This is a genomic window from Ruegeria sp. CDSA241 (assembly GCF_059611265.1).
Map to the genome: position 1 here is coordinate 1 of NZ_JBXWPF010000008.1, position 185,155 is coordinate 185,155.

Sequence of the window (185,155 nt, forward strand, 5' to 3'; positions counted from 1 at the left end):
TGGTAGCCCGTAGGGGAATCGAACCCCTCTTTCCAGGTTGAAAACCTGGCGTCCTAACCGATAGACGAACGGGCCACGCTAGCTTGTGGGGGGCCTTTTACGGTTTCACTCTGACCCCCGCAAGCCGAAAAACGCAGGGTTGTGAAAGTTTTTTGGCGGTGGCGAATGCGGCCTTAGATCGCCTCGGCGGCATCTTCCAATCTGAGTTGTACAGTTTGCCGTCCACCCCATGTGTTCACCTCAAGTCGTCCGGCGAAATGAAAGCGTGCGCCGCCGTGATTGGTCAGCCGTTCCCCCATTGGTCCGTCAAAGGCGCCAAACGCAATGGCATCCAACCCGGCACCCACCCCGTCCGACAGCGACAGCTTCAGATGGGAGTCGCCGACCCGCTTGGCAAAGCGCACTTGTAAGTCCGGAAAGGCATACCGCGGAGCCGGAGCACTGGCGCCGAAAGGCCCTGCTTTTTCAATCTGTTCAATCAGATCGACAGTGGCCGCGCCGGGCATAAGTGTGCCTTCCAGTTTCAGGTCAGCAGGGCCGGTTTGACCTGCCCCTTGTTTTGCCAGCAATTCGCTGAGCCGTTCCATCGCCGGTTCCAGCTGATCACGCATGACGGTCAGGCCAGCAGCCATCTTGTGGCCGCCGCCCTTGACCAACAGACCTTCCGCAGCCAGCCGCTGAATCGAAGCGCCCAGATCGACGCCGCTCACGGATCGGCCCGATCCTTTGCCCTCATCCCCGTCCAGACCGATGACGATGGCCGGGCGGTTGGCGGTTTCTTTGAGGCGCGACGCGACGATGCCGACAACGCCCGGATGCCAGCCTTCCCCGGCCGCCCAGACCAAGGGCGCATCAAGGCCCCGTTCTTCGGCCTGTTCCATGGCGGCTGCCCGAACCGCATTTTCAATATCGCGCCGCTCGGTGTTCAACTCGTCCAGCCGCTGCGACAGAGCCTCTGCTTCATGGGTTGAATCGGTGCTGAGCAGCCGGGCACCCAGATCGGCCTGGCCGATCCGGCCCCCTGCGTTGACGCGCGGGCCCAGCATGAACCCCAGATGATAGCTGTTGGGCGCGGAATCCATCCGCGCCACATCCGACAGCGCCACCAACCCCGGTCTTTGTCGTTGCGCCATGACCTTCAGCCCCTGACGCACAAGCGCGCGGTTTGCACCGATCAAAGGAGCCACATCCGCCACCGTGGCCAGCGCCACAAGGTCTAGCATTGCAATCAGGTCAGGCCCTTTTGCACCCGCTTCGCGCAGTTGCCGTCCGGCCTCGACCAGCATCAGGAACACGACGGCGGCGGCACAAAAATAGCCAAGATCGCCGCTTTCGTCCTGTCTGTTCGGGTTCACCACGGCCACGCAATCGGGCAAAGTTTCGCCACCAAGGTGGTGGTCCAGGACGATGACATCGGCCCCCTTTGCGGCGGCGATGGGTTCATGGCTGAGGGTTCCGCAATCGACGCATATAATCAGATCATGCGCGGCGGCCAGTTCCTGCATCGCCGGGACGTTGGGGCCATAGCCCTCATCAATCCGGTCAGGCACATAGAGCGTCGCCTGCAGGCCCATCTGACGCAACCACGTGAGTAGCAGAGCAGCCGAACTGCCTCCGTCGACGTCATAATCGGCAAAGATCGCAATGCGCTGCTTTAGCCGGACCGCAGTCAGAAAACGGGTTGCAGCGGTTTCCATGTCTTTCATCGCGCGCGGATCGGGCAACAGCTCTTTCAGTTTGGGTTCTAGAAATCCCGGAGCTTCCATTGCCGGAACACCGCGCCGGGCCAGAACCTGACAGACGGCCCGAGGCAATCCGGCTTGTTGTACTAGCACCTCGGTCGCGCGCTCTACATCCGCCGAGGGGCCGACCCAGCGACGTGCTGACAGTGAATGTTCAACCCCAAGAAAGCTCATGTCCTGCCCCTGATGTGCCAAGGCCGGACCCTCGCGGACCCGGCCTTATCATTTCTATGGATAGCCCTGCACGATGGTCAGGCGCAAGATCTTAGCCGTCGTTATGCGACCACGTCGGCGTGCGGTAGGACATGCGCCGAACCGACCCGGTTTTCGACCGCATCAGCAGAGTGGTGGTTTCAACCCAACCCGGCTCGCGCTTGATGCGCGGCAGCAAAGAGCCGCCGGTGACGCCGGTTGCGGCAAAGATCACATCGGCGGTTACCATCTCATCGCGCGAATAGATGCGGTCCAGATCGGTGATGCCCGCTTTGGCTGCGCGGCCGCGTTCGTCATCATTGCGGAACAGCAGGCGGCCAAAGATCTGCCCGCCCATGCATTTCAGCGCTGCAGCGGCCAGAACACCTTCGGGGGCGCCGCCTTGGCCCATATACATGTCGATCCCGGTGACTTCGCTTTCGGCGCAGTGCATGACGCCAGCAACATCACCGTCGGTGATCAGGCGGATAGATGCACCGGTTTCGCGAACTTCGGCAATCATTGCCTCATGCCGAGGGCGTTCCAGGATGCAGACGGTAATGTCGGCAGGCTCGCAATCCTTGGCCTTGGCCAGTGCTTCCACACGTTCGCGCGGGCTCATGTCCAGGCTGACAACGCCTTCAGGGAAACCCGGGCCAACGGCCAGTTTGTCCATATAAACGTCCGGTGCATGCAGCATTGATCCGCGCGGGCCCATTGCTATCACAGTTAACGCGTTGGGCATGTCCTTGGCGGTCAGCGTGGTGCCTTCCAGAGGGTCCAACGCGATGTCGACGCCGGGACCATTGCCGGACCCGACCTCTTCGCCAATGTACAGCATCGGCGCTTCGTCGCGCTCGCCTTCACCGATCACGACAACACCGGCGATATCCAGCAGGTTCAGCTGTTCGCGCATGGCATTCACAGCGGCCTGGTCAGCGGCCTTTTCATCACCCCGTCCAACCAGCGAAGCCGAAGCAAGCGCAGCCTGTTCCGCAACCCGCGCCAGGCCCAGAGACAACAGGCGGTCATTGAAATCAATCTTGGCAGCACTCATTTTCACTATCCTCAGGTCAGTATCGGCGTCTTGTCCGGCATAGCCTGCGTATCGTGCAGGCCGCAAGGGTCAAACCTCTTCAATCCGCAAAGCAACCGGTGTGCCCGAAACAACATCGGTCTCGTGCAGGCCCAGCAAGGCGACATCCAGCGTGGCACGGGTGGTTTTGTGGGTAACTATCAGAACCGGCGCGGTGCTTTCCGCATGGGCGTATTGGCGCATGCGATCAATCGAGACCCCGGCATCGCCCAGGATGGCCGCAACTTTGGCCAAGGCGCCGGGTTTGTCCAGCAGACCTAGACGCAAATAATAGGGGGCAGGGCGACCAGTCAGCGCTGGCACTGCGTCCTGCAACGAACTGGCAGGGCGGCCGAAAGTCGGAATCTGAAGCCCACGTGCCAGATCGCAGACATCGCCCATCACCGCGCTGGCCGTTGGACCCTCGCCAGCTCCGGGGCCACGCAGAACAACCTGCTCGACCGCGTCGCCTTCGATCACCACCATATTGGTGCCGCCTTCAAGCTGGCCCAGGGGCGAGTCACTGGGCACCAGACACGGCTGCATCCGCTGTTCAAGCCCCCGTGCCGTGCGCTGAGCCACGCCCAACAGTTTGATCCGGTATCCCATGTCATGGGCCTGGTCGATGTCATCCAGACTGATCTGCTGAATGCCTTCGATCTCGATCCCGTCGAAATTCGGTTTGGTGCCGAATGCGATTGAGGCAAGCAGCGCCAGTTTATGCGCGGCGTCTATCCCGCCCACATCCAGATTTGGATCGGCTTCAAGGTAACCCAGCTGCGCGCATTCGTCGAACAGGGCGTTATATCCCTGCCGCTGCGATTGCATCCGGGTCAGGATATAGTTGCAGGTGCCATTCATCACCCCCATGACGCGGGTGATTTCGTTGCCCGCAAGTCCTTCGGTCAGGGATTTGATCACTGGAATGCCGCCAGCCACGGCCGCTTCGAAGCGGATCACACGGCCCGCGGCTTCGGCCATTTCGGCCAGTTCCTGACCGTGAATGGCCAACAGGGCCTTGTTGGCGGTGACGACATCCTTACCACTGGCTAGCGCCGCTTCGACCGAGGCTTTGGCAGGTCCGTTTTCCCCGCCCATCAGTTCAACAAAAACATCAATATCGTCGCGCTGTGCCAATGCGACAGGGTCAGTTTCCCAGGCATAATCCGACAGGTTCACACCGCGATCCTTGCCAGCGTCACGCGCGGAAACCGCTGTGATCTGGATGGGACGACCCGTTCGTGCCTGCAGCAGGTCGGCATGGCGGCGCACGATCCTGACGACACCCACACCAACAGTTCCCAAGCCCGCAATTCCAAGCCGCAGCGCCTGTGTCATCCTGTGGGTTCCTTTCCGCTCGAATATCCTAAACTGGGGTGTTTCCCCGTTCCCGCTGCCTTAGCGGGTTCAGCGCCGAGGCGCAATCCGCGACACCCATGCCGGGCGGCAGAAAACCTGAGGATTAATTGGTCTGAGCGTTTTGCAATGCCGTTGCCTTTTTCTTCAACGCCTTGCTGCGGTCGGTCAATTCACTTTCGACCTCTGCCGCTTCGTACAGCGGGTCAACAGGCACAGCGAAAACATCTGCCAGTGGGGTTAATTTGGGGTAGGGGGCCGATTGCACATTTGGCCCTTCGCGGTCTTTCAGCTCGGGAAAATTGGTGCATCCCAGGCAGAGCAAAACTAGGGGCAGAAGAAGAAGGGGCTTCATGATGAAACCTTATTGTGGCAACTGGCATCGGTGATGCACTTTTTGTCCGGTCGTTTCAAGCGGGCTTCTATCTGAACATCCGTTCAGATATGGTGGATACATGGCACGTACACAAGGCTCACACTCGGACATTACCGGCCCGCGTATCCGGCAGGCAGCGCTTCGGCTTTTCGCGCGCCATGGGTATGCTGCTGTTTCCATGCGGAAAATTGCGGGCGAGGTTGGGGTGCAGGCCGGGGCATTGTACAATTACACCCCGGATAAGCAGAGCCTTCTGTTCCGTTTGATGCGCGACCATATGCAGGATTTGTTGTCCGCCTATGGCGAGCAAAAGCAAACTGGCGATCCGCAGGTTGCTTTGCGTCGGTTTGTCGGATTTCACATACGGTTCCACCTGCAGCGCCCTGACGAGGTATTCATCGCCTATATGGAACTTCGGAACCTCACGCCCGAAAACTTCGCCGAAATAGAGGATCTGCGCCGCAAGTATGAAGACGGGCTTGAAGCCATTTTGCGCGAAGGTCAGCGGGCGGGTATCTTTGCGGTCGCGGATACGAAGATTGCGACATTGGCGGTCATCGCCATGCTGAACGGCGTCATGACGTGGTATCGCGCCGGTGGGCGGCTTTCGCTGGACGAGGTTGAAGCCGTCTATTGGGACATGGTCCGAAAGGCGATGACTGCTTAAAGGGCAGTCAATGTGCCGGCCGAATAAACGTCCCGTTGCGCAATTCGCGAAAAGCCTGTTCAAGCTCGGTCCGGGTGTTCATGACGATGGGGCCGTGCCACGCGACCGGCTCATTGATCGGTGCGCCGGAAATCAGCAGGAACCGGACACCCTCCGGACCTGCCTGAACGGTCACTTCGTCACCACTCCCAAACCGAACCAGTGTTCGGTCTCCCGACATGTCACGAATGTTCACCTCTTGGCCGCCAACTTCTTTTTCCAAAAGGACCCCCGCAGGCCGCGAGGCATCAGCAAAGGCGCCCGCGCCTTCGAATACATATGCAAATGCGCGACGGTAGGTGTCTATGGGGAAGGTCTTCTTCACACCTGCCGGAATTTGGATGTCCAGATACTGAGGGTCGGCGGCGATGCCGTCGACTGGGCCTGTCTTGCCCCAAAACGTCCCCACGATCACACGGACAACGGTTCCGTCATCGTCCATGATTTCAGGGATCTCTTTGCGCGGAACGTCCTGATATCGCGGTGTTGTCATCTTTTGGGCCGCGGGTAGATTGCCCCACAGCTGAAACCCGTGCATTTGGCCGGTTTGGCTTCCCTTGGGCATTTCCTGATGCAGGATTCCGGACCCTGCCGTCATCCACTGCACATCACCCGCGCCAAGTGTTCCGTTATTGCCAAGTGAATCCGAATGCTCAACCGAGCCGGACAGGACATAGGTGATTGTCTCGATCCCGCGATGCGGATGCCATGGAAATCCAGCCTGATAATCCTGCGGGCGTTCATTGCGAAAGTCGTCGAACAGCAAAAAAGGATCCAGTTCTGACGGATCCTGAAAGCCGAAAGCGCGGTGCAGTTTAACGCCTGCCCCCTCCATCGTCGGTATGGCCTTTCGGGTTTCCAAAGTCGGTCTGAGGGACATTGCAGCGCTCCTGTTGCTATGGGGAAGATGTACCGCACCGCCATGGCGGGTCAATTTGCGCTGAAACACGCAACCTGTGCGAAATTCAGCAGGTGCGTTCGCCTCTGTTGTTTGGCTGGGAAAGTGGCTAAACCCAACTGCAAAGTGGGAGAGCAGCAAATGCAACAAGAAGTTCTGGCCGTGGTCAAAGCCTCATCACCCAGGCGGTGGATGGGTGTCGGAATGTTGTCGACCGTGGGCTTTCTGGTTGTTTTCGTCGCGCTTGCCGCGCCGCCGGAGCCATCCTGGCAGGCATTCCTGTTTGTGGTAGGCGCGGCGTCCTTTTGGCTGGCCTATCGCATGTGGCAGGCAACCTCGGATTGGATCGAGCTGACTGAGACCGAACTCAGAACCGGGGCAGGGCAGCCGATCGCCGCAATAGAAGACATTGAAACCGTCGAAAGAGGTGCGTTTGCCTTCAAGCCGTCGAATGGCTTTCTGGTAACAACCCGGCAATCAGGTGCAAATAGATGGGCGCCGGGGCTGTGGTGGCGCTTGGGACGCCGCGTTGGCATAGGCGGCATGACATCCGCCGCCGAAACCAAATTCATGTCCGAGATTTTGTCTGTGATGGTGGCAGAACGCGGCTAGGTCAGACCTTCAGCGCCACCTCGTTATTCGAAGGCGGGGTGGAAGGCACTAAGATGCCAACCCACCCTGTCCTAGTTCGTTGCGCTTTCCGCACTCGCACCGGAATCCCCTGTGCCAGGGTCCTCGATTTCACCGATCTCGCCAGACCCGTCGGGATTTTCCTCAATTTCAACAACGCCCGACACATTTGCCGCAACCTCATTGGTAAAGCGTGGGCGTGTAAAGACGAAATTTTCAAAGACGTGGTCGCCTTTGAGGAAATCTACCCCATAGATCGAGTCAAAGACCGGAATGTAAGCATTCGCCGTTTCAACAATGATCAGTGTGTCCTGGTTGGGCATAGGCGGCAGGTTATCACGCATGCGGTCAATATTGTCGTCGGTCCAGATGCTGTCGTACCCGCGCGCGGTTGACCATCTGACGTAATGACGATCATCTTCTTCGTCGAACACAACCAGCGACACGCGCAGATTCATCTGTGATCGGTTGTTGACCATCGCCACCAGCAGCGAATGCAATGAGGTGATATATGTGTCCGTGATCGTGCCGGTCTCGCGAGAGATCAAATCGCCAACCGTATATGCCGCTTTAAGGTTAGATGCGCTTTGGCGGAAGCCGTCGAAATACGTGAAGGCGCCTGTGATCGTCCACACCAGCATCGGAAAGACAAGCAAAGCCTCAACCGTGAGTACCCCACTCTCGTCTTTCGTCTTGGATTTCAGAAGATTCCGGAGCTTTGAAATGAAAAACATAGGCTTACAGAGGCTCCTGTACGAAGGCAGTCGTCGCGGTAAGTTCGATCTGGCCTGATTCATCCGACAAAATACGCCCCATCGCCGATGTAGGGAAAATCGGATCGACCTTTGCGCAGGCCCGAAGGATCATCAACTCGTTCGATAGGCCATTTTCGAAAGCGCGAACTGGGTTCACTTCTTCAGAATTGTCAGTGCAATCCGGGACAGGCGGTAGGTTCAACCCGACAAACGCGCTTTGTTGCAGCATCTCCAGCTGCAAGTTGGTGGTACAGCGTTTGATCACTACAACGCGATCACAGATCGTGCTTTTTATCTGATCATGCGTTGGGTTGGTGCCCGTGCCGAGGCGAATGTCGCGAACTGTCTGGTCCACAGCCCGCTCTAACATCGCCTGCTGCAAGGTGACCACCGAATATTCCATCGCACTCAGGATGAAGAACATGAATGCCGGGAAGATGATCACAAACTCGACGGTGACCGCCCCATCTTCCCTGCGTCTCAGGCTTCGCAGCTTTGAAACAAGGGCTCCGATCATTGGGTCAACCGCAGTTTTCTGATCGACGACGCGATAGAAGCAAATGCGTCTTCCAGGTCCAGACCGTTCACATTGTATACATGGCTGTCCGAGCTGGCACAGTCCTTGATGGTTTTGTACCCGGCTCTGGGTGCTTCGAAGGCGATGCCATAGACAATGACGCCCTCATCTTTGGCTGCGTCACAGATATGCTTGGTGCGCTGGTTCTTGGCCGAAGTTTCAACTTTGGCATACGCTTTCGAGTACCATTCGGCCCATGCACTTGACTGCCAGTAATAGTTATATCTTGCATTCCAGGCCAAAGACACACGGTTGAAAAGTTCTGGATAGGTCAGGCGAACAGCCGTACCCAATTCTTCGTTGGCTGGTGTCTCTGGATCAGGATTGCCGAACGGATGGTCCGCCCATGTGTTCTGCTGTGGCCAGAAAAAGTTAGGCCGACCCTGCGAATGGTAGACTGTGTATTCGGAGGCCTCAGCATTGTACCAGACATCCGACAAGCCCTCCCGAAGGGACGGGTTCAGCATATACTGGTCCGTGTTCTGACCGTCGGTCATTACGATTACAATTTTCAAGATGTCCGAGTTATAGTCTGACGGGCGGGTCCGGAAGTGATTTGGAACGATGTTGTCGTCAGCCAGGTCGCTCACAATGCCACGAACGCTTGGGTCCAGGAAGGCCACGCCCCATTTCATGCCGACATCTATCGAGGTGTTCCCGGTTGCAGTCAACGCCTTGATCTGTTTGGTCAATGCCTCCAGATTATCGGTAACAGGCGTAATCGCACTGCCATCGCGGACCGGGCAAACCGGTGTTCTGATCGAGCCTTCGGAATAGGTGAAGGGGTCAAAATGCGCGGTGCGTTCCAGCCTGTCATCACGCTCTAGGTCCGCGTCGCTATACTGTTCAGGGATAAAGTTCACACAATGGGAGTAGTTGTGCTCTGCTGTAACGTTGGTGAATTTGCTCAGGATGGGTTCACCCGCGTTGACCTGAGTTGCGTAAGGCACGATCGAGATCGAAATGCCCGTGCGGTTAGGATCATCTGAATCCAGCATCAGCGTGACAAATTCTGTGGCCGCATCCTGCAGAAGCGCAATTTTGCTCTTCCCGCCAGAACTCGAATAGTTGTTCATTGAGCCTGAGATGTCGAGAACCAGCGAAATTTCAACTGCTCCAATGCTTTCGACGGCTGTGCTGGCCGCGTTAGCGGTCAAGCTGTTGACGCCAGAGAAATGCATAAAGTGGGTTTTGATGGTCGCCTCGGCGGTGGCTGATACTTTACGTGATCCAAAGCCTTCTTCCACCACGACAGAAGTGATTTTGCCGCCCAGCCCGGCCTTCTCGAAATAGGCATCGACAATTTCGCGTGCGGGCTTTTTCTGATCAAGGTCAGCGGCCGCAAGAACGGCTCGGTCCAATGTTGATTGCAGATTGGCGCGGTCGCGTTCGAAATTCATTAGGTCAACGCCAGCCCCAGTCGAGGCGATGATCACCAGGAAACCCAACAATACAAAGATTGTGAATGTACCGTCTTCGCTTTTTGCGAACCGGCGCGCGCTTAGCGCGGATTTAGCGCCGCTTTTGCTTTCGCGTAGAAACTTGGGCATTTTCATCTTGCAGACCTCGCTGAGCAGACATCCAAAGCTGCTAAGGAAAAGTTAACGTATGGAAATTAACTGCGAAACGTGGCGGGAATTGGGCGAAAAGGGCCCAGTTTTGGCTGGTTTGAGGGAAATTGAGGGATAATTCCGGACCGTTGCGCGGGGCTGTATTCGATGCGTGAACAATTCGGCGGATAATGTCTGGGTTTGGCGACTCAGCCAGAGTTCGAATATTTCCCCGTAACTTGAGATTTTATTTCTGCTTAAACATTGATCGTTTAGCAAAGGGGTGCGACAAAACGTCAGAACGCAAGTCGTTCGCCGGCACGGAGGTTTAAATGACGGCCACAAAAGAACCCAGCTTTCGAGAGAGTGTAGATCTTATGTTTAACAGGGCAGCGTCCCTGATGGATCTGCCTCCGGGCCTTGAAGAAAAGATAAGGGTCTGCAACGCCACCTACACTGTACGCTTCGGCGTCCGGCTGCGCGGTGACATACACACGTTCACCGGGTATAGGTCGGTACATTCCGAACATATGGAGCCGGTGAAAGGCGGCATTCGCTATGCTTTGGCGGTGAACCAGGACGAAGTCGAAGCGCTGGCGGCGCTGATGACCTATAAGTGCGCCCTGGTCGAAACGCCATTTGGCGGATCAAAGGGCGGCTTGTGTATAGACCCGCGCCAATACGAAGAGCATGAGCTTGAACAGATCACCCGCCGGTTCGCCTATGAGTTGGCCAAGCGCGACCTGATCAACCCGTCACAGAACGTGCCAGCCCCGGATATGGGGACGGGTGAGCGTGAAATGGCGTGGATGGCGGACCAATACGCCCGGATGAATACAACTGATATCAACGCGCGCGCCTGCGTGACAGGCAAGCCGCTGAATGCTGGCGGTATTGCCGGACGGGTCGAGGCCACGGGCCGCGGCATTCAATATGCGCTGCGCGAGTTTTTCCGCCATCCTGAGGACATTCAAAAGGCAGGGCTGTCGGGCAAGTTGGACGGCAAGCGCATTATTGTTCAGGGTCTGGGAAATGTGGGCTACCACGCTGCCAAGTTCCTGAGCGAGGAAGACGGCTCTCGTATCGTGGGCATCATTGAGTGGGACGGAGCGCTGTATAATCCCGACGGGATCGACGTCGAGTCGGTTCGCCAATGGATTGTCAAGCATGGCGGCGTCAGCGATTATCCCGACGCCACCCATTCCGCCGAGGGAGGGGCCGTGCTGGAAGAAGAGTGCGACATCCTGATCCCGGCGGCGCTGGAAGGTGTGATCAACCTTGATAATGCCGATCGCATCAAGGCCCCGTTGATCATCGAAGCTGCAAACGGCCCAGTGACAGCTGGTGCAGACGAAGTTCTGCGCGATAGGGGCGTCGTGATCATTCCTGATATGTACGCAAATGCTGGCGGTGTGACCGTTTCGTATTTCGAATGGGTTAAGAACCTAAGCCATATCCGGTTTGGCCGCATGCAGCGTCGCCAGGAAGAGTCGCGGCACGAGCTGATCGTCAGCGAGCTGGAACGGCTGGACCGCTATCTGGGCGATGCCTGGTCCATGTCTCCGAACTTCAAGGCGAAATACCTGAAAGGTGCGGATGAGCTTGAGCTGGTTCGTTCGGGGCTTGATGACACCATGCGGATTGCTTACCAGTCGATGCGTGAAGTCTGGCACAGTCGCGACGATGTCGAGGATCTGAGGACCGCGGCCTACATCGTGGCCATTGACCGTGTCTCGAAAAGCTACCGCGCTAAGGGACTTTGACAATACTCTCTGCGGGCGGTTGGCATCTGATCCATCGCCCGCAGGACCAAGGCGCAACAGGGCTGCGCAAGATGCAATTCGACGATGGCGCGCATCTTCGCCCGGCAGTAGACTTCAGCGACGAGAACGAATCCCGGAGACCCCCATGTTGCGTATTGCCGTTGCGGCTATTTTACTGGCCACACCTCTGGCTGCTCAGGAAACAAAAGAACAAAGCTGCCAGCATCAGGCGGATGTCGTGGCGGCGATCCAGCAGGCGCGACTTGACCGCGTGAAGGAGCGCGACGTGCCGCAAGCCGTGGCCGATACAGGTCCGACCTGGCCCGCGAACTATAATGCCGCCATCCCGCTGATCACCCCTTGGGTCTATGAGCAGAAGATGCGCGATGTGCGCAAAAAGGATCTCGGCGCCACGTGGATGGAGCTGTGCCTGCAGCAGTAATCCAAAACCTTGTGATTTCTTTGCGGACAAACGCGCGCCTTCCCCTTGGCGCGCGTTGCCGTTTCTGTCAGGTTTAACCCATGTCATTACCACCCGGTTTTCTGGATGAGTTGCGCACCCGGCTGAGCTTGTCTCAGGTCGTCGGGCGCAAAGTCATGTGGGACGCGCGCAAGTCCAATCAGGGCAAGGGCGACATGTGGGCTCCGTGCCCGTTCCATCACGAGAAGACAGCATCGTTTCACGTCGATGACCAAAAGGGATTCTATTACTGCTTTGGCTGCCATGCCAAAGGGGATGCGATCAGCTTCGTGAAAGAGACCGAGAATGTCTCGTTCATCGAAGCGGTCGAAATTCTCGCGCGTGAAGCCGGAATGCCGATGCCAGAACGTGACCCCAAGGCGCAAGAGAAACAGGATCGTCGCACGCAACTGGCCGAGGTGATGGAACAGGCGGTGCAGTTCTTTCGGTTGCAGCTGAAAACAGGGGCAGGTGGGGAGGCGCGCGATTATCTGGCGCGGCGCGGCTTGAAAGTGCAGGCGCTGGATCGGTGGGAAATCGGCTTTGCTCCCGACGGTTGGCAGGCGCTTTGGGATCACCTACGCGGCAAGAACGTGGCCGAAGATCTGATCCTTGGTGCGGGTCTGGCGAAACCCTCGAACAAAGGTAAAAAGCCCTATGACACGTTTCGGAACCGGATCATGTATCCGATCCGGGATCCGCGCGGGCGTTGCATTGCGTTCGGTGGCCGGGCGATGGACCCCAATGACAATGCGAAATATCTGAACTCGCCCGAAACTGAACTGTTCGACAAGGGGCGCAGCCTCTATAATCAAGGCCCCGCGCGGCAGGCTGCCGGCAAAGGGCAGCCATTGATCGTGGCCGAAGGATATATGGATGTGATCGCGCTTGCCGAGGCCGGTTTTGGCGCATCGGTGGCCCCATTGGGCACCGCAATCACCGAGCATCAGTTGCAACTGCTGTGGCGTATCTCGGACGAGCCGATCATTGCGCTGGATGGCGACACGGCGGGTTTGCGTGCTGCGATGCGGGCGGTCGATCTGGCCCTGCCGCTGCTTGAGGCAGGAAAGTCCCTGCGCTTTGCATTGATGCCCGAGGGCAAAGATCCCGATGACCTGCTGCGGGCCGAAGGGCCAACAGCCGTGCAGACGGTTTTGGAAGGCGCCATGCCGATGGTCCGGCTGCTGTGGCAGCGCGAAACCGAAGGCAAGGTGTTCGACAGCCCCGAACGCAAAGCAGCTTTGGACAAGGTCTTGCGCGACAAGATCAAGCTGATCCGTGACCCGTCGATCCGGTCGCATTACGGGCAAGAGATCAAAGACCTGCGCTGGCAGCTGTTTCGCCCTCAAAGGCAGCCACAAAACCGCACCTGGCAAACACGCGGGAAATGGAAGCCCCAGCCGCAACCGGCCACACCGGGCGCGCGGGCGTCATTCCTGGCATCATCCGACAATGCCGATATCCAGATGCGCGAAGCCGCCATTCTGGCCATCGCCGCATTGAACCCCCAAGTCGTGGTGCAGTTTGAACACCAACTGGAAGAAATGGAGTGCCGTGACCAAGATCACGCGGGCCTGCGCGATGCCATTCTACGGCACGCGATAGATGATCCTGAGAACCTCAAACAACATATTGCGGAAACTTTGGGACATCACGCCCTTGAAAACCTGCTGGCCCTTCGCCATGTCGCAGTGATCCCCTGCGTGAATAAACCGGGCGACGTTGAAAAGGCCGAAATGACATTGGCTGAGGAACTCGCCAAAATCAAAGCTCTCAGGGGTCTGGACGCAGAGATTGCCGAAGCCGCAGAGGAGCTGTCTGATCTGGACGATGAAGCGTTGACCTATCGCTTGGCGCAAGCCGCCGAAGAGCGCAACAGAACAAGCCGAAGCCAGAATGAAGACAGGGCCGTTTTCGACATCGCTGACAATGGTGCGCGAATCAACCGCGACGAGAAGGATGCGTTTAAGGCAATCATGTCAGGTATCAATTTCGAGCGAAAACGCCGGTAATGTGGTGTTTTCGTAAGGCACTGGAAAAGAAAAACAGGTAAACGGGTGGCCGAATCACTTCAACGCGCTAATGATTCGGTTCAATCGAATCACCCATCCCTGCAGGAGCATTGAATGGCCGCCAAGGATACAAACGAAGACAGCAAATCCGACGAGCAGGAACAGGAAATCTCGCTGGACATGAGCCAGACTCAGGTCAAGAAGATGATCGCCGAGGCTCGTGAGAAAGGCTACATCACCTACGACCAGCTCAATCAGGTCCTGCCGCCTGATCAGGTCAGCTCGGAACAGATCGAAGACGTTATGTCGATGCTGTCCGAGATGGGGATCAACATCATCGAAGATGAAGAGGCGGAAGAGGAAGAGAATAAAGGCTCGACCGACCTGATCACAACGGAAAGCAACCGTGAGGTCACGCTGGCCGGTGCCGCCGCCGAAAAGCTTGATCGTACCGATGACCCGGTGCGCATGTATCTGCGCGAAATGGGTTCGGTCGAACTGCTCAGCCGTGAGGGCGAGATTGCTATCGCCAAGCGGATCGAGGCTGGTCGCAATACGATGATCCTGGGGCTTTGTGAAAGCCCGCTGACCTTCCAGGCGATTACGATCTGGCATGATGAATTGCTGTCCGAAGACATTCTGCTGCGCGACGTCATTGATCTGGAGGCCACTTTCGGCAATCAGATGGACGACGACGGCGATGTTGAAGAGCCGGTCGTCGACACTTCGACCGTGCAGGCCGCAAGGCCCGCCAAGGAAGAAGGCCCCGAGCTGGATGCCGATGGCAACCCGATTGCGACCGATGATGACGATGACGAAGACGAGCAGGCGAACATGTCGCTCGCTGCTATGGAAGCTGCTCTGAAAGATCAGGTTCTGACGACGCTCGAGCGTATTTCGACTGATTTTGCGATGCTGAGCGAAATGCAGGACAGCCGGATTTCGGCAACCCTGAACGAAGACGGCACATTCAGCGACACGGACGAAGCGACCTATCAGAAGCTGCGCGCCGAGATTGTCGAACTGGTGAACGGCCTTCATCTGCACAACAACCGGATCGATGCTTTGATCGACCAGCTCTATGGCATCAATCGTCGGATCATGTCGCTGGACAGCTCGATGGTGAAGCTGGCGGATCAGGCCCGCATCAACCGTCGCGAATTTGTTGACGCCTATCGTGGGCGTGAACTGGACCCGAACTGGCTGGCTGAGATGGCTGAAAAGCCGGGCCGGGGCTGGCAGATGTTCATCGAACGCTCGACCTCCAAGGTCGAGGAACTGCGCAACGATATGGCTCAGGTCGGGCAATATGTTGGCCTGGACATCAGCGAATTCCGCCGCATCGTACAGCAGGTCCAGAAAGGCGAGAAAGAGGCGCGCCAGGCCAAGAAAGAAATGGTCGAAGCCAACCTGCGTCTGGTGATCTCGATCGCCAAAAAATACACGAACCGTGGTCTGCAATTCCTTGATCTTATTCAGGAAGGTAACATTGGCCTGATGAAGGCCGTAGACAAGTTCGAATACCGCCGCGGGTATAAGTTCTCGACCTACGCCACCTGGTGGATCCGTCAGGCGATCACCCGGTCCATCGCGGATCAGGCACGCACGATCCGTATCCCGGTCCATATGATCGAGACGATCAACAAGTTGGTTCGGACCGGTCGTCAGATGCTGCATGAAATCGGCCGCGAGCCGACGCCGGAAGAACTGGCCGAAAAGCTGCAGATGCCGCTGGAGAAGGTCCGCAAGGTGATGAAGATCGCCAAGGAACCGATCAGCCTGGAAACGCCGATTGGCGACGAAGAAGACAGCCAGCTTGGCGATTTCATTGAGGACAAGAATGCTGTGCTGCCGCTGGACAGTGCTATTCAGGAAAACCTCAAGGAAACGACCACGCGTGTTCTGGCCTCACTTACCCCGCGGGAAGAACGGGTTCTGCGGATGCGGTTTGGCATCGGTATGAACACCGACCACACTCTGGAAGAGGTCGGCCAACAGTTCAGCGTGACGCGCGAACGTATCCGTCAGATCGAGGCGAAGGCGCTGCGAAAACTGAAACACCCCAGCAGGTCGCGAAAGTTGCGGTCGTTCCTGGATCAGTAACCCAGAAAGGCGCCTCGACCGAGGCGCCTTTTTCGTTTGAAACCACTGTTCACGGTGGCTTGTAGAAACATCAATTTGGCGAGAACTCACAAGAAGCCCGCTGCGCGTCTTCCTATATCCGCAATGTCCACTCATGGGACGGGCCGGGGCGAGGCTGCAAGGCTGACGACCCCCGGCTACCTCAAAGTTACGATCACGGGTCCAGGCGGCTGCGGAAAGCGCTGGGCGCGCGACCCGTCCACCGTTTGAAAGCGGTGGAAAAGGCGGGTTGGTCTGCGTAGCCAAGTGAGAATGCAATTTCAGATAGCTGCATACCGTTGGTGATGAAAGTTTGGGCCAGATCACAGCGCAGATCGTCTGCGATCTCTCGATAGCTTGACCCTTCATCCTTTAGCCGACGTGCAAATGTTCGCGGGCTCATGCCGAGATTGGCGGCTATGTCATCGGCTTGCGGAAAATTCCCCGGCATCGAACGTGTAATCAGACCCTCGACCTGCGCCCGCAATTTTTGCTTAGGCGAAGCCCGCTCTGCCAAGACGCGTTCCCCGTACTCAATCAGATGCTCTCGAAGCATCGGGTCATATGTGGGCACGGGAAGATCCAGAGATGAAGGCGACAGAACAATCTCTAGGTTTTCTGCTCCAAACTCTACCGAAAATCCTGCAAGCTTTTGAAATAGATTTCTTTTCTCTCCAACCTCGTGTTGAAAGCGAATTGCGATGGGGTGGAAGTCTGACTGCGTCAGGTTCCGCATTCGCGCCAGTGTCCCAAACATCAAAAACTCTGTGCGTCTGTGATACCGGGCAAAACTTGCGTCTTCCCAGTCCGCCTCGAAGGACACAAAATTCCCGGCATGGCGCAGACTGAAGGTGATTGTGGGATCTATGATGCGAGAGAAGCGGGTTGTGTTTTCAAACACCTGTCGGAGGTCACGAGAGTACTTGCTGATATAGGCCGTAATGCTAGAGGCCGAACTGACTTTTGAACCCGCATAGGCGGCAAAAGTTATGTCGCGCATAGCGTCGCAGGCATATCTGATGAACATCGCCTCAGTTTGCGCACTGTAGACTGTAGTGGGGGGAGCGATTGCCGCTCGGCTTAGACCGCTGCGTTCCAAAAGCTGGTCTGCCAACTCTGGGCCGCCCGAACGCTCATCTACCGTTCGGGTCAAGTGTTGAATTCTGGCAATATCAAGTTCCATATCCAATTCTTAATGCTTTCGCGAAAAATTTGAACCCAGTTTGCAGGAGTGCAGGCAAACCCATCTGGCAGGTTTTCACAAGTTTCTGGCACTTTTCAGCAAGGATATAGCAGCGCAAAGGCATAGTTACCCCGTGTTGTCGGGTCAGCACCTTATGGGGATGAGGGTAGAGCTCCGGTCGTCTCAGACTAGCGATCGGTGGCTCCCCGGCACGTTTCATCTGAAAACCTACGTGTCGCATTGCGGATTTTACCCTTCAATGGCACGGTCCGGTTGTGGCGAAATTGATCTGGTATCCAATGCAAGACCGGGCGATCTCAGATGTGGGAACCGAGCAGAACCTCATCGTTTTTGATGGAGAATGCGTGCTGTGTTCTCGATTTTTCAGGTTCATGCTGTGGGCCGACACAAAGAAGCGGTTCAAGTTTGTAATTGCCCAGTCCCCCATAGGACAAAGCCTTTACCGGCAACTCGGCCTGCCCACCGACGAGTTTGAAACCAATCTTGTGATCGTTGACGGTGTTGTGCATCAGCGCTTGGATGCTTTTGCTGCTGCAATGCGCAGCTTACCCGCTTTGTGGCCTGTTCTGTCGGCCTGTCGATTTCTTCCGCGGTTTTTGAAGGATCCGCTTTATCATTTCATCGCGCGCCACCGATTTGCATTCTTTGGGCGGTTCGAAACGTGCTTGGTTCCGGATTCATCCCTGAAAGCGCGGTTCTTCCCCGGAGGGTATGCGTGAGGCCGGACCCATTTCTGCAGGCCCTTCCAGCCAATTCTGAGGTGCCGGATGCGGTTCGAAAATTCCACAGTGAAACGGCAGAGTTTACAGGACTATGCAGCATCCAAAGAGGAACCGGGTGGTTGACCTCTTTGTCATTGTGGTTGGGTGGGTTTCCCCCCGCTGCAGATACTCAGACGGTCCGCATTCGAACCAAACTCACTGGCCAGGAATGGGAGTGGTTCAGGGATTTTGGCGGGCATGAGACGCTGTCTCATCTGGTCTACGACGCAGACAGGCGGTGCGTGAAAGAGAGGATCGGAGGGCTGACCATCTGGATGCGCCCACAGGTTCGAGGTCAAAAGCTGCATTTGAACATCCTGCGCCTCACTCTATTGGGGGTGCCATGCCCAAACTTTCTTTTACCGCGTTCGGCGACGGTGGAATGGCAGGATGATCAAGGCCGGTTTCGGTTCGATGTTTCGGCAGAAATGCCGATGTTGGGTCAACTGATCCGATATCGGGGCTGGCTGATGCCGGTTCACGTAAATAGGAACAATGCCTGAATTGAACGTGAGGTGGCTTTGCCATGGCCTCCTGCAATCTACTTTAATATTTATCAAGAAACATGAGAGAGTAGCATTATGAAAAAAGTGATCACATCTGCGGTTCTGGCCGCCGCCACGTTGTTTGAACCGGGGGCGGTGACAGCAGCACCAAACGGTTTTCAGACTGTTGCAGTAAACGACAAAGTGTTTGAGGTGATCCCGCGCGCGCGCAGGGATGTGGATGGCTATTGGTGCGCTGCTGCAGATTTTGCTCGTCGCAGCCTGGGGGCAGGGTGGCAGCAGAATATCTATGTTGTGCGTGGATATGGCCCAAGCGAAGCTACCGGTCGCCGCACGGCGGTCCAATTTTCGTTGACCCCTCCGGCAAATGTCGAGCAGAGCACAAGCTTTGTTTCCATTGGTTTCCAGCCGGGGCAGAGCAGGTCCGTCCAGAACGCGAATGGCCTGTGTTTCCGGCAGCCAATTTTTGACTGAAGAAGGTAAGACCCGCGTTTTGCAGACCGAGTTTATCATTTCAACGCAGGGGCCGGGGCTGTATGAGTTCACCTCGGATATACGAGACTGGCTTGCCCCAAGCGGTTACGACGGATTGTTGACCCTGTTTGTACGCCATACCTCGTGTTCTCTGGCCATTCAGGAAAATGCGGACCCCGAGGTGCGGACAGATTTGCAGGCCTTTTTCGAACGTCTGGTCCCACCGGCGGATGATCCGTCGATGGCGTATTTAAGGCACACCTATGAGGGGCCAGACGATATGCCAGCACATATCAAAGCTGCGTTGCTGCCTGTGTCCTTGGGCATTCCTGTCGCCGCAGGGGTGCCCATGCTGGGGACATGGCAGGGCGTTTATCTGTTTGAACACCGGACCCAATCACACAACCGACGCGTCGCTGCGCATTTCGCGTGACCCCTTTATTTAGCGGTAAAAATTTCCGACTACCCAAATCCTAGAGGCTGCCCTATAGTTGTGGATAAGTGGGCCACAGCGCTTACTAAAAGAGGCGGAACAAGAGACGAGGAGACGGCGGATGCGCTGCCCGTTTTGCGGAAATATCGACACTCAGGTCAAAGATTCACGCCCGGCAGAGGATCATGTCGCGATCCGCAGGCGCCGTTTCTGCCCGGCTTGCGGCGGACGGTTCACCACCTATGAACGCGTTCAGTTACGCGATCTGGTTGTGATCAAAACCAATGGAAAACGCGAGGATTTCGATCGCGACAAGCTGGAACGTTCGATCCGTATCTCGATGCAGAAACGCCCGATTGATCCGGAACGTATCGATCAGATGATCTCGGGTATTGTGCGACGGCTGGAAAGCATGGGCGATACCGACATTCCGTCCAGCAAGATCGGTGAAATTGTTATGGAAGCTCTGGCGCGGATCGACACCGTTGCCTATGTTCGGTTTGCAAGCGTGTATAAGAATTTCCAGGCGGCCGATGATTTCGAGGAGTTTGTCCACGAACTGCGCCCGCCGCAGCCTTCGACGGACGAGTGAGCGAAACAGATAAGCGATATATGGCGCTGGCCCTTGACATGGGGCGGCGCGGACAGGGGACGTGCTGGCCCAACCCATCCGTTGGCTGCGTACTCGTACAGGACGGGCGGATTGTTGGGCGTGGTTGGACGCAACCTGGCGGTCGGCCACATGCAGAAACCGAAGCGTTAAGACAGGCGGGATCGCAGGCGCGTGGCGCGACTGCTTATGTCTCGCTTGAACCCTGCGCCCATCACGGACAGACCCCGCCTTGCGCTCAGGCCTTGATTGAGGCCGGTGTGGCGCGTGTTGTTTCAGCCATCGAAGACAGTGATCCGCGTGTTGCCGGGCAGGGCTTTGCCATGCTGCGCGACGCTGGGATTGACGTGACAACCGGTGTTCTTGCGGATCAGGCGGCCCGCGACCACGCCGGTTTCTTTCTAAAGACCGAACAGGGCCGGCCATTTGTCACGCTTAAACTGGCCAGCAGTTTTGACGGGCGCATTGCGACCGAAAGCGGCCATAGTCAGTGGATTACGGGTCAGACCTCGCGGCGGGCTGTTCATGCCATGCGGGCAACGCATGATGCCGTTATGGTTGGGGCGGGTACGGCGCGTGTAGACGACCCCTCTCTGACAGTTCGGGATCTTGGGATTGAACGTCAGCCTGTGCGCGTTGTCGTTTCGCGCCATCTGGATATCCCGTTGATGGGTCAACTGGCACGCACCGCCTCGAAAATTCCGGTGTGGTTGTGCCATGGTCCGTCACCGGATGCCGAACGTGCAAAAGCGTGGGAAGGACTGGGCGCAAGGCTTATCCCCTGCGCGTTACGCGATCATCACATTGATGCCGCTGACCTGTTGCTGCAGTTGGGGCAGGAGGGTTTGACCCGCGTCTTTTGCGAGGGCGGATCGTCCCTTGCCGCGTCGCTTTTGGCGGATGAACTGGTTGATGAGTTGATCGGCTTCAGTGCCGGGCTTGCGATTGGTGCCGAAGGTTTGCCTGCCATCGGGGGGCTTGGTATGGATCGTCTGGATGAGGCCCCACGGTTTGAACTGCTGGAGACCCGCATCATCGGTCAAGACGTGATGCATCGCTGGGCGCGGGCATTGCGCTAACGGCGCCAGAGATGCGCCTGTGTTGCGAAAACGCCCTGTAGTTTCGAGAGCAGTCTAAGGCCGGGGCCAGATCGGCTCTGGTAGCCATCTGTCAGCCTTTCCAATACCACTTCCGGAGGGCAGGGCATGCCGGTGACAGGGTCCAGATACCTCGGGTAATCGATCAGTGCGGCATGGATCAATCCCAGCAGGGAGGGCCGTGCACCACGACGGGCGGGGACGGATCCCAAATCCTGCGTCAAACCCCAACCAGCATAAAAGGGTGCGCCGAGCGTTGTGACCGGCAATCCGCGCATCAGCGCCTCGAACCCTAGCAGAGAGGTCATGGTCCAGACCTCCTGAACCTCACCCAACAATGCGGCGGGATCGGTGTTCTTGACGATCAGGTCTGCTAGCCCCTCAGCTTCGGCCTCACCTTCACGCAGGCCAGCTTCGACATCGGGATGCGGTTTATAGATCAGAACGGCGGTCGGGTTCATCTCGCGGGTGGTGCGTAGAAGTTCGGTATTGGTGCGAACGGTGCTGGTTCCAAACAGGATCGAGGCATCGTCCTCGACCTGTCCGGGCACCAGAATGAGGTGACCTTTTGGCAAGTCCAGAACCGGGCCGCCGGTGTTATATTTGCTGACCGCTCCGGCGATAATCTGTGTCACCAACCGCTCGGCCCGCAATTCCTGATCCGGCCGCAGGGTCTCCCGCTTGGCGATCATCTCTTCCAACCTGCTGGGTTTGGTCGGGTCGTAATAGATCCCAAGGTCATCTAGCGACAGCGACAGAGGCGGCACAAGGCTGGCCCCCAACCCACGGGACCGAACGAAGCCATCCTCGACCCGTGTGACGTTTTCCATATCACGGCCGTGCCGCGCCCAAACCATGTGGGGACGATCTGGGTTTTCGGGAACGTCAGGCGTGAATTTTACCTTTTTCTCGCGCCCAAACATGTGCTGCAGGTGCCTGCGTTTCCAAAGCCGCATCCCGGATGCCGTCCAGCCCTTGTAATCTTGTCGCCAGGCGCGGGTCAGACCTTCAAGCGTGTCCAGCACGGATTCGAATTCGCACAGCTGATCCCGATAGGGATCGTACCACTTGGGATAAAGAACCATGGTGGCGGCGAAGAGTTGCGCGCGCGTCAGGTTTCGTTGGCGTCTTGGGAAATGGGCTTCGTCTTGGGTAAGACCCCATCCGGCGTAAAACGGTTGGCCGAAGACGCGGGGTTTGTGACCGGCCAATATGGCCTCGAACCCAAGTTGCGAGGACAGGGTGTAGACGCCCACAGCACCCTCTAACAAGGTCCAGGGGCTGATGGCGCTGTGCTGAAAGGATACGCGGTCGGTCAGATCATCGGCAGAGTAATATCCGGGCCGGTGCCCTGCGATCGTGTCGGGGTGGGTTTTGATCAGAACGGTCGCGCCGGGGTTCTCCTCTTGCGCCATAACCAGCATCTCGCGGAACCGGGCCTCATCGCCGCCGCTTGCCCTTACAGAAGCATCGTCGCGTGCTTGATCGACAACCAGGACATACCCTGGGTCCGGCGCAGGGGTCGCGGGATCATAGGCGGAATACTTACTCAGATGCAGTTCGCGCAGCCGCGCCATCCCGCCACGTGCCCGGTTCAGCAGGGCCGTATTATCCAACGGGTCGGTCGCAAGAAGTGTTTCCAGATCCGAAGGCTGTGTTGGATCAAAATGCACACCGCTGCGATCAAGCAGCAGACCCAGCGGAGCATCGCCATTGCGTCCTGAGTGCAGAGATCGCAGGAATGCATCCTCTACGCGCAAGATCGGAGTATTGTATTTGGTCGCTATACGCAGTCCACGATGTGCCGTCGGGCTATTGCCCCAGATACCCACCAGATCCGACCCCTTGGGCGTGCCGATGCCGATATCATATCCGGCCAGTGACAGAATTCTCCGCACGCGCGCGGCTGTCAGAAATCCGCCATTATAGACCAAAAGACGACTGCGTTCGGCCTTGGCATGCGTTCCTTGAGGAACGGAGGGCATCATCCGCCTGTCAGTGTCGTGACATTGGCAAGCGGGGTCAGGCCACCGGCGATCAACGAGATGGATTTGCTCCATTGCGCGTAAGGTGCTTCGGTGACGTAAATTGTGTCATCATCGCGGATGACAAAGTCACGGGCGATGAAAAGGCCATTGGGTGCTGTCAGGTTCAGCACGTAGATCATGCGCTGCTCTCCCTGCAGGTCCGGTTTTCCCATGACTGACCGGACAATGTCCTGTCGTTCCTTTCGTAGAACGAAAATGCCGGTCGGGTCCGAAGACAGGGGCTGTAAGCCACCAACCTGTGCCAGCGCTTCCAGCGCGGACAGATCCTGACTGTCGAATGCCACGCGCGACTGACCGCCCGTCGCCCCCAAGGCGACATAGGACCGGTTGTCGGCTTCGACTAGAATGCGGTCGCCACCCCGCAGGGCAACGTCAAATTCCGGGTTGCGGAACAAGTCATTGTACCAGACCGTCCCTTTTTGACTGCCTCGGATTAGTGTCACCAGGGCGATATCGGACCCTTCGATCACGCCGCCAGCCCGTGTCAGCATTCCGGCCAGTGTGCGGGTTGGTCGTTCGATCGGATAGATCCCGGGTGCGGACAGGGTGCCCGACAGCGAAACGGTTGATCCGTCCCCGGCGATACGGCGCACTTCGACCTGAGGATCAGGGGTCTGATCTTGGAGCTTTTCCGTGATCAACGTGCGAAGCTGTTCCGGCGTGTTTCCGGCTGCGCGCAGGCGCCCGGCATAGGGAACAAAGATGAAGCCCTCGCTATCGACCTGTACCTCTTCCAGGGATGTTGAGGCGCCGGTCTCTCCGGATAACAGCCCGTCATCTACGTTTTCCCAGATTGTCAGGCCCAGTACATCACCCGGACGAACCGTGTCGGCGGTCAGGTTCTGAGCGCTACGGAAGGTTTGCGAGAACCCGTATTGAGGCACTGCCGACGTGACCTGCGCCACCCGGTCGTCGACCTCAACAACATAGGCGTTTCCACCTTTCGTAGTCGAACCGGCAAGGATTTCGGATTTGTTTGGGCCGGTTTTAGGTAGTTGGCACGCGGCCAGCAGGCCAAGAGCGGCCACAAGGGTTACACCCCGTCCCCATCGGATTGGAAAGCGCTGCACTGCCGAATATCCTCGAACGTCTTGGTTTTGGTCTTTTGTTTCCAGCAGCGTACTTGTTTCCAACTGCAATCGCCAGCATCAAGAGGGGTGATTTACTCAACGATCCTCAACTGTGGCGTCCGCGCCTCTTTGTCGGTCAGCACGGATTGGTAGGGATCTTTCGCCCTTAGCATCATATCCACGGCGCGCCTAAGCAACTGTCGCCGCCCACGGCGTGAATAAAACCCGCCGGGGACCTGACTGGTATCTAGCAGAAAACGCCTATAGCTTTGATAGGCTTCGGTATCGGGGATATCTGGATTGGAAAAGAAATCAGTGATCGGTTGGTTGGAAACAAATTCGGGCTTGTCATAGACCGATTTGCCAAAGGCGCGCAGAGGAATGCCGCGCCACAATACCTGCTGACCCGCAGTTGAATTGATCGTCACGGCCGAGCTCGCTTCGTTGAGCAATGTGGCCAGTTTGCCCCCGGGTACATAATGGACCCGATCAGCGATACCCAGTGTTTTGGCCAGTTTGCGTGCCACCTGGCGCAATGGTTCCCGATGATTTTCCAGCGGGTGTTCTTTGATGACCAGATGATGGTGCGTTGGTGCGCCATTTGCAAAACCGTGCAGTACCTGCTCAAGAAACTCGGACATGCAGTCAAAGTCCGAGTGTGACTGAACCGAACTGTCATGTCCCAGTTGCAGCAATGCCAAGTGATAGGGAAACCCGCCCCGCCGGACTCGCTCCGTCGCCACTCGCCGCCGGATTCTGTGGAAGGGCATCATTGCCAGCCGTTTGAAATACAGCCTGAACTCTTTCGAAACCGGTAGGTCACGGTGGGTTCGAAAATTGCGATACTTGCCGTTCAGGAACAGAACAAACCAATGATACAGCGCGCCATAGAAAATATGCTGTCGCATATCACCCCAATGCGTCGGAGGGGGCGGCATCGGCGCATCAGTTCGCTCCAGCGCTCGCTGCATCTGGGTAACTTCCAGATTCATCAGATGCGAATTGCCATTCGTACCTGTGCGTTCGTAGGTGACCCACCAGGGCCTCAGATACCCTTCTTCGAAAACATGAACAGTGATCCCGTGGGCGCGGGCGATGCGGATGGCTTGGGCGTGGATTGGACGCGTATCGCCATACAGGACAATGTCTGTCACCTCGCGGCCGACAACCAGGTCAACAAATTTTGCCGGCCAGTTCTCGGGTTTGCCAGCATAGGGAATAAAGCTGGCCTTATCAGACCAGAAAGCCTGATCCCCGGCGTTGAAACCCACGCGCCACACTTCGGAACCCGCTGCGCGCAGGATCTTACCAAGCGCGCCAAAAAACGGCCCGTGCGGTCCTTGCAGGAAAAGAAATACGCGTTTTTGCGCAGCGCCGTTGAGTGGTAACATTTCTGCTGCTCTTGTCGTTAGATGAGGAATTATGCCTGTTTGTCGTATTTGCGGCAACCTGGGGCTTGCCCGTAGGCGCGCTTACGCTTACCTCGACGGTGAGCGCTGGCATCAGGTTAGAAACAGAGGATTAACGCAATGTTTACGGGGATCGTCACAGATATCGGCACCATCACCGAACTGGAGCAGCAAGGCGATCTGCGGGCGCGGATCAAAACCGCCTACAATACCCCGGGGATTGATATTGGTGCATCCATTGCCAGCGACGGCGTTTGCCTGACAGTCATCGCACTGGGCGAAGACTGGTATGATGTTCAAATCAGCGCGGAAACCGTTTCGAAAACCAATTTGGATCGCTGGACCGTCGGCAAACGCGTCAATCTGGAACGCGCGCTGAAGGTCGGAGATGAGTTGGGCGGTCATATCGTGTCTGGTCATGTTGATGGCGTCGCAGAAGTGGTCGCCGTTCTGGACGAGGGCGACAGCACGCGAGTAACCTTGCGCGCACCCAAAGATCTGGCCCGCTTCATTGCGCCCAAGGGATCAGTTGCGCTGAACGGTACTTCTTTGACCGTAAACGATGTGGACGGGTGCGATTTTGGTATCAACTTCATTCCGCACACAAAAGAGGTGACGACCTGGGGGGATGTCGGCATCGGCGACCGGGTCAATCTTGAGATCGACACGCTGGCTCGCTATGTCGCGCGCCTCGCTGAAATGTCCTAGTCCACAATTCAACGTCGCGTCTGACCGGAACGGTGCTGCATGCGGTCTGGTCTTTGACCGCGCGGTGGTCTATCCACCCGGTCAAACTTGGCATGTGAAAGGCTGCCCCATGAGCTTTGAAACTCCCGGACCGGTCGAGGCCCAGCTGCGCGCGGCAATCAGCCCGATCAAAGAGATCATCGACGAGGCGCGCAAAGGCCGGATGTATATCCTGGTTGATCACGAAGATCGCGAGAATGAGGGCGATCTGGTGATTGCCGCCGAGTTCGCTGATGCTGAGGCAATTAATTTCATGGCCACCCATGGTCGTGGCCTGATCTGCCTGCCGATGACGGCGGAACGGATTGACACGTTGGGTCTGCCGATGATGGCGGTGAACAACTCGTCACGTCATGAGACCGCGTTCACCGTGTCGATTGAAGCGCGCGAGGGAGTGTCGACTGGCATTTCCGCTGGTGACCGGGCGCTGACCGTGGCGACTGCGATCAACGAGCAAAACACGATGGTCCATATCGCCACGCCGGGTCACGTCTTCCCCTTGCGGGCCAAGCGGGGCGGGGTGCTGGTGCGCGCGGGCCATACCGAGGCCGCCGTTGATATCTCACGCCTGGCCGGGTTGAACCCTTCGGGCGTGATCTGCGAGATCATGAACCCTGACGGAACCATGGCGCGGCTGCCTGACCTGGTCGAATTCGCCAAGGAACACGGGTTGAAGATCGGCACGATCAGCGACTTGATCGCCTACCGGTCGCGCAATGACAATCTGGTGGTTGAGACATCTCGGGAAACCGTCACATCCGAATATGGCGGCGACTGGGAAATGCGGATTTTCACCGATCAGACCCATGGCATCGAACATGTCGTGATGGTCAAGGGTGACATCACCACGCCCGAGCCGGTTTTGACCCGGACCCATGCGCTGCACGAGGCGCCCGACATTCTGGGTCTTGGCCCGAAATCCTCACGTGAGCTGCCGCGCGCGATGGAAAAGATTGCGGATGAAGGGCGCGGTGTGGTCTGTCTGTTCCGCCAACCGCGCAACTCGCTCTATGCGGCTGAAGATGAGGGCCCACGCACCATCAAACAAACCGGTCTGGGGGCGCAGATACTGTCCAAGATGGGAATCCAGGAACTTGTGCTGCTGACCGACTCGCCGGAAACCGTTTATCTCGGGCTCGACGCATTTGGCCTGTCCATTGTCGGGACCCGTTCAATCCTCAGGGAGGACTGATTGTGGCTGAACAAGACAAACACGGCGTGTTGCCGACACCGAGTTTCGACAAACCCGTTAAGCTGTTGATCGTTGTGGCCCCGTTCTATCGCGCCATCGCTGACAATCTGGTGGCTGGCGCAAAGGCCGAGATCGAAGGGGCAGGCGGCACCTGTGATGTGGTCGAAGTGCCCGGCGCCTTGGAAATCCCGACGGCTATCGCCATGGCGGACCGTCAGTGCAATTTTGACGGCTATGTCGCGCTGGGCTGTGTCATTCGCGGAGAGACCACGCATTACGAAACCGTCTGCAACGACTCCAGCCGTGCCATCCAACTGATGGGTCTGCAGGGGCTGTGCATCGGCAACGGTATCCTGACAGTCGAGAATGACGATCAGGCCGAAGTGCGCGCCAATCCGGAAAAAATGAATAAAGGGGGCGGGGCTGCCGCTGCGGCCTTGCATCTGATCGCGCTCAGCCGTAAGTGGGGCTCTTCCAAAAAGGGCGTCGGGTTCAAGCCGCCGTCCGAGTCCATCCTTGTGGCGGGCGACAGCAACGGACCCACAACAGCATGACCAAGACAGACGCGCCAAAACCGGCCAACCAGAAACGCCTGATGAAATCCGCCGCTCGGCTCTATGCCGTGCAGGCGCTGTTCCAGATGGAGCAATCGGGTCAGACAACCGATCAGGTTGTGACCGAGTTTCTGGATCACCGCTTTGGCGCCGTCTATGAGGGCGAGGAAATGCTGGACGGCGATATTCGCCTGTTCCGCAAGCTGGTAGAAGATGCGGTCAATTATCAGGCGCCGATCGATCAGATGACCGATCGCGCTTTGGTTGCCAAATGGCCGATTGCCCGGATCGACCCGACCCTGCGCGCGGCCTTCCGGGCCGCCGGAGCAGAGCTGACACAGAACGACACACCGCCCAAGGTGGTCATCACTGAATTCGTCGATGTGGCGCGGGCCTTCTTCCCCGAAGGTAAAGAGACCAAATTTGTCAACGCAGTGCTGGATCACATGGCGCACGAGGCCAAGCCCGAGGCGTTCTGACGCGTTTACACGGATCAAATATGCGTTAAACTGAATGTTATAGCGCAATGAGGTCCGCCATGCCCAAACTGATCCGTTTGTATATCACGCAAGTGGCCTGGGGCTTTGCCATCTCGGCAATTTTTGTCGGGGTGCTTCTGGCCCTGAACGTCGCCAACCTGCGTCATCTGATTACTGGTTCTGATATCGGCCTGGTTGCTCTGGCGATGATCTGGTTCATGAACGGGATCGTCTTTGCCGGTGTACAGTTTGCCTATGCCATTATGAGCATGGCAGAAAAACCCGGCGGTCCGCGCGGTGGAACGCCGGTTTCTGTCAGGCTAAAGCCTGCCCTGATCAAACAAGAGGCACGTACAGGGCGTTAAGACACGTGACACGCCGGTTGAGGTGGACGCAGAGCTTGCCCGCCGTAATTGGTAGGTCAGGGCGTCAGTTTTAGTCTGACTGCGTTGTGTCTTTTCTCTGACAGGGTTCGGGTCATTCGGCAGACAAGGCGACACCCTCCACGGTAACCCTGTGCATCAATCGTCGAAATCCATGATAGTCATTGACCGCTTTGTGCCATGTGGCCCGATTGTCCCAGATGGTCATGTCGCCTGTTTGCCAACGAATGCGGCATTGGAACTCGGGTTGCTGGCAATGGTCATATAGCATTGCAAGGATGGCTGCTGATTCATCGGCGCTCAGGCCTTCGATATGGGTTGTGAACACTGGATTCACATAAATACCGCGCCGCCCGCTGAGGGGGTGTTTTATGATCACAGGATGTCGCGCGTCTTGGGTGGCTGCCTGTGCATTGCTTAGCCGACCACTTTGCGCCGCTTCACTGTCCTGTGAGCTTGTTCCAAAAACGTGCCGAGACGAATGAACCGCCCAGAGCCCATCCAGAAAGCTCCGCATGGTAGGTGACAGCGCCTCATAAGCTGCACCCATCGAGACGAACAGTGTGTCGCCTCCAAAGGGCGGGGTTTCCAAAGCATGCAGGATAGACCCCATCGCCGGGATTTGGTCGTAGGAATGATCGGTATGCCAGCCCTCTCCGATGGCCTCTTTCTGATCCTTTTCCTTCAGCACCATAGCGATTTCTGGATGCCCATCGACCGGCCTGAAGAAGCGGTTGATGTTGATCGCGCCAAAGCGTTGGGCAAACGCCAGATGCTCATCCGGGCCGACATCCTGCGCTCTGAGTACGATGACAGAGTGCTGAGCAAAGGCCGTATGAATGGCGTCGAACTGGCTGCCGTCTCGGATATCGGCGCCGATGATCTCTGCGCCCACACCGCCGGTAAGTGGTCTGATGTCCATCTGCTTTCTCCCTGAGTTTCAAACGCAGGGTAGCGCATTGCTAAAAGTCGAAAAAACTGATTTAAAATTTGTAAAGAGAAGATTTTATTGATGATACGTTTCACTTTGCGCCAGTTGTCGTTCTTCGCCGAGACGGCGCGATGTGGCGGTATCGCGCAGGCAGCCAGGAACCTGAATGTTTCGGCCGCCGCTATTTCATCGGCAATCGACAAACTCGAAGATGTCACTGGTTTGACGTTGTTTGATCGCTTTCCTGCACGCGGGATGAGGTTGACCCGCGTTGGCGCAGCCTTTTTGACGGATTCCGACGCGTTGCTGATGCAAGCAGGCGCGCTCGGCAATCGGGCCGCTGTGATGGCTGAGGGTAAAACAGGTTCTATTGTTATCGGGACGCATTATGCGATTGCGCAGAAGATCATTCTACCAGCTGTTCTGGCTTTTCGCCAAAGCCATCCCGGTATCCGCATCGAGGTTGTTGAGGATGATTTCCCGAACCTCGTTGCTGCGCTGGATGCCGGCGAGTTGGACGCGCTTGTGGTGTTTGATCAAGGGTTTGAACCCCGACGTCATCACGTTGAAGTACTTAAAGAACTGGCGCCTCTGGTTTTACTTCCGGCCTCGCACCCATTGGTGCATGCCGACAGCGTACAGCTTGAGCAGCTGACAGGCATGCCCTACATTGCAGTGTCGCGTTCCGGTCCGGGTCCAAGCTATCTTGACCTGTTGCAGGCCGCTGGGCTTGATCCAGAAGTGCCGCTGACCTCGCAATCACGAGAGTTGGTGCATGCCTATGTTGGCAAAGGGCTCGGGTTCACGCTGGTTGGTTTTCCGCCAGAGGCGAGCCGCACGATAGAAGGCGATGCGGTCGTCGCGCGTCCGCTGGCACAGGATATCGGGTATTTTAATGTTGTGATTGTGCAGCCCCGCGCCATTCGGCAACCCGAACCCGTAAAAGCATTTCTTGATGCCTGTCTGCTCCAGGTATGATTAGCGCGATCTGGCCCGCAGGTCAGAACCCAGAGCTCGTAAATCCGGCTATTTCCTGCCGGAGTTTGGATCGAGTGTGGCGGGACCACCAGTCAACCGTGCGGTTTGATTCCCGAGGACCTGTATGTACAGGTGGGCGCCAGGTAATCAGGCCAGGACCTGAACAGAGCCAGCCCCCTCGGAATTGCTTAAGGCCACCAGAATGCTACCAGTCACAAGAAGGGCAGAACCCGCCACGGGCCTAAGTAGGGCGTCCGGCGGGTTCGCACAAGGGGTCAGGCGTCAACAGTTTCGTGCAAGGCCACGCGCATCTTGCCGAAATGCTCGTCCCAGCCATTGTCCAGCGCCAGGATCAGGCCAAAGGCATCGGCGCCTTGCGGCAGACCTTCGTGCAACAGGTCAAGGCGTGTACCGCCCGCAACTGGTGCCAGCGTCCATTTCACGATGCTGACTGCGTCGCCCATTGGCTTAACCGTAAACGAATACTCCAGATATGACGGCGGGCGCGCTTCGCGGACTTCTCCCCAGATCAGAAGGTCGCCACTGGTCGTTCCGAACATCTCCAGTTTTTGTCCTTGTGCCAGGGGGCGTTCGGGTTTGTGAAACCATTCCGCCAACCGGTCGGGTTCGGTCAGATAGGCCCAGACGGTCTCGGGCTCGGCCCTCAGGAAGATGGATTTCCTTAGAACGGCATCAGTCATTTTGATTTCCTTTCAACAGCTTCTTTAAGAGAGTTAAGGCGTTCGTCCCAAAATTGATCAAAGTAGCTGAGCCAATCCAGAACAGGGGCCATACCTTTTGGTTCGAGTCGGTTTATGCGTTCCCGGCCACGGGCTTCGACGGCAATCAGGCCGCCATCCGACAGCACGGTCAGGTGTTTCTTGACCGCCGCGCGGGTCATGTCGAAGCGATCAGTCAACTGAGCGATCGTCATGTCTTGCAGTGCTAACATCTGCACAATGTCCCTGCGGGTAGGGTCAGCCAGAGCGCGGAACGCGTTTTGAGTTTGGTTTTCCATATGCAACCTAAAGAGATACCATTTGGTTTCACATTAATGCAATACCAAATGGTACTATGTCAAGCCGTATGGGCTCACTTTACATTTGTTCACTAATTGTTCACATTTGGGATATGACATTGGACCTGCAACCCGGACAAAGACTTGCACGTGGCGTCGCCCGTCACCTGACGGCGCATGGCTTTGTATCCGTTGAGGAATTCGTGCCTATACGCGGACTGCGGGTTGATGTGATGGGGCTGGGTCCTAAGGGTGAGCTTTGGGTGATCGAATGTAAATCAAGCCGCGCTGATTTCCAGTCGGATTCCAAATGGCAGGGCTATTTGGAGTGGTGTGATCGATTCTTCTGGGCAGTGGATACGGAGTTTCCGACCGAGCTGTTGCCTGCCGAGACCGGGTTGATCATTGCCGATGCTTATGACGCCGAGATCGTGCGTATGGCACCAGAGGACAAGATAGCTCCGGCCCGGCGGAAGAAGATGATCCAGAAATTTGCCACAGACGCGGCCCGTCGCTTGCAGTCTCTGAGAGATCCCAGAATCTGATAGGTCAGCTTTTTACTGCCCGTGCGGCATGCGCGGCGGCGCGGAGCTCGTCGGCAATCTCTTCGGCTTCTTCTGGATCGAAATCCATTGGAATCTCAAGGTTTTCTGCTTCGATGAATAGGCGCACCATCCCCTGATCTGTTGGTCCGATCTGCAAATTCGCCTGAATGTCACTTTCGGTATTGATGCTCATGTGTGCCTCCGGGGATGAGAGTTCGTGCTAGCGCGCAAAGGCTTGAGAATCAAGTTACCTTTGCGTTCAAATAGGGGATGCACTCTATTCAGATCAGACCCTTTGAAGCTTTGGACGCGCCGTGGTTGGTGGCTGTGCATGATTTTTTGTATTCACGAGACGAGGGTTTTGACGACTCTTTTGTCGTGTTGGTGAAAGAAATCCTCGATGATTTTATCACTAACCATGATGCCAAGCGCGAGCGTGGCTGGATTGCGGAATGTGACGGCAAACCTTTGGGCAGTATTTTCTGCGTTGCCCTGAGTGAAACGACCGCAAAACTGCGGTTGTTCTTACTGTTGCCCGAAGCGCGCGGGATGGGTCTGGGAAAGCGGATGCTGGAGAGCTGCATGGGCTTTGCTCGCGGCGCCGGTTACACTGAAATGAGGCTGTGGACGCATGAAAGCCACAAGGCTGCCTGTGCGCTTTATGGGTCCACTGGGTGGCAGTTGATGGATAGCAAACCGGTCCATTCCTTCGGGGTTGATCTGGTCGAACAAAGCTGGAAAATTCAGCTTTAATCCTCTTGCATTCCGTGAACGCGTTCGGTACATCGCCCTTCACAAGTGCCGCCTTAGCTCAGTTGGTTAGAGCGCTGGATTGTGGATCCAGAGGTCCCCTGTTCAAGCCAGGGAGGCGGTACCAAAAATTCCTCTTTAAAAACATACAGATAAGCCGATAACACTGTTGTCAGATCTGCTTGCGTCAACGTGTTGAGGCTGGAGTTTATGCAGAGTTTATGCAGTCGATCACACTGTTTATGCGTCCACGCTTGCACGCGTTTATGCATTTCGATTGGGAAAATGCTGCTTGAAGCTAGTGTTGTTCTGAATGACATTATGACCCACTTGATTGTCGCTTTTCCTTTCATTAGTCGTCAGGTTTTGTCGGATATCATGGAGTTTAAGTCGTTGATTCCGTCGTTAAAAGGTAAGTCTATGTGACACGACTATTAGCTTAGAAAGAGAAGTTAACTTCGTAACCTAGATACCTCTTGAATCTTAGTTTCTTTTGATTCCAGAAGTCCGGGTTTGTCGTTTTGAGGCTTGGAATTGTTGATGCGCAATTTGGCAGTAAGATAGTTTTTCTGACAATTTGATGCGAATTGATTCCGGAAGACTTGGGGTAAATTGACCCCCAAAAAGGGCCCACGAACCGCCAGTCGATCCGCTGACAGTTCGTTAGATGAAGTCTTTATCGGTAGTTTTTAGCCGCTGGGATTGCGGAAAAAACCTGCGCCCTTAAGCGTCTCTGTAACCAGCAGGTGACCTGACGCTCATCCGAGTGATTTCGTCCATTTCGTCTTTGCACTTTTTAAGAGCCACTGCATCAGATTTTATTTCCAAGTCGTCCATCTTTAGAGTGAGCATTCGGTGCGTTATTTGAAGGTCAAAAAAGTCCTTCTTTTTTATCTTTGATAGGTGCTTCTCCGCGTCGGCCCACTTACCTTGTACTACAGCATGCCTAGCTTGAAGCTGGTACGCGTCATAGCTCCTGTTAATAGAGTTAGCTGTTTCCACCATATATGGGAGAAGGGAGGCGTCTCCGTTCTCAATGAGGACGGCACACTTCAAAAGCTGTTGGGTAAACTTGTTAACTCGCGGGCATCTCTCAGCTTGATCAAGGAAAATGATAGCATCATCGAGACGACCGTCTTGTAAAGCCTTACCAGCATTGTAGATAGGAACATCACCATATTCGTTATCGCGCCCCTGCAGTTCTTTCTCTAATGCGTCTGCCTCAGGATGGTTTCGCATGCCGCGAAGCGCTCTGATCTTTTGAATGAGTAGACCAGTGTCACGATCCAGTTTTCCTTTAGGAAGTTTGTCAATTGTTTCGAGTGCGCCCGAGAAATCTTGATCTCTAATTTGCGCACGAGCCAACAATCGAGTGTTTCGGAGCCTAAAGTGTTTCATACCTAAGGAGAGTTTTAGGTTCTTAGCTGCAGATTTGTCATCTTTCGTAACGTGGAAGTCGTAGCTGCCCTGAAGATAGTAAACGGAGGGAAGAGCCGCATCTTGCATTTTTTTGATTATGTCGTGGGGGTAGACTCCAGCTCGAACCGCGCTGTCGCCTCCGGTGAACAGGATTTGTTCGACTGCATCATCTGATGTCTCCAAATTCATTGCTAGTCGAGACAGATTGTATGCACTCAAGTACATTTCTTTAGACCCTCGGGTCATTTCTCTCGCTCTAAAGAAGCGATCAGTGACCATGGAGAGAAGCGAGGAACTGGTAACCAAGCCCTCTAACTCTTTCGGTATTTCTCCAGAAGAACTGACAGTTGCGATAAGAAGCGCATCTATTAATTGTGAATCCAGCTTCTTTGCCTTCAAGTCTTCCTGAATTAGGAACCCGACTTCTTTGAGAAGATCGTCAGATACTTCTTTTAGCTCTTTTCTAGCCCTGTTACTCACAACACTGGGACAACTGTAGTATTCTGAACCTGCCGCAGAAATTAGCGATGCTTCTTGAAGTTCCCATAGATCGAGCGCAAGCCTTTTTCGCGGCAGCTCAATTACTCTTGCCAATATGCTGAAAGAAAGACGAGGAAACACGCTCAGGAGAGCGAGGATTTTTCGTTGATCTGAACTAACTAGTTCACCAGAAAAAATACCTCCCAAAATCCGTTCTTGGAAAGCGTAAATCGGATCAGGGTTCTCGTTTAACGTATCGAGATTTTTTCCAGAGTTAATGAACTTGGCGACATAGTGCGCAGTCGCTGGGTGACCATGAATATGACGAGAAAGCTTTTCGGCCTTGGTCGCATCAAAATATCTTGGATCAATCAGCTCACCCAAAAGGTATTGAGTATCCAAGATACTGAGCTGTTCTATGTGAAACTGAGCCAAGTTCGGAATATCAATTGATGCCTCATCCGGAAGTTGACGTTCGGATATGTAGATAACCCTTAGTGAGGGAACTTCCTTTGAAAGTTCAATAAAGCTCTCTAGCCAAGGTTTGAGGTTCCTAAATCTATCCCGCAAGCCTAACTTTGTGCTTATAATTATTGGTTGGTTGATCGATGCCCAGTGCCCGCACAGATTAAGTATGAGTGCAGCTTGATCATGCGGCTCCATTGCACCGAAAGCTGAAATTTGATCTTCGAGCGCTTCCTGCGAAAAATTGCCGTGAATATCTTGATGCATAGCAAGATAGATATCTAACGCTTCAGCCATGTCTTGTAAGCTGAATACAGGTCCTGCTGAGCGCATGCCACTAAGTGTCTTTTTTATAAACTCCCCGGCGAATGACTTTCGACCCATTCCCGAGAGACCATGTAAAACAATGTGTTGTGTCGGGCTTCCGGTTTCTTGAATACTCTTAAGGGATTGTATGTGTGCTTTGCGAAGTAGCTCTTCTCTGCCAACCAACGCCTGAGTGGTGCCTTCAATCTCGTTAACGAGTTGTGCTTGAAGAAACAGAATTTGCCGCGCGACGTCAGAAACACTGTACGCATCGGAGCAAGTCATAAAACCTTTCATCCACTCAGGAAGAGACTGGTATGTCTCACCGAGCAGCGGGACAACCAAAACTCTGCCCTTTAGAGATGCATGATTAGCTTCTGCGAGGGTCAGTTCGTATTCTACCCATGTGCCCTTTGTGTTTGGCGAATGAAAGAGAACGAACAAGTTTTTTCCCGAAGTGCCTTCCTTCATCGCTTCGATGAATGATTGCCCCGGTTCCACAGTGTTGATGTCGTAAAAAGTGCTTGCTGCGTCAAGACGTTGATACACTTTCTCTACGAAACTCTTGTCAGCCGCTGCATGTGAAAGAAAAATTGATCCGCTTTCAAAATTCATTCGTATTTTCCAAATCGTACTGGGTTGTTGTTGATGAAAACTGGCATGTGCTCTCCTTGAGGTAGAAAGCATGCGTGGAAGTTGACTGCAAGCCACTGCACCACTTTGTTCGTAGAAGCGCGGTAACCTCTAGCCACTCCAACTGGAAAGCCAAGGATTAGTCCGTGCGGTCACTTTTCGATTTAGATGCTTGGGATCGGTTGGACAATGTTGCCCAATTGTGCACGTTAGCCACGCTTCTTTTGGTTTCGCTGTGTGACTAAACGATAGCCGCTGGCTTCGACTAAGATGGTGCGATACCACTAGGCCAGAGTATTGATTCTTCTACAAATTGGTCAGGTAATGGAACTTTCTGAGTTTTATGCAAACACAGGATCGACTGGTTTTACGATCAATTTTTTCGTAAATGCTGGACAAAATCCACGATCCGGTCTCTTGGCTGCTCCGTTTTTTACCACGACCGAACCCATTGAGACACTAACGGACAGGGGTTGCGATGTCCGGCTAATTGTCCGGTTTTCACCGATCACAAGACCAGATGCGCTTCGAAAAGCCCTTGAGAATCCCCGTGTCAAAGTGCGCTATTTCACTGATTCAAAATTCCACACAAAGTTGTACATAGTCGATGACGTCGCGCTGGTAGGTTCCGCAAACCTTACCGACAGCGGTCTGAAGGCAAACCGGGAACTTTCCATCTTGCTGAAGCAGGATCGTGATGAGGCATTCTACGCGCTGCCGGGCCTTTTCGACGAGCTTTGGAACGACGCGGATGTATTGAACGAAGAAGTTCTCCGCCTATATGAGAAGGCGTTTAAGTCTAAGGAAAAACCACAGGATGAGATTGCTTTTGAGAAGTTCATCCAAAGATTTGTCAGACCAGCCAACACCAAGAGCATTGTCGTCGGTAGCGAGAAGAAGTCAAAAGAACGAACCTTTATTCAAGGGTTCCGTCGGAAGTATGACGAAATACTAGTTCCTGCACACCATGAAATCCTAAAGGTAGCTCAACAGAATGGGTTTGGACGCCCTGAGTATGCAGGGCAGGATCCACAGATAGAGATGGGAAGGTTTCTTGGGTGGCTGCGTTTGACGCAAGGCAGCGGAAGCGGCTGGCGGGAGAAGCCATTGCTGGTCGACCCAAAGGACAGAGCCAAGCGCATAGCCGAATATGTTCAACTCTGGCAATCTACAGACGATACTGTGAAGGGCGACATGTATCACGCTACGGCAGAGATCGAGAATATTGCAAACATTCGGACCTATCTCTGCAACCCAAACGAACTGGCCCAGCTAAACTATGATGACCTGTTCCGGTATCTTACGGGTTGCCATGCGTTTCTCGAACGTTTGCGATTTGCATCGAAGGATATAGGAGAAGATCTCCCCGGCCTTGAACGCCTGCGCATCGACTTCCAGAAGAATAATGGGGTAGAGGAAGTAGTGCGAACCGTAGGCTATCTTCTTTCAGGCCCCGGCGATGCAATCGAGAGAGCCTATGATTGTATTTTTGGGGGATACAAGCTTAGTGGATTTGGTGAAGCCTGTGTCATGGAACTGCTTGGTTGGGGGGATCCCAAACGCCCGCCTTTCAACAACCGATCAATCCGAGGCATCCGATTGCTAGGATTTGACGTAGAACATCTGGTAGCAGGTGCCTAACCGTCCAACGTCTTCGGCGTTCTCTGACTGACTCCAGAATGCAGACTATTACTCGGTTAAGATTCTGCTTGTTTGTAAGATTTCCGCGATAACAGCTCACAACAATAGCTTACAAAACTACCTCTGGTGTCAGTTAACCTGACAATTTAGAGGTCTAGGGGGCTTCGAAGCCCATTTTCGACTGATAAAATCAATATATTGTAAGTATGGCTTTCTTTGTCACAATATCTGTCGCCCGGATTGCATAAATACTGCATAAACATAAATCAGTATAATTCTAAATACTTGAAAAATAACAATAAATTGCATTAAATCGCTTGATTGTGGATCCAGAGGTCCCCTGTTCAAGCCAGGGAGGCGGTACCATCTCCCCGATTGCCGGAAAATTCCCAAGCTAGTTCCGCCCCTAGGCTGTCGCGCAAATCGAAGGGCTGCCTTTACTCAAAACGGTACCGACTTTTATTTGAGAAATTGTCTTTTCCGGGGATTGCAGCGGCTGCAACCCCGGTTGGGTCTTAGCGTGCCAGATTCAGGCGAAAGCGCATTTTTGTTTTTCGTTCCGCAGGTAAATGACGGTTCAGATGCTTGTTCACCAGGCCGAACCCCCCAACGATCACAAGCGTCAGTAAGATGAAATAGAAGGCAAGGATTGGATAGGCGACAAAGGGGTTGAACGTCTTGTCCGCGAAATAGCTTGCGTAATACAGCGCATCGCCTCGTTGCTGCCAGGCGGGGAAGGCCGAGAAGAACACCAGCGTGGTGGCATGGAACAGAAAGATCGCCTCATTCGTGTAGGCGGGCCAGGCAAGCCGCAGCATGGTGGGCCAGACGATCCGCCGGAAGCGAGACCAGCCGGACATGCCATAAGCATCTGCAGCCTCGGTATCGCCCTTGGGAATGGATCGGAGCGCGCCAAAGAAAATTTCGGCTGAATAGGCGGCAGTGTTCAGAAACAGAACGATCAGCGCCCCAATCCAGGCCGACGTCAGAGAATCGAACATCGGATAGGATTTCTTCAGCGACAGGAAGAAGAAATAGGCAAAGAAAAACTGAATGAACAGCGGCGAACCACGAAAGATGAAAATGAACCATTCCGAAGGTTTGCGCAGCCAGAAACTGGGTGAAGCTTTGCCAAGCGCCAGTGCTGTGGCAAGGAAAAACCCGGTCGCAAGCGCCATGACTCCGAAATAGATATTCCAGATCATACCAGACCCAATCAGGGTAAAGTGCTCACATAAGGTAAAGTCGGATTTTGGCAGCAGACGCTCGCCATATCCAAGAGATCGCAGGCCGTAGTCCTGAATGGTCTGCAAGCAGCTCATGCGGTGGTCTCCTTGCGCAGCAATTCTCCGGCGGCGGTGGCCTGTCCGTGCGAGAGCCGGCGCATCAGGCGTTCAAGCCCGATCTCGGACATACGGGTGAAGCCAAGGTAGAAAACCAGCAGGAACAGGAAATACCACATGCGCCAGTCACCGTGTGGGTATTGCGTAAACTTCGGAGTCTTGGTGCTGCCCAGTTCGCGGGCCCAGTACACGATATCTTCGATGCCCAGAAGGAACAGCAACGGCGTGGCCTTGATCAGAACCATCCAGAGATTGCTGAGACCGGGCAGGGCATAAACCCACATCTGAGGCACAAGGATTTTCCAGAATGTCTGGCGACGGGACATCCCATAGGCTTCGGCGGTTTCCAGCTGTGTATAGGGTACGGCCCGCATGCCGCCGAACAGAACATTGGCGGCGAAAGCACCGAAAACAATAGAGAAAGTGATGACAGCCAGAAAGAACCCATAGGTTTCGTGCACCCATTCCGGCGAGGTGCCCAGTGGCAGTTTGGCAGATTGGCAGACGATAAAGTCGTTGCCCTGTCGGATCGAATCCGTCCAGTCCGGGCAGAGAATTTGATGCCGCGTCCATTCGAATGCCTGATCCAAAGCAATCACGAAGAACATGAAAAAGGCGATATCCGGCACGCCGCGCACGATGGCGATATAACCCTTACCCAGCCAACTGACCGGCAGAACGTGCGAACGGGCAGCCATGGCGCCGACGAACCCGAAACCCAGCGCTACGGGCGCCGTCACGGCAAGTAGGGCCAGTACCTTGAGGAAGGACAGGTAAAAGGACCAATGCACACCATTGGTCAGATAGCACGAGAACCAACGGAAGGTTCCCAGCGTGTCGGGATCAGTGCAGAACGAAAAAATGGCGGGCCTCTTCAGGTGGTAAAGGCGCTGGGGCGGCGCGCCCGTAGACTGGGGCACGCCGCCGGATCAGAATTAGAAGGTCGAAGACACTTCCCATTTGGTGATCAGCTCGTTCAGGCTGCCGTCATCCTTCATGGATTGGATGGCTGCGTTGAGCTTTTCTTTCAGCTCACCGTCGGATTCACGGACGCCAATGCCGACGCCACCACCCAGCGGAACCTCATCGGCCACAAAGCGCAGATCTGCGTCTTCGTCGACGATCGGGGCAAGGAAGGATTTGTCGGCCAGAACCGCATCGGCCTCACCGTTGCGTACGGCAGCGATGGTTTCCTCGGGGCTGGCGAACTCGACCAGGGTCGCGCCGGATTCGGCGATATAGCCAGCCTGAATGGTGCCGGTCTGTGCGGCGACCACACCACCTGCAACATCGGCGTCATCCGACATTGCTACATAGGCGGAGGGATCCGGTGGTGTGTAGTTCTGGGTAAAGTCGATGACCTCGTCACGCTCGTCGGTGATCGACATTCCAGCGATGATCACGTCGTAGTTGCCCGAGACCAGGTTCGGAATGATCGAATCCCAGTCGTTCTTGACCCACTCGCAGGTCAGGTCTGCGCGTTTGCACAGCTCGTCGCCCAGCTCGCGCTCAAAGCCGTCGATCTCACCTGCGTCATTGACGAAGTTCCAAGGTGCATAGGCGCCCTCGGTCCCCATCCGGATGGTGTCTGCCATGGCCATGCCCGCGCTCAGCGCAAGGGCCGCAGTGGTCAGGATCAGTTTTTTCATTGGATACTCCCCAGTTTTGGTTCTGATCTGAAGTTATGCCGCCTGAGTGGCGGAAAGAAAGCCCTGAAGCCGTGGAGATTCAGGGGTAGTAAAGAGATCTTCAGGCAGGCCTTCTTCTTCGATGAGGCCCTGGTGAAGGAAAACGACATGGCTAGAGATATCAGCGGCCATTTTCATGTCGTGGGTCACAATGATCATGGTGCGGCCTTCTGCCGCCAGGTCTTTGATCACCTTGATCACTTCTTGTTCCAATTCGGGGTCCAGCGCCGACGTGGGCTCGTCAAACAAAAGCGCCTCGGGCTCCATGCACAGCCCCCGCGCGATCGCGGCACGCTGTTGCTGGCCACCAGACAACTGTGCGGGGTAGGCGTCGCACTTGTCGCCAATACCAACTTTTTCAAGGTATCTGCGTGCGCTGTCTTCAACTTCTTTTTTGTCACGGCCCAATACCGTTACAGGTGCTTCCATCACGTTCTGCAGGATGGTCAAATGAGCCCACAGGTTGAACTGTTGGAAAACCATCGACAGGTTTGTGCGAATGCGCAGAACCTGTTTCGCATCTGCAGGCCGGCGCGTGTGGCTGTTACCGGACCAACGAACAGGTTCACCCTTGAAAAGGATTTCGCCCTGCTGGCTGTCTTCCAACAGGTTGCAGCACCGCAATAAAGTGGATTTCCCAGACCCCGAGGACCCAATCAAAGATACGACATCGCCCCGTCTGGCAGTGATATCCACGCCCTTCAGCACTTCCAGATTGCCGAAACTCTTGTGTAGGTTCTTGATCTCAATGACGGGAGTTGAATCTGTCACGGTTGGTCCAAGTGTTATTGGTGTTGGTGCGGTACTAGGGCTTAAAAATCAGATCAATGCAATGCGCAAATGACAGAGTAAGCGGGTGATTCCGTCAATTTGACGAAGCGTTCTGGTCAATTTGATCATGAATTATCCATCGCAGTTTACAATTTCGACGGATTTGGGACGCGCAGATAATCTTTGGCAGGAATAGAGATCAGGTCATGCAGGTGCAGAAGGTTCCGATCTTGCGGTGATATGGTTTGAATCGCGTTGCGAACAGCGCGTGCGATCTGAGCGGCATCCTGATCCTTCGCTGTGATATAAGGTAGCGCGGGGGTTGGGGTTGTTTCGGCGACCTCACGCAGAGCTTCTGGAAGGTCGGAATGGACCTTCAGAATCTCCCATGTCAGCGCATCCAGCGCGGCATAATCGGCACGGCCCTCGGAAATGGCTTGAGCAGACAGCGCATGACCACCGGCTTGCAGAACCGATGATGGTGTTCGGTGGTATCGTTCAAGGTGAACCATTGGGGCGGCCCATCCGGATTGCGACAGCGGTTCATTATAGGCAAAAACACCATCGGCCAATTCATCAAGGTCGCGGGGGTCGTGGCGGCGGGCTACAAAAACCGACCGGTAATGGCCAGGTGGGCAGCCAGGCAACGCGTAATCCGGCGTTCCAACCAACTGCACCTTGCCATGCAACCGGGTGCGATAGGGCATGCCGCAGGTCTGGGCAAAAACCAGATCCGGGTCCAACCAGACATCCCAGACATCCCGGTCTCGGTTTAGGTTTGCGGGGCCATAGCCAAGGTAATCCCGAATCGATGCCCAAAACCGATCATTCGCAGGGCGCAGCGCAGGCATGTCGTACATGCCCAGCGTGGCTATCAAGATTTGGCAGCCTTTTGACGGGCCATTGCAGAGTCGACATCACTGATGCCCAGCAGGCTGACGACCAGTCGCAGTAAGGAATCCTCTTCACCCGTGCGGTGCCCATCCGCCAGAGCGACCGACCACAAGGCCTGAACGACTGCCAGGCGGTCGTCATAGGCAACGGCCTCTTTGATTGCGCGAGTGAACCGTACGGTGTCCGGTGCTTCGGCCTCGAGATCTTCGGCGCGGGCGCGCAGGCCGGCGGCTTCGAATGGGGATAGGTCATAGCGTTCAACCGAAATCCGGTCGATCCGCGCCATTTCACTGTCGGCATAGTCGTTGTCAGATCGGGCAACGCGCACCAGCAGGGCCGTCAAGGCCAGTCGAGCATCGTCATCGGTGAAAGGGGCGGGCTGAGGCTGGGTCAGTCGAGACAGAAAATCACTAAACATGAGACAGGTATAGAGAGGCCTTACGCCTCTTCCAAGCGTCTTTGCACACGCTTTCTGGCGGTCTTGCTGTCGTTAAAGCTCAGACCCATGGCGATGCGGGCTTCTTCGACGATTTTCATCTCGCCCTCATCTGTATTCCCGTCGGCCAGAACCACCTCCCAGAGGGCATCCAAAGCGGCCAAGCGCTCGTGCAGGTCCGTGGTTTCCCGGATCAGCTTACCGAACGTGTCCGTTTCCGGTGCAGCTGCGTGCAGTTTCTCGCACGTGGCGCGGACCTTTGCGGCTTCGATCGCATTATGTTGATAAAGTCGGGCGAGGATACGGTCGATCAGGCTGATCTCTTCCAGCTTATAATCCCTGTCCGCTTGTGCAACGCGCACCATAAGCGCCCCGAGTGCAAGTTCAGCGTCTGGGTCGGGCAGATTGTCGTGTTGTGGCGGGCGGAAAGCCTGAAAGAGTTTTTTCAACATGGTCAGAGATTATTCCATATTTGATAACCCGCCAAGCACGGACTATCGCGCAAGGCTCAGAATGATCAAAAGACCGCCTGCTACAGCCGGATAGCGCGCTGGGTCAGAGTACCTTTCGCGCTTCGTCTTGCAGCCAGGCCAGCATTTTCCGATAGGGTACAGGGCCATAGCTTATACGCGCGACTCCCAGCCCAGCCAAAGTAGCGGTGTCCGGTGTGCCGGGTAATGCTATGATATTTAGCGGCAGGTCGATTGACTCTACCAACCGGGCAATCATGGCCTGATCCCGTAGGCCGGGGGCGAAGAATCCGCTGGCCCCTGCATCTGAATAGGCTTGTGCTCGGACCATTGCCTCTTCCAGCATCGCATCATCATGGGTTTCGGGCTGCGCCTTCAGGAAAATGTCGGTCCGCGCGTTGATAAACGCAGGAACGCCCGCCGCATCGCAACCTTCACGCATCGCGCTGACACGGGCGGCCTGAGTTTCAATATCGTACAACTCATTTGATCCGATGATCTGGTCTTCGAAGTTGAAGCCGACAACGCCGGATTCAAGGGCCAGCCTGACATTGGCAGAGATACCCTGAGCATCAGCCGCATACGCACCTTCGAAATCCAGAGTAACCGGAAGATCAACGGATTCGACAATCCGGCGAGCATTGTCCAGCGCGGCCTGCATCGGGATGTTTTGGCCGTCGCTGAACCCTTGTGCCATCGCAACAGGAGCGCTTCCAGTGGCAATGGCTTGGGCACCAGCGTCGCGCACGGCACCGGCACTGCCAGCATCCCAGATATTGTACAGGATAACCGGTTCGCCCTTTTTGTGCAGGGCCGCGAATGTCAGTGCATTGGTGATCTGATCGGTCATGGACGGTCTCCTATCTCTGAGTTGCGGACAGTTAACCGTGCAAAGGGTCAGCGCGTACAGTCTTTTCGCGCTGACCGATACAATCTGCTTTCGTGCCTGGTGTCAGACCAGACGCGAGGTGTCCTTGGCAGCGCGCACAAAGTCGCGGAACAAAGGATGCGGGTCGAACGGCTTTGATTTCAGCTCGGGGTGGTACTGGACCCCAATGAACCACGGATGATCCGACCACTCGACGATTTCTGGCAACCGCCCGTCGGGGGACATGCCTGAGAAATTGAGACCAGCTTTTTCCAGCTTGTCGCGGTATTTGATGTCCACTTCATAGCGGTGGCGGTGGCGCTCTTCGATGGCGGTACCGCCATAGACTTCGGCCACTTTTGACCCTTCGGCCAGAACCGCGTCATAGGCGCCCAGGCGCATGGTGCCGCCCTTGTCATCACCGACTTTGCGTTCGACCTTGTGATTGCCCTGCACCCATTCTTTCAGGTGATAGACCACCGGTTCGAAGCGCTTTTTACCGGATTCATGGTCGAATTCCTCGGACCCGGCCTCTTTGATGCCAGCGGCATTTCGCGCGGCCTCAATTACGGCCATCTGCATGCCCAGGCAGATGCCCAGGTAGGGCACTTTATGTTCGCGGGCGTATTGCGCAGCCTTGATTTTGCCTTCGGTACCGCGCTCACCGAATCCGCCGGGCACGAGGATCGCGTGGAAGCCTTCCAGATGCGGGGCGGCCTCTTCGGTATCGAATACCTCGGCATCGACCCATTCGACCTTGACGCGGACACGGTTGGCCATCCCGCCATGGGTCAGCGCCTCGGCTATCGACTTATAGGCGTCTTCCAACTGGGTGTACTTACCGACGATGGCGACCTTCACTTCGCCCTCGGCATTGTGGATGCGATCACTGACGTCTTCCCATTTGGTCAGATCGGGCTTGGGGGCAGGGCTGATCTGGAAGGCATCCAGAACCGCCTGATCCAGTCCCTCGCGGTGATAGGCGAGCGGAGCATCGTAGATGGTGCTGAGGTCCTGCGCAGCAATCACGCTATCGGGGCGGACGTTACAGAACAAAGCCAGCTTTTCACGTTCCTTGGTCGGGATCGGGCCTTCGGACCGGCAGACCAGAATGTCAGGGGCCAGACCGATCGAACGCAGTTCTTTTACCGAGTGCTGGGTCGGCTTGGTTTTCAATTCGCCCGAGGCTTTGATGTAGGGCAGCAGGGTCAAGTGCATGAACAGGCATTGGCCGCGTGGTTTGTCCTGGCTGAACTGGCGGATGGCCTCAAAGAAGGGCAGGCCTTCGATATCGCCCACGGTGCCGCCGATCTCGCACAGCATGAAATCGACTTCATCCTCACCAATGGAGATGAAATCCTTGATCTCATTGGTGACGTGCGGGATCACCTGAATGGTTTTGCCCAGGTAATCGCCGCGGCGTTCTTTTTCCAGCACGTTGGAATAAATCCGCCCGGAACTGACCGAGTCGGTTTTGCGCGCGGCGACGCCGGTGAAGCGTTCGTAATGGCCAAGGTCCAGATCGGTTTCTGCCCCGTCATCTGTAACGAACACTTCGCCATGCTCAAAAGGCGACATGGTGCCCGGATCGACATTCAGATAGGGGTCCAGCTTGCGCAGACGCACCGAATACCCTCGGGCTTGCAACAGCGCGCCCAAAGCCGCCGAAGCCAATCCTTTGCCCAAGGATGAAACCACACCACCAGTGATGAAAATAAAACGCGCCATGTTTTTCGGCTGCTCCCCGTGAGACGTCAATATCAGCTGCCCGGCGGTTCAAGAAAAACCGCTGCATCACGGGACTTCACGTATAAAGGATTCGCGCCAATAGCGCAAGAGAACCGCAAGATGCTGTTGCAGTTCTCTTTTCTGTTTCTAGGTTTTGTGTGTCAGTTGGCCTGCGGGATCAAAGGCGCGTTGTCACCCTGTGCCGGAGGCAACAGGTCATCCGCCGACGGAATTGCCGGTGTGCTTTCTTCGGTCGCGGCCGGTGCCTGTGTCCCAATCCGGTCGAGCACAGAGCTGCCCGAGGATTTTTGTGCCGCCAGAATGGTCAGCGTGATCGAAGTGACGATAAAGCACGCGGCTAAAATCCAGGTCACCTTGCCCAATGCTGTTGCAGCCGACCGGCCAGCCATGGCACCGCCTCCGCCGCCACCCATGCCAAGGCCGCCGCCTTCGGACCGCTGCATCAGGACGACAGCGATCAGGCCCAAAGCCAGAAGAAGATGGATAATGAGAACGACGTTTTCCATGGTGGTCCTGTACAGCGTGGCGTGTATCGCGAGGTACTTATGCAAGTTTGGTTCCGGGGGCAAGTCACGAGTTGCCATCACGCCAAGTGATCTTCGGGATCACAGCAAAGAGACTGGACAGGCAAGGGGATGGTAAAGCAGGCTGCGGCCCATGCCACATGACGATCTCGACCACCCGCACGCCTTATTGCCACCCGAACCCGCCCTGCGCGTCAAGGCGCTGGAAACGATTCTGACCCGCAAGGGTTTGATCGACCCGGCGGCTTTGGATGAGATCATCGACACCTACCAGAACAAGATTGGCCCGCAGAACGGTGCCCGGGTTGTTGCCAAAGCCTGGTCTGATCCGGCCTTTAAGGCCGCACTGCTTAAGGATGCGACGTCCGAGGTGGCAAAGCTTGGCTTTTACGGTCGGCAAGGCGAGCACATAGTTGTTGTCGAAAATACTCCTGATCTCCACAACATGGTCGTTTGCACGCTTTGCAGTTGCTACCCATGGCCTTTGTTGGGGATTCCACCGGGGTGGTATAAATCGGATGCCTATCGTGCGCGGGCCGTGCGTGAGCCGCGTAAAATTTTGTCAGAGTTCGGAGTTTCTCTGGCGGATGAAACAGCCGTGCGGGTTTGGGATTCAACGGCCGAGATACGCTATCTTGTTCTACCCATGCGCCCCGATGGCACCGATGGGATGACCGAAGACGACCTGACCGCGCTTGTGACCCGTGACAGTATGATCGGAACCGGCCTGCCAAAGGTGCCGTCATGACCCGCGTTCACGATATGGGAGGACGGTTCGGCGACGGTCCGGTGATCCCCGAATCCCAAGATGCAGCGATTTTCCCAGAAGAATGGCACGGGCGCGCATTGGCACTGACATTGGCTGCCGGGTTTCTGGGACAATGGAATATCGACATCTCGCGCCATGCACGCGAACGACTGTCGCCCAAAGACTATGCACGATTCTCTTACTACGAAAAATGGGTGTCAGCACTTGCAGATCTGTTGGTAGAGCAGGGGGTCCTGACTTTGGAAGACCTTCTGGGCCAAGGAACGGATGCTTCACATCCTTTGGCTTCCCGCGCGCTGACAGCCGGGGCGGTTGAGGGCGCACTGTCCAAAGGCGGCCCGGCTGATCGACCCTCGAATATCGCGGTGCAGTTTGAAACCGGCCAAAGGGTGCGTACAGTACGACCGGCTGCCAACCGCCTGAAAAACGGTGGTCATACCAGGTTGCCATCTTACGCTTCTGGCGCTTGCGGTTGGATATTACGCCTGCATGGGACGCATGTTTTACCGGATTCCAACGCACATGGTCTGGGAGAGGCACCTGAACCATTATATGCGGTTGCATTCCCAGCCTCTGAGCTTTGGGCCGATCCCGAGAACCGAAATGACGAGGTCATATTAGATCTGTGGCAAAGCTATCTGGTGCCCGATGAGTAAGTGTAACGCACAGCCATTACCCGAGCCGGCATTCGCAGAGCCCTGGCATGCACAGGTTTTTGCGGTCGCGGTCGCGTTGAATGAAGCGGGACGATTCGAATGGTCGGAATGGGCCGATCGGTTTTCGAAGATGCTAAAACGCCATGGTCTGAGCAAAGAGCTGAATGGTGGCAACGACTATTTCCATGCCTGGCTGGAAACACTCGAGGCCTATTTAGCCGAAATGGGTGACGCGAACCCAAGTGATGTCTCTGCAGTCTCGTTGGATTGGGAGAAGGCCTATCTGACGACTCCACATGGTGAACCCGTTCATTTGTCGAATGGCTAGAAAGGGGGCGCTGCCCCCGCCGCGGCAAGCCGCGACTCCCCCGAGGTATTTTGAGCCAGATGAAGCAAGGGATCCTCTCTTCATCTGGCCAAAAATACCTCCGCCGGAGGCACCACGCACAGCGTGGTTATGATCTGCGGCGAATTATCGGTTTCCCTGTCGCTGACACATCGCTATACGAGCCGGGTTTGATATCTCAGCGCAAAAGGACCAGATATGGCCAATGTGGTTGTTGTCGGCGCCCAGTGGGGTGACGAAGGAAAAGGCAAGATCGTCGATTGGCTCAGTGAACGGGCCGATGTGATCGCGCGTTTTCAAGGCGGGCATAATGCCGGTCATACGTTGGTAATCGACGGTGCCGTCTATAAGTTGCACGCTCTGCCATCCGGTGTGGTACGTGGCGGCAAGCTGAGTGTCATCGGCAATGGCGTTGTTCTTGACCCCTGGCACCTGCTGAAAGAGATCGCAACGATCCAGGCGCAGGGAGTCGAGATATCGCCCGAAACGCTGATGATCGCAGAGAACACCCCGCTGATCCTGCCCATCCACGGTGAACTGGACCGCGCACGCGAAGAGGCGGCAAGCAAAGGAACCAAGATCGGGACCACCGGTCGTGGAATCGGCCCCGCATATGAAGATAAGGTTGGGCGGCGTTCTGTGCGGGTTGCTGACCTGGCAGACGAGGCGACCCTTGAGGCACGCGTAGATCGCGCGCTGCAGCACCATGACCCGCTGCGCAAGGGATTGGGGATCGAACCCGTGGACCGCGATGCACTGATTGCTCAGCTGAGGGAAATTGCGTCCGAGATTCTGCCTTTCGCAGCACCCGTTTGGAAAGTACTGAACGAAAAGCGCAAGGCTGGTAGGCGTATTCTGTTTGAAGGCGCGCAGGGTGCCCTTCTGGACATCGACTTTGGAACCTATCCGTTTGTGACCTCGTCCAACGTGATCGCCGGTCAGGCGGCGACCGGTGTCGGCATCGGGCCCGGCTCGATTGATTTTGTCCTTGGCATCGTAAAGGCTTACACGACCCGTGTGGGTGAGGGGCCGTTTCCAACCGAATTGGATGATGCGGATGGCCAGCGTCTGGGTGAGCGTGGGCACGAGTTTGGTACGACCACCGGGCGCAAGCGGCGTTGCGGCTGGTTTGATGCCTGTCTGGTGCGCCAAACCTGTGCCACTAGCGGCGTAAACGGTATTTCGCTGACCAAGCTGGACGTGCTGGACGGATTCGAGACGCTGAAAATCTGTGTTGCCTATGACCTTGACGGTAAGCGTCTGGATTATCTTCCCACTGCAGCCGATCAGCAGGCACGATGTACTCCGATCTACGAAGAAGTGCCTGGTTGGAGCGAATCCACGGAAGGCGCGCGCAGTTGGGCGGACTTGCCTGCAAATGCCATCAAATATGTGCGTCGGGTCGAAGAGTTGATCGAATGTCCGGTTGCATTGCTGTCCACTAGCCCAGAGCGGGATGACACCATTTTGGTGACAGACCCGTTTGCTGACTGATGGCGGGCGAACAGAAAAATGGCCTGAGCTATAAAGCGCGTCGTCGTTGGTCGATGGTGCTGCTGCTGATTGGCCTGCCGGCTTATATCGTTGCGGTGGTGACGGTGATAAACTGGTTGGACCGGCCACCAATATGGTTGGAACTTCTGGTATACGGAGCGCTCGGCATTTTGTGGGCTCTGCCTTTCAAATTCATCTTCAAAGGTGTCGGAAAAGAAGATCCAAACGGATCCTCTGACTGAGCGGCCTATTCCGGGCTCATCCTGCGGCGGGTTCATACGCCTGCCCACAAAAGATCGCCCAATGAAAAAGGGCCGGAGTTGGTCTCCGGCCCTTTTTTCTTTTCGGTTTGAATTCAGCCTGCGGCGCGTTCATCTCCGTCAGGGCGGAACCCGATCTCGTCCGAAGCCGCAAACCGGCCTCCGCCGGCTTTCTCAATCTTGCCGTCGCGCAGCAGTTGCCCGAATGAGCGCAGGCTTTCCTCGCGATTAAAATCGTCCTGCTTGAGAGAACGGATCTTGTTCATCAGTTGCGGGCGCGAGAATTGTTCCTGGCCTTCGATGAACGACAGATAAGATGCCGCAGCTTCCAGCAGGTCCGGCAGAGATTGTGCGCCCTGTTCCTGCGCATAGTGCGCAAAGCCGCTTTCCTCGATCGGAAGACCCAGCGGTTTGGATTTTACACGGCGCGGAGAAATCGGCCCCATTTCATCCTCGTCTTTATTGTCGATGCGCTGTTCAGCAACCAGCTTGAGGGGAGCGGCAGGCTCTGCCTTGGGACGGGCAGTTGTAACATTGCTTTCGGGGCGGCGCGGGCTGATCTGCTGAGCCTGATTACGGTTCAGCGCATCTGCGCGATCAGCATTGGTTGCGGCCACTGCATTGCGCAGACGGGAATATGTCTCGCGCTGATTGGCGGTCGCGGGATCATCCATCTGTTTGACCGCCTTTTCCATCAGGCGAGAAACGTCCTCGTCCAGGTTCGGTTCCTCAGGCAGAGGCTCGGATGCACGGGCGGACAACACGGCTTCGACGCTGGCGATTTCGTCAAGCAGAGTTTCCTCGTCTTCTTCGGTCAAATAGCCGGCAACCTCTTCAGGTTCGTCTGCGTCCGCCGAAATGTCTTCTGTCAGGATATTGTCGATTTCGTCGCTCTCGGCTTCGTCCGTCTCGGCACTCAGATCCGAAAACAAAACCTCTTCTGCCTCGACAGTGGTCACGTCGTCGGCGATGGGTGCGACATCAATTTCTGGCACGGCGGGGGTCTCTTGGGCCGGGCCTTCGATCTCTGCCTCTTCCGCGGCGGGTGAGGGCATGTCCATCTGAGGTTCGGGCTCAATTTCCTGAGCCGCTTCAACCTCTGCATCGGCCGCGGGGGATTCGACCAGATCTGTGGGGGTCAGAGTTCCGGCCTGAAAGGCAGCCGATACGGCATCAGTTGGGCCGGTTTCGGATTTCATCAGGGGCGAATCTTCATCCTCGGCGTAGATCACCGAGTTTTCTTCGCTATGAGAGACTACCGCCCGGATCCGTTGCAGCTTTGCGGCGATACTATCAGCGGCGGGTTCGGGTCGACCCTCTACCGGCTCGGCCTCTGCGATGGGCGCGGACTGTGAGGGGGCAGGGGTATAGGCCGGAGCACTCGGGGTACTGGGCGGGGCCATGGGCGCGGTAGAAAGGGACGGCGAAGCGGCACGGTCTTGCGCCCGCAGAAGCAATCCGTTTTCGTTCTGGCTGGCTTCGACTTTACGCGTCGCATCTCGCTGAGCGATGCGGGTCAGCATTTCGGCGTCTGGTTGCGGGGGTTCGGACCCAAAATACCTGTCATCCGCTGCAAGGTCGCGGAAGTATTCGGCAATCGACTTCATCGTTTCAAAAGAATCGTCAAATCCTTCCAAAGTGCACGAGAAGGTTCCGTAGGAAACTGTCAAAACCTTGTTATTCTGTACCATCAGACGTACGTCCTCTACAAACTACACGAGCCATCAGCCCGGTCGTGGGCAGAGCTATTGGCTCAGAACTTTGTCCATGAACCTATCATTTTGTGGTCTCAATGTGTCAAAACCCGGAAAAAATGATCAATCTCATGAAAAAGACGCGAATTGTACGTTCGAAAGAGTCAATCACGCTAGTTGGAAGCGGTCAAATTGGCCCTGAAGATTTGGATTTGGCGTTGATTCGCACCAAGTTGGCCGTCGCCGCAGATGGTGGGGCGGCAAGTTTGTTGGAAATTGGGCGCATTCCAGACGCTGTTATCGGTGATTTTGATTCGCTTGATTCGGATCACAAAGATCAGATTCCGCTGGATCGACTGTTTCCAATTAGCGAACAAAACAGCACGGATTTCGACAAAGCCCTGCGCAGTGTCGAGGCGCCGTTGGTGATTGGGGTCGGTTTTCTCGGGGGGCGTCTGGATCACCAGTTAGCAGCACTAAACGTCTTGGTTCGCAGGCAAGATCAGCCCTGTATTCTGATTGGCGAAAGTGAGATTATCTTTCACGCACCCCCCCAAATCTCGGTTTCTATGGCACCTCGAGATGTCGTCTCATTGTTTCCATTACAGCGTGTATCAGGGCAAAGCCGCGGCCTTGAATGGCCAATCGACGGTTTGGTGATGGAGCCGAACGGCGCTGTCGGAACGTCCAACCGCGCATTGGGCTCGGTTGAATTGCGTATGGATGGGCCGGGCCTTTTGGTAATGTTTCCCAGGGCGATGCTGGATCAGGTCATGCAGGCGCTTCTGTCGGGGCCGTCCGGGCGCTGGCCCGCTCACGCAGAATGACATAGAGGCCGGCGGCGATGGTGATGCAGATGCCCAAAGCGGCGACACCGTCGGGCAGGTCGTGAAAGATCAGCCAGCCAAACACCGTGGCGACCGGGATTTCGAGATACTGCATCGGGGCCAATGTTGCAGAGGGTGCATATCGCAGCGACCAGGTCATGAACAGATGTGCGACCGTACCGAGAAGCCCGATTGCAAACAAAAGCCAGACATCGCCCAAATTCGGAGCAATCAGGGACAGCTCCCAGATTCCGGCGGGTGTTCCCACCAACAGTGCAGGCAGTAGGATGACAGAGGCAATGACGCCCGACACGGCCTGCAGCGCAATGGGATCTGTAGCTTTTGCAATTTGCCGGGTCACGAGCATGAACAGGGCAAACACCACCGCGACGACAAGTGGAAGCAAAGCCGCATATCCGACTTCGGCAAAGCTGGGTTGAATGACAAGCAATGTACCACCAAAGCCCACAAGGCACGCAATCAGGCGCCGCTTGCCGACTTCTTCCTTTAGTACCAGTTTGCCAAGAAGCAACATGATAAACGGCATAACAAAGGCGATGGCCACAGCGTCTGCCAGGGGCAAGTATTGCAGGGCACTAAACATCGCGGTGATACCGACGATGTGCAGCAGAGTTCTTATGACAGCGAGACGAAAAATGCGCCTCGGCATTTGCCAGGGCCTGCCGGTCCAGGCGACCAGCGGAACCAGCAACAGGGCCTGAAGTGTAAACCGGACAAAGACCAGCATCCCAAGTGGCATGGTTTCGCCCAGCAATTTGGCGACCGCGTCCCCCAGCGGTGCGAGCGCACAAAAGCCAAGCATCAGCACGATGCCAAAAACGGGACGATCCTGTGTCATGCAGCGACGCTAGCGCTTTGGCTGAACCGGGGAAAGCGAAAGCTAGGTTTCAGGCAAAGGCTGCATCTTGGTGTAGTCCGGGCCGATACAGATCGGTAGCCCGTCATCCATTTGCAACCAGTCCAGCTTTTCCTCATGCGCGACATGCAGTGTTGGCTGCAACTGGTTGGGGTCCTTCAGAAGGGCCACGTAGAGGTGCATTATGCCGGACATGGACGCAGACCGGAATGAGATCGGCGAGCCGCAATCAGGACAAAAGCTGCGTTCTACGCCGGGTGAGGATGCGAATGTCTTTGGTTCCTGGCCCGTCCATTTCAACTGTCCGTCGCGGACCCCGAAATAAGCTGTCATCGGGGCCGCGCATTGTCTGCGGCAACTGTCGCAGTGGCAGATCACACAGGACAGAACAGGCGGGTCCACCTGAAATGAAACTTTACCGCAAAGACAATGGCCATCCATCATGCTTCCCCGCTTTGTTTCAGCAATTCGGCACGTTCACCGCCAAACCGCCCAATGACGTTTCCTTGTATTTTTCATGCATGTCATGCCCTGTCTGACGCATGGTTTCGATGACGGCGTCCAGTGGTACGAAATGGTGACCATCTCCGCGCAGGGCCAAGGAGGCCGCTGATACCGCCTTGATCGCACCCAGCCCGTTGCGTTCGATACAGGGTACCTGAACCAGTCCGGCGACAGGATCACAGGTCATGCCCAGATGATGCTCGAGAGCGATCTCGGCGGCATTTTCCACCTGTTCCGGGGTGCCGCCCATAACCGCGCACAGCCCGGCTGCAGCCATGGCTGCGGCGCTGCCGACTTCAGCCTGACACCCGGCCTCGGCGCCCGAGATCGAGGCGTTGTATTTGACCAGCCCTCCAATAGCGGCCGCAGTCAGCATGAAATCTTCGATGTGGTTCTCTGAAGCACCGGGTACATGGTCCAGATAATAGCGCATTACCGCTGGAAGAACCCCGGCAGCACCATTGGTGGGGGCGGTTACCACCTGACCGCCAGCTGCGTTTTCTTCGTTTACGGCCATGGCGTAAACGCTCATCCAGTCGTTGATCGTGTGGGGCGCGTTCAGGTTCATGCCACGTTCGGCCATCAACGCGTCATAGATGCCTTTGGCGCGACGACGCACGTTCAAACCGCCTGGCAGAATGCCGTCGGTGGTCAGACCGCGCTCGATACAATCGTTCATGACCTGCCAGAGGCGCGCGGTGCCTTTGGCAAAACTGTCTGCACAGCCGCGCGCGATCTCGTTGGCGCGTTTCATCTCGGCGATGCTTTTGCCGCTGGTTTTGGCCATGTCCAACATCTCGACCGCCGATTTGAAAGGAAAGGGCACCGGTGCACCTTCATCTGTTGCCTTGCCCTGGGCCAGTTCTTCCTCGGTCAGAACAAAGCCGCCACCGATCGAGTAATAGACCTGCCGCAGGATCACGTCGCCCTGTGCGTCCGTGGCCATCAGGACCATACCGTTAGCATGGCCCGGCAGATTGTTTTCATAGTCGAAAACCAGATCGGCCTTGGGATCGAACTGCAGCGTGGGCAATCCTTCGGGGGTTACGCTGTGGGTCTCACTTATGCCAGCCAGTGCGGCCTCGGCCCGTTCGTGATCATATGTGTCGGGCACAAATCCGGCCAGGCCCAGGATCGTGGCGCGATCGGTTGCGTGGCCGACACCGGTAAAGGCCAGCGACCCGTGCAACGACCCGCGCAGCCCTGAAAATTCGAACGGAGAGGCGCGCATCATATCCAGAAACCGCGCGGCAGCAACCATTGGTCCCATCGTATGGGACGAGGACGGGCCAATGCCCACTTTGAACATATCGAAGACAGACAGAAACATATCAGGTAGCAAAGCCTTCCGGTGGGTTAGCATAGGTTGGTGAGGTAAAGGGTGTAACCCCTAAACCCTCGGCCGCGATTGCGGCGCGTGTTGCGGGGCGCGTCTCCAACTGCATTAGCATTCGCTGCAGATGCGGCGTGTCAGCGATCTGAAGCCAGCTGCGATCAGCCTTCGCAGGATAGAGCGCCATCCAGCGCATCTGACAGGCCAGATAATAGCTCAGGACCGATGGTATGTCCGGGCTCAGCCAGGAAGGCGCGCTTTTCGCAACATCGTCAAGAAGGCGCAAGTGCTGGCGCAAACGAGGGCGGATACCGGCGCGCAAAGGATTGACCTGCGCTGCGTCTATATATTTTTCGGCATAAAACAGAATACGCAGATCAGCGTGCAGCGTATTGGAGGCAAAGAACAGCCACTTCAGAAACGCGGCGCGGTTGCTGTCCATGGGGGTAGGGGCCAGCCGGCCATGCGTATCCGCCAGCCACAACAAGATAGCAGCGGTTTCGAAGATCGGCCCCTGTGGTGTTTCCAATACCGGGATCAGCCCATTGGGGTTCAGCGCGCGATATTCCGGGCTGTCCTGTGCGCTTTGGCGGCGGTCTACCAGAACGGTTTCATAGGGCAGGCACATCTCTTCCAGCGCCAGCCGGATGACCAGCGAAGCATTGTCCGGGGCATAGTGCAGGCGGTAAGGCGTGTTCATGCGAACTATGTATACCTCACGTATGTTTTCAACAGACCTGATTGCGACGTTTCCCATAGGAAACGCGTAGTTTCGCGACATGTTGGTCTACCGATCCGGACAATTCTCTCTCGCAGTTGTCGTAGGCATTCCGTATAAGTTCCGCAGCAAATTAGGGGGATGCTGAAATGGCCGGTGATCTGTCGCCCATCGACACTGCAAAATACGTCGCAGCACGCCGTGCGGCTGACATGGTGCAGAATGGGATGCGAGTCGGCCTGGGAACCGGATCGACCGCTGCATGGATGGTGCGTCGGCTGGGGGAACGGGTCAGAGAAGAAGGTCTGGCGATCAAGGGTGTTCCGACATCGACCCGGACGGCCCAACTGGCCCGTGAACTGGGCATTGAGGTTGTTTCCCTGGATCAGGCGGGATGGCTGGACATCACCATCGACGGTGCGGACGAATTCGACAGAGAGCTTAATCTGATCAAGGGCGGCGGCGGCGCGCACCTGCAGGAAAAGATCGTAGCCACGGCCAGCGACCAGATGGTGGTCATCGCCGATGCCGGCAAAGAGGTCGAGACTCTGGGTGCCTTCCCATTGCCGGTCGAGGTGATCCCCTTTGGCTGGCAGACCACTCGCACCCTGATCGAAGAGGTACTGGATACCATGGATGTTCTCGGTACCCGCTCGGCACTTCGCATGAACGGAGAAGCGCCGTTTGTCACGGATGAAGGCAATCACGTGCTGGACCTGCATTTGCAACGGATCGGAAACCCAAGGCAGATGGCGCTGGTGCTGAACCAGGTACCCGGCGTGGTCGAGAACGGGTTGTTCATCGACATTTGCGACAAGGTCGTGATCGGTTATGGAGATGGCCGGGTCGAACTGCGCGACATCAACGAGGGAACGGTGGAACTGGACGAGTTGTTTGATGGCGGCAAAGACAACCTGTTCACGGATTTGGCGGATTAAGGAATGAGCACCTCTCCGGTTGCTGAATACCGCGAAACCGAAGCAGATTTGGCTGCGCGAGCCAGGACGCTAAAACGCAACCTGATCAAGATCGGGATTGCGGCTGTGGTGGCGGCGTGGGGTTTTGTTTCCGCAGGGTGGACAGGTGGCACGCTTTTCACATTGGTGCTCGTTGTCCTTACTTCCGTCGTGTTGTTCATGAACTATCTAGTCTCACTCAATATGCCGTCGCCTGTGGCCCTAGTGGACTCTGGTGGATTGAAGCTACGCACGCGTAGAGGAATGATCCAAGACATTGTTTGGCCTGATGTACGCTACATTGATGCGTTGGACGAAACCGAGCAAAAACGACGCCCTATTTTTTTTGTTAGCTTCAACAAGTCAGATGGCGGGCATGAGTGTTTACCCCTTCCGTTGCAATCCATGCCGAAACCCATATCTGAGTGTTTCGTAGAGACGATTGAGCATTATCGACCAAATCTGTATGCGTCCTGGCAAGATCAACTGTCCCAGTGGTCCAGTCTGGGCCGTCATGAGTGACCGGGTACATCATTGATGATGGCTCGATAGCGTTGTCAGAAAACTGAAAGAGGCACTGTAAATGAGCTTTGACTATGATCTTTTCGTCATCGGAGGCGGCTCGGGCGGGGTCCGGGCGGCGCGTGTGGCGGCTGGCGAAAACGGGGCCAAAGTGGCACTGGCGGAAGAGGATCGCTATGGCGGGACCTGCGTGATCCGCGGATGTGTCCCTAAGAAGCTGATGGTATTTGCCAGCGAATTCTCTGGCATGGTCGAAGATGCGCAGGCCTATGGCTGGGACGTCAAACCCGGTGCATTTGACTGGGATTTCTTTCGCGGCAAACTCCATGTCGAGCTGGACCGGCTGGAAGGCATCTATCGCAACATCCTGAAAAACAACGGAGTCGAAAGCTTTGATCAGCGTGCACATGTGGTGGACGCACATACGGTTGAGCTGGCCGATGGCACCCGCATGACGGCCAAGCATATTCTGGTCGCCACAGGCGGACGCCCTGTTGTGCCCGAGTTTCCGGGCTCGGATCTGGCGATCACCTCGAACGAGATTTTCCATCTGGAAAAACTGCCCGAAAGCATCCTGATCGTTGGTGGCGGTTATATCGCCAGCGAGTTTGCAGGAATCATGAACGGCATGGGCGTGAAAACCACCCAGTTCTACCGCGGTGCGCAAATCCTTCGGGGTTTTGACGAAGAAGCGCGCGGTCTTATCAGCGAAGAGATGTGCCAGAACGGGATTGATCTGCATCTGGGCACCAATGTGCTTGAGATGGCCAAAGACGGTGACAAGATTCGCGTAAAGGCCACCAATGGCACTGAACAGCTGTTTGACGTGGTCATGTATGCCACGGGTCGCGCGCCCAATTCCGACAATCTGGGGCTTGAGGCGATCGGCGTTGAACGCGGCCGCAAGGGTGAGATCATCGTGGATGATTACAGCCAGACAGGCGTGCCCTCGATCTATGCGATTGGCGACGTGACGGATCGGGTAAACCTGACTCCGGTTGCGATCCGCGAGGGGATGGCTTTTGTCGAAACCGTATTCAAAGGCAACCCGACACCTGTGGATCACGACCTGATTCCAACTGCGATTTTCACGCAGCCGGAATTCGGCACGGTCGGGTTGAGTGAAGAAGACGCTGCAGCCCAAGAGCCGGTCGAGATCTATGCAACCTCGTTCAAGCCGATGCAAAAGGCATTCGCAGGTGGCACGCAGCGGGTTTTGATGAAACTGATCGTCTCTCAGGCCACGCGTAAGGTACTGGGCTGTCACATTGTGGCACCGGGCGCCGGCGAGATGATTCAACTGGCTGGCATTGCCGTCAAAATGGGTGCAACCAAGGAAGATTTCGACCGCACCGTTGCAGTTCATCCGGTCATGGCGGAAGAACTGGTAACAATGCGTCATCCTGTGCGTACGGCTTGATTTGCAACCGCGCGCACACAAGTTACAAGGGAACCCGTGATCACACGGTTCAACACAAGGGAATAGATAAAAATGGCGGGCAACAGCGGCGGCCCCTGGGGGGGCGGAGGCTCTTCTGGCGGCGGAGGAAATCGGGGTGACAACGGGGACGGGCGCAAGCCTCCCGAAAATGAAGGCCCGCAGATTCCCGAGATCGACGAGCTGATGAAAAAAGGCCAGGAACAGCTGCGCGTCCTGATGGGCGGCGGCGGTGGTCGTGGCACCAATGGTTCGGGCAGTGGCGGCGGTGGTGGTCCCATCTTTACCAAAGGGACCGTTGCCATTGGGTTGGTGGTGGGTGCAGTCCTTTGGGGGGCGGCCAGCTTTTATACGGTAAAGCCGGAAGAACAGTCAGTAGAGCTGTTTTTGGGTGAATTTTCAAACGTTGGAAATCCCGGTCTGAACTTTGCGCCTTGGCCATTTGTAACTGCCGAGGTCATTCCTGTGACCCGCGAGCAGAACGAAGACATGGGCGGAGCCCGTGGTAGCGATGATGGCTTGATGCTGACCGGCGACGAAAATGTTGTCGATATCGACTATCAGGTGGTCTGGAACATCAATGACCCGGCCAAGTATCTGTTCAATTTGCGCGACCCGCGCCAGACGATCCGCGCCGTGTCGGAATCGGCCATGCGCGAGATCATTGCACAAAGCGAGCTGGCACCGATCCTGAACCGAGATCGGGGTGTGATTGCTGATCGCTTGCAGGAATTGATTCAGTCGACGATGGACAGCTATGATTCCGGCGTGAACATTGTGCGTGTCAACTTTGACAAAGCCGACCCGCCACAGGACGTAATCGCGGCCTTCCGCGATGTTCAGGCCGCCGCACAAGAACGTGACCGTCTGCAGAACGTCGCCGACGCCTATGCCAATAAGGTACTGGCCGAAGCACGTGGTGAAGCCGCGCAAGTTGTGGAAGAGGCCGAAGGATATCGCGCCCAGCAGATCAACAGCGCACAAGGTGAAGCCAGCCGCTTTAGCGCGGTTCTGGAAGAATACTCCAAAGCGCCGGATGTAACGCGCAAACGTTTGTATCTGGAGCGGATGGAGCAGATTCTGGGTGATGTCGACAAGATCATACTGGACGAAAACTCGGCCGGTCAGGGACAGGGCATTGTGCCGTATCTGCCGCTGAACGAACTGCGCCGCAATCAATCCGGGGAGAGCAACTGATGCGTAAGTCACCCATTATCCTCATCCTTGTGGTGATCCTTGGCGTCGCTGGGCTGTCTTCGATCTTTATCGTTGATGAACGCGAGCGTGCGCTGGTTCTGCAATTCGGCCGTGTGGTCGCGGTGAAAGAAGATCCCGGTCTGGCGTTCAAAATTCCACTTATTCAGGAAGTTGTCCGTTATGACGACCGTATCCTGTCCATCGACGTTCAACCGCTTGAAGTGACGCCGTTGGATGATCGGCGTCTGGTCGTCGATGCCTTCGCCCGCTACCGGATTTCCGATCTGAACCAGTTCCGCCAGGCGGTTGGTGTCGGTGGTATCCCGGTTGCCGAGGATCGTCTGGACCGCATCTTGCGCGCTGAAACCCGCGAAGTTCTGGGTTCAGTTTCGTCTCGTGACATCCTGAGCTCGGACCGGGCTGCGCTGATGCTGCGTATCCGCAATAGTGCGATTGCCGAGGCACGTGCGCTGGGTGTGACCGTCATTGACGTGCGCCTGAAAGCGACCGATCTGCCGCAGGCCAACCTCGAAGCGACGTTTGACCGGATGAAGGCCGAGCGGGAGCGGGAAGCTACAGACGAACGTGCCCGTGGTAATGAGGCGGCACAGCGCGTACGTGCCCAGGCCGACAGGACCGTTGTCGAACTGGTGTCGGATGCGCGGCGTGAGGCTGAGATCATTCGCGGTGAGGCTGACGCCGAACGCAATGCGATCTTTGCCGAAGCTTACGGTGCGGACCCGGAATTCTTTGAATTCTATCGTTCGCTGACCGCCTATCAGAATGCATTGCAGGGCGGTAACAGCTCGATGGTATTGAGCCCGGATTCCGAGTTCTTCAACTATCTCAAATCACCCACCGGCCGGGGCCAATCGGTGGGGCAGGCGTCTGAATAATGGGTATGATCCTTCTGGCCTTTGGGCTGGTGTTGATTGTCGAGGGGCTGGCCTATGCGCTGGCCCCTTCGCTTATTGAACGTATGCTAGAGGCGCTGCGGTCGATGCCAGAGCAGGCACGTCGACTTGCAGGATTGTTATGTATGGTGGGAGGTCTCGTGTTGCTATGGGGTGCATATCAGGTCGGGTTTTGAACAACGGCTACACTTCATGGTGATTTCCCCGCGATCCTCAGTTGCGGGCAAGGACAAACCAGCTACATTGGATATCAAGAAGGGCCGCCGGCGGGCGATCCAGATAGTGTTGACGACAAGGAGTTCCCACGTGCAGTCACAAGCGCGCATTATATCCGTCCGGCGGGACGACATTGTTGGTTTCATGCGGTTGATGTGGCTGGCCTTTGCCGGGATGCTGCTTGTATTGGCGCAGTCAGTGGCCGCCCAGGCGCGGGGCGAAAGCCTGGCTCCGCTGGCCGATAAGATCAGCCCAGCGGTGGTCAACATCACCACTTCGACACTGATCGAGGGACAGACCGGCCCGCAGGGGATCGTTCCCGAAGGCTCTCCGTTCGAAGATTTCTTTCGCGAGTTTCAAGACCGTAACGGGGATGAAGATAACCGCCCCCGCCGCAGCAATTCGCTGGGCTCGGGGTTTGTGATATCCGAGGATGGTTTCATCGTTACTAACAACCACGTTATTGCCGAGGCTGATGAGATACTGGTCGAATTCTTCCCGGGCGACGGTCAACCGAAGAAAGAACTGCCTGCGAAAGTGATCGGTACAGATGAAAAAACCGATATCGCGCTTTTGAAGGTCGAAGCCACCGGGCCGCTGAAATATGTCAAGTTCGGCGATAGTGACATTGCGCGCGTTGGCGACTGGGTGATTGCGATGGGCAACCCGCTGGGGCAAGGGTTTTCGGTTTCGGCGGGGATCGTCTCGGCGCGGAACCGCGCGCTCAGCGGATCTTATGACGACTATATCCAGACCGATGCTGCGATTAACCGGGGGAACTCGGGCGGGCCGCTGTTCAATATGGATGGCGAGGTGATCGGCGTGAATACGGCGATCCTGTCGCCGAATGGCGGTTCGATCGGGATTGGCTTCTCGATGGCCTCGAATGTGGTGGTCAAGGTTGTCGACCAACTGCGCGAGTTCGGCGAGACCCGCCGCGGTTGGCTGGGTGTCCGCATTCAGGACGTGACCGAGGATATGGCCGAGGCGATGGGCCTGGACAAGCCGGGTGGCGCACTGATCAGCGATGTACCCGAGGGCCCGGCCAAAGAGGCAGGCCTGTTGGCGGGCGATGTGATCCTCAGCTTTGATGGTGTCGAGGTCGATGACACCCGTGGATTAGTACGTCAGGTTGGTGAGACAACGGTTGGCAAGTCGGTCCGTGTGGTGGTGCATCGGGATGGCAGCACGCAGACAGTGCTTGTGACTCTGGGCCGCCGCGAAGATGCCGAGCGGGCCGAAAGCGAAGAGGGTGAGGCAGAAGAAGCCCCGGTTGAGGAAAATGCCGATATTCTGGGGCTGACGATATCGCCCGTGACTGAAGCCCTGCGTGCTGATCTGGGGCTGGAGCCGGATACCGAGGGGCTGGTTGTGACCGAAGTGGACGAGGCGTCAGAAGCCTATGCCAAGGGTTTGCGCGCCGGTGATCTGATCACCGAGGCTGGCCAGCAGAAGGTCACTGCGATTTCTGATCTCGAGGACCGAATGGAAGAAGCCCGCACGGCCGGGCGGAAGTCACTGCTGCTTTTGGTGCGGCGCGGTGGAGATCCACGCTTTGTCGCGCTGAGCCTTGAAGAGTGATCTCTTAGGTTGAACAAACAGAAAGGCCAGGGGCACCTGCTCTGGCCTTTTTTCTGTGCTGAAAAAAGATGAGCCACACGCCGGGGAAGGCGTATGGCTCTGGTACAGGGAGAGGTCAGTGGACAGATATCGGGGATGATTCTCTGACCTCCTACGGTAACAGTTCCTAACGTAATCTTAATGCGATCCGTCGTATGTGAAGCAGGTCACAACAGGTCAAATGAGGTCGGAATCCGCCAGTTCCCGCAGCGCCTCAAAATCATGGATCATCAGGCCGCCCCGCGAAGCTTCGACAACCTTGTCGCGTTTCCAGGTTGAAATTGTCTTTGAGACAGCTTCGCGCGTGGCACCAACGAATTCGGCCAGCTCGCTTTGGGACAGGGTAATGCGAGTGGTTGGATCGTCTTGAAGGTTGGACAGATGCAGCAGTTTGCGCGCAAGCCGGATAGGCATCGGCAAAAAGACCTGTTCATTCAGTTGCGACCCCATCCACCGCATGCGCAAACCGGCCAGTCGGATCATATCCACCGCAAGGTCAGGATGTTGGCGGATCTGGTTCATGACATCGGACCTACGCACACGCAGCACCCGAGAGGCCTCGGCCGCGGCCACGGTTGCGGTGCGGGGGCCATTGTCGAACAAGCCGATTTCACCAAAGACCTCGCCAGGCTTCATCAATGTCAACGAGAGTTTTCGACCGCTCATCGCCAAGAAGGACACCTCTAGCGTGCCGGCAAGAATGGCATAGAGGGCATCCCCTTCATCCCCTTGTTCGAAAAGGATATCACCAGGTTCGAGAGAAATCTCTGTCGCCTGTGCTGAGAGCATTGATCTCAGCCGGTCTGAAGCTTCGGATAGAAAGCCACTATTTGGGAAAGCCGTCATTTGGTGTGGTGCTCCGGCGGGAAAAGGTGAGTGGTGACACAACTTTTCATAGCCCAAGCGTTTAGCCAAGGATTTTGTTAGGTTTTATGGCCTCCCGCGCTTCACGGAAAAGTCATCCGAAGGGCGGTTGAGGATTTAGCCGTCATTGATGATCGGGATCATCCATATAGCTTTGCAACAGGCTGAACTGCAGCATCAGGAACGCCATCAGGGCAATGGGAAATCCGAAGGTTTCAATCTTGACCCACAGGTCAGTCGACATCGTGCGCCACACGAATTCATTTGCGACGGCCAGAACAGCAAAACACGCACACAGACGACGGGTCAGGATCATCCAGCCTTCGTGTTTCATGGGCAGCATCTCGTCCAGAACATAGGCAAGATAGGATTTCTTTTGCAGCAGCCCGATCCCCAGGATCAGAGCAAACAGGCCATAAACAAGCGTGGTTTTCATCTTGAAGAACCGCTCGTCATTGAACCAGGCGGTCAGGCCGCCGAAGAAAATGACCATGAAAGCTGTAAATATCTGCATCCGGCTTAGCTTGCCGGTCAGGTACCACAAGATGCCCATTGCCCCCAGCATCAGCGGCACAAAAATGATCGTGGCAATGATAAAGCCGGAATACTCGATGCCGCCGATCATAAAGCTGTCATCGCGCAAGCGCAGGTAGATGAAGAAAAAGGCCAGCGGAGGACCCAGTTCCAGCACCTGTTTCAGAAATGGATTTATGTCGGTCTTGCCTGTCATGTCTTTTGTCCTGCTGCTTACCCGCCCATTTCAACTATTACGGCGCCGAGTGCAATCAATGCCATCAGCGCGATCCGCCTTGGGCCGACGGTTTCTTTCAGAACCAGCCAGCCGATCAGGGCGGCAAAGACGGTGGAGGTTTCCCGCAGAACGGCGGCTTCGCCGACCTTGTCCAACCGCGTGGCCAGCATGATGGCCCCGAAAGATAGGGGGGCGATGATCCCGCCGGCGATGCCGCGCAGCGCCAAGGGTCCCAAGGCCGGGCGATGGGCCATCACGCGCCAGCGAAAGAACGCATAGATCGGCATGGCGGCCCCGTCGATCATGAAAAACCAGGCCAGAAAGGTGAACGGATCGGCCGTCGCACGAATGCCATAGGCGTCATAGGTGGTATATAACGCCACAAACAGGCCGGTTGCGAGGGCCAAGGCTAGGGCGATCCCAAGCGTTTCGCGGTTGGTTTCAAGAAACCGCAAATTATAGGCCGCCAGCCCGAATATCCCGGCCAGCAAGACCGCGACACCAAACCATTGGGTGGCAGAGAAGGTCTCGCCAAACAAAAGATAGGCGCCGAAAACGGTGAACAGCGGCCCGGTGCCGCGCACGACGGGATAGACCACAGTGTAAGAGCCCTTGGTATAGGCCATTGCCTGCAGTATCTTGTAAGCGATGTGGATCAGCCAGACGGTGGCGAAGATTGGCCACATATAGGGTTCGGGCCAGGGCACTAAAAAAAACGCGAAAGGTGCAGCCAGAAGACAGTAGCTGGCGTCTATGGCCCCGCGAGACAGCCACGGGTCGTGACGGCCCTTTTGTAATGCTCCGAACACCGCGTGCAAGAAGGCGGCCATCAGCGCGAGCCCAAGGGCAAGGTCATGGCCCTTGGGCGTGCCTTCCAGAGAGATGAGCCAGTCGCTCAAGACATCGACCTTTCGCGGGTGGAGAGGGTGGGGAGCTGTCTGCCCCCCACACCCCCGAAGATATTTTTAGCCAGTTGAAGTTCGGATCAGCGTTGATCGAGGCCGGTTAGAGCAGCGGCGAATTCATCGGGATCGAAAGGGGCGAGATCGTCGATCTGTTCTCCGACGCCTATTGCGTGAATGGGCAGGCCGAACTTGTCGGCCAGTGCCACCAGCACGCCGCCTTTTGCGGTGCCGTCCAGCTTGGTCATCACCAGGCCGGAGACATCGGCCAGTTTCTGAAAGGTATCGACCTGACTGAGTGCATTCTGACCGGTGGTGGCGTCCAAAACCAAAAGGGTATTGTGCGGTGCGGTTTCGTCGACTTTGCGGATCACCCGGACGATCTTGGCCAATTCCTCCATCAGGTCGGCACGATTTTGCAGACGACCGGCGGTGTCGATCATCAACAGATCGGCGCCATCCTCTTGTGCGCGGGTCAACGCATCGAAGGCCAGGGAGGCGGGGTCCGAGCCTTCGGGGGCTGTCAGGACCGGAACGCCTGCGCGGTCGCCCCAGACCTGCAGCTGTTCAACGGCGGCTGCGCGGAAGGTGTCTCCAGCTGCGATCACTACGTTCTTGCCGGCCGCCCTGAACTGGCTGGCTAGTTTGCCGATCGTGGTGGTCTTGCCCGATCCGTTGACGCCAACGACCAGTACCACCTGTGGGCGTTTGGAATAGAGCGGCATGGGCTTTGCAACGGGTTCCATAACCCGGGCGACTTCCTGCGCCAGAAGCTGCTTGATCTCTTGTGTCGAAAGTTTGCGGCCATAACGGCCCTCGGCCATATTGGCGGTGACACGCAGCGCTGTGTCCACACCCATGTCGGATGCAATCAACAGCTCTTCAAGCTGTTCCAGCATGTCGTCATCCAGCGTGCGGCGAACTGTTGTCTCGGTCTCGGCGCGCCCGAAAAGCCGCCCGAGCATGGATTTGGACGGCGCAGACTCGGCTGTAGTGGACACCGGTTTGGCAACTGCCTGTTCCGGTGCCATGTCCGGTTGCGCGACTTCGGGTGCCGGTTCGGAATGCGGCGCTGGCGCTGGCGGGATTGGATCCGGTGCAGTTGTTTCCTCGCCCCCATCTTCAACGATGGCATCCAACCCTTGTTCAAGGCGGGATGAGGATTTGAACAGCTTGTCCTTGAGCTTTGAGAATAGCGCCATTTTTGGTCTCCGCAGGTGTTCCTCTCACCTAATGCGGAATTGCAGCAGTTGCAAAGGGTCAGAGGAAGGCGATCAGAAGACCGGCTTGCGCCCCCCAATACAATACCCAAACCAGATAGGAGGTGAAACGGCGGCTGGGATGGTCCACTGGCAGAAGAAACTTCTCAGTCGCCAGGATCAGGTCGGACGCGATAAAGGACAAAGCCGCAGGTAAAGCCCAACGCAGCGCGCCTGTTTCGGGCAGGGCCAGGACCGTGATGCCCATGCCCAGAATGATCGGAATATACCCGAGAACGGGCCATTTCAGGTCTCCGGCACGCGGCGGTAATAGGGTGACAACGACAATACCGAGGAGGATCAAAGACCAGAAATATCCGGGCTTCTCCAGAATAAGCGCGGCGTCGCTGGCCGGATGGGACAGGAACAGCCCGATATAGGCCAGATGACCAGTTGCAAAGGCACCGATCCCGGCCATGAAGGTGGCATCACTTTCCCGGGACAGAAGGGCGTCCCCCAGCGCACAGAATGCCAGCGCAAGGATCAACAGAAATGGAGCGCCACTTTGGGCGGCAATGACCGCCAGAACTGCGACGGATAGGGTCTTTAGGATTGACCGAACAGCGCCAGCGCCACGCGAGGTCAATGGCAGGTAAGCCAGAGCGCAAGCTGTCGCAATCAGAAAGAGGGCATTGGTCATAGAGTTATCTCCGCAGCATGTACCGAACACTTTCGCAGCGCATAACCGCAAAACTCAATCGGTGACGTGAAGGCACCCGGTTGGAATGAAAAGGGAATTGGCCTAGCGGCCTGCCATCTGACAGAATGAACCCATGCTGAAACGAATTGCGATTCTGTTGTCGTTGGCTGCCCCGGCGGTTTGTGCTGACACATCCCTGTCCGGCGCGGAATTTGACCGCTATACGCTGGGAAAAACCCTGTTCTATGGCTTTGAAGGCAGGATCTATGGGGTCGAGCGTTATCTGCCGGATCGCCGCGTGATTTGGTCTTTTCTGGATGGGAACTGCAAAGAAGGGCTCTGGTACGAGCAGGAAGGACAGATCTGTTTCGTCTATGAAGACCGACATGACCCGCAATGCTGGGTATTCACTGAAACTGGCGGCGGTCTGATCGCTCAGTTCGAGGGAAATCCTGAGATGACCGAACTATATGAGAACGAAGACACAGACGCCGAGATGGTCTGTTACGGTCCCGAAGTCGGTGTCTAGCCTGTGCAGGGGTCAGAACAACGACCCCTGATCCGGCGCATCCTTTTTCGGCGGCTTTTTCGAAGTTGACGGTGACGCGGTAGACGGGCCGGTCTTCAATTCGCCATCTGCAAATTCAATGTCAAAGGATTGGTGATTTGCCGCCTGTTTTCGGGTTGTCAGTACCTGTCCTTCGGCGCGTACGACCGCATATCCACGTTGCAGCGTTGCCTTGTAGCTGAGCGTTTCACGCAGCCGGTCTGCGGTTTCCAGGGATTGACGCATCCGGTCCAGACGCGCGGCTTGCGCTGTACTCAAGCGTTCGGCTAGGCGGTTGATGTTTTGCCGTTGGCTGTCGATTTCGCGCTGGATCGGCCGGACAGACAGGCGCGACGAAAGGCTGCGCAGTGTTTCCTGTCGGGTTCCGACCAGTGAGCGTAATGTGGACGGGCGCAGATGGGCGGACAGTTTCACAACTTGCAAACGGCGGTTTTGCACGCCGCGCTCAAGTGCTGGTGTCAGTCGGTCCGCAATTAAATCAAGGCGTTGTCGCGGGTTGTTCAACAAGCTATCCGGGCGTGGTAATGCGCGGGATAAATCCCGCAACCGTTGCGACCGTCTTTGCACAGCGTCCGTGGCTGCACGGGACAGGCGGGCGCCCTGCTCTCCGGTCCAGGCCAAAAGTTCCATGCGGACGGGCACCGCAAGCTCGGCTGCGGCTGTGGGGGTTGGGGCCCTGCGGTCCGACACAAAATCAATCAGGGTCGTGTCGGTCTCGTGCCCAACGGCCGAGATCACCGGGATCTCTGATGCCGCCGTAGCGCGGGCCACGATCTCTTCGTTGAACCCCCAGAGGTCCTCGATTGACCCGCCACCACGGGCGACGATGATCAGGTCCGGTCGTGGCAGCGCACCGCCAGGAGTCAGTTGGTTGAAACCAGTAATCGCGTTCGCCACCTCAGGCGCGCAATTCGAACCTTGCACGGCGACAGGCCAGATCAACACTTTGCGCGGAAACCGGTCACGCAACCGGTGCAGGATATCGCGGATCACCGCGCCCGAGGGTGAAGTCACCACGCCGATGATCTGAGGAAGATAGGGCAGAGGCTTTTTACGCTCGGGTGCGAACAGGCCCTCGGATTCCAACTGTTTCTTTCGCTTTTCAAGCAGGGCCATCAGGGCACCCTGTCCGGCCACCGAAACCTCATCCACGTTCAGATTGTATTTGGACTGCGCTCCAAAAGCGGTCAGACGGCCTGTGACGACCACTTCCAGACCTTCCTCGGGAACCACGGACAGGGCAGCAACCTGGCCTTTCCAAGTGGTGCAGGCCAGTACGTTCTTGTCGTCCTTGATGTCATAGTACAGATGACCAGATCTGGCTTTGAACACGCGACCGACTTCACCCCGAACACGGATTCGGCCGAAACTGCCTTCCAGCGTCCGCTTCACCTCGCCCGAGATGTCGGAAACAGTGTATTCAGGGGTATTTTGGCCGGGAATGGGGTCGTCAAGCAGGTCGGACATTTCAGCGCCTTGTGTCAAATGCTCGGCCAGCTTAGAACGCGCGGAAGGCGAGGCCAAGCAGATCGGAGAGCAGTCATGAACATCCTCATTCTCGGCAGTGGTGGGCGCGAACACAGCCTGGCCTGGGCGGTGATGCAAAACCCGAAATGTGACCGCCTGATCGTGGCTCCGGGCAATGCTGGGATTGCCCGGATCGCCGAATGTGCGGCACTGGACATCGAAAATGGCGGTGAGGTGGTCAGATTTGCGGATGAGAACGCGATCGACTTTGTGATCGTCGGCCCCGAGGCGCCATTGGCTGCGGGGGTTGCGGATCGTTTGCGCGAGGCTGGTGTCCTGGTTTTTGGCCCCTCGGCCGCGGCTGCACGTCTCGAGGCGTCCAAGAGCTTTACTAAAGAGATCTGCGACGCCGCCAATGCTCCAACCGCAGGATACGCCCGGTTTATCGAGGCCGAGCCAGCCAAAGCCTATATCAAAAAGCAGGGCGCACCTATCGTCGTCAAGGCTGATGGCTTGGCCGCGGGCAAGGGTGTGATCGTTGCGATGGACGAAGCGACGGCCTTGGATGCGATCGATGACATGTTTGGCGGAGCCTTTGGTGGTGCCGGTGCCGAAGTTGTGGTCGAAGAGTTCATGGAAGGTGAAGAGGCATCTCTGTTCGTGCTGTGCGACGGGGAAAGCATCCTGTCCATTGGCACGGCGCAAGACCATAAACGGGTAGGCGAGGGCGATACCGGTCTGAACACCGGCGGCATGGGCGCGTATTCTCCGGCTACTGTGTTAAGCGCTGTAATCGAAGAGCGCGCGATGAACGAGATTGTGCGCCCCACCATGGCAGAGATGAAGCGGCGCGGAACGCCGTTTCAGGGCGTTCTTTATGTTGGTTTGATGATCAAAGACGGCCAGCCACGGTTGGTTGAATATAACGTGCGTTTCGGCGACCCGGAATGTCAGGTGCTGATGATGCGCCTGGGCGCGCAGGCGATGGACCTGATGCACGCCGCAGCAGAAGGCCGGTTGGCCGAGGCGCGTGTAAACTGGGCGGATGATCACGCCTTGACGGTAGTCATGGCCGCAAATGGTTATCCGGGCGCCTACCAAAAAGGCAGCGTGATTAAAGGGCTGGATGACGTATCTGAAGATAGCGGTAATATGGTGTTTCACGCAGGAACCAAAGAATCCGACGGTCAGATCGTCTCTAGTGGTGGCCGGGTATTGAATGTCACCGCACGCGGCCAGAACCTGCAGGAAGCGCGTGACCGCGCCTATGAGCTGATCGACGGGATCAACTGGCCAGAGGGGTTCTTTCGCCGGGATATCGGATGGCGGGCGCTGTAATCGCGACGGCTCCCGCGCCCAGCCACTGCATCAGAGATGCAGCGTCAATGGGCTTGGGCCGGGCAGCCCTCTGACGCGGGCTGCAGTCAGGGCGAGGGTACGCAGTTAAGCGCAGAGGTCATTGCTTTCGGGCTAAAGGGGGCGACCAGATGCTGCACCCAGCCATTGTCAAAGCGGATGCTGACAATTTCGCGCCAGTCCGCAGACGCGACAACCAGTTCCGGGCCATTGCCACAGTCGCGCAGACCCCCTGTGATGAAATCTTCGCCGATCCGATGATTTGTCAGCCTTGGTAGGGCGGCAATCTGGATTAATTCTCCGTCGACAAAGCGCCAAATGCGCAATGTCTTGGCCAGATGAGGGCGGTCGACATAGGCGATTTCGATATTGCCATCCCCATCCAGATCCGCCGCCCCGACCGGAGCAAGCCATCGAAAGCTGGTACCGATATGCGGAGTTGCGGCGATTTTATCGCCTCTGGCATCATAGATGGCCAACTGAGCGCCCGCTTGGTCCTGAGATTCAACGACAATGGCCTCGGGGGTCCCATCCTGATCCACGTCCACAAGCCGTGGAGCGAGATCTTCAAATACGCGATCAGATGGAAGACGGATGGTCACATTTCCGCTTTGGATAGTCAGCTCCAACGCGCCATATTCGATGTTATCACCCAGAACTCCGTGGGCGTAACGTGTAGTCGGCTCGGTGAAACGAGCGGCTGGGACGGTCTCTGCCAGTGCCAGCGGGACATGGCCGGTCAGCCAGAAGCACAACGTCAGCGCTGCGCCGCGGGCCTGACCCTGCCAAGTTCGGTAGGGTAGGCGCGGCGCTTTGCAGGGCATCAGATCTGTTTTTCCGGCATCTGAACGATCAGGCCATCCATCTCTTCTGTGACTTTGATCTGGCAGGTCAGGCGCGAACGGGCAGGGTCGGGCTCATAGGCAAAGTCCAGCATGTCTTCTTCCATGTCATCCTTGCCGGGAATTTTCTCAACCCAGTCGGGGTGGATATAGACATGGCAGGTCGAACAGGCACAGGCGCCGCCGCAATCCGCTTCGATGCCGGGAATGTTGTTGTCACGGGCTCCTTCCATGACGGTTAGTCCGTTGGCGACCTCGACAGTGTGCTCGGTACCGCCATGCTCGACATAGGTGATCTTTGCCATTGCGTGCGTCTTCCTTTTTCGATTGTCGATTTCTTCCTTAGTGAAGGGCGTTGCCTGTTTCCAGTGGGAATTGCGACATGAACGGTCGCGGCTGAATATTCTTATCGACAATATTGCAATCGAGCCTGCACCGATGTCAGTCGCTTTGACCGATCTCTAGAACCATGTGCAGGTGCATTCCTATTCCATGCTCGTCGTCCAAAACGGGCACGCGCGATTCAATTTCGACGCTAAATCCAATATGTTCATAAAAACTAACGGCTTCATTGTTGGCAGCTACATCAAGGCATATTTGATTGCACCCACCCGCCAAAGCCCGTTTCGTTGCTATTGCAAAGAGTTGGCTGGCAATGCCTGTACCCTGCATGTCTGGGTTCACAGCGAATTCGAGAATGTAGTAAGAGTTTTGACGCGGGGCGGGAAACAACCGATCCATCCAATGCAAGGCAGATTTTAGATGACGGCTTCATCTTCGCCAAGAGCATTAGCTTGATGATCGACGGAAAAATCGAAATTCGCAGCATATTCTTCTTCTGTATGCCCAATAAGGAGGCCGGCGACTTTGCCACGGTGCATGGCCGTGAAGGCATGTTTGAACGAATACAAACCTAGTTGCGCGGGCCATTCTGTTCCGATGATCTTAAGCAAGACATCCATTTTTCCAAATATGTAACCGTTTAGTTTTGGATCTGTGCTCCATAGAAGATCGGCGAGAGCCTCGGGTGGAACAGATTTGGAGGCCGGTTGTACTAGGACGGTCAAAATTCACTCCTGATTCTGGCATCCAGAAAATGCGACATACCGTGTAAACAATACCCTCGCTTATCGTTTAAACAAAACGCCCTGCGATTGCCTGTCACGGTGATCTCCGCGCAACTCGGCATGCAAGGCGCGGCCCGCTTGCACACCGCGGCGAGAGCTTACGGTTTCCAACCAGCGGGTAAAGTGAGGCTTGTTTTCCAACACCTGTTGTTGCCCTTCCCACAAGCTCGCCCAGCCCCAGATCGACATGTCGGCGATGGAATAGAAATTGCCGGCCACATATTCGTTCTCGGCCAGCCTGCGATCCAGAACGCCGTAAAGACGTCCGACTTCGGCACGGTAGCGATCCTTGGGGTAGGGCAGGTCTTGCGGCGGGTCCAGCTGAGGTGCGTATTTCAGGAAATGGTGTGCTTGTCCCGCCATCGGGCCGATGCCGCCCATCTGCCACATCAGCCATTCTTCGACAGCGATCCGGTCACGTTCAGTTTCACCATAGAAGCGTCCGGTTTTTCGGGCGAGATACATCAGGATCGCGCCGCTTTCGAATACAGATACCGGCGTCCCTCCGGGTCCGTTCGGATCGACGATCGCGGGCATCCGGTTGTTGGGGGCGATCTTAAGGAACTCGGGGTCGAACTGGTCGCCTTGGCCGATGTTGATCAGGTGGGTTTTATAGGGCAGCTCCATCTCTTCCAAAGCGATGGACACTTTCCAGCCGTTGGGCGTGGGCCAGAAATATAGATCGATCATGTCATCTCCTCAAACTGGACGCGATCATGGAGGTGTTTCAGCGCGTTCGGCAAGAGGGCGCGCAGGTGTGTTACGAAAGCGTGACCTTGGTGCAGCCGGTCTTGACGTGATCTGGGACGGGGCGTAAATGCATCCTCATCAAGTGGCGATTTGTTACCGGATTGCGGGCCACGTTAAACAACACCGCTAAAAGGTCAGGATGAAAGACCCCTTTCGCTTGGCCGCGTCTGGGGTTTTTTGTTTACGTCCCTCAAGGGGCTGAAAGGAATGACATGAGCGAGAGCTGGAACAAGCGCACACAAGCCGTCCATGGCGGCACCCGCCGCAGCCAATACAACGAAGTGAGCGAGGCGATCTTTCTGACCCAGGGATTTGTCTATGATACGGCCGAGCAGGCCGAGGCGCGGTTCATCGAAACCGGCCCTGATGAGTTCATTTACGCTCGGTATGGCAACCCGACAGTTTCGATGTTCGAACAGCGTATCGCGGCTCTGGAAGGGGGCGAAGACGCTTTTGCCACCGCCTCTGGAATGGCTGCGGTGAATGCGGCACTGACTTCGATGTTGCAAGCCGGTGACCACGTTGTTTCTGCCAAGGCTCTGTTCGGGTCGTGCCTGTATATTCTGGAAAACGTGCTGACCCGGTTCGGGGTTGAAGTGACCTTTGTGGACGGTACCGATCTTGACGCATGGGAGGCTGCGATCCGCCCGGATACCAAAGCGGTTTTCTTCGAATCCATGTCCAACCCGACGCTTGAGGTCATCGACATCTCAGCCGTTTCCCTTCTGGCCCATGCGGTTGGTGCAACGGTCATCGTGGACAATGTGTTCTCGACCCCAGTTTTCTCGCGCGCGATCGCTCAGGGGGCTGACGTGGTTGTCTACTCGGCGACCAAGCATATTGACGGGCAGGGCCGCGCCCTGGGTGGTGTCATCATCGGCACCAAAGAGTTCATCCGTGGTACGGTCGAGCCCTATATGAAACACACCGGAGGCGCGCTTAGCCCCTTCAACGCGTGGATCATGTTGAAAGGGCTTGAGACCATGGCGTTGCGGGTCAACGCACAGGCCGAAACCGCCCAGAAGATTGCCGAGGCGCTAGAGGGCCATCCGGCGTTGGAGCGGACGCTTTACCCCGGTCTGAAGTCTCATGCGCAGAATGATCTGATACAAACGCAGCTTGGCGGCAAAGGCGGGACAGTGCTGTCGTTGGATATCAAGGGCGGAAAAGAGGCGGCATTTTCCTTCCTTAACGCCCTGACGATTCCGGTGATTTCGAACAATCTGGGCGATGCCAAGTCGATTGCCACCCACCCGGCAACCACCACACATCAAAGATTGAGTGACGACCAAAAAGTTGAGCTGGGCATTGCTCCGGGCCTCATCCGGTTCTCGGTCGGTCTGGAAGACGCCGATGATCTTCTTGCCGATATCAAGCGCGCATTGGACGTTTCTCAGCAATAGGGGCGTCAGCTGAACTGTTAGCCATGGTTCGAAAACGGTTTGTGACTTGTGCGCATGATGCGCCCATCACGAAGTTTCGATCCGGGCTGTGTTTCGGCGCGTATACCATTAGACTGGAAATCGCGTCGAACATATATATAGTCCGGCGACCAACCCGAGGAGCCCTGATCGATGAACGTGTATCCCCGTGACATTGATGACGCCCCCAACAATGATGAGGCCGCGGCAGCGTTGAAAACCCTGCGGAAATGGGCCGAGAACGCGACTGAGGCTGAAATCGGTCAGCTTGATCCTGCTGTCGCGCGGCTTGTGCCGGGGCTCCTGCCGGTCAACTACCCATCCCTGTCGCGGCATTACCCCGAGGGGTTTGCTGTGGATGAGGCCTACCGCGCCTCGTTGCCTGACCTTCAGAATGGACCTTCCAGCCTGATCCGTGGGGCGAAGCAACAGATTCAACATGTTGGCATATCGAATTTCCGCCTGCCGATCCGGTTTCACCGCAAGCAGGGCGACGACCTGACGCTGGAGACCTCAGTGACTGGCACTGTCAGCCTTGATGCGGAAAAGAAGGGCATCAACATGTCCCGTATCATGCGTTCGTTCTACAAACATGCTGAGCGCACGTTCAGCTTTGAGGTGATCGAGGCTGCGCTGAACGACTATATGACCGATCTGGACAGCTTTGACGCACGTATCCAGATGCGGTTCTCTTACCCGGACAGGACTCAAAGCCTGCGTTCGGGTCTGGAAGGCTATCAATATTACGATATCGCCCTGGAACTGGTCGAACAGAATGGCGTGCGTCAAAAGATCATGCATCTGGATTATGTGTATTCCTCGACGTGCCCATGTTCTCTGGAGCTCAGCGAGCATGCGCGGTCTACACGAGGGCAACTGGCGACGCCGCATTCGCAGCGCTCGGTTGCGCGGATATCGGTTGCGGTCGATTGCGATGCCGATTGCCTCTGGTTCGAAGATCTGATTGCGCTGTGTCGCAGGGCGGTGCCGACCGAGACGCAGGTCATGGTCAAACGTGAAGATGAGCAGGCCTTTGCCGAGCTGAACGCCGCAAACCCGATTTTTGTCGAAGACGCGGCACGCCTGTTTTGTGCCGAACTTTTGGCAGACCATCATATCGGCGATTTCCGAGTGATCGCCAGCCATCAAGAAAGCCTGCACAGCCATGATGCCGTTTCTGTTCTGACTGAGGGCCCGACCTTTGTGTCCTCCAGCCTGGATCCGAGGCTGTTTACGACATTGTTTCATGTCGGATAGGTGTTAAACCTTTGTAAAGCCTTGATTAAGTGCCGGCGTGGTGAAATTTCGCCGCATTGCAGCGATAAATGCTGCAAGCGCGAAGTTCTTGCTGTAAACTATCCTTGAATGCAGCCATCTCGTGGTCACTGTTCTGGTGATCATTTCACTCAATCAGGAAGCCGGCACGTGCGACGCCAAGGACTGCAAGGCAACGTAATCCGCCCGTTTTGTCAGGGCGGGCAGGGTTCTTTACTCATTCGCGGGTTGCATCACTTTCACAGGAGAACAACCTCATGAACCCGTTTACCCAGCCATTTGAATTTCAGGCAGCAGCAATTCGATTTGCCGGTGAGGCAATGACCAACCATTTGAAAATCATGCAAATTCTGACCAACTCTGCGATTGAACTGCCCTTCGCCCAGGTTCAGGCCCTGCGTGTCGCCTCCGAAAAGACTGTTGCTGACGTGAAGGCACTTGAGTTCAAATCTCAGGCGATGCCTGTGGTCAATGCTGATCCGCAACCTGCGGCAAAGGTCAAAGTGGCCGTCCAGAAAAAGGCAGAAGTCAAGGCAAAGGCCGAATCGCCCAAGCCCGCCCTGGCGAAACCTGTGACAAAAGCCAGAGCGTCGGGGGGTGCGAAAAAGGCACAGACCAAGTCCGCGGCAAAACCTCCAGTGGCAAAAGGCGCAGCCCCAAAGGTCGCAGCTAGGCCCGCTGCCCCCAAAGCCGCTACGGCAGAGCCTGCAGTTACCAAAACCGTAACTGCCAAATCTGAAACGCCCAAAGTAGAAGCCGCTAAACCTGCTGCAGTCAGACCTGCAGTGGCAAAAACTGCTGCTCCCGCCGCAGCGATCGACGCTGCTGTTGCAAAAACCGCAGCTGTTAAACCCGTAGCGTCCAAGGTGAAGGCAGATCGGGTTGCAACCGCCAAACCTGCACCTACAAATCCGGCCGCGCCGAAGGCTCAGTCGGGACAGGCGGCAGCTGCACGCCGGTCACGCGCGCCTTCGAAACCGCCCGTGATGCCCGTCTCGAGCAGCAAAACCGAAAAGTAATCGGGACATCCGCTTGACACAGTCGTGCAGGCGCGCCAACGCTGCGCCTCATGACGGACATGCGCCCGGTAGGATATGTGATTGGCCTGTTGGTCGCCATTCTTGGGGCGACCATGATGTTGCCCATGCTTGCGGACCTTATCGAGGGCCGCGGCGAATGGCATGTTTTCCTTGAAAGCAGCGTTATCACCATTCTGACCGGCGCTGTCCTTTCTATGAGCTGCTCAAATGGCGTTGGCGAAGGGTTGACGATCCGTCAGACCTTTCTGCTCACGACCGGCGTTTGGGTGGCTTTGCCTTTATTTGGGGCAATTCCTTTCCTGTTCGGGGAAACCGAGTTGCGCTTTGTCGATGCCTATTTCGAGGCCATGTCTGGCCTTACGACCACGGGCTCGACCGTGATTTCCGGGCTCGACGGGCTGCCGCAGGGGTTGCTTTTGTGGCGCGGTGTGCTGCAATGGCTGGGCGGTATCGGGATCATCGTTGTTGCAATGGTTTTTCTGCCCGAGCTTCGGGTCGGAGGAATGCAGATCTTCCGTTCGGAAGGTTTCGAAACTATGGGTAAGATCCTGCCGCGGGCGCAAGAAATCGCAGGCCAGATTTCCCTGATCTACGTGTTCCTGACCGTGGTCTGCGCGCTTGTTTACACCGGTCTTGGCATGAGCTTTTTTGACGCCGTGGTTCATTCTATGACCACAATCTCGACCGGTGGGTTTTCAAACTATGATGCATCGTTCGGTACCTTCTCGGGTCCGGCGGAATATGCGGCGTCGATTTTCATGATCCTCGCTGCCCTGCCATTTGTGCGTTATGTTCAGTTTGCCAATGGCAGCACCGGCTCCCTGTTCCGCGACAGTCAGATTCGGGCGTTTTTGGCCACGATCCTGATTCTTGTAGCCGTCATGGCGGTGTTTTTGACCTCTGTCTTTCCGCATCACTGGGAACAGGCGGTGCGGGAATCGCTGTTCAACATCACATCGATCATTTCAGGTACCGGATATGCCAGCGTCGATTATATGGGTTGGGGCAGTTTTCCGATCATGGTGTTCTTCCTGATTGGCCTGATCGGAGGGTGTGCGGGATCAACTGCCTGTTCGATCAAGATTTTCCGCTATCAACTGCTGTTTGCATCCATCAAAACTCAAATCCGGCGTATCCGTTCACCGCATGGGGTGTTCATGCCTCTCTATGACGGGCGTCCCATCGGAACGGATGTCCTGACTTCGGTCATGAGCTTTTTCATGTTCTTCGTATTGTCTTTGGGTTTTCTGGCATGGGCGCTGGCGCTGACCGGGCTGGATTTCATTACCTCTGTCTCGGGTGCAGCAACAGCGTTGGCCAATGTTGGTCCGGGCCTTGGGGATCAGATCGGACCAGCGGGTAATTTCAGCGGGCTCAGCGATACAGCCAAATGGTTACTATCTGCGGGGATGCTGGTCGGTCGGCTTGAACTGCTCGCGGTCTATGCGCTGTTCACAGTCCATTTCTGGAGAAGTTGATGAAAAGACCACTTGGCGCTCAAATCTCGCACATGCTCCGGGATCGGGGTGTTGATGTGATTTTTGGTATCCCCGGCGTCCATAATCAAGAGATGTATCGCGGGATCGAAGAAGCCGGCATCACCCATGTTCTTGCGCGTCACGAGCAGGGGGCCGGTTTCATGGCGGACGGATATGCGCGCGCAAGCGGCAATCCTGGCGTGGCCTATGTGATCACAGGGCCTGGGCTGTGCAACATCATGACACCCATGGGGCAGGGGTATTCGGATTCGGTGCCAATGCTAGTGCTGTCCTCCTGCCTTGATGATGATCAGGCGCTGCAGGGACAGCTTCATCAGATGAAGGATCAACGTGCCGCCGGAGAAACGGTCGCGGATTGGTCGTTGCAGGCTAATACAGCTTCGGCCGCCTATGGCCTGGTTGAACGTGCTTTCGAAGAGTTCGCGTTGAGCCGCCCCAGACCCAAGCACATACAGGTGCCGATTTCGCAACTTAAGGCACAGGCTGACCCAGCCCCATTCCCGAACCAGCCGGGTTTGCGGACAAAGGCTCTGCCGCCGGACGTCGCGCCGGTCTTGTCGATGCTGAACATTGCGCGCAGGCCGCTGTTCGTTCTGGGAGGTGGTGCAAGATCAAACTTGTGGCGGCAGATTCTGACACAGATCGGAGCGGCCTGTTTCACCACCTATGCGGGGCGTGGAATGGTGGGGTTGGATTATGCGTTGGATTTTGGCGCTGCCTTGTCTCGTCCCGAAAGCGCCCGGATCATCGCCTCCGCCGATCTTGTGGTGGTCGTCGGAGCCGAGCTGGGTGAGGTCGATCTGTGGCGCGATGCGCTGGGGCATACGGCCAATATGATCCGCATTGATCTGGACCCTCAGGTCCTGTCGGACCATCATCGGGCCTCTGTCAAGTTGCAGGCGGATGGCGGAAGCTTTGCCCACGCGATGTGGGCGTCTATTGACCATGTCAAACCGGCAAATGGCTGGTCCTCGGATGAGGTCTCCGAAGCCCGCAGTAAATGGCGCGCCGAGATTGATGCGGAACGGCCCGGTATTGTCCCGGTGTTGGATGCCTTGCGTAAGGCAATGCCAGCGGATGTGATGGTGTATTCGGACATGACCCAGTTCGCCTATGTTGCCAAGGGGGTGTGGGAAATGCCTTTCCCCTATCATTGGCACCACCCGAACGGCTTTGGCACGCTGGGCTATGCGTTGCCGGCTGGAATAGGTGGCGCTATCGCGCGGCCGGGCAGGCCGACTGCTGTGATTGCTGGGGATTATGGCTTTCACTACACGATGATGGAATTGGGCGTGGCGGTAGAGCTGGGTTTGCCCCTGCCGATCATTCTTTGGGACAATGGCAAGCTGAAAGAGATCGAAGACAGCATGGTGGGCAGTCAGATCGCGCCGAATGCTGTCGTTGCGCGAAACCCTGACTTTTGCAAACTGGCCGAGGCATTCGGCGCCTTGTCTGCTGCGCCCTCAACACTGGAAGACATGCAGTCTGCGGTGCGAAAAGCGTTTTCCGCTAAGGGGCCGACATTGATCCGGATCACTCCGGACATATGGCGCGCAGAATAAAAAACGCCGCCCGGATGGGCGGCGTTAATGCGCGATTTTACGAACTCAATCCCAGCATTGTACCAGAACAGTCATCCCATTTGCCCGGCGGCTAAGCTCATTGGGTGAGACCTGCGTGGCGGCGGTGGCGCTGGATTGACCTGCCAGCCCAGCCTTGCTCAGCGCCTTGTTCAGGCTCTCTGTATTGGCAGACAGGCTGACCGAGGCGGGCAGGGTCCGCCCATTCGTCGGGGTCGGCAAAAGCATCCCGACCACCTGACCGTTGCCGTCAAACACGGGGCCTCCTGCATCGCCGGGTTGGGTGGCCAGCGCCAGACGCTTCACGCCATCCTCACCGTTCAGGCCGCGCAGGTCGGCGATCTGCCCATATGACAGCGTCGGACCGCCCAAAACGCCCTGATACGAGAATCCGGAGACCGCAACCTCGGACTGAATCCGCGGCTTGGTGCTGCTGAACTCGGCCACGCTGATCGGGGAAAGGTCGCGGCTTGGCCGCAGAACGGCGATGCCGATATTGGGATCGGTCGAGGCGACCTCAAGCTCGTGCGCGCCGTCCAGCGTGATCCGCGAGCAGCTATCTGCCGCCTCGGTCACGGTGAGGACGGTGCCTTTGGCATCCGCAAAGAACCCCGAGCGTGACAGGCGCGGTTTGCGAACCTGCAGGCCGGATACAAGATCAATGCTTTGCGCAGCGTCCGATCCGGCGGCGGCGTCAAGAACCGCATCAGTGGTGCTAAAGCCCGCTTTCATGGCGGCAAGAACGCGGGTACGGCGCGCCTCGTCCCCTTCGGGCCAGACCAGAGTAAAACCTTTGATCTGACCATCTTTCAGCTTGGCCTCGGTATAGGATACAATGTCATTGCCGCGACCTTCCAGCGTAAAGCTGTCACCGCGCAGCTGGCGAGGGCCTTCAAGCGGAACGATTTCCAGCGACTGCATGACTTCAAAAAGGGCCCGCAGGGTTGCTTTGGTGCCATCCTGACTGATCAGCAGGGCCTGAGCATTCAGGTCGGTCGAGCCGTTGAAATGCACGAAGGGGGCCTCGTAACGGTCGAATGCAACAACACCCAGCGGCATGGCCATCTCGATACCTGCCTGTGGGTCTGTGTAGCGCTGCATTCCGGCGCTGATTAATGGCGCGTTATAGTCATCCATCAAGGCGTTGCGCTGTGCCGTCGTCAAAACCCCGGTCGCCTCGTATCCGTTGAAACTTTGCCAGTCGCCCATCGAGCGACGCGTTCCCTGTCCAAAGGCACCGTCAATCGTCGAGTTGTAGAAACCGGCTGCTTGAAGTGCGGTTTGAAGGCCCATACGCTCCTGCGCGCTCAGCAATCGTTCGCTTTGCAGCGCCTGTGATCTGGTTTCATCGGCAATTTGCGGGGTTGCCTCGGCCACTGGCTGTTCCGGTTCAGGTGCGACCGGCGCTGTCACAGCGGCCTGGTCCTGAGTATTCGCACTGACCGGCCAGAACTGCTGCCCCAGTGTGTTCGAGAAGGCGATAAAGCTGTCGGCTGGAATTTGCCCCTCTGCGCGGTACACCCGCAGAACTTGCTCGGCATCGCCGCGCAGATACGGGCCGATCACAATGGCATACCAGCCCGAATTCAGGCGAAATCCATTCACGTCTGGCAACGCGCCAGAATAGGCTTGTGCGCGTTCCTGGGCTTCACGCAGCGAAGGCTGCGCCTCGACCTGGACCCAAACACCTCCGTCTTGCTGAGCAAATGATGCCCGCACGCCGAAAAGGAAAAGAACTGAAATTACCGTTAATATGCGTCTCATTGTGTGCCTGTGTCCGCGGTGTTTTTCTGCGATGAAGAGTACGCGATATGCGGGTTGAAACACCATGCCTGGAATACGGGGAATTTCCAGTTCGGCCGCTCAGTGGCTTCCCGGGCACACTGTCCCGTTGACGCCCCTTGGCCCCTTGCATAGGAAGGGCAAAACCCACCGGAACAGGGCGCAATGGCGTCCAAAGGGAATGTGATGACCGTTAAGTCCAACGCACCTCGCTCTTTTCAGGAGATCATCCTGCGCCTTCAGACCTATTGGGCGTCAAAAGGCTGCGCCATTCTGCAGCCCTATGACATGGAAGTGGGGGCAGGGACATTCCATCCCGCGACTACTTTGCGCGCGTTGGGGTCCAAGTCCTGGGCCGCAGCTTATGTACAGCCCTCGCGCCGCCCAACAGATGGGCGCTATGGCGAGAACCCCAATCGCTTGCAGCACTATTATCAGTATCAGGTGTTGATCAAGCCTAGCCCGCCGGACCTGCAGGCGTTGTATCTGGGCAGCCTTGAGGCAATCGGCATCGACATGGACCTGCATGACATCCGGTTTGTCGAGGATGACTGGGAAAGCCCAACCCTGGGCGCCTGGGGCCTGGGCTGGGAGGTCTGGTGCGACGGCATGGAAGTCAGCCAGTTCACCTATTTTCAACAGGTCGGAGGCCATGACTGCGCGCCGGTTTCAGGTGAATTGACCTATGGGTTGGAGCGGCTGGCGATGTATGTGCTGGGTGTTGATCACGTGATGGACATGCCCTTCAACGATCCGCAGTCACCCAGCCCGCTGACCTATGGTGACATATTCAAACAGACCGAAGAAGAATATGCCCGCTGGAACTTTGACGTGGCCAATACCGACGTGCTGCTCGACCATTTCAAAGAGGCCGAGGCTGAATGTGCCACCATTCTGGCGCGGGATCATGACGATCCCAAGACCGGCAAACGCATCATCATGGCGCATCCGGCCTATGATCAGTGCATCAAGGCGTCGCACATCTTTAACCTGCTGGATGCGCGTGGCGTGATCTCGGTGACGGAACGGCAGGCCTATATCGGACGCGTGCGCGCCTTGGCCAAGCAATGCGCCGACGCCTTCGTCCAGACCGAAGCCGCCGGGTACGAGGTCTGATGCGGCAGTTACGCCAAACCGGGAAGCAGAACTTTAAGTCCGTCCGCGATCATGCTGATTGCGATGGCAGACAGGATCATACCCATAAAGCGGCTCATGATCACCCGAGCGTTGTCCGAAAGCCGCTTGGACAGCGCCGCGGCGTTCCAGAATGTGACGAACAGCAAAAACAGCACTGCCAGAAAAACGCCCGCATAGAGTATGACGTCCATAGGTTTGGACATTTGATGTGCATAGAGGATCAACGTCGTGATTGTGCCAGGCCCAACGAGGATGGGAAAGGCCAACGGATAAAAGGCGACGGTGTCGGCCTCGGGATAAGATTTCTTTTCGCCTTCGGTTCCGTGATGCGCCGTGCTCTCGGTGCCGCTCAGCATGTTCAGGCCGATCATCAGGACAACAAGACCGCCCGCAACGCGCAGATCATTGACGCTGATGCCGAACAGTCCCAATGTCTTGCTGCCAATGGCTGCAAAAGCACCGCCCAGGATCAGACAGTAGGTGACGGTTTTCACCGCAACCTTGCGTTGATCTGCGGGGGTCAGACCATCAGTCACGCTCAGAAAAACGGGCAAGTTGGTGATCGGGTTCATGATCGCAAAAAGCGCGCCGAAAAAACCTGCGGCGAGAGTCGTGTCCATTTTCATTACCCTAAAGTCAGCCTGTATCAGGTTGGAAACTGGCCCATTTTCGACCTCAATGAAAGAGGCCACGTGAATAGGATGCTCGAACGATGACCGGAAAACTACTTGCTATTCTCCTTCTTGGGTCGGCTGTTCTGGCTGGTGGGGCCATGTACTATCTGCAAGTTTACGGCTTTTATTATGAAGTGGTCTCAAAGCCGGGACAGGATGTCCGTTTGCTAGCAATCGGCGCAGATGAGCCCGAGACCATCGCCTATACGGACTTTCAGGCGATTGATGCGGACAGCTCTCCGATTCGATACCGCGCCTGCTTTGAAACTGACCTGACGCCAGCAGATCTGGCTGGTTATCAGACCGCCAATGACCCCGAACCGTTGACGGCGCCCGGATGGTTTGAGTGCTACGATGCCATAATGATTGCCAACGCGTTGCAGACCGGTCAGGCGCAGGCCTTTATCGGGGCTAAGAATATACACTTTGGCGTGGACCGGATCGTCGCTGTAACCCAGGATGGAAAAGGCTATGTTTGGCACGCGCTGAACAACTGCGGGGAAAAGGCCTATGACGGCACGGTCGTCGGAGAGGAATGCCCGCAGCAACCGGAAACGGGGCAATGACTTATCTCATCCCGGATATGATCGCCGCCACGTTGGGTCTGGCTGTCTATCTTTTGGGGGCGGAGTTGAACACGCAGGTGAAACTGCTTCAGCGCTTCAACATACCCGAACCGGTCAGCGGCGGGTTGGTCGCAGCGCTGGTGATGTTGGGATTATACATGGCCACAGGCATCTCATTCGATTTTGAGATGGCCACGCGGGATTACATGCTGGTGCTGTTTTTTGCGGCAATCGGCCTGAATGCCCGGTTCCTGGATCTGCTTACCGGCGGCAAACCTCTGTTCTTGCTGTTGGTTCTGACACTGATCACCATCATCATGCAAAACGGCATTGGTGCCGTCGGGGCAGTTGCATTTGGCTTTCCTGCCCAGTCCGGAGTGTTATTCGGATCAGCTGCCCTGATCGGAGGGCATGGAACCGCCATCGCGTGGGCGCCGGACGTTGGCGCCGTAACTGGGTTGGAAGGCGCGACCGAGTTGGGGGTCGCAGTGGCGACATTGGGCCTGGTGTTGGCCGCGGTGGTTGGTGGTCCCGTGGCCAAGTATCTTGTCGAACGCTATAATCTGACCCCCGACCGCCCCAACGAAGAACTGACAGTTGGTGTGGCAACCGAAGAACAGCGTTATCCCGATATTACGCCGCTTGGTCTGATGCGGGTCATGCTGTACCTCCATCTTGCCATTATCGTTGGCTACGGTGTGAATGTTCTGATCGCAGAGGCCGGCCTGAAACTTCCCCTGTTTGTACCTTGTCTGATCATTGCCATTTTGATCGGCAACCTGCGCAGTTGGTTGCGGCCAAATGCAGATCCCGTCAGCCGCACATCCGCGCTTGGGCTGGTTTCAGAGCTTGCGTTGGGTACCTTTCTGGCCATGTCGCTGATGAGCCTGCAGTTGTGGACGATTGCGGAACTTGGTGTGACCATTTTGGTCGTACTGGCGGCACAAACCGCCTTTACGGTCATCTTCGTTATCTACGTGTTGTTTCCGGTGATGGGGTCGGGATATCGCGCCGCGGTTCTGGCCGCAGGCTTCGGTGGGTTTGCGCTGGGCGCGACCCCCACCGCCATCGCCAATATGACCGCCGTAACCAAGCGATATGGCCCGTCCCCTATTGCCTTTATCGTACTGCCCCTTGTATCCGCATTCTTTGTGGATATCGCCAATGCCATCGTCATCCAGACGATCGTCAATTTCTAAGGACTGACTATGCCCGACCTGCTGATCGAACTGTTTTCCGAGGAAATCCCTGCACGCATGCAAACCCGTGCCGGTGAAGACCTGAAAAAGCGGATCACCGATGGTTTGGTCGAGGCCGGTCTGACCTATGCCGGGGCCGCCTCACTGACCACGCCCCGTCGTCTGACTTTGGTGGTCGAAGGCTTGCTGGCCGAAAGCCCGTCCATCCGCGAAGAACGCAAGGGTCCGAAAGTGGGCGCACCGGATCAGGCCATCGAAGGCTTCCTGCGCGGCGCCGGTGTAACCCGTGATCAGCTTGAAGAGCGCGAAACGCCCAAAGGCACGGTGTATTTCGCGATGATCGAAAAGCCCGGGCGACCGGCGACTGATATCGTGGCCGAAGTGCTTGAGGCGACCATACGCAATTTCCCCTGGCCCAAGTCGATGCGCTGGGGCAGTGGGTCGATGCGCTGGGTGCGTCCGCTGCATTCGATCCTGTGCATCCTCAATGATGAGACCGGAGCGCAGGTCGTGCCTCTTGAGGTCGAAGGGATCAAATCCGGCGACACAACCGAGGGTCACCGCTTTATGGCCCCGAACCAGTTTTCTGTAACATCGTTCGAGGATTACGCCGCCAAGCTGAAACGCGCTTTTGTTGTGCTGTCACCTGAGGAACGCGCCGAACACATCTGGAACGACGCGCAGAACATGGCGTTTGCCGCGGGTCTGGAAGTGGTCGACGACAAGGGTCTGCTGGCCGAGGTGGCCGGGCTGGTCGAATGGCCCGTGGTGCTGATGGGGCAGATTGACGAAGAGTTTCTGGAGCTGCCGCCTGAGGTGCTGCAAACCTCGATGAAGGAACACCAGAAATTCTTTTCCGTGAAGAACCCCAAAACGGGCCGGATTGAACGCTTTATCACCGTCGCCAACCGCGAGACCGCCGACAATGGCGCGACCATTCTGGCGGGGAACCAGAAGGTGCTGTCGGCCCGTCTGGCGGATGCCAAGTTCTTTTGGGAGAATGACCTGCGCGTTGCCAAGTCGGATATGACCCAATGGACCCGCGCGCTGGAGAACGTGACCTTCCACAACAAGCTGGGTACACAGGCGGAACGGATCGACCGAATCGCGGCACTAGCCCGCGAACTGGCCCCAGTGGTCGGAGCAGATGCGGATCAGGCCGAGAAAGCCGCGCGTCTGGCCAAGGCCGATCTGAGCTCGGAAATGGTCTATGAATTCCCCGAACTTCAGGGGCTTATGGGGCGGTACTATATTGAGGCTGCAGGCGAAGACGCCGCCGTGGCCGCCGTGGCGCAAGAGCACTACTCGCCGCTGGGCCCGTCAGACGACGTGCCAACCGCGCCTTTGTCAGTGACCGTGGCGCTGGCGGATAAGCTGGACACGCTGACCGGGTTCTGGGCGATTGATGAAAAGCCGACCGGTTCGAAGGACCCGTTTGCCCTGCGTCGAGCGGCGTTGGGGGTTATTCGGTTGGTTTTGGAGAATGGGTTGAGGTTGCCCCTAATCCCAATGTTGAAAACAGGAAATGTGGGCTTTGTCGCGGATAGGGTAGTTAAGTCGTCCGGTACCGAGCGTCACCGGCTTGAGCAAGTGGCCAACTATCTTGGCATGTCAGTAAGTGAGGTGGAATCCCTTCGAGACGAAGGACTTGGAAATCGGAGTGTCGAGCAGATCGAAGCCGAAGTTGCAGAATACGAGCGCCGTTATGGACCGCTGGATTTGAGCGTATTGTTAGGTGCCAACCTTGAAACAAACCTCCTCTCTTTCTTCCACGACCGCCTCAAGACCTTCCTACGCGATGAGGGTATCAGGCACGATATCATCGACGCCTGTATCGCGATGGAGGGCAATGACGACCTCAACCTGTTGGTCAAACGTGCCCGCGCGCTGAACGCGGTGATTGCGACCGAGGATGGCGAAAACCTCGTGCAGGGGTTCAAGCGAGCCAACAATATCCTGTCTCAGGCCGAGGAAAAGGATGGGGTCGAGTACTCCTATGGCGCGGATGTGAAATTCGCCGAAACAGACAGCGAGAAAGCACTGTTTGCGGCATTGGATCAGGCTAAGGCACAGATCGACACAGCGCTGGCGTCCGAAGATTTCCCGGCCGCGATGACGGCTATGTCCGCGCTGCGCAGGCCGGTGGATGCGTTCTTTGAGGATGTGCAGGTCAATACCGACAATGACATCCTACGCCGCAACCGTCTGAACCTGCTCAGCCAGATCAGGAAGGTCTGTTCCAGCGTGGCCGATCTGGCCCGGATCGAAGGTTAACGCTCTTGCGCCACGGGCGCAGGGGCCTATGCTGCGGTGAAACCAAAAGGTGCCGCAGTGCAGAATAACCCGCATACCACTCTGATCACAGCCGAAGCGCCCGTAGCGGCGAATACTCATGGCGGGCGCGCGAAATGCCTGCAGCGCCTGGTTCGGCTGGATTTTCCCGTACCACGAACGGTTGCATTGTCCTTTGATGCAGTGCAGCGGATCGCCGGCGGGCAGGTGCCCGACATTGCGGCCATTCTCGAACAGTTCGACGAGGCGGCGTTGCTGTGTGTTCGCCCAAGCTCCGAGGATCCCGATTGGGGCGGGCCGGGGGCAATCCTCAACATCGGCATGAATGATGCGCGCTATGTGGACCTGTCAGACGAGATGGGGAACGAGGCCGCGGCTGCACTGTCGCTGCGCTTTGTTCAAAGCTATGCCATTCATGTGGCGCGTCTGGATGCGGATGTGTTTGACGACATCGAGGCCGATGGGCTGGAAGGTCTGCGCCAGTCGTTGCGGGCCTATGAGGATGAAACCGACGAGCCTTTCCCACAGGATCGTGGTGAGCAGCTGGTTGCGGTTCTGCGATCGATGGCGCGGGCCTGGGATGGAACCTCAGCCCGGCTGTTACGCCAGGCAAAAGGTGCGCCAGCGGATGCAGGTCTGGGCCTGGTCATTCAGGAGATGGTCCCGGGTGTGGGGCAGGGCGAATGCGGGTCCGGCGTTCTGCAACTGATTGATCCGACAACAGGGCTGCAGCAGATAACCGGTCGTTACCTCAGCCAAAGCCAGGGTCGCGATGCGTTGGGCGAGGGGGTCGCTGCGCTGTATCTGGAAAAGGATCCGCGTGGTAAGTCGCTTGAGGAAGTTGCGCCCAAGGCATTCGCGGAACTCAAGGCACATGCTGCAATCATGCGCGAAAAGCTGCGTGAGGAAATGCAGGTCGAATTCGTCATCGAAAATGGGCACGTTCACATTCTGGACGGTGTGCGCGTGCAGCGCAGTGCCCGTGCTGCCATGCGGATTGCCGTTCGGTTGGCCGAGGATGGCATCATTCCTCAGCAAGAGGCGGTGATGCGGGTCGATCCGCATTCTCTGAACGAGTTGCTGCACCGGCAGGTTCACCCCGACGCGCGCCGTGATGTGCTGACCACAGGCATTGCAGCCAGTCCAGGGGCGGCAACCGGAAAGCTTGTGTTTACTGCGGCCGAGGCGCAGGCCAGTGCCGCGCGGGGCGAGCCCTGTATTCTGGTGCGCCGAGAGACGTCCCCGGAAGATGTCCGGGGAATGCACGCCGCAGTGGCTGTTCTGACCGAAAAGGGTGGGATGACCAGCCATGCGGCCGTGATCGGTCGCGGCTTGGGCCTGCCTTGCATCGTTGGCGCCTCTGAAATGCGGTTTCAGACCAAAGAGAAGATGTTGACAGCCCAGGATGGCCGCGTTTTCAAAACGGGCGACAAGCTGACGATAGACGGAACTTCGGGGCAGGTTCTGGCGGGGCAACCCGCGATGCTTGAGGCGGCGCTAGACGATTGTTTTCAGACGCTTATGAGCTGGGCAGACGCCGAACGTGATATTGAGATCCGCGCCAATGCCGATACGCCTGCGGATGCGCAGACCGCTCGGAACTTTTCGGCACAAGGGATCGGCCTGTGCCGGACGGAACATATGTTCTTTGATCCCGGCCGCCTGATCGTGATGCGCGAAATGATCTTTGCTCAAACCTCTTCCGGTCGTGCGGCGGTTCTGGAACGTCTGCTTCCGATGCAACGCGCAGATTTCGTGCAACTCTTTCGAATTATGGAAGGTCAACCGGTCTGTATCCGCCTGTTCGACCCGCCGTTGCATGAGTTCCTGCCCACGACTCGCAGTGGCCAGCGTGAATTGGCAGAGGCACTTGATCTGCCGGTTTCGGATGTGGAACGCCGTGTCGCCGAGATGACCGAATATAATCCGATGTTGGGATTGCGCGGCGTCAGGCTGGGCATCACGGTGCCGGAAATCTATGATATGCAGGCCCGGGCAATCTTTGAGGCGACGCTTGAGGCCAGCAAAGAGGGCGCTCTGGTGGTCCCCGAGGTGATGATACCGCTGGTTTCGGCCAAGCGCGAGGTTGAGCTTGTCAAATCTCGGATAGACACGGTTGCGGCGTCGGTAGCAGCTGAACGAGGGCAAGAGTTCGAATATCGGCTGGGGGTCATGGTGGAAACGCCGCGTGCCTGCCTGCGGGCGGACGAAATCGCTCCACAAACTGCGTTCCTTAGCTTCGGCACCAATGATTTGACCCAAATGACCTATGGATTGTCTCGTGATGACGCTGGTCGTTTCATGTCTGCTTATGTGCGTCAGGGTGTTTTCGCCGAGGATCCGTTCCACGTGCTAGATCCCGATGGTGTAGGGGAATTGCTGAAGCTGGGGTCTGAACGCGGACGCCGGGTTCAGCCGGACGTGACCCTGTCGGTCTGTGGCGAACATGGCGGAAACCCCGAATCAATCGCAATTTGTCGGGATTTGGGGTTCGACTATGTGTCATGTTCACCCTTCCGGGTACCTGTCGCTCGGCTGGCTGCCGCTCAACTGGCGATTTCGTCCAGACTTGGGGGTTGACAGTAACTGCCGACCCAAGGATTAGTGTGAAAAGAAGGTAGCCGTCGTCAACTTATTTTGACGTTACGGCGATTTTCCACTTGCATCTTCTTCTGATCTGGACGTTTCCGATTCAATTCGGTATGAGCCTCATCGCGCCCGCCGGGGGAGGGTATGGCGCAGAATGTGCCTGTGCGAGGTTATCTGATGCTAAGATATATTCTGGCTGTTGCCGTTATGGCGACAACCATGCTGCCTAGTGTGTCCTTCGCTGAGAGGGAAGCAACCGATACTGCGAAACGTGAGCTGGTCGCCCGTAGCGAACTGCCCGGTCAGAATTTTCGCGATTATCTGAATTTGTTCAAGCCCCGACAGGAGCCTGAGCCGAAAAAAGTGTCCTACTCCAAGAGCTGGTTGGACGAGCAACCCACCGCCACCGGAGGTGAACAGTTCAAGTGCCTGGCCGAGGCGTTGTACTTTGAAGCGCGCGGCGAAGGTGTGCGCGGTCAGTTTGCTGTGGCGGAGGTTATCCTCAACCGTGTTGCCAGCAGCCGCTTTCCCGACACGCTGTGTGGTGTGATCAATCAGGGCACAGGTAAGAAATACCAGTGCCAGTTCACCTATACCTGTGACGGTCAAGAGGAAGTGATCCGAGAAAAGAAGGCCTATGAGCGTGTAGCGAAAGTCGCGCGTACAGCCATCGACGGGGCTGCCAAAAAGCTCACCGAAGGGGCTACGCATTATCACACGACCGCAGTGCGCCCGTCTTGGGCCAAGGTCTACAAGGAAACTGCGCGTATCGGTGTTCATATTTTCTACCGTCACAACTATCAGACGGCGAGCAACTGATTGACGCACCCGCGCTGGAACCCTACTGGCGCGGGACGAAAATCGGTTTAGATTGCGGGCCAAGGAGGTCCGTATTGTTGTTATCACGCAGACAGATATTGCAATCCGGTACAGCAATGTTGCTGTTGCCCAAGGCAGTGCATGCCGCAATAGATGATTTGGTTGCCCAGATCGTCTCCCGACAGCTGGCCCCTGACGGGTACCCCGAGACCTCGGTTTGGTCCTTTGGTGGAAATGTGCCCGGTTCAGAAATTCGCCTGCGCAAAGGGCAAAACGTCCGGCGCAGATTGGTAAACGATTTGCCCCAACCCGCTACGATCCACTGGCATGGCATTCGAATTGTCAATGCAATGGACGGAGTCCCGGGTCTGACGCAGGACGCTGTTCAGCCAGGCCACAGTTTTACCTATGACTTTGTGGTCCCGGATGCGGGGACATATTGGTATCATGCCCATAACCGATCCATGGAGCAGGTTGCGCGTGGCCTCTACGGCCCATTGATTGTCGAAGAAGATAATCTGCCTGATGTGGATCAGGATTTGACCCTTGTCCTGGACGACTGGAGGTTAGCCCCGGAAACCGGGCAGATCGTAGAAGATTTTGATAACCAGCACGACCTCAGCCACGCCGGGCGTTTGGGCAATCTCGTCACAGTTAATGGCCAGTTTGATCCAGAATATGCAGTGGCGCGCGGCGCGCGCCTGAGGCTGCGGCTGATCAATGCGGCAAATGCCAGGATATTCGATCTGGGGCTGGATGGTCTGACAGGTTGGATCGTCGCTTTGGATGGAATGCCTCTGGTTGACCCTTTGCCGGTTTCCGGGAACGTCCCGCTTGCACCTGCTCAGCGGATGGATCTGATTGTGGATGTGCAAAGTGATGAGGGTCAGATTGCCGGGCTTGTAAGTCAAGAACGCGGTGACAGCTTCGGTCTGGTTCGGCTTGCGGTGGCCGGTCAGGCGGCGGCAAACAGGACTGGAATCCGCCCTTTGCCAGCAAATGAGATGCCTAAGGTTCGGCTGGACGACGCACCGATCCATCGCATGACGCTGCAAGGCGGGGCCATGCGCTGGCTGGATTCCGCCAATATGGGCGAGACCGAACTATCAGGCCGTGAATTGGCCCAACTCGGGAGGTTTTGGGCATTGAATGGCTATTCTGATCGACCGGATGAGCCGTTTCTGGATGCGCGATTGGGAAGTGCTCATCAGCTTGAGTTTGTCAATGAAACGGCGTTTCCCCACGCTATGCACCTGCATGGGCACCATTTCCGCATCATCCTGGATGACGGCACGCTGGGCCCCTGGCGCGACACGATACTGATAGGGCGGGGTCAGACCCGTAAAATCGCGCTGATTGCTGACAATCCAGGCGACTGGTTGTTACACTGCCATATGCTGGGTCATTCCGCATCCGGAATGATGAGCTGGTTTCGCGTCAGCTGACGCCGCATTCGAAGACTGGAATGGCGTTTGCTGCGATGTTATAGGGCCTGCAATGTGTAATTAGGGCCGATACGTCCACCAAGCCCAAAGGGTCAATCGCATGAGTTCTGAAATCCGTCTTGCCTTTGCGCACCCGTCCGAGCGGTCCGAGGCGACTGCCACGCGGGGACCTCTGGATCGCATCTCTCTGCGTGACCATATTGTCGAGGTCGAGATCGGCGCCTTTCAGGCCGAGCGTGGAACGACGCAACGCATTTGCTTTAATATCGTTGTCGAGGTGCGCCCGCTGACCGATCCTATTGACGATGATGTTGATCGCATCCTGTCCTATGATCGTGTGACCGAGGCCATCGGCTTTGAGCTGTCGGCCGAGCGGTTGAACCTGCTGGAAACTCTGGCGGACCGGATTGCCGAGAGAATTCTGCTTGAACCTCAGGCTGTAAGAGCCTTTGTCAGAATAGAAAAGCTGGATCGTGGCCCCGGCGCTTTGGGCGTTGAGATCGTGCGCGGTAAAGATGCAACTCACCACGAGCTGGTCGAGGAAGAGCGTCCGCACCCGCGTTTGGCCTTCCTGTCAAACGAAGCAATCGCGTCGGACAATCTGACCGGCTGGATTGACCAGTTGGAAAACCGGAAACGCCCCCTGATCCTCTGCGTCGGGGCGGCGGATATGGCCGTTTCGCAAACCGGTCACGCGATGACTCAGCGCCGGATCGACCTGCTGGCCATTGAACAGAACGCCTGGGTACTGGCCGCGCGCGACCTGCGCTGCGTTGTCGTTTCCACCCGGACCGAGTTGGATTGGGCCATGAAGAACGGGCAGATTTGCGTCTGGGCGCCGTCCAAGATCGTGCTTGATGCAGTGGACGGCCCGTCGGCTGCGCCCTCGGATGCGGTCGCTCTGGCGGCGTGGTTTGCCGCGACATTCGAAGCGAGCGAGCTGATGGTATTCGGAGGCGCCTTGCCGGACTCACCCCAGACTCCGCTGCGCGCTGTGCCGGTGGATCAGGCGAATCTGTGACTGCTTACTACCGACCCCTGGTTCAGCATGGTGAGGCGCGCCCTGAAGGGGCGGTGACCTTAGCCGGTCAGACGCTGTGGTTCACCCATGTCGAACGCCTCAGCCGGACTGAAGCCGCGTGCATCATCCCGGCTGCGCAGGTTCCCGGCGATGTGCTGGATCGGCTGACACGTCCACGGGCCGCTATTTCTGGCGTTGCGATGGATCGGCCCCAGATCATGGGCATCCTCAATGCCACGCCGGACAGTTTCTCGGATGGCGGGGTGCATAACTCGGTCGAGGCGGCACAGGCTGCGGCGCGGGACATGGTCGCGCAGGACGCCAGTATTCTTGATATCGGAGGCGAGTCGACACGCCCCGGCGCAAGTTTTGTTCCTGAAGACGAGGAAATCGCCCGTACCGAACCGCTGATCAAAGCGATCAGATCGGCCACCGATGCGCTGATTTCCATAGACACCCGCAAAGCCGCCGTCGCCAAAGCCGCCTGGAAAGCCGGGGCAGGGCTGATCAATGACGTCTCGGGCTTTACCTTCGACCCGGACCTTGCGCCGTTCTGTGCCCAAGTTGGGGCCCCTGTCTGCGTGATGCACATGCAGGGCGATCCCGGTTCGATGCAGGACGACCCGACTTACGACAGTGTTTTGCTGGATGTTTATGACTTCCTACATGGGCAGGTTGGTTTTCTTGAAGACCTCGGCATGAGCCGGGACCAGATCATTATCGACCCGGGCATAGGATTTGGCAAAACCGAAAAGCACAATCTTATCCTTCTGCAGAATCTCAGCCTGTTTCACTGCTTGGGGTGTCCGATCCTGCTGGGCGTATCCCGAAAGGGGTTTATCGGGCAGATAGGCAAAGAGCCCCGCAAAGACGCGCGTGCGCCGGGATCCATCGCCGTGGGGCTGGCCGGATTGGCACAGGGTGTGCAGATCCTGCGTGTTCATGACGTCGCTGAAACCGCTCAGGCCTTGCGTCTATGGGCCGCCGTCCGGTAATCCGGTCGCAAGCAAGAATTTACGGAGAGATACCAATGCGCAAGCTGTTCGGAACCGATGGGGTGCGTGGCACCGCCAATACGCATCCGATCACGGCTGAGATGGCCCTGCGCATAGGGGCCGCGGTTGGGCGGTACTTCCGACGTGACCAATCCGGCGTGCACCGTGTTGTTATTGGCAAGGATACGCGCCTGTCTGGGTATATGCTGGAAAACGCGCTGACGGCGGGGCTAACCTCGACCGGGATGAATGTTTTGCTGCTGGGACCAGTTCCAACGCCGGCTGTCGGCCTGATGACGCGGTCAATGCGCGCCGATCTGGGCGTGATGATCTCGGCCAGTCACAACCCCGCCGAAGACAACGGGATCAAGTTTTTCGGGCCTGATGGCTTCAAACTGTCGGATCAGGCGGAAATTGAAATCGAACGGCTGATCGAAGAAGGGGTTAAGCCTGCGCAGGCCCAAAATATCGGTCGGGCCCGCCGGGTAGACGATGCGCGGTTTCGCTATGGCGAGCGGGTGAAATCTTCGCTATCCCGCGATCTTAGGCTGGACGGTTTGAAAGTGGTGGTGGATTGCGCCAATGGCGCCGCGCACCGTACTGCGCCCGAAGTTTTGTGGGAACTTGGGGCCGAGGTCATTCCTGTAGGCACCTCTCCTAACGGTAAGAATATCAACCTGAATTGCGGTTCGACCAAACCTCAGCTAGCAGCTGAAACGGTGGTGGCGCACGGGGCCGATGTGGGGATCTGCCTGGATGGTGATGCCGATCGGGTTGTGATCGTGGATGAGCACGGACACGTGGCCGACGGCGATCAGTTGATGGCGTTGTTAGCGACCTCTTGGGCCAAGGCCGACCGCTTGCGCGGCGGCGCTTTGGTCGCGACAGTCATGTCCAACCTTGGTCTCGAACGCCATCTCGGTTCGCAGGGGCTCAGGCTTGAACGAACGGCCGTAGGCGACCGCTATGTAGTCGAGCGGATGCGTGAAGGAGATTTCAACCTGGGTGGTGAACAATCTGGCCACATCGTCATGAGCGATTATGCCACCACAGGCGATGGCCTCATGGCGGGCCTGCATTTCCTGGCTGAAATGGTACATTCCGGGCGCAACGCATCCGAACTGTCGGTTCAGTTCGAAACAGTACCGCAACTGTTGAAGAACGTGCGCTATGGCGAGGGGCAGGCCCCGCTGGAAACAGTTGGTGTGAAAGCCGCAATCTCGGATGCCGAAGAGCGTCTGAAAGGAAAAGGCCGATTACTGATCCGTAAATCCGGCACTGAACCTCTGATCCGCGTCATGGCGGAGTGTGAAGATGATCAGCTGTTGGCCAAAGTCGTTGACAGTATCGTTGCTGAGGTCGCGGCGGTTGCAGGCTAGCGACCGGCCAGCATTCTGCGCAGGCTGAACCACTGGCTGATCGCTAGCCCGGTCAGGATCATCGCTAGAGCAACGTAAAACCGTATCGGCAATGCCTCGGACAGAACCCACGCGCCAAACACCATCGACCATATCGGAACTTGGTAGTTGACCAGCGTCAGAAAAACAGACCCGGCGCTGCGAATAATCGAGACGCGCAGCAACGTGGCAAAGGCGGTTGGAACAAGGCCCAATGCGATTATGGCGAGGCTAGGCCGTGCGCCATGCCAATTTGGCACCCCTTCGGTTACCAGCATGATGGGCAACAAGATCGCCGCGCCGACCAGCAAAGTGAGCGCAGCCAGAACAACCGGATCGACCGGAGGGCATCTGCGCGTGAATATAGAAGCGCAGGAATAGCACAGTGCGGCACCAATACAGGCCAGCTGTGCCAGTGGTTCCGCACCTTTACCAAGCTGTGCGAGGCCAGGGCCAATCAGCACCAGCGCGCCTGCAAATCCAAGTGATACGCCAACAAAACGCCGCGCGTTGAGGGGCTCATCCGAAAAGAAATGTGCCAGTGGCAACACCATCAACGGGATGGCCGCCATCGACAGGCCCGCAAAGGCGGACGGAACATATTGCTGGCCCCAGCTGAGCAGCAAAAAAGGTAGGGCCGTCGACAGAATGCCGATCACGATGATTGAGGGCCAAAGGCCCCGCGTGGTTGTTGGCAATTTGCGACCCGTCGCCCCCATCAGCAGTATAAGGGTCAGCGCGCCCAGAGTCGTGCGCGCTGTTGCTACTGTGACGGGCCCGTACCCTTCGAGCGCGATGGCCACGACCATAAATGTGCCGCCCCAGATGAAGCCAAGTACAGCGACCATAAGCCAGTTTTTGTTGGTGATTTCAGAGGGTTCGCTCATGGTATTGCCTGCTTCGTCACAATTAGCTGCGAGTGTGGTATTGTAGGGGTATTGGAAAAAGAATTTGGAGACAAATTATGGACTACAAAGAAGTGAATGCTGTTTGCCAGCCCGGAGACGATGTGGCTTCACGAGATTGGTATGCTTGGAACAACAAGATGCCTCCGGGGCCCGGTAGGTTGATTGTGACGGGCATTGTCACGGTTGGTAATCCAGGGGTCGAGCCCATGTTGGTTATCGCCAATCCGCAGGGGATCAATCCCAGCCATTTGCTGCTCAACATCTTCCTCTGTCAGAAGCCCGGGAAATGGCCCTCGGTGGTTGTCGACAAGCCGGTGCGGTTCGAGCAGCATTCGAACCCGATGTATACCCATGTGGATATTGTTGGCGGGCCGTCGATAGAAATTTTTGACGCCCATTAAATGAATGACGCCGCCCCGGGGGGCGGCGTCATGATAGGATCAGTTCTTTTCCTGATCGACCAGTTTACCGGCCGAAATCCAGGGCATCATGTCCCGCAGCTTTTTGCCGACCACTTCGATCTGGTGCTCGTCATTGGAACGGCGCGAGGCTTTGATGGTGGGTTGACCCACAGCATTTTCCAGCATGAAGTCGCGTACGAATTTGCCGCTCTGGATGTCCGACAGGGTCTCTTTCATTGCCTTCTTGGTCTGCTCATAAGGCAGGATGCGCGGACCAGTGACGTACTGACCGTATTCAGCAGTGTTCGAGATCGAGTAATCCATGTTGGCGATTCCGCCTTCATAGATCAGGTCCACGATCAGCTTGGTTTCGTGCAGACACTCGAAATAGGCCATTTCGGGTGCATAACCTGCCTCGACCAGAGTTTCAAAGCCGCAGCGGATCAGCTCGACGATACCGCCACACAGAACCGCCTGTTCACCGAATAGGTCGGTTTCGCATTCTTCGCGGAAGTTGGTCTCGATGATGCCCGAACGGCCGCCACCGATGGCCGAGCAATAGGACAGACCGATTTCCAGCGCTTTGCCGGTTGCGTCAGTGTCAACAGCCACAAGGCAGGGAACGCCGCCACCTTTGGTGTATTCACCACGGACGGTGTGGCCGGGGCCTTTGGGGGCCATCATGATGACGTCTACGCCTGCTTTCGGTTCGATCAGGCCAAAGTGAACATTCAGGCCGTGGGCGAACGCAATCGCAGCACCCGGCTTGATGTTGTCATGCACGTATTTCTTGTAAGTTTCGGCCTGCAATTCATCGGGCATGGTGAACATGATGACATCACACCAGGCTGCCGCTTCTGCAATGCCCATGACCGCCAGGCCTTCGGCTTCGGCTTTCCTAGCCGAAGGCGAGCCTTCGCGCAGGGCAACGACCAGATTCTTCGCGCCCGAGTCGCGCAGGTTCAGCGCGTGTGCATGACCCTGGCTGCCATAACCCAGGATGGCCACTTTTTTGTCTTTGATCAGGTTGATGTCGCAATCGCGATCGTAATAGACGCGCATGATGCTGGTCCTTTCTGTTTCGATTGCTGTGGGTTTTAAGGCGATTTTCCAAGGATAGCGATACTGTTATCCTTGAATTATCACGAATAACTCGAGTATCTATTCTTGAAGTATAATAAAAAAGAAAAAATCATGCTTGATGATGTTGACCGCAGGCTTCTGCGTCATTTCCAGGCCGACCCGACGCTGACAACCGCTGAGTTGGCCGAGCTTTGTCGCATCAGCACAAGTGTCTGCTGGCGACGTATCGAAAAAATGCAAGAGGCCGGGATTATTCAAGCCCAAGAGGCGATCATTGACTGGGCCGCATTGGGATATGCAGTCGAGGTTTCATTGCGGGTGACGCTGGATAAGACCCAACCGCGTGCATTCGACGAGTTCATGGGTGTCGCGCGCGAGGTTCCCGAGGTGATCGAGATTCAGACCTTTTTGGGCCGCGTGGATGTGCGCTTATCTGTGCTTGCCAAGGATATGGCACATTACCAGCAGCTGTATCGTGACCGTATCCTGACTTTGCCGCATATCGCAGATATCGAGGCATTGATGCATATCGCGCGGGTCAAAAGCGATGAGGTGCTGCCGCTATGACCGAATTGGATGAGCTCGACCGCAAAATTCTGCGCGCTCTGATCCAGGATGCAACGCAAAGCGCGGGTGCCTTGGGGCGTAGATTTGGCCTGTCTCAGCCCGCGATGTGGCGCCGTATCCGGAGGCTTGAAACGACGGGGATCATAAAGGGGCGCCACCTGCGTTTGAATGCAGAAGCGTTGGGGTTTGGGGTGACAGTTTTTCTGGGGGTCAAGTTAGCGCGGAAAGGTCAGGTCAGCCTTGAAGATTTCGAACGCGCCGTCAGTGCGATCCCCGAGGTTCAAACCGTTGAACATGTGTTGGGCCTCTATGATTACCGTTTGCGCGTCGTGGCACGGGATCTCTCGGACTTTGAACGTGTTCTGCGCCGCCGGATAATGACTTTGCCCGGGGCCGGAGATGTCGAAGCCAATGTATTGCTGAGCGAAGAGAGGCTACCCGGGCCTATCGGCTAGGCCCGTTTTAGTACCTGGTACGGATGTAATATCCGGGATGATGTGTCATGCGCGCAAAGGTAATTGGCTGCCCGTCTTTCCATGTCGTGCGCTCTAATTGGATCATGGACGTCCCCGAGGTTGTCCCCATGAATTCAGCCAGCCGTCCATCTGCCGAAATCGCGCAAAAGGCGACCTCAGCATCGGTGAAGGGGGCGGCGTGCAACAGCCACTCATGCGGGCCTTTGGTGTCGAGGTCAGCATGTTCCACTTCTGGAACTGCATCGATATTGATCCAGCGCTCTTCCAGTTGAAACGGCCGGTTGTCTGCATAGTGCATGCAGACAATATGCAAAACACGCGCTTCTTGCGAGACGCTTAACTGAGAGGCAAGCCATCCGGGGCTGGAGACGATATTACGCTCGACCAGCGCATAACGATAGGTGGAGTTCTGCCCCTCGACATCCAGTCGGGTCAGGGAAAACTCCAGTTTTGCGTGTTTGCTGGGTTCTTTTTTGACCCGCGTTCCGCTTTTACGTTTTCTTTCAACGAAGCCCTGATCTGCCAGTTCCCGCAAAGCACGATTCACCGTGGCACGGGCACAATTAAATTCTTCTGCCAACTGGGTTTCTGTCGGCAGCACCGACCCCTGTGGCCAAACTCTGGTTTCTATTCGTCGTTTTACTTCGTCACGTACAAACTGAAAACTGATCCGCTTATGCGCAGTCACGAGTGAAAATACCTTTCTTCTCCAAAGTGTATGTATCTGGTCAGAAACACGTAGGGGTGTAAAGGGTTGCTGACACTGTTTGGCGTCATTAGTTGTCGATAGGGCCTTTGAGGCGTTAAAATTTTCTTAGGAAAACGGGTTCCGTTGGGTCAATTTTCAGTAATAACTGAGAGGCAGTGAGCGAAGTTGCGAACACCCGCTCGTTTCGTGGAATTTGAAAGGAATACCAATGCCCCCGCTTTTGGACAAAATTGACCCCAATGGGTTAGAGGAGTTTTCGGTCGTCTTCACCGATCGCTCGCTTAATCACATGTCGGTTCAGTTTCAGCATGTGATGCGCGACATCTCTGAGATGCTGAAAGGCGTTTACAACGCTGACGGTGTGGCCGTTATCCCGGGCGGTGGTACCTATGCAATGGAAGCAGTCGCGCGCCAGTTTGCCCGCAATGCCAATGTTCTGGTGGTCAGGAATGGCTGGTTTTCCTATCGGTGGAGCCAGATCATCGAGTCCGGTGGGTTGACAGCGTCGGCAACAGTTCTGAAGGCGCGCCAGACCGGCAACTCGGCAACGTCCCCATTTGCGCCTGCTCCGATCGAGGAAGTCATCGAAACGATCCGCGATGGGCGCCCGGATGTGGTCTTTGCGCCGCATGTCGAAACAGCGGCCGGGGTCATTCTGCCCGACGACTATATTTCGGCGATGGCAGCCGCAGCCCACGAGGTTGGGGCGCTGATGGTTCTGGATTGCATCGCTTCGGGTTGCGCATGGGTGGACATGAAGGCGACGGGTGTGGATGTCCTGATCTCGGCCCCTCAGAAAGGGTGGAGCGCATCGCCTTGCGCGGGTCTTGTCATGCTGTCCGAACAGGCTGAGGCAAGGCTGGAGGAGACGACTTCGGACAGTTTTGCCGTCGACCTGAAGAAATGGCGTCAGATCATGCAAGCCTATGAAAATGGCGGTCACGCCTATCACGCCACGATGCCAACAGATGCGCTGAAAGCCTTCCGCGACACGATGGCTGAGACTCGAGACTATGGCTTTGACAAACTGCGTGACGCCCAGTGGGCATTGGGGGACGGTGTACGGGCAATGCTGAAGGATAAGGGCATTGTTTCTGTCGCCGCCGATGGGTTTGGTGCGCCGGGTGTGGTGGTCAGCTATACCTCGGATCCCAATATCCAGAACGGCAGCAAATTCGCCGCCCTGGGCATGCAGATCGCTGCTGGTGTACCCTTGCAATGTGATGAGCCAGACGGGTTCAGCACCTTCCGTCTGGGCCTGTTCGGTCTGGACAAGCTGTACGATGTTGACGGCACAATCGCGCGTCTAAAGCGCGTGCTGGACCAGGTTTTGTGACCATCGGGCTTTAGCGGACGCCGAGGCCCATCTGCATCAGCGTCTTGCGCACGGTCGGCAGCGAATACAGCGCGTTCAACCCCATTGCACGTATGTCCCGTAAAGGCCGCGCTTCGATCATCGAGGCGCGGTTCAGCAGGTCGATACCCTTGACCCGGGCCTCGATCTCGGTATGACGCGCTTTGTGATAGGCATCCAACATCTGCGCGTCACCCAGGCCCTCGGGACGGGCCTGTGCCAAATCCAGCAGGCATCGCAGATCACCCAAGGACATGTTCAGCCCCTGCGCACCGATGGGGGGCACGACATGGGCGGCTTCGGCCATCAGGGCCACGCGTTCGCCCGAAAGGCGCTCTGCCGATTGGCTGATGATCGGCCAGATTGTTCGGCGTGAAGCCAGTTTCAACGGACCGAACAACCCGCAGGACCGTTCGGTCATCAGCGCTTCAAAGCTTTCCGGATCGGTGTTCAACAGCTCTACCGCGCGCGGGCCACGCTCCATCCATACAATCGCGGACGAGGGCTGACTCTGCCAGTCGGGCAGGGGAACTAGCGTGAACGGGCCGCCGGACCTGTGAATCTCGGTCGAGACGTTCTGATGCGGGATCGAGTGTGTAACCGCGAAGGCCAACGCCTTTTGCCCATAGCGCGTGGTGTGCACGTTGATCCCGGCGGCCTCTCGCATGGGCGAGTTGCGACCATCTGCGGCGATCACCAGTTTACAGCGGATGCGCGTCCCGTCGCTCAGGCCAACGCGGGCTTCGGCTGTACGGGTGAACAAGCTGACCGTGCCCGTTCCGGGGCGAAAATCGACATTGGGCAGTTCAGCGAGACGGGCCACCATTTCACGCCGCAAGAGCCAGTTTGGCAGGTTCCAACCAAAGGGCTGGTCCGAGATATCCGCGGCATTGAAGTCGCGCACAACGCGCGGCTCGGGCACATCGCCGCCTGCATCCACAATCCGCATGATCTGAAGAGGGGCGGCATGCGCGTCGAGTTTTTCCCACAGCCCGCATTGTTCCAAAAGACCGTGGGCTGGTTGCAAAAACGCGGTGGTCCGTAAATCCGATCCGTCCACGTCCCGCTGGGTCACAGGTTGGGTAGGATCAACACAGACCACATTGAATCCAGCCGCGCCAAGGGCCGCCGCTGCGGTCAAACCGGCAATTCCGCCGCCGGAAATCAGGATGTCACACTGGTCGTTCATGGCGCCCTCTTTGGTTCTGAGCCGACCCTAGAGCGGTTCGACTTCCCGCGCCAAGTGACATCCTGTCTCGCAGGTCAGCCGCGCGAGATCAGGATGAGGATCAGGAATATCACGGGCACCATCACGACGGCGGGGATATACAAGCCCGGCAAGCCAAACAGCATCACTGAACAGCCCCACATGCTGAAGATGGCGGCAGCGGTGTAATACCAGTCGTCCCCATCTGCATCGGCCGCATCGCGCGCCATCCAGCCAAACAGAGGAACAGCAAATAGCAGGCGCTGCCAGATGGGTGAGCGCGGGGGCATTTCGATTGCGGACATCTGGGTCTCCGTTCTGTTCGTCGCAGTTGGGATATAGGGGCGGCGCCCGGGTCGCAGTACGTGCAGATCGTCGCAGTGTGACAGCCTATCGCAGGCGGGCCAGAAAGGCGGTCAGGTCGTCTGTATGGTGGTGGATGTGATCTGCCATGTGCGGTTCGGGCGCGACATGAACCGTGCGCATCCCCATCTCATGCGGGGCCGCCAGATTGCGCGGATCGTCTTCGAACATGGCCGCTTTTTCTGCCTTGATTCCGTCTTGCGCAAAGATGGCCTGGAATGCTGCCTTCTCGGGTTTAGGACGGTATCCCGCATGCTCAACCCCATAGATGGCATCGAACAAACCGCTGAGGCCACGCGCCGCAAGGACGCGTTCGGCATAGGGCGCGCTGCCATTGGTATAGACAATGCGGCGACCGGGCAGAGCACGAATATGTTCCGCCAGATCCACGTCCGGGTCCATATGGCTCATATCCACCTGATGCACGGCATGCAGGTAAGGGTCGGGATCCAGATCATGTTCGGCCATCAGCCCGGCCAGCGTGGTGCCATATTCGCGCCAGTAATGGGATCGCAGCCGGTCGGCCTCGGCCCGGTCGACGCCGATGGCCTGGACCACATAATCCGTCATCAGCACCTCGATCTGATCGAACAGGCGCATATGCGGCGGGTACAGGGTGTTGTCCAGATCGAACACCCATTGGGAGACATGGCTGAAGGCAGGTTTGACCATGCCTGCCGTTTAAGCCGCGCAGCGCAGGTTTTCAATGCAGTACTTGATTGTGCGCACTGCAGACGGATAGACATGTCCGAACGAGGAGAAAAACTAAAGATGCCCCAATCCAAGCAGTCCAACAGCGACGCCTACAGCCTTATTCTCGAAGCGATTGATGTGGGCATCTACAAGCCCGGTGACAGGCTGGTCGAAAGCGAGCTGGCCGAAAGGTTCGGTGTTTCGCGCACGCCAATCCGCGAGGCATTGCAGCGGTTAGAGACCCAATCCTTGCTTGAACGCGACGGGCGTTCGCTGATTGTGGCCTCATTGGACCACAATCAGATGGCAGAGCTATATGTCGTTCGCCGTGAACTTGAAGGTCTCGCTGCAAGTTTGGCCGCCAAGCACGCGACCGAGGAAGAGATCAAGGTGCTGCAGGAAATGGTTGCCGAAGATGATGCGCTGGTGGACAATCCAAACGCCCTGTCTCGGGCGAACCGGCGGTTTCACGAACAGATCCATCTGGCCTCGCACAACCGCTATTTGGTGCAACAGCTGAACCTTGTGCACCGCACAATGGCCTTGATGGCAACGACATCGCTTGCGGTTTCCGGGCGCGGTGAAATCGCGCAAAGTGAACACAAAGGCATCGTCGAGGCGATAGCCGCCCGTGACGAGCAAGCCGCGGAACGTGCGTTGAAAGAGCATATCTCGGTCGCTTTCATGACGCGTCTCAAGCAGGATGCGGTTCGTCGCGAAAGCTGACGGTCACATGTCGAAGGCTTCTTCACTGGCTTGACCGTGTTGGGTTTTGTCCCAGAAGAACGGGTTGATAGCCAATTCCCAAAGGGCTTTGTAAGCTGCCAGCACACCCAAGGGGAAATACAACGGCATTGTCGGCACCCACGGCATCAGAAACTGTCTTTCACGGGCGGCGACAGCCAGTATCCCGATGGTCACATTCGTGATCTCTGCAAATACGAACAGAGCTATCAGTATGGTCATGACCTTGCCCGGAATGACGGGATCCAGCGGGCTGGCCAATCCGAATGTGGTAAGCCAGAACAGCCACAAAACCGGGGCCAGCAGGAATTGTCCGACGGTGCCCAGAAAAAACGCCTGGAGCCCAAGGAAGCGCAGCACACCCAGCTCTTTCAGCAGATGGATCGGCGAGCGCATGTGGACAAGATATGTGACCATAAAGCCCTTGAGCCATCGTGAACGCTGTTTGACCCAAGGCCAGGCCCGAAAGTTTGCTTCTTCGAAAGTGGCGGTATCAACCATCTCGGTCCGATAACCCGCGCGGCTGAGGCGGACGCCCAGATCCGCGTCTTCGGTCACATTATGGGCATCCCAACCGCCCAGTTCCAACAGCTTTTCGCGACGAAAGAAAAAGGTTGTACCACCAAGTGGAACCACCAGTCCCAACCGGGCAATGCCAGGCAGGATGACCCGAAACCAACTGTTATACTCGATGGTAAAGCAGCGAGACCGCCAGTTGGTGCGCGGGTTGTAATAGTCCAGAACGCCTTGCAAGCAGACGACGTCTTCACTGGCTTGGGTGAAATGTCCGACGACGCGTTCGATTTGATCGGGAAGAGGGGCGTCCTCGGCATCCCAAACGCCTAGAATGTCACCACGACAGAAATCCAGCGCATAATTCATCGCGCGCGGTTTTGTCGTCAGCCCGCTTAATGCCGGTACTTCGATCGTGCGGATCCAACAGGGCAGCTCGATTTTGGCCAGGGTTGCACGGGTTACCATATCCGTTTCTTCCAAAACCAGAATGACGTCCAAAAGAGCTTTGGGATATGTCAGACGCCGCAATCGGCGGATCAGAGCGCCAGCAATCTCTCGCTCTTTGTACAAAGGGACCATGATGGAAACGCGAGGCAGTCGAAGAGGAAGCGTGGTGGCGGTCTGACTGTGGCGTTTTCCTTTGTAACATAGAAACGAGAGCAATCCCGCCAGACGCAATGTCAGGAATAATACAAGCGACGTAACGGCCAAAACGACCAGAGCCAGCAGCCCCGGAATGGGTTGCGCCAGGAACAGTGTGGCGAGGCCAAGCACTATGGCAATCGGCCCAATACGCGAGCGCCGAGTCCAGGATCGGCAACTATGAGCTATTGCCACACGGGTTTCAGCCTTTTCAGCAAGGCTTTCCGAGAAAATTCTGGCGATCGCGTCGTCGATCCGGTCCGCATCGGCAAGCACGGGTATGATCGTTTGCTTTTCCTTTGCCAACTGCTTGCGAACTGCGTCGAATTGATCGGGATTGGCGGTAGCGACCAGCAGAATGGGACCGATGCGCATCCAGGGAATGATGTTGTGATCCAGCCAAAAGCTGGCGGGGCGGGTTTTGCAAAGGTCCGGATTTGGTGGATGCAGATCCAGGTCCGCGATCTGCAATCCTGTTTGTTCAGACAGCGCCGTCAGAACCTCGGACCGATCTACCCAGCCTTCGTCGACCAGGATTTCGCCCAGTGCAACATTTTGTCTGGATTGCAGGTGCAGGGCTTTTTGCAACTGATGGTTCGAAAGCAGCCCGCGGTCGATCAGGCAAGCCCCCAAAGGCTTGCGCACCGTTGCAGAAATCGGCGCGGCCGATGCGAAATGCTGCAGGTTCAGTTCAACCATTCAATCAACCCAGACGTGGTAATCTGCGTCAGGGTGGAGCGATTAAGGTTAACAGGCCGTTAAGGCTGTATGATTATGCCTGTGCCTTTCGGGCGGCCATCGCATGCGAGAACCGCTCGAACAGGTAGAAGCTGTCTTGTGGGCCTGGAGATGCCTCTGGGTGGTACTGTACCGAATAGACCGGTCGATCCGTCATGCGAATTCCGCAGTTTGAACCATCAAACAACGAACGATGAGTCTCAACGACACCGTCGGGAAGGGTTTGAGCGTCTACCGCAAACCCATGGTTCATCGACGTTATTTCCACCTTCCCAGTCTCGAGATCTTTTACCGGGTGGTTCGCCCCGTGGTGGCCGTGATTCATCTTGACAGTCTGACCGCCAAGGGCCAGCGCAAGCATCTGATGACCAAGGCAAATCCCGAATAAGGGTAGGTCGGTGGTGTCCAATACCTCTTTGATCATCGGTACTGCGTATTCACCCGTAGCCGCTGGATCACCGGGGCCATTGGACAGGAATACGCCGTCGGGATTATGGGCCAGAACCTCAGCCGCTGTGGCCGTTGCGGGCAGCACAGTGACATCGCACCCGGTCGAGGCAAGGCATCTCAGGATATTGCGCTTTGCCCCGAAATCCAGTGCCACAACCTTATGTACTGGGGCCTCTTGCCGTTTATAGCCATCTGGCCAGGCCCAACGCATCTCATCCCAGCGATAGCTTTGCGCACAAGTCACTTCCTTGGCCAAATCCATACCTTCAAGCCCGGCAAAGCCACGCGCTGCCGAAACCAGAGCTTCGATGTCGAAATTGCCCTCAGGATCATGAGCCAATGCCACATGAGGTGCGCCTTGCTGGCGAATTGCGCGGGTTAACCGGCGGGTATCGACACCGCCAATGGCAATACGCCCACGCTGGGCAAGCCATGATTTCAGCTCTTCAGCAGACCGCCAGCTGGACGGTTCGGTTGGGTCCCATTTGACGACCATTCCTGCCGCGACAGGATCACCGGTTTCGTCATCCTCGGGGTTCACACCAACATTTCCGATATGAGGGAAAGTGAAGGTCACGATCTGTCCGGCATAAGAAGGATCGGTCATGATCTCTTGATAGCCGGTCATTGCGGTGTTGAAACACAGCTCGGCCACGGTCTGGCCTGTGGCGCCGAAACCGACCCCGTAGAACAGTGTTCCATCGGCTAAAGCCAGACATGCGGTGGGCTTAGACGGGGCGTTCTGGGCCATAGCGCGACTCTCCTGCAGGGTAAATCGGCGCATACCTAAGGGGGTTATGCGCTTGGGTCAAGTGTGTTCAATTTTTGGGCTATTGAGCAATATCAATGACTTAGATGTTGAGGCCCCCGGTTGTATCACGCTTTTTGTTTCGATATGGTCGGGGTTCCTTTTGTCATGGGGATGGACAAACTAAATGGATATGCGATCACGGGTGAATTCCGCCCTGAAGCAAGCAATGAAAGACAAGAACGCCGAGCGTCTGTCGACCCTACGTCTGATCAATGCAGCAATCAAGGACCGGGATATCGCGTCTCGTGCTGCGGTCAACGAGGAAGCCAAGGGTTGCGGTGATGCCGAAGTTCTTGAAATTCTAGGGAAAATGTCCAAGCAGCGTAAGGAAAGTGCGCGTGCTTACGAAGAGGGTGGACGCCTCGATCTGGCGGAGCGTGAACTGCGCGAGATAGAAGTCATAGAAGAATTCCTGCCCGAGCAACTGGACGACGATGAGGTGACGAAAGCCATCCAATCAGCGATTACGGCCACTGGTGCCGGGTCGATCCGGGATATGGGCAAGGTCATGGGCGAGCTCAAGACACGCTATACTGGCCAGATGGATTTTGGGAAAGTTGGGCCCATGGTCAAAGATCAGCTTTGTGCGGCTGCCAGCGGCTGACTGCCGTGACATGCTGAGAGCTTACTGCGCGACTGGTTCGCGCAGTTTTTCTTTGAGGTCATCGTAAAGCGCAATCCGCTCTTCCTCGGACAGGAATGCGCCGATTTCTACTTCGCGACCTTCACCCTTGAGGGTGACGTAGTTCGGAACCGGGCCGCCGCTCTGATGGATCTCGGGGCGGGCCCAATAGCGATTACAGGCCCATTCCTGCTGCCCCCGTCGCGGGTCATGATGTATCAGATGCGCCTGTGTTCCGGTCAGCGTCAGGACTTCGAATATGCTACGGGCCCGATAGTTTGACCGGAGAGCCAGCCAAAGGCCAATAACTGTTAGCAGCAGGAAGGGCAGCAACCCCCAAAGCAAGGCCGAGCCGAGCACGGCCAAAAGCGGGATCAACCCGAACAAAAAGACACTAAACACAACCCGAACTGCCCAATGACGCGGCAGCGAGTTATGCGGCCACAAGCGCAGCTCAAGTTCTGATGTGGTGGTTTGATTCCATCTGTAGGGCATGGCCGGAAGATAGCCCAAAGCGCGTCCGGGTCGACGCTGAAAATTCAGATGACGTGCCCGACGCGGGCCCACGATAGGGCATCGTCCAGCCGATCATCCCCCCAAAAGACTTCGTTCCCCACAACCAGGCTTGGGGCGCCAAAAATGCCCAGCTTGATTGCGCGTAGTGTTTCCGCCTCAAGTGCGGCGACAATGTCGGGGCTGCGCGCGCGGGACAGGATCAGTCGGGGATCCTGCTGACTGCGATGTAGCGCTTCGGACAGGGCGGTTTCGCTGCCGGCCTCTACACCTTCTTCGAACCAGATCCGATATAGAATTTGCGTAAAGTTCTTGCCCCAGCCTTCTTCCATTCCCAACAGCGCTACTTGATTTGCCAAGGCAAGGTCAGAAATGGGGTAGGGCGCAGGAAGCTGGGCGTGCATATGGTACTTGGCCGCCCGACGCTCAATGTCGCGCCACATATAGGCGGATTTGACGGGTTTCCCTGCAAAGGGGATGTTCTTCTGCTGCGACATCACTGTGCGTACATTGAACGGCCGCCATGTGACGGACGCATCGTGTTCAGAACACCAATCGTCCAGGCGCATGATCGTCAGAAAGCTGTAAGTGCTTCCGATAGAGTACCAGAAATCAAGATCGGGCATATGAACCCTCGGGGTTGCCGATTGTTTTGCCTTTACCAGAGTACCCTATTTTGACCGATCTGGCGAATTTCCGGTGGCACGCCACTTAGAAATGAAAAACCCCGCCAAGTTGGCGGGGTTTTCTGTTGGTTCAGAGGGATCAGTGCGCGTGGCCCTTGTCCCAGTCTTCTTGCTTGGGCAGCTGCTCGAACGTGTGTTCGGGCGGCGGCGAGGGCAGCGTCCATTCCAGCGTATCCGCGTATTCGTTCCACGGGTTGTTCCGGGTCTCACGTGCGCCACGGAACAAGGCGTAGAACACGATACCAAAGAACAGCAGGAACGAGGCGAAGGATACAAAGGCGCCAATCGACGAGACATAGTTCCACTGCGCGAACGCTTCGGGATAATCGATGTAGCGACGTGGCATGCCCTGACGGCCCAGGAAGTGCTGGGGGAAGAAGGTCAGGTTGGCGCCGATGAAGAACAGCCAGAAGTGAACCTTGCCCCAGAACTCTGAATACTGACGGCCTGTCATCTTGGAGAAGTAGAAGTAGATTCCGGCAAAGATCGCAAACACTGCGCCCAGCGACATCACATAGTGGAAGTGTGCAACCACATAATATGTGTCGTGATAGGCGCGGTCGATACCGGCCTGCGACAGAACCACACCGGTCACACCGCCAACGGTGAACAGGAACAGGAAACCGAAAGCAAACAGCATCGGTGTCTTGAACTCGATCGAGCCGCCCCACATGGTTGCGATCCACGAGAAGACCTTAACGCCGGTAGGAACCGCGATGACCATCGTTGCCAGCATGAAGTAGGCTTGCTGCTGGACCGACATGCCGACTGTGTACATGTGGTGTGCCCACACGACAAAGCCCAGTACACCGATCGCAATAAGTGCCCAAACCATCGGCAGGTAACCGAAGACTGGCTTGCGCGAGAAGGTCGCGATGATGTGGCTGATAAGGCCAAATCCAGGTAGGATCACGATGTACACTTCTGGGTGGCCAAAGAACCACAGGATGTGCTGATACAGGATTGGATCACCACCACCGGCCGGATCAAAGAAGGTGAAACCAAAGTTGCGGTCCATTAGCAACATGGTGATCGCACCTGCCAAAACCGGCAGCGACAGAAGAATCAGCCACGAGGTGATGAAGATCGACCAACTGAACAGCGGCACCTTGAACAGGGTCATGCCCGGGGCACGCATGTTCAGGAAGGTGGTGATCATGTTGATCGCGCCGAGGATCGAGGAGGCGCCCGATACGTGCACGGCAAAGATCGCGAGGTCCATGGACATTCCGCCCTCGCTCGTCGACAGCGGCGGGTACAGAACCCAGCCGACGCCCGAACCAAGCTGGTCGTTACCACCGGGGCTCAGCAGCGAGGCCACGCCCAGCGAAGTACCGGCGACATAGAGCCAGAAGGACAAGTTGTTCATCCGCGGGAACGCCATGTCCGGCGCGCCAATCTGCAACGGCATGAAATAGTTGCCAAATCCGCCGAATAGGGCAGGGATAACCACGAAGAACATCATCAGAACACCGTGATAGGTGATCATCACGTTCCACAAATGCCCGTTCGGAGTGCAGAGCTCGGCACCGCTGCCGAACAAGCGGAACCCTTCCATGCACATGTGCTGTACCCCGGGCTCCATCAGTTCGATCCGCATGATAACAGTCATCAGAACCGAGATTAGACCGGCCAGGGCCGAGACGATCAGGTACAGAATCCCGATGTCCTTGTGGTTGGTCGACATGAACCAGCGGGTAAAGAACCCGCGCTGGTCTTCATGGTCGTGACCATGAATGGCTGCGTCTGCCATTAGGTGCCTCCTGTTGCAACTACACCGCGCTGTCGGACCTCTCCAACGCGCGGGATTCCTGCTGGTTTTAGATTGCGTGGGGGCGACCTTCAATGGTCGAGTTTGATCTGGATCAAGATTAATTGTCGCGGGTGCCGGTTGCAGGGCTTCGAAAAAGAGCACAACTTTCGGCAAATGGAGGAGACCGGATGGTTCTGAACTACGTGACGACCGAAAAGGCTCAGGCGGCCACCGGGCTACGCATGATCGTTGTCGGAGGTGTGCCAAGCCCTTGGAGCGAAGCCGCAAAGGGTATTTTTTACGTAAAGCGTCTGCCTTGGGTGCCAGTTTATCTGGACCATCAGGACCGGGCGCAGACCATCTGGGCGCAAACGGACAGCGCACCGGTTGTGTTCTGGAAAGATGAAGTACCGCTTTCCGAAACGGCCGATATTGTCGCCTTGGCACAACGAATCGCGCCTGAACCAGATTTGTTGCCAGCATCAATGGCGCCCGACATTCTCGCCTTCATTGACTTACTTACGGCCCCAAATGGATTGGGCTGGCAAAGGCGGCTTCAGCAAATCCATGCTGGTATGCGAGGCCAAGAAGGTGGGTTCCATCCCAAGATTGCCGACTATCTTGGCAAGAAATACGGCTATGATACAGAAGCAGGTGAAATGGCTGCCGGTCGCGCTGATGGGATATTGAAACGCGTCAGCAGCAAGCTCGCAGAAGGTGGTGATTTTCTGTTTGGCAACACGCTCACTGCAGCAGATATTTTTTGCGCTGCCTTCATGGCTTTGTTCGCACCGTTGCCGGAAGAGTTGTGTGCAATGCGGCCGAGTACCCGAAGGGTTTTCGAGCATATATCCGATCCTGTACGGGATACTCTTTCGGCAGGTTTGCTGTTGCATCGGGACAGGGTATACCGCGATTTTCTGGAAACACCCTTGTCGCTTTGATCGCATGTGCATTGCGTCTTGACCGCCAAGATGCGGCACCGCACAAACACCTCATGAAAAACGTCCAAACGGAGGCCGAGTATGTCTGCCTATGATCCCGATAACATTTTCGCCAAAATCCTGCGTGGTGAAATCCCTGCAAACCGGGTCTATGAAGACGACGACACACTGGCCTTCATGGACATCATGCCGCGCACGGACGGGCATCTGCTGGTGATCCCGAAAACGCCTTGTCGCAACGTGCTGGATGCCAGCCCAGAACAGCTTGCTTCTGTGATCTCAACGGTTCAGAAGATGGCGCAGGCGGTGAAAGCGGCCTTTGATGCGGATGGCGTCACCATCCAGCAGTTCAACGAGGCTGCAGGCGGGCAAGAAGTGTTTCATCTGCATTTTCACGTTCTGCCGCGGCACGAAGGCGTTTCGATGCGACCACCGGGCAATATGGGTGATTTTGACCTGATCGCTGAACACGCCGGTAAAATCAAAGACACGCTGGCCTGATCACCCGCTACAGGATCAGTGCGATCCAAGGCATTTGCTATGGTCGCCAAACGCGTTCAGCACTTCACATACATGGTCGTGGGTGCCGTCACAGGCGGCTGTGATGCGTTCCAGTTCGGCCTCAAGGCTGCGCAGCAATGTTATCCGGTTGCGCAGTTCAGTCAGCTGACGATCCGCGATTTCATGAACATGGTCCAGATCCGCCCCCTGCGCCCCTTCCAAAGAAAGCAACGCCTCGACATCCGGCAAAGGCAGGCCCAGATCACGCGAGTGGCGGATAAATTGGAGGCGTTTCAGAGCAGTCTCGTCATATCTGCGCTGATTGCCCGCCGTCCGATACGGCTTGGCCAACAAGCCTTTTTCCTCATAGAAACGGATCGTGGGCACCTTGACCCCGGTTTGCCGCGACAAATCTCCGATTGAGTACATTTTGTGCTTTTTGCCTCTTGAACCTCTAGTGACTAGAGGAATTACATAGGATGGCAGTTCAAAACAAGGATCTGATCTGCCATGTCACATAACCACACCCACTCTCACATTGATCCTAATGCCGGTGACCGGAGGGTGGTCGGAGCGATCGGCGTCAATATGGTATTGACGCTTGCACAAATAGTGGGGGGCATTTTGTCTGGCTCACTGGCCTTGATCGCAGATGCCTTGCATAATTTTTCAGATGCCATCGCGCTGATCATCGCGTTTTTCGCTCGTAAGATTGCGCGACGCCCGGCAGATCCACGGATGAGCTTTGGTTATGGCCGGGCAGAGGTTGTGGCCGCTCTTGTTAACTACACCATTCTTGTCGTTCTGGCCGTTTATCTGATGTACGAAGGTGTCATGCGGTTTATAGAGCCCGAACCGGTGAATGGCTGGATCGTCGTCTGGATCGCAGCGCTGGCCCTGATCGTCGATCTGATCACGGCTGTCCTGACCTATTCGATGGCAAAGGACAGCATGAATATCCGGGCCGCCTTTCTGCACAACGTGGCAGATGCCTTAGGCTCATTGGCCGTGATCGTCGCCGGAACCTTGGTTATCCTGTTCAACTGGACCTGGGTGGACCCGGCCGTGACCATCATGATCTCGGTCTACATCCTTTGGCATGTGAAATCTGAAATTGGCGAAACCATTCACGTCTTGATGTTGGGTGCACCATCCGACCTTGACCCAGAAGAGGTCGCTTCGATGATCGAGGCTACCGAGGGCGTTGTTTCGGTCCATCACGTTCATCTGTGGAGTATGCAGGAGCATGAACCTGCCCTGACTGCACATGTGGTTGCGACCAGCCACGCAGACGAAGATGCCAGGTGGCTTTCCACAACCATCAAGAATGCGCTGCAGGATCAGTTCGGGATCGGCCATGCAACGCTTGAAATTGAAAGTGGGGAAGAGGTTTGTGGCCATCCGGCCCGGTTTGGACATGACAAACACGAGCACTAAAAAAGAAATTGCCGTTCCGATTTGGGGTCGGAACGGCAGACTCGTAACCAAAACACATACCTGTTTTCCCAGGGTATACCTGCGATCACCGGCTTAACACACCACTCACTCTAGAACGGTAAATTCATACTAGGCGTTAATGGGACCCAAGTATTCATATTTGTGAAATTTAACTAGATTCCGTCGGAAACCAGACGGACCAATCGAGAATTGTTTCCAAATTATGAAGCAGAGCGGATCTGACGGCTGGATTGTAGTCGGTGCCGGGCTGTTTTTCGATTCGTGATCCGAGTTAATCCGCCCCCGCGGGTCCAAAAACCTCAGCGAATGTTTTTCTAAGCGCGTTGTCCACATCATCCATCGCGACCGGAAGACCCAGATCGACCAGAGAAGTCACGCCATGGTTCGAGATGCCGCAGGGTACGATCCCAGAGAAATGGCTCAAATCCGGTTCGACATTGATCGAGATGCCGTGAAAGCTGACCCATTTACGCAATCGCAGGCCGATCGCCGCGACTTTGTCCTCGGCTTTTTCGCCTGCAGGCGTCAGCGGCTTGTCATCCCGTTGCACCCAGACACCAACGCGGCCGTCGCGGATTTGCCCGGTCACGTTGAACTCGGCCAAAGCTGCGATCACCCAATTCTCAAGCTGCTTTACAAACTTGCGCACATCCCTGCCGCGTTTGTTCAGGTCCAGCATGACATAAGCAACGCGCTGCCCCGGACCATGATAGGTGTATTCACCACCGCGTTTTGACGTATAGACTGGAAATCTGTCCGGGTCTTTCAGGTCTTCGACCTTGGCTGAAGTGCCCGCTGTGTACAGGGCAGGGTGCTCAAGTAGCCAGATACACTCATCCGCCTCACCCGCCGCGATATCGGCCACGCGCGCCTCCATAAAGGCGATGGCCTCATCATAGTCGGTCAATCCGTCAGTAATCTTCCATTCCATGTCGGCTCCTTAGCGGCTGGATGCATGGATGGAAAGACCTAGGCTGCTTCGGTCAAACAGCGCTGCAGGACCTGCGCATAGGTGTCCGCCCCCTGCGCTCCGGTCAGCAGATACTTTCCGCCAAACACCATTGAGGGCACGCCGGAAATGCCACGGCTGGTCCAGTATTGCTGCTTCTCTCGGACCGGGCCGACATGAGCGCCCGATTCCAGCGCCGCGCGCGCTGCGTTCCGATCCAGACCGGCGGTTTCGGCGGCCTCAAGCAGGATATCGATATTCGAGACGTCTTTTTGATTGGTGAAATAGGCCTCGAACAAGGCCAGTTTCAGCGGATGCTGGCGCCCTTGAGCCTCGGCCCAGTCAAGAAGCTGATGCGCGGCAAAGGTGTTTACGATGCGGCTGTCGTCGTCAAAGGCGAAGGTAAAGCCCAGGTCAGTCCCGATTTGCGTCAAACGATCCCGCATCATCTGGCTTTGTTCCCGAGAGGATCCGTATTTCTCGGCGATATGCTCGCGCAGGTTCTGACCTTCGGGCGCCATGTTTGGGTTCAATTCGAACGGATGCCAGCGCAGCTTTGCCAGAATATTTTGCTGTTTGAGCGCCAGATCCAACTGCTGGAATCCAACAATGCACCAGGGGCAAACCACATCCGAGACTATGTCGATCTGAACGATGGGGCGAGGGTCGGGCGAGGTCATGGCGGGGCTCCTGACGGGGTCATTTGGACGACAACCTGTTAAAGATAAGAGCGCCGAATGGGAATTCAAACCAACGTGATTTTTGCCTCTTCACATCTTGATCATCAAGGTCTATACGCCCCACTACCAAGTCACTAACAGTGCGGTCGTGGCGGAATTGGTAGACGCGCAGCGTTGAGGTCGCTGTGGGGTAACACCCGTGGAAGTTCGAGTCTTCTCGACCGCACCAAGTGATTGGCTTCCAATCTTCTCATAGCTTGTATTCGCGACGCCCTCGGTGCGTTCAGTCGACGTGTCAAAGCCGGTCGCCAGCCGCCTGCTGTTAAGCAGGTTTCAGGGCTGGCAGCCGGGAATCTGACCAGGTGTCTTAGGTGTCCGGCGTCGCGTTACCGGGCAGGGACCTGCAGCTCAATACGCTGGAAGATCAGTGTGATGATGCCTGCAATGATCAGATAGATCAGTGCCAACAGCAGCAGCGGTTCATAGACCACGAAGGTGTCCGCCCGAATTCTGGACGACACGGCGTAGATCTCGACCACTGTGATCGTCGCCACCAGCGGGGTCGCTTTCAACTGCAGGATCGTCTCACCGCCCAGTGTCGGCAGCACGCTGCGAATGGCCTGAGGCAGCCAGATCCGGCGGAACATAGTGAACCGCGGCATGCCAAAGGATTGCGCCGCTTCGAGCTGACCCTTCTTAACGCTGGCAAAGGCGCCGCGCATGATTTCGCCCTCATAACCCGCGTAAGACAGGGTCAGGGCCAGCACCGCATAGGGCCAGGCCTGTCGCAGGTAGGGCCATAGCTCACTGCCGCGTATCCATGGAATCTGAGGGAAAAGCGATCCAAGCCCATAGTACAACAGCCAGATTTGCAGAAGAATTGGGGTGCCGCGAATGACGGTGCAGAACACTTTTGCCGGTGCCGAAAGGTACCAGGGACCAATCGCCTGAGCGAGACCCAGTGGAACGGCGAGCAAGAACCCAAGCACACAGGTGACGGCCAACAGCCAAATGGTCCTCCACAGACCTTCAAGCGCCAGCGGGGCATAGGTTGGAATCCAATCCCAGCGCAGTGAGACGGCGCACCAGATAACGAAAGCAGCAAAAAGTGCCATCAGCACGATCCGATGCGGCTGCATGAGTGCTCGCCAGTCCATTATCGGCTTCCTCCCTTCAACGAAGGCTGCCCACGACGGGCCCATTTCTCGATACGCGCGAACACGACACCGGAACAAAGCGTGACGATCAAGTACAAGGCACCTGCAGCAAGGAAGAAGGTGAAATAGGCGCGGGTGCTGGCCGCGGCCTGACGGGTCTCCAGCGTCAATTCGCTAAAGCCGACAATGGCCAGCAGGGCCGTATCTTTAGTTGCAATGAGCCACAGATTGGCCAATCCAGGCGTGGCAAAAGACATCATCGCGGGAATTGTCACCCGCCGCATCAGCAGCAGCGAGGGCATGCCATAGGCGCGGGCGGCTTCGATCTGTCCGGTGGGAACCGCTTTGATTGCGCCCCTGAGAACCTCGGTCGCATAGGCGCCCTGAACGATGCCCAAAACCCAGATGCCGGCAACGACGCCGCTGATTTCGACGCGGTCATACCCCATTGCCTGCGCGGCCTGATTGATCAGGTCGGTCCCGACGTAATACAGGATCAGGATCAGCACCAGTTCAGGCACGGCGCGCATTACAGTCGTATATATGCCGAGCAGGTCACGTGTGACCGGCCCGCCATATAGTTTTCCATAGGCCCCGAAAAGCCCGATGATCAACCCGAACCCGAACGCTCCAAAAGCGATCTGCAACGAGTTAGCGAGGCCACGCAGAAGGTTGCCGCCCCATCCCGGAGGACTAAGGGCAAGCAACTCCATGCTTTGGGCCAAACCCGGGCTTTCGAGGATTGCTTCCACGGCGAACCTTACTCGCTATAGATGCTGGCTGTGAAATAGCGCGAGGTGATTTCGTCATGCGTGCCGTCGGCAAGAATTGCCGCGATACCCGCATTCAGCTTTTCACGCAGCGCGTCATCGCCCTTGCGGACACCCGCGCCGACGCCGCGACCCAGGATCGAGACGTCATTTTCGACCGCGCCTTTGATTTCACAGCAGGCACCAGTGTCAGAAGAGACAAAATCTGCCATGGCGATGCTGTCGGCCTGGGTCGCGTCGATACGGCCGGCGAACAGATCCTGGTTGGCTTCGTCCTGAGTCTGATACACCCGGATTTCTGCCGCATCCTTGAAATGCTCGTTGGCATAGGCCTGATGGATCGTGGACGCCTGAATGCCGATGATTTTACCGGCCAGAGATTCTGGTGTCGGTTCAATGTCCATCGACTTGTCGGCGACGATAACGGCCGGAGTGTTGTAGTAAGGGTCGCTGAAATCGATCGTTTTCATGCGCTCTTCGGTGATCGACATCGACGCCATCAGTGCATCAATCTGCTGACCGGTCAGTGATGGGATGATCCCGTCCCACGCAACCGGAGTGATCACACATTCAAGCTGAGCCGCGGCACAGACCGCATCAATAACCTCGACCTCCCAGCCGACCCATTTGCCAGACGCATCCAGCGATGCGAACGGCGGATAAGGCTCGGCGGCGATCCCGATCTTGACTTCATCTGCGCTTGCCGTTCCGGCAGAAAGCACAGCGGCAGCCATGGCGGCCACGATTAGCTTTTTGTTTTTCATTGATATTCTCCCTGTTTGATATTTTGTTCGTTCAGCCGACTGATTTTAGGAATTGTTGCAGCCGTGCGGATTTAGGATTGTCGAAAAGTTCGTCGGGTGGCCCCTGTTCCTCAATCTTTCCTTCGAAAAGATACACAACATGGGTCGCAACCTCGCGCGCAAACTTCATCTCATGCGTGACCAGCAACATGGTTCGGCCCTCGGCCGCCAGATCGCGAATTACGGTCAGCACTTCACCAACAAGTTCAGGATCTAACGCGCTGGTTGGCTCGTCAAACAACATTACGCTGGGATCAACGGCAAGAGCACGCGCAATCGCAGCGCGCTGTTGCTGACCGCCTGACAGAAAGGAAGGGAAGGTATCCGCCTTGTCGCCAAGCCCAACGCGCTCCAGCAACTGGTGCGCGCGCTTGATCGCCTCGTCCCGCGGTACTTTCAGCACGTGAACGGGCACTTCGATGACATTTTCCAGCAGCGTCCGGTGGGTCCAAAGGTTGAAGGCCTGAAACACCATTGCCAGTCGGGTGCGGATGCGTTCCAGCTGACGCCGGTCCTTAGGCGTGCCATCCGGGCGCATCTCAATCGGCTCGCCGTTTACGACGATTTCTCCGGAACTGGGCGTTTCAAGGAAATTGATACAGCGAAGGAACGTGGATTTCCCCGAACCGCTGCCTCCGATGATGGCGACGACATCACCCTGATGGGCAGTAAGTGAAACGCCTTTGAGAACTTCGAGCGAGCCAAAAGACTTGTGCAAGTCAGTGACCCGAATGGCTTCATCCGGCGTGGTTTCTGGGTCAGCGTTCATTTTGCAGTTTCATCCCTCTCAACCGTTTTTTTACTTGCAGCTTTAGCAAATCCCTACAATTATGCAACTGTATAATTATAATTTCTGGAAAGATAGATGTCGGATCACGCAACAAAATTCAAGCGAGAACCCGCGGAGCAGCGCAAAGAGGCGTTGATCCAGGCCACGCTGTCTTTGATAGCTGAGCAAGGTTTGCAAGGTGCGACCGTTCGGGCGATTGCCGAGCGGGCCAGTGTAACTCAGGGTCTGATCCGGCACTATTTTTCTTCGAAAGAAGATTTAATTACAGCAGCTTATGACTTTCATATGCGGCGACTGACGGATATGACGTCGGCCCCTGCAGACGGAGATTATAGCACAGCCAGATTGCGGCTGGCGACGTTTGTAACGACCGGGCTGACCCATCCAGTGGTCGATCCGGGGTCAGTGTCCCTATGGGCGGGCTTTTTGAACAAAGTTCTGGCGGACGACAAAATGCAAGCGATCCACGAACAGACATATCGGGATTTTCGTGACCGCTTGGAATCACTCATTGCAGATGCGCTGAACGAGGTAGGCATACCAGCCAGCCCGGCGGAACTGCGCAGGTTGGCTATCGCATGCAACGCCGTGGTCGACGGCTTGTGGATGGAAGGCGGCGCCCTGCCATACGCCTTTGAGCCGGATGAGCTGCCCAAGATTGGGCTGGCTTCGGTTGGGGCAATTATCGGTGTTGAATTGACGGATCTTGAGCAGAGGCAGACATGAAGAAAACAGCGATTACCGAACGCCTTGCCGGCCTGGGTGGCGCCAAATGGGAAGTTTATCTCAAGGCCAAAGAACTTGTCGAGCAGGGGCAGGATATCATCGAATTGACCATTGGCGAGCCGGATGTGCCAACGCCCACCGAACTGGTGGAAAGCGCTGTGGACGCTTTGCGCGCCGGGCGAACCACCTACTCCAATGGGCGTGGTGAGGCTGGACTGCGCTCTGCACTGGCCGATCGTTATTCGGCCAGATCCGGGCGCACGATCACGGATAATCAAGTGCTGTGTTTTCCAGGCACCCAGACCTCGCTTTTTACCGTCCTGATGGGCGTGGCCGAGGCGGGTTGTGAGGTGCTGGTGGGCGATCCGATGTATGCAACCTATCAAGGTGTGGTACGCGCAAGCGGTGCGGATATTGTTCCGGTAACATTGCGGCCGGAAAACGGTTTTCGTATTTCTGCGGATGATATCGCGGACAGGATTACCGCGAAGACCACTGCGCTATTGTTGACCACACCGCATAATCCTACCGGGTCGATCCTGACACGCGAAGACATCGACGCAATCGGCAAGCTGGCTATCGAGCATGATCTATGGATCATTTCTGATGAGGTTTATGAAGAACTGATCTTTGACGGATCTGTGTTTTCCTCACCCCTGTCGCGGTCCGAGCTGGCGGATCGGGTAATCGTCGTCTCTTCGATATCAAAATCCCATGCCGCTCCCGGATTCCGCAGCGGTTGGTGCATTGGTCCCGAGGAATTTACCGCGCGCCTTTTGTCGCTGTCGGAAACCATGCTGTTTGGAAATCAGCCCTTCATCGCCGACATGACCGAGACGGCTATTCGCAACGGTTCAACCGTGGCTGAAGGCATGGCGCAACGGTACGCCCGCCGCGCCCGGATGCTGAACGACAGGCTGCCGAACGAGACACATCTGCGTGTGCATCTTCCACAGGCAGGTATGTTTGCGATGATTGATGTCTCGGCCACAGGGATGAATGGAAACGAGTACGCCTTTCATCTGCTCGAACATGGCAAAGTCGCGGTGATGCCGGGGCCGTCTTTCGGTGACACGGTTGATGACTGGGTCCGTATCGCGCTGACGGTGGACGACGCGATCTTTACCGAAGCCTGTGACCGGATCGTTGCCCACGCGACCCAACTGCAACTGGAAAACGCATGACAAGCATTGGTGAGGCGCTGGTTGATCAACTGGTCAGGCGCGATGTGGATACCGTGTTTGGCATCCCCGGCGTCCATACGGTCGAACTGTACCGCGGGCTGGCCGCATCGGGCATTCGCCATGTCACCCCACGACACGAGCAGGGGGCAGGGTTCATGGCTGATGGCTATGCCAGGGTATCCGGCAAGCCCGGCGTGGCCTTTGTGATTACCGGCCCCGGTCTGACCAATACACTCACGGCGATGGGGCAGGCTCGGGCAGACAGCGTTCCGATGCTGGTGGTGTCGGGGGTCAACACGTTGTCCAGTCTTGGCAAAGGGCTTGGTCACTTGCATGAGTTACCGGATCAACGAGCGATGGCGCGAACAGTCGCTCTGTCATCGGACCGAGTTGAAAAGTCAGTTGAACTAGCAGCCGCGTTGGACCGCGCCTTCGCCCTGTTTCAATCCGGTCGCCCAGGGCCAACACATATCGAAATCCCGCTAGACGTTGCGGGGGACGAGTTTGCTGGTCCGACCGATGCTGCGAAAGGTCCCGTCGATAAGTCTCTTGATCCGGCGCTTCTTGACCGTGCTGCCAAGCTACTGGGGTCGGCAAAAGCGCCGGTCATTCTGGTCGGCGGAGGTGGGCGCAGCGCCGGCAGGTCGATCCGGCAGCTGGCCGAAGCGCTGGATGCGCCGGTTGTTCAAACCGTGAATGCGCGCGGGTTGATGTACGATCACCCGTTGAGTGTACCAGCAAGCCCGAGCCTGAATTCAGTGCGTGCTTTGATCGAACAGGCCGACGTGGTTCTGGCTTTGGGGACTGAGCTGGGCCAGACGGACTACGATATGTACGCCACCGGCACGATGGCTGAAATGCCATACCTGATCCGTGTGGACCTATGCCCCGATCAGCTGAAGCGCCACGCGGCGGACATTGCCATTGTTGGTGATGCGGCGATGGCAGCGGCCGAGCTTGTGGATCGGTTTGCCGCATCGCCCAAGTCGGCAAACGGTGCCGCGCGCGCGGCTACCTCGCGGCGGAACGCGGTCGAAGAAATCGGGCCGGAAATGCAGGCGTTACTGGCTGTGCTGAACGCCATGCGCGATGCAGTCCCTAACGCGATCATGGTGGGCGATTCTGCTTATCCGATCTATGCAGGAAACCTGTACTACGATCATGATCGGCCCGGCGGGTGGTTCAACGCCGCGACCGGGTTCGGAGCGCTTGGATATGGCATACCCGCCGCGATCGGCGCTGCATTGGCGGACCCTGACGCTCCGGTCATTTGTATCGCAGGCGACGGCGGGGCGCAGTTCAGCCTTCCTGAACTGATGTGCGCCGTTGATGAAAAACTGCCGATCACCTTCGTGATCTGGAACAATCAAGGTTATCAGGAAATCGCAACATCAATGCAGGCGGTCGGCGTGACCGTGCTGGGATGTGATCCGACCCCGCCGGATTTTGAAAACGTCGCCCGATCTTGCGGCATGCCGTTCTGGCGCACAGGCCCTGACCCGTTGGACGTGGCCCAAGCTTTGTCGTCTGCACAATCCCAAGATGGCCCGCGGCTTGTTGAAATCCGCGCGCCCAACCAATCACACTCTTGATGAAAAGTGAGACCGAAAATGACTGACCCGACCTATGAGTTCTCGCGCGCGATCACCCGTCGCCCAGCAGCGTCCATCACCGATGGTCTGCGTGCAGAAGATATCGGTACGCCGGACCTAGACCGAATGCTTGCATCTCATGCGCATTATGTTGAAACCCTCAAGAAAACCGGAGCAGAGGTTATCGAACTGGCTCCCCTTGAGTCGTATCCGGATGCCGTCTTTGTCGAAGATACCACACTGTGTCTTCCTCAGGGTGCGGTGATGATGCGCCCCGGTGCACCCAGCCGCATGGGTGAGGTGGCCGAGATGGAGCCGACAATCCGCGGCGTTTATGACGAGGTTCGGCAGATCGCTGGGCCCGGCCATATTGAAGGCGGGGACATTCTGGTAACGGGTCGCGAAATTCTGGTTGGCCGGTCAGATCGGACCGATGCGGCCGGTGTCGCAGAGCTGACCGAAATCGTTTCCGACTGGGGCCACACCGTACGCGAGGTTTTTACACCACCGGGCGTGTTGCACTTCAAAACGGATTGTTCGTTGCTGGATGGGGAAACCATCCTGTCCACGAAACGGCTGGACGCATCCGGGTGCTTCGAAGGATATCGGGTTCTGCATGTGGCAGAAGGCGAAGAAGCCGCTGCAAACTCGATCCGGTTCAACCAATTTGTCCTGGCTCCGGCCGGCTTCCCGCGTACCACCGAGATGTTGCGCCAGAACGGCTATGATGTGGTTGAAATCGACAATGTGGAATGCGCCAAACTGGATGGCGGAATGTCATGTCTGTCGCTGAGATTCTGACCTGATTCACGACGATTCAGAACCGACTAACCTTGAACCAGCCAAATGCGTCCTGCTGCAACCAAAGAAAGAGTGGGCGCATTTTGGCGTGATTAAGGTTAGCCGCTTCAACCGCTTGGATATTCATTCGAAATAGTATGATCCCTATCCAGTGGGTGTAGCTTTGCACCAGTTTCGCGCAGTATTTCTTTTGCACCCAAATCCCATCTCGCTCGTGCTTGCCGGGTTGTGTATGACTTGGGCAAAGAAGTTATGGCAGGAAATACATGTCTCAGGCGCTCACCGTATTCACGACGATGAAGAACGAAGGCCCCTATATGCTGGAATGGGTAGCATTCCACAAAACACTGGGAGTCGATCACTTTGTGATCTTCACCAATAGCTGTGAAGACGGCACGGATGCCATTGCCCGCAGGCTGCAGGAATTGGGTCTTGCCACACATGTCCCGAACGAGGTCAAAGAAGGGGGAAACCCGCAGCATCAGATGCTACGGCGCGCGCGGCGTCAGCCCAAAGTGAAAGAGGCCGACTGGCTGATGTGTCTGGATGTTGATGAATTCTGGAACATCCGCTGCGGTGACAACAGCTTTGCGGCGCTGATCGCAGAAACCGAACAGCGGGCCGGAAAGCCGGTGGATGCGATCTCATTCGCGTGGAAATTGTTTGGTAGTTCGGGGAATATCAGCTTTGAAGACAAACCTGTGACCGAGTCCTTTTCGATGGGGGATCAGGAATTCCCGTATCATTCCGGCCGGGCCTATGGTCTGAAAACCCTGTTTCGTAACAACGGAAAATTTACGCGGTTCGGCCCGCATCGCCCGAAAGGGGTCGAAGAAGGGAAAGAAAGCGAAATCGCTTGGTCCGATGCAGGTGGCAGGCTGTTTCCTTCCGAGAAGGTCGGGTGGCGCGCATGGAGGAAATTTGATCATTCGCTGGGGCGGATTCATCACTATTCCGTCCGGTCTTTGGATGGGTTTCTGGTCAAAAGGGATCGGGGCCGGACCAATCATATCCGCGTAGACCAAGGGCAAGCCTATTGGCAGGACATGAATGCCAACAAAGAAACAGATCACTCGATACTGCCAGCAGCGCATCGCGCGGCCCCACTGCTGGCCGAACTGAAAGCCGATGAAGAACTCGGCCGCCTGCACGCGCAGGCATGTGACTGGCATCGCACCAAGATATCAGAGATCAAGTTGCGGCCTGACTGGGTGGATTTCCGCCTCTGGCTTGCGGAAAATCTGGTCTGATCACCATGGCAGAAGACCTTTCAAAAGAGCAGCTCAAGCCTGATCACCCCGATCGTAAGACGGGGTATGAACGGATTCTGACAGACCCTGCGCCCCCTTGGTTTGTCGAGCTGTATCCAGGTGGGGACGGGACCGGGTTTCTGCAAAAGCTGAACAGACACTCGGTTTTGTTTCACCAAAGGTCTGCGTCCCGGCTTGTGGTCAGCTTTGACAACATTGCCAATGCCAACGACCTGTCTTTTTCCCGCGAACCCTGGGGCTGGAAGTTCTTCCGTGACGAAGGCTGGTCCCATATGGGGATATTTGCGCGGACCAAAGCTTGGTACCGCGATCCCGAGATCATCTCGTATTTTCAGACCCAAGCGGATCAGGGTTTTTTTGCACAGTTTGATCAGGTTGTGTTTGCGGGCGCTTCGATGGGCGGATTTGGAGCGCTGACATTCTCGGCTCTTGTTCCCGGCGCCAATGTCATCGCTTTCAATCCGCAGACAACGCTGGATGAACGGCTGGTCCCGTGGGAGACCCGGTATCGGTTCGGACAGGTGCAAGACTGGGATCTTCCCTTTAGCGATGCCGCGCAAACCGTAGAAAATGTGGGGAAAGCCTACGTTTTCTATGATCCCTTTTTTGATCTTGATCGCCAGCAGGTGACGCGATTGAAAGGCGATAATGTCGTGCTGCTGAAGACATGGTTTTCAAACCATTTCGCGGCCCCGATGCTGCGCAAATTGGATATACTGAAGCCGGTTATGCTCGAGGCGATGGACGGCACACTGGAACCCCAGGCCTATTACCGGATGATGCGGGCGCGGCGGCGACTGCCTTTGTATATGCGTGGGATCGAGGCGATTGGCGGCGAACGTCACCCACAGCTTGTTGCGCAAGCAAGGCAGAGGTTCCGACGGCTGCGGCGCGCAGCCTTGGCCGAAGCAGCCTCATGAAGCCCGAAAAGGGGGTCTTTATCGGCCAGCGCAAAGACCGGATGGGTGCCCGGTTGCTGATGATGCTGACCTGCATCCGGTTGGCCGAGGATTTTGACACCAGCTATCGGGTCAACTGGTTTCCCAAAGGTGCGGATGCGCCAGAGCTGGACCAGCCGCAAGAATTGTTCTCACAAGAGTGGATGGATGAGCATTTCCTGAGCACCGAATCCTTTGATGCTCTAGGCGAGAACTCCCTGCCGATATGGTCGTTTCAGGGCGATGCGACACCGGATCGGCTGATATCCCATCTGAATTCCGGCCGCTCTGTTGTCGTCGAGGAAGGCTTTGAGGTTCTGGCCTTTCAATGGGAAGATATCGAGCAGATCCGTCCCCGGTACCGAGAGTTCATCCATAAGATCGGGTTCACGGATGAAATCCGGACGATCATGGAAAAGGCAGATGCCAAACTAAGTGGCAAGGGGGTGTCGGCCTATCACATTCGCCGTGGCGACATCCTGAATGGCCTGCCGTGGAAGCATACGACCTGGCCGGCAAAGATCGAACCGGAAGAACTGTATGCGGCGCATCTTGGAAAAAACGCAGGGTGTGCCGCGATCATGTTTTCAGATCAGCCCGAGCTTGTGGCCCGATTCCAAGTGCAGTTTCCGCACCTTATGCAAATGTCAGATATCGCGGATCTTTCCAGTCTGACCCGCGCACAACGAGACTTTCTGGAGCTCTATACCATGTCGCGCGCGGATCAGTTGATAGCGCCGTACGTTTCCGCCTTTTCCATGGCAGCGGCGCGAATTTCAGGGCAGCAGGGAAAAGTTTTTCGCGATGTTTTGAACGAAGATGAAGTCAAACGCGCCAACGAACAAGTGATCGCACGCCTGCACCGCGGTCCAGAAGAATTTCTGAATCTCTCAGAAGCCGCTCATATCTATGCCAAGGCTTCGTTTTATCTTCATGGTTTGGGCGCGGGAGATCGGGCCGAAGAGGCATTGGAACTGGTGCAGCCGTTGATGGATGCAGGTTCGGATAATGCATTCCTTCCACTTCTTCAGGCGTTGAATTACTTTTATCTGAATCGTTGGGCCGAAGCGTTAGAGATGACTGAAGCAGCCTTCGAAAACCCGCATATCTGGCCCGAAGATTTTGCTGTGGTAACTGCACTTCAAGCCGCGATATTTGGAGGGCAGAAGAAACGCTGGAAGGCTGCGCAGGTGTTCAGCAGGGCGTTTTGGACAAAACCAATGCGCCCGGATGTCATCATATTTGGCTCTCGGCTTTTGTATCGTGAACAGATTGCGCAGCGCGCAATGCCGCCAATGGATTGGGTGATGCAGAAGGCTGTTCGGAGGCCTTGGTTCAACTACAATGCGCACGTTGCGCAGAGGAAGGTACTGGGTCGCCCGCCCTGTAATTTCGACCTGATCCTATTAGATTGGGCTAGTCTGTCCGTAGATCAAAGGGCGCGCCGTCTAACCTCCAACCGATCCCGCTTGCAGACTTTGGCTGACGGGCTAGAAAGCTCAACTCAGTTGCCCGAGGACGTTCGCATTTCACGCGAAGACCCGCGCTTTGAAGGGGTGCAATCTTTGCTGCGTTTGCATTTGGGAGATACATCTTTGGCGCAGTCTTTGGATATTGCGCGGAAAGTGGCCAAGCGCCATCCGGATAACCCGTTATACTTAAAGCGACTGGCCGAACTGTATGAGAAAGATGGAGATTTTGTAAACGGAAGGCTGGCCATGGCAGATGCGTTGGCCTGTGATCCGGGAAACCCATTTCTGGTCTTTGCGATGGGGCAATACCTTGAAAGGAACGGGGCCGAAGAACAGGGGCAAAACCAAATTATTCAGGCTGCGGAACTGGATGACAATACAGCGGCGATTCAAGGAGAGGCCGGCAGGATATTTCTGCAACGAGGTGAAAAGCAGAATGCGCGCGTTCATCTTTCCAAGGCCCACGCGCTGTGCCCAACCCTAAAACGATATTCCAATCAGCTGAAACGTGCGGGTGGAAAATAGACGGATTTCTCTTGGTGACCGGCTTGAATACCGGTAGTTTGCGGTCAAAATCTTAAACAAATCTCCGATACCACCGGGGCAATGAAAACAAGCAGGGCAGTCAGGTATGGCCGAACAGGATCCTCGATATATCAGCGTTACCCCTATGAAGAACGAAGGACCATTCGTTCTTGAATGGATCGCCCATAATCGTGCCATTGGTGTGGACCAGATTGTGGTCATGACCAATGACTGTACCGATGGTACAGATGCCTTGCTGCAGCGATTGCATGACCTTGGCATTGTCACGCATGTCGACAACAACTCGAGACGTCAGACCAGCCCGCAAAAACGCGCCTATAACGCCTTTCTGAAAATGGAAGTGGCCCGTCCACAGGATTGGGTGATCGTTATCGACGCGGATGAACATATTAACGTCAGAACCGGCGACCATACATTGCGTGCGCTGACGGGTGCCATGCCGGATGCAAAAACGATTTCAATGACTTGGCGTCTATTCGGAAACGCCGGCATTGTTCGGTACGAGGACCGTTTCCTGTCGGATCAGTTTCGCCAAGCTGCACCTGAGCGTATTTTTCGACCGCCGCAAGCTTGGGGCTTTAAGACCATGTTCCAACGCGGCCTGTGGGATGCGCTCGGTGTCCATCGACCGAAAAGGCCGACCGTTGAAACGATGGAAGAATGCCATTGGTACAACGGATCCGGTCAACCGATGCCCGAAAGGTATTTTACTGCCAGTTGGCGATCGGCGCGGGACTCCGTCGGGTACGAGCATGTTCAGATCAATCACTATGCTTTGAAATCCTGTGAAAGTTATCTGGTCAAGAAAATGCGTGGTCGGGCCCATCATCTGGGGGAAAGCCTTGGGATGGAATATTGGAACATGATGAACCAAAACGCCGAAACTGAGACCTCGATCGACACAATCCTCGATCGGAAACGGGCTTTGTATTACGAAATGCTGTCAGACGCTGAGACGGCCCGCCTGCACCATATGACCTGCGATCTGCATCGCCAACAGGTTGCCCAGTTGCGCGAACAACCCGAGATGCAAGACCTCATGCGTCAGATGACCGCCGGGTTCTCAGCCAAGGCCGAGACCTGAGGTCGCTTGGCGAATAGGAACGTTTCATGCTCTGGCTACACATAGGAATGCCCAAGACTGGGTCGACTGCGTTACAGGGGTTTGTTCGCAAAAACGGTCAAGTGATGGCTGGGGCCGGATTACACTATATGGAAACGGGCCGCAGGCGAACCGAGGGGCAGGGGCGTCTGGCCAGCAGTCATAACCTGATTGCCTTCCACATGAACCAAACCGAACAGCCGGTCACCGCCCTGCGCGAAGCGATGGCAAGGGAATATGCTGAGCATGAGGATAAGGCATGCTTGGTATCGTCTGAGATGTTGTATTCAGTCGATCTGCACAAACTGGCCGAGATTTTCGCTGAGATCCCCGCGCGTGAGATGAGGATTGCTTTCTACTGCCGTAGATATTCTGACTTTTTCGAAGCCGACTACAAACAAAGGGCAAAGAACGGCAGGCTTGCCGGGGGCGGTTCTGAATATATTCGTACCCAGCTGGACGAGATACGTGCGCATCCTGAGCGTTTCAGCTTTGCCAGTGCTGCGGCTCGGATAAGGTCAGCTTTTCCGGGCGTCTCGTTGGTGCCTATGCTGTATGAGCGCTCTGAAATGGCCAATGGCAACATTGTCGATGATTTTCTGGATCGCATCGGCGTCCAACTGCCCTTGGGCAGCAAGACCGAAACATCGTCCAATCCTTCGCATTCAAGGGCCGCGTGTGAGGCGTTTGGTGTGGTCACAAGGGCCATGGGACGCAAGAAAAGTCGCCAGTTGCGACGTCGGGCTGTCGATGATCCCGTGATGATGCGTAAGAATGATGTGCTTGAACCGGATGAACGCGCCTGGCTGGACGCGTTTGTGGCAAATGAAGATGTGAGTTTTCATCAAGAGTTCTTTCCCGACCGGACGCAGCTTTTTGCCCCTGTCAGGTTGAGCATGCATGATCAGTCGTTTCGCCGGGACACAGCCGCGGAATATCAGGCGCTGCGCCAGGCATCCGAGATCGTGTTTCGCATGGCGCTAGAGGGTTGACCTTATTCGACGGTAATTTCCTGGCGCTGCCGGCCAGTGGTTTTGTCAAAGATCAGGATGCGATTGTCATCAGTCACAACTGCAAACCAGTTGTTTCCAATGGTGACCGCCTGCGCTTTTGCGCCAACGGGCAACTCAACCTGATCGGGCAGGGTAGGGGTCCGGTCCGATAGCCGGATGACAATCAGTGCGAATGTCACTAGAACCCCGCCAATCATCACCGCGGTCAGCAGCATGACCATTCTCCGCAGCAGGCGAAGCTGCGGCGTTTCCTGCGGTTCTTGGGGTTCGGAAGGGACAGTCATGGGCACTCGCCAGATTGAGTTTCAAATCGCGGCCGATCCGCCGCCCCGCCTTGATAAGGCGCTTTCCCGGGATGTGCCAGCGGGGGAAAGCCTGTCGCGGACCCGATTGGGGAAGTTAATCGAAGAGGGGGCCGTGATGATCAACGGAACCGCCGCCCGCGACCCCAAGGCCAAGGTGGTCGAAGGCGCAGTGGTGGCGATCACTGTGGCCGAGGCCGAAGACAGCCATATCGGCCCGGAAGACATCCCGCTGGAGGTCGTATTCGAGGATACCGACCTGATCGTGGTCAATAAACCTGCGGGTATGGTCGTGCATCCTGCGCCCGGCTCTCCGAACGGGACATTGGTCAATGCGTTGCTGCATCACTGCGGTGATGACCTGTCTGGCGTAGGCGGCGTAAAGCGCCCCGGCATCGTGCATCGTATCGACAAGGAAACCAGCGGGTTGCTGGTGGTGGCCAAATCCGACGCGGCCCATCACGGGCTTGCCGCGCAGTTCGAGGCGCATAGTGTAGAACGCTATTATCGCGCCATCTGTTACGGTGTCCCGGATGCCAATGATCCCCGGTTGCGCGGCGTCAAAGGTGTCAGCTTTGAGCCCGGAAATATCATGCGGATCACCACTCAGCTGGCCCGTCACAAGACAGACCGGCAACGACAGGCTGTGCTGTTTCACGGTGGGCGCCACGCTGTCACGCGCGCCCGTCTGGTCGAAACGTTTGGGCCCCCGCAAGGGCTGGCTCTGATCGAATGCTGGCTGGAAACAGGCCGCACGCATCAGATTCGGGTTCACATGACCCATGCCGGTCATGGTCTGGTCGGTGATCCGGTTTATGGGGGCAAGCGGAAACTCGCAGCCAAAGCCTTTAGCGCGGCTGCCGCAGAGGCCGTACGAGACTTTCCTCGTCAGGCGCTTCATGCTGCGGTTTTGGGTTTTGAGCACCCGATATCGGGTGAAAACCTTCGCTTCGAGGCTGTGTTGCCGGATGATATGGAAAATCTGATTGAACAGCTGCGCACACCGCTGACATAATAAGCAAAGTTACGTGAATAACGTTTTCTTAGGTTTCCTTTATCAAACGTTAATTTCAAACTGTTAACGGTACCTCTTGAACGGATCGGGACGACCTCCCATATCCATGTTAACGACTTAAACATTTGTCGGAGGGACAAGAAACATGGCCAATTACGCAAATCTCCCCGCGCCGACGCCGGAAGGCGGGCTGAACCGCTATATGCAGGAAATTCGGAAGTTTCCCCTGCTGGAGCCAGAAGAAGAATACATGCTGGCCAAAAGCTGGGTTGAGAAGCAAGATACTGAAGCTGCACATAAAATGGTGACTTCCCACCTACGGTTGGCGGCCAAGATCGCTATGGGTTATCGCGGTTATGGGCTGCCACAGGCCGAAGTGATCTCCGAGGCCAATGTCGGTCTTATGCAGGCCGTGAAACGGTTTGACCCGGAAAAAGGATTCCGGCTGGCGACCTATGCCATGTGGTGGATTCGCGCCTCGATTCAGGAATACATTCTGCGGTCATGGTCTTTGGTCAAACTGGGTACAACCTCGGCGCAGAAAAAGCTGTTTTTCAACTTGCGCAAAGCAAAGGCACGCATCGGTGCGCTTGAAGAGGGCGACCTACGTCCGGAAAACGTGGCCCGGATCGCAAATGACCTTGGTGTGACCGAAGCAGAAGTGATCAGCATGAACCGCCGGATGTCCGGTGGCGACGCCTCTCTGAATGCGACCGTCGGGTCCGAGGGCGAAGGCACCATGCAATGGCAGGACTGGCTTGAGGACGAGGATGCCGATCAGGCGGGCGATTATGAGGCCCGCGATGAGCTTGACGCCCGCCGCGAGCTGTTGGCGGCTGCTCTTGAAGTTTTGAATGACCGGGAAAAAGACATTCTGACCCAACGCCGCCTGATGGATCAGGCCGTCACACTGGAAGAGCTGAGTACGCAGTATAATGTCAGTCGCGAACGCATTCGCCAGATTGAAGTCCGCGCTTTTGAGAAACTTCAGAAGAAGATGCGTGAGCTTGCCCGCGAAAAAGGGATGCTGGCCACAGCCTGACCTCTTCGTTATTTGAACGGGCCCGGTGCGACATTGGTCGCGCCGGGTTTTCTATTTGTGTTAGCGCTAATGACACTCGGACTGAGGGCGATTACAACAGACCGGATCAAAGCCATAGGGGGTGTCCATGATGCAGAATCCGGTGAATTGGGGCGTATTGGGAGCGGCGAAATTCGCGCGGCAATATATGGCCCCTTCAATCCACGCAGCTGAGGGCGCGCGTCTGGCAGGCCTTGCGACGTCCGATCCCGCCAAAGCCGAACCGTTTCAGGCCTTTTGCCCGGATTTGACGGTTTATGACAGTTATGATGCGTTGCTGAACGACCCACAGATTGAGGCCGTTTACATCCCGCTGCCCAACCATTTGCATGTCGAATGGAGCCTTAAGGCACTGGACGCCGGTAAACATGTGCTGTGTGAAAAGCCGATGGCTATGACCGTGTCCGAATTTGCCCCATTGATCAACAAACGGGATGAGACCGGATTGTTGGCGGCCGAGGCATATATGATCGTCCAACACCCTCAATGGAAGTTTGTACGCAAGCTGATCGCCGACAAGGCGATCGGGAATTTGGCCCATGTGACGGGTGCGTTCAGCTTTGACAGCCGGGCGGATACGGCAAACATTCGCAACCGGGCTGAGACCGGCGGAGGTGGGCTGCGTGATATTGGCGTCTATGTGATTGGCAGCGCGCGCTTTGTCACCGGGCAGGAGCCGGTTCAGGTCGAATCCGCCATCCGGTGGGAGGATGGGGTCGACGCTTTTACCGAGATTCGCGCTCAGTTCCCGGATTTCACCTATTCCAGCTATGTCTCGATCCGAATGCATCCGCATCAAGAGATGGTGTTTCATGGCGACCGCGGCATGATCCGGCTGACTGCGCCGTTCAATCCGCGTGTGTTCGGAGAGGCGCGTGTCGAATTGCACCGCCCCGGCCTGGAAATACAGGTCACACGTTTCCCCGCGGACGATCACTATAAGCTGCAGGTCGAAGCTTTTTGTCGGTCGGTCCGTGAGGGTGCCGAATATCCGTGCCCGCTTGAGTTTTCACGCGGCACGCAGGAAGTGATTGACCGTGTGCTGGAGAATGCAGTGGCGCTGCCATGACTTGCCACGCTTCTTGAATCGCCGCAAAATCGGCTAACACCTTAACAGGAGGCATCCCGATGGCAGGTGGCTGGGCGCGCGACGGCGCAGTAAGCGAACAGATCGAGGCATCCATTTCGGATGAGTTGGCCCGAATGCAGGCCCAGAAACGGCCCGTAGGCGAAAGCCTGACCCATTGTGCCGAATGCGAAGAACCAATCCCAGAAAACCGCCGCACAGCACTGCCGGGCGTGAAACTGTGCCTCGAGTGCCAGCAAGAACGTGACGGGGCGCACAAAATGCGCGGCGGTATCAACCGGCGCGGGTCGAAGGACAGTCAGTTGAGGTGAGTTTATTATGTTTGCTTTGAGCCCAAAGTTTCACTAGTCGGTACGCAGTTTTGAGAGCATGGGGCAAGAGACATTCCCGCTGTCGCAGTTGGCTGTGAGTTCGTTCAGCGCTGCTTCCAATCGCTTCAGCTCGTTTATCTTTTCACGCACATTGAAGATATGAAGCTCAGCCAGTTCTTTTACGGATCGGCAATCTTCTCCGTCGCCTTCGGACAGGCTTAGAAGCGTCTTTGTATCGGCTAGTGGAAAGCCCAAATTACGGCATTTTTTCAGGAAACGAAGCCTTCCAACATCGTGCGCGGAGTACATCCGCCGGTTATTAGGTGCTCGTTCTGGTTTGGGCACGATCCCTTCGCGTTCATAGTAGCGGATCGTTTCAATGCCGACACCGCTTTGCCGGGATGCTTCCCCAATCGCAAACATGTGAGTTTTCCCGTCTTGATCCTGTAGCGACTACAGAAGTTATACGAGAAGCAGTCACTTTGACAACTCCAACTAATCAAGGGAATGAGATGCAGAAGTACCTTAGCGTTAGTTATCTGGGATCACTGACAGCACTTGGCGTCGCGACTTGCTGTGTATTGCCCATGACAATGATGTTGCTGGGACTGGGGGGCAGTTGGCTAGCCATTTTCGGAAAGATCGCGGCGGCAAGCTACTACGTATTGGCGATATCGACGGCGCTTGTCGCTATATCGTGGCTTGTATCTTATCAGCGCGGTTCCCTAACAAAGTTGAAATGGTGGCTTTCGGGGACTACCGCAATCACCGCGTCAGCTTGGGTCGTCGTCTATAACGAGGCCCGTATCAACGATTACCTGATAATGCAGATGTGAAACAATGACAGAGCAAACTGTAGTGCTTGAAAGCACCCTGACGTGCCCGAAATGCGGTCACAGCGAAAGCGAAATAATGCCGACGGATGCTTGCCAGTGGTTCTATGAATGCAAGTCTTGCGCAGCGGTCTTGAAGCCATTGGAAGGGGACTGTTGTGTCTACTGCTCCTATGCCACGGTGCCTTGCCCCCCGATCCAGAATGGCGATAGTTGTTGCGGATGACAAAGTCCGCTTTGTCCGCAAAGCAGACATCACCGTCTCCGCTTCAGGCGACTTCAGCCCTCCATCGCTTCCAATTCATCAATAAAGCCCGAGATCATCGACAGGCCTTTGTCCCAGAACTTGGGATCGCTGGCGTCCAGACCGAACGGGGCCAGCAGCTCTTTGTGGTGTTTTGATCCACCGGCGCGCAGCATGTCGAAATACTTGTCCTCGAACCCGTCGGCGCCGCTTTCGTAGACGGAATAGAGCGCGTTCACGAGGCCGTCGCCAAAGGCATAGGCGTAGACGTAGAAGGGCGAGTGCACGAAATGTGGGATATAGGCCCAGAACGTCTCATACCCTTCCATGAATTCAAATGCGGGGCCGAGGCTTTCGGCCTGAACGCTCATCCACAGGGCGTTGATGTCGTCCGGGGTCAACTCGCCCTCGCGGCGTGCGGCGTGCAATTTGCATTCGAAGTCATAGAAGGCGATTTGGCGCACGACCGTGTTGATCATGTCCTCGACCTTGCCAGCCAGCAGAATCTTGCGCTGCTCAGGGGTTTCGGCCTTGTCCAGCATTTTGCGGAAGGTCAGCATTTCACCAAAAACCGAAGCGGTTTCGGCAAGCGTCAGCGGGGTGGATGACAGCATCTCGCCCTGATCGGCGGCCAGCACCTGATGGACGCCGTGGCCCAGCTCATGCGCTAGGGTCATCACGTCGCGCGGCTTGCCCAGATAGTTCAGCATCACGTAAGGATGCACGTCGGTAACAGTGGGATGCGCAAATGCGCCTGGCGCCTTGCCCGGCTTCACCGCCGCATCAATCCAACCCTTCGAGAAGAACGGCGCGGCGATTTCACCCATACGGGGATCAAAGGCCTCATAGGCATCCATCACGGTTTTCTCGGCGTCATCCCAGCCGACAATCTGCGTGTCTTCCATCGGCAGGGGCGCGTTGCGGTCCCAGACCTGCATCACATCCAGACCTAGCCATTTGCGTTTCAGCTCGTAATAGCGGTGGCTCAGCTTGGGGTAGGCGGCCACGACCGCCTCGCGCAGGGCCTCGACGACTTCGGGCTCGACGTCATTCGACAGGTGACGACCAGTTTGCGCGGTCGGCATATTGCGCCAGCGGTCGACGATTTCCTTTTCCTTGGCCTGCGTGTTGTGAACGCGCGCGAAGGTCTTGACGTTGTCCTGAAACACGCGGGCCAATTCGCGAGAAGCCGCTTCGCGTTTGCTGCGGTCCTGCTCGGTCAGCAGGTTGAGTGTGCCTTCGATGTTCAACTCTTCTCCGTCAACATCAAAGGTCAAGCCTGCGATGGTCTCGTCGAAAAGGCGTTCCCAGGCATCGCCAACAACACCCAGATCGTGCAGGAATTTTTCAAGCTCGTCAGATAGCTGATAGGGTTTCATCGCGCGGATGCGGCGGAATACGGGCTCGTAACGGGCCAAATCGGTGTTGGCGTCGAAATGCGCTTTTAGCGCGTCGTCGTCGAGGCGATTGATTTCCAGCGTGAAGAACACCAGCGGCGTGGTAAAGACAGTGATCTTTTCCTGCATGTCCGAGAGGAACTTGGCTCGCTCGGCGTCGGTCGTCAGCTGATAATAGCGCAGCCCGGCAAAGGACATGATGCGCCCGGCGATCGAGTTGATCTTTTCGTTCCGCAACACGCAGGTCAGCAAGCCCAGGGCATCAAGATCCGCCAAATTGCCTTCGTAATCTGCGGCAAAGGCGGCGCATTCGGTTTCCAACCAGTCCAGGTCACGCGCAAGCTCGGCCGCGTCTTCCGAAGCATAGAGATCCGTCAGATCCCATTCCGGCAGGTTGCCAAGATTATCGGCCCCGCCGACTGCGTTTGCGTCACGTAGTGGAAAAGGAAGGTCGCGCATGGATCACCTCGAAAATCTGCTTTGGCAAACATCTAGGCGCGACCGGCGAGGATCACAAGCGGACAGTCAAAGGGAAAGCGCCGGTTCCAGGGGGTGATCCGTCTATGCAGCTTTGAAATGCGCGGCGATTTGGTCAAATGCTGGGTCGCGCACCTCTGGCGGTTCCATCAGGACTTCGTGTTCACCGTCTGGAATTTCGATCAACGTGCTGTTGGGCCAGTTTGCCATGCGTGCGCGGATGGCCTTGCGGTCCACAATCTGCTCGTGGGAGCCAAGATATGTCAGGCATGGGATGGCTGGGGCAGTCTGCACCATCAACCAGTCGCATTCATCTAATGCCTCGCGCAGCCAGATCGTCGACGGTGCACCAAGAGACAGTTCAGGATACTTGGCCAGATGATCCTGCATCATTTTGTACATGGCAGGATCGCGCGTCAGGCTATTGCCTTCGAAAGGCTGTGTCAGAACATAGCTGTCCAGTGATGTGGTCGGGGGCGTCTTTTCGCCAAACCCCAGTCGTGGGGCCCAATTTGCGGTCAACCGGCTGATGGGTTTCATAAGGGGCGTAAAGAAAATCCCCCACATCGGACCGGTAAAAACACAGGTAGAAAAACAATCGTTTTCCAAAACTGCCCGCAATCCAATGGCACCGCCCATAGAGTGGCCAATAACATGCCGGGGCCTGGGCAGATCAAGCTTTGTGGCCAGCTCTTGCGACACATCTACGTCTTGCTGATAGTCAGTGAATTTATCGACATGGCCAACCCGCGGATCGTCAAGCAACCGGTCTGCCAATCCCTGACCCCGCCAGTCGATCACCAACACGGCAAAGCCACGCTTGACGAATTCACTCGCCGCATTACCGTATTTTTCGATGTATTCAGTGCGACCGGGAAACAGCATGACAGTCCCGTTCGCTGTACCTTCGGGGCGCCAATGCGCCACGCGAATTCGGGTACCGTCGGCGGTGTTCAACCAATGTGCAACACCGCCAGCGGGGCCGCCAGCCACGTCTTCGAACAAAGGGGCCGACGCATATTCCATCAGGCCAGGGCCGAGGCGAGTTTCATTGCCGCGCCCATGTCGCCGTCGATGCTCAGTTTTCCGGCCATGAAGGCGCTTGTCGGGTCCAGATCACCATTGAGAATTTGCTCGAACGTGTCCGCATCAGCGTTCAAAGTCACGTCCGTTTCTTCATCGCTGATGCGCGCGCCGCTTGCATCAACTACGATCGCGCCCAAATCCGCGATGGCAAATTTAGCCGATGCGTCGAAATCGCCGCCCGACAGTTTCTCATTCAGCACTGCTGCGGCTTTTTCCAATGAATCGCTCATGATCTTCCTCATTTTGTTAGTACGCCGTGAATGGACATCCTCGGTCGCAACGCTACACTGACACTTGTTATGAGCAATGCAATCAACAATCTCAAAGGTACCGTTGCGGCACTTTTTGTCCTAGTCATGTTTTCCTCCACTTGCCTTGCGCAGCAGGAGGATTCCCGCGACGAGGCCGAGTTGTTGCAGAACCTTGCACAGGCCACACCGGACCAAGCGACTGGAATCGACCGCCAGTTACGGGCGCTCTGGTCGCAATCGGGTTCGGCCTCCGCCGACCTGCTGCTGGAGCGTGGGCGCGAAGCACTGGATGATGGTGACACCTATGCCGCGATCGAGCATTTGACGGCCCTGACAGACCACGCGCCTGATTTCGCCGAAGGCTGGCACGCGCGGGCCTCTGCGTTTTTTGGGATCGAAAGGTTCGGGATGGCTGCCGCAGATCTGGAACATGCTCTGACGCTGAACCCGAACAACTATGAGGCCATCTACGGGCTTGGATTGATATTTGAGATTCTGGGTCAGCCCGAAAAGGCATTTGCGGCCTATTCCCATGCCTTGGCTATACATCCCCATTACGAAGAAGTAACCAATGCAGTGAATCGACTGAAAGCCCAGGTCGAGGGCTCGGCCCTCTGAGAACCGGGGGCAGGGGGCAAAGGTGAGCGGGTCATCCCGAATCGTGGCCGTACTTGGCCCAACCAATACAGGCAAAACCCATTACGCAATCGAACGTATGCTGGGGTACCGCACGGGGGTGATCGGCCTGCCGCTGCGCCTGCTTGCGCGCGAGGTATACGACAAAATCGTCGCCATTCGCGGACCGTCGGTGGTGGCGCTGATCACCGGGGAAGAACGTATCGTACCGCCACGTGCGAAATATTGGGTCTGTACGGTCGAGGCGATGCCCGAAGGCATGGGTGCCGATTTTGTGGCTATCGACGAAATCCAACTCTGCGCCGACCCGGAACGCGGCCACGTCTTCACCGACAGGTTGCTGCGCGCGCGCGGCACCAATGAAACCCTGTTTCTGGGATCCGATACCATGCGCGGTCCCATCGCGGCACTTGTGCCCGAAGCACAATTCGTCCGGCGGGAGCGGATGTCGCAACTGGTCTATGCCGGCTCCAAGAAAATCAGCCGCATGCCACCGCGCAGCGCCATCGTCGGGTTTTCGGTCGACAACGTCTATGCCATCGCCGAGCTGCTACGCCGTCAAAAGGGTGGGGCGGCTGTGGTCATGGGGGCGCTCAGTCCGCGTACACGGAATGCGCAGGTTGAGCTCTATCAGAATGGTGAGGTCGACTATTTGGTTGCCACCGATGCCATCGGGATGGGGTTGAACCTGGATGTGAACCATGTTGCGTTCTCGTCCCTGACCAAATTCGATGGCCGGCGGATGCGGCCCCTGGCCCCGAATGAGCTTGCCCAAATTGCTGGCCGCGCAGGGCGCGGAATGTCCGATGGAACCTTCGGCGTGACCGGCGAGGCGCCGCCTCTGGACGATGGTGTCGCGCAGGCCATTATGGACAGCCGCTTTGCGCCGATGAAAAAACTGAATTGGCGGAATGCCGCCTTGCAGTTTGGTTCGATTGACGCTCTGATCCACACGCTCGAGATTAGCCCGGATAGCGAACACCTGATCAAAGCCCGTCCGGCAGATGATCTGAATGTGCTTAAATCCTTGTCGCAAGTTGCCGAAATTGCGGCCCGTGCCAGTGATCCGCAATCCGTTCGTTTGTTGTGGGATGTTTGCCGAATCCCCGATTTTCGCGGCATCAGCCATGCCGAACATGCCAGCCAGATCGAAGTGATTTTTGGCCACCTGCATGAAGGTGGTTCGATCCCGGATGACTTTATGGCGCGGCAAATCCGCCGGATCGACCGAACGGATGGCGATATAGATGCACTGTCAAAAAGGTTGGCATATATTCGCACCTGGACTTACGTTGCGCAACGAAATGGTTGGGTACGTGACGAATCCCATTGGCGTGATGAGACGCGCATTGTAGAAGACAGGCTGTCAGACGCTCTGCATGACCGTTTGACTCAGAGATTTGTGGACCGGCGCACATCCGTTTTGTTGCGCCGGCTCAAACAGAAGGAGGCCCTTTTGGCCGAAGTAAATGACAAGGGTGAAGTGACCGTCGAAGGTGAATTCGTCGGTCGTCTGGAAGGGTTCCGGTTCAGTCCGGACAAAAGCGCGCAAGGAGCCGAGGCGAAAGCCTTGAAATCGGCGTCCTTGCAAGCCCTCGCGCCGCAATTCCATCTGCGTGCCGATCGCTTCTATAATGCACCCGATACCGAAATTGATTTTACCGATCAGGGTGGCCTGATGTGGGGTGAATATGCCGTTGGCAAGCTGGTTGCCGGGGCAGAGCCTCTCAAGCCGCTGGTCGAGGTTTTTGTGGACGAGGCCGCGGGCCCCGATGTTGAACAGAAAGTTCAGCGTCGCCTGCAGCATTTCATCGACCGCAAAGTGGCCGCACTGTTCGAGCCGCTGCTGAACCTGTCGCGCGATGAAGAACTCAATGGGCTGGCCAGGGGTTTTGCCTTCCGCATGGTTGAGGCGCTAGGCGTATTGCCGCGCGCAGGTGTCGCGCAAGACGTCAAGGATCTGGATCAGGACGCCCGTGGCGCGCTGCGCAAACACGGTATCCGCTTTGGTCAGTTCACCATTTTCATGCCGCTGCTGCTGAAACCGGCCCCAACGCGTCTGCGTCTTGTTCTGTGGGCATTGGCAAATGGCCTGCAGGAATTTCCCGACGCGCCGCCTCCGGGTCTTGTTACTGTGCCCATCGCCAAAGGCGCACCTGACGGTTATGACACTATGTGTGGTTATCGCGATGCGGGCGAACGCTCGATCCGGATCGACATGCTGGAACGTCTGGCCGACATGCTGCGCGCTGAAGACAGCCGTGGTGGGTTCGAGGCCAAGCCTGACATGCTGTCGATCACCGGTATGACGCTGGAACAATTCGCTGACCTGATGCAGGGGCTGGGCTACAAGGCCGAACGCGCCGAGCGTGAAAAGGTTAAGCCCGCACCGGCAGAGCTACCTGCCGCAGAGGCCACGGAAGCAGCTTCCTCCGAGGAAGTACCCGCACCAGAGGGAACCCCCGAAGAGGTCGCCGCACCCACCGAGGCGTCAGCCGAGGCCACCGAAAGCACCGAGGCAGCAGCCGAGGCCACCGTGCCGACAGCAGCAACAGATGAACCCGAGGTTGAGGTTTTCTATACTTTCACCTGGGGCCGTCAGCGTCAGGCCAACCAAGGCCCACGCCGTGAACAGCGGCAGGGGCAGGGCAAAGGTAAGCCGCGCGGTAAGCCTCAGGATGGCCGGGGCAAGCCGCAGGGCAAGAAAGGTGGCAAGCCGCAGGGTGCCAAGACCTTCTCGTCTCGTCCGCCCAGGAAAGAAAAGCCCATTGATCCCGATAACCCGTTCGCGGCCGCGCTTATGGGTTTGAAGGAAGGCAATTAACGCCTGATGACCGAGGCCCGGCTTCGGATCGATAAATGGCTGTGGCAGGCTCGGTTCTTCAAGACCCGCAGCCTGTCCGCCAAACAGGTCAGTGGCGGCCATGTCCGCGTCAACGGAAACCGGATCCTGAAACCGGCGCAGCCTGTGGCCCCCGGTGATGTTCTGACCTTCCCTCAGGCGCGCGTTGTGCGCGTTGTGCGTATTGAAAAACTGGGTGATCGGCGCGGACCGGCAACCGAGGCGCAGACATTATATACCGATTTGACCGAAAAGCAGGACACGCAGCCGCGAAATCCAGGGTTTGAGGGAAAAGGTCGTCCCACCAAGAAGGATCGGCGTCTACTTGATCTTTCTCGCAATCAAGATAGCTGAACATATCTTGAAGCTGACGCCATACTGATTTAGCTAGACGCCCAAACCGCAAACGGGAAATTCACCATGACCTATGTTGTCACTGAAAACTGCATCGCCTGCAAATACACCGACTGTGTCGAAGTGTGTCCGGTGGATTGTTTCTATGAAGGTGAGAATACACTGGTCATCCATCCCGATGAATGCATCGATTGCGGAGTATGTGAACCTGAATGTCCCGCTGATGCGATCCGTCCGGATACTGAGCCGGGCATGGATCAATGGGTCGAGTTTAATCGCAAGTTCTCCGAGCAGTGGCCGGTGATCGTGACCAAGAAAGACCCGCTGCCTGATGCAGAAGAGCGTGATGGCGAAGAGGGTAAGATGGAGAAATACTTCTCTGAGGCCCCCGGCGAAGGCGGCTAAGCGATTCGCGCTCTGAACTTGTCAGTTCAGCAGTGGGATGGCGCCTTATCTATCTGTTTCTTAACACCTTTCTTTCAAGTGGAAAGGGGCAGCCTTTCGAGTGTCTCAATTTTGTGATATACTCGGAAATTGAACGTTGATTGAGATGGGGATGACTCCGTAAGTATGCTCGCTTTGGAGTTCTGATTAGTTGAAAACACAGCAACCTGACCGGGCCGTACTGGCACGGGGTGGGTCGTTTTGTTGTCTGTCCCGCGCTCTCGTAACCAAGGAAGAACCTGTATGTCTAAGTCGAAGAAGCTTGAGTTTCGCCCCAACGACTATGTTGTTTACCCGGCCCATGGTGTCGGTCAGATCATTTCGATTGAAGAACAGGAAGTTGCGGGATACTCGCTCGAGCTGTTCGTCATTTCCTTTGAGAAAGACAAAATGACCCTGCGCGTGCCGACCAACAAGGCGACCGAGTCCGGTTTGCGCTCGCTCAGCTCGCCAGATGTCATCAGCCAGGCCATGAAGACACTGAAGGGCAAGGCCAAGGTCAAGCGTGCCATGTGGTCCCGCCGGGCACAGGAATATGAACAAAAGATCAACTCGGGTGATCTGATCTCGATTGCCGAAGTTGTCCGCGATCTGCACCGCACCGATGATCAGCGCGAACAGAGCTATTCCGAACGTCAGCTTTATGAAGCCGCGCTTGAGCGTCTGACCCGCGAAGTCGCGGCAGTATCCGGCGCAGGCGAAGTGTCTGCGGCCAGGCAGGTGGATGAGGTTCTGACCTCGCGCGCGGCAGCGGCGGCCTGAACCTGCTGAAATCAAAATTTTAGGGCCATCCCCGCAAGGAGGTGGCCTTTTTATATTGCAGTCACCAGATGAAATCGGGGCCACTAAACCTGCGTAGCTACGGCCATAAGAAACCCTATCTCGGCCAGTTGTTGAGTGGCGCCCAGTATATCACCGGTCTGACCCTCGATCTTGGCCTTGGTTAGCATCGCCATTGCCACCACAGACAAAGCGGCAATCAGCGTAGGGAAAACCACCTGCAACCCGATCATTGGCAGAGTGAGCAGCAGCGCCATGACTCCGCCGAGTATCACCGCGGTCGATCCGGGTGCGCCCACTGAATGGCTAAGGCCCGATTGGCGGGCATTTGGAAGGACGGACATAACAACAGGCATCATAGCCCGCGAAACGATGCATGCGGCCAATACGGTGGTAAAACCCGCATTCGAAAGGAACGCGGCAATCAACGACACGCGCAGCAGTTGCGAAGAAATCAGGGCAAGGACGCCATAGGTGCCGATGTGGCTGTCCTTCATGATCTCTAGCCGCCGTTCAGGCGTGAAACCGCCCCACAGCCCGTCGGCGGTATCTGCAAGCCCATCCTCGTGCATCGCGCCGGTGGTGATGGTCAGGACAAGAACGACAAGTATGGCACACACTATCGACGGCAGCCCCATGGCCGTCGCCATCCATCCCACGGCACAGGCCAATAGGCCGACAACAAGCCCCGCCAATGGAAAGGCCCAAACGGCACTGGCCTGACGCGAGAACACTCTGTCAGGCAGCCGCGGCACGGGCAAACGCGTCAACAGGACCAAAGCCAGCGGAATATCCCAGGCAGAAATGAGCTTGGTGTCGTTTTTTAGCACTCCTGCGCCTTTCAGGGTCTTGTCGGTTTGATCGCTTCGGTTAAACACGCAGGACCACTCTGATGCAACGAGGCTTTGGATGCTGCCCGAAATTAACAATCTGAATTCTTTCCGCGAAGCTGTCCGGCAAGCCTCCGGGCCCGATGATGCCGCTGCGCAAGGGGCGACTGACCGTAATGGGCAGCTGACCAAACCTCCGGGCGCGCTTGGTCGGTTGGAAGACCTGGCAATCTGGTATGCAGGCTGGCGCGGGGATGCCCGCCCGCAGATCACCTCGCCGCAGGTTATCGTGTTTGCCGGAAACCACGGTGTCACAGCACAGGGTGTTTCGGCCTTTCCGCCGGAAGTGACCGTGCAGATGGTGTTGAACTTTGAACATGGCGGGGCGGCCATCAACCAGCTGGCCAAGGCGGCTGGTGCTACGATGGATGTCCACGCGCTGGAGCTTGAACGACCGACCGCGGATTTCACATCAGGTCCAGCTATGTCAGAGGACGACCTATTGCAGGCGCTGCGCAACGGGTGGACTGCGGTCAGACCAGACGCCGATCTTCTTGTTGTTGGTGAAATGGGTATCGGCAACACAACCCCCGCAGCGGCGATTGCTTGCGCCTTGTTCGGAGGTCAGGCGGGCGATTGGACTGGTCGCGGAACAGGTGTCGATGATGCGGGATTAGCAAACAAAACCCGTGTGGTGGCCGAAGGTGTTACGCTACATGGCGGTTCGGGCGATGGGCTAGAGATTCTGCGCCGTCTGGGCGGACGCGAGATCGCCGCTATGGCCGGAGCCATTGCCGCCGCACGCGCGCTGCACATTCCGGTTATTCTGGATGGCTTTATCTGCTCAGCGGCCGCCGCGTGTCTGTCTGACCTTTCAGAGAGCGCGCTGGATCACTCGATCGCCGGGCACCAGAGCGCGGAAGGTGCGCATGGCGCTGTGTTGGCCAAGCTCGGTAAAGAGCCTTTGCTGAAGCTGGGGCTGCGACTGGGTGAGGGCTCTGGCGGGGCGCTGGCGATCAATATCCTCAAAAGCGCTGTTGCCTGTCATTCCGGCATGGCGACCTTTGCCGAAGCTGGCGTCTCGGACAGTTGATCCGCGCGGCCTGACCGTCAGTTGAAGGTCAGGCCGATTTTTTGTCGTTTTCTTCCGCCAATTCCAGCAGTTCGGTCTCAAGGTCTTTTTCCAGCTGCTGCGCACGCTCGATGTATTTTTTGTTCTCGGCGGTGGGCAGCCCGGGAATCCAGAGCTCTGCCAGTTCACGAACCGACATGCGATCATGGTGGTAGAAAGTCTGTTCGGCCTGCGCTGCCTCGTATTCGCTGAGACCCACATTCTCGAGCACATATCGCCCGGCCCGCAATGAGCCATCGAATGTCTCGCGCACAATGTCGTTCGCGCCGGCTTGATACAGCTCGTACACATGGGTCCGATCCCGTGCCCGCGCGACGATGTGTAGGTCTGGGCGCTGGCGGCGCGCATAGCCGACAAGACGCGTCACCTTCTTGCGATCATCCATCGCAGCCACCAGAACAGATGCTTTTTCAAGGCCGGCCGCGCGCAACAGTTCCGGACGGGTCGGATCCCCCAGGAACCCTTTTACGCCAAAGCGACGCATCAGCTGGATGGTTTCGATGTTATGGTCAAGAACGATGGTTTTGAACCCGCTTGCCTGCACCAGACGATTGACGATCTGACCAAATCGCCCGATCCCGGCGATGATGACCGGGCCTTTCTCGTCGATCTCATCCGGTTCGGGTGCCGGTGTGCCATCCCCCATCCGGCGCGAGAGAAGATCATAAATGATGAACAAAAGCGGCGTGATCAGCATGGTCAGCGCAATGATCATCAAAAGTTTTTGTGACAGATCCCCTGGAATCACATTCTGCTGGGTCGAAAACGCCAGCAGGACAAAGCCGAACTCACCTGCTTGCGCCAGCCCCAGTGTAAACAGCCAGTGATCGCGTCCGCGCAGTTTAAATGCGCGGCCAACCAGGAACAGAATGATCCCTTTGACCAAGATTACCAACAGGGCCAGTCCGATCAGGTCGAAGGGGTCGTCAAAGAAATAGGCGACATCGATGCCCGCGCCAACGGTGATGAAAAACAGACCAAGGAAAAGGCCTTTGAACGGCTCTAGGTCGCTCTCCATTTCATGCCGGAACTCGGAACTGGCCAGCACCACACCTGCAAGAAACGCGCCCAGAGCGGGTGACAGGCCAACCAGCGTCATCAGGAAGGAAATGCCAACCACAATCATCAACGCCAGCGCCGTATACATCTCGCGGAGGCGGGTCGCATGAATAAAGCGGAACAAGGGCCTGGTCAGGTACACTCCGGCGAGAATGACGAAACCGATCGCGGCAATGGTGACAAGCGTTACCGCCCACCCTGGCAACCCCTCGACCAATGACAAGCTATGATTCGCCGCGCCGTGGTGCCCCGTGGATATGCGGTTGATAGATCCGTCATTTGCAATCTGGGGAATGGCAGGCAGAGCCAGCAGTGGAAGCAGTGCCAGGATTGGTATGACCGCGATGTCTTGAGTCAGCAGTACTGAAAAGGTCGCCCGTCCTCCGTTCGTTTTCATCAAGCCCTTTTCCGACAGGGTCTGCAAAACAATCGCAGTTGATGACAGGGAAAGCGTCAACCCCACTGCCAGGGCTACGGACCATGGATGATTTGCATACATGGCGACGCTGGCGATCACTGCGGTCGATAAAAGCACCTGGAGGCCGCCAAGCCCCAAAAGCCTGTCCCGCATATCCCAAAGAGCGCGCGGTTCCAGTTCAAGTCCGATCAGGAACAGCATCATGACTACGCCGAATTCAGCCACATGCTGCAGGTTTTCCGTTTCCGCACCCACCAATCCGAACAACGGCCCTATGACAAGGCCCGCGGCCAGATATCCCAGTACAGAGCCCAGTCCCAGACGCGCCGAAAGCGGCACGGCGATCACAGCCGCAGCCAGATAGATCGTCGCCTGGTAAAGGAAGTTGTCCATGATCGTCCTTTCAATGCGCTCAGGTGGGCAGGGGGGCGTCGCGTTTGAGCTGATCCATAACGATTTGGCTTTGTATCCGAGCCACTGCAGGATGTGGAAGGATTACCTGATGAAGCAAGCGATTAAGCGCGGATAGATCGTCGCAATAGACATGTAGTAAATAATCGGCCTCACCTGTCATTGTCCATGCGCTGGTGATTTCGGCGCGTGTTTCGACCATACGGGCAAAGCCTTCAGATTGCTCGGGGCCGTGCGTACTCAGATGAACCTGAACAAAACCCTGCACCTGCAACCCTAACTTTAGAGGATCGAGGCGAGCGACATAGCTGGTGATATACCCTTCAGCCTCCAGCCGTTGGCGCCGGCGACCAGCCTGACTGGGCGACAGGTTCAACATCTCTCCAAGTTGGTGTGCTGTTAGGTGGGCGTTTTTCTGCAGCGCTGACAGCAGGCGCGTATCAGTGGAATCAAGCATGTGCGGAAAAACTCCGTGATTGGCCAATCTTATGCGCAATTTACGCGCGCCCCTTTAAGTTATTGGAAAACTATGCGCGAAAAAAGTGCCGATTAAGACGTATTTTGAAATCAGCAAATAAATTCCTGTATTAACGGAGACGCGCCATGGGTCCTTTCCCTCACAACGCCCCGAAATCAATCATATCGGATGAAAACCCCGCCGGAACCGATGGGTTCGAGTTTGTCGAGTTCGCACATCCCGAGCCGCAAGAGCTGCGCGATCTGTTCGCAAAGATGGGATTCGCGCTGGTAGGTCACCACAAGGACAAGCCTGCGATTGAGTTGTGGCAACAGGGTGATGTGACTTACATCCTGAATGCAGATCCCGACAGCTATTCTGCCCGGTTCGTGGGCGAGCATGGCCCTTGTGCTCCGGCGATGGGATGGCGCGTCGTGGATGCGCAGAAAGCCTATGAGCACGCTGTAGCGAAAGGGGCTGAACCTTATGACGCGGCAGACAAGACACTGAATGTGCCTGCAATCAAGGGGATTGGCGGATCGTTGATCTATTTCATTGATCAATATTACGAAACATCGCCCTATAATCAGGAATTCACATGGACAGAACAGTCCAAGCCCCGGGGGGATGGGTTCTATTATCTCGATCACCTGACCCACAATGTTTACAAGGGCAATATGGACAAGTGGTTCAAGTTCTATGGTGATTTGTTCAACTTCCGTGAAATCCGTTTTTTTGACATTCAGGGCAAATTCACCGGTCTTTTTAGTCGCGCGCTGACGTCTCCATGCGGGCGTATCCGCATTCCGATCAACGAAGATCGCGGTGAAACCGGGCAGATCGTTTCCTACCTGAAGAAATACAAGGGCGAGGGCATCCAGCATATCGCTGTGGGCAGCGAGGATATCTATGCCTCGACCGATGCGATTGCCGAAAAGGGGCTGAAGTTCATGCCCGGCCCGAACGAAGCCTATTATGAGTTGTCCAAAACCCGCGTGGTCGATCATGAAGAGCCGTTGGACCGGATGATGAAGCACGGCATTCTGATTGATGGAGAGGGCGTTCTGGACGGTGGTGAGACCCGGATTCTGCTGCAAATCTTCTCGAAAACGGTCATCGGACCGATTTTCTTCGAGTTCATTCAGCGCAAAGGCGACGATGGGTTTGGCGAGGGTAACTTTAAGGCGCTGTTCGAATCCATTGAGCGAGAGCAGATTGAAAGTGGAGAAATTTCAGCAGCTTGATGCAAGAAGGTAATCCTGCGTGGTCACCCGCGCAGGCCGCCTCTTAACCACGTGGCATCTTGAGAACTACGTTTCGCCCGCGTTTCTGATAGCGCAATTCATTGTCGCTGATAGCAATGACATTGCCGCCGTCAAGCCTGTCCCCGATCTTAAGCTTTTTGTACCTGCCGCTGGGCAGCCGAACCAATGCGCGGCGATTGGATGGGCTGCCGTAAACCCCGATCAGGTTCAGTTTCCGCAGGTTGATTGCATTGTCGATTGTGGCCTGCCGTGCAACCGAAGCCGAGGATGGGATTTTGGGCGCTGTGGTTTTGGGCTGGAACGTTCCGACCTCATTGTTGAGCTGTTCAATTCCAGCTGCCGAACCCAAAGTCGCAGTACCTGCACTGGCCTGCCGGGTCAGTCCGGCCGGTCGGAGTTTGGGGCGCGGCACCCTCATTTCCGCAAGGGGCTCAGTCGATTCCGGGGGCGGCGGAGCACGCAACAGGGATTCCGGGCGCGGTTTCGGGCGAATTCCGGACAATTCCTTCAATGTACGCCCTTGAAGCCGTTGCCGTTCAAAATTTTCGGTCAGGTTCTCGGGCCTTGGTTTTGGTCGCAATGTCGCCAGCCTGTTGTCGACCACTTCCTCAACAGGTGCCTTTTCCAGCCGGACCAAAGCCGATGGAGGGGGAGTTTTAGAAGGTGTTCCCAAATAGACAACCACTCCGTCCGGGTTCAAGACGCCTTCTTTGGTTGGTATTACCAGCCCGCGCTCGTCAAGGCTGAACCTTGCCCCGGCAGCGGTTGAAAGTGGTTCGAAATCAAATGGCAGGTCGGTGTCGTATGTGTGTACTGGCGGCAATGCGATTGCATCACGCGACAGATTCGAGTCGTCTTTGGAGGCCAGATACAGCTCAATTTGCGGATCCTGCGCTGGCGCTATCAAAAGGCCCGGTGACGTGATTTCGATCTCCGGCTGTGTAGGAACTAACTGAGGTTCAGGCTCAAGCTCGATTTCGTCTACCAACGCGGGCGCAACGTTCAGCGCCTCAAGAATGGCCTGGTCGGTTGCAGACAGCTCGGGCTCTGATTCAGAGGTCGGTGCCATTTCTGGCTCTGCGGTCTCAGGCACTGTGACTTCGGCCTGTGCTGCGGGTGTCTCTGCAGGCTCGACAGGTCCAGAACTCGGTTCGGGTTGGGATATTGTTTCGTCCAGCAGGGCCAGTTCTGAATCGGCAGGGGCAGGGCTGTCTTCTCCAAAAAGGCTCCATATGCCACCGGCCACCAACATCAAAGCCACCGCCGCTGCAATTCGCACTGATGGCAGAGAGGCCCAGTTAGGTGCGGCCACTTTTTGGACAGGCCAAAAGCTGGTCGGAGCGGTAGAATCGGCGATCGCGTGAACAACCGGACTATCCTGCGCGGGGTCTGTGGGGATCACTTTGGGCGCGTTTGTGGTCGCAGGCGCGTCCCCAAGCGGGAAAAACGGTTCGGTCGGAAAATCATCTGTTTCATATGCAGCGCTGAACGCGACCGGAACGAATCCGTATCCCAGCACAAACCCCCGAGCTTCCTCCAGTGTATCGCGTGGAACGACGGCGACGCATGTGGTCGCCCCGTCATGTGCCGTGACATATACCAGCTCTGTCAGGTCATAAGGGGTGGCATCGGATACAGCGTTTTGCACAGCCTGTTCGGTGTCTTCGAAGGATGATCCGGCGGTATCGACTTTGATGAATTTGACCTGATCCCTTGGGATGATGACCTTGCAGCTCAGGTCATTTTCAAGCGCAAACCCCTTGTCCCGAAGCGCTTTCAACTGCTCTTCCAAGTTGGAGGCATCCAACGACACCTCACCTATGGCGAACCAGTCGCCATCGGAATTGTGGTGCAAAGAAATTCCGGTTGTAGAAATGGACAGCGCAAAAGCGGGTTTCATAATCCGGAGGAACCATAATTGTCAGTTGCAATGCAAACGATGCCTCGTCCGCAGACCGACATTAAAGCAGGATCTCGCCGAGGGAAAGAAAAAGCCTGCGTCTCCTCTTGCCCCGTGACCCGGTGCAGCCCCATGTTGAAATCAGGATAATTGGAGGGAAGATATTGAAGAAAATCGCTTTTCTGGCCGCTGTGCTGGCCATGACGTCGGTAGGGATGGCAACTGCGGAAGAACGTCGCATCATTGTTGATACGGTAGGCATGGTGCATGCGGCCCCGGATATGGCCACCATTACCCTGGGTGTAACAAACGAAGATGCACAGGCATCAAATGCGATGCAGGCGACTTCGGACGCGGTGACCAAAATTCTGACTCGACTGGATGAGATGGGGATCGAAACCCGTGATGTGCAGACACGTGATCTGTCTTTGTCGCCGGTATGGTCTGGGCGGAACAGTTCTAGCGGAGAGCGGCCAGAGATTTCCGGCTTTGTCGCATCCAACAGCGTCGTGGTGCGTGTTCGCGATCTGTCGCAGCTGGGTACCATCATGGATGCGGTCATTGACGACGGGGCCAACAATTTCGGCGGGCTGAGTTTCGGAATTCAGGACCCTGCACCGCTTGAGGCACAGGCGCGGGCCAAGGCAGTGGGTGAGGCAAGGGCAAAGGCCAACCAACTGGCACAGGCGGCCGAAGTCACGCTGGGCCCGGTTCAGATGATCCGCGAACAGGCCGGAGGGTTCAATCCCATGCCTCAAATGCGTGCAATGAACATGGCGGCTGAGGGCGGCGTTCCGGTTTCCGGGGGCGAGATTTCGGTCTCGGTCAACGTGTCGATGGAATTTCTGATTTCCGACTAGGATGTGTCGCTGGTTCGGGCCATCAGGGATTGCCGCTGCTGGCCCGACTGATCAAAATTTTCTGGTGAAAGCCAGCCCTCGAAAGCCGAGCGGATGCGCGGCCATTCTGTATCGAGGATCGAGTACCAGGCCGTATCGCGGTTGCGCCCTTTGTAATGGGTGGCCTGCCGAAAGACGCCTTCGAAGGTAAAGCCCAGCCTTTGGGCCGCGCTGCAGGAAGGGGCATTCAGCGCGTCGCATTTCCATTCGTACCGGCGATACCCCAGCTCGTCGAACACGCGGCGCATCATCAAGTACATCGCCTCGGTGGATTTCGGACTGCGCTGCAGCAGCGGTGAGAAATGGATGTGCCCAACCTCGACCACACCGGCCGCAGGTTCAATCCGCAGGAACGAGGCCATGCCAATCGGGGTGCCATCACCGTCTAGCACTGTGTGGAACATGGGATCGGCATCCATACAGGACGCGCGGGTCCAGGCGGCGAAATCTTCTTCGCTGTCGAATGGGCCATAGGGCAGATAAGTCCAGTTCCGCCCATCAGTGTCATTGGCAAACGCCCGGTACAGACCGGGCGCATGCCTGTTCACATCAAGGGGCACGACCGAGCAGTATTGACCTTCCATCGGTGTATAAGGCGGCGTCGGGCGCGGAAAATTGCCCGAAACCGGCCGGCCGATGGGCTGGCCTAGATCGTTGGTATCGTGCCCAGCCATTTGTCAGGCCGTTGCCTTGGCCAGCGCCTGATCCAGATCGGCAATCAGATCGTTGGCGTCTTCGATGCCGATGGACACCCGAACAACGCTGGGACCGGCGCCTGCGGCCTCTTGCTGTTCCGGGGTCAGCTGACGGTGGGTGGTCGAGGCCGAATGAATGATCAACGACCGCGCGTCGCCCAGGTTGGCCACATGGCTGAAGATCTCCAGCGCGTTCACCAGTTTGACACAGGCGTCATAGCCGCCCTTGACCGCAAAAGTGAATAGCGCACCGGCCCCTTTGGGGTAATGCGTCTTGACCCGGTCGTGATAGGGCGACGAGGGCAAGCCCGCATAGGTCACATATTCCACGCGGTCATCGGCCTCTAGCCAGGCTGCGATCTTTTGCGCGTTCTCTACATGACGCTCCATTCGCAGAGACAGAGTCTCGATCCCCATCAGCGTGTAATGCGCCGCCTGTGGGTTCATCGTCATGCCCAGATCACGCAGGCCGATTGCGATGCCGTGGAATGTGAAAGCCAGCGGACCGAATGTCTCGTGGAATTTCAGCCCGTGATAGGCCGGTTCCGGCTGGCTGAGCGAGGAAAATTTGTCATTCGCGGACCAGTCGAACTTGCCCGAATCCACGATACAGCCGCCGGTGACAGTGCCGTTGCCGGTCAGGTATTTGGTGGTTGAATGCACAACCAGCGTCGCGCCGTGCTCAATCGGGCGGCACAGATAGGGTGTGGCCGAGGTGTTGTCGACGATCAGCGGAATGCCGGCGCCATCTGTCACATCCGCCAGTGCGCGTATATCGGTGACATAGCCGCCAGGGTTGGCGATGGATTCGCAGAACACCGCTCGTGTATTTTCGTCGATCGCGTCCTTCACAGCGTCCAGATCGTCAGTATCCACAAACTTGGCAGACCAGCCGAACCGTTTGATCGTCTGGCTAAACTGAGTGATCGTGCCGCCATACAGCCGGGTCGAGGCCACCACGTTGCAGCCAGGTCCCATCAGCGGAAACAGTGCCATGATTTGGGCGGCATGACCGGACGAGCAGCAAACTGCTCCAACGCCACCCTCAAGCGTTGCCACGCGTTCCTGCAGAACCGCCACGGTGGGATTGGTCAGGCGGGAATAGATAAAGCCGACTTCCTGCAGGTTGAACAGAGCCGCCGCGTGGTCTGCATCGCGAAACACATATGCCGTTGTTTGATAAATCGGCGTCTGACGGGCACCTGTTGCCGGATCAGGGCGCGCGCCTGCGTGAATTTGAAGCGTGTCGAAACCGTAGGTGGGGCCGTCAGACATGGTGGAAATCTCCTGTTGGACTATGTGTTGCAGAATCTCTAGGCGATTGGACGCGTGCGCACAACATTGCTGTCAGCGCATCCATAGACCTTTGCTTTTGATCTTGTTGCGAATGACCTGCTCGCGCTGAGGCAGGTTTTCGCGATCGAACATCTCGCGTATTTTGTGCCCTTTGCGCTGGAGCACCAGTTTCTTTATTGGGTCATAGCCCTTGAGCACTTTCTTGAACTTGTTGGGCGCAACCACAGTTTCCAGAACCTCGATCACATTGTCGCTTTCGCGTGCATACAGCAGAGGAAACAGACGGTAGTGGCACGTGACCGACCCGTCCAGCAGGCCAGTGGGCAGTGCGTCGCGGCCGCCGCCAAGGGCATGGATAACCAGCGGCAATGCGACCTGATCCAGCCATGGGTCCAGTGTTTGGCCCGCGAGTTCCGGGATATCCTCATCCCGGATGGTGCAGGCATATTCCAGGAACCGTTCGCCGAACTGGCGTGGGCATCTGTAAAAGAAATAACCCGCATTGAAATACAGGTAGCGCCGCCAGTATTCGGCTGGTTGGGCCTTGTCCAAGGAGCTGTCGAAATCCAGTTCGAACCGCTCATACAGGGCGCGCCAGATACCGTCATACCCCGGGCCATACAGGGTCGGGCGCGGCCATGTCCCCTCAACTTTCAGCGAGGCACCGGGGCGGTCAAAATCGAAGGGCACACTATTCAGGTCTCCGGTGACAAGCGTATCGCTGTCGAAAAAGACAAATGGTTCCCCCTTGGGCAAGGACAAGAGCGCCTCGATCTTGTTTCCATAGGGATAGCTTCCACCGAAAGCCCGGTTTTCAAACGGTAGAATTTCGGCCCCAAGCTGGTGTAACGCTTTCAGGACATCCTCATCCTGAATGCTGGGGTCCTGTGACCATCGGGCCCCCGGTTGAGGAACGGCAACGAACAGGCGGCCAGCGAAATCGGGACAGCTGTGTCGTAACGAGGCTGCAAACAGCAGTGCCTCGTATTGCAGCCGGTTGTTTTGGCCGATGACCACGATATTGAATTTATTGTTGGCGGTCTGCATCGGGCGTCTCTCGGGTTCGTGGCGTTGGGCCAGCACTGCTCGAATTTTGGTTGGGCGTACACTAGGTAGAGACGTGGCACAAAACCAGATGTGATCATAGATCATAGATCATGCATCTGAAATTTGAATTCAGGACTTGCGCAACCATCTAGAGACCAGACCAAACAGGAGAAGCCGCATGAGAGTTAACGCAGATTTCACAAAACGTGTTGCTGTGCATTTCGACCGGAATGACTGGATTGCGTCACCTGCCGCAGGGGTCGAGCGCAAGATGTTGGACCGGATCGGGGAAGAGGTCGCCCGCGCCACCACGATTGTCCGCTTTGCCCCAGGAAGCGCCTTTGCCGCCCATACGCATGATGGAGGAGAGGAGTATTTGGTGCTGGACGGTGTGTTTCAGGACGAGACCGGTGATTTTCCTGCAGGTAGTTATGTGCGCAATCCTCCGACATCTTCCCATACGCCTTCGGCAAAAGAAGGCGCGACGATACTAGTCAAACTGCACCAGTTTGACCCTGAGGACAGGACCGAAATTCGTCGGTCGATTACTGGGGATTCGAATCTTCAGCTTTTCAAGGACTCACGCGAAGATGTTCGCGTATTGAATTTGTCACCTGGCGAAAAGCTGGATCTGGATGCAGTCGATGGGTTGGAGTTGTTTGTCATCGCAGGTTCGGTGCAGGAATCCGACGAAGAATTTTCGGTCTGGGACTGGTTGAGATTACCGCCAGGTGCGCGTTCCACTGCTTTGGCAGGAGCAGAGGGCGCGCGAATTTGGATCAAATCCGGGCACCTGTCACAGATGATCTGAGCGGTTCCGGCCCAAAAAACCAGCAATGTACAGTAAAAAACCGGGTGTTTCGGCCTGGTTATTCATTTTTTGACCATTTGGCAAAATTTACCATTTGATAAAAAATCAGATTGTGCCAAGCTGAGGCCATAACAACATATCTACAGGGAGTAGAGCGATGGCACAGGGCCAGATGGTCCCCGGCATAGTCTCCGGGAGGCTTTCCAGCGATGAGCTGACCTCGAATTTCACGGATCTGCATCCACCACTTGCCCCGCATGAGGCCGCAGTGGCCGCGGATCGGTGCTATTTCTGCTATGACGCGCCGTGTGTGACGGCCTGTCCGACAGACATTGATATTCCATTGTTCATGCGCCAGATTCAGGCCGGTCAGCCTGAAGCTGCGGGTGAAACCATCCTTGGCCAGAATATCTTGGGTGGCATGTGCGCCCGTGTTTGTCCGACCGAAACGCTGTGCGAGGAAGTCTGCGTACGCGAAACCGCCGAAGGATCGCCAGTCGAGATCGGGCGTTTGCAGCGGTTTGCTACTGACAGCGTTATGGCATCGGGCGACCATCCGTTCCAGCGCGCCGCATTCACCGGCAAAACGGTGGCCGTGATCGGGGCAGGGCCCGCAGGGCTAGCCTGTGCGCATCGGCTGGCGATGCTGGGGCATGATGTGGTCATTCACGAAAGCCGCCCAAAACCCGGCGGTCTGAATGAATATGGAATTGCCGCCTATAAATCGACCAATGATTTCGCTCAGGCTGAGATCGATTGGTTGCTGAGGATCGGCGGCATCACCATCGAGACCGGATCGGTGCTGGGCGAGGGCCTGTCGCTGGATGGCCTTGTTGACAACTATGATGCGGTTTTCCTGTCCATCGGTCTGACAGGTGTGAATGCATTGCGAGCGGGCGGCGAGGATCTGACCGGCGTGCGCGACGCGGTCGACTTTATCTCGGATGTGCGTCAGGCGGCCGATCTGGCTGAGCTGCCCGTTGGGCGGAATGTCGTCGTCATCGGAGGCGGCATGACCGCGGTTGACGCAGCTGTAAAGTCGAAATTGCTGGGCGCGGAAAACGTCACCATCGCCTACCGGCGCGGACGCGAGGCGATGGGTGCCAGCCGCTATGAGCAGGATCTGGCCGCATCGCACGGCGTCAGGATCATGACCAATGTTCAGCCCATAGCCGTACACGGCAACGGGGCAGCCGCCGAGATCGAATTGGAGTATACTGCCAGCCATGACGGTCAGTTGAAGGGCACCGGCGAGAAAACCTGCCTGCCTGCCGATCAGGTGCTGAAGGCGATAGGTCAGACGCTGGAAGGAGCGCCCGAAGGGCTGACGTTGGACGGGAACAAGATCGCCGTCACGGGCGCCGGGCGCACGTCGGTACAAGCGGTCTGGGCCGGAGGCGACTGCGCCGCAGGCGGGGATGACCTGACCGTGACCGCAGTGGCCGAGGGGCGCGATGCCGCGATGGATATCCACGCAAGTCTGATTGCGTGAAACTCAATGATCAAGATGCCTGCAAGCATCAGGGAGGCCGGATAAATGGCTGATTTGAAATCGAACTTTCTGGGAATTGAAAGCCCCAACCCATATTGGTTGGCATCTGCGCCGCCGACGGACAAGGAATATAACGTCCGCCGCGCCTTTGAGGCCGGATGGGGCGGTGTGGTGTGGAAAACACTCGGGTCCGAAGGTCCACCGGTCGTCAATGTTAATGGCCCCCGCTATGGGGCGATCTACGGCGCAGACCGTCGGTTGTTGGGTCTGAACAACATCGAGCTGATTACAGACCGCCCATTAGAGGTAAACCTTGAAGAAATGGCGCGGGTTAAGGCTGATTATCCAGATCGCGCCCTGATCGCCTCGATCATGGTGCCGTGCGAGGAAGAGGCCTGGAAGGCTATCCTGCCGCGTGTTGCCGAAACCGGTGCCGACGGGATCGAACTGAACTTTGGCTGTCCACACGGGATGAGCGAGCGCGGTATGGGGGCGGCCGTAGGGCAGGTGCCTGAATATATCGAGATGGTGACGCGCTGGTGCAAGAAATACTATGACCGACCGGTCATCGTGAAACTGACGCCGAATATCACTGATATCCGCAAGCCTGCCGAAGCCGCAAAGAATGGTGGTGCGGATGCGGTATCGCTGATCAACACGATTAATTCGATTACCAGTGTCAATCTGGATAGCTTCAGCCCCGAGCCCTCGATTGACGGTAAAGGCAGCCACGGCGGCTATTGTGGCCCTGCGGTGAAACCGATTGCCCTGTCGATGGTGTCCGAGATTTCGCGGGGGCAGGCCACGCATGGACTGCCGATCTCGGGTATTGGCGGTGTGACCACCTGGCGCGATGCGGCAGAGTTTATGGCCCTGGGCTGTGGCAACGTTCAGGTTTGCACGGCGGCGATGACCTATGGGTTCAAGATCATTGACGAACTGACGGCGGGCCTGTCGAAATGGATGGATGAAAAAGGGTATCAGGACGTCTCGGAAATTGTCGGTCTTGCGGTTCCAAACGTGACCGACTGGCAATATCTGAACCTGAATTATGTCGCCAAGGCCAAGATTGATCAGGATCAGTGCATCAAGTGTGGCCGTTGCTATGCCGCCTGCGAAGACACCAGCCACCAGGCCATTTCAATGTCCGAAGAGCGCGTGTTCGAGGTTATGGATGACGAATGTGTGGCCTGTAACCTGTGCGTGGATGTGTGCCCGGTTGAAGGATGTATTTCGATGGTGCCGATGGCCGCTGGCGAAATCGACCCGCGCACGGGACAAGAAGTGCAGCCCGAATATGGCAACTGGACAACCCATCCCAACAATCCAATGGCGAAAGCCGCCGAGTAGTCCAAGAAAACTCGTCGAATTTTCTTAGAGCAGGATGTCGATGAGGGGGCGTTGTGGCAGTTTGCGAACTATTGGGTGGCGGTGCGGATCAGATGATATCCGCGCCTCCTCACTTAGTCTTGGAACGCCTTATGTCCCACTTCTCGCTCTACCCACCCAACGAAAGCCTTACCACGGCAACTGTGTGTGGACAGGGAAGAAAAGAGTAGCGTCATCCTAGGCTCATGGTGAGCGGGTTCCGGCTAACGAAAACCTAAGGCGCCAGCAATTTGCGGTAGAGCGTGTCGATGAACGGTTCAGCACCTTCATACGGGTCTTCGTCGCCAAGAATGGCCCGAACCTGGACATCGAAATCCGCATAATGCTGTGTCAAAGCCCAGATGGAGAAAATTAGGTGGTAGGGATGGAGGCGCGCGATTTTACCCTGTTCCATCCAGGCCGTAAGGATTGCGGTCTTCTCATCCATCAAAGTTTTGAGATCATTGGACAATGCATCGTGTATGCGTGGCGCACCCTGGACCAGTTCATTGGCAAACAGACGGCTTTCGCGCGGAAGTTCCCGGCTCATTTGCAGTTTGCGATGGATATAAGCGCGTATCTCTTCCAATGGGTCCCCGTCGGCGTCGAGATCATGGAGGGGGGCCAGCCAAATCTCGAGAAGGCCAGATAGAAGGGCCGTGTGAATCGCTTCTTTTGAGGGGAAATAATACAGAAGATTCGGCTTGCTCAACCCGGCCTCGGCAGCAATCTGGTCGACGGTGGCACCGCGGAAACCGTAGGCAGAAAACACGTTCAAAGCGGCTTCTAGAATTGCAGCGCGGTTTTTTTTCTGAATTCGTGTTGGTGCGCGGTCTTTGGACATGTCTTTGCCTGTCTGATTTTTGGGCTCGCAAGTGCGGAATATGCCAAAAATTCCCACCGAGCTCTGCTATTTCTTGACTGATGTCGAACCCGTGATAGCGTGAGTTTGACCAGATGGTCAAATCAAGACACCAAAAGCGAGCAAATCGCAAGCAACAGGGAAGACTAGGATGGCAGCTCCGGCGCAGAACCTCAGGATCAATGGCGACAGGTTGTGGGACAGCCTGATGGAGATGGCCAAGATTGGCCCGGGTGTTGCGGGGGGCAATAATCGTCAGACCTTGACGGATGAAGATGCGGCAGGCCGCGCGCTGTTTCAGAAATGGTGCGAAGAGGCCGGGTGCACCATGGGGCTGGACCAAATGGGCAATATGTTTGCGCATCGAGAGGGCACGAACCCCGAGGCATTGCCGGTCTATGTGGGTTCACATCTGGATACGCAGCCGACAGGCGGCAAATATGACGGTGTTCTGGGTGTATTGGGCGGGTTGGAAATCATCCGCACGCTCAATGATTTGGGAATCAAGACCAAACATCCAATCGTTGCGACCAACTGGACGAATGAAGAAGGCACGCGCTATGCACCTGCGATGCTGTCCTCGGGGGTTTTTGCCGGGATGCATACGCAGGATTGGGCTTATGACCGTGAGGATGCCGATGGTAAGAAGTTCGGAGATGAGCTGAGCCGCATTGGCTGGCGCGGTGACGAAGAGGTTGGCGCCCGAAAGATGCACGCCTTTTTTGAGCTGCATATCGAACAGGGCCCCATTCTTGAGGCCGAGGGGAAGGATATCGGCGTTGTCACCCATGGTCAGGGTCTCAGCTGGACCCAGATTACCGTTACCGGAAAGGACGCCCATACCGGGTCTACGCCGATGCCGATGCGCAAGAATGCCGGATTGGCGATGGCGCGTATCCTTGAAAAGGTTGACGAGATTGCTTGGTCCCATGCGCCCCACGCGGTGGGTGCGGCGGGGCATATTGATGTGTTTCCGAATTCGCGTAACGTGATCCCGGGGAAAGTTGTGTTTACTGTCGATCTCCGTTCGCCCGATCTGGACGTGATCACCGATATGGAAAATCGTCTGCGCGTAGCGGCCGAAGATATCGTGGATGAGATGGGCCTACAGATCGAATTCGAGAAGGTCGGCGGATTTGATCCGGTGCAATTTGATGAAGGCTGCGTGGCAGCCGTGCGCGATGCGGCTGAACGGTTGGGTTATTCTCATACAGATATCATTTCGGGCGCCGGTCATGATGCCTGCTGGATCAACCGGGTTGCACCAACAGCGATGGTGATGTGCCCTTGTGTGGATGGGCTAAGCCATAACGAAGCCGAAGAAATCAGCAAGGTTTGGGCTGCCGCCGGGGCGGATGTTCTGTTTCATGCGGTCGTAGAGACGGCTGGAATTGTGGAATAGGGGGCTCTGCCCCCGTCGCCCGTTGGGCGACTCCCCCGAGGTATTTGTAGCCAGATGAAGCAAGCGGCGCAGACCGCATCAGGGAGATTGATATGAGCACTGTTATCAAGAACGGGACCGTCGTAACCGCGGATTTGTCTTACCAGGCGGATGTGAGGGTCGAGCATGGGGTGATCACCGAGATTGGGCCGGACCTAAAAGGTGATACGGAACTGGATGCGACAGGCTGCTATGTGATGCCTGGCGGGATCGACCCGCATACGCATTTGGAAATGCCGTTCATGGGCACCTATTCCAGCGATGATTTCGAGAGCGGAACCCGGGCGGCATTGGCTGGAGGAACCACGATGGTGGTTGATTTCGCTCTGCCCAACCCAGGTGAAAGCCTGTTGGATGCGCTCAAGCGCTGGGATAACAAGTCGACACGTGCAAATTGCGACTATTCTTTCCACATGGCGGTGACCTGGTGGGGCGAGCAGGTGTTTGATGACCTCAAGACGGTGATCGAGACACGCGGCATCAACACGTTCAAGCATTTCATGGCCTATAAGGGCGCGTTGATGGTCAATGACGATGAAATGTATGCTTCGTTCAAGCGTCTTGCCGAGCTGGGTGGAACGGCCATGGTGCATGCCGAGAATGGCGATGTTGTTGCCGAACTCAGCGCAAAGCTGTTGGCCGAAGGCAATACAGGCCCCGAGGCACATGCCTATTCCCGTCCGCCGCAGGTCGAGGGCGAAGCGACCAACCGCGCAATCATGATCGCGGATATGGCCGGAGTGCCGCTGTATGTGGTGCACACATCGTGCGAAGAGGCGCATGAGGCCATTCGGCGTGCAAAGATGCAGGGCAAGCGGGTGTGGGGGGAACCTTTGATCCAGCATCTGACTTTGGATGAGAGCGAGTATTTCAACCAGGATTGGGACCACGCGGCGCGGCGGGTCATGAGCCCTCCGTTCCGAAACAAGCAGCATCAGGATAGCCTGTGGAACGGATTACAATCTGGTTCGTTGAGTGTCGTGGCCACCGACCATTGCGCCTTTACGACGGATCAGAAACGCTTTGGCGTGGGGGATTTCACCAAGATCCCGAACGGTACCGGAGGGTTGGAAGACCGGATGCCGATGCTGTGGACTCATGGGGTGAACACTGGTCGGCTGACGCCAAATGAATTTGTGGCAGTCACTTCAACAAACATCGCTAAGATATTGAATTGTTACCCAAGAAAAGGCGCAATTCTTGTAGGTGCCGATGCCGATTTGGTGGTGTGGGATCCTGAGAAAGGCAAGACGATCAGCGCGAAATCGCAGCAATCTTCGATCGACTACAACGTGTTTGAGGGCAAAGAGGTCAAAGGCTTGCCGCGCTTTACTCTGACCCGTGGGCAGGTTGCAGTGCATGACGGAGAGATCAGGACTCAGGAAGGCCATGGCCAATTTGTTGAACGCGAGGCCAATACAACCGTCAACAAGGCGCTGAGTACTTGGAAAGAGCTGACAGCGCCGCGACCGGTGGTACGCACGGGTATTCCAGCAACCGGTGTATGACAGAATATGTGGCAGATATCACGTCTTATTACGGTTTAAGTTCAAGGGGATGGAATGAATATTGAAACCGCTGCACCGCCTGTAATCGAGGCGCGGCAACTGGATCTGACCTTTCAGACCAATGACGGGCCGGTCCACGCTCTGAAGGATGTGAACCTGACCATCGAAAAGGGAGAATTCGTCAGCTTCATCGGACCCTCCGGCTGTGGTAAGACCACCTTTTTGCGGTGCATCGCTGCGTTGGAAACTCCGACCGGCGGGACATTGACCGTCAACGGTATGACCCCGGATGAGGCGCGGCGGAATCGGGCCTATGGCTATGTATTTCAGGCCGCGGGTCTGTACCCTTGGCGCACCATTTCCAAGAACATCAAGCTCCCGCTTGAAATCATGGGGTTTACAGCTGCCGAGCAGGAAGAACGCGTAAACAAGGTTTTGGAACTTGTTGATCTTGAAGGGTTTGGTGGAAAGTTTCCCTGGCAGTTATCGGGTGGAATGCAGCAACGGGCCAGCATTGCACGGGCGCTGGCCTTTGATGCGGATATCCTGCTTATGGACGAACCTTTTGGCGCGTTGGATGAGATTGTCCGCGATCACCTGAACGAGCAGCTTCTGGCACTTTGGGCGCGGACTGAAAAGACCATTGGGTTTGTCACCCATTCCATCCCTGAGGCCGTCTATCTGAGCACCAAGATCGTTGTGATGAGCCCTCGGCCCGGACGGATCACTGACGTGATCGACAGTCCGTTGCCGAAAGAGCGGCCGCTCGATATTCGCGACACGCCGGAATTCATCGAAGTTGCCCATAGGGTGCGAGAAGGGTTGCGCGCGGGGCATTCGGATGAATAGTAGCGGGTTCAAGGCATTTTGGGCTGTATTGACGGTACTGGCCGTCATAGTAGCCTTTTGGTACGCCGCTTGTATTCCGATGAATATCAAAGGCGTTCTGACCGAACAGGAACGGGCCGGCGCCACTGTTCAGCCACCCTCGGCAAAAGATCGTCGCGATCTGTCCGAATTCAGCCTGGTTCTGGACAATAGCTTTGCCATTCCAGCCACGTGGGAACAGGATCGTCCGCGGTTGCCCGCTCCGCATCAGGTGGCCGTTGAGATATGGAAGACAACGGTTGAGAAGAAAATCACCTCAAAGCGCTCGCTGGTTTATCACGGCTGGGTGACGCTGAGTGCGACGATACTGGGTTTTGCCATTGGCACCGGTCTGGGAATTCTGCTGGCTGTTGGGATCGTACATAGCCGGGTCATGGACCTGTCGGTCATGCCCTGGGCGATAGTCAGCCAAACCATCCCGATCATCGCTCTGGCCCCGATGATCATTGTGGTCCTATATTCCGTTGGCGTGCAGGGGATTATCCCCAAGGCGGTCATATCGGCCTATCTCAGCTTTTTTCCTGTCGTGGTGGGCATGGTCAAAGGTTTGCGCAGCCCGGATGCGATGCAACTGGATTTGCTGCGTACCTATAGCGCGAGCCACGCGCAGGGGTTCTGGAAACTGCGTTTGCCGGCCTCGATGCCGTATCTGTTCACATCGCTGAAGATAGGCATTGCGGCTTCATTGGTAGGGGCCATCGTGGGGGAATTGCCCACCGGGGCAGTTGCGGGACTGGGCGCGCGCCTGCTGGCAGGCAGCTATTATGGTCAGACCGTGCAAATCTGGTCGGCCCTGTTTGCGGCGGCGATTCTGGCGGCCTGTCTTGTGGGGCTTCTGGGGCTGATTGAAAAGTCGGTCCTGAAACGGATGGGGATTGCGCAATGATACCAATTCTGGGCGCACTCGGTGTGTGGCTGTTGGGATGGTGGTTGAACAGCCGCTTGGCCAGCGGGCCTTATGCTGATACGCGGATGGTCCGGTTTCTGGCTCCGCTGATCTTTGGTCTGACTATCATCGTCATCTGGGAGCTTTTAGTGCGCGGCCTTGAGGTGTCTTTGGTCATTCTGCCCGCTCCATCGGTTATCTGGATTCGGTTCTGGGACAGTTTGCCAACGCTTTGGATGGATTTCGTGCAAACCATCATCAAGGGCGCGCTGAGCGGTTACATCATCGGCTGTGGAGCCGCCTTCCTGATGGCGATTGCAGTGGACCGGTGGGATTTTCTGCGCCTTGGGCTTTTGCCCGTGGGCAACTTCGTGGCCGCTCTTCCGATTGTTGGCACCGCGCCGATTCTGGTCATGTGGTTCGGGTTCGACTGGCACTCCAAAGCGGCGGTGGTTGTCGTGATGGTCTTTTTCCCAATGCTGGTGAACACCGTCGCCGGGCTGCGCGAGGCGACAGCAATGCAGCGCGACTTGATGGAGACTTATGCCGCCACGTATTGGCAGAGCTTTCTGAAGCTGCGCTTGCCTGCCGCGATGCCATTTGTTTTCAATGGTCTCAAGATATCCACCACCCTTGCATTGATCGGCGCTATCGTGGCCGAGTTCTTTGGCTCACCGACGCTTGGCATGGGGTTTCGGATATCAACCAGCGTGGGGCAGCTCTCACTGGATATGGTCTGGGCCGAGATCGTAGTGGCGGCTTTGGCCGGGACATCATTTTATGGTCTGGTGGCCATGATCGAAAAGGCGGTGACCTTCTGGCACCCGTCGCAACGCGGATAAGAATTCAACAGACCCCAAAAATGAAAAATGGGGCGCCAACTGAAACTAGGAGATGTGAAGATGAAAAAGATACTCAGCGGGGCGGTTGCCGCCTTTAGCCTGGCCGCCAGTGCAGCCTGGTCGGCGGATGAGGTGACATTGCAGTTGAAATGGGTCACGCAAGCTCAGTTCGCAGGTTATTACGTGGCCAAAGACAAAGGGTTCTACGAAGAAGAAGGTCTTGATGTCACAATTCTGCCAGGCGGCCCGGACATAGCGCCGACACAGGTCATTGCCGGTGGGGGCGCTGACGTGACGGTCGAGTGGATGCCAGCTGCGTTGGCCGCGCGCGAAAAGGGCCTGCCGCTGGTGAATATTGCCCAGCCTTTCAAAAGCTCGGGTATGATGCTGACCTGCTGGAAAGATGCCGGTATTTCCGCACCAGAAGACCTTAAGAACCGGACACTGGGCGTCTGGTTCTTTGGCAACGAATTCCCCTTCATGAGCTGGATGAGCCAGCTGGGCATTGATACCGGTGGCAAGAGCGAAAATGGCGTCGAGGTTCTGAAGCAGGGCTTTAATGTCGACCCGCTGCTGCAGCGTCAGGCTGATTGCATCAGCACCATGACCTATAACGAATACTGGCAGGTCATAGATTCCGGCGTCAGCCCCGACGAACTGGTCACATTCAAATACGAAGATCAGGGCGTCGCCACGCTGGAAGACGGCCTGTACGTTCTTGAAGAGAACCTGAGCGACGCGGCATTTGTCGACAAGATGGAACGTTTCGTGCGGGCGTCGATGAAGGGGTGGAAATATGCCGAAGAGAACCCAGATGAAGCGGCCAATATCGTGCTTGAAAATGACGAGACTGGCGCCCAAACCGAAGCGCATCAGAAACGTATGATGGGTGAGATTGCCAAGCTGACTGCGGGCTCAAACGGATCGCTTGATCCGGCGGATTTTGAGCGCACTGTAGGGACGCTGCTTGCCGGTGGTTCTGATCCCGTTATCACAAAACAACCCGAAGGTGCCTGGACGCATCAGATTTCGGATGCAGCACTGAACTGAGTCAGGTTCACGATGGAATATGGCGCGGTCCCAAATGGGGCCGCGTTTTTTGTTGGAAGCGTCGAAAATGTGACTGAACTTGTATGGCGTTTGTCATAGTAATTACCTGTAAATTATAGCAAACTGTTCAACATGGGAGATATCAGGTAGATAATGCAGGATTTTACAACAGAATTCAGGTCGGCGCTTGCTTTAATCCTTCATTGGGATGCGGAGCTGTGGGCGATTGTTCTGTTGTCCCTGAAAGTCTCTGTTTTTGCCGTTCTGATTTCTGCCGTTATCGGGATGCCCATGGGCGCGGCTTTGGCCGTTGCGCGTTTTCCAGGGCGGCGGATTCTGATCGTCTTGATGAATGCCTTGATGGGCTTGCCCCCGGTTGTGGTAGGTTTGCTGGTCTATCTGATGCTGTCGCGTTCCGGCCCGTTGGGGGTCCTTGAATTGCTCTACACACCGACGGCGATGATTATTGCTCAGGTCGTTCTGGTGACCCCGATCGTTGCCGCACTGACACGTCAAGTGGTCGAAATGCTGGCCGAGGAATATTCCGAGCAACTCCGCTCACTCGGCCTGTCGCGGATGGCATCGATTCCGGTGCTATTGTGGGATGCGCGGCTGTCTCTTGTTACGGCATTGCTGGCGGGGTTTGGCCGTGCGATTGCCGAAGTTGGAGCGGTTATTATCGTTGGCGGTAATATCAATCACGTCACGCGGGTGATGACGACGACAATCGCCCTTGAAACGTCCAAGGGTAATTTGGCCTTGGCGCTTGCGCTTGGGGCGATCCTGATTGCCATAGCCATCGCAGTAAACGCCATGGTCAGCACGCTTAGCCTGCGGGCCGAGAAGGAAGGGTTGCGCCATGCGTGATCTGGTGCCCGAGATGGTGAAATGTCTTTCTGTTCACAGTTTACAGATTTCCCGCAAGGGAAAGACACTGCTTCAAGTGCCAGAGTTATCCCTGATGGGGCTGGGACCAACTTTGATCCTTGGGCCGAACGGAGCGGGCAAGAGCCTGCTTTTGCGCTGTTTGCACGGGCTTATCGTCCCGGATAGCGGCAGGGTTCAGCAGGACGGGATTGCCCTGAATGCGTATCACAAATCACGACAGGCGATGGTGTTTCAAAGACCGGTTCTGTTGCGCCGGTCCGTGTCAGCCAATCTTGATTTTGTGCTAAAGCGTCAGGGCATGTCCCGTGCAATTCGCAAATCCCGGATCGACGAATTGCTGGCCGAAGGTGGGCTAGAGGGTAAGGCGCGCCAGTCCGCCAGATCGCTGTCCGGGGGCGAGGCGCAACGGCTGGCCATCCTGCGCGCGCTGGCGCTGGACCCGGAGACTTTGTTCCTGGACGAACCAACCAGTTCGCTTGATCCTGGTGCTACGCAGATGATCGAACGGATGATCTTGCGCGCTTCGAACCGTGGGGTACGCATTGTCATGGTATCCCACGATATCGGTCAGGCACGCCGTCTGGCAGCGGATATCGTCATGATGCAGGCCGGGCACGTGGTCGAACACGGTGCTGCCAAACAAGTTCTGGATGCCCCGACAAGTGACGCCGCGCGCCGGTTTGTTGCCGGTGGTCTGGTAACCTAATCTGAATATGGAGTTCAAATGATCCGCAAATTCGTCGGGGCTGCAGTAATAGCGCTTGGCCTGAACACTACAGCCGCATTGACCGAAACCCCATTTATTGTAGTCCAATCAACCACGTCGACTCAGAATTCGGGCTTGTTCGACCATATCCTGCCAGGCTTTGAAGCCGAAAGCGGGATTGATGTCCGCGTGGTGGCTGTTGGTACAGGGCAGGCGATCCGCAATGCGATCAACGGTGACGGGGACGTCTTGCTGGTTCACGCCAAACCTGCCGAAGAGAAGTTTGTGGCAGATGGTTGGGGTGTTGAGCGGTCGGACGTGATGTACAATGATTTTGTCCTTGTAGGGCCAAAATCCGATCCCGCCAAAGTGAAAGGTGGGACTGACATTATCGCGGCGCTGACCGCCGTGGCTAAGGCCAAGGCGCCCTTCGCCTCACGCGGGGATGACAGCGGGACGCATAAGGCAGAATTGGGCCATTGGGCCTCGTCCGGTATCGACCCGACCGACGCTTCGGGCACTTGGTACCGGGAAACTGGATCCGGGATGGGGGCGACACTGAACGTGGCTAGTGGGATGGGTGCCTATGCGCTGACGGATCGGGCGACCTGGCAGAGCTTTGGCAACAAGGGAAACCTTGAGGTCATGGTTGAGGGCGATCCGCGCCTGTTTAATCAATATGGGATTATTCTTGTGAACCCTGACAAGCATCCCAAAGTGCGGGCGGCCTCGGGGCAGCGCTTTATTGACTGGTTGACCGGACCCGAAGGGCAGGCGGCCATCGCATCTTACACGCACGACGGCCAACAGCTGTTCTTTCCCAACGCCCAATAGGGTCATCCGCTGGCTCCATTGTGATGGATGGTTCCCAGATCCGACAAGTCATACCCGCCGAATTCTTCTGCCCGGGTGGCAAAGCGGTCGGATTGCACAAAGCCGAGCAACCGAAGCATCGGGCCATCGAAATAGGCGCGCCTCCAGATGGCAAGGTCCAGGCGTTCGGTATGGGTCGGGGCAAAGCCCAGATTGTACAGCCCCGCAAGCGCACCCAGGCCGAATCCGGCATCGGCTTTGCTGTCATGCAGGGCTATGGCCAGCTCTTCTTCGGTACGTGCGCAGGTCGGCAGGGTATCCAGATCGTCTCGGTTCAGGCCGTGCGCCTGCAGTTGCGTGTCGAACAACCGTTGACTGGCGGCACTGTCCTGACGAAGAAGAATGCGACGGCCCCGGAGGTCAGAAAAGTCCGATATCCCAGTCACACCGGGGGCCATCAGTAGCCCACGCTGGCGTTTTGCTAGTTCGAACAGAATGACGGGTGCCTCTCCCAGATGGTCCTGGAGAGATTGCGTGTTAAATCCGTCTGTCTCGTGGATATGCAGCGCCGCAGCCTGCGCTGATCGTTCTTTCAGGCGATTCAAGCCGTCAAATGAGCCGTCATAATAAGTTGCCAGGCCCGACCCGCTTTCCCGCAGAGCCCAATCCAACAGCGGATCATGACTGCCCGCCACGATCGGCGGCAGCGACGGTTCTGCGACCTGCGGTCCGCTGCGCGATGCGTTCAGCCAGGCAATGACTTCGGCCCTTGGAAACAAGAGTTTGCCCATGGCCCGGACACAGGGGACCTCGCCGGATGAAGCAAGGTCATAGGCTTTACGCTCGCCAATGCGCAGCAGGTCGGCCAGTTCTTTGGTGGTCAGGTATTCTGACATTCAGTCGAGGCGCACGGCCGAACCCGCGCTGGCATTCGCCGCGCTGAATCCGAATTGGCCTAAGGCAAATGGCGCAGCGACGGCAATTACAGCCATCGTGGCAACAGCGGCTAGAAAGGCTTTCATATTTACCTCCGGTTCAGTTTTCCGGTGCCGTGACGCGGCGCAGAAAGGCGATCAAATCTTTGCGGTCATCCGCTTGTGTAATCCGTTGCATGGGCATCTTCGATCCCGGAATGTAATGGTCTGGTCCTTGGTCGAAAAGGGCATTTATCGTCTCGCCATTCCAAATGATATCAGAGTCTTGCAGCGTGTCCGAGTAGAAATATTCCGGTAAGCTGCCCGCCCGGCGACCAAATACACCAGAGAGCGTAGGTCCAGCACGTCTGTGCCCGTCCGCCGTCAGGCTGTGGCAGATCGAGCATTTGCGCACGAATTGGCGCTCGCCATTGTCCATCTGGTCAGGGTTCTTCAGAAAACTAGGTTCAGTCGCGGCCATCTGTTGTTGGTCGCCAAGGTCAGATACCGGCCAGCTATACATCGCCTCATCTATACCACCTGCATAGATGTTTTTACCATCGGTTGAGAAGGCCAGCGCCCAGACCGGGCCGCGCAATGTGGCCCGGAAATCCTGTGCGATGCGCCAGTCGATGGTATCGACCAACATGATATGACCCTCTCCGTCCCCCACCGCCAGCAAGCTGCGGTCCGGGCTGAGAGCCAGCGCAAGGATTGGACGGCGGTCCAGGGTGAAATCATGCTCGTCGCCTGTAGTCAGATCACGAATGCGCGTGACGCCATCGACGGCCCCATAGGCAATCCAGTTTTCATGGGGATTCAGGACCAGTTCGTTGATGCCGAACCCGTTATCAACCAGTCGCAGTTTTTCCTGACCGGTTGCGACATCCCAAAGACGAACCGCCCCATCAACCCCGCCGGTATACACCGCATCTCCGTTTGGTGTGAACACAACAGCATTCACACCGCTGCCTGTGGGCCCCAATATCTTTGGCTCTGACCCGTCAAGCGGCCAAACCCCTATCGTGCCGTCCCAACTGGCAGTGGCGATGTAGGAGTTTGAAACAGCAATATCGACGATCTTGCCCTTGTGCCGCCCGAGGATTTGGCCATCCGGCCACCGGCGCAGGGTAAAGTCGTCACCAGCGGAATAGATCGCTGTGTCGCCAAAGGCGACGCTATTCACGGCAGCCTCGTGCCCCTCAAGCCATTGCGGCGTGCGGTCTGACCACAGGCCGACGGAGTTGTCGAAGCTGGCCGTCGCAATCCGGCCGTCCGGCGCGGAGGCAATCCCCATGATCGGACCGCCATGACCTTTCAGCGTGAAGAACTCGGCCAAAGCGGGCAGGGGGGTCAACACCAGTGCTAGGATTAGACTGCGCATCTATTCCGCAGGCGAGGCCACTGCCTTATTGGCCTCTTTTTCCTGTACCTCTTCGAGCCAAAGCGAGTGGTGCTCACGCGCCCATTGTTCCTCGACCTCGCCGGTGCCCATCGCGTCGAAAGCGCCCTCCATCCCCACCGAGCCCAGGTAGATATGCGCGATGATGATGGCGATGAAGACATAGGCGACCATCACGTGCCAAACCTGAGCATATTGCATCTCTTCTTGGGGGGACATCTGCACCGGAAGGTTCAGACCCAACATCTGCGGGATGCCGGTGGCATTTGCGATTGAGAAGGTCTTAGCAAACAGCGGCATCTCAAACGGGAACAGCAGAGACAGGCCAGACAGGCTGATCGATACGCCCAGCAGGATACAGGCCCAGAAGATGATCTTTTGACCCGCGTTGAATTTTTTGGCCGGGGGATGGCTGCCTTTCGTGAACAACCCGCCGCCGGCGGCCAGCCATTTCAGGTCGGTGCGGTTGGGGATGTTGTGGGCGATCCAGTTCACAGTGACCATGATCAAACCCAGCATGAAGGCCCAGGCGAGGTTGTTATGCAGCCATTTGCAGCCCTGCGCTATGGCTGCAAAACCTTCTTTCCCGAAGATCGGGATCAGAAAGTCTCGACCATAAAGGGTCAGCAAACCGGTCAGGCCAAGGATCAGGAAAGAGCCCGCGAACAGCCAATGTCCGAACCGCTCAAAGCCCGAGAAACGCGTAACCGTGCGTCCCGTCTTTTCACCATCAATGCGGATTTTACCCCGGATCAAGAAGAACAGCAGCAGAATGCCAAGCATCCCGGCCAGAATATACGTGCCGTAATCGCGCAATGGGCCTGTTCGGAAATTCAACCACCACATGCCACCGTCCTGTATCAAGACGCTGGCCGCAGGACCGTTCGACGAAACGGTCACATCCGCGGAGCCATACCGCAAAGCGCGATAGACGTCGCTGTCAGACGCCACGCCACGTGTGCCCAGCTGGCCCATCAGACCTTCGGCGTTGCCTTGACCGGTGTTACCTGAGCGATAACCGTTATCGACCGTCTCGCCACGCTGCCGGGCCAAGATATCCTCGAGCGTGGTCGCACCACCCGTCGAATTGCGATCCGGAGCATCCTGAGCAAGGGCAGGAACAGTCAAAACAATGAGACAGAACAGAAGTCGCAGGAAAGTCATATGAACCTCGTGACGCGGTCATTGGCGTAGGCCCTTTTCTGGGCGGGCAAAGATTTTCGTCGAAAAATCTTAGTGCTCCCCGGCACACGGTTTGCGCGCCGGAGAAGGTTTGGCCAAGGATCAGCCGTCTTTTTGGTCGTAGGCTGTGCCCCACCCCCAGGCGCCAGACCCGAAACCGCGCGCCACGACGCGTTCGCGATAGATGGCCGATACCACGTCGCCGTCACCGGCAAGCAGGGCCTTGGTGGAACACATCTCGGCGCAGATGGGCAGTTTGCCTTCTGCGATCCGGTTGCGACCGTATTTGGCGAACTCTGCGGTCGAATGCGTTTCCTCGGGGCCACCGGCGCAGAAGGTACATTTGTCCATCTTGCCACGTGATCCGAAGTTGCCCGCCTGCGGGTATTGCGGCGCGCCGAACGGGCACGCATAGAAGCAATAGCCGCAGCCAATACACAGGTCCTTGGAGTGCAGGACGACCCCTTCTTCGTTCTGATAGAAGCAGTCAACCGGGCACACCGCCATACAAGGCGCATCCGAGCAATGCATACAGGCAACCGATATCGAGCGTTCGCCCGGGTCGCCGTCATTGATCGTCACCACTCTGCGGCGGTTGATGCCCCAGGGCACCTCGTGCTCGTTCTTACACGCGGTTACGCAGGCGTTGCATTCGATGCAGCGTTCAGCGTCGCAGAGAAACTTTGCTCTAGCCATTGTCGTCCTCCTTACGCTGCTGAGATCTTGCAGAGAGTCGCTTTGGTCTCCTGCATCTGGGTTACTGAATCATAGCCATAGGTCTGGGCGGTGTTCGAACTTTCTCCCAGCACATAGGGATCAGCGCCTGAGGGGTATTTGTCCCGCAGATCCTGACCCTGGAAATGGCCGCCAAAGTGGAATGGCATAAAGGCCACGCCGGCACCAACCCTGTTGGTCAGCATCGCCATCACCTTGACCTTGCCGCCCTCAGGCCCTTCGACCCAGACCTGAGCCCCATCGCGAATGCCCAGATTGTTGGCATCACGGGGGTTGATCTCGACAAACATGTCCTGTTGCAACTCGGCCAGCCAGGGGTTCGACCGGGATTCCTCGCCGCCACCCTCATACTCGACCAGACGACCAGACGTCAGGATTATCGGGTAATCCTTTGAAAAGTCGTTCTTCTGGATCGAGGCATACAGGGTTGGCAGGCGATAGGACTGACGATCCTCATAGGTCGGATAGTCTTCTACCAGATCGCGCCGGTTGGTATAAAGCGGCTCGCGATGCAACGGGATCGGGTCCGGGAAAGTCCAGACCACGGTGCGGGCCTTGGCGTTGCCAAAGGGCGCACAGCCATGTGCAATCGCAACCCTCTGGATGCCGCCTGACAGGTCGGTTTTCCAGTTGGTCTTTGGCCCCGCAACGGCGTCAATGGCCGCACGTTCTTCGGCCGTCAGATCGCCGTCCCAACCAAGATCCATCAGCATCTGCATCGTAAACTCAGGGTATCCGTCCTGAATTTCCGACCCAACGCTATAGACCCCTTCGGCCAGCAGGTTGTCACCATCACGTTCCACGCCAAAGCGCGCGCGGAAGGTCAGGCCACCTTCGGCCACCGGTTTGGACATGTCATAGAGGTTTGGTGTCCCCGTATGACCCATCTCTGGCGTTCCCCAGCACGGCCAGGGCAGACCGTAGTATTCGCCGTCGTTTGGTCCACCTATAGCTTGCAGCGTGGTTCTGTCGAACGTGTGCTGATTGGCCATGTGGCTTTTCAAACGCTCCGGCGACTGGCCGGTATAGCCGATGGTCCAGAGGCCCGAGTTGAACTCACGCGTGATGCTTTCAACATTCGGGGTTTCGGCGTCCTCCATCTCGATATTGCGGAAGAACCGATCCGCCCAGCCGAATTTGTTGGCGAACTTGGCCATGATGACCTCGTCCGGCAGGCTTTCGAACAGTGGTTCGACCACCTTGTCGCGCCACTGCAACGAGCGGTTCGAGGCCGTGACCGAGCCACGGGTTTCGAACTGCGTACAGGCCGGCAGTAGGTAAACGCCATCGGTCCGATCATGCAGAACGGCGGAAACGGTGGGATACGGGTCGATCACGACCAGCATGTCCAGCTTTTCCATCGCCGTCTTCATTTCCGGCCCACGGGTTTGCGAGTTCGGAGCGTGCCCCCACAGAACCATGGCGCGGACATTGTTGTCCTGATCCATGTTGGCGGGGTCTTCCAGAACACCGTCGATCCAACGAGAGACCGGGATGCCGCGCTCATTCTGCAGCGGTTTATCCTTGCCCTCCTTGTCCTTGATCGAGGCGAACTGGCCGGACAGCCATTCAGGGTCTTCACCCCAAACGCGCGCCCAATGGCCCCATGCCCCTGCGGACAGGCCATAATAGCCGGGTAGGGTATGGGACAGAACACCAAGGTCCGTCGCACCCTGCACGTTGTCGTGGCCACGGAAGATGTTGGTGCCACCGCCCGACGTTCCCATGTTGCCCAAAGCCAGCTGCAGCACGCAATAGGCGCGTGTGTTGTTGTTGCCATTGGTATGCTGGGTGCCGCCCATGCACCAGATCACCGTGCCAGGACGGTTGTTGGCCATGGTGCGCGCCACGCGCTTAAGCTGTGATCCGGGTACGCCGGTCACACGCTCAGTTTCTTCCGGGTTCCAGTTGGCGACCTCTTCACGGATCTGATCCATGCCCCAGACACGGGTGCGGATGAACTCCTTGTCCTCCCAGCCGTTGTCGAAGATGTGCCAGAGGATACCCCAGATCAGAGCCACGTCAGAGCCGGGGCGGAACCGGACATACTCATCCGCATGCGCTGCGGTGCGCGTAAAGCGCGGGTCGCAAACGATCAGCGGCGCGTTGTTCTGCTCTTTTGCGCGCAGAACATGCAGCAGAGAGACCGGGTGTGCCTCAGCCGGGTTGCCACCGATGATGAAGATAGCCTTGGAGTTGTGGATGTCGTTATAGCTGTTGGTCATGGCGCCGTAGCCCCATGTATTCGCAACACCCGCAACAGTAGTCGAGTGGCAGATACGGGCCTGATGGTCCACATTGTTCGTGCCCCAATAGGCGGCGAACTTGCGGAACAGATAGGCCTGTTCGTTGTTATGTTTCGCGGAACCCAGCCAGTACACACTGTCCGGTCCGGATTCTTCGCGGATGTTCATCATGCCGTCGCCGATCTCGTTGATCGCCTCTTCCCAGCTGATGCGCTTCCACTCGCCGCCTTCCTTTTTCATCGGATATTTCAGGCGGCGTTCACCATGGGCGTGCTCACGGACCGAGGCCCCCTTGGCGCAGTGCGCACCTAGGTTGAAAGGGCTGTCCCAGCCGGGTTCTTGCCCGATCCAGACGCCGTTCTGCACCTCGGCCACAACGGTACAGCCGACCGAGCAATGCGTGCATATGGATTTGATGTTTTCGACGGCTTGATTGGCCGCTGACTGGGCACTGGCTGGCGTCACGGTTCCACCCGTGGCGCTGATCGCGGCCAACCCGCCGATCGTCAGGCCCGATCCGCGCAGGAACGCGCGGCGATCGACGGTTTTCTCGCCGACCTGGGACAGGATACTTGTCCGCTGGGAGCGTCTCGCAACCCCGTTGGTCTTTTTCCTAAGCATTTCTTTCCTCCCTTGCTGGCCATGTTAGCGATGGCTGGCTTGGTACTGTTGGTGCCGACGTCAGGGCCAATCGCAACCGTCAGTCGGGTGGTGACATCGTCCGGGGTTCAGAACCGGGCGCTGTCCAGATATGCGCGCGTATGCGCGGTGTCCTGCATGCGGGTCTCATCCGTCGGCAGCTCGGCTGCCTCGGCTTGTCCGCTCAGGCTGGCGGCGGCAACTGCAGCGGGCGCTGCGGTTCCGGCCAGTTTCAAGAAGTCACGGCGCGTGGCGCCTTCTTCCTTGGTTTTGCTCATGGGATCCTCCTTTCCCAATTGCGATCTAGCGCCTATTGGGGCGCTGGCGAATGGCGGGATCATCCCGCCGTCATTCGAAAGGCTTCACGCTCGATTTCCATGAAAACCCGACCGGCGGTGCCGACCGAGGCATAGAAAACCGAGTTTTCCGCAGCTTCCAAATCTGAATAGAAATGTGCGGCCCAGGGGCCGATGTGCTTGTTCCAGAACGCTTTTTGATCCTCCAGCGAGGCGGGCGCGCCAAAGCGACCGACGATCATACCCGCCATCATCTCCATCAACGAGGCGATATTGTCTTCGGGTTCAAACACGTTCTGCGCTCGTGTGATCTGACGAACCGCCATGTCGTTGCGCAGTTGCGCCAGCGGTTTTTCGTTCAGGAATCCAGTCAGGTAGAAACTGGCATAGGGCAGCAGTTCCCCGCGCCCCAGCCCAATGAACAAGGCATTGAATTCGCGTTCGGCAGCCGCGGGTTTGGTCACCTTGGCGACCCGCGACATGGCCTTGATAGCCTGACCCAGATCGGTTTCATCGCCGGTCAGACCAGTAACCTGAGACAGCAGCATCTGATCCGGAGGCGCCGCAAGCAGCAGCCCAAGGAAGTTATAGAAATCCGCGCGCAGACGATCCTCGGCTGAGACGTCCAGGTTTTGCGCGTTGCTTGCGGTCATACGGTTATCCTTCGTATTCAAACTTCATGCGGCGTGGGGCAGGCGTAAGCTCTGCCTCATCCGGGTCGTCGATTTCAGAAATCATTACAGGTTCTGCCGAGTGTACCTCGGGCGTTTCGGGCAACTCAGGCTCAGGCTCTGATGTTGGGTCTTCAACCTCAGGCGCTGCGTCTTCCTCTTCGGTCTGAGCGGCCAAAGCCTCGATATGGGCCAGCATTCCCTTGCCGACCTGATAGGCGGTCTGGATATTTTCGATCACGCAGGCGGCGTCGGTATAGTCCTCGCCGTAATCCACCAGCCCATCGACATTGGCCAGAACCGGGTTCAGACGCCAGAGCTGCCGAAGGGCGCGGCGGCGCAATCGGTCAGGCACTGCCTTGGCCATAAAGCCCGAGACGTCGTCACCAACTTCCAACTGATCAGGGTCGGGCAAATTGAATTCCGCCAGAATTTCAGCGTCAGTCTTTTCTTCCAGCTCGCCCCGCTGTTCAGCGAAAGCCTGTTCTTGTGCTGCTACAACCTCGGCTTTGGCCTCAGCCTGAACGGCGGCTTTGCGTCGCGACCAGAAATCGCGGGTTTCTGTCATTGCACAATCCTCCGCGGGGCGCGGAAAACATCCGAGTCCTGCCGGATGCGTACATCCCCTTTGCCGTCCTCAACCAGATCGGTGCGTTTCTTATCACGGCGGCGCTTGACGAAGACTTCGTTGCGATGATGCTCCAGTGCGAAATCACGTACCCAAGCGATCAGCCCATCAGTCATTGGGATTTTCTCGACAAGCTCTTCGCCGGTATCGGCGTAATCCTGTCCTTCGAACGGTGAGGCGGTCACCAGCACCGCGTCCATCGGCTGTGTTCCATCCAGCGCATCGCGCAGGACCAGATAGATCGAGGGTTGCCCGTCCGACAGGTTGACCATGTAGGCTTCGGCCTCATCTGACCACAGGGTCAGGGGCAGGGTGGCTGCATGGTATTCGACCGCTTCACCCTCGCGCCGCATCTCCAGCCAATCGGCCGGTCCAGCGCCGGGCAGCACGGCGACGGCGCGCCAGTTCCATTGCGCCCAGCGTGTAACCCCGGGTGTTTTGCGCACGACGACGCCGATTGGCATTTCAATCTGGCTGGCGGCCTTGGCCACTAAGTCCTCCCTGGAAAGCTCTCCCCTGCCTTCCTCAGGGTCTACTATGGTACACAAAGTAGCTTCCTGCCAAGTCCTTGGGTGGTCGAATATGCACCTTTCACCGATTGTTTACGGTCCTCGCGGCTCTTATCGGGCTTTGTTCCGGCGATCCGGCCCCCACGGGCATTGCTACTTTCTTCAGAGGTTCTAAGCTGACCTTGGACTGGGGAGGACATCCGGGGGGAGGTTATGGGTACGAGATTGCTGCTATGTGACTGTGCGGGAACGCAAACCATTGACGCTGAGAAACTATCGTCAGCTTGCGATGTCGCCTGCTCCAGAATTCACACCGCATTATGTACGAAAGAACTGGAAAGTGTCGCACAGCCGCTGCAAGAGGGCAAAGTCGTAATAGCCTGTACACAAGAGCAGGATGTTTTTCTGGCACTGGCCGATGAGTTAGGTGTCGAAGTGCCAGGGTTTGTCGATCTTCGCGATCGTGCCGGGTGGTCTGAACAAGGGCAGGATGCTGCCCCCAAAATGGCCGCGCTGGCTGCTGAGGCGGTGTTGCCTCAGCCGATCACACCCAGTGTCGATGTGGTCAGCGAAGGGACGTGTTTCATAGTCGGGCCCGGCGCAGTAAGTTTTGAGTTGGCTGAACGCCTCTCGGACATATTGGCCGTGACAGTTTTGACCACTGATGACACAGAGCCCATGTCGCGCCGCTTTGATGTGATACGCGGGCGCGTTCGTTTGGTGACCGGTGCGCTGGGCGGGTTTTCGATAAAGCTGGATGCGTTGCAGCAGCTTGAACCCGGAGGACGCGGGGCTTTTGGCTGGACCGAACCACGCGACGGGGCGAACTCCTCATGCGATATGGTTGTTGATCTGACGGGCGGCATGCCTCTGGTGCAGGCCCCGTCCAAGCGCGAGGGGTATTTGCGGGAAGATCCCAAAGATGCGGTGGCCGTGGAGCGTCTGTCGTTCGAGGCCATCCAACTGGTCGGGACATTTGAAAAACCTCTCTATGTCCGGCTGGAAGAATCCCTATGTGCGCATTCCCGTGCCGAACAGGTCGGGTGTACGAATTGCCTGGATATCTGCCCGACGGGGGCGATCACCCCTGCGGGCGAACATGTAGCCATCGACCCTATGGTTTGCGCAGGGTGCGGAGAATGCGCGGCGGTTTGCCCATCTACCGCGATAACTTACGAGGATCCGCCCGTTTCTGCGCTGCTGTCACGGATGCACATTCTGTCGCGCACCTACCGGCGCGCAGGCGGGCAAACGCCCCGGCTGTTGGTGCATGACGCGCATGGGGCCGAAATGATCCGTCTGTCCGCCCGTTTCGGTCGCGGGATTCCAGCGGATGTGATCCCGCTAGAACTGAACGTGATCTCGGGCTTTGGCCATGCCGAGATTCTGGCCGCGCTGGCGCATGGGTTTGCGCGGGTTGATGTGCTGCTGGCCCCAACAACCGAAAGGGATGCCTTGGACCGCGAACTGGCGCTGGCGCAGGCTATCGCTGGGACTGCAGGGATGGCACTGATCGACCAGGCTGATCCCGATGCGCTGTCCGACCTGCTATATGCGCAGGACGTGCCGCCCCCCTTGGCCGACCCGGTTCTGCCGCTGGGAAATCGCAGGCAGATTACGCGACTGGCCGCACAGGCGCTGAACCCGCAGGCCGCAGCCCCGTTGCCCTTGCCCGAGAATGCACCCTATGGGGCCATCGCGGTGGATACGGACGCCTGTACATTGTGCCTCAGCTGCGTGTCCCTTTGTCCGTCAGGCGCTTTGGCCGACAACCCGGATATGCCGCAGCTGAACTTTCAACAGGATGCCTGTCTGCAATGTGGTCTGTGCCGGACAATCTGTCCCGAGAATGCAATAACTCTGGTTCCGCAACTGGATTTAAGTGATGCGGCCCTGTCTCAGGACGTGTTGAACGAAGAAGACCCTTTTGCATGTGTGGAATGCGGTGCCCTCTTTGGTGTCAAATCGACCGTCGAACGTATCATGGAAAAGCTGTCTGGTACGCATCCGATGTTTGCGACATCCGAACAGGCGCGCATGATCCAGATGTGTGACAACTGTCGTGTGAACGCGCAGTTCCAGCACAAGGACAACCCGTTTCAGTCAAACCCGAAACCCAAAGTCGTCACGACCGAGGACTATTTCTCGAAAAGAAAGGATCATTGAAGCTGTAGCGGCGCGCCCAGATCTGCTGCCTCGATGGCCGAGACAAAGGCCAGAATCGCCTCTAACTCCTCCAGCGTCATCTCGACCGGGTGGATTGGCGAAGGACGCAGAGGGTCAAAGGGCGGGGTTACGTCCTCAATCTGTGTGAAAGCGGGATGAGGGTTCAGGGCAAAGAAGGCCTCGAACCGTTCGGACCAGTCCGGCATAGCCCGCAGCACGGCGAAAGAGGGGGTGGAGCCAAGCCCGTTCATCTGGTTCTGCGGACCGATCACATGGCAGCGCCCGCAATGGGTCATCGACAGCTCCGCACCCAGGACAGCGTCGCCGTCGATCTTGTCGGTCTCGGTCGCGGCCTCGACCGTTAAGCTGGCGGAATAGGGCGGGCCGCTTTCGGGCGCGAAACTCTCAACGGTGCGCTTGCCGATGTCAGACAGCAGCCAGTCCCGAAACCGAAGCTGCTTTGTGTCGTCCAGTATGCGCAGGTGGTAAGTGACCCCGTGACGCGCGAAAACCGGATCGCCTGGCGGTGATCCACCCAGAGACATAGCGCCGGTATCGTCCGCAACGACGCGTATCCCGGTCTTGAGAGAAAAACGCGGAAGAATATGTTGCAACAGACCAGAGTCTGTAACCTCATCCGGGGCGGCAAGCCCCAGCGCCTCTTGCGACCAAGAGGGGGTAGCAGAGAGCAGCAAGCTCAGGCAAAAGGAGGTAACCCGCATAAAGGCAGCTTATCGGCCTGCGCCCGAATGCGTCAAATGAACGAAAAAAAGACGGAGACACATGCAATGAAACGTATCCCAACGACCGGGCAAACCAAAAGGGTAATGGCATGAGTGTTCGTGACGCGGTTCTGGCGAACCTGAAGAAAATCACCGATCCGGTTTCAGGCCAGGATATCGTCAGCGCCGGAGTTGTCCGCGCGTTGAATGTCGATGGCGATACAGTGCGCTTTGTGCTTGAGATTGATCCGAAACAGGCAGAGCGGATGGAGCCGGTGCGCGCCGCCGCCGAGCATGCTGCGCAGTTGGTGGAGGGGGTCGACAAGGTTTCCGCCATGATGACCGCGCATTCCGAAAAGGCCCCGCCTGAACTGAAGCCCAAGCCGAAACCATCTCAGACAGGTCCGCAGGCCGTTCCGGGTGTCGATCGGATCATCGCCGTTGCATCCGGTAAGGGCGGAGTCGGTAAATCCACCGTATCCGCAAATCTGGCTTGTGCTTTGGCTGCAGAAGGGCGGCGTGTCGGGTTGTTGGATGCTGATGTCTATGGCCCATCACAGCCTCGGATGCTGGGTGTCTCTGGCCGCCCGGCCAGCCCGGATGGCAAAACGATCCTGCCCCTGCGCAATCATGGCGTCACGATGATGTCGATGGGACTGATGACCAACGAAGGGCAGGCGGTCGTCTGGCGTGGTCCGATGCTGATGGGCGCGCTTCAGCAGATGATGGGGCAGGTTCAGTGGGGAGCATTGGATGTATTGATTGTCGACCTACCGCCGGGCACCGGCGATGTGCAACTGACGCTCAGCCAGAAGTTCAAGGTGGACGGGGCCATCGTGGTGTCGACCCCGCAGGACGTGGCCCTGATCGACGCGCGCAAAGGGATCGATATGTTCAATCAGCTCAAGACGCCGATTATTGGAATGATCGAGAATATGTCGACCCATATCTGTTCGAATTGCGGTCATGAGGAGCACGTGTTCGGCCATGGCGGCGTCGCCGCTGAGGCCGAGGCGCTGGGCATTCCGCTGCTTGGTGAGATTCCGCTGCATCTGGATATCCGGGTTGCGGCGGATGGGGGCGCGCCCATCGTTGTCAGCAAGCCGGACAGCGCACAGGCCGAAGCTTTCCGCAAGATTGCCCGCGACATGATCACCAAGGGCAATGCATGACCCAGCCGGTCTTTCCTCCGTTGCTGACTGGACATGGCGTTCAGGGCGGGGAAGACCCGTTCGAACGCGCCCAGGCGATGGCAGCGCTGGGCTGTGATGCCGGAACGGTGGTCTACAATATTCAGGCCAACCGTTTGCGCGTTGCCATTGTATTTGCACCTGAGGTTCCATTGCAGGATGCCATGGTGATGTTGCCGCTTTGCGGAGTTGGGTTTCAGAATGCGCTGGGCGCTCTAGCCCCGCCCGAGGTTGCCGTTCATCTGGACTGGGGCGGCCCTATCTGTGTGAATGGTGCGACCTGCGGCAAGTTTCAGGTTGCTGCGTCGACTTCAGACCCTCAGATTGAGCCTGACTGGTTGATTGTCGGCTGGGAGCTGGCCTTGCTACAGACCAGCACCGCGCCAGGCCAGGCCCCGGATATCACAGCGCTCTACGATGAAGGGTGTGCCGAGGTCCAGCCTGTCCAACTGATTGAAAGCTGGTCGCGCCATATGCTGACATGGCTCAACCGTTGGCAAGAAGACGGCAACGCGCCGTTGCACAGCGAATGGTTGGGCCTGCTGCGTGGTGTTGGCGAACCCTTTGGCGAGATCGGGGTCTTTTTGGGCACTGATGAACGGTTTGGCATGCTTATCCGCAATGGTGCGGACACCCGCCTGCACCCGCTGACTGACTTACTGGAGAACGGATGATGAAACTGGCCCGTGCGATCCATTTCGATGAAAGCGACACGAATGTGTTTCATTCTCCGGCGCGAACGGGTGAGTGGTGCATTTCAGGCGGGTTCGAGTTTTCGAATTGGGGCGAAGGCGATTTGGAGGGTAAAGCCCGCCAGGCCTTTGCGAATGGTTGGTTGGGGGTTGAGACATTCGGCCGGGTGACCTTTGTAGCGGTGACGCAGGTTGAACAGGCCGAGATCGACCAGATTGCCCGGAATTTGGCGGAACATTTCGTGCAATTCTACGGGGCCCCATCGGTCGAGGCCGCCCTGGGTGTTGCGCAGGAAGAGATCGCGCATATGGCAGAGCTATGTGATGAACACGCCGCCAATACTCTGCTGACCGTCGCCCGTGAGCTGTCTGAAACCGGGGTGCTTGAGGCGTTTCGCATCATCACACCGCAGGAAACCCAGCTTGAGGCGCTGGCGGTCCACGGATCGCTGGACGAATAGGGCTTATAGCAGATCAGCAAAGCCGCCGAATTGACCGCGTTTGAAGATCAGGCCTTTGCCGGTGCGGTACATGGCCTGTTCGACTTCACCCACGATGATCAGATGATCCCCTGCCTCGTGCCGGGCATGAAGCTGGCAGTCGAACCGCGCCAGACAATCCGCCAGACGAGGGCGACCACGGTGATCTGCGGCCCAGTTGGCATGTGAAAAATCCGCACCCTCGCGCGCGAATTTTAGGGCCTGTTCCTGCTGTTCCTCAGCCATCACATGGATCGAATAGTGATCGCAGTCTTTGAAAGCGTCGAACCGGTTTGAATCCTTCGCCAGGCACCACAGCACCAGCGGAGGCGTCAGCGAGACCGAGGAAAACGAATTGACCGTGATTGCGCGGGGCCCCAGCGCAGTTTCGGTGGTGACAACGGTGACGCCGGTTCCAAAACACCCCAATGCCTCGCGAAACGCGGTGCTGTTGTCCGGGGTTGGGGTGAAGGTGCGGTCCGTCATCTCACGCTCATTCTGTGGCCGCGCCTCAGGTGCCACGGCAAGTCGGGATTGTCCATGAAAAGCTGCGCCTGAGGTGCATATTTCGCCCTCAGTTCAGGTCCTCAAGCAGACGACCGTGCCGGCGGGTTGCTTCGATGACCTCGCCAAACGTATTCATCCCGCGCGCTTGCAGCATCGGAAGCATCCGAACCAGCGCCTCGGCGGTGGCAACTGCATCACCCAATGCCGTATGGCGCAGCTCATGCGGAATTGTAATGTCCAGCCGTTCGCACAGCGCGTCCAAAGTGTGCGTGTCGCTGGCGCCGAACAGGACCGCTGATAGCAGGACCGTATCCAGTACGGGATGCGTCCACTCAACTTTCATACGGTCGGCGTGGCGTCGTAGAAACGCCATATCAAAAGGTGCATTATGAGCCACGATTACAGCATTTCGCGCGAATTCGTGAAAGATACGCCCGGCTTCGGCGATTTCCGGCGCGCCTTCGACCATTCGATCCGTGATCTTGTGAACCTTGGTCGAGGCGGCAGGGATCGGCATGACCGGGTTCACCAGCATATCCAGCCTTTCGCCTTCGACCATCCGTCCATTTACCACACGGACTGCGCCGATCTGGACGATCTCGTCTTTGTGCGGCAGCAGGCCTGTGGTTTCGGTGTCGAAGACAACAAAACAAAGCTCGCGCAGAGGCAATGTCTCGAATGATTGGTCGGTGGATGTGTTCAGCAAACCAAAGTCATAGACCAGAGGTCTGGCAGCCTCAGGCGCTATATTGGCGGCGCTGTCATCTAGGATTAGCATATAGCCGGAAGTTTCCCCCAGCGGTTTCATGCGGGCTGAATAGGTCTGCGCCCCATCAATGCTGGTCAGCGAACAGGATGCCTCCATCCCGGTCTTGGTCAGTTTAGCATAGGCTTTCTGCAGCGCGTCTGGCTGGAAGTAATCGAACAGTGGCGCATTCAGGCGTGGATGCGAAATCTGTGCCAGAACCTCGGCCGCCTGTCCGTCATACAAAACGAGCCTGTGAGAGGCGCTAGCCAGCAATATGGCTACAGGAATTTCAGTCAAAAGCGCCCTAAGCCTTTGCTGTTCCGCAGCCAGATGCTCGGTTTCAGCAGCGACAGCCTCTGCCACGCCCATGGTCTTGTCGGACAGTTGGTTGGCCAGACCGGCAGCCGCAGGGGCCAGGTCGCCAAGATACCGCGCGGCTTGCAGATCGAGGTCGCGGCTGACACCGGCATGCGCTCGTGCGCGCAGTTCAGCGGAAAGCCTTTCGATCGGCTTGGCGACATTATCGTCGAACAATAGCCAGACAGCGGCGATCAGGGCCAGCAGACCGAACCCGATGACGATCTCTGCAAAGATAAACGCGTCAAAAAGGGCCGGATCCGCCGCCCGCCTGTAGCTGACCCAAAGCGCAACCGAGCTGACGGCAACCCCGCCGACCGCCAGCAGGCAGAAGAAGAGGAAAATCCG

At 56.7% G+C, this 185,155-nt stretch carries 188 protein-coding genes, 3 tRNA genes and 1 riboswitch; of the genes, 101 read left to right on the forward strand and 90 right to left on the reverse strand.

Features of this window, described 5'->3' with window-relative positions:
* The 5 genes from AC2FJV_RS08795 to AC2FJV_RS08815 form a co-directional block, all read right to left on the reverse strand.
* Positions 1–75: transfer RNA gene (locus AC2FJV_RS08795), tRNA-Glu, on the reverse strand.
* Between the two features lie 98 nt (positions 76–173).
* Positions 174–1,916, reverse strand: coding sequence for a single-stranded-DNA-specific exonuclease RecJ (recJ, locus tag AC2FJV_RS08800; protein ID WP_496713425.1), 1,743 nt, complete (start codon positions 1,914–1,916; stop codon positions 174–176).
* Between the two features lie 91 nt (positions 1,917–2,007).
* The gene (gene glpX / locus AC2FJV_RS08805) at positions 2,008–2,991 is read right to left on the reverse strand and encodes a class II fructose-bisphosphatase (protein ID WP_142634684.1); all 984 of its coding nucleotides are present in this window, start codon (positions 2,989–2,991) and stop codon (positions 2,008–2,010) included.
* A gap of 69 nt (positions 2,992–3,060) precedes the next feature.
* Entirely contained in the window at positions 3,061–4,347 is a 1,287-nt protein-coding gene (locus AC2FJV_RS08810) for a homoserine dehydrogenase (RefSeq protein WP_142634682.1), read from the reverse strand.
* Between the two features lie 124 nt (positions 4,348–4,471).
* A complete protein-coding gene (locus tag AC2FJV_RS08815) occupies positions 4,472–4,720 on the reverse strand; it encodes a hypothetical protein (RefSeq protein WP_142634680.1) in 249 nt (82 codons plus the stop codon).
* A 100-nt stretch (positions 4,721–4,820) separates the two neighbouring features.
* On the opposite strand from AC2FJV_RS08815, the gene AC2FJV_RS08820 reads away from it, so the two are divergent.
* Positions 4,821–5,408, forward strand: a complete 588-nt coding sequence (locus AC2FJV_RS08820; RefSeq protein ID WP_281994819.1) for a TetR/AcrR family transcriptional regulator — start codon at positions 4,821–4,823, stop codon at positions 5,406–5,408.
* 7 nt (positions 5,409–5,415) lie between these two features.
* Here the strand turns inward: AC2FJV_RS08820 and AC2FJV_RS08825 are convergent, their stop codons facing one another.
* Positions 5,416–6,327 (reverse strand): pirin family protein, encoded by a 912-nt coding sequence (locus AC2FJV_RS08825; RefSeq protein ID WP_281972337.1) that lies wholly within the window; start codon positions 6,325–6,327, stop codon positions 5,416–5,418.
* Between the two features lie 159 nt (positions 6,328–6,486).
* Between AC2FJV_RS08825 and AC2FJV_RS08830 the strand changes: the two genes are divergently transcribed.
* Positions 6,487–6,957 carry a hypothetical protein gene (locus AC2FJV_RS08830; RefSeq protein ID WP_281972336.1) on the forward strand — a complete coding sequence of 157 codons (471 nt, stop codon included), beginning with the start codon at positions 6,487–6,489 and terminating at the stop codon, positions 6,955–6,957.
* A 71-nt stretch (positions 6,958–7,028) separates the two neighbouring features.
* Here AC2FJV_RS08830 and AC2FJV_RS08835 read toward each other — a convergent pair whose 3' ends face one another.
* The 3 genes from AC2FJV_RS08835 to AC2FJV_RS08845 are packed head-to-tail and all read right to left on the reverse strand — an operon-like array spanning position 7,029 to position 9,857.
* Positions 7,029–7,709, reverse strand: a complete 681-nt coding sequence (locus AC2FJV_RS08835; RefSeq protein WP_142634671.1) for a hypothetical protein — start codon at positions 7,707–7,709, stop codon at positions 7,029–7,031.
* A gap of 4 nt (positions 7,710–7,713) precedes the next feature.
* Complete coding sequence (locus AC2FJV_RS08840; RefSeq protein ID WP_142634669.1) at positions 7,714–8,247, reverse strand: TadE/TadG family type IV pilus assembly protein; 534 nt, start codon at positions 8,245–8,247, stop codon at positions 7,714–7,716.
* The gene (locus AC2FJV_RS08845; RefSeq protein WP_282027475.1) at positions 8,244–9,857 is read right to left on the reverse strand and encodes a TadE/TadG family type IV pilus assembly protein; all 1,614 of its coding nucleotides are present in this window, start codon (positions 9,855–9,857) and stop codon (positions 8,244–8,246) included. Before AC2FJV_RS08845 ends, AC2FJV_RS08840 begins: the two co-directional genes overlap by 4 nt.
* 332 nt (positions 9,858–10,189) lie before the next feature.
* Here AC2FJV_RS08845 and AC2FJV_RS08850 point away from each other — a divergent pair, with 332 nt between their 5' ends.
* The 4 genes from AC2FJV_RS08850 to rpoD all read left to right on the forward strand — a co-directional run bounded on the left by AC2FJV_RS08850 (position 10,190) and on the right by rpoD (position 16,195).
* A complete protein-coding gene (locus AC2FJV_RS08850; protein ID WP_271946263.1) occupies positions 10,190–11,620 on the forward strand; it encodes a Glu/Leu/Phe/Val family dehydrogenase in 1,431 nt (476 codons plus the stop codon).
* Positions 11,621–11,765: 145 nt separating this feature from the next.
* Complete coding sequence (locus AC2FJV_RS08855) at positions 11,766–12,062, forward strand: hypothetical protein (protein WP_142634663.1); 297 nt, start codon at positions 11,766–11,768, stop codon at positions 12,060–12,062.
* Between the two features lie 80 nt (positions 12,063–12,142).
* Positions 12,143–14,092, forward strand: coding sequence for a DNA primase (dnaG, locus tag AC2FJV_RS08860; protein ID WP_496713428.1), 1,950 nt, complete (start codon positions 12,143–12,145; stop codon positions 14,090–14,092).
* Between the two features lie 114 nt (positions 14,093–14,206).
* On the forward strand, positions 14,207–16,195 hold the full coding sequence (gene rpoD / locus AC2FJV_RS08865) for an RNA polymerase sigma factor RpoD (protein WP_496713430.1): 1,989 nt from the start codon (positions 14,207–14,209) through the stop codon (positions 16,193–16,195).
* 193 nt (positions 16,196–16,388) lie between these two features.
* On the opposite strand, the gene AC2FJV_RS08870 is transcribed toward rpoD, so the two are convergent.
* Positions 16,389–17,366: a helix-turn-helix domain-containing protein gene (locus AC2FJV_RS08870; RefSeq protein ID WP_281994815.1), complete on the reverse strand. Its 978-nt coding sequence runs from the start codon at positions 17,364–17,366 to the stop codon at positions 16,389–16,391.
* A gap of 422 nt (positions 17,367–17,788) precedes the next feature.
* On the opposite strand from AC2FJV_RS08870, the gene AC2FJV_RS08875 reads away from it, so the two are divergent.
* The 6 genes from AC2FJV_RS08875 to ribD all read left to right on the forward strand — a co-directional run bounded on the left by AC2FJV_RS08875 (position 17,789) and on the right by ribD (position 21,280).
* On the forward strand, positions 17,789–18,136 hold the full coding sequence (locus AC2FJV_RS08875; protein ID WP_496688203.1) for a thiol-disulfide oxidoreductase DCC family protein: 348 nt from the start codon (positions 17,789–17,791) through the stop codon (positions 18,134–18,136).
* A gap of 41 nt (positions 18,137–18,177) precedes the next feature.
* Entirely contained in the window at positions 18,178–18,681 is a 504-nt protein-coding gene (locus AC2FJV_RS08880; protein WP_496688205.1) for a DUF4166 domain-containing protein, read from the forward strand.
* 78 nt (positions 18,682–18,759) lie between these two features.
* Entirely contained in the window at positions 18,760–19,158 is a 399-nt protein-coding gene (locus AC2FJV_RS08885; protein WP_142634653.1) for a hypothetical protein, read from the forward strand.
* A gap of 19 nt (positions 19,159–19,177) precedes the next feature.
* Complete coding sequence (locus AC2FJV_RS08890) at positions 19,178–19,591, forward strand: secondary thiamine-phosphate synthase enzyme YjbQ (RefSeq protein ID WP_496688207.1); 414 nt, start codon at positions 19,178–19,180, stop codon at positions 19,589–19,591.
* 121 nt (positions 19,592–19,712) lie between these two features.
* A complete protein-coding gene (gene nrdR, locus AC2FJV_RS08895; protein WP_142634651.1) occupies positions 19,713–20,183 on the forward strand; it encodes a transcriptional regulator NrdR in 471 nt (156 codons plus the stop codon).
* Positions 20,180–21,280: a bifunctional diaminohydroxyphosphoribosylaminopyrimidine deaminase/5-amino-6-(5-phosphoribosylamino)uracil reductase RibD gene (gene ribD / locus AC2FJV_RS08900; RefSeq protein WP_496713432.1), complete on the forward strand. Its 1,101-nt coding sequence runs from the start codon at positions 20,180–20,182 to the stop codon at positions 21,278–21,280. The genes nrdR and ribD overlap by 4 nt, the downstream gene beginning before the upstream one ends.
* On the opposite strand, the gene AC2FJV_RS08905 is transcribed toward ribD, so the two are convergent.
* The 3 genes from AC2FJV_RS08905 to AC2FJV_RS08915 form a co-directional block, all read right to left on the reverse strand.
* Entirely contained in the window at positions 21,277–23,283 is a 2,007-nt protein-coding gene (locus AC2FJV_RS08905; protein ID WP_496713434.1) for a capsule polysaccharide biogenesis protein, read from the reverse strand. The two genes, ribD and AC2FJV_RS08905, sit on opposite strands and share 4 nt — an antisense overlap.
* The gene (locus AC2FJV_RS08910; protein ID WP_496713435.1) at positions 23,283–24,416 is read right to left on the reverse strand and encodes a polysaccharide biosynthesis/export family protein; all 1,134 of its coding nucleotides are present in this window, start codon (positions 24,414–24,416) and stop codon (positions 23,283–23,285) included. The genes AC2FJV_RS08905 and AC2FJV_RS08910 overlap by 1 nt, the downstream gene beginning before the upstream one ends.
* Before the next feature lie 92 nt (positions 24,417–24,508).
* On the reverse strand, positions 24,509–25,807 hold the full coding sequence (locus AC2FJV_RS08915) for a capsule polysaccharide biogenesis protein (protein ID WP_496693324.1): 1,299 nt from the start codon (positions 25,805–25,807) through the stop codon (positions 24,509–24,511).
* A 138-nt stretch (positions 25,808–25,945) separates the two neighbouring features.
* Here AC2FJV_RS08915 and AC2FJV_RS08920 point away from each other — a divergent pair, with 138 nt between their 5' ends.
* The 5 genes from AC2FJV_RS08920 to AC2FJV_RS08940 all read left to right on the forward strand — a co-directional run bounded on the left by AC2FJV_RS08920 (position 25,946) and on the right by AC2FJV_RS08940 (position 29,162).
* A complete protein-coding gene (locus AC2FJV_RS08920) occupies positions 25,946–26,533 on the forward strand; it encodes a riboflavin synthase (protein ID WP_142634640.1) in 588 nt (195 codons plus the stop codon).
* A gap of 109 nt (positions 26,534–26,642) precedes the next feature.
* Positions 26,643–27,764 (forward strand): 3,4-dihydroxy-2-butanone-4-phosphate synthase, encoded by a 1,122-nt coding sequence (ribB, locus tag AC2FJV_RS08925; protein ID WP_496713437.1) that lies wholly within the window; start codon positions 26,643–26,645, stop codon positions 27,762–27,764.
* Positions 27,765–27,766: 2 nt separating this feature from the next.
* Positions 27,767–28,318: a 6,7-dimethyl-8-ribityllumazine synthase gene (locus tag AC2FJV_RS08930; protein WP_496687468.1), complete on the forward strand. Its 552-nt coding sequence runs from the start codon at positions 27,767–27,769 to the stop codon at positions 28,316–28,318.
* Positions 28,315–28,797 (forward strand): transcription antitermination factor NusB, encoded by a 483-nt coding sequence (gene nusB, locus AC2FJV_RS08935; protein WP_142634634.1) that lies wholly within the window; start codon positions 28,315–28,317, stop codon positions 28,795–28,797. The genes AC2FJV_RS08930 and nusB overlap by 4 nt, the downstream gene beginning before the upstream one ends.
* 59 nt (positions 28,798–28,856) lie before the next feature.
* Complete coding sequence (locus tag AC2FJV_RS08940; protein WP_142634632.1) at positions 28,857–29,162, forward strand: hypothetical protein; 306 nt, start codon at positions 28,857–28,859, stop codon at positions 29,160–29,162.
* 112 nt (positions 29,163–29,274) lie between these two features.
* On the opposite strand, the gene AC2FJV_RS08945 is transcribed toward AC2FJV_RS08940, so the two are convergent.
* Positions 29,275–30,102, reverse strand: a complete 828-nt coding sequence (locus AC2FJV_RS08945; RefSeq protein WP_496713439.1) for a TauD/TfdA dioxygenase family protein — start codon at positions 30,100–30,102, stop codon at positions 29,275–29,277.
* Positions 30,103–30,192: 90 nt separating this feature from the next.
* Between AC2FJV_RS08945 and AC2FJV_RS08950 the strand changes: the two genes are divergently transcribed.
* Complete coding sequence (locus tag AC2FJV_RS08950) at positions 30,193–31,089, forward strand: LysR family transcriptional regulator (protein ID WP_496713441.1); 897 nt, start codon at positions 30,193–30,195, stop codon at positions 31,087–31,089.
* Positions 31,090–31,364: 275 nt separating this feature from the next.
* On the opposite strand, the gene AC2FJV_RS08955 is transcribed toward AC2FJV_RS08950, so the two are convergent.
* Positions 31,365–31,790: an SRPBCC family protein gene (locus AC2FJV_RS08955; protein WP_496713443.1), complete on the reverse strand. Its 426-nt coding sequence runs from the start codon at positions 31,788–31,790 to the stop codon at positions 31,365–31,367.
* Positions 31,787–32,107, reverse strand: coding sequence for an ArsR/SmtB family transcription factor (locus AC2FJV_RS08960; protein WP_271946295.1), 321 nt, complete (start codon positions 32,105–32,107; stop codon positions 31,787–31,789). The genes AC2FJV_RS08955 and AC2FJV_RS08960 overlap by 4 nt, the downstream gene beginning before the upstream one ends.
* 113 nt (positions 32,108–32,220) lie before the next feature.
* Here AC2FJV_RS08960 and AC2FJV_RS08965 point away from each other — a divergent pair, with 113 nt between their 5' ends.
* Entirely contained in the window at positions 32,221–32,652 is a 432-nt protein-coding gene (locus tag AC2FJV_RS08965; RefSeq protein ID WP_281972321.1) for an MmcB family DNA repair protein, read from the forward strand.
* Between the two features lie 4 nt (positions 32,653–32,656).
* On the opposite strand, the gene AC2FJV_RS08970 is transcribed toward AC2FJV_RS08965, so the two are convergent.
* Positions 32,657–32,845 (reverse strand): DUF6324 family protein, encoded by a 189-nt coding sequence (locus tag AC2FJV_RS08970; RefSeq protein ID WP_142634620.1) that lies wholly within the window; start codon positions 32,843–32,845, stop codon positions 32,657–32,659.
* Positions 32,846–32,922: 77 nt separating this feature from the next.
* Here AC2FJV_RS08970 and AC2FJV_RS08975 point away from each other — a divergent pair, with 77 nt between their 5' ends.
* A complete protein-coding gene (locus AC2FJV_RS08975; protein ID WP_142634618.1) occupies positions 32,923–33,405 on the forward strand; it encodes a GNAT family N-acetyltransferase in 483 nt (160 codons plus the stop codon).
* 47 nt (positions 33,406–33,452) lie between these two features.
* Positions 33,453–33,529, forward strand: a tRNA-His gene (locus tag AC2FJV_RS08980).
* Positions 33,530–34,125: 596 nt separating this feature from the next.
* Here the strand turns inward: AC2FJV_RS08980 and AC2FJV_RS08985 are convergent.
* The gene (locus tag AC2FJV_RS08985; protein WP_496713445.1) at positions 34,126–36,687 is read right to left on the reverse strand and encodes a toll/interleukin-1 receptor domain-containing protein; all 2,562 of its coding nucleotides are present in this window, start codon (positions 36,685–36,687) and stop codon (positions 34,126–34,128) included.
* A gap of 342 nt (positions 36,688–37,029) precedes the next feature.
* On the opposite strand from AC2FJV_RS08985, the gene AC2FJV_RS08990 reads away from it, so the two are divergent.
* Entirely contained in the window at positions 37,030–38,346 is a 1,317-nt protein-coding gene (locus AC2FJV_RS08990) for a phospholipase D-like domain-containing protein (RefSeq protein WP_496713447.1), read from the forward strand.
* 515 nt (positions 38,347–38,861) lie between these two features.
* Here AC2FJV_RS08990 and AC2FJV_RS08995 read toward each other — a convergent pair.
* From AC2FJV_RS08995 to secG, 10 genes are all read right to left on the reverse strand, one after another.
* Positions 38,862–39,668, reverse strand: a complete 807-nt coding sequence (locus tag AC2FJV_RS08995; protein ID WP_142634616.1) for an ABC transporter permease — start codon at positions 39,666–39,668, stop codon at positions 38,862–38,864.
* The gene (locus AC2FJV_RS09000) at positions 39,665–40,552 is read right to left on the reverse strand and encodes an ABC transporter permease (protein ID WP_142635158.1); all 888 of its coding nucleotides are present in this window, start codon (positions 40,550–40,552) and stop codon (positions 39,665–39,667) included. Before AC2FJV_RS09000 ends, AC2FJV_RS08995 begins: the two co-directional genes overlap by 4 nt.
* Positions 40,553–40,624: 72 nt before the next feature.
* Positions 40,625–41,338, reverse strand: coding sequence for a transporter substrate-binding domain-containing protein (locus AC2FJV_RS09005; protein ID WP_271946303.1), 714 nt, complete (start codon positions 41,336–41,338; stop codon positions 40,625–40,627).
* 33 nt (positions 41,339–41,371) lie between these two features.
* Positions 41,372–42,148 (reverse strand): ABC transporter ATP-binding protein, encoded by a 777-nt coding sequence (locus AC2FJV_RS09010; protein ID WP_271946306.1) that lies wholly within the window; start codon positions 42,146–42,148, stop codon positions 41,372–41,374.
* A gap of 146 nt (positions 42,149–42,294) precedes the next feature.
* Complete coding sequence (locus AC2FJV_RS09015; protein WP_496713449.1) at positions 42,295–43,026, reverse strand: phosphate/phosphite/phosphonate ABC transporter substrate-binding protein; 732 nt, start codon at positions 43,024–43,026, stop codon at positions 42,295–42,297.
* Complete coding sequence (locus AC2FJV_RS09020) at positions 43,023–43,460, reverse strand: tellurite resistance TerB family protein (protein ID WP_142634608.1); 438 nt, start codon at positions 43,458–43,460, stop codon at positions 43,023–43,025. Before AC2FJV_RS09020 ends, AC2FJV_RS09015 begins: the two co-directional genes overlap by 4 nt.
* A 20-nt stretch (positions 43,461–43,480) precedes the next feature.
* Positions 43,481–43,930, reverse strand: a complete 450-nt coding sequence (locus AC2FJV_RS09025; protein WP_142634606.1) for a tellurite resistance TerB family protein — start codon at positions 43,928–43,930, stop codon at positions 43,481–43,483.
* 103 nt (positions 43,931–44,033) lie between these two features.
* The gene (locus tag AC2FJV_RS09030) at positions 44,034–44,798 is read right to left on the reverse strand and encodes an isocitrate lyase/PEP mutase family protein (RefSeq protein ID WP_142634604.1); all 765 of its coding nucleotides are present in this window, start codon (positions 44,796–44,798) and stop codon (positions 44,034–44,036) included.
* Positions 44,799–44,900: 102 nt separating this feature from the next.
* Entirely contained in the window at positions 44,901–46,544 is a 1,644-nt protein-coding gene (gene pyrG, locus AC2FJV_RS09035) for a CTP synthase (protein ID WP_496713451.1), read from the reverse strand.
* Positions 46,545–46,705: 161 nt separating this feature from the next.
* On the reverse strand, positions 46,706–47,071 hold the full coding sequence (gene secG, locus AC2FJV_RS09040; RefSeq protein ID WP_142634600.1) for a preprotein translocase subunit SecG: 366 nt from the start codon (positions 47,069–47,071) through the stop codon (positions 46,706–46,708).
* Positions 47,072–47,222: 151 nt separating this feature from the next.
* Between secG and nthA the strand changes: the two genes are divergently transcribed.
* The 5 genes from nthA to AC2FJV_RS09065 all read left to right on the forward strand — a co-directional run bounded on the left by nthA (position 47,223) and on the right by AC2FJV_RS09065 (position 50,596).
* Positions 47,223–47,837 carry a nitrile hydratase subunit alpha gene (nthA, locus tag AC2FJV_RS09045; RefSeq protein WP_496713452.1) on the forward strand — a complete coding sequence of 205 codons (615 nt, stop codon included), beginning with the start codon at positions 47,223–47,225 and terminating at the stop codon, positions 47,835–47,837.
* Complete coding sequence (nthB, locus tag AC2FJV_RS09050; RefSeq protein ID WP_496713454.1) at positions 47,834–48,514, forward strand: nitrile hydratase subunit beta; 681 nt, start codon at positions 47,834–47,836, stop codon at positions 48,512–48,514. The genes nthA and nthB overlap by 4 nt, the downstream gene beginning before the upstream one ends.
* On the forward strand, positions 48,507–48,842 hold the full coding sequence (locus AC2FJV_RS09055) for a nitrile hydratase accessory protein (protein ID WP_496713456.1): 336 nt from the start codon (positions 48,507–48,509) through the stop codon (positions 48,840–48,842). The genes nthB and AC2FJV_RS09055 overlap by 8 nt, the downstream gene beginning before the upstream one ends.
* A 216-nt stretch (positions 48,843–49,058) precedes the next feature.
* The gene (locus AC2FJV_RS09060; RefSeq protein ID WP_496713458.1) at positions 49,059–50,354 is read left to right on the forward strand and encodes an adenylosuccinate synthase; all 1,296 of its coding nucleotides are present in this window, start codon (positions 49,059–49,061) and stop codon (positions 50,352–50,354) included.
* Positions 50,354–50,596, forward strand: a complete 243-nt coding sequence (locus AC2FJV_RS09065) for a DUF2842 domain-containing protein (RefSeq protein ID WP_496713460.1) — start codon at positions 50,354–50,356, stop codon at positions 50,594–50,596. Before AC2FJV_RS09060 ends, AC2FJV_RS09065 begins: the two co-directional genes overlap by 1 nt.
* Before the next feature lie 113 nt (positions 50,597–50,709).
* On the opposite strand, the gene AC2FJV_RS09070 is transcribed toward AC2FJV_RS09065, so the two are convergent.
* Positions 50,710–52,305: a hypothetical protein gene (locus AC2FJV_RS09070; protein WP_496713462.1), complete on the reverse strand. Its 1,596-nt coding sequence runs from the start codon at positions 52,303–52,305 to the stop codon at positions 50,710–50,712.
* A gap of 134 nt (positions 52,306–52,439) precedes the next feature.
* Between AC2FJV_RS09070 and AC2FJV_RS09075 the strand changes: the two genes are divergently transcribed.
* Positions 52,440–53,135, forward strand: coding sequence for a thiamine diphosphokinase (locus AC2FJV_RS09075; RefSeq protein WP_281972311.1), 696 nt, complete (start codon positions 52,440–52,442; stop codon positions 53,133–53,135).
* Here AC2FJV_RS09075 and AC2FJV_RS09080 read toward each other — a convergent pair.
* The 4 genes from AC2FJV_RS09080 to AC2FJV_RS09095 are packed head-to-tail and all read right to left on the reverse strand — an operon-like array spanning position 53,080 to position 56,549.
* Positions 53,080–53,994 carry a DMT family transporter gene (locus AC2FJV_RS09080; protein WP_496713464.1) on the reverse strand — a complete coding sequence of 305 codons (915 nt, stop codon included), beginning with the start codon at positions 53,992–53,994 and terminating at the stop codon, positions 53,080–53,082. The two genes, AC2FJV_RS09075 and AC2FJV_RS09080, sit on opposite strands and share 56 nt — an antisense overlap.
* Before the next feature lie 42 nt (positions 53,995–54,036).
* Positions 54,037–54,456 (reverse strand): GFA family protein, encoded by a 420-nt coding sequence (locus AC2FJV_RS09085; RefSeq protein WP_496687492.1) that lies wholly within the window; start codon positions 54,454–54,456, stop codon positions 54,037–54,039.
* A 16-nt stretch (positions 54,457–54,472) separates the two neighbouring features.
* Positions 54,473–55,846, reverse strand: coding sequence for an L-serine ammonia-lyase (locus tag AC2FJV_RS09090; protein ID WP_142634582.1), 1,374 nt, complete (start codon positions 55,844–55,846; stop codon positions 54,473–54,475).
* Position 55,847: 1 nt separating this feature from the next.
* Positions 55,848–56,549 carry a glutathione S-transferase family protein gene (locus AC2FJV_RS09095; protein ID WP_496687495.1) on the reverse strand — a complete coding sequence of 234 codons (702 nt, stop codon included), beginning with the start codon at positions 56,547–56,549 and terminating at the stop codon, positions 55,848–55,850.
* Positions 56,550–56,716: 167 nt separating this feature from the next.
* Here AC2FJV_RS09095 and rpiA point away from each other — a divergent pair, with 167 nt between their 5' ends.
* The 7 genes from rpiA to AC2FJV_RS09130 all read left to right on the forward strand — a co-directional run bounded on the left by rpiA (position 56,717) and on the right by AC2FJV_RS09130 (position 63,391).
* A complete protein-coding gene (rpiA, locus tag AC2FJV_RS09100; protein WP_271946345.1) occupies positions 56,717–57,505 on the forward strand; it encodes a ribose-5-phosphate isomerase RpiA in 789 nt (262 codons plus the stop codon).
* A gap of 3 nt (positions 57,506–57,508) precedes the next feature.
* Positions 57,509–58,045 (forward strand): hypothetical protein, encoded by a 537-nt coding sequence (locus tag AC2FJV_RS09105; RefSeq protein WP_496693315.1) that lies wholly within the window; start codon positions 57,509–57,511, stop codon positions 58,043–58,045.
* A gap of 61 nt (positions 58,046–58,106) precedes the next feature.
* Positions 58,107–59,465, forward strand: coding sequence for a glutathione-disulfide reductase (gor, locus tag AC2FJV_RS09110; RefSeq protein ID WP_496687502.1), 1,359 nt, complete (start codon positions 58,107–58,109; stop codon positions 59,463–59,465).
* A 72-nt stretch (positions 59,466–59,537) separates the two neighbouring features.
* Positions 59,538–60,680 (forward strand): FtsH protease activity modulator HflK, encoded by a 1,143-nt coding sequence (gene hflK, locus AC2FJV_RS09115; protein WP_142634572.1) that lies wholly within the window; start codon positions 59,538–59,540, stop codon positions 60,678–60,680.
* A complete protein-coding gene (gene hflC / locus AC2FJV_RS09120; protein WP_496713466.1) occupies positions 60,680–61,576 on the forward strand; it encodes a protease modulator HflC in 897 nt (298 codons plus the stop codon). The genes hflK and hflC overlap by 1 nt, the downstream gene beginning before the upstream one ends.
* Positions 61,576–61,770, forward strand: a complete 195-nt coding sequence (locus AC2FJV_RS09125) for a DUF2065 domain-containing protein (RefSeq protein ID WP_142634568.1) — start codon at positions 61,576–61,578, stop codon at positions 61,768–61,770. Before hflC ends, AC2FJV_RS09125 begins: the two co-directional genes overlap by 1 nt.
* A gap of 184 nt (positions 61,771–61,954) precedes the next feature.
* Positions 61,955–63,391: a Do family serine endopeptidase gene (locus AC2FJV_RS09130; protein WP_246097166.1), complete on the forward strand. Its 1,437-nt coding sequence runs from the start codon at positions 61,955–61,957 to the stop codon at positions 63,389–63,391.
* Between the two features lie 216 nt (positions 63,392–63,607).
* Here the strand turns inward: AC2FJV_RS09130 and AC2FJV_RS09135 are convergent, their stop codons facing one another.
* The 5 genes from AC2FJV_RS09135 to AC2FJV_RS09155 form a co-directional block, all read right to left on the reverse strand.
* Positions 63,608–64,276 carry a Crp/Fnr family transcriptional regulator gene (locus tag AC2FJV_RS09135; protein ID WP_142634564.1) on the reverse strand — a complete coding sequence of 223 codons (669 nt, stop codon included), beginning with the start codon at positions 64,274–64,276 and terminating at the stop codon, positions 63,608–63,610.
* A gap of 142 nt (positions 64,277–64,418) precedes the next feature.
* Positions 64,419–65,024: an inner membrane-spanning protein YciB gene (locus tag AC2FJV_RS09140; RefSeq protein ID WP_142634562.1), complete on the reverse strand. Its 606-nt coding sequence runs from the start codon at positions 65,022–65,024 to the stop codon at positions 64,419–64,421.
* Positions 65,025–65,041: 17 nt separating this feature from the next.
* Positions 65,042–65,944: an EamA family transporter gene (locus tag AC2FJV_RS09145; RefSeq protein WP_271946361.1), complete on the reverse strand. Its 903-nt coding sequence runs from the start codon at positions 65,942–65,944 to the stop codon at positions 65,042–65,044.
* An 86-nt stretch (positions 65,945–66,030) separates the two neighbouring features.
* Positions 66,031–67,149: a signal recognition particle-docking protein FtsY gene (ftsY, locus tag AC2FJV_RS09150; RefSeq protein WP_496713469.1), complete on the reverse strand. Its 1,119-nt coding sequence runs from the start codon at positions 67,147–67,149 to the stop codon at positions 66,031–66,033.
* Positions 67,150–67,207: 58 nt separating this feature from the next.
* Positions 67,208–67,846, reverse strand: coding sequence for a lysoplasmalogenase family protein (locus AC2FJV_RS09155; protein ID WP_281972305.1), 639 nt, complete (start codon positions 67,844–67,846; stop codon positions 67,208–67,210).
* 133 nt (positions 67,847–67,979) lie between these two features.
* On the opposite strand from AC2FJV_RS09155, the gene AC2FJV_RS09160 reads away from it, so the two are divergent.
* Positions 67,980–68,375, forward strand: coding sequence for a hypothetical protein (locus AC2FJV_RS09160; protein WP_496687511.1), 396 nt, complete (start codon positions 67,980–67,982; stop codon positions 68,373–68,375).
* 12 nt (positions 68,376–68,387) lie between these two features.
* Here AC2FJV_RS09160 and xseA read toward each other — a convergent pair whose 3' ends face one another.
* On the reverse strand, positions 68,388–69,881 hold the full coding sequence (xseA, locus tag AC2FJV_RS09165; RefSeq protein WP_496713471.1) for an exodeoxyribonuclease VII large subunit: 1,494 nt from the start codon (positions 69,879–69,881) through the stop codon (positions 68,388–68,390).
* Positions 69,882–69,956: 75 nt separating this feature from the next.
* Here xseA and purD point away from each other — a divergent pair, with 75 nt between their 5' ends.
* Entirely contained in the window at positions 69,957–71,219 is a 1,263-nt protein-coding gene (purD, locus tag AC2FJV_RS09170) for a phosphoribosylamine--glycine ligase (RefSeq protein WP_496713472.1), read from the forward strand.
* An 86-nt stretch (positions 71,220–71,305) separates the two neighbouring features.
* Here the strand turns inward: purD and AC2FJV_RS09175 are convergent, their stop codons facing one another.
* The 5 genes from AC2FJV_RS09175 to AC2FJV_RS09195 form a co-directional block, all read right to left on the reverse strand.
* Positions 71,306–72,061 carry an FG-GAP repeat domain-containing protein gene (locus AC2FJV_RS09175; RefSeq protein WP_496713474.1) on the reverse strand — a complete coding sequence of 252 codons (756 nt, stop codon included), beginning with the start codon at positions 72,059–72,061 and terminating at the stop codon, positions 71,306–71,308.
* Complete coding sequence (locus tag AC2FJV_RS09180) at positions 72,061–72,384, reverse strand: 2Fe-2S iron-sulfur cluster-binding protein (RefSeq protein ID WP_496713476.1); 324 nt, start codon at positions 72,382–72,384, stop codon at positions 72,061–72,063. Before AC2FJV_RS09180 ends, AC2FJV_RS09175 begins: the two co-directional genes overlap by 1 nt.
* A 136-nt stretch (positions 72,385–72,520) precedes the next feature.
* Positions 72,521–72,820: a GNAT family N-acetyltransferase gene (locus tag AC2FJV_RS09185; RefSeq protein WP_496713545.1), complete on the reverse strand. Its 300-nt coding sequence runs from the start codon at positions 72,818–72,820 to the stop codon at positions 72,521–72,523.
* A 17-nt stretch (positions 72,821–72,837) separates the two neighbouring features.
* A complete protein-coding gene (locus tag AC2FJV_RS09190) occupies positions 72,838–73,146 on the reverse strand; it encodes a hypothetical protein (protein ID WP_496713478.1) in 309 nt (102 codons plus the stop codon).
* A gap of 60 nt (positions 73,147–73,206) precedes the next feature.
* Positions 73,207–73,896 (reverse strand): glutathione S-transferase N-terminal domain-containing protein, encoded by a 690-nt coding sequence (locus tag AC2FJV_RS09195; RefSeq protein ID WP_271946383.1) that lies wholly within the window; start codon positions 73,894–73,896, stop codon positions 73,207–73,209.
* 132 nt (positions 73,897–74,028) lie between these two features.
* A riboswitch (SAM riboswitch) is annotated at positions 74,029–74,106 on the forward strand.
* 62 nt (positions 74,107–74,168) lie between these two features.
* Between AC2FJV_RS09195 and metZ the strand changes: the two genes are divergently transcribed.
* The 5 genes from metZ (at position 74,169) to AC2FJV_RS09220 (ending at position 80,753) form a co-directional block, all read left to right on the forward strand.
* Positions 74,169–75,359, forward strand: coding sequence for an O-succinylhomoserine sulfhydrylase (gene metZ / locus AC2FJV_RS09200; RefSeq protein WP_281994799.1), 1,191 nt, complete (start codon positions 74,169–74,171; stop codon positions 75,357–75,359).
* A gap of 171 nt (positions 75,360–75,530) precedes the next feature.
* Positions 75,531–76,634: a GTP cyclohydrolase FolE2 gene (gene folE2, locus AC2FJV_RS09205; RefSeq protein WP_142634540.1), complete on the forward strand. Its 1,104-nt coding sequence runs from the start codon at positions 75,531–75,533 to the stop codon at positions 76,632–76,634.
* 275 nt (positions 76,635–76,909) lie between these two features.
* Positions 76,910–77,671 carry a hypothetical protein gene (locus AC2FJV_RS09210; protein ID WP_496713480.1) on the forward strand — a complete coding sequence of 254 codons (762 nt, stop codon included), beginning with the start codon at positions 76,910–76,912 and terminating at the stop codon, positions 77,669–77,671.
* Positions 77,672–77,721: 50 nt separating this feature from the next.
* The gene (locus AC2FJV_RS09215) at positions 77,722–79,170 is read left to right on the forward strand and encodes a TrkH family potassium uptake protein (RefSeq protein ID WP_142634535.1); all 1,449 of its coding nucleotides are present in this window, start codon (positions 77,722–77,724) and stop codon (positions 79,168–79,170) included.
* Entirely contained in the window at positions 79,170–80,753 is a 1,584-nt protein-coding gene (locus tag AC2FJV_RS09220; protein WP_282027467.1) for a thiamine pyrophosphate-binding protein, read from the forward strand. The genes AC2FJV_RS09215 and AC2FJV_RS09220 overlap by 1 nt, the downstream gene beginning before the upstream one ends.
* A 45-nt stretch (positions 80,754–80,798) precedes the next feature.
* Here the strand turns inward: AC2FJV_RS09220 and AC2FJV_RS09225 are convergent, their stop codons facing one another.
* Positions 80,799–82,535 carry a serine protease gene (locus AC2FJV_RS09225; protein ID WP_496713483.1) on the reverse strand — a complete coding sequence of 579 codons (1,737 nt, stop codon included), beginning with the start codon at positions 82,533–82,535 and terminating at the stop codon, positions 80,799–80,801.
* Between the two features lie 204 nt (positions 82,536–82,739).
* On the opposite strand from AC2FJV_RS09225, the gene AC2FJV_RS09230 reads away from it, so the two are divergent.
* Entirely contained in the window at positions 82,740–83,669 is a 930-nt protein-coding gene (locus tag AC2FJV_RS09230) for a glycine--tRNA ligase subunit alpha (protein WP_271946397.1), read from the forward strand.
* Between the two features lie 8 nt (positions 83,670–83,677).
* On the opposite strand, the gene AC2FJV_RS09235 is transcribed toward AC2FJV_RS09230, so the two are convergent.
* A complete protein-coding gene (locus tag AC2FJV_RS09235) occupies positions 83,678–84,310 on the reverse strand; it encodes a MarC family protein (RefSeq protein WP_142634527.1) in 633 nt (210 codons plus the stop codon).
* A 92-nt stretch (positions 84,311–84,402) separates the two neighbouring features.
* On the opposite strand from AC2FJV_RS09235, the gene AC2FJV_RS09240 reads away from it, so the two are divergent.
* From AC2FJV_RS09240 to glmM, 9 genes are all read left to right on the forward strand, one after another.
* On the forward strand, positions 84,403–84,930 hold the full coding sequence (locus AC2FJV_RS09240) for a DUF6446 family protein (protein ID WP_271946400.1): 528 nt from the start codon (positions 84,403–84,405) through the stop codon (positions 84,928–84,930).
* Positions 84,927–86,129: a sodium/glutamate symporter gene (gene gltS, locus AC2FJV_RS09245; protein ID WP_496713485.1), complete on the forward strand. Its 1,203-nt coding sequence runs from the start codon at positions 84,927–84,929 to the stop codon at positions 86,127–86,129. Before AC2FJV_RS09240 ends, gltS begins: the two co-directional genes overlap by 4 nt.
* A 9-nt stretch (positions 86,130–86,138) precedes the next feature.
* Positions 86,139–88,403 carry a glycine--tRNA ligase subunit beta gene (glyS, locus tag AC2FJV_RS09250; protein ID WP_496713487.1) on the forward strand — a complete coding sequence of 755 codons (2,265 nt, stop codon included), beginning with the start codon at positions 86,139–86,141 and terminating at the stop codon, positions 88,401–88,403.
* Positions 88,404–88,439: 36 nt separating this feature from the next.
* Positions 88,440–91,001, forward strand: coding sequence for a putative PEP-binding protein (locus AC2FJV_RS09255; protein WP_281972295.1), 2,562 nt, complete (start codon positions 88,440–88,442; stop codon positions 90,999–91,001).
* A 153-nt stretch (positions 91,002–91,154) separates the two neighbouring features.
* Positions 91,155–91,829, forward strand: coding sequence for a cell wall hydrolase (locus AC2FJV_RS09260; protein WP_496713489.1), 675 nt, complete (start codon positions 91,155–91,157; stop codon positions 91,827–91,829).
* Positions 91,830–91,945: 116 nt separating this feature from the next.
* On the forward strand, positions 91,946–93,274 hold the full coding sequence (locus tag AC2FJV_RS09265; RefSeq protein WP_496713491.1) for a multicopper oxidase family protein: 1,329 nt from the start codon (positions 91,946–91,948) through the stop codon (positions 93,272–93,274).
* A 100-nt stretch (positions 93,275–93,374) separates the two neighbouring features.
* A complete protein-coding gene (locus AC2FJV_RS09270) occupies positions 93,375–94,295 on the forward strand; it encodes a dihydroneopterin aldolase (RefSeq protein WP_496687550.1) in 921 nt (306 codons plus the stop codon).
* A complete protein-coding gene (gene folP / locus AC2FJV_RS09275) occupies positions 94,292–95,290 on the forward strand; it encodes a dihydropteroate synthase (RefSeq protein WP_496693302.1) in 999 nt (332 codons plus the stop codon). The genes AC2FJV_RS09270 and folP overlap by 4 nt, the downstream gene beginning before the upstream one ends.
* Positions 95,291–95,325: 35 nt before the next feature.
* Entirely contained in the window at positions 95,326–96,669 is a 1,344-nt protein-coding gene (glmM, locus tag AC2FJV_RS09280) for a phosphoglucosamine mutase (protein ID WP_142634511.1), read from the forward strand.
* Here glmM and AC2FJV_RS09285 read toward each other — a convergent pair.
* Positions 96,666–97,574 (reverse strand): DMT family transporter, encoded by a 909-nt coding sequence (locus AC2FJV_RS09285; protein WP_496693301.1) that lies wholly within the window; start codon positions 97,572–97,574, stop codon positions 96,666–96,668. The genes glmM and AC2FJV_RS09285 overlap by 4 nt on opposite strands.
* Before the next feature lie 77 nt (positions 97,575–97,651).
* On the opposite strand from AC2FJV_RS09285, the gene AC2FJV_RS09290 reads away from it, so the two are divergent.
* Positions 97,652–97,996, forward strand: coding sequence for a hypothetical protein (locus tag AC2FJV_RS09290; RefSeq protein WP_496693300.1), 345 nt, complete (start codon positions 97,652–97,654; stop codon positions 97,994–97,996).
* Between the two features lie 39 nt (positions 97,997–98,035).
* Here the strand turns inward: AC2FJV_RS09290 and ilvC are convergent, their stop codons facing one another.
* The gene (gene ilvC / locus AC2FJV_RS09295; RefSeq protein ID WP_142634504.1) at positions 98,036–99,058 is read right to left on the reverse strand and encodes a ketol-acid reductoisomerase; all 1,023 of its coding nucleotides are present in this window, start codon (positions 99,056–99,058) and stop codon (positions 98,036–98,038) included.
* Positions 99,059–99,190: 132 nt separating this feature from the next.
* On the opposite strand from ilvC, the gene AC2FJV_RS09300 reads away from it, so the two are divergent.
* Together AC2FJV_RS09300 and AC2FJV_RS09305 are read left to right on the forward strand one after the other, a co-directional pair.
* Complete coding sequence (locus AC2FJV_RS09300) at positions 99,191–99,646, forward strand: Lrp/AsnC family transcriptional regulator (protein WP_271946422.1); 456 nt, start codon at positions 99,191–99,193, stop codon at positions 99,644–99,646.
* A complete protein-coding gene (locus AC2FJV_RS09305; RefSeq protein WP_142634500.1) occupies positions 99,643–100,101 on the forward strand; it encodes an Lrp/AsnC family transcriptional regulator in 459 nt (152 codons plus the stop codon). Before AC2FJV_RS09300 ends, AC2FJV_RS09305 begins: the two co-directional genes overlap by 4 nt.
* Before the next feature lie 7 nt (positions 100,102–100,108).
* Here AC2FJV_RS09305 and hutC read toward each other — a convergent pair whose 3' ends face one another.
* The gene (hutC, locus tag AC2FJV_RS09310) at positions 100,109–100,810 is read right to left on the reverse strand and encodes a histidine utilization transcriptional repressor HutC (RefSeq protein ID WP_142634498.1); all 702 of its coding nucleotides are present in this window, start codon (positions 100,808–100,810) and stop codon (positions 100,109–100,111) included.
* Positions 100,811–101,039: 229 nt separating this feature from the next.
* Here hutC and AC2FJV_RS09315 point away from each other — a divergent pair, with 229 nt between their 5' ends.
* Positions 101,040–102,167, forward strand: coding sequence for an aminotransferase class V-fold PLP-dependent enzyme (locus AC2FJV_RS09315; RefSeq protein ID WP_142634496.1), 1,128 nt, complete (start codon positions 101,040–101,042; stop codon positions 102,165–102,167).
* A gap of 10 nt (positions 102,168–102,177) precedes the next feature.
* Here the strand turns inward: AC2FJV_RS09315 and AC2FJV_RS09320 are convergent, their stop codons facing one another.
* The 3 genes from AC2FJV_RS09320 to AC2FJV_RS09330 form a co-directional block, all read right to left on the reverse strand.
* On the reverse strand, positions 102,178–103,374 hold the full coding sequence (locus AC2FJV_RS09320) for a UbiH/UbiF family hydroxylase (protein WP_142634494.1): 1,197 nt from the start codon (positions 103,372–103,374) through the stop codon (positions 102,178–102,180).
* A 74-nt stretch (positions 103,375–103,448) separates the two neighbouring features.
* On the reverse strand, positions 103,449–103,697 hold the full coding sequence (locus AC2FJV_RS09325) for a hypothetical protein (protein WP_271946430.1): 249 nt from the start codon (positions 103,695–103,697) through the stop codon (positions 103,449–103,451).
* Positions 103,698–103,782: 85 nt separating this feature from the next.
* On the reverse strand, positions 103,783–104,427 hold the full coding sequence (locus AC2FJV_RS09330; RefSeq protein ID WP_496713493.1) for a pyrimidine 5'-nucleotidase: 645 nt from the start codon (positions 104,425–104,427) through the stop codon (positions 103,783–103,785).
* A gap of 99 nt (positions 104,428–104,526) precedes the next feature.
* Here AC2FJV_RS09330 and AC2FJV_RS09335 point away from each other — a divergent pair, with 99 nt between their 5' ends.
* The gene (locus AC2FJV_RS09335) at positions 104,527–105,174 is read left to right on the forward strand and encodes a GntR family transcriptional regulator (protein ID WP_142634488.1); all 648 of its coding nucleotides are present in this window, start codon (positions 104,527–104,529) and stop codon (positions 105,172–105,174) included.
* Between the two features lie 3 nt (positions 105,175–105,177).
* Here AC2FJV_RS09335 and AC2FJV_RS09340 read toward each other — a convergent pair whose 3' ends face one another.
* Both AC2FJV_RS09340 and carA read right to left on the reverse strand, forming a co-directional pair.
* On the reverse strand, positions 105,178–107,049 hold the full coding sequence (locus AC2FJV_RS09340; RefSeq protein WP_496713495.1) for a glycosyltransferase: 1,872 nt from the start codon (positions 107,047–107,049) through the stop codon (positions 105,178–105,180).
* Positions 107,050–107,122: 73 nt separating this feature from the next.
* Positions 107,123–108,289, reverse strand: coding sequence for a glutamine-hydrolyzing carbamoyl-phosphate synthase small subunit (gene carA / locus AC2FJV_RS09345; RefSeq protein ID WP_496713497.1), 1,167 nt, complete (start codon positions 108,287–108,289; stop codon positions 107,123–107,125).
* Between the two features lie 184 nt (positions 108,290–108,473).
* Here carA and AC2FJV_RS09350 point away from each other — a divergent pair, with 184 nt between their 5' ends.
* Entirely contained in the window at positions 108,474–108,953 is a 480-nt protein-coding gene (locus tag AC2FJV_RS09350; RefSeq protein ID WP_142634482.1) for a GatB/YqeY domain-containing protein, read from the forward strand.
* Between the two features lie 21 nt (positions 108,954–108,974).
* Here AC2FJV_RS09350 and AC2FJV_RS09355 read toward each other — a convergent pair whose 3' ends face one another.
* The 3 genes from AC2FJV_RS09355 to ctaD all read right to left on the reverse strand — a co-directional run bounded on the left by AC2FJV_RS09355 (position 108,975) and on the right by ctaD (position 111,923).
* Positions 108,975–109,466, reverse strand: a complete 492-nt coding sequence (locus tag AC2FJV_RS09355; protein WP_142634480.1) for a DUF2244 domain-containing protein — start codon at positions 109,464–109,466, stop codon at positions 108,975–108,977.
* Between the two features lie 44 nt (positions 109,467–109,510).
* Positions 109,511–110,110: a 2-hydroxychromene-2-carboxylate isomerase gene (locus tag AC2FJV_RS09360; RefSeq protein ID WP_142634478.1), complete on the reverse strand. Its 600-nt coding sequence runs from the start codon at positions 110,108–110,110 to the stop codon at positions 109,511–109,513.
* Between the two features lie 139 nt (positions 110,111–110,249).
* The gene (gene ctaD / locus AC2FJV_RS09365) at positions 110,250–111,923 is read right to left on the reverse strand and encodes a cytochrome c oxidase subunit I (protein ID WP_142634476.1); all 1,674 of its coding nucleotides are present in this window, start codon (positions 111,921–111,923) and stop codon (positions 110,250–110,252) included.
* Positions 111,924–112,111: 188 nt separating this feature from the next.
* Between ctaD and AC2FJV_RS09370 the strand changes: the two genes are divergently transcribed.
* Positions 112,112–112,867, forward strand: a complete 756-nt coding sequence (locus tag AC2FJV_RS09370) for a glutathione S-transferase family protein (protein WP_496713499.1) — start codon at positions 112,112–112,114, stop codon at positions 112,865–112,867.
* 81 nt (positions 112,868–112,948) lie between these two features.
* On the forward strand, positions 112,949–113,368 hold the full coding sequence (locus AC2FJV_RS09375; protein ID WP_281994787.1) for an HIT family protein: 420 nt from the start codon (positions 112,949–112,951) through the stop codon (positions 113,366–113,368).
* 15 nt (positions 113,369–113,383) lie between these two features.
* Here AC2FJV_RS09375 and AC2FJV_RS09380 read toward each other — a convergent pair whose 3' ends face one another.
* A complete protein-coding gene (locus AC2FJV_RS09380; protein ID WP_281972282.1) occupies positions 113,384–113,797 on the reverse strand; it encodes a MerR family transcriptional regulator in 414 nt (137 codons plus the stop codon).
* Between the two features lie 81 nt (positions 113,798–113,878).
* On the opposite strand from AC2FJV_RS09380, the gene AC2FJV_RS09385 reads away from it, so the two are divergent.
* Positions 113,879–114,805: a cation diffusion facilitator family transporter gene (locus AC2FJV_RS09385; protein WP_496713501.1), complete on the forward strand. Its 927-nt coding sequence runs from the start codon at positions 113,879–113,881 to the stop codon at positions 114,803–114,805.
* 292 nt (positions 114,806–115,097) lie between these two features.
* On the opposite strand, the gene lipB is transcribed toward AC2FJV_RS09385, so the two are convergent.
* Both lipB and AC2FJV_RS09395 read right to left on the reverse strand, forming a co-directional pair.
* Positions 115,098–115,757, reverse strand: coding sequence for a lipoyl(octanoyl) transferase LipB (gene lipB, locus AC2FJV_RS09390; RefSeq protein ID WP_271946447.1), 660 nt, complete (start codon positions 115,755–115,757; stop codon positions 115,098–115,100).
* A gap of 38 nt (positions 115,758–115,795) precedes the next feature.
* The gene (locus AC2FJV_RS09395; protein ID WP_496687573.1) at positions 115,796–116,455 is read right to left on the reverse strand and encodes a DsbA family oxidoreductase; all 660 of its coding nucleotides are present in this window, start codon (positions 116,453–116,455) and stop codon (positions 115,796–115,798) included.
* A 142-nt stretch (positions 116,456–116,597) separates the two neighbouring features.
* Here AC2FJV_RS09395 and AC2FJV_RS09400 point away from each other — a divergent pair.
* Positions 116,598–116,684: transfer RNA gene (locus AC2FJV_RS09400), tRNA-Leu, on the forward strand.
* Positions 116,685–116,841: 157 nt separating this feature from the next.
* Here AC2FJV_RS09400 and AC2FJV_RS09405 read toward each other — a convergent pair.
* The 4 genes from AC2FJV_RS09405 to AC2FJV_RS09420 are packed head-to-tail and all read right to left on the reverse strand — an operon-like array spanning position 116,842 to position 119,954.
* Positions 116,842–117,612 (reverse strand): ABC transporter permease, encoded by a 771-nt coding sequence (locus AC2FJV_RS09405; protein WP_496687575.1) that lies wholly within the window; start codon positions 117,610–117,612, stop codon positions 116,842–116,844.
* The gene (locus AC2FJV_RS09410) at positions 117,612–118,325 is read right to left on the reverse strand and encodes an ABC transporter permease (protein WP_496691035.1); all 714 of its coding nucleotides are present in this window, start codon (positions 118,323–118,325) and stop codon (positions 117,612–117,614) included. The genes AC2FJV_RS09405 and AC2FJV_RS09410 overlap by 1 nt, the downstream gene beginning before the upstream one ends.
* Before the next feature lie 47 nt (positions 118,326–118,372).
* Positions 118,373–119,146: a transporter substrate-binding domain-containing protein gene (locus tag AC2FJV_RS09415; protein ID WP_281994770.1), complete on the reverse strand. Its 774-nt coding sequence runs from the start codon at positions 119,144–119,146 to the stop codon at positions 118,373–118,375.
* Positions 119,147–119,177: 31 nt separating this feature from the next.
* A complete protein-coding gene (locus tag AC2FJV_RS09420; RefSeq protein ID WP_142634458.1) occupies positions 119,178–119,954 on the reverse strand; it encodes an ABC transporter ATP-binding protein in 777 nt (258 codons plus the stop codon).
* Positions 119,955–120,050: 96 nt separating this feature from the next.
* Between AC2FJV_RS09420 and AC2FJV_RS09425 the strand changes: the two genes are divergently transcribed.
* The 9 genes from AC2FJV_RS09425 to AC2FJV_RS09465 all read left to right on the forward strand — a co-directional run bounded on the left by AC2FJV_RS09425 (position 120,051) and on the right by AC2FJV_RS09465 (position 130,599).
* The gene (locus tag AC2FJV_RS09425; protein WP_142634456.1) at positions 120,051–120,701 is read left to right on the forward strand and encodes a TetR/AcrR family transcriptional regulator; all 651 of its coding nucleotides are present in this window, start codon (positions 120,051–120,053) and stop codon (positions 120,699–120,701) included.
* A complete protein-coding gene (locus AC2FJV_RS09430; RefSeq protein ID WP_496713503.1) occupies positions 120,698–121,885 on the forward strand; it encodes a pyridoxal phosphate-dependent aminotransferase in 1,188 nt (395 codons plus the stop codon). The genes AC2FJV_RS09425 and AC2FJV_RS09430 overlap by 4 nt, the downstream gene beginning before the upstream one ends.
* Positions 121,882–123,477 (forward strand): 5-guanidino-2-oxopentanoate decarboxylase, encoded by a 1,596-nt coding sequence (locus tag AC2FJV_RS09435; protein WP_496713505.1) that lies wholly within the window; start codon positions 121,882–121,884, stop codon positions 123,475–123,477. Before AC2FJV_RS09430 ends, AC2FJV_RS09435 begins: the two co-directional genes overlap by 4 nt.
* Before the next feature lie 18 nt (positions 123,478–123,495).
* A complete protein-coding gene (locus AC2FJV_RS09440) occupies positions 123,496–124,278 on the forward strand; it encodes a dimethylarginine dimethylaminohydrolase family protein (protein WP_496713507.1) in 783 nt (260 codons plus the stop codon).
* Between the two features lie 266 nt (positions 124,279–124,544).
* A complete protein-coding gene (locus AC2FJV_RS09445; RefSeq protein WP_496687582.1) occupies positions 124,545–125,528 on the forward strand; it encodes a glycosyltransferase family 2 protein in 984 nt (327 codons plus the stop codon).
* Between the two features lie 5 nt (positions 125,529–125,533).
* Entirely contained in the window at positions 125,534–126,469 is a 936-nt protein-coding gene (locus AC2FJV_RS09450; protein WP_271946477.1) for a hypothetical protein, read from the forward strand.
* Positions 126,466–128,484 (forward strand): hypothetical protein, encoded by a 2,019-nt coding sequence (locus AC2FJV_RS09455; protein ID WP_496713509.1) that lies wholly within the window; start codon positions 126,466–126,468, stop codon positions 128,482–128,484. The genes AC2FJV_RS09450 and AC2FJV_RS09455 overlap by 4 nt, the downstream gene beginning before the upstream one ends.
* A gap of 106 nt (positions 128,485–128,590) precedes the next feature.
* Positions 128,591–129,589, forward strand: a complete 999-nt coding sequence (locus AC2FJV_RS09460) for a glycosyltransferase family 2 protein (RefSeq protein WP_271946483.1) — start codon at positions 128,591–128,593, stop codon at positions 129,587–129,589.
* Positions 129,590–129,636: 47 nt separating this feature from the next.
* Positions 129,637–130,599 (forward strand): hypothetical protein, encoded by a 963-nt coding sequence (locus tag AC2FJV_RS09465; RefSeq protein ID WP_496710082.1) that lies wholly within the window; start codon positions 129,637–129,639, stop codon positions 130,597–130,599.
* Positions 130,600–130,601: 2 nt separating this feature from the next.
* Here the strand turns inward: AC2FJV_RS09465 and AC2FJV_RS09470 are convergent, their stop codons facing one another.
* The gene (locus AC2FJV_RS09470; RefSeq protein WP_496687594.1) at positions 130,602–130,904 is read right to left on the reverse strand and encodes a DUF6476 family protein; all 303 of its coding nucleotides are present in this window, start codon (positions 130,902–130,904) and stop codon (positions 130,602–130,604) included.
* Here AC2FJV_RS09470 and AC2FJV_RS09475 point away from each other — a divergent pair.
* The 4 genes from AC2FJV_RS09475 to AC2FJV_RS09490 all read left to right on the forward strand — a co-directional run bounded on the left by AC2FJV_RS09475 (position 130,903) and on the right by AC2FJV_RS09490 (position 134,416).
* Entirely contained in the window at positions 130,903–131,937 is a 1,035-nt protein-coding gene (locus AC2FJV_RS09475; protein WP_496713511.1) for an RluA family pseudouridine synthase, read from the forward strand. The two genes, AC2FJV_RS09470 and AC2FJV_RS09475, sit on opposite strands and share 2 nt — an antisense overlap.
* 145 nt (positions 131,938–132,082) lie before the next feature.
* Complete coding sequence (rpoH, locus tag AC2FJV_RS09480) at positions 132,083–132,979, forward strand: RNA polymerase sigma factor RpoH (protein WP_142634432.1); 897 nt, start codon at positions 132,083–132,085, stop codon at positions 132,977–132,979.
* Positions 132,980–133,109: 130 nt separating this feature from the next.
* Entirely contained in the window at positions 133,110–134,087 is a 978-nt protein-coding gene (locus tag AC2FJV_RS09485; RefSeq protein WP_496713547.1) for a Gfo/Idh/MocA family protein, read from the forward strand.
* 59 nt (positions 134,088–134,146) lie between these two features.
* Positions 134,147–134,416 (forward strand): DksA/TraR family C4-type zinc finger protein, encoded by a 270-nt coding sequence (locus tag AC2FJV_RS09490; protein WP_271946490.1) that lies wholly within the window; start codon positions 134,147–134,149, stop codon positions 134,414–134,416.
* A 33-nt stretch (positions 134,417–134,449) separates the two neighbouring features.
* On the opposite strand, the gene AC2FJV_RS09495 is transcribed toward AC2FJV_RS09490, so the two are convergent.
* Complete coding sequence (locus tag AC2FJV_RS09495) at positions 134,450–134,839, reverse strand: MerR family transcriptional regulator (RefSeq protein WP_271946491.1); 390 nt, start codon at positions 134,837–134,839, stop codon at positions 134,450–134,452.
* 89 nt (positions 134,840–134,928) lie between these two features.
* Between AC2FJV_RS09495 and AC2FJV_RS09500 the strand changes: the two genes are divergently transcribed.
* Together AC2FJV_RS09500 and AC2FJV_RS09505 are read left to right on the forward strand one after the other, a co-directional pair.
* A complete protein-coding gene (locus AC2FJV_RS09500) occupies positions 134,929–135,252 on the forward strand; it encodes a hypothetical protein (protein ID WP_271946493.1) in 324 nt (107 codons plus the stop codon).
* Positions 135,253–135,256: 4 nt separating this feature from the next.
* Positions 135,257–135,475 carry a GDCCVxC domain-containing (seleno)protein gene (locus tag AC2FJV_RS09505; protein WP_271946496.1) on the forward strand — a complete coding sequence of 73 codons (219 nt, stop codon included), beginning with the start codon at positions 135,257–135,259 and terminating at the stop codon, positions 135,473–135,475.
* Between the two features lie 53 nt (positions 135,476–135,528).
* On the opposite strand, the gene AC2FJV_RS09510 is transcribed toward AC2FJV_RS09505, so the two are convergent.
* The 3 genes from AC2FJV_RS09510 to AC2FJV_RS09520 form a co-directional block, all read right to left on the reverse strand.
* On the reverse strand, positions 135,529–137,349 hold the full coding sequence (locus AC2FJV_RS09510; RefSeq protein WP_496713514.1) for a M3 family oligoendopeptidase: 1,821 nt from the start codon (positions 137,347–137,349) through the stop codon (positions 135,529–135,531).
* Positions 137,350–137,451: 102 nt separating this feature from the next.
* Positions 137,452–138,393: an alpha/beta fold hydrolase gene (locus tag AC2FJV_RS09515; protein WP_496713516.1), complete on the reverse strand. Its 942-nt coding sequence runs from the start codon at positions 138,391–138,393 to the stop codon at positions 137,452–137,454.
* Positions 138,393–138,683 (reverse strand): SCP2 sterol-binding domain-containing protein, encoded by a 291-nt coding sequence (locus tag AC2FJV_RS09520; protein WP_142634424.1) that lies wholly within the window; start codon positions 138,681–138,683, stop codon positions 138,393–138,395. The genes AC2FJV_RS09515 and AC2FJV_RS09520 overlap by 1 nt, the downstream gene beginning before the upstream one ends.
* A gap of 30 nt (positions 138,684–138,713) precedes the next feature.
* Between AC2FJV_RS09520 and AC2FJV_RS09525 the strand changes: the two genes are divergently transcribed.
* The 5 genes from AC2FJV_RS09525 to AC2FJV_RS09545 all read left to right on the forward strand — a co-directional run bounded on the left by AC2FJV_RS09525 (position 138,714) and on the right by AC2FJV_RS09545 (position 143,742).
* On the forward strand, positions 138,714–139,322 hold the full coding sequence (locus AC2FJV_RS09525; protein ID WP_142634422.1) for a tetratricopeptide repeat protein: 609 nt from the start codon (positions 138,714–138,716) through the stop codon (positions 139,320–139,322).
* 22 nt (positions 139,323–139,344) lie between these two features.
* Positions 139,345–142,164, forward strand: coding sequence for a helicase-related protein (locus tag AC2FJV_RS09530; protein ID WP_496713518.1), 2,820 nt, complete (start codon positions 139,345–139,347; stop codon positions 142,162–142,164).
* Positions 142,165–142,170: 6 nt separating this feature from the next.
* Complete coding sequence (locus tag AC2FJV_RS09535) at positions 142,171–142,536, forward strand: RNA-binding S4 domain-containing protein (RefSeq protein ID WP_281994758.1); 366 nt, start codon at positions 142,171–142,173, stop codon at positions 142,534–142,536.
* A 66-nt stretch (positions 142,537–142,602) separates the two neighbouring features.
* Positions 142,603–142,941, forward strand: coding sequence for a ferredoxin FdxA (fdxA, locus tag AC2FJV_RS09540; RefSeq protein WP_085821728.1), 339 nt, complete (start codon positions 142,603–142,605; stop codon positions 142,939–142,941).
* Between the two features lie 282 nt (positions 142,942–143,223).
* The gene (locus tag AC2FJV_RS09545; RefSeq protein ID WP_142634416.1) at positions 143,224–143,742 is read left to right on the forward strand and encodes a CarD family transcriptional regulator; all 519 of its coding nucleotides are present in this window, start codon (positions 143,224–143,226) and stop codon (positions 143,740–143,742) included.
* Between the two features lie 83 nt (positions 143,743–143,825).
* On the opposite strand, the gene cobS is transcribed toward AC2FJV_RS09545, so the two are convergent.
* The gene (gene cobS, locus AC2FJV_RS09550) at positions 143,826–144,590 is read right to left on the reverse strand and encodes an adenosylcobinamide-GDP ribazoletransferase (RefSeq protein ID WP_496713520.1); all 765 of its coding nucleotides are present in this window, start codon (positions 144,588–144,590) and stop codon (positions 143,826–143,828) included.
* 79 nt (positions 144,591–144,669) lie between these two features.
* Here cobS and cobT point away from each other — a divergent pair, with 79 nt between their 5' ends.
* Positions 144,670–145,683: a nicotinate-nucleotide--dimethylbenzimidazole phosphoribosyltransferase gene (cobT, locus tag AC2FJV_RS09555; RefSeq protein WP_496713522.1), complete on the forward strand. Its 1,014-nt coding sequence runs from the start codon at positions 144,670–144,672 to the stop codon at positions 145,681–145,683.
* Between the two features lie 28 nt (positions 145,684–145,711).
* On the opposite strand, the gene AC2FJV_RS09560 is transcribed toward cobT, so the two are convergent.
* Entirely contained in the window at positions 145,712–147,592 is a 1,881-nt protein-coding gene (locus AC2FJV_RS09560) for a monovalent cation:proton antiporter-2 (CPA2) family protein (RefSeq protein ID WP_496687615.1), read from the reverse strand.
* A gap of 19 nt (positions 147,593–147,611) precedes the next feature.
* Positions 147,612–148,067, reverse strand: a complete 456-nt coding sequence (locus AC2FJV_RS09565; RefSeq protein ID WP_142634408.1) for an Lrp/AsnC family transcriptional regulator — start codon at positions 148,065–148,067, stop codon at positions 147,612–147,614.
* A 146-nt stretch (positions 148,068–148,213) separates the two neighbouring features.
* Between AC2FJV_RS09565 and hppD the strand changes: the two genes are divergently transcribed.
* Positions 148,214–149,311 carry a 4-hydroxyphenylpyruvate dioxygenase gene (gene hppD / locus AC2FJV_RS09570; protein ID WP_281994757.1) on the forward strand — a complete coding sequence of 366 codons (1,098 nt, stop codon included), beginning with the start codon at positions 148,214–148,216 and terminating at the stop codon, positions 149,309–149,311.
* Between the two features lie 43 nt (positions 149,312–149,354).
* Here hppD and AC2FJV_RS09575 read toward each other — a convergent pair whose 3' ends face one another.
* The gene (locus AC2FJV_RS09575) at positions 149,355–151,232 is read right to left on the reverse strand and encodes a hypothetical protein (RefSeq protein ID WP_496687617.1); all 1,878 of its coding nucleotides are present in this window, start codon (positions 151,230–151,232) and stop codon (positions 149,355–149,357) included.
* A gap of 164 nt (positions 151,233–151,396) precedes the next feature.
* On the opposite strand from AC2FJV_RS09575, the gene AC2FJV_RS09580 reads away from it, so the two are divergent.
* Positions 151,397–152,092 (forward strand): SIMPL domain-containing protein, encoded by a 696-nt coding sequence (locus tag AC2FJV_RS09580; RefSeq protein WP_496713524.1) that lies wholly within the window; start codon positions 151,397–151,399, stop codon positions 152,090–152,092.
* On the opposite strand, the gene AC2FJV_RS09585 is transcribed toward AC2FJV_RS09580, so the two are convergent.
* The 3 genes from AC2FJV_RS09585 to AC2FJV_RS09595 form a co-directional block, all read right to left on the reverse strand.
* Complete coding sequence (locus AC2FJV_RS09585; protein WP_142634400.1) at positions 152,089–152,805, reverse strand: GNAT family N-acetyltransferase; 717 nt, start codon at positions 152,803–152,805, stop codon at positions 152,089–152,091. The genes AC2FJV_RS09580 and AC2FJV_RS09585 overlap by 4 nt on opposite strands.
* Before the next feature lie 3 nt (positions 152,806–152,808).
* Entirely contained in the window at positions 152,809–154,101 is a 1,293-nt protein-coding gene (locus AC2FJV_RS09590; RefSeq protein WP_142634398.1) for an O-acetylhomoserine aminocarboxypropyltransferase/cysteine synthase family protein, read from the reverse strand.
* A gap of 72 nt (positions 154,102–154,173) precedes the next feature.
* A complete protein-coding gene (locus AC2FJV_RS09595; RefSeq protein WP_496713526.1) occupies positions 154,174–155,169 on the reverse strand; it encodes a GT-B fold glycosyltransferase domain-containing protein in 996 nt (331 codons plus the stop codon).
* Positions 155,170–155,347: 178 nt separating this feature from the next.
* Between AC2FJV_RS09595 and AC2FJV_RS09600 the strand changes: the two genes are divergently transcribed.
* The 3 genes from AC2FJV_RS09600 to preA all read left to right on the forward strand — a co-directional run bounded on the left by AC2FJV_RS09600 (position 155,348) and on the right by preA (position 158,822).
* A complete protein-coding gene (locus AC2FJV_RS09600; RefSeq protein WP_142634394.1) occupies positions 155,348–155,980 on the forward strand; it encodes a cupin domain-containing protein in 633 nt (210 codons plus the stop codon).
* Positions 155,981–156,137: 157 nt separating this feature from the next.
* A complete protein-coding gene (locus AC2FJV_RS09605) occupies positions 156,138–157,472 on the forward strand; it encodes an NAD(P)-dependent oxidoreductase (RefSeq protein ID WP_496693280.1) in 1,335 nt (444 codons plus the stop codon).
* 45 nt (positions 157,473–157,517) lie between these two features.
* On the forward strand, positions 157,518–158,822 hold the full coding sequence (preA, locus tag AC2FJV_RS09610) for an NAD-dependent dihydropyrimidine dehydrogenase subunit PreA (RefSeq protein WP_496713528.1): 1,305 nt from the start codon (positions 157,518–157,520) through the stop codon (positions 158,820–158,822).
* A 253-nt stretch (positions 158,823–159,075) separates the two neighbouring features.
* Here the strand turns inward: preA and AC2FJV_RS09615 are convergent, their stop codons facing one another.
* Positions 159,076–159,684, reverse strand: a complete 609-nt coding sequence (locus tag AC2FJV_RS09615; protein ID WP_142634388.1) for a TetR family transcriptional regulator C-terminal domain-containing protein — start codon at positions 159,682–159,684, stop codon at positions 159,076–159,078.
* A 169-nt stretch (positions 159,685–159,853) separates the two neighbouring features.
* Between AC2FJV_RS09615 and AC2FJV_RS09620 the strand changes: the two genes are divergently transcribed.
* From AC2FJV_RS09620 to AC2FJV_RS09660, 9 genes are all read left to right on the forward strand, one after another.
* Positions 159,854–161,104: a Zn-dependent hydrolase gene (locus tag AC2FJV_RS09620; protein WP_496713530.1), complete on the forward strand. Its 1,251-nt coding sequence runs from the start codon at positions 159,854–159,856 to the stop codon at positions 161,102–161,104.
* 92 nt (positions 161,105–161,196) lie between these two features.
* Positions 161,197–162,651 (forward strand): dihydropyrimidinase, encoded by a 1,455-nt coding sequence (gene hydA / locus AC2FJV_RS09625; RefSeq protein ID WP_496687636.1) that lies wholly within the window; start codon positions 161,197–161,199, stop codon positions 162,649–162,651.
* A gap of 54 nt (positions 162,652–162,705) precedes the next feature.
* Complete coding sequence (locus AC2FJV_RS09630; protein WP_281972254.1) at positions 162,706–163,500, forward strand: ABC transporter ATP-binding protein; 795 nt, start codon at positions 162,706–162,708, stop codon at positions 163,498–163,500.
* Positions 163,493–164,425 (forward strand): ABC transporter permease, encoded by a 933-nt coding sequence (locus AC2FJV_RS09635; protein WP_496687638.1) that lies wholly within the window; start codon positions 163,493–163,495, stop codon positions 164,423–164,425. Before AC2FJV_RS09630 ends, AC2FJV_RS09635 begins: the two co-directional genes overlap by 8 nt.
* Positions 164,422–165,267, forward strand: a complete 846-nt coding sequence (locus AC2FJV_RS09640) for an ABC transporter permease (protein ID WP_496687640.1) — start codon at positions 164,422–164,424, stop codon at positions 165,265–165,267. The genes AC2FJV_RS09635 and AC2FJV_RS09640 overlap by 4 nt, the downstream gene beginning before the upstream one ends.
* A gap of 60 nt (positions 165,268–165,327) precedes the next feature.
* The gene (locus AC2FJV_RS09645) at positions 165,328–166,317 is read left to right on the forward strand and encodes an ABC transporter substrate-binding protein (protein ID WP_496713532.1); all 990 of its coding nucleotides are present in this window, start codon (positions 165,328–165,330) and stop codon (positions 166,315–166,317) included.
* A gap of 153 nt (positions 166,318–166,470) precedes the next feature.
* Positions 166,471–167,184 carry an ABC transporter permease gene (locus AC2FJV_RS09650; RefSeq protein WP_496713534.1) on the forward strand — a complete coding sequence of 238 codons (714 nt, stop codon included), beginning with the start codon at positions 166,471–166,473 and terminating at the stop codon, positions 167,182–167,184.
* Positions 167,177–167,911, forward strand: coding sequence for an ATP-binding cassette domain-containing protein (locus tag AC2FJV_RS09655; protein ID WP_142634372.1), 735 nt, complete (start codon positions 167,177–167,179; stop codon positions 167,909–167,911). Before AC2FJV_RS09650 ends, AC2FJV_RS09655 begins: the two co-directional genes overlap by 8 nt.
* Before the next feature lie 18 nt (positions 167,912–167,929).
* Positions 167,930–168,745, forward strand: coding sequence for an ABC transporter substrate-binding protein (locus AC2FJV_RS09660; protein ID WP_496693278.1), 816 nt, complete (start codon positions 167,930–167,932; stop codon positions 168,743–168,745).
* Between the two features lie 2 nt (positions 168,746–168,747).
* On the opposite strand, the gene AC2FJV_RS09665 is transcribed toward AC2FJV_RS09660, so the two are convergent.
* From AC2FJV_RS09665 to AC2FJV_RS09710, 10 genes are all read right to left on the reverse strand, one after another.
* On the reverse strand, positions 168,748–169,620 hold the full coding sequence (locus AC2FJV_RS09665) for a substrate-binding domain-containing protein (protein WP_281972249.1): 873 nt from the start codon (positions 169,618–169,620) through the stop codon (positions 168,748–168,750).
* Positions 169,621–169,746 (reverse strand): hypothetical protein, encoded by a 126-nt coding sequence (locus tag AC2FJV_RS09670; RefSeq protein WP_271946568.1) that lies wholly within the window; start codon positions 169,744–169,746, stop codon positions 169,621–169,623.
* Positions 169,747–169,759: 13 nt separating this feature from the next.
* The gene (locus AC2FJV_RS09675; RefSeq protein ID WP_496687651.1) at positions 169,760–171,022 is read right to left on the reverse strand and encodes a c-type cytochrome; all 1,263 of its coding nucleotides are present in this window, start codon (positions 171,020–171,022) and stop codon (positions 169,760–169,762) included.
* Positions 171,023–172,204: a formate dehydrogenase subunit gamma gene (locus AC2FJV_RS09680; RefSeq protein ID WP_496677794.1), complete on the reverse strand. Its 1,182-nt coding sequence runs from the start codon at positions 172,202–172,204 to the stop codon at positions 171,023–171,025.
* A gap of 120 nt (positions 172,205–172,324) precedes the next feature.
* Positions 172,325–172,918, reverse strand: coding sequence for a formate dehydrogenase FDH3 subunit beta (fdh3B, locus tag AC2FJV_RS09685; RefSeq protein WP_085821701.1), 594 nt, complete (start codon positions 172,916–172,918; stop codon positions 172,325–172,327).
* Positions 172,919–172,929: 11 nt separating this feature from the next.
* Complete coding sequence (locus AC2FJV_RS09690) at positions 172,930–175,824, reverse strand: formate dehydrogenase subunit alpha (RefSeq protein WP_281972245.1); 2,895 nt, start codon at positions 175,822–175,824, stop codon at positions 172,930–172,932.
* Positions 175,825–175,931: 107 nt separating this feature from the next.
* Complete coding sequence (locus AC2FJV_RS09695; RefSeq protein ID WP_142634359.1) at positions 175,932–176,120, reverse strand: ubiquinol-cytochrome c reductase iron-sulfur subunit N-terminal domain-containing protein; 189 nt, start codon at positions 176,118–176,120, stop codon at positions 175,932–175,934.
* A 59-nt stretch (positions 176,121–176,179) separates the two neighbouring features.
* Positions 176,180–176,791, reverse strand: coding sequence for a TorD/DmsD family molecular chaperone (locus AC2FJV_RS09700; protein WP_271946579.1), 612 nt, complete (start codon positions 176,789–176,791; stop codon positions 176,180–176,182).
* 4 nt (positions 176,792–176,795) lie between these two features.
* Positions 176,796–177,377, reverse strand: a complete 582-nt coding sequence (locus tag AC2FJV_RS09705; protein WP_496713537.1) for a DUF3306 domain-containing protein — start codon at positions 177,375–177,377, stop codon at positions 176,796–176,798.
* Positions 177,374–177,928 (reverse strand): DUF3305 domain-containing protein, encoded by a 555-nt coding sequence (locus AC2FJV_RS09710; RefSeq protein WP_142634353.1) that lies wholly within the window; start codon positions 177,926–177,928, stop codon positions 177,374–177,376. The genes AC2FJV_RS09705 and AC2FJV_RS09710 overlap by 4 nt, the downstream gene beginning before the upstream one ends.
* 231 nt (positions 177,929–178,159) lie before the next feature.
* On the opposite strand from AC2FJV_RS09710, the gene AC2FJV_RS09715 reads away from it, so the two are divergent.
* Positions 178,160–180,112, forward strand: a complete 1,953-nt coding sequence (locus tag AC2FJV_RS09715; protein WP_496713539.1) for a 4Fe-4S binding protein — start codon at positions 178,160–178,162, stop codon at positions 180,110–180,112.
* Here AC2FJV_RS09715 and AC2FJV_RS09720 read toward each other — a convergent pair.
* Entirely contained in the window at positions 180,106–180,834 is a 729-nt protein-coding gene (locus tag AC2FJV_RS09720; RefSeq protein ID WP_496713541.1) for a c-type cytochrome, read from the reverse strand. The two genes, AC2FJV_RS09715 and AC2FJV_RS09720, sit on opposite strands and share 7 nt — an antisense overlap.
* Positions 180,835–180,944: 110 nt before the next feature.
* Here AC2FJV_RS09720 and AC2FJV_RS09725 point away from each other — a divergent pair, with 110 nt between their 5' ends.
* Genes AC2FJV_RS09725 through AC2FJV_RS09735 form a run of 3 tightly spaced genes read left to right on the forward strand, consistent with a single transcriptional unit; the run spans position 180,945 to position 183,177 of the window.
* The gene (locus AC2FJV_RS09725; protein ID WP_281972241.1) at positions 180,945–182,006 is read left to right on the forward strand and encodes an Mrp/NBP35 family ATP-binding protein; all 1,062 of its coding nucleotides are present in this window, start codon (positions 180,945–180,947) and stop codon (positions 182,004–182,006) included.
* On the forward strand, positions 182,003–182,698 hold the full coding sequence (locus AC2FJV_RS09730; RefSeq protein WP_496687669.1) for a biotin/lipoate--protein ligase family protein: 696 nt from the start codon (positions 182,003–182,005) through the stop codon (positions 182,696–182,698). Before AC2FJV_RS09725 ends, AC2FJV_RS09730 begins: the two co-directional genes overlap by 4 nt.
* Positions 182,698–183,177 carry a DUF6505 family protein gene (locus AC2FJV_RS09735; RefSeq protein ID WP_281994741.1) on the forward strand — a complete coding sequence of 160 codons (480 nt, stop codon included), beginning with the start codon at positions 182,698–182,700 and terminating at the stop codon, positions 183,175–183,177. Before AC2FJV_RS09730 ends, AC2FJV_RS09735 begins: the two co-directional genes overlap by 1 nt.
* A 3-nt stretch (positions 183,178–183,180) precedes the next feature.
* Here AC2FJV_RS09735 and AC2FJV_RS09740 read toward each other — a convergent pair whose 3' ends face one another.
* Both AC2FJV_RS09740 and AC2FJV_RS09745 read right to left on the reverse strand, forming a co-directional pair.
* Positions 183,181–183,681 carry a flavin reductase family protein gene (locus AC2FJV_RS09740; RefSeq protein ID WP_281994740.1) on the reverse strand — a complete coding sequence of 167 codons (501 nt, stop codon included), beginning with the start codon at positions 183,679–183,681 and terminating at the stop codon, positions 183,181–183,183.
* Between the two features lie 88 nt (positions 183,682–183,769).
* Positions 183,770–185,155, reverse strand: a 1,386-nt coding sequence (locus AC2FJV_RS09745) for a 3'-5' exonuclease (protein ID WP_496713543.1), incomplete at its 5' end; no start/stop codon positions are given.

Coding starts and splice junctions, on each gene's coding strand:
- AC2FJV_RS09725 (WP_281972241.1), top strand. CDS start 180,945: ATGAGTGTTCGTGACGCGGTTCTGGCGAACCTGAAGAAAATCACCGAT.
- fdh3B (WP_085821701.1), bottom strand. CDS start 172,918: ATGGCTAGAGCAAAGTTTCTCTGCGACGCTGAACGCTGCATCGAATGC.
- AC2FJV_RS08945 (WP_496713439.1), bottom strand. CDS start 30,102: ATGGACATCAGACCACTTACCGGCGGTGTGGGCGCAGAGATCATCGGC.
- AC2FJV_RS09460 (WP_271946483.1), top strand. CDS start 128,591: ATGGCCGAACAGGATCCTCGATATATCAGCGTTACCCCTATGAAGAAC.
- AC2FJV_RS09470 (WP_496687594.1), bottom strand. CDS start 130,904: ATGACTGTCCCTTCCGAACCCCAAGAACCGCAGGAAACGCCGCAGCTT.
- AC2FJV_RS09525 (WP_142634422.1), top strand. CDS start 138,714: ATGGACATCCTCGGTCGCAACGCTACACTGACACTTGTTATGAGCAAT.
- AC2FJV_RS09735 (WP_281994741.1), top strand. CDS start 182,698: ATGAAACTGGCCCGTGCGATCCATTTCGATGAAAGCGACACGAATGTG.
- AC2FJV_RS09635 (WP_496687638.1), top strand. CDS start 163,493: ATGAATAGTAGCGGGTTCAAGGCATTTTGGGCTGTATTGACGGTACTG.
- AC2FJV_RS09590 (WP_142634398.1), bottom strand. CDS start 154,101: ATGTCTGACGGCCCCACCTACGGTTTCGACACGCTTCAAATTCACGCA.
- AC2FJV_RS09465 (WP_496710082.1), top strand. CDS start 129,637: ATGCCCAAGACTGGGTCGACTGCGTTACAGGGGTTTGTTCGCAAAAAC.
- purD (WP_496713472.1), top strand. CDS start 69,957: ATGAACATCCTCATTCTCGGCAGTGGTGGGCGCGAACACAGCCTGGCC.
- AC2FJV_RS09175 (WP_496713474.1), bottom strand. CDS start 72,061: ATGCCCTGCAAAGCGCCGCGCCTACCCTACCGAACTTGGCAGGGTCAG.
- AC2FJV_RS09700 (WP_271946579.1), bottom strand. CDS start 176,791: ATGACCGCAAGCAACGCGCAAAACCTGGACGTCTCAGCCGAGGATCGT.
- AC2FJV_RS08855 (WP_142634663.1), top strand. CDS start 11,766: ATGTTGCGTATTGCCGTTGCGGCTATTTTACTGGCCACACCTCTGGCT.
- AC2FJV_RS09430 (WP_496713503.1), top strand. CDS start 120,698: ATGAAGAAAACAGCGATTACCGAACGCCTTGCCGGCCTGGGTGGCGCC.
- AC2FJV_RS09730 (WP_496687669.1), top strand. CDS start 182,003: ATGACCCAGCCGGTCTTTCCTCCGTTGCTGACTGGACATGGCGTTCAG.
- AC2FJV_RS08940 (WP_142634632.1), top strand. CDS start 28,857: ATGCCCAAACTGATCCGTTTGTATATCACGCAAGTGGCCTGGGGCTTT.
- AC2FJV_RS09720 (WP_496713541.1), bottom strand. CDS start 180,834: ATGCGGGTTACCTCCTTTTGCCTGAGCTTGCTGCTCTCTGCTACCCCC.
- AC2FJV_RS08850 (WP_271946263.1), top strand. CDS start 10,190: ATGACGGCCACAAAAGAACCCAGCTTTCGAGAGAGTGTAGATCTTATG.
- gltS (WP_496713485.1), top strand. CDS start 84,927: ATGACTTATCTCATCCCGGATATGATCGCCGCCACGTTGGGTCTGGCT.
- AC2FJV_RS09515 (WP_496713516.1), bottom strand. CDS start 138,393: ATGGAATATGCGTCGGCCCCTTTGTTCGAAGACGTGGCTGGCGGCCCC.
- AC2FJV_RS09330 (WP_496713493.1), bottom strand. CDS start 104,427: ATGGTCAAACCTGCCTTCAGCCATGTCTCCCAATGGGTGTTCGATCTG.
- AC2FJV_RS09325 (WP_271946430.1), bottom strand. CDS start 103,697: ATGTCCGCAATCGAAATGCCCCCGCGCTCACCCATCTGGCAGCGCCTG.
- xseA (WP_496713471.1), bottom strand. CDS start 69,881: ATGTCCGACCTGCTTGACGACCCCATTCCCGGCCAAAATACCCCTGAA.
- AC2FJV_RS09180 (WP_496713476.1), bottom strand. CDS start 72,384: ATGGCAAAGATCACCTATGTCGAGCATGGCGGTACCGAGCACACTGTC.
- AC2FJV_RS08875 (WP_496688203.1), top strand. CDS start 17,789: ATGCTGTGGGCCGACACAAAGAAGCGGTTCAAGTTTGTAATTGCCCAG.
- AC2FJV_RS09195 (WP_271946383.1), bottom strand. CDS start 73,896: ATGATCGATCTATATTTCTGGCCCACGCCCAACGGCTGGAAAGTGTCC.
- hppD (WP_281994757.1), top strand. CDS start 148,214: ATGGGTCCTTTCCCTCACAACGCCCCGAAATCAATCATATCGGATGAA.
- AC2FJV_RS09240 (WP_271946400.1), top strand. CDS start 84,403: ATGACCGGAAAACTACTTGCTATTCTCCTTCTTGGGTCGGCTGTTCTG.
- cobT (WP_496713522.1), top strand. CDS start 144,670: ATGCTGCCCGAAATTAACAATCTGAATTCTTTCCGCGAAGCTGTCCGG.
- AC2FJV_RS09215 (WP_142634535.1), top strand. CDS start 77,722: ATGACGGACATGCGCCCGGTAGGATATGTGATTGGCCTGTTGGTCGCC.
- AC2FJV_RS09090 (WP_142634582.1), bottom strand. CDS start 55,846: ATGTTTCTGTCTGTCTTCGATATGTTCAAAGTGGGCATTGGCCCGTCC.
- AC2FJV_RS09665 (WP_281972249.1), bottom strand. CDS start 169,620: ATGTCAGAATACCTGACCACCAAAGAACTGGCCGACCTGCTGCGCATT.
- AC2FJV_RS09235 (WP_142634527.1), bottom strand. CDS start 84,310: ATGGACACGACTCTCGCCGCAGGTTTTTTCGGCGCGCTTTTTGCGATC.
- AC2FJV_RS09490 (WP_271946490.1), top strand. CDS start 134,147: ATGGCAGGTGGCTGGGCGCGCGACGGCGCAGTAAGCGAACAGATCGAG.
- AC2FJV_RS09085 (WP_496687492.1), bottom strand. CDS start 54,456: ATGATGGATGGCCATTGTCTTTGCGGTAAAGTTTCATTTCAGGTGGAC.
- AC2FJV_RS09305 (WP_142634500.1), top strand. CDS start 99,643: ATGACCGAATTGGATGAGCTCGACCGCAAAATTCTGCGCGCTCTGATC.
- AC2FJV_RS08810 (WP_142634682.1), bottom strand. CDS start 4,347: ATGACACAGGCGCTGCGGCTTGGAATTGCGGGCTTGGGAACTGTTGGT.
- AC2FJV_RS09650 (WP_496713534.1), top strand. CDS start 166,471: ATGCAGGATTTTACAACAGAATTCAGGTCGGCGCTTGCTTTAATCCTT.
- AC2FJV_RS09355 (WP_142634480.1), bottom strand. CDS start 109,466: ATGCCCTACAGATGGAATCAAACCACCACATCAGAACTTGAGCTGCGC.
- glyS (WP_496713487.1), top strand. CDS start 86,139: ATGCCCGACCTGCTGATCGAACTGTTTTCCGAGGAAATCCCTGCACGC.
- AC2FJV_RS09055 (WP_496713456.1), top strand. CDS start 48,507: ATGAGTAAGTGTAACGCACAGCCATTACCCGAGCCGGCATTCGCAGAG.
- AC2FJV_RS09380 (WP_281972282.1), bottom strand. CDS start 113,797: ATGTACTCAATCGGAGATTTGTCGCGGCAAACCGGGGTCAAGGTGCCC.
- AC2FJV_RS09660 (WP_496693278.1), top strand. CDS start 167,930: ATGATCCGCAAATTCGTCGGGGCTGCAGTAATAGCGCTTGGCCTGAAC.
- metZ (WP_281994799.1), top strand. CDS start 74,169: ATGAGCGAGAGCTGGAACAAGCGCACACAAGCCGTCCATGGCGGCACC.
- AC2FJV_RS09135 (WP_142634564.1), bottom strand. CDS start 64,276: ATGACGGCTTTCCCAAATAGTGGCTTTCTATCCGAAGCTTCAGACCGG.
- AC2FJV_RS09350 (WP_142634482.1), top strand. CDS start 108,474: ATGGATATGCGATCACGGGTGAATTCCGCCCTGAAGCAAGCAATGAAA.
- AC2FJV_RS08950 (WP_496713441.1), top strand. CDS start 30,193: ATGATACGTTTCACTTTGCGCCAGTTGTCGTTCTTCGCCGAGACGGCG.
- AC2FJV_RS09420 (WP_142634458.1), bottom strand. CDS start 119,954: ATGAACGCTGACCCAGAAACCACGCCGGATGAAGCCATTCGGGTCACT.
- nusB (WP_142634634.1), top strand. CDS start 28,315: ATGACCAAGACAGACGCGCCAAAACCGGCCAACCAGAAACGCCTGATG.
- AC2FJV_RS09560 (WP_496687615.1), bottom strand. CDS start 147,592: ATGGACAACTTCCTTTACCAGGCGACGATCTATCTGGCTGCGGCTGTG.
- AC2FJV_RS08815 (WP_142634680.1), bottom strand. CDS start 4,720: ATGAAGCCCCTTCTTCTTCTGCCCCTAGTTTTGCTCTGCCTGGGATGC.
- AC2FJV_RS09655 (WP_142634372.1), top strand. CDS start 167,177: ATGCGTGATCTGGTGCCCGAGATGGTGAAATGTCTTTCTGTTCACAGT.
- nrdR (WP_142634651.1), top strand. CDS start 19,713: ATGCGCTGCCCGTTTTGCGGAAATATCGACACTCAGGTCAAAGATTCA.
- AC2FJV_RS08845 (WP_282027475.1), bottom strand. CDS start 9,857: ATGCCCAAGTTTCTACGCGAAAGCAAAAGCGGCGCTAAATCCGCGCTA.
- ribB (WP_496713437.1), top strand. CDS start 26,643: ATGAGCTTTGAAACTCCCGGACCGGTCGAGGCCCAGCTGCGCGCGGCA.
- AC2FJV_RS09585 (WP_142634400.1), bottom strand. CDS start 152,805: ATGGCTGGGCACGATACCAACGATCTAGGCCAGCCCATCGGCCGGCCG.
- AC2FJV_RS09505 (WP_271946496.1), top strand. CDS start 135,257: ATGACAGAGCAAACTGTAGTGCTTGAAAGCACCCTGACGTGCCCGAAA.
- AC2FJV_RS09405 (WP_496687575.1), bottom strand. CDS start 117,612: ATGGACTGGCGAGCACTCATGCAGCCGCATCGGATCGTGCTGATGGCA.
- nthB (WP_496713454.1), top strand. CDS start 47,834: ATGACCCGCGTTCACGATATGGGAGGACGGTTCGGCGACGGTCCGGTG.
- AC2FJV_RS09440 (WP_496713507.1), top strand. CDS start 123,496: ATGACTGACCCGACCTATGAGTTCTCGCGCGCGATCACCCGTCGCCCA.
- AC2FJV_RS08915 (WP_496693324.1), bottom strand. CDS start 25,807: ATGTTACCACTCAACGGCGCTGCGCAAAAACGCGTATTTCTTTTCCTG.
- AC2FJV_RS09520 (WP_142634424.1), bottom strand. CDS start 138,683: ATGAGCGATTCATTGGAAAAAGCCGCAGCAGTGCTGAATGAGAAACTG.
- carA (WP_496713497.1), bottom strand. CDS start 108,289: ATGGCCCAGAACGCCCCGTCTAAGCCCACCGCATGTCTGGCTTTAGCC.
- AC2FJV_RS09260 (WP_496713489.1), top strand. CDS start 91,155: ATGGCGCAGAATGTGCCTGTGCGAGGTTATCTGATGCTAAGATATATT.
- AC2FJV_RS08990 (WP_496713447.1), top strand. CDS start 37,030: ATGGAACTTTCTGAGTTTTATGCAAACACAGGATCGACTGGTTTTACG.
- AC2FJV_RS09375 (WP_281994787.1), top strand. CDS start 112,949: ATGTCTGCCTATGATCCCGATAACATTTTCGCCAAAATCCTGCGTGGT.
- AC2FJV_RS09575 (WP_496687617.1), bottom strand. CDS start 151,232: ATGAAACCCGCTTTTGCGCTGTCCATTTCTACAACCGGAATTTCTTTG.
- AC2FJV_RS09290 (WP_496693300.1), top strand. CDS start 97,652: ATGGACTACAAAGAAGTGAATGCTGTTTGCCAGCCCGGAGACGATGTG.
- AC2FJV_RS08970 (WP_142634620.1), bottom strand. CDS start 32,845: ATGAGCATCAATACCGAAAGTGACATTCAGGCGAATTTGCAGATCGGA.
- AC2FJV_RS09595 (WP_496713526.1), bottom strand. CDS start 155,169: ATGCAGACCGCCAACAATAAATTCAATATCGTGGTCATCGGCCAAAAC.
- AC2FJV_RS09620 (WP_496713530.1), top strand. CDS start 159,854: ATGGCAGCTCCGGCGCAGAACCTCAGGATCAATGGCGACAGGTTGTGG.
- folE2 (WP_142634540.1), top strand. CDS start 75,531: ATGAACGTGTATCCCCGTGACATTGATGACGCCCCCAACAATGATGAG.
- AC2FJV_RS09300 (WP_271946422.1), top strand. CDS start 99,191: ATGCTTGATGATGTTGACCGCAGGCTTCTGCGTCATTTCCAGGCCGAC.
- AC2FJV_RS09130 (WP_246097166.1), top strand. CDS start 61,955: ATGCGGTTGATGTGGCTGGCCTTTGCCGGGATGCTGCTTGTATTGGCG.
- AC2FJV_RS09435 (WP_496713505.1), top strand. CDS start 121,882: ATGACAAGCATTGGTGAGGCGCTGGTTGATCAACTGGTCAGGCGCGAT.
- glmM (WP_142634511.1), top strand. CDS start 95,326: ATGCGCAAGCTGTTCGGAACCGATGGGGTGCGTGGCACCGCCAATACG.
- AC2FJV_RS09370 (WP_496713499.1), top strand. CDS start 112,112: ATGGTTCTGAACTACGTGACGACCGAAAAGGCTCAGGCGGCCACCGGG.
- AC2FJV_RS09495 (WP_271946491.1), bottom strand. CDS start 134,839: ATGTTTGCGATTGGGGAAGCATCCCGGCAAAGCGGTGTCGGCATTGAA.
- AC2FJV_RS08830 (WP_281972336.1), top strand. CDS start 6,487: ATGCAACAAGAAGTTCTGGCCGTGGTCAAAGCCTCATCACCCAGGCGG.
- AC2FJV_RS09335 (WP_142634488.1), top strand. CDS start 104,527: ATGCCCCAATCCAAGCAGTCCAACAGCGACGCCTACAGCCTTATTCTC.
- AC2FJV_RS09740 (WP_281994740.1), bottom strand. CDS start 183,681: ATGACGGACCGCACCTTCACCCCAACCCCGGACAACAGCACCGCGTTT.
- AC2FJV_RS09715 (WP_496713539.1), top strand. CDS start 178,160: ATGGGTACGAGATTGCTGCTATGTGACTGTGCGGGAACGCAAACCATT.
- AC2FJV_RS08835 (WP_142634671.1), bottom strand. CDS start 7,709: ATGTTTTTCATTTCAAAGCTCCGGAATCTTCTGAAATCCAAGACGAAA.
- ctaD (WP_142634476.1), bottom strand. CDS start 111,923: ATGGCAGACGCAGCCATTCATGGTCACGACCATGAAGACCAGCGCGGG.
- AC2FJV_RS09690 (WP_281972245.1), bottom strand. CDS start 175,824: ATGCTTAGGAAAAAGACCAACGGGGTTGCGAGACGCTCCCAGCGGACA.
- AC2FJV_RS09615 (WP_142634388.1), bottom strand. CDS start 159,684: ATGTCCAAAGACCGCGCACCAACACGAATTCAGAAAAAAAACCGCGCT.
- AC2FJV_RS09225 (WP_496713483.1), bottom strand. CDS start 82,535: ATGAGACGCATATTAACGGTAATTTCAGTTCTTTTCCTTTTCGGCGTG.
- AC2FJV_RS08995 (WP_142634616.1), bottom strand. CDS start 39,668: ATGAGCTGCTTGCAGACCATTCAGGACTACGGCCTGCGATCTCTTGGA.
- AC2FJV_RS09070 (WP_496713462.1), bottom strand. CDS start 52,305: ATGGTACAGAATAACAAGGTTTTGACAGTTTCCTACGGAACCTTCTCG.
- AC2FJV_RS09340 (WP_496713495.1), bottom strand. CDS start 107,049: ATGGTTGAACTGAACCTGCAGCATTTCGCATCGGCCGCGCCGATTTCT.
- AC2FJV_RS09675 (WP_496687651.1), bottom strand. CDS start 171,022: ATGCGCAGTCTAATCCTAGCACTGGTGTTGACCCCCCTGCCCGCTTTG.
- AC2FJV_RS09415 (WP_281994770.1), bottom strand. CDS start 119,146: ATGAAAAACAAAAAGCTAATCGTGGCCGCCATGGCTGCCGCTGTGCTT.
- rpiA (WP_271946345.1), top strand. CDS start 56,717: ATGGCCGGTGATCTGTCGCCCATCGACACTGCAAAATACGTCGCAGCA.
- AC2FJV_RS09565 (WP_142634408.1), bottom strand. CDS start 148,067: ATGCTTGATTCCACTGATACGCGCCTGCTGTCAGCGCTGCAGAAAAAC.
- ftsY (WP_496713469.1), bottom strand. CDS start 67,149: ATGGCGCTATTCTCAAAGCTCAAGGACAAGCTGTTCAAATCCTCATCC.
- AC2FJV_RS09005 (WP_271946303.1), bottom strand. CDS start 41,338: ATGAAAAAACTGATCCTGACCACTGCGGCCCTTGCGCTGAGCGCGGGC.
- glpX (WP_142634684.1), bottom strand. CDS start 2,991: ATGAGTGCTGCCAAGATTGATTTCAATGACCGCCTGTTGTCTCTGGGC.
- AC2FJV_RS09425 (WP_142634456.1), top strand. CDS start 120,051: ATGTCGGATCACGCAACAAAATTCAAGCGAGAACCCGCGGAGCAGCGC.
- AC2FJV_RS08985 (WP_496713445.1), bottom strand. CDS start 36,687: ATGAATTTTGAAAGCGGATCAATTTTTCTTTCACATGCAGCGGCTGAC.
- AC2FJV_RS09185 (WP_496713545.1), bottom strand. CDS start 72,820: ATGGATCGGTTGTTTCCCGCCCCGCGTCAAAACTCTTACTACATTCTC.
- pyrG (WP_496713451.1), bottom strand. CDS start 46,544: ATGGCGCGTTTTATTTTCATCACTGGTGGTGTGGTTTCATCCTTGGGC.
- AC2FJV_RS09695 (WP_142634359.1), bottom strand. CDS start 176,120: ATGAGCAAAACCAAGGAAGAAGGCGCCACGCGCCGTGACTTCTTGAAA.
- dnaG (WP_496713428.1), top strand. CDS start 12,143: ATGTCATTACCACCCGGTTTTCTGGATGAGTTGCGCACCCGGCTGAGC.
- AC2FJV_RS08905 (WP_496713434.1), bottom strand. CDS start 23,283: ATGCCCTCCGTTCCTCAAGGAACGCATGCCAAGGCCGAACGCAGTCGT.
- AC2FJV_RS08975 (WP_142634618.1), top strand. CDS start 32,923: ATGCACTCTATTCAGATCAGACCCTTTGAAGCTTTGGACGCGCCGTGG.
- AC2FJV_RS09640 (WP_496687640.1), top strand. CDS start 164,422: ATGATACCAATTCTGGGCGCACTCGGTGTGTGGCTGTTGGGATGGTGG.
- AC2FJV_RS08885 (WP_142634653.1), top strand. CDS start 18,760: ATGAAAAAAGTGATCACATCTGCGGTTCTGGCCGCCGCCACGTTGTTT.
- AC2FJV_RS09270 (WP_496687550.1), top strand. CDS start 93,375: ATGAGTTCTGAAATCCGTCTTGCCTTTGCGCACCCGTCCGAGCGGTCC.
- nthA (WP_496713452.1), top strand. CDS start 47,223: ATGCCACATGACGATCTCGACCACCCGCACGCCTTATTGCCACCCGAA.
- preA (WP_496713528.1), top strand. CDS start 157,518: ATGGCTGATTTGAAATCGAACTTTCTGGGAATTGAAAGCCCCAACCCA.
- AC2FJV_RS09605 (WP_496693280.1), top strand. CDS start 156,138: ATGGCACAGGGCCAGATGGTCCCCGGCATAGTCTCCGGGAGGCTTTCC.
- AC2FJV_RS09125 (WP_142634568.1), top strand. CDS start 61,576: ATGGGTATGATCCTTCTGGCCTTTGGGCTGGTGTTGATTGTCGAGGGG.
- AC2FJV_RS09360 (WP_142634478.1), bottom strand. CDS start 110,110: ATGCCCGATCTTGATTTCTGGTACTCTATCGGAAGCACTTACAGCTTT.
- AC2FJV_RS09105 (WP_496693315.1), top strand. CDS start 57,509: ATGAGCACCTCTCCGGTTGCTGAATACCGCGAAACCGAAGCAGATTTG.
- AC2FJV_RS09680 (WP_496677794.1), bottom strand. CDS start 172,204: ATGACTTTCCTGCGACTTCTGTTCTGTCTCATTGTTTTGACTGTTCCT.
- ilvC (WP_142634504.1), bottom strand. CDS start 99,058: ATGCGCGTCTATTACGATCGCGATTGCGACATCAACCTGATCAAAGAC.
- AC2FJV_RS09450 (WP_271946477.1), top strand. CDS start 125,534: ATGGCAGAAGACCTTTCAAAAGAGCAGCTCAAGCCTGATCACCCCGAT.
- hflK (WP_142634572.1), top strand. CDS start 59,538: ATGGCGGGCAACAGCGGCGGCCCCTGGGGGGGCGGAGGCTCTTCTGGC.
- AC2FJV_RS09475 (WP_496713511.1), top strand. CDS start 130,903: ATGGGCACTCGCCAGATTGAGTTTCAAATCGCGGCCGATCCGCCGCCC.
- AC2FJV_RS09080 (WP_496713464.1), bottom strand. CDS start 53,994: ATGACACAGGATCGTCCCGTTTTTGGCATCGTGCTGATGCTTGGCTTT.
- fdxA (WP_085821728.1), top strand. CDS start 142,603: ATGACCTATGTTGTCACTGAAAACTGCATCGCCTGCAAATACACCGAC.
- lipB (WP_271946447.1), bottom strand. CDS start 115,757: ATGGAATGGAAGATTACTGACGGATTGACCGACTATGATGAGGCCATC.
- AC2FJV_RS08840 (WP_142634669.1), bottom strand. CDS start 8,247: ATGATCGGAGCCCTTGTTTCAAAGCTGCGAAGCCTGAGACGCAGGGAA.
- AC2FJV_RS08960 (WP_271946295.1), bottom strand. CDS start 32,107: ATGGAAAACCAAACTCAAAACGCGTTCCGCGCTCTGGCTGACCCTACC.
- AC2FJV_RS09445 (WP_496687582.1), top strand. CDS start 124,545: ATGTCTCAGGCGCTCACCGTATTCACGACGATGAAGAACGAAGGCCCC.
- hflC (WP_496713466.1), top strand. CDS start 60,680: ATGCGTAAGTCACCCATTATCCTCATCCTTGTGGTGATCCTTGGCGTC.
- AC2FJV_RS09020 (WP_142634608.1), bottom strand. CDS start 43,460: ATGTTTAGTGATTTTCTGTCTCGACTGACCCAGCCTCAGCCCGCCCCT.
- AC2FJV_RS09630 (WP_281972254.1), top strand. CDS start 162,706: ATGAATATTGAAACCGCTGCACCGCCTGTAATCGAGGCGCGGCAACTG.
- AC2FJV_RS09510 (WP_496713514.1), bottom strand. CDS start 137,349: ATGCGCGACCTTCCTTTTCCACTACGTGACGCAAACGCAGTCGGCGGG.
- AC2FJV_RS09535 (WP_281994758.1), top strand. CDS start 142,171: ATGACCGAGGCCCGGCTTCGGATCGATAAATGGCTGTGGCAGGCTCGG.
- AC2FJV_RS09210 (WP_496713480.1), top strand. CDS start 76,910: ATGAACCCGTTTACCCAGCCATTTGAATTTCAGGCAGCAGCAATTCGA.
- AC2FJV_RS09545 (WP_142634416.1), top strand. CDS start 143,224: ATGTCTAAGTCGAAGAAGCTTGAGTTTCGCCCCAACGACTATGTTGTT.
- AC2FJV_RS09160 (WP_496687511.1), top strand. CDS start 67,980: ATGCTGAAACGAATTGCGATTCTGTTGTCGTTGGCTGCCCCGGCGGTT.
- secG (WP_142634600.1), bottom strand. CDS start 47,071: ATGGAAAACGTCGTTCTCATTATCCATCTTCTTCTGGCTTTGGGCCTG.
- AC2FJV_RS08965 (WP_281972321.1), top strand. CDS start 32,221: ATGACATTGGACCTGCAACCCGGACAAAGACTTGCACGTGGCGTCGCC.
- rpoH (WP_142634432.1), top strand. CDS start 132,083: ATGGCCAATTACGCAAATCTCCCCGCGCCGACGCCGGAAGGCGGGCTG.
- AC2FJV_RS09455 (WP_496713509.1), top strand. CDS start 126,466: ATGAAGCCCGAAAAGGGGGTCTTTATCGGCCAGCGCAAAGACCGGATG.
- AC2FJV_RS09410 (WP_496691035.1), bottom strand. CDS start 118,325: ATGGAGTTGCTTGCCCTTAGTCCTCCGGGATGGGGCGGCAACCTTCTG.
- gor (WP_496687502.1), top strand. CDS start 58,107: ATGAGCTTTGACTATGATCTTTTCGTCATCGGAGGCGGCTCGGGCGGG.
- AC2FJV_RS09285 (WP_496693301.1), bottom strand. CDS start 97,574: ATGAGCGAACCCTCTGAAATCACCAACAAAAACTGGCTTATGGTCGCT.
- AC2FJV_RS09265 (WP_496713491.1), top strand. CDS start 91,946: ATGTTGCTGTTGCCCAAGGCAGTGCATGCCGCAATAGATGATTTGGTT.
- AC2FJV_RS09095 (WP_496687495.1), bottom strand. CDS start 56,549: ATGAACACGCCTTACCGCCTGCACTATGCCCCGGACAATGCTTCGCTG.
- AC2FJV_RS08955 (WP_496713443.1), bottom strand. CDS start 31,790: ATGACTGATGCCGTTCTAAGGAAATCCATCTTCCTGAGGGCCGAGCCC.
- AC2FJV_RS09140 (WP_142634562.1), bottom strand. CDS start 65,024: ATGACAGGCAAGACCGACATAAATCCATTTCTGAAACAGGTGCTGGAA.
- AC2FJV_RS09385 (WP_496713501.1), top strand. CDS start 113,879: ATGTCACATAACCACACCCACTCTCACATTGATCCTAATGCCGGTGAC.
- AC2FJV_RS08920 (WP_142634640.1), top strand. CDS start 25,946: ATGTTTACGGGGATCGTCACAGATATCGGCACCATCACCGAACTGGAG.
- AC2FJV_RS09705 (WP_496713537.1), bottom strand. CDS start 177,377: ATGACAGAAACCCGCGATTTCTGGTCGCGACGCAAAGCCGCCGTTCAG.
- AC2FJV_RS09230 (WP_271946397.1), top strand. CDS start 82,740: ATGACCGTTAAGTCCAACGCACCTCGCTCTTTTCAGGAGATCATCCTG.
- AC2FJV_RS09220 (WP_282027467.1), top strand. CDS start 79,170: ATGAAAAGACCACTTGGCGCTCAAATCTCGCACATGCTCCGGGATCGG.
- AC2FJV_RS08820 (WP_281994819.1), top strand. CDS start 4,821: ATGGCACGTACACAAGGCTCACACTCGGACATTACCGGCCCGCGTATC.
- AC2FJV_RS09600 (WP_142634394.1), top strand. CDS start 155,348: ATGAGAGTTAACGCAGATTTCACAAAACGTGTTGCTGTGCATTTCGAC.
- AC2FJV_RS09315 (WP_142634496.1), top strand. CDS start 101,040: ATGCCCCCGCTTTTGGACAAAATTGACCCCAATGGGTTAGAGGAGTTT.
- AC2FJV_RS09670 (WP_271946568.1), bottom strand. CDS start 169,746: ATGAAAGCCTTTCTAGCCGCTGTTGCCACGATGGCTGTAATTGCCGTC.
- hydA (WP_496687636.1), top strand. CDS start 161,197: ATGAGCACTGTTATCAAGAACGGGACCGTCGTAACCGCGGATTTGTCT.
- AC2FJV_RS09025 (WP_142634606.1), bottom strand. CDS start 43,930: ATGTTGAAAAAACTCTTTCAGGCTTTCCGCCCGCCACAACACGACAAT.
- recJ (WP_496713425.1), bottom strand. CDS start 1,916: ATGAGCTTTCTTGGGGTTGAACATTCACTGTCAGCACGTCGCTGGGTC.
- AC2FJV_RS09485 (WP_496713547.1), top strand. CDS start 133,110: ATGCAGAATCCGGTGAATTGGGGCGTATTGGGAGCGGCGAAATTCGCG.
- AC2FJV_RS09500 (WP_271946493.1), top strand. CDS start 134,929: ATGCAGAAGTACCTTAGCGTTAGTTATCTGGGATCACTGACAGCACTT.
- AC2FJV_RS09320 (WP_142634494.1), bottom strand. CDS start 103,374: ATGAACGACCAGTGTGACATCCTGATTTCCGGCGGCGGAATTGCCGGT.
- AC2FJV_RS09645 (WP_496713532.1), top strand. CDS start 165,328: ATGAAAAAGATACTCAGCGGGGCGGTTGCCGCCTTTAGCCTGGCCGCC.
- AC2FJV_RS09075 (WP_281972311.1), top strand. CDS start 52,440: ATGAAAAAGACGCGAATTGTACGTTCGAAAGAGTCAATCACGCTAGTT.
- AC2FJV_RS09155 (WP_281972305.1), bottom strand. CDS start 67,846: ATGACCAATGCCCTCTTTCTGATTGCGACAGCTTGCGCTCTGGCTTAC.
- rpoD (WP_496713430.1), top strand. CDS start 14,207: ATGGCCGCCAAGGATACAAACGAAGACAGCAAATCCGACGAGCAGGAA.
- AC2FJV_RS09030 (WP_142634604.1), bottom strand. CDS start 44,798: ATGACCGATCAGATCACCAATGCACTGACATTCGCGGCCCTGCACAAA.
- AC2FJV_RS09060 (WP_496713458.1), top strand. CDS start 49,059: ATGGCCAATGTGGTTGTTGTCGGCGCCCAGTGGGGTGACGAAGGAAAA.
- AC2FJV_RS09395 (WP_496687573.1), bottom strand. CDS start 116,455: ATGACCTCGCCCGACCCTCGCCCCATCGTTCAGATCGACATAGTCTCG.
- AC2FJV_RS08825 (WP_281972337.1), bottom strand. CDS start 6,327: ATGTCCCTCAGACCGACTTTGGAAACCCGAAAGGCCATACCGACGATG.
- AC2FJV_RS09065 (WP_496713460.1), top strand. CDS start 50,354: ATGGCGGGCGAACAGAAAAATGGCCTGAGCTATAAAGCGCGTCGTCGT.